Source organism: Psychroserpens sp. AS72 (assembly GCF_038900375.1).
GTDB lineage: Bacteria > Bacteroidota > Bacteroidia > Flavobacteriales > Flavobacteriaceae > Psychroserpens.
In genome coordinates this window covers 403,701-634,386 of record NZ_JBBMRC010000001.1, presented here as the reverse complement: position 1 = coordinate 634,386, position 230,686 = coordinate 403,701, and the positions used below count along the sequence as shown (strand labels likewise).

At 32.2% G+C, this 230,686-nt stretch carries 185 protein-coding genes and 2 tRNA genes (2 of these 187 only partly in view); 73 read left to right on the top strand and 114 right to left on the bottom strand.

The annotated features are described in order from the left end of the window. The 15 genes from WNY78_RS02695 to wecB form a co-directional block, all read right to left on the bottom strand. A protein-coding gene (locus WNY78_RS02695) for a glycosyltransferase (protein WP_342871634.1) crosses the window boundary here: on the bottom strand, nt 1-777 show its 5' portion. The gene continues 378 nt to the left of window position 1, outside the view; the window shows 777 of its 1,155 coding nt (coding positions 1-777); it begins with the start codon at nt 775-777; the stop codon falls past the left edge of the window. 37 nt (nt 778-814) lie between these two features. Further along, nucleotides 815-1,795 (bottom strand): sulfotransferase, encoded by a 981-nt coding sequence (locus WNY78_RS02690; RefSeq protein ID WP_342871633.1) that lies wholly within the window; start codon nt 1,793-1,795, stop codon nt 815-817. Between the two features lie 36 nt (nt 1,796-1,831). Beyond that, nucleotides 1,832-2,542 (bottom strand): sulfotransferase family 2 domain-containing protein, encoded by a 711-nt coding sequence (locus WNY78_RS02685; protein WP_342871632.1) that lies wholly within the window; start codon nt 2,540-2,542, stop codon nt 1,832-1,834. Next, nucleotides 2,526-3,059, bottom strand: coding sequence for a DapH/DapD/GlmU-related protein (locus WNY78_RS02680; protein WP_342871631.1), 534 nt, complete (start codon nt 3,057-3,059; stop codon nt 2,526-2,528). Before WNY78_RS02680 ends, WNY78_RS02685 begins: the two co-directional genes overlap by 17 nt. Before the next feature lie 2 nt (nt 3,060-3,061). After that, the gene (locus WNY78_RS02675) at nt 3,062-4,561 is read right to left on the bottom strand and encodes a flippase (RefSeq protein WP_342871630.1); all 1,500 of its coding nucleotides are present in this window, start codon (nt 4,559-4,561) and stop codon (nt 3,062-3,064) included. Next, nucleotides 4,561-5,634, bottom strand: a complete 1,074-nt coding sequence (locus WNY78_RS02670) for a glycosyltransferase (protein WP_342871629.1) — start codon at nt 5,632-5,634, stop codon at nt 4,561-4,563. The genes WNY78_RS02675 and WNY78_RS02670 overlap by 1 nt, the downstream gene beginning before the upstream one ends. After that, on the bottom strand, nt 5,621-6,760 hold the full coding sequence (locus WNY78_RS02665; protein ID WP_342871628.1) for a hypothetical protein: 1,140 nt from the start codon (nt 6,758-6,760) through the stop codon (nt 5,621-5,623). The genes WNY78_RS02670 and WNY78_RS02665 overlap by 14 nt, the downstream gene beginning before the upstream one ends. 17 nt (nt 6,761-6,777) lie before the next feature. Next, nucleotides 6,778-7,470 (bottom strand): acylneuraminate cytidylyltransferase family protein, encoded by a 693-nt coding sequence (locus tag WNY78_RS02660; RefSeq protein WP_342871627.1) that lies wholly within the window; start codon nt 7,468-7,470, stop codon nt 6,778-6,780. A 1-nt stretch (nt 7,471) separates the two neighbouring features. Continuing rightward, nucleotides 7,472-8,518: a nucleotidyltransferase family protein gene (locus tag WNY78_RS02655; RefSeq protein WP_342871626.1), complete on the bottom strand. Its 1,047-nt coding sequence runs from the start codon at nt 8,516-8,518 to the stop codon at nt 7,472-7,474. Between the two features lie 59 nt (nt 8,519-8,577). Beyond that, entirely contained in the window at nt 8,578-9,693 is a 1,116-nt protein-coding gene (gene neuC, locus WNY78_RS02650; protein ID WP_342871625.1) for a UDP-N-acetylglucosamine 2-epimerase, read from the bottom strand. Continuing rightward, nucleotides 9,690-10,700 (bottom strand): N-acetylneuraminate synthase family protein, encoded by a 1,011-nt coding sequence (locus tag WNY78_RS02645; protein WP_342871624.1) that lies wholly within the window; start codon nt 10,698-10,700, stop codon nt 9,690-9,692. The genes neuC and WNY78_RS02645 overlap by 4 nt, the downstream gene beginning before the upstream one ends. After that, nucleotides 10,700-11,353, bottom strand: coding sequence for a NeuD/PglB/VioB family sugar acetyltransferase (locus tag WNY78_RS02640; protein WP_342871623.1), 654 nt, complete (start codon nt 11,351-11,353; stop codon nt 10,700-10,702). The genes WNY78_RS02645 and WNY78_RS02640 overlap by 1 nt, the downstream gene beginning before the upstream one ends. A 15-nt stretch (nt 11,354-11,368) precedes the next feature. Continuing rightward, on the bottom strand, nt 11,369-12,511 hold the full coding sequence (locus tag WNY78_RS02635; protein WP_342871622.1) for a LegC family aminotransferase: 1,143 nt from the start codon (nt 12,509-12,511) through the stop codon (nt 11,369-11,371). Further along, complete coding sequence (locus WNY78_RS02630; RefSeq protein ID WP_342871621.1) at nt 12,511-13,701, bottom strand: UDP-N-acetylglucosamine 4,6-dehydratase; 1,191 nt, start codon at nt 13,699-13,701, stop codon at nt 12,511-12,513. The genes WNY78_RS02635 and WNY78_RS02630 overlap by 1 nt, the downstream gene beginning before the upstream one ends. A gap of 131 nt (nt 13,702-13,832) precedes the next feature. Continuing rightward, nucleotides 13,833-14,936 (bottom strand): UDP-N-acetylglucosamine 2-epimerase (non-hydrolyzing), encoded by a 1,104-nt coding sequence (wecB, locus tag WNY78_RS02625; RefSeq protein ID WP_342871620.1) that lies wholly within the window; start codon nt 14,934-14,936, stop codon nt 13,833-13,835. Nucleotides 14,937-15,248: 312 nt separating this feature from the next. Between wecB and WNY78_RS02620 the strand changes: the two genes are divergently transcribed. The 7 genes from WNY78_RS02620 to WNY78_RS02590 all read left to right on the top strand — a co-directional run bounded on the left by WNY78_RS02620 (nt 15,249) and on the right by WNY78_RS02590 (nt 30,378). Then, nucleotides 15,249-18,788, top strand: a complete 3,540-nt coding sequence (locus tag WNY78_RS02620) for a T9SS type A sorting domain-containing protein (protein WP_342871619.1) — start codon at nt 15,249-15,251, stop codon at nt 18,786-18,788. 231 nt (nt 18,789-19,019) lie between these two features. After that, on the top strand, nt 19,020-24,602 hold the full coding sequence (locus WNY78_RS02615; protein ID WP_342871618.1) for a lamin tail domain-containing protein: 5,583 nt from the start codon (nt 19,020-19,022) through the stop codon (nt 24,600-24,602). A 211-nt stretch (nt 24,603-24,813) separates the two neighbouring features. Next, the gene (locus WNY78_RS02610) at nt 24,814-27,021 is read left to right on the top strand and encodes a T9SS type A sorting domain-containing protein (RefSeq protein ID WP_342871617.1); all 2,208 of its coding nucleotides are present in this window, start codon (nt 24,814-24,816) and stop codon (nt 27,019-27,021) included. A 77-nt stretch (nt 27,022-27,098) separates the two neighbouring features. Beyond that, a complete protein-coding gene (locus tag WNY78_RS02605) occupies nt 27,099-27,260 on the top strand; it encodes a hypothetical protein (RefSeq protein WP_342871616.1) in 162 nt (53 codons plus the stop codon). A gap of 15 nt (nt 27,261-27,275) precedes the next feature. Next, a complete protein-coding gene (locus WNY78_RS02600; protein WP_342871615.1) occupies nt 27,276-28,409 on the top strand; it encodes a hypothetical protein in 1,134 nt (377 codons plus the stop codon). A 57-nt stretch (nt 28,410-28,466) separates the two neighbouring features. Beyond that, on the top strand, nt 28,467-29,516 hold the full coding sequence (locus WNY78_RS02595) for a nucleotidyltransferase family protein (protein WP_342871614.1): 1,050 nt from the start codon (nt 28,467-28,469) through the stop codon (nt 29,514-29,516). 274 nt (nt 29,517-29,790) lie between these two features. Beyond that, on the top strand, nt 29,791-30,378 hold the full coding sequence (locus WNY78_RS02590; protein WP_342871613.1) for a hypothetical protein: 588 nt from the start codon (nt 29,791-29,793) through the stop codon (nt 30,376-30,378). Nucleotides 30,379-30,455: 77 nt separating this feature from the next. On the opposite strand, the gene WNY78_RS02585 is transcribed toward WNY78_RS02590, so the two are convergent. Continuing rightward, the gene (locus tag WNY78_RS02585; protein ID WP_342871612.1) at nt 30,456-31,343 is read right to left on the bottom strand and encodes a zinc-dependent peptidase; all 888 of its coding nucleotides are present in this window, start codon (nt 31,341-31,343) and stop codon (nt 30,456-30,458) included. A 491-nt stretch (nt 31,344-31,834) separates the two neighbouring features. On the opposite strand from WNY78_RS02585, the gene WNY78_RS02580 reads away from it, so the two are divergent. The 3 genes from WNY78_RS02580 (at nt 31,835) to WNY78_RS02570 (ending at nt 35,290) form a co-directional block, all read left to right on the top strand. Beyond that, nucleotides 31,835-33,148 (top strand): tyrosine-type recombinase/integrase, encoded by a 1,314-nt coding sequence (locus tag WNY78_RS02580; protein ID WP_342871611.1) that lies wholly within the window; start codon nt 31,835-31,837, stop codon nt 33,146-33,148. A 376-nt stretch (nt 33,149-33,524) separates the two neighbouring features. Continuing rightward, nucleotides 33,525-33,803 (top strand): helix-turn-helix domain-containing protein, encoded by a 279-nt coding sequence (locus tag WNY78_RS02575; protein WP_342871610.1) that lies wholly within the window; start codon nt 33,525-33,527, stop codon nt 33,801-33,803. Nucleotides 33,804-34,111: 308 nt separating this feature from the next. Then, complete coding sequence (locus WNY78_RS02570) at nt 34,112-35,290, top strand: VapE domain-containing protein (protein ID WP_342871609.1); 1,179 nt, start codon at nt 34,112-34,114, stop codon at nt 35,288-35,290. Between the two features lie 190 nt (nt 35,291-35,480). On the opposite strand, the gene WNY78_RS02565 is transcribed toward WNY78_RS02570, so the two are convergent. From WNY78_RS02565 to WNY78_RS02500, 14 genes are all read right to left on the bottom strand, one after another. Then, entirely contained in the window at nt 35,481-37,763 is a 2,283-nt protein-coding gene (locus WNY78_RS02565) for a tetratricopeptide repeat protein (RefSeq protein WP_342871608.1), read from the bottom strand. Between the two features lie 210 nt (nt 37,764-37,973). Next, the gene (locus WNY78_RS02560) at nt 37,974-38,972 is read right to left on the bottom strand and encodes a hypothetical protein (RefSeq protein ID WP_342871607.1); all 999 of its coding nucleotides are present in this window, start codon (nt 38,970-38,972) and stop codon (nt 37,974-37,976) included. After that, nucleotides 38,956-39,384 carry a hypothetical protein gene (locus WNY78_RS02555; protein ID WP_342871606.1) on the bottom strand — a complete coding sequence of 143 codons (429 nt, stop codon included), beginning with the start codon at nt 39,382-39,384 and terminating at the stop codon, nt 38,956-38,958. Before WNY78_RS02555 ends, WNY78_RS02560 begins: the two co-directional genes overlap by 17 nt. 64 nt (nt 39,385-39,448) lie before the next feature. Then, a complete protein-coding gene (locus WNY78_RS02550; protein WP_342871605.1) occupies nt 39,449-40,153 on the bottom strand; it encodes a SprT family zinc-dependent metalloprotease in 705 nt (234 codons plus the stop codon). Nucleotides 40,154-40,156: 3 nt separating this feature from the next. Next, a complete protein-coding gene (locus WNY78_RS02545; RefSeq protein WP_342871604.1) occupies nt 40,157-43,417 on the bottom strand; it encodes an HsdR family type I site-specific deoxyribonuclease in 3,261 nt (1,086 codons plus the stop codon). Next, nucleotides 43,414-44,073 carry a hypothetical protein gene (locus tag WNY78_RS02540; protein ID WP_342871603.1) on the bottom strand — a complete coding sequence of 220 codons (660 nt, stop codon included), beginning with the start codon at nt 44,071-44,073 and terminating at the stop codon, nt 43,414-43,416. Before WNY78_RS02540 ends, WNY78_RS02545 begins: the two co-directional genes overlap by 4 nt. A gap of 2 nt (nt 44,074-44,075) precedes the next feature. Beyond that, the gene (locus tag WNY78_RS02535) at nt 44,076-44,948 is read right to left on the bottom strand and encodes a hypothetical protein (protein WP_342871602.1); all 873 of its coding nucleotides are present in this window, start codon (nt 44,946-44,948) and stop codon (nt 44,076-44,078) included. Nucleotides 44,949-44,952: 4 nt separating this feature from the next. After that, nucleotides 44,953-46,137: a restriction endonuclease subunit S gene (locus tag WNY78_RS02530; protein ID WP_342871601.1), complete on the bottom strand. Its 1,185-nt coding sequence runs from the start codon at nt 46,135-46,137 to the stop codon at nt 44,953-44,955. Nucleotide 46,138: 1 nt separating this feature from the next. Further along, on the bottom strand, nt 46,139-47,626 hold the full coding sequence (locus WNY78_RS02525; RefSeq protein ID WP_342871600.1) for a type I restriction-modification system subunit M: 1,488 nt from the start codon (nt 47,624-47,626) through the stop codon (nt 46,139-46,141). 74 nt (nt 47,627-47,700) lie between these two features. Further along, nucleotides 47,701-48,030 (bottom strand): HNH endonuclease domain-containing protein, encoded by a 330-nt coding sequence (locus WNY78_RS02520; RefSeq protein WP_342871599.1) that lies wholly within the window; start codon nt 48,028-48,030, stop codon nt 47,701-47,703. 200 nt (nt 48,031-48,230) lie between these two features. After that, nucleotides 48,231-48,803: a hypothetical protein gene (locus WNY78_RS02515; protein WP_342871598.1), complete on the bottom strand. Its 573-nt coding sequence runs from the start codon at nt 48,801-48,803 to the stop codon at nt 48,231-48,233. Nucleotides 48,804-48,975: 172 nt separating this feature from the next. Continuing rightward, nucleotides 48,976-49,389 (bottom strand): hypothetical protein, encoded by a 414-nt coding sequence (locus WNY78_RS02510; RefSeq protein WP_342871597.1) that lies wholly within the window; start codon nt 49,387-49,389, stop codon nt 48,976-48,978. Nucleotides 49,390-50,130: 741 nt separating this feature from the next. Further along, nucleotides 50,131-50,559 (bottom strand): hypothetical protein, encoded by a 429-nt coding sequence (locus tag WNY78_RS02505; protein ID WP_342871596.1) that lies wholly within the window; start codon nt 50,557-50,559, stop codon nt 50,131-50,133. A 12-nt stretch (nt 50,560-50,571) separates the two neighbouring features. Beyond that, a complete protein-coding gene (locus WNY78_RS02500; protein WP_342871595.1) occupies nt 50,572-51,015 on the bottom strand; it encodes an SHOCT domain-containing protein in 444 nt (147 codons plus the stop codon). 100 nt (nt 51,016-51,115) lie between these two features. On the opposite strand from WNY78_RS02500, the gene WNY78_RS02495 reads away from it, so the two are divergent. Further along, a complete protein-coding gene (locus WNY78_RS02495; protein ID WP_342871594.1) occupies nt 51,116-51,361 on the top strand; it encodes a helix-turn-helix transcriptional regulator in 246 nt (81 codons plus the stop codon). A 296-nt stretch (nt 51,362-51,657) separates the two neighbouring features. Here WNY78_RS02495 and WNY78_RS02490 read toward each other — a convergent pair. From WNY78_RS02490 to mraZ, 15 genes are all read right to left on the bottom strand, one after another. Further along, nucleotides 51,658-51,731: transfer RNA gene (locus WNY78_RS02490), tRNA-Arg, on the bottom strand. A gap of 41 nt (nt 51,732-51,772) precedes the next feature. Further along, nucleotides 51,773-52,219 carry a GatB/YqeY domain-containing protein gene (locus WNY78_RS02485; RefSeq protein WP_342871593.1) on the bottom strand — a complete coding sequence of 149 codons (447 nt, stop codon included), beginning with the start codon at nt 52,217-52,219 and terminating at the stop codon, nt 51,773-51,775. A gap of 149 nt (nt 52,220-52,368) precedes the next feature. Continuing rightward, on the bottom strand, nt 52,369-54,312 hold the full coding sequence (ftsZ, locus tag WNY78_RS02480) for a cell division protein FtsZ (protein WP_342871592.1): 1,944 nt from the start codon (nt 54,310-54,312) through the stop codon (nt 52,369-52,371). An 83-nt stretch (nt 54,313-54,395) separates the two neighbouring features. Then, nucleotides 54,396-55,730 (bottom strand): cell division protein FtsA, encoded by a 1,335-nt coding sequence (gene ftsA, locus WNY78_RS02475; protein WP_342871591.1) that lies wholly within the window; start codon nt 55,728-55,730, stop codon nt 54,396-54,398. A 4-nt stretch (nt 55,731-55,734) separates the two neighbouring features. Continuing rightward, nucleotides 55,735-56,454 carry a hypothetical protein gene (locus WNY78_RS02470; protein ID WP_342871590.1) on the bottom strand — a complete coding sequence of 240 codons (720 nt, stop codon included), beginning with the start codon at nt 56,452-56,454 and terminating at the stop codon, nt 55,735-55,737. Next, complete coding sequence (gene murC / locus WNY78_RS02465) at nt 56,444-57,796, bottom strand: UDP-N-acetylmuramate--L-alanine ligase (RefSeq protein WP_342871589.1); 1,353 nt, start codon at nt 57,794-57,796, stop codon at nt 56,444-56,446. Before murC ends, WNY78_RS02470 begins: the two co-directional genes overlap by 11 nt. Further along, a complete protein-coding gene (gene murG, locus WNY78_RS02460; protein ID WP_342871588.1) occupies nt 57,797-58,891 on the bottom strand; it encodes an undecaprenyldiphospho-muramoylpentapeptide beta-N-acetylglucosaminyltransferase in 1,095 nt (364 codons plus the stop codon). Further along, nucleotides 58,891-60,084 carry an FtsW/RodA/SpoVE family cell cycle protein gene (locus tag WNY78_RS02455; protein WP_342871587.1) on the bottom strand — a complete coding sequence of 398 codons (1,194 nt, stop codon included), beginning with the start codon at nt 60,082-60,084 and terminating at the stop codon, nt 58,891-58,893. Before WNY78_RS02455 ends, murG begins: the two co-directional genes overlap by 1 nt. Before the next feature lie 12 nt (nt 60,085-60,096). Continuing rightward, complete coding sequence (murD, locus tag WNY78_RS02450) at nt 60,097-61,434, bottom strand: UDP-N-acetylmuramoyl-L-alanine--D-glutamate ligase (RefSeq protein WP_342871586.1); 1,338 nt, start codon at nt 61,432-61,434, stop codon at nt 60,097-60,099. A gap of 75 nt (nt 61,435-61,509) precedes the next feature. Further along, entirely contained in the window at nt 61,510-62,751 is a 1,242-nt protein-coding gene (mraY, locus tag WNY78_RS02445) for a phospho-N-acetylmuramoyl-pentapeptide-transferase (protein ID WP_342871585.1), read from the bottom strand. Nucleotides 62,752-62,812: 61 nt separating this feature from the next. Continuing rightward, entirely contained in the window at nt 62,813-64,276 is a 1,464-nt protein-coding gene (locus tag WNY78_RS02440) for a UDP-N-acetylmuramoyl-L-alanyl-D-glutamate--2,6-diaminopimelate ligase (protein WP_342871584.1), read from the bottom strand. Beyond that, nucleotides 64,273-66,222, bottom strand: a complete 1,950-nt coding sequence (locus tag WNY78_RS02435; RefSeq protein WP_342871809.1) for a penicillin-binding protein — start codon at nt 66,220-66,222, stop codon at nt 64,273-64,275. Before WNY78_RS02435 ends, WNY78_RS02440 begins: the two co-directional genes overlap by 4 nt. Nucleotides 66,223-66,280: 58 nt before the next feature. Continuing rightward, on the bottom strand, nt 66,281-66,598 hold the full coding sequence (locus tag WNY78_RS02430) for an FtsL-like putative cell division protein (RefSeq protein WP_342871583.1): 318 nt from the start codon (nt 66,596-66,598) through the stop codon (nt 66,281-66,283). A gap of 72 nt (nt 66,599-66,670) precedes the next feature. Continuing rightward, nucleotides 66,671-67,567, bottom strand: a complete 897-nt coding sequence (rsmH, locus tag WNY78_RS02425) for a 16S rRNA (cytosine(1402)-N(4))-methyltransferase RsmH (protein ID WP_342871582.1) — start codon at nt 67,565-67,567, stop codon at nt 66,671-66,673. Continuing rightward, the gene (gene mraZ / locus WNY78_RS02420) at nt 67,554-68,021 is read right to left on the bottom strand and encodes a division/cell wall cluster transcriptional repressor MraZ (protein WP_342871581.1); all 468 of its coding nucleotides are present in this window, start codon (nt 68,019-68,021) and stop codon (nt 67,554-67,556) included. Before mraZ ends, rsmH begins: the two co-directional genes overlap by 14 nt. 297 nt (nt 68,022-68,318) lie before the next feature. Between mraZ and WNY78_RS02415 the strand changes: the two genes are divergently transcribed. Further along, complete coding sequence (locus tag WNY78_RS02415) at nt 68,319-69,083, top strand: alpha/beta hydrolase (RefSeq protein ID WP_342871580.1); 765 nt, start codon at nt 68,319-68,321, stop codon at nt 69,081-69,083. Nucleotides 69,084-69,170: 87 nt separating this feature from the next. After that, on the top strand, nt 69,171-69,779 hold the full coding sequence (gene yihA, locus WNY78_RS02410; protein WP_342871579.1) for a ribosome biogenesis GTP-binding protein YihA/YsxC: 609 nt from the start codon (nt 69,171-69,173) through the stop codon (nt 69,777-69,779). Nucleotide 69,780: 1 nt separating this feature from the next. Here yihA and WNY78_RS02405 read toward each other — a convergent pair whose 3' ends face one another. Both WNY78_RS02405 and WNY78_RS02400 read right to left on the bottom strand, forming a co-directional pair. Then, nucleotides 69,781-70,875, bottom strand: a complete 1,095-nt coding sequence (locus tag WNY78_RS02405) for an ABC transporter permease (protein ID WP_342871578.1) — start codon at nt 70,873-70,875, stop codon at nt 69,781-69,783. A gap of 1 nt (nt 70,876) precedes the next feature. After that, nucleotides 70,877-73,063 (bottom strand): carboxy terminal-processing peptidase, encoded by a 2,187-nt coding sequence (locus tag WNY78_RS02400; protein ID WP_342871808.1) that lies wholly within the window; start codon nt 73,061-73,063, stop codon nt 70,877-70,879. A gap of 227 nt (nt 73,064-73,290) precedes the next feature. Here WNY78_RS02400 and surE point away from each other — a divergent pair, with 227 nt between their 5' ends. The 3 genes from surE to lpxB all read left to right on the top strand — a co-directional run bounded on the left by surE (nt 73,291) and on the right by lpxB (nt 75,552). Continuing rightward, nucleotides 73,291-74,070, top strand: a complete 780-nt coding sequence (gene surE / locus WNY78_RS02395) for a 5'/3'-nucleotidase SurE (protein ID WP_342871577.1) — start codon at nt 73,291-73,293, stop codon at nt 74,068-74,070. Then, nucleotides 74,060-74,344 carry a hypothetical protein gene (locus WNY78_RS02390; RefSeq protein WP_342871576.1) on the top strand — a complete coding sequence of 95 codons (285 nt, stop codon included), beginning with the start codon at nt 74,060-74,062 and terminating at the stop codon, nt 74,342-74,344. The genes surE and WNY78_RS02390 overlap by 11 nt, the downstream gene beginning before the upstream one ends. A 95-nt stretch (nt 74,345-74,439) precedes the next feature. Further along, a complete protein-coding gene (gene lpxB, locus WNY78_RS02385; RefSeq protein WP_342871575.1) occupies nt 74,440-75,552 on the top strand; it encodes a lipid-A-disaccharide synthase in 1,113 nt (370 codons plus the stop codon). On the opposite strand, the gene WNY78_RS02380 is transcribed toward lpxB, so the two are convergent. Beyond that, on the bottom strand, nt 75,531-75,866 hold the full coding sequence (locus WNY78_RS02380; RefSeq protein ID WP_342871574.1) for a hypothetical protein: 336 nt from the start codon (nt 75,864-75,866) through the stop codon (nt 75,531-75,533). The two genes, lpxB and WNY78_RS02380, sit on opposite strands and share 22 nt — an antisense overlap. Nucleotides 75,867-76,010: 144 nt before the next feature. On the opposite strand from WNY78_RS02380, the gene WNY78_RS02375 reads away from it, so the two are divergent. Both WNY78_RS02375 and WNY78_RS02370 read left to right on the top strand, forming a co-directional pair. Then, on the top strand, nt 76,011-76,541 hold the full coding sequence (locus tag WNY78_RS02375; RefSeq protein WP_342871573.1) for a C40 family peptidase: 531 nt from the start codon (nt 76,011-76,013) through the stop codon (nt 76,539-76,541). Nucleotides 76,542-76,600: 59 nt separating this feature from the next. Next, nucleotides 76,601-78,637, top strand: coding sequence for a ComEC/Rec2 family competence protein (locus tag WNY78_RS02370; protein ID WP_342871572.1), 2,037 nt, complete (start codon nt 76,601-76,603; stop codon nt 78,635-78,637). A gap of 8 nt (nt 78,638-78,645) precedes the next feature. Here the strand turns inward: WNY78_RS02370 and WNY78_RS02365 are convergent, their stop codons facing one another. From WNY78_RS02365 to WNY78_RS02350, 4 genes are all read right to left on the bottom strand, one after another. Beyond that, a complete protein-coding gene (locus WNY78_RS02365) occupies nt 78,646-79,200 on the bottom strand; it encodes a thioredoxin fold domain-containing protein (protein ID WP_342871571.1) in 555 nt (184 codons plus the stop codon). A gap of 251 nt (nt 79,201-79,451) precedes the next feature. Then, nucleotides 79,452-81,236, bottom strand: coding sequence for a peptide MFS transporter (locus WNY78_RS02360; protein WP_342871570.1), 1,785 nt, complete (start codon nt 81,234-81,236; stop codon nt 79,452-79,454). Between the two features lie 68 nt (nt 81,237-81,304). Beyond that, entirely contained in the window at nt 81,305-82,864 is a 1,560-nt protein-coding gene (locus tag WNY78_RS02355; RefSeq protein WP_342871569.1) for a peptide MFS transporter, read from the bottom strand. Between the two features lie 24 nt (nt 82,865-82,888). Next, a complete protein-coding gene (locus WNY78_RS02350) occupies nt 82,889-85,114 on the bottom strand; it encodes a S9 family peptidase (protein WP_342871568.1) in 2,226 nt (741 codons plus the stop codon). A 178-nt stretch (nt 85,115-85,292) separates the two neighbouring features. Between WNY78_RS02350 and WNY78_RS02345 the strand changes: the two genes are divergently transcribed. Both WNY78_RS02345 and WNY78_RS02340 read left to right on the top strand, forming a co-directional pair. Next, the gene (locus tag WNY78_RS02345) at nt 85,293-86,609 is read left to right on the top strand and encodes a hydroxymethylglutaryl-CoA reductase, degradative (RefSeq protein WP_342871567.1); all 1,317 of its coding nucleotides are present in this window, start codon (nt 85,293-85,295) and stop codon (nt 86,607-86,609) included. Then, nucleotides 86,610-87,560, top strand: a complete 951-nt coding sequence (locus tag WNY78_RS02340; protein WP_342871566.1) for a GYDIA family GHMP kinase — start codon at nt 86,610-86,612, stop codon at nt 87,558-87,560. It abuts the gene before it with no gap. A 220-nt stretch (nt 87,561-87,780) separates the two neighbouring features. Here the strand turns inward: WNY78_RS02340 and WNY78_RS02335 are convergent, their stop codons facing one another. The 6 genes from WNY78_RS02335 to WNY78_RS02310 form a co-directional block, all read right to left on the bottom strand. Continuing rightward, complete coding sequence (locus WNY78_RS02335; RefSeq protein WP_342871565.1) at nt 87,781-89,940, bottom strand: peptidylprolyl isomerase; 2,160 nt, start codon at nt 89,938-89,940, stop codon at nt 87,781-87,783. Nucleotides 89,941-90,339: 399 nt separating this feature from the next. Then, nucleotides 90,340-91,629 carry a hemolysin family protein gene (locus WNY78_RS02330; protein ID WP_342871564.1) on the bottom strand — a complete coding sequence of 430 codons (1,290 nt, stop codon included), beginning with the start codon at nt 91,627-91,629 and terminating at the stop codon, nt 90,340-90,342. Nucleotides 91,630-91,872: 243 nt separating this feature from the next. Further along, nucleotides 91,873-92,442 (bottom strand): LPS export ABC transporter periplasmic protein LptC, encoded by a 570-nt coding sequence (lptC, locus tag WNY78_RS02325; protein WP_342871563.1) that lies wholly within the window; start codon nt 92,440-92,442, stop codon nt 91,873-91,875. Then, on the bottom strand, nt 92,443-93,825 hold the full coding sequence (locus WNY78_RS02320) for a hypothetical protein (RefSeq protein WP_342871562.1): 1,383 nt from the start codon (nt 93,823-93,825) through the stop codon (nt 92,443-92,445). Between the two features lie 16 nt (nt 93,826-93,841). Continuing rightward, complete coding sequence (locus WNY78_RS02315) at nt 93,842-95,146, bottom strand: hypothetical protein (RefSeq protein ID WP_342871561.1); 1,305 nt, start codon at nt 95,144-95,146, stop codon at nt 93,842-93,844. Then, complete coding sequence (locus tag WNY78_RS02310) at nt 95,146-95,874, bottom strand: type III pantothenate kinase (RefSeq protein ID WP_342871560.1); 729 nt, start codon at nt 95,872-95,874, stop codon at nt 95,146-95,148. The genes WNY78_RS02315 and WNY78_RS02310 overlap by 1 nt, the downstream gene beginning before the upstream one ends. A gap of 191 nt (nt 95,875-96,065) precedes the next feature. On the opposite strand from WNY78_RS02310, the gene WNY78_RS02305 reads away from it, so the two are divergent. Then, a tRNA-Phe gene (locus WNY78_RS02305) sits at nt 96,066-96,141 on the top strand. 179 nt (nt 96,142-96,320) lie between these two features. Here the strand turns inward: WNY78_RS02305 and WNY78_RS02300 are convergent. From WNY78_RS02300 to WNY78_RS02270, 7 genes are all read right to left on the bottom strand, one after another. Next, the gene (locus tag WNY78_RS02300) at nt 96,321-96,746 is read right to left on the bottom strand and encodes a heavy-metal-associated domain-containing protein (RefSeq protein ID WP_342871559.1); all 426 of its coding nucleotides are present in this window, start codon (nt 96,744-96,746) and stop codon (nt 96,321-96,323) included. Nucleotides 96,747-96,781: 35 nt separating this feature from the next. After that, entirely contained in the window at nt 96,782-98,560 is a 1,779-nt protein-coding gene (locus tag WNY78_RS02295; RefSeq protein WP_342871558.1) for an efflux RND transporter periplasmic adaptor subunit, read from the bottom strand. Further along, complete coding sequence (locus tag WNY78_RS02290; protein ID WP_342871557.1) at nt 98,550-99,026, bottom strand: DUF305 domain-containing protein; 477 nt, start codon at nt 99,024-99,026, stop codon at nt 98,550-98,552. Before WNY78_RS02290 ends, WNY78_RS02295 begins: the two co-directional genes overlap by 11 nt. A 12-nt stretch (nt 99,027-99,038) precedes the next feature. After that, a complete protein-coding gene (locus WNY78_RS02285) occupies nt 99,039-99,770 on the bottom strand; it encodes a MauE/DoxX family redox-associated membrane protein (protein ID WP_342871556.1) in 732 nt (243 codons plus the stop codon). Nucleotides 99,771-99,773: 3 nt separating this feature from the next. Then, on the bottom strand, nt 99,774-101,009 hold the full coding sequence (locus WNY78_RS02280) for a TolC family protein (protein WP_342871555.1): 1,236 nt from the start codon (nt 101,007-101,009) through the stop codon (nt 99,774-99,776). Beyond that, nucleotides 101,006-104,713 carry an efflux RND transporter permease subunit gene (locus tag WNY78_RS02275; protein WP_342871554.1) on the bottom strand — a complete coding sequence of 1,236 codons (3,708 nt, stop codon included), beginning with the start codon at nt 104,711-104,713 and terminating at the stop codon, nt 101,006-101,008. Before WNY78_RS02275 ends, WNY78_RS02280 begins: the two co-directional genes overlap by 4 nt. Nucleotides 104,714-104,821: 108 nt before the next feature. Further along, entirely contained in the window at nt 104,822-105,235 is a 414-nt protein-coding gene (locus WNY78_RS02270) for a hypothetical protein (protein ID WP_342871553.1), read from the bottom strand. A gap of 543 nt (nt 105,236-105,778) precedes the next feature. Here WNY78_RS02270 and ilvD point away from each other — a divergent pair. The 18 genes from ilvD (at nt 105,779) to WNY78_RS02180 (ending at nt 125,943) form a co-directional block, all read left to right on the top strand. Beyond that, on the top strand, nt 105,779-107,458 hold the full coding sequence (gene ilvD / locus WNY78_RS02265) for a dihydroxy-acid dehydratase (RefSeq protein ID WP_342871552.1): 1,680 nt from the start codon (nt 105,779-105,781) through the stop codon (nt 107,456-107,458). A gap of 92 nt (nt 107,459-107,550) precedes the next feature. Next, complete coding sequence (gene ilvB, locus WNY78_RS02260) at nt 107,551-109,287, top strand: biosynthetic-type acetolactate synthase large subunit (RefSeq protein ID WP_342871551.1); 1,737 nt, start codon at nt 107,551-107,553, stop codon at nt 109,285-109,287. A gap of 1 nt (nt 109,288) precedes the next feature. After that, nucleotides 109,289-109,816 (top strand): acetolactate synthase small subunit, encoded by a 528-nt coding sequence (ilvN, locus tag WNY78_RS02255; protein ID WP_342871550.1) that lies wholly within the window; start codon nt 109,289-109,291, stop codon nt 109,814-109,816. Between the two features lie 13 nt (nt 109,817-109,829). After that, nucleotides 109,830-111,332 (top strand): ketol-acid reductoisomerase, encoded by a 1,503-nt coding sequence (gene ilvC, locus WNY78_RS02250; protein WP_342871549.1) that lies wholly within the window; start codon nt 109,830-109,832, stop codon nt 111,330-111,332. An 80-nt stretch (nt 111,333-111,412) separates the two neighbouring features. Beyond that, nucleotides 111,413-112,681 (top strand): threonine ammonia-lyase IlvA, encoded by a 1,269-nt coding sequence (ilvA, locus tag WNY78_RS02245; protein WP_342871548.1) that lies wholly within the window; start codon nt 111,413-111,415, stop codon nt 112,679-112,681. Nucleotides 112,682-112,686: 5 nt separating this feature from the next. Further along, nucleotides 112,687-114,264, top strand: a complete 1,578-nt coding sequence (locus tag WNY78_RS02240; protein ID WP_342871547.1) for an NADP-dependent glyceraldehyde-3-phosphate dehydrogenase — start codon at nt 112,687-112,689, stop codon at nt 114,262-114,264. A gap of 427 nt (nt 114,265-114,691) precedes the next feature. After that, nucleotides 114,692-115,315: a GNAT family N-acetyltransferase gene (locus tag WNY78_RS02235; protein ID WP_342871546.1), complete on the top strand. Its 624-nt coding sequence runs from the start codon at nt 114,692-114,694 to the stop codon at nt 115,313-115,315. Next, nucleotides 115,312-116,496 (top strand): argininosuccinate synthase domain-containing protein, encoded by a 1,185-nt coding sequence (locus WNY78_RS02230; RefSeq protein WP_342871545.1) that lies wholly within the window; start codon nt 115,312-115,314, stop codon nt 116,494-116,496. Before WNY78_RS02235 ends, WNY78_RS02230 begins: the two co-directional genes overlap by 4 nt. Next, nucleotides 116,493-117,470 carry an N-acetyl-gamma-glutamyl-phosphate reductase gene (gene argC / locus WNY78_RS02225; protein ID WP_342871544.1) on the top strand — a complete coding sequence of 326 codons (978 nt, stop codon included), beginning with the start codon at nt 116,493-116,495 and terminating at the stop codon, nt 117,468-117,470. Before WNY78_RS02230 ends, argC begins: the two co-directional genes overlap by 4 nt. A 143-nt stretch (nt 117,471-117,613) precedes the next feature. Next, nucleotides 117,614-118,414, top strand: a complete 801-nt coding sequence (gene proC, locus WNY78_RS02220; protein ID WP_342871543.1) for a pyrroline-5-carboxylate reductase — start codon at nt 117,614-117,616, stop codon at nt 118,412-118,414. Nucleotides 118,415-118,509: 95 nt separating this feature from the next. After that, nucleotides 118,510-119,640, top strand: a complete 1,131-nt coding sequence (locus WNY78_RS02215) for an aminotransferase class III-fold pyridoxal phosphate-dependent enzyme (RefSeq protein WP_342871542.1) — start codon at nt 118,510-118,512, stop codon at nt 119,638-119,640. Nucleotides 119,641-119,798: 158 nt separating this feature from the next. Next, nucleotides 119,799-120,734, top strand: coding sequence for an N-acetylornithine carbamoyltransferase (locus tag WNY78_RS02210; RefSeq protein ID WP_342871541.1), 936 nt, complete (start codon nt 119,799-119,801; stop codon nt 120,732-120,734). Between the two features lie 89 nt (nt 120,735-120,823). After that, nucleotides 120,824-121,600: an acetylglutamate kinase gene (gene argB / locus WNY78_RS02205; RefSeq protein ID WP_342871540.1), complete on the top strand. Its 777-nt coding sequence runs from the start codon at nt 120,824-120,826 to the stop codon at nt 121,598-121,600. Then, a complete protein-coding gene (locus WNY78_RS02200) occupies nt 121,597-122,658 on the top strand; it encodes a M20 family metallo-hydrolase (protein WP_342871539.1) in 1,062 nt (353 codons plus the stop codon). Before argB ends, WNY78_RS02200 begins: the two co-directional genes overlap by 4 nt. A gap of 90 nt (nt 122,659-122,748) precedes the next feature. After that, nucleotides 122,749-124,029, top strand: a complete 1,281-nt coding sequence (gene argH / locus WNY78_RS02195; RefSeq protein ID WP_342871538.1) for an argininosuccinate lyase — start codon at nt 122,749-122,751, stop codon at nt 124,027-124,029. 151 nt (nt 124,030-124,180) lie between these two features. Continuing rightward, on the top strand, nt 124,181-124,834 hold the full coding sequence (locus tag WNY78_RS02190) for a hypothetical protein (RefSeq protein WP_342871537.1): 654 nt from the start codon (nt 124,181-124,183) through the stop codon (nt 124,832-124,834). Between the two features lie 2 nt (nt 124,835-124,836). Continuing rightward, the gene (locus WNY78_RS02185; protein WP_342871536.1) at nt 124,837-125,490 is read left to right on the top strand and encodes a hypothetical protein; all 654 of its coding nucleotides are present in this window, start codon (nt 124,837-124,839) and stop codon (nt 125,488-125,490) included. After that, complete coding sequence (locus WNY78_RS02180; protein WP_342871535.1) at nt 125,491-125,943, top strand: hypothetical protein; 453 nt, start codon at nt 125,491-125,493, stop codon at nt 125,941-125,943. 99 nt (nt 125,944-126,042) lie between these two features. Here WNY78_RS02180 and WNY78_RS02175 read toward each other — a convergent pair whose 3' ends face one another. Together WNY78_RS02175 and gltB are read right to left on the bottom strand one after the other, a co-directional pair. Then, complete coding sequence (locus WNY78_RS02175) at nt 126,043-127,506, bottom strand: glutamate synthase subunit beta (RefSeq protein WP_342871534.1); 1,464 nt, start codon at nt 127,504-127,506, stop codon at nt 126,043-126,045. An 89-nt stretch (nt 127,507-127,595) separates the two neighbouring features. After that, on the bottom strand, nt 127,596-132,104 hold the full coding sequence (gene gltB, locus WNY78_RS02170) for a glutamate synthase large subunit (RefSeq protein WP_342871533.1): 4,509 nt from the start codon (nt 132,102-132,104) through the stop codon (nt 127,596-127,598). A 440-nt stretch (nt 132,105-132,544) separates the two neighbouring features. Between gltB and WNY78_RS02165 the strand changes: the two genes are divergently transcribed. Genes WNY78_RS02165 through amt form a run of 3 tightly spaced genes read left to right on the top strand, consistent with a single transcriptional unit; the run spans nt 132,545 to nt 135,210 of the window. Then, complete coding sequence (locus WNY78_RS02165; RefSeq protein WP_342871532.1) at nt 132,545-133,582, top strand: outer membrane beta-barrel protein; 1,038 nt, start codon at nt 132,545-132,547, stop codon at nt 133,580-133,582. 42 nt (nt 133,583-133,624) lie between these two features. Then, nucleotides 133,625-133,963: a P-II family nitrogen regulator gene (locus WNY78_RS02160; protein WP_342871531.1), complete on the top strand. Its 339-nt coding sequence runs from the start codon at nt 133,625-133,627 to the stop codon at nt 133,961-133,963. Between the two features lie 5 nt (nt 133,964-133,968). Next, nucleotides 133,969-135,210, top strand: a complete 1,242-nt coding sequence (gene amt / locus WNY78_RS02155; protein WP_342871530.1) for an ammonium transporter — start codon at nt 133,969-133,971, stop codon at nt 135,208-135,210. A gap of 126 nt (nt 135,211-135,336) precedes the next feature. Here amt and WNY78_RS02150 read toward each other — a convergent pair whose 3' ends face one another. From WNY78_RS02150 to WNY78_RS02130, 5 genes are all read right to left on the bottom strand, one after another. Continuing rightward, on the bottom strand, nt 135,337-137,916 hold the full coding sequence (locus WNY78_RS02150; RefSeq protein ID WP_342871529.1) for a phosphoenolpyruvate carboxylase: 2,580 nt from the start codon (nt 137,914-137,916) through the stop codon (nt 135,337-135,339). Nucleotides 137,917-137,919: 3 nt separating this feature from the next. Beyond that, nucleotides 137,920-139,038, bottom strand: coding sequence for a 3-isopropylmalate dehydrogenase (leuB, locus tag WNY78_RS02145; protein WP_342871528.1), 1,119 nt, complete (start codon nt 139,036-139,038; stop codon nt 137,920-137,922). Nucleotides 139,039-139,083: 45 nt separating this feature from the next. Further along, the gene (gene leuD / locus WNY78_RS02140) at nt 139,084-139,674 is read right to left on the bottom strand and encodes a 3-isopropylmalate dehydratase small subunit (RefSeq protein WP_342871527.1); all 591 of its coding nucleotides are present in this window, start codon (nt 139,672-139,674) and stop codon (nt 139,084-139,086) included. Then, nucleotides 139,674-141,056, bottom strand: a complete 1,383-nt coding sequence (gene leuC, locus WNY78_RS02135; protein WP_342871526.1) for a 3-isopropylmalate dehydratase large subunit — start codon at nt 141,054-141,056, stop codon at nt 139,674-139,676. Before leuC ends, leuD begins: the two co-directional genes overlap by 1 nt. A 67-nt stretch (nt 141,057-141,123) precedes the next feature. Then, nucleotides 141,124-142,299 (bottom strand): 2-isopropylmalate synthase, encoded by a 1,176-nt coding sequence (locus WNY78_RS02130; protein WP_342871525.1) that lies wholly within the window; start codon nt 142,297-142,299, stop codon nt 141,124-141,126. 147 nt (nt 142,300-142,446) lie between these two features. Here WNY78_RS02130 and WNY78_RS02125 point away from each other — a divergent pair, with 147 nt between their 5' ends. The 4 genes from WNY78_RS02125 to WNY78_RS02110 all read left to right on the top strand — a co-directional run bounded on the left by WNY78_RS02125 (nt 142,447) and on the right by WNY78_RS02110 (nt 147,442). Continuing rightward, nucleotides 142,447-143,994 carry a hypothetical protein gene (locus WNY78_RS02125; RefSeq protein ID WP_342871524.1) on the top strand — a complete coding sequence of 516 codons (1,548 nt, stop codon included), beginning with the start codon at nt 142,447-142,449 and terminating at the stop codon, nt 143,992-143,994. Between the two features lie 4 nt (nt 143,995-143,998). Then, nucleotides 143,999-144,580 (top strand): nucleotidyltransferase family protein, encoded by a 582-nt coding sequence (locus WNY78_RS02120; protein WP_342871523.1) that lies wholly within the window; start codon nt 143,999-144,001, stop codon nt 144,578-144,580. A 64-nt stretch (nt 144,581-144,644) separates the two neighbouring features. Then, nucleotides 144,645-145,106, top strand: coding sequence for a (2Fe-2S)-binding protein (locus WNY78_RS02115; protein WP_342871522.1), 462 nt, complete (start codon nt 144,645-144,647; stop codon nt 145,104-145,106). 101 nt (nt 145,107-145,207) lie between these two features. After that, nucleotides 145,208-147,442, top strand: a complete 2,235-nt coding sequence (locus WNY78_RS02110) for a molybdopterin cofactor-binding domain-containing protein (RefSeq protein WP_342871521.1) — start codon at nt 145,208-145,210, stop codon at nt 147,440-147,442. A gap of 13 nt (nt 147,443-147,455) precedes the next feature. Here the strand turns inward: WNY78_RS02110 and WNY78_RS02105 are convergent, their stop codons facing one another. Further along, nucleotides 147,456-148,223, bottom strand: coding sequence for a M90 family metallopeptidase (locus WNY78_RS02105; RefSeq protein ID WP_342871520.1), 768 nt, complete (start codon nt 148,221-148,223; stop codon nt 147,456-147,458). A 239-nt stretch (nt 148,224-148,462) separates the two neighbouring features. On the opposite strand from WNY78_RS02105, the gene WNY78_RS02100 reads away from it, so the two are divergent. The 7 genes from WNY78_RS02100 to WNY78_RS02070 all read left to right on the top strand — a co-directional run bounded on the left by WNY78_RS02100 (nt 148,463) and on the right by WNY78_RS02070 (nt 156,312). Continuing rightward, on the top strand, nt 148,463-149,917 hold the full coding sequence (locus WNY78_RS02100) for a membrane dipeptidase (RefSeq protein WP_342871519.1): 1,455 nt from the start codon (nt 148,463-148,465) through the stop codon (nt 149,915-149,917). A gap of 26 nt (nt 149,918-149,943) precedes the next feature. Further along, a complete protein-coding gene (locus tag WNY78_RS02095; protein WP_342871518.1) occupies nt 149,944-150,417 on the top strand; it encodes a nucleoside deaminase in 474 nt (157 codons plus the stop codon). 242 nt (nt 150,418-150,659) lie between these two features. After that, nucleotides 150,660-152,069, top strand: coding sequence for an FAD binding domain-containing protein (locus tag WNY78_RS02090; RefSeq protein WP_342871517.1), 1,410 nt, complete (start codon nt 150,660-150,662; stop codon nt 152,067-152,069). Continuing rightward, the gene (locus tag WNY78_RS02085) at nt 152,062-154,383 is read left to right on the top strand and encodes a molybdopterin cofactor-binding domain-containing protein (protein WP_342871516.1); all 2,322 of its coding nucleotides are present in this window, start codon (nt 152,062-152,064) and stop codon (nt 154,381-154,383) included. Before WNY78_RS02090 ends, WNY78_RS02085 begins: the two co-directional genes overlap by 8 nt. A 17-nt stretch (nt 154,384-154,400) precedes the next feature. Next, nucleotides 154,401-154,970 carry a GNAT family protein gene (locus WNY78_RS02080; RefSeq protein WP_342871515.1) on the top strand — a complete coding sequence of 190 codons (570 nt, stop codon included), beginning with the start codon at nt 154,401-154,403 and terminating at the stop codon, nt 154,968-154,970. Nucleotides 154,971-155,090: 120 nt separating this feature from the next. After that, nucleotides 155,091-155,465: a hypothetical protein gene (locus WNY78_RS02075; protein ID WP_342871514.1), complete on the top strand. Its 375-nt coding sequence runs from the start codon at nt 155,091-155,093 to the stop codon at nt 155,463-155,465. A gap of 121 nt (nt 155,466-155,586) precedes the next feature. Next, a complete protein-coding gene (locus WNY78_RS02070) occupies nt 155,587-156,312 on the top strand; it encodes a DUF6090 family protein (protein ID WP_342871513.1) in 726 nt (241 codons plus the stop codon). Nucleotides 156,313-156,325: 13 nt separating this feature from the next. On the opposite strand, the gene WNY78_RS02065 is transcribed toward WNY78_RS02070, so the two are convergent. Genes WNY78_RS02065 through xdhC form a run of 3 tightly spaced genes read right to left on the bottom strand, consistent with a single transcriptional unit; the run spans nt 156,326 to nt 158,642 of the window. After that, nucleotides 156,326-156,823 carry a nucleoside-triphosphatase gene (locus WNY78_RS02065; protein ID WP_342871512.1) on the bottom strand — a complete coding sequence of 166 codons (498 nt, stop codon included), beginning with the start codon at nt 156,821-156,823 and terminating at the stop codon, nt 156,326-156,328. Beyond that, nucleotides 156,820-157,827: a hypothetical protein gene (locus WNY78_RS02060; protein WP_342871511.1), complete on the bottom strand. Its 1,008-nt coding sequence runs from the start codon at nt 157,825-157,827 to the stop codon at nt 156,820-156,822. Before WNY78_RS02060 ends, WNY78_RS02065 begins: the two co-directional genes overlap by 4 nt. Before the next feature lie 35 nt (nt 157,828-157,862). Then, nucleotides 157,863-158,642 carry a xanthine dehydrogenase accessory protein XdhC gene (gene xdhC, locus WNY78_RS02055; RefSeq protein WP_342871510.1) on the bottom strand — a complete coding sequence of 260 codons (780 nt, stop codon included), beginning with the start codon at nt 158,640-158,642 and terminating at the stop codon, nt 157,863-157,865. A 180-nt stretch (nt 158,643-158,822) separates the two neighbouring features. Between xdhC and WNY78_RS02050 the strand changes: the two genes are divergently transcribed. The 10 genes from WNY78_RS02050 to WNY78_RS02005 all read left to right on the top strand — a co-directional run bounded on the left by WNY78_RS02050 (nt 158,823) and on the right by WNY78_RS02005 (nt 167,222). Beyond that, a complete protein-coding gene (locus tag WNY78_RS02050; RefSeq protein WP_342871509.1) occupies nt 158,823-159,158 on the top strand; it encodes an arsenosugar biosynthesis-associated peroxidase-like protein in 336 nt (111 codons plus the stop codon). Nucleotides 159,159-159,276: 118 nt separating this feature from the next. After that, a complete protein-coding gene (gene arsS / locus WNY78_RS02045) occupies nt 159,277-160,341 on the top strand; it encodes an arsenosugar biosynthesis radical SAM (seleno)protein ArsS (protein WP_342871508.1) in 1,065 nt (354 codons plus the stop codon). After that, nucleotides 160,338-160,832, top strand: coding sequence for a rhodanese-like domain-containing protein (locus WNY78_RS02040; protein WP_342871507.1), 495 nt, complete (start codon nt 160,338-160,340; stop codon nt 160,830-160,832). Before arsS ends, WNY78_RS02040 begins: the two co-directional genes overlap by 4 nt. A 34-nt stretch (nt 160,833-160,866) precedes the next feature. Next, nucleotides 160,867-161,544: a TIGR04282 family arsenosugar biosynthesis glycosyltransferase gene (locus WNY78_RS02035; RefSeq protein ID WP_342871506.1), complete on the top strand. Its 678-nt coding sequence runs from the start codon at nt 160,867-160,869 to the stop codon at nt 161,542-161,544. Further along, nucleotides 161,537-162,349: a purine-nucleoside phosphorylase gene (locus WNY78_RS02030; protein ID WP_342871505.1), complete on the top strand. Its 813-nt coding sequence runs from the start codon at nt 161,537-161,539 to the stop codon at nt 162,347-162,349. Before WNY78_RS02035 ends, WNY78_RS02030 begins: the two co-directional genes overlap by 8 nt. A 53-nt stretch (nt 162,350-162,402) precedes the next feature. After that, complete coding sequence (gene arsM / locus WNY78_RS02025) at nt 162,403-163,371, top strand: arsenosugar biosynthesis arsenite methyltransferase ArsM (protein WP_342871504.1); 969 nt, start codon at nt 162,403-162,405, stop codon at nt 163,369-163,371. A gap of 156 nt (nt 163,372-163,527) precedes the next feature. Further along, nucleotides 163,528-164,640 carry an inorganic phosphate transporter gene (locus WNY78_RS02020; RefSeq protein WP_342871503.1) on the top strand — a complete coding sequence of 371 codons (1,113 nt, stop codon included), beginning with the start codon at nt 163,528-163,530 and terminating at the stop codon, nt 164,638-164,640. A 12-nt stretch (nt 164,641-164,652) separates the two neighbouring features. After that, entirely contained in the window at nt 164,653-165,540 is an 888-nt protein-coding gene (locus WNY78_RS02015) for a sterol desaturase family protein (RefSeq protein WP_342871807.1), read from the top strand. Nucleotides 165,541-165,581: 41 nt separating this feature from the next. Further along, nucleotides 165,582-166,505 (top strand): DUF547 domain-containing protein, encoded by a 924-nt coding sequence (locus tag WNY78_RS02010; protein WP_342871502.1) that lies wholly within the window; start codon nt 165,582-165,584, stop codon nt 166,503-166,505. Between the two features lie 27 nt (nt 166,506-166,532). After that, complete coding sequence (locus tag WNY78_RS02005) at nt 166,533-167,222, top strand: TIGR04283 family arsenosugar biosynthesis glycosyltransferase (protein ID WP_342871501.1); 690 nt, start codon at nt 166,533-166,535, stop codon at nt 167,220-167,222. Here WNY78_RS02005 and WNY78_RS02000 read toward each other — a convergent pair whose 3' ends face one another. Genes WNY78_RS02000 through WNY78_RS01990 form a run of 3 tightly spaced genes read right to left on the bottom strand, consistent with a single transcriptional unit; the run spans nt 167,223 to nt 170,309 of the window. Then, complete coding sequence (locus WNY78_RS02000; RefSeq protein ID WP_342871500.1) at nt 167,223-167,954, bottom strand: metallophosphoesterase family protein; 732 nt, start codon at nt 167,952-167,954, stop codon at nt 167,223-167,225. Between the two features lie 27 nt (nt 167,955-167,981). Then, nucleotides 167,982-169,241 carry an outer membrane protein assembly factor gene (locus tag WNY78_RS01995; protein ID WP_342871499.1) on the bottom strand — a complete coding sequence of 420 codons (1,260 nt, stop codon included), beginning with the start codon at nt 169,239-169,241 and terminating at the stop codon, nt 167,982-167,984. A 60-nt stretch (nt 169,242-169,301) separates the two neighbouring features. After that, nucleotides 169,302-170,309, bottom strand: a complete 1,008-nt coding sequence (locus WNY78_RS01990) for a glycoside hydrolase (RefSeq protein WP_342871498.1) — start codon at nt 170,307-170,309, stop codon at nt 169,302-169,304. Nucleotides 170,310-170,404: 95 nt separating this feature from the next. Here WNY78_RS01990 and WNY78_RS01985 point away from each other — a divergent pair, with 95 nt between their 5' ends. The 5 genes from WNY78_RS01985 (at nt 170,405) to WNY78_RS01965 (ending at nt 177,222) form a co-directional block, all read left to right on the top strand. Then, nucleotides 170,405-171,748 (top strand): FAD/NAD(P)-binding oxidoreductase, encoded by a 1,344-nt coding sequence (locus tag WNY78_RS01985; RefSeq protein WP_342871497.1) that lies wholly within the window; start codon nt 170,405-170,407, stop codon nt 171,746-171,748. Between the two features lie 37 nt (nt 171,749-171,785). Continuing rightward, nucleotides 171,786-173,366 carry a 4Fe-4S dicluster domain-containing protein gene (locus WNY78_RS01980; RefSeq protein ID WP_342871496.1) on the top strand — a complete coding sequence of 527 codons (1,581 nt, stop codon included), beginning with the start codon at nt 171,786-171,788 and terminating at the stop codon, nt 173,364-173,366. A 195-nt stretch (nt 173,367-173,561) separates the two neighbouring features. After that, nucleotides 173,562-174,266, top strand: a complete 705-nt coding sequence (locus WNY78_RS01975; RefSeq protein ID WP_342871495.1) for a glycosyltransferase family 2 protein — start codon at nt 173,562-173,564, stop codon at nt 174,264-174,266. After that, complete coding sequence (locus WNY78_RS01970; RefSeq protein WP_342871806.1) at nt 174,266-175,756, top strand: cellulose synthase family protein; 1,491 nt, start codon at nt 174,266-174,268, stop codon at nt 175,754-175,756. Before WNY78_RS01975 ends, WNY78_RS01970 begins: the two co-directional genes overlap by 1 nt. After that, nucleotides 175,756-177,222 (top strand): mannosyltransferase, encoded by a 1,467-nt coding sequence (locus tag WNY78_RS01965; protein WP_342871805.1) that lies wholly within the window; start codon nt 175,756-175,758, stop codon nt 177,220-177,222. The genes WNY78_RS01970 and WNY78_RS01965 overlap by 1 nt, the downstream gene beginning before the upstream one ends. A gap of 153 nt (nt 177,223-177,375) precedes the next feature. Here the strand turns inward: WNY78_RS01965 and WNY78_RS01960 are convergent, their stop codons facing one another. From WNY78_RS01960 to WNY78_RS01915, 10 genes are all read right to left on the bottom strand, one after another. Continuing rightward, complete coding sequence (locus WNY78_RS01960; RefSeq protein WP_342871494.1) at nt 177,376-177,879, bottom strand: hypothetical protein; 504 nt, start codon at nt 177,877-177,879, stop codon at nt 177,376-177,378. Nucleotides 177,880-177,885: 6 nt separating this feature from the next. Continuing rightward, nucleotides 177,886-179,157 carry a cation:proton antiporter gene (locus WNY78_RS01955; RefSeq protein WP_342871493.1) on the bottom strand — a complete coding sequence of 424 codons (1,272 nt, stop codon included), beginning with the start codon at nt 179,155-179,157 and terminating at the stop codon, nt 177,886-177,888. A gap of 9 nt (nt 179,158-179,166) precedes the next feature. Then, entirely contained in the window at nt 179,167-179,865 is a 699-nt protein-coding gene (locus tag WNY78_RS01950) for a hypothetical protein (RefSeq protein WP_342871492.1), read from the bottom strand. Between the two features lie 2 nt (nt 179,866-179,867). Further along, nucleotides 179,868-182,201 (bottom strand): hypothetical protein, encoded by a 2,334-nt coding sequence (locus WNY78_RS01945; RefSeq protein WP_342871491.1) that lies wholly within the window; start codon nt 182,199-182,201, stop codon nt 179,868-179,870. Between the two features lie 185 nt (nt 182,202-182,386). Further along, the gene (locus WNY78_RS01940; protein WP_342871490.1) at nt 182,387-182,731 is read right to left on the bottom strand and encodes a hypothetical protein; all 345 of its coding nucleotides are present in this window, start codon (nt 182,729-182,731) and stop codon (nt 182,387-182,389) included. Nucleotides 182,732-182,936: 205 nt separating this feature from the next. After that, nucleotides 182,937-183,269: a hypothetical protein gene (locus WNY78_RS01935; protein ID WP_342871489.1), complete on the bottom strand. Its 333-nt coding sequence runs from the start codon at nt 183,267-183,269 to the stop codon at nt 182,937-182,939. 46 nt (nt 183,270-183,315) lie between these two features. Then, a complete protein-coding gene (locus tag WNY78_RS01930; RefSeq protein ID WP_342871488.1) occupies nt 183,316-184,845 on the bottom strand; it encodes a bifunctional GNAT family N-acetyltransferase/carbon-nitrogen hydrolase family protein in 1,530 nt (509 codons plus the stop codon). Continuing rightward, nucleotides 184,845-185,822: a deoxyhypusine synthase family protein gene (locus tag WNY78_RS01925; RefSeq protein WP_342871487.1), complete on the bottom strand. Its 978-nt coding sequence runs from the start codon at nt 185,820-185,822 to the stop codon at nt 184,845-184,847. Before WNY78_RS01925 ends, WNY78_RS01930 begins: the two co-directional genes overlap by 1 nt. Then, on the bottom strand, nt 185,812-186,756 hold the full coding sequence (speB, locus tag WNY78_RS01920) for an agmatinase (protein ID WP_342871486.1): 945 nt from the start codon (nt 186,754-186,756) through the stop codon (nt 185,812-185,814). Before speB ends, WNY78_RS01925 begins: the two co-directional genes overlap by 11 nt. Nucleotides 186,757-186,824: 68 nt before the next feature. Continuing rightward, a complete protein-coding gene (locus WNY78_RS01915) occupies nt 186,825-188,237 on the bottom strand; it encodes an arginine decarboxylase (protein WP_342871485.1) in 1,413 nt (470 codons plus the stop codon). Between the two features lie 553 nt (nt 188,238-188,790). On the opposite strand from WNY78_RS01915, the gene WNY78_RS01910 reads away from it, so the two are divergent. Together WNY78_RS01910 and WNY78_RS01905 are read left to right on the top strand one after the other, a co-directional pair. Next, complete coding sequence (locus WNY78_RS01910; RefSeq protein WP_342871484.1) at nt 188,791-189,207, top strand: carboxypeptidase-like regulatory domain-containing protein; 417 nt, start codon at nt 188,791-188,793, stop codon at nt 189,205-189,207. A 28-nt stretch (nt 189,208-189,235) separates the two neighbouring features. Continuing rightward, the gene (locus tag WNY78_RS01905) at nt 189,236-190,240 is read left to right on the top strand and encodes a transglutaminase domain-containing protein (RefSeq protein WP_342871483.1); all 1,005 of its coding nucleotides are present in this window, start codon (nt 189,236-189,238) and stop codon (nt 190,238-190,240) included. A gap of 9 nt (nt 190,241-190,249) precedes the next feature. Here WNY78_RS01905 and WNY78_RS01900 read toward each other — a convergent pair whose 3' ends face one another. The 6 genes from WNY78_RS01900 to WNY78_RS01875 are packed head-to-tail and all read right to left on the bottom strand — an operon-like array spanning nt 190,250 to nt 195,633. Further along, nucleotides 190,250-191,125 (bottom strand): pseudouridine synthase, encoded by an 876-nt coding sequence (locus tag WNY78_RS01900; RefSeq protein ID WP_342871482.1) that lies wholly within the window; start codon nt 191,123-191,125, stop codon nt 190,250-190,252. 40 nt (nt 191,126-191,165) lie between these two features. Then, the gene (locus WNY78_RS01895; protein WP_342871481.1) at nt 191,166-192,116 is read right to left on the bottom strand and encodes a carbon-nitrogen hydrolase family protein; all 951 of its coding nucleotides are present in this window, start codon (nt 192,114-192,116) and stop codon (nt 191,166-191,168) included. Nucleotides 192,117-192,119: 3 nt separating this feature from the next. Continuing rightward, a complete protein-coding gene (locus WNY78_RS01890) occupies nt 192,120-193,022 on the bottom strand; it encodes a geranylgeranylglycerol-phosphate geranylgeranyltransferase (protein ID WP_342871480.1) in 903 nt (300 codons plus the stop codon). Between the two features lie 10 nt (nt 193,023-193,032). Continuing rightward, complete coding sequence (locus WNY78_RS01885; protein ID WP_342871479.1) at nt 193,033-193,962, bottom strand: mevalonate kinase; 930 nt, start codon at nt 193,960-193,962, stop codon at nt 193,033-193,035. A 34-nt stretch (nt 193,963-193,996) separates the two neighbouring features. Beyond that, nucleotides 193,997-195,097 carry a diphosphomevalonate decarboxylase gene (locus WNY78_RS01880; protein ID WP_342871478.1) on the bottom strand — a complete coding sequence of 367 codons (1,101 nt, stop codon included), beginning with the start codon at nt 195,095-195,097 and terminating at the stop codon, nt 193,997-193,999. 5 nt (nt 195,098-195,102) lie between these two features. Then, complete coding sequence (locus tag WNY78_RS01875; protein ID WP_342871477.1) at nt 195,103-195,633, bottom strand: DUF1697 domain-containing protein; 531 nt, start codon at nt 195,631-195,633, stop codon at nt 195,103-195,105. A gap of 152 nt (nt 195,634-195,785) precedes the next feature. Between WNY78_RS01875 and WNY78_RS01870 the strand changes: the two genes are divergently transcribed. Beyond that, nucleotides 195,786-198,038 (top strand): response regulator, encoded by a 2,253-nt coding sequence (locus WNY78_RS01870; RefSeq protein WP_342871476.1) that lies wholly within the window; start codon nt 195,786-195,788, stop codon nt 198,036-198,038. Here WNY78_RS01870 and WNY78_RS01865 read toward each other — a convergent pair. Both WNY78_RS01865 and WNY78_RS01860 read right to left on the bottom strand, forming a co-directional pair. Then, nucleotides 198,016-199,242 (bottom strand): NAD(P)/FAD-dependent oxidoreductase, encoded by a 1,227-nt coding sequence (locus WNY78_RS01865; RefSeq protein WP_342871475.1) that lies wholly within the window; start codon nt 199,240-199,242, stop codon nt 198,016-198,018. The genes WNY78_RS01870 and WNY78_RS01865 overlap by 23 nt on opposite strands. Beyond that, entirely contained in the window at nt 199,239-199,925 is a 687-nt protein-coding gene (locus WNY78_RS01860; RefSeq protein WP_342871474.1) for a glycerophosphodiester phosphodiesterase family protein, read from the bottom strand. Before WNY78_RS01860 ends, WNY78_RS01865 begins: the two co-directional genes overlap by 4 nt. A gap of 124 nt (nt 199,926-200,049) precedes the next feature. Here WNY78_RS01860 and WNY78_RS01855 point away from each other — a divergent pair, with 124 nt between their 5' ends. After that, a complete protein-coding gene (locus WNY78_RS01855; RefSeq protein WP_342871473.1) occupies nt 200,050-200,859 on the top strand; it encodes a hypothetical protein in 810 nt (269 codons plus the stop codon). 12 nt (nt 200,860-200,871) lie between these two features. Here WNY78_RS01855 and WNY78_RS01850 read toward each other — a convergent pair whose 3' ends face one another. From WNY78_RS01850 to WNY78_RS01810, 9 genes are all read right to left on the bottom strand, one after another. Next, nucleotides 200,872-201,471, bottom strand: a complete 600-nt coding sequence (locus tag WNY78_RS01850; protein ID WP_342871472.1) for a DUF2652 domain-containing protein — start codon at nt 201,469-201,471, stop codon at nt 200,872-200,874. A gap of 37 nt (nt 201,472-201,508) precedes the next feature. After that, a complete protein-coding gene (locus WNY78_RS01845) occupies nt 201,509-202,792 on the bottom strand; it encodes a DUF2254 domain-containing protein (protein WP_342871471.1) in 1,284 nt (427 codons plus the stop codon). Nucleotides 202,793-202,798: 6 nt separating this feature from the next. Further along, nucleotides 202,799-206,503 carry a metallophosphoesterase gene (locus tag WNY78_RS01840; RefSeq protein ID WP_342871470.1) on the bottom strand — a complete coding sequence of 1,235 codons (3,705 nt, stop codon included), beginning with the start codon at nt 206,501-206,503 and terminating at the stop codon, nt 202,799-202,801. A 74-nt stretch (nt 206,504-206,577) separates the two neighbouring features. Next, on the bottom strand, nt 206,578-207,522 hold the full coding sequence (locus tag WNY78_RS01835; RefSeq protein WP_342871469.1) for an L-histidine N(alpha)-methyltransferase: 945 nt from the start codon (nt 207,520-207,522) through the stop codon (nt 206,578-206,580). 3 nt (nt 207,523-207,525) lie between these two features. After that, nucleotides 207,526-208,671: an ergothioneine biosynthesis protein EgtB gene (gene egtB, locus WNY78_RS01830; protein ID WP_342871468.1), complete on the bottom strand. Its 1,146-nt coding sequence runs from the start codon at nt 208,669-208,671 to the stop codon at nt 207,526-207,528. A 9-nt stretch (nt 208,672-208,680) separates the two neighbouring features. After that, nucleotides 208,681-209,898: an alpha/beta fold hydrolase gene (locus WNY78_RS01825; protein ID WP_342871467.1), complete on the bottom strand. Its 1,218-nt coding sequence runs from the start codon at nt 209,896-209,898 to the stop codon at nt 208,681-208,683. A gap of 8 nt (nt 209,899-209,906) precedes the next feature. Further along, nucleotides 209,907-210,434 carry a peptide-methionine (S)-S-oxide reductase gene (locus WNY78_RS01820; RefSeq protein WP_342871466.1) on the bottom strand — a complete coding sequence of 176 codons (528 nt, stop codon included), beginning with the start codon at nt 210,432-210,434 and terminating at the stop codon, nt 209,907-209,909. Nucleotides 210,435-210,578: 144 nt separating this feature from the next. Then, entirely contained in the window at nt 210,579-211,304 is a 726-nt protein-coding gene (locus WNY78_RS01815; protein WP_342871465.1) for an NAD(P)H-dependent oxidoreductase, read from the bottom strand. Nucleotides 211,305-211,329: 25 nt separating this feature from the next. Then, on the bottom strand, nt 211,330-212,892 hold the full coding sequence (locus tag WNY78_RS01810) for a YdiU family protein (RefSeq protein ID WP_342871464.1): 1,563 nt from the start codon (nt 212,890-212,892) through the stop codon (nt 211,330-211,332). A 143-nt stretch (nt 212,893-213,035) separates the two neighbouring features. On the opposite strand from WNY78_RS01810, the gene WNY78_RS01805 reads away from it, so the two are divergent. Further along, on the top strand, nt 213,036-214,307 hold the full coding sequence (locus tag WNY78_RS01805) for a Pycsar system effector family protein (RefSeq protein ID WP_342871463.1): 1,272 nt from the start codon (nt 213,036-213,038) through the stop codon (nt 214,305-214,307). Here WNY78_RS01805 and WNY78_RS01800 read toward each other — a convergent pair. From WNY78_RS01800 to WNY78_RS01765, 8 genes are all read right to left on the bottom strand, one after another. Beyond that, the gene (locus WNY78_RS01800; protein ID WP_342871462.1) at nt 214,304-216,679 is read right to left on the bottom strand and encodes a GAF domain-containing protein; all 2,376 of its coding nucleotides are present in this window, start codon (nt 216,677-216,679) and stop codon (nt 214,304-214,306) included. The genes WNY78_RS01805 and WNY78_RS01800 overlap by 4 nt on opposite strands. Nucleotides 216,680-216,773: 94 nt before the next feature. Continuing rightward, nucleotides 216,774-217,250 carry a hypothetical protein gene (locus WNY78_RS01795; protein WP_342871461.1) on the bottom strand — a complete coding sequence of 159 codons (477 nt, stop codon included), beginning with the start codon at nt 217,248-217,250 and terminating at the stop codon, nt 216,774-216,776. Nucleotides 217,251-217,254: 4 nt separating this feature from the next. Then, nucleotides 217,255-219,312: a glycoside hydrolase family 97 protein gene (locus WNY78_RS01790; protein ID WP_342871460.1), complete on the bottom strand. Its 2,058-nt coding sequence runs from the start codon at nt 219,310-219,312 to the stop codon at nt 217,255-217,257. 2 nt (nt 219,313-219,314) lie between these two features. After that, the gene (locus WNY78_RS01785; protein WP_342871459.1) at nt 219,315-220,973 is read right to left on the bottom strand and encodes an alpha-amylase family glycosyl hydrolase; all 1,659 of its coding nucleotides are present in this window, start codon (nt 220,971-220,973) and stop codon (nt 219,315-219,317) included. A 1-nt stretch (nt 220,974) separates the two neighbouring features. Then, nucleotides 220,975-222,855, bottom strand: a complete 1,881-nt coding sequence (locus tag WNY78_RS01780) for an alpha-amylase family glycosyl hydrolase (protein ID WP_342871458.1) — start codon at nt 222,853-222,855, stop codon at nt 220,975-220,977. A 6-nt stretch (nt 222,856-222,861) separates the two neighbouring features. Beyond that, nucleotides 222,862-226,347 (bottom strand): TIM-barrel domain-containing protein, encoded by a 3,486-nt coding sequence (locus WNY78_RS01775; RefSeq protein WP_342871457.1) that lies wholly within the window; start codon nt 226,345-226,347, stop codon nt 222,862-222,864. A gap of 7 nt (nt 226,348-226,354) precedes the next feature. Next, on the bottom strand, nt 226,355-228,322 hold the full coding sequence (locus WNY78_RS01770; protein WP_342871456.1) for a glycoside hydrolase family 13 protein: 1,968 nt from the start codon (nt 228,320-228,322) through the stop codon (nt 226,355-226,357). Nucleotides 228,323-228,423: 101 nt separating this feature from the next. Next, on the bottom strand, nt 228,424-230,686 hold the 3' portion of the coding sequence (locus tag WNY78_RS01765; RefSeq protein WP_342871455.1) for a glycoside hydrolase family 65 protein. It continues 44 nt past the right edge of the window; the window shows 2,263 of its 2,307 coding nt (coding positions 45-2,307); the start codon falls outside the window, past its right edge; its stop codon occupies nt 228,424-228,426.

The following is a 230,686-nucleotide window of genomic DNA, read 5'->3' as shown; positions in this document are numbered from 1 at the left end:
CTTGCAATCGTCCAAGAGTGCTCCACTACCAATAAATGCAACTTGCAAATTCTCTACACCTTGTGTTATGAGTTGTTGTGTCGCTTTTATTAATGTCATTTGATCTTTTAAAGGCCAAAAATTAGCAATACAACCTATTTTAAAAACTGTATCATCTTTTAAACCTTTAATGGGATAAAATTTATTTACATCCACACCATTATACAAAACATAATGCGACTTGATTTTTATGTCTGAAAAAGCAGACACACAACTCAGCGTTTTTTCACTAACACCTACATGTAAATCTATTTGATTACAAATTGAAACACCATAGTTCTTTACCCAATTTTTGTGCCATGATTGTTGACTTAAAACACCATTTTCTAAACTTAAGACATCAAAACCATGATGTTGTAATACGGTTATAATTTTTGAATTCTTGGATTTTAAAGCGTTTGCATAAAAACCATTTTCAGTCACATGAGCATGAGCTACAGCAACACTATTTAAATCTAAACCTATGCTTTTAAATTTTTTAAAAAAGAAATACTTACTCAAACCTTTAAAAAGACCTGGTAAAATATTTGAAGGTAAAACCACTCTTTTAAAATAATGCACTTTTACACCTTCAAACTCGTAATCTTGTACATTAGAAAATAAAGACTTTGGTTTTAAAACTGTAACGTTGTAATCACCAACAGCCTCAATAGCCTTGACTTGATCCAACACGTAAGGTCCTCTAAAGTTTTCTTTAGATGGAAAAAATGGTGTTATGACTACATATAAAAGTTTCAAAGTTTCTATATTAAAATAAGTTCTTATTAATTAAAATCTACTTGAAAGGGTTTAAAGTATTGTAATACATCCTTAAAACTGACTTCATTCTATTTTTTTTAAAAACCTTATCAGCTTTAATATTTTCAAAATTCACTAAATACGGTTTTAATGATTCCAAATCAATTAACTCATTAAGCTTTGAGTCTGGTTTATAATTTAAATACTCCATCTCAGTTTCCAACAAATATTCAACTTTTTGCAATATCTTAGAAGGTATTTTATCTTTATACGAACCTACAGAGCTTGAATTAATTTTTTTATTTAGGTTTTCATGTGCTGTTTTGGATTCACTATTATTTATTATGAAATTTTTAGTATTTAAATAGGCTTTATCAAAATCTAACCCAAGTTTATTAAAAAATGTGGTTAGTTCTTTTGAAGGATCATTAACTAATTGCTCATATCTTATTTTAATTGTATTCTCATAAGGATTTTGCTCAATCAACTTATAGTAATAAAATTTCAACAATACTGTAACATCTAAAATATACTTCTCGTCTGTAAAATCATTTTTATTCCAACGTTTAATGTAGGACATCAAAACATCTCTAGGATCTCTAATAATCCAAACAATTGTTGCTTCTGGAAATAAATCATAAATTCGTTTGAGTCTCAATGCATGAGCAGGTGTTTTTTCTCCCCAAAACTCTTTGTTATTACTTTTAGCGTATGAATCACCTATTTCCATTAGAACTTGAGATAACTCTTTCCCACTCAAATCCTTATTTGTATTGAAATAATTATTTACTACAGTTTTAGCATTGTCATCATAATCTTTTAAACTATTATATAATTGTTTCCCTAAATATTTGTATTCGAAATTTTTGGGGTAATCCTTAAAATTTAAAAGTTCAACATATGAAAAAATCCATGTTTCTGGCATGATAGCTAAGCTTGGATGATTATTTAATATCCTAGATAACAATGTTGAACCCGACCTACTAGTTCCTACAATTAAAAGTGGTGATGTATTCATACTAGTATTTTTATAAATTTTAAACTTATTCTTGTTTTACAAGAATTTATAATTAAATAAATCTATGTCCTTTTCATACAAAACTTCAACTTTTTCTATCATTTCAGTAGTATACACCTCACGAAAATTAAATATCTTTTTGTCTTTCGTTTTATTTAAATGAATTAGTGTCTGATTCACACCAATATGTTTACTAATGACGTTAAAATCAGTTTCAAAATTCTCAAACCTACCTACAAAATCTACAATTATTTCTCCCTTAGCATTAGTAATATATTTGTACTGCGGAATAAAATGAACCCAAGCATTCACACGCTCAGGAGTTAACCATGTCATTACAAAATCTTCAAATGTATCAACTTGAGACATCACTTCTTCAGAAAATCGTTTGTCTTGATGATTCATACCTCCTTTTTTCAAAAAACCATAAGCAGAATGTAATCGATCCCAAGGGTTTCTCACAAACGTAAATTTGTAATAGGCATCAAATTGTTTTTTACCAAATAATTTTAAAAAACGCATATATGTTGGATGACCAAAACCACCAGCTTGTTCTCCATATAAACTTTTAATAATAGAAATACCTCCTGCTTTTGGGATGTGTACAAAAATACTTTTAGTAGCATCAAAACATTGATAAGTATGACCTTCTTGACGTCTTAACTTTTGATACCCTTGATATTCTTGAAATTCCTTTACTTTTTCTCTTAACTGTACCGGAACAATTGCTCTAAATATCCTTTTCATTCGTTTCTAATTCTATTTCCTTAATTTTTTTTGCAGGAACACCACCATAAACGCAATATGCATCTATATCTTTAGTTACTACAGCTCCTGCACAAATTACAGCACCTTCTCCAATAGTAACACCTTGTAAAATAATTACTCCTGCTCCAATCCAAGCTTTATTTTCAACTGTTATAGGCTTATTTATTGTACCTCTACCTTTAACTTTGTCATGTAACAAACCATGGTTTACCGTTTCAAACGACACATTTGGACCGATGGCCACATCATCACCAATTATAATTTTTGCACCAGGACATGCAAACCTACATGTCATATTAATAAAAGTGTTTTTACCAATAAAAATGTTATTACTTCTACCTGAAGGAGCAACAATAATAGGTGGCAAAATCATAGACTTCCCTTTAATATTTATACCTGCTAATCTTAGAAGCACATATCGTCTATGGTTAAAGAAATTAACTCTAGGTAAAAAATTTGCTATTCCAATAACTAGGATACTGAAAAAGGTTTTCATAATTATTTTTTTGCTGATTTATTAATCAATGATTTTATAAATTGCTTATCTTCTCTAGAGCTAAACACCAAAAATATACTCACAAAAATAAGATAAGTGATGCATAACGCAACAAATAACCATAAAGGTTGTCCTAAATCATCAAGTAATCCAAAACCTAAATAATAGTAAACAAGAGCACTTATAAAAAATATAATCGAAATTTTTAAATACGATGTATTAAAAGGTTGTATTTGTTGCTTAGAGTATAACATAAATACTGCATAAATTCCTTGGAGAGACAATGCTAACAATTTTACAATCCCAATACCTATCAAGCCATATTTTGGAATTAAGAGTAAATATCCAATCATACTTAGGATTGCTATAAATATCGTACTATTACGACTAACACGTTCTAAACCCGTCATGTTCAGCATCATCCCTACAGAACCTGTACTAATATTAATAACTTGTGCAATTAACAATAAAATCAATACTTGACCTCCTAACTTAAACTCTTCTCCAAACACATTAAGTACTGGTTGATTATACACTATTAAAAAAACAATAAGTGGAACAGTTAATACAAATATGTATTTACAACTGGCTTGATAGTACTTTTTAAGTTCCATCATTCTATTTTCAGTATGTAATTGTGAGATAATGGGTGTGAAAATCGCATTAACCGATAATAAAATCGTAGGCACAAAAGCAGTTAATGTTAAGGCTATTGAATACACACCTAAATCTGTAGTAGTTAAATAAATAGCTAGTAATATTTTATCACCTTCACTTCGTAATAAGCCTATAGTATTTATTAAGAGCATATTATTACCAAAAGTGCGCTCTTCTTTATTAATTTTTGAAGTTGATCTTAAAGATAATTTGGGCATTTGTTTTGGAAGCAGCTTTTTAATCAACCAAAAAAACAGAGCTAAGGCAACTATAGCTCCTATAATTTCTGCCCAGATATAACCTTCTAACTGATAACCCATGGTTATAAAACCTACTGCAACAGCAATCTTTAAAGGCAAACGTACAAAATGTCCAATAAGTGTACTTTTTCTAACTTCTTGTAAACCTCTAATGGTTTGATCACAAAGTGTTATGATCGCATTGATGATGAGTAAGATTCCAAAATAAGATAAGTAAGGCGTAAGTTCAGGAGATTTTAAAAGCGTATTAGCAATAAACTCTGGAAATAGAAAAAACAATGATGCACTAATCACAGACATTACAAGCGTAATACCTAATGTTTTACGCAAATAAGTGTGTAACTGTGTATAATTTTCTTGAGCCAAGTATTTAGAGACAAACCGAACTAAACCATTCCCCAAACCTAAACTTAAAAACACTGATAGCACTGAAACCACAGTCATCCCAAGTGCATAAACACCTAACATATCTGCACCTAGTTCTTTAGAAATATAAATTTTAAAGAAAAAACCAATGGCTACAGAAAAGAGTGTGCCTGCAAAATAAATACCTGCTTGTCCTGTTATTTTTTTTGCTATAGACATTAACTATTATATAATTTAAGAATTTCTTCCTCCCAATCTTTAATCAGAATACTCCAATCAAAACGTTTTGCCAAAGCTATTGCGTTTTTAGAATTAAGTTGTAACAACTCTGGATTTTCTTGAAGATGTGTGATTGTTTCAATCATCTGCTCTAATGTGTCAACAACAAAACCGTCATGATTATTAGTGATCCATTCATTAGCACCATAATCTGAATACAATAATGAAGGGACACCTGAAGCAGCTGTCTCTAAAGTTACTTTAGGAAAACCTTCTGATCTTGATGGCAATATATGCAAATCTATATTTTTTAATTTATTGGATAGTTCATCACGGTTTATCGTACCTAAGTAAGTTACATTTGAATAATTTTCGTCATCTATTATTTGTTGGACATCAATTTTTCCGTTTCCTGAACCAGCTATAAAAAAATTGAGAGATGGCATTTGTTTTGCAATCTCCAAGTAATCATAAACACCTTTTCTTATTAATTCGTTACCAATCATTAATATATTTTTTAAGTGCCTAACATGGTTTTCTTCATAAAGAAAAGCTTCGATGTTTGTACCTAAATAGAGTGTTTTCGTTTCGCTTACAATAGAATGTGCTTCTCTATTGTATGTGTTTAAGTAATTTGTGATCGAATATAATTTGTGATATTGCCTGTACGATTTTAACACTTTATCATAACTTCCTGAAGCTTCAATAGCATTTTTAATACCTATATCATCTAGAATACCCTCTATTGTAGCAAAACTTTTTTTATTTAGTAATTTAATCCAAAATGAATTCCAAGAATATATTTCACGTTTTGGAAAGTAGGCCACATCACATTTAAAAATCCCCCATAAATAACCTAAATATTTAGAAATTCTATGTGGATTGAAGCATTTAAAAGTTTCTACACCTTTAATTGGCTTATAGTCTATATTACCAGAAAAAAGTGTTAAGGTATATACTGTGAACCTCTCTTTATCTAAATGATTGGCTATTGCCAAACAATTTAAATTTTGTGCATTAGTAAGGTTAACATATCCACCTAAGAAAATTCTAATTTTCTTATCGCTCATCATATTTAGAATTAAGTAGTTGATTTAATTTTTCAGTATTGAATGGTTCAAAAAAGGAACTTGCCCATTCAACAACAACATCGCTATTATGTTTCCAAGCACTGGAGTCATTCTTATATTTTATATAAAACTCTAACAAAGACATCTTTTGTTGCACGGGATAATTGTAATCTTCAAAAAAGATGTGATACCCTTGCGGAATTTTTTTATTGTATAAAAAATATGTTGGAACTCCTTCTTGTGCCATCTCAAAAGCACCTGTAGAGAAATAGGTTATATGTATTAAAATTTCCGAAGCATTTATAACACTATCATCAGGTAGTATATGTACAAATTCATACTCTTTAAATATTTCTGACAAGTCTAAAATATGATTATGTCTAGGATGATTTTTCAAAATAATTTTTGGACGATCTTCACTTGGAAGCGATTTAAATTGGAGTATCACATCTTTAAGTAGATCCAACATAGCCATATTTTTATCATTTCCTAAACCTGAAATAAATTGTAACATAAAGAGTATACTATTTCTCCCATTAATTGTTACAGGAGTTCTCTGTGTATCTTGAAAATGGCCTAAGACATGTACTTTATTATTATAGTAAGTATCCTGCTCAAACATCTTCTTAAAGTTTCGACCCCAAACCGCTACTTCTTTGTTGTTTGCTGAAATATGCAATGGCGCTTCACCATTATTAAAAAAACCGGTTTGTTTTTTATTAATGAGCCCATGTTGATAATCAATAATTCTTGCTTTCGGGTTGTAACCTCTCCAAAAACCACCTAAAGAATTACTTAAAGTAAATACCACCTCAGCATTATATTTATTAGCCGTAAACCAACGATATAGTTTACCTATAAACTGTTCTCTGATTTCAAAATCTTTGAATAAAAACAATGGTAATATTTTCCGAAGAACCAAAACAATAAACAGATTAAACTTGACTGCTTTAGGATTTGAAGGTTTTATAGTTTTGGCATCTGGCTCTTCAACTAGTTTATAAGCAACATTATGGCTTTCAAAATGCTTTAAAAAAGGTTTCAAATAAGGATTCTCATTATTGGCATCACGATTAAAGTGCTGCGGATAATAAAAAATAACTTTATTTTTTGTTAGTGATGTAGACATTAATTTGCTTATGCTGATTAGAGAATATTTTTCTTTATCAGAAATTCTGCATATTCCCAATCTAAAGGTGTATCAATATCTATAGAAACTTCTTTATCCATAACGTACTTAACAACTTTATTGAAATCTCCAATTGGGCTATTTCGTAAAGACTTTGGATTAATAACATAAATTGCTCCATTTAACTCCCAAACTTTAGGGCAATCTTCTCGTTTTGAGAAGTTTCGCCTCTTAGAATTTTCTAAATAATTATCATCGTTATCTTCAAATAACAAATAATAAGGATTAGCATCTGTTTCTTTGACTGAAACCACCATGTCTAAACTACTATTATATTGTGCTAAGGCCTCTTTAATATGTGTAGCATTTCTAAATGGAGATGTAGGTTGAAGCAAAATAACAACATCAGCTTCTACACCATTATTAGCTGTTTTAAACTCATCCATTTCATGTAGAATCACATCTCTTGATGTTGCTGTATCAATAGCTAAATAATTAGGTCTCAGTTTAGGTATTACAATACCAGTTTGTTCTGCAATATTTTTGATATCATTTGAGTCTGTACTCACATGAATACATTCGTTTGAAAATACAGATTGTGCAGCCTTGATGGAATAATGAATCAAAGGTATTTGGTTTAATAACTTAATATTTTTACCTGGCACTCTTTTAGAACCTCCTCTTGCTGGTATGACGACTAATGACTTCAAATTAAAATTTTATAGTATTTATATCTCTTTGTGCCTTTTCGAAATCCTCATGTTTACCAACATCTAACCAATATCCCATTAATGGATAAGAAATGACTTTCTTATTTTCGGAAATGAGCTTCTCCATTAAATCAGTGGCATTAAAGTGTGAATTTTTTGGTATATACTTTAAAACATCACGTTTCATAAGATAAATACCTCCATTAGAATAATAGGTATATGTTGGCTTTTCTTTAAAATCTAGAACATGGTTGTTAGATGTTTCAAGTACTGCATAAGGTATACTTACATTATATGGAATGGTCGCAACTGCGAAGTCTGCATCTTTTTTTAAAAAATCTAAATAAAAATCTTCGTAGTCTAGATTTGTCAACACATCTGAATTAGAAACTAATATATGATCATGCTCAAAATTGTCAATTTTAGAAACCGAACCTATAGTGCCTAATGGCTCATCCTCCCAAATATAATGGATTGACCTGTTCTTTGATTTACCATCACCAAAATAATCTACAATTTGATCTCCCAAATACTTTACCGAAAACCAAAAATCATCAATCCCATACGAAGCCAACCGATCTACATTGTGTTCCATAATAGGTTTACCTCCAACTTTCAATAATGGTTTGGGAGTTGAATTAGTTAATGGTTTTAATCTAGTCCCTCTACCACCAGCCATAATTATGGCATCTATAGGTAAATAAGACCTCATATATTTGAAATTGACAACATTAATAACCTTATCATTTTTATCTAAGACAGGTAAAATATTAAAGTGTTTATTTCTAAATTCTATGATTTGATGTACATCTCGATTACCTTTTCTAATAAACTTAGGATTGGCTTGAATAACCTTAGTAACAGACTCATCAATAGTTACTTCTTTCAACAAACCTCTACGTACATCACCATCTGTTAAAGATCCTATTAATTTATGATCATTGTCTACTACAAAAAGGATAGCGTCACTAGCCAAAACATTTAACTGTTTTAGCGCTTCTCTAACTGTTGTATCTGATGACACTAAATGATCTCTATAGTTTCTCATATCTCTTTAGTACAATTTTAATTCAATGTATGCGTCTATTATTAACTTAAAAATAGCTTTTACGAATCACAATTTCGAAAACGTTTTTTTATAATTTGAGCTATAGCTTCGTTACTTTTTCCATTACCATATAGTCCTTCTATTTTTGGAGACACCCAATCTACGGACATTCCTTTATCTAAAATAGCATCTATTGATTCTGGATTTGAATTGACATTCCAAACGTTAGTATCTGTATCTCTTCCTTCTTGTCTATGACCAATATTAATCGAAATTTTATTGAAGTAAGGAACTTCTATCACTCCACTACTTGAATTACCAATAACGAATTTTGAATTATAAACTGCGGAATAGTAACCTCGAGCACCTAAGTTTTTTCTTATAATAACATTACTATTGTTTCTATAGGTCTCAATAACTTCCATAATCTCATCAACACCATCATCGTTATTAGGATAAGTAATTAACACTTTTAGTCCTAATTTTAATATTTTAGAGATTGCATAATCCATAACAGAAGCAATTTTGTCATCTGCATTTGTGACACCATGAAAAGTCATAAGCACAAAATTACCGTAATTCAATTCTGATATTAATGAATTAATATCTAATGGTTTTTCTAAAAACTCATAAATAGAATCAATTGCTGTAGAACCAGTAAAAAAAACGTTCTCTGGATTGATAACAGGCAATTTTTTAAGCCTTTCGAACGCTGTTTTTATCGTTGTAAAATGCAAGTAAGACAAATTAGAAATATTATACCTATAGATATTATCTACAGCGCCTTTGGTTATCTGACCTCCAGCATAATGCAATATAGGAATGTTTGAAAAGTGTAATGCCAATGCGACTCCATAGGCCTCTATTCTATCTCCTACTATATATCCTGCATCTAAATTTTCATTCTTAACGACATCATAAACCTTATTAAGAGTTTCAGAAAATTCATTTCTCTTATCTTTAGCTATTTCACTATAGGTGTGAATCTTCTTATAAATTGTAAGACCATCATCAAGAATTTCAGTATAGGTATTACCATAAGTATCTAAAAGATGCATCCCAGACACAAAAATCTTAACCTCAAAATCATTATCGTTGACCAACTTTTTGATCAATTTCTTCGTGACTCCATAATCTGATCTTGCACCAGTAAAAAAACCTATTTTAATTTTCATTCAATGTGGCTACTAGTAATTACTCTATCTTTTTCAATTCTTTGGATTACTTTTTTTCCAATAAGTTCTTCTTTTTGATTCGGTAAAAAACCTGTACCAGGTCTTTTATAGCAAAAATCTTCTGCTTTCAATATATTTCCTACTTCAAGATCTTTTGCACTCACAATACTTTTACGAGCAACGTTTTTAGTTTCTAGTTCTTTTTCAGAAATCACTCTTTCTCTTCCTCCAAGTGCAGATTCAATATTTCTAATTTGTTTTACCAAATAAGCAAATTCATCAATAGTACTCGAAGCTTTATGATCTGGACCAACTGCCTGTTTATCAAATGTCACATGCTTCTCAATCATGACACCACCTAAAGCGACAGATGCGATAGCACATTCGTTTCCGAGAGTGTGATCAGAAAAGCCAACAGGATAATTAAATCTTTCACTTAACTCTGTCATATTTCTCAAATTAACCACATTAAAGGGAGCAGGATAGTTTGATATACAGTGTAAAATAGTGATATCTTTCTTAAAATTTTGATTTATTAAATCAATAGATTGAGCAACTTCATCATAATTTGACATTCCTGTTGATAAAATCACTGGTTTATCTATTTTAGAGATATAATCAATAATGTCTATAGAAAAGATTTCACCTGAGGCTATTTTGAAGTATTTAAGATCGAAGTTTTCATTTAAAAATTTTATACTTTTCATGTCAAAACCTGTACATAAATAATCTACACCATAGGATTTACATCTCTCATAAAGTAGAAGATGATCATCTGCGTGCAATTGATTATTTTTTGACATTTGTATTGCAGATTCTTTAGCATCGCTACTTACTTGATAGCTTGCTTTAAAAGAATCCTTTGAATACATTTCATCTGGATTAACCAATTGAAATTTTATGGCATCAACTCCTATCTTTGCTAGCTTGTCAATCATATCCAAGGCAATATTCAAATTACCATTATGATTTGGGCCAATTTCGGCTATTATATAAACAGATTCCATTATTCTATGTTTTTAATTTTTTTAGCAGGAGTTCCAAAATATAGACCTGGTTCCAAACAATCTTTAATAACCATTGATCCTGCACCAATAAAGCAATTGTCGACAATTTTTTTATAATTCATAACAGTTGAGCCCATTCCAATTAATACTTCATTTCCAATACTAATTTCAATACCAATATTAGAGCCTAAAGAAATATTTGTGAAATCACCAATTAAGGTGTCATAGCTTACCGAAACAGATGTTCCAATAATAGTAAACTTTCCAATTTTAGTCGAAGCACTTATAACCGCATTATCCCTAACAATTGTACCTTCACCCAATTCTACTTCTTCATTTACTATAGCTGTAGGGGAAATTATAGCTGGAAATTGATATCCTATTGTTTTTAATTCAGAAATAACTCGTTTCTTAATGTTCGCATTTTGTAATTGACCTATACCAATAACTGCAGATTTAACTTTACTATCCTCAAATAAAGTTCTTAAAACTTCATCACCTCCCAAGTAACTAACACCTAACACCTTACCTTGATCCTTAACATCTGTATATCCTACAATTTCAAAAGATTCTATTTTTTTTAAAATGGAAATAACAATTTTAGCATAACTACCTCCACCTATAACCACGACCTTTTCAATAGTATTTGTCATACTTTAATCATTTTATTATCTAACACTACTTGGTATATTTACAATTCGTTCTTCTAGAAATATAGCATTTTTTTGACTATCCTTCTGGAAATGCTCATACATTGGTAATCTAAACATCAATTGCCAAATTGGTCTTGTCATGACGCTTTCACTATTTGTATGTTTCAAAAAAGCGTCTCGCTCTTGTTTATTTTCCAGTTCTACACACATGAGCCAATAGTTAGCTTTCGTATCTGGTAGCTCTGTTCTAAAATGAATGCCTTGGGTTTTGAAAAAATCAGCATACATATTAGCAATGCTCCTTTTTTCTTTTAAAAACGTATCTAACTGTTCCAATTGCGCACAAGCTAAAGCTGCATTTAAGTTGGGCATTCTATAGTTATAACCTAATTCATCATGAAAATATTCATAAGGATGTGGTTGTTTTGCTGTTGTAGTCAAGTATTTTCCTTTTTCAGCAAGCGGAATAGAATTACTAACAATAGCACCTCCTCCTCCAGAGGTTACAATTTTATTTCCGTTAAATGAAAACACACCTAATTCTCCAAAGCTTCCCGTAGGCTGTCCTTTGTATTTACTACCTAGAGATTCGGCAGCATCTTCAACTAAAGGTATATTCCATTTTTTACAAACCGAAATGAGCTCATCCAAATGTACAGGAAAGCCAAACGTATGCATTGGCAAACAAGCGCTTATTTTCCTTCCTGACTTTTTATTGTAGCAACCATCGGCTCTTAACTCGCCAAATTGCTCTAAAAATGCTGAAACCGCTTTAGGAGATAATCCCATCGTATCTAAATCAACATCTAAAAATACAGGATGCGCATTATTATATATGATAGCATTTGCTGTCGCAACAAATGTAAGTGCCTGAGTTAATACCTCATCACCAGCGTTTACACCTACTAATCGCAAAGCAACTTGTATTCCAGCAGTACCATTAACTACTGCAACTGCTTTTTTTGTTCCAGAAATTTGTGCCATCTGATCTTCAAATTGATCTACAAATTTCCCAACGCTCGATACAAAGGTCGTATCAATACAACGTTCTAAATATTCTTTTTCTTTTCCTCGGAATTTAGGCACATGTAACGGTATAAAATCACGTGTGCTATATAAATCTTTAATGTATTCTGTGACGCTTTTAAAATTCTCCATTACATTTTAGAGTCTAAATATTTACCGGTTTCTTTATGTCCAAAATCAGGTATCATATGATGAAATAAATCTACCAAGACGTCTTTATTCCATGACTTCTGAAATTTTAACCGTTCAATTGTGTCTGAAAAATGATTTAATTTATCGTTATCGTAGGTTGGCTCGTTTTTAATGATGCCTATTCCGCTAAAACGTTCCATATCTAAAATTTCAGAATCTGTAAAAAACTCTTCAAAGTCTTTTTCTCCAGTTGTATCACTTTTAGTGAATAAACATGGCCACCTTTTATTAGCAATATGTGTTTCTATATCTGTTCTCGCTTCTTCTTCTGTATCGCATAAATAAGGTTCGTAACCTAGATTTTGGAGATATTTAACAGCAATATCAGCAAAAGAAATTAAGTGTAATGATTCGTCCAATTTCGGAAAAAATATATCTCTGTTATCACCTAAAACACATGAAGACAAACACAACTCACCAGCTTCTTGAGGCACTACAAAATAGCGTTTAATATCATTTGGCGCAACGATTGGTTGTTTCTTTTGAATGCGTTGATTAAACCCATGAAGTAATGAACCATCAGAAAACGCAACATTTGCAAATCGAGCCGTAGAAATATTAATTTGTTGACTTCTTCGCATTAAAAACATTTCCATGATGCGCTTTGAAGCTCCCATCATGTTTACAGGATTAGCCGCTTTATCTGTTGATACACAAAAGTACTTTTTGGCTTTTTTATCTATTGATTGTTGAATCGTTTTATCGGTATTGAAGATATTCACATTAATCATTCGCATTAACGTAAATGGATCTTTTTCACTTCTTACATGTTTAAGTGCAGATAAGTTTAAAATATAATCATAATGACCATCTGCTTCAATAAATGCATCATATTCTACAGAACCAATATCTAAAGCGAAGGTTTTAAAATCACCTTTAATATATCCAAATGAACTACGAATATCTCTTACCAATTCTACAAGATTATTCTCACTAATATCAACAACATGTAATTTTAAAGGATCTCTTTTAAATATCTCTTTAACAACTGCTTGACCTATAGAACCAGCTCCTCCTAATACTAAGAATTTTGAAGTAGATACTTTAGCATACAACTCTTCTTGATTAGACTGAATATCTTTAGTAAACAGCATCTTATTTCTACCAATAAGCTCTAATGGTACACTCATAAATTATCACAATTTTTTTTGAAACATTTGTTCCAAATTACCAGATTGCAATAATACGACAATTTGATAAGGCTTAAAAAGATTAAACCTATACTTTCTAACACGCAATGAACCCACTCAAAAGCTAACACTTAGTTTAGATTAGCCTCCAAAATCACTTTCAAAACACGCTCAGTAGCTTTACCATCCCAAAGTTGAGGGATTTCTCCTTGTTTATAATGTCCAGAAATCACTTTTTCAACAACCTGTAAGATGTTGTCTTGATCAAAATTTAGTAAGGTATTTGATCCTATTTCTATAGTGCTTGGTCTTTCAGTATTTGGTCGTAAGGTCAAACACGGAATTTGCTTATAAGTTGTTTCTTCTTGAATCCCACCACTATCTGTTAAAACCATTGCACTATTATGAATAAGATTTTGAAAACTGAAATAATCCATTGGTGCTGCAATTATTAAATTATCGATGTTTCCAAACGCTTTCTCTAATCCATTCGTCTTAATATTTTTGAGCGTTCTTGGATGCATCGGAAAAATGACTTTTCTATTTGACGGCAAACTTTTAATTAGTGACAAAAGCGCTTCTAAACCTTCCTTATTATCTACCGTTGCAGGTCTATGAATGGTCATTAAAATGTACTGTCTTTTTTCTAAATTATATTTTGAAAGTAAATTTTGGTTAATAATATCTTTTTCAAAAGCAAACAACGTGTCAATCATAGTATTACCTACAAAGTGAATTTGATCTTTTGATTTCCCTTCTTTTATTAAATTATCTATCCCACTTTGTTCTGTCACAAAATAGTAATCTGTAATCTCATCGACTAGAATTCTATTTATTTCTTCTGGCATTGAGCGATCAAAACTTCTCAATCCGCTTTCTAAATGCCCAAGTTTAATTCCCATTTTATAGGTTGTTAAAGCTGCTGCTAAAGTAGAATTCACATCTCCAGGTACTACAACCAGATCTGGCTGAAAAGATTCTATGATTTTTTCTAAGGTCATCATAATTTCACCAACTTGAGAATTTGCTGATGCTGGCTTAATATTCAGAAAAAAATCTGGCCAAATATCTAACTGTTGGAAAAAGACATCTGCCATTGATTTATCAAAATGCTGACCAGTATGCACAATTTTAATATCAAATTGATTTGGAAATTGTTTATCTGCGACCTTTTTAAACTGAGTCACTTTAATGTAGTTTGGCCTTGTTCCAACAACAAGTAATAATCTTTTCATTATTAAAATTTAAGGTGTTACAAGCACAATATAAATATCATAGTTAACACTATCCACTTTACAAATATATTCTAATTTTTATGAGACAATCCACCCTCTTAAATTAAATACACATGTGAAACCTATAAATTTGTAAGAAAAATATTTCATTTGATTACGTTTCATACTAAATCAGGTTTATTTCATACTAATCAGGTTTAATTAATTGTTTTTAGGATATTTCTTTTAGTATCTTTGCCGTTCCCTCTATCTATAAAATCTTATTTATCAAACAATTAATCTAAGATTATAGAATTAAATTTATTATTCATTATGAGAAAAATTTACGTATTATTAATTACAATTCTTTTTTGTGCATTTGGATATGCTCAAACTATTGTGACAATTGACAGCGCTAATGGTCCTGGACCAACTGCAACTGGTAATGACCCATCAATTTCGTCTATTGGGTTATCCCGTGGAACAGGTATTGCCCAAAGAGGTGGTACTGCTTTCACATCAAGAAATTGGAACGGTTCTGATCAAGCAACCGCTGCCACAAACAATGATTATATCGAATGGTCTACATCTTCTAATGCCAGTTATGACATTGAAATCACTGAACTCGATCTTAGATTAAGACGTAATGATAATGGACCTGCAGATTGGCAATTATTTTATAGTTTAGATGGTTTTGCTACTGCCGGAACAGCAGTAAACACAGCATCTACTCTAGTTGCTAATACTAGTACAAACATCAATATTAATGGATTAAGCATCAACTCTGGTGCTTCTGGAACGATTACTTTTAGATTATACGCTTGGAATTCAATAACAAATGCTGGATGGTTGCGTATGCAAGGTCGTCCTATTTGGAGTGATTTTGGGATTGCAATTCCTGGAGTTAGATTGATTGGCAATATAACACCAACCTCTGCTAATAGTACTGATTCAAATATAATAGCAACATCATTTGATCCAACAGACAATATAGCATACACAAATTACTCTGCAACTTCTGGGTTAACTACAGGTAATGCTATTAAAATAGGAGAATTCACGATTCAAGATGGAGGTAATATATTATCAGATACTGATGCTCTTTCTACAATACTAACAGATTTAGAATTAGGTGTTACTAATAGTTCATCATTTGCTGCAATGGCAATTTTTGATGGATCAACTAATATTTCCGAAGTAACAACCATTACAGATAATACAATTTTTACAGGTATCACAGGACTTTCTGCTCCAGATAATGGATCAAAGACGTTTGATATTTATGCTACATTTAGTGCAACGGTTGTTGATAACACACAATTTCAAGTCTCAATAAATTCCGCATCTGCAGATGGAACAAGTGGATCTATATTTACTGCTTATGATGCAGGAGGCGCTCAAACACCTATCTTTGGTGACGATAACAAAATAGAAGTTACTGCTACACAATATGTATTTACACAAGAACCATCAGATACGTATCAGTTTGAAATAATGACACCTTTTCCAACTGTAATAGCTGCTGATGTAAATGGTATTCAAGATTTAGATTTTAATGGCACTATCAACGTTCTTGCAGCAGGATCATTAGATCCAGCTTTAATTATGTACCCAATGACCAATGGCTTTGCTACTTTAAACACTATTGTTTTTACTGAAAAAGAAACTGTAGCAACTTTATTAGTCTATGGTAGTGGTCTATCTCCTGCAGCAAGTAATGCTTTTACTGTAGAAGGTCCTTTACTTACTATAGCATCTCAAGATTTTGATGGCTCTACTCCAGAATGGACATACAATATTAACGTTGCAACATTTGATAACGGTTGGGGAACTGATGGTTATTATGGTATTATTGATATTGCAGATGCTGCTCCATTAGATTATAATTCATTCTCAAATAATATTTTTGGAGAGAATGATTTAAATGACGAAGGAGATAATGGTACAACAGGTTTTGCTACATTAAGTCTTGACCCTATAGATATTAGCGGTTTTGATAATGTCAAATTATCATTTGACTGGGATGTTCAAGGTTATGCAAATAATAATGACGATGCACAATATAGATTAGTTTTTGATGGTGTGCCTCAAGCTATAGTTTTTCTTTTAAATGGAAATGGTGCTATTGAATCAGACGAAGGGACTGTTTCTTTGGACATCCCAAATTCAGTATCAACAATTGGATTAGAAATTAGAGTTAGAAATAATGGAAACAATGGTTATTCTGGTTTTGACAACTTTAGTTTAATAAGCGTTTTTGATGGATTGCTTTATGCAGATAATGGTTGGTCTCCAAACCCACCATCTAATACTACAGGATCAGATAACGTTTATATCTATGACGGAACTTACATTATTGGTTCAAATATACAAGCCAATAACTATTATGTTAATACTATAGGTACGACATCAATTTCTGCTGGTCAATCACTAACAACAAACGCTAGTATTATTAATAAAGGAACTATAGAAATGAACTCATCATCTACTAGTTACTCGTCTTTAATCTCAGATGTTGTTGAAGGAGAAGTTATTTATAATCGTCATGTTAACCAATTTGCTACTTCTGGATCTACAACTGGAGCAAATGATTTAATTGCTGCTCCTGTTACTAACGCTAGTCAAACATTCTCACAAATTAGAACATCAAACCCAGATATTCCTTCAGGAAACATAGATGAAGTATTTTCATACCTATTTGGACCATTTGATAATAATGCTAATGAATACGTAAACTTTACTACTTTAGATGACGCAACTGTTATTGTTGCTGGAACAGGTTACAGAACTGCTTCTGACACTCCTACAGGTTCAACATTTGAATTTATTGGTAATGTTCAAACATCAACAATTTTAACTCCAATTACAGTTGGAAGTAGTAGCGACTTCAATTTGATAGGTAACCCATTCTCTTCGTATATAAAACTTTCAGATTTCTTATCAGATAACAATAGCGAATTTAGCATCTTTAACTCTGGAGTTTACGGTTACGATGGTGCAGCCTTTGACGGTTATACAATATGGAACCAAGCCTATTCAGATGCTAACCCAACAGCTGTCATTGCTCCTGGACAAGGATTCCTCATTGCTTCTAAACCTGGTGGAGGAACAATTACTTTTGATGCTACATCTCGATCTATAGGTACAACTGATGATTTTATCTTAGGAAGAGTTGATAACACAAACCTTGCACATTTAAAATTAGAAATGACCAATAATGTCTATGCATTCACTACAGATATTTATTTTAATGATAACGCTACACTAGACATGGATCCTGGATATGATTCTGGAATCTATCAAAGTGAAGCACCAGAATTTGCTATCTACTCACATTTAGTGGCTAACAATTCTGGATTAAACTTAGGAGCTCAAGCTGTTAATTATGACGCTATTTATGATGTAATTATTCCTTTAGGTGTTAATGCTAATCAAGGTGAACAATTAACAATTAGCATTTTAGAACACAACATCCCAGAAGGTATTGATGTGTTTTTAGAAGATACAGTAACTAATACGTTTACATTATTAAACACTTCAGATTACATACTGACACCTAATATTAATGTATCAGGTACAGGACGTTTCTTCTTAAGGTTTTCTGCGGAAGCATTATCAACTTCAGAAGATAACTTTGAAACCATTCAAATCTACACTACAACATCTCCAAAAACTTTATTTGTAAAGGGAGTACTTGAAAACAATACGACACTTGAAATTTATGATATTCAAGGTCGAATGATTTTAAATTCGAAATTAGATACTAGAAGTAATTCTAATCAAATTGACATATCAGGATTTACAACAGGAGTTTATGTTGTTAAATTAAACAACGGAAACTCTCAAAAATCACAAAAAGTGATTATTAATTAATCACTCAAATACAATTTCAGTTTCTTAAAAGCACACTTTCTCAAGTGTGCTTTTTCTATTTTAAGTATGTTTCAAATTCACTCAATTAAATAATAATAATCACTATAATTAAAAAAAAATAGTTGAAAAATCTTACAATTGAGAAGTTTTATTATATTTGCCATCCCTTATTCTCACAGACTTGACGCGACATTATTGATTTTATCGACTAACAACAAATTTATACGATATATGAAACATTTTTACGCTTTTTTAGTACTTCTTTTAATTGGAAATTTAGGGTTTGGTCAGACATTATCATCTGGTGACCTAGCAATTATTGGCTTGAGTGTTGATGACGAAGAAGCACTTATTGTTGCTTTAGAAAATATTTCTTCTGGAGAATCGGTTTTCTTTACAGATGAAGAATGGGGAGGCACTTCATTTAACTCAGGAGAAGGTTTCTACGAATGGGTAACACCAACAATAACAGCTGGCACTGTATTTAAAATTGATACAAATGGTACTAGTGTTGGAGGAACAGTTACCCAAAGAGCTGGTAGTTTCGCTCTTGGCAATAGTGGTGATGGCTTTTATTTATACCAAACATCTACTAACATATATAATTCTGGCACATACACTGTACTTGGTTTTGTTGGAGAAGATGGTGGCGATGCTGGCACTTTAACAGGCACTGGTTTAACGCTAGGTACAAACGCTATTTACTATGGTGGAGATAATGGAATATACACAGGAACTAGAACTGGTCAAGACAAAAACACTTATTTATCTCTAATATACGGAAGTTCATGGTCTACCTCTGGTTCTGCTCAAACATTTGACTTGACAAACTTTACATTTACAGCTTCAGGTCCAGCAAACCCAAACGCTTTTTCAGCAAATGCAAGTTCTTCTACACAAATAGATTTAACTTATGATGATAACGATCCAGGAAATAATGCTACTGGAGATAGTGTAGTAATCGTATTTAATACAGATAATAATTTTGATACACCAACAGGAACTCCAACAGTAGGAAATTTCTTTGGAGATGATGAAATTTTAGTTGTAGGACTTGGTACAGATCCTGACCCAGTTTTTAATCATACTGGATTAACAGAAAACACAACCTATTATTATAGAGCCTACACATATGATGGTACAGATTATTCTTCAGGAATAGATGCAGACGCAACAACTCCACTTGCTTGTCCAAGCATTTCTGGATTAAGTATAGATAGTTTTACTGATGTAGAAGCTATCGTTAGCTGGACAGCTGGAGGTTTAGAGGGAGAATGGGAAATTGCCGTACAGACAGCTGGTACAGGTACACCTGATAACACACCAGGTTCTGGAACAGTTACAACTAATAATCCTCATACAGAATCAAGCTTAACTCAAAATACGCCCTACGAAGTTTATGTAAGAGCTAATTGTACTTCGAACAGCAATGGATATAGTAATTGGGTAGGTCCAATTACTTTTACAACAGAAATTACACCACCACAAGGTAGTACTTGCGATGATCCTATAGATTTAGGAGTATTACCATACATTGCTTTAGCTGAAACTACAGATGGATTTGGTGATGATTATTCTGGATCACCAGGAGCTTCTGGTTGTGGTTCTACTAGCTCATATTTAGATGGAGATGATATCGTATATACATACACATCTGATGAAGATGGAACTATTAATATTAATTTAACTAGTATTACTGACACTTACACAGGTGTCTTTATATATGATTCCTGTGCAGATATAGGTAATAGTTGTCAAGCTGGAGATGTAAATTCTAGTAGCACTTTAGATTTAAACATTCCTTTGTTTCCTGTTACAAATGGTCAAACGTATTATATAGTTGTTTCTACTTGGGCTACTCCACAAACAACAACTTATGATCTTTCTATTACTAAAGGAACTTCAAACTTATCTAATATCATTGAATCTGGTTTTGATGAACCTAATAATATCGATTACACCTTGTATGATGATGTCACTAGTGGTTTAGATGAGACTAACGCTATAAAAATTGGAGAATTTACTATTCAAGATGCTGGAAATGCTCCTACAGACACAGATGCATTAACAACAACATTAACAGCGATCTCATTTGATATTATTGGCGCTGCTAATATTGCAGCAATAGCATTAATCGATGATACAGCACCAATACTTTCTACCTATGCTGAAACATCAACTGTAACAGCAACTACAACTTTTACAGGATTAAGTATATCAGCTGATGATGACGGCTCTAAAACATTTAGTGTTTATGTCACTTTTGACAATGGAAATATTACAGATAACGATCAAATTCAATTAACCATCAGTGCTGCATCTGCAGATCCTAGTGGCTCTGTTTTTGCTGCAGTAGATGCTGGAGGTGCTGAAACCACACTTAATGGTGATGACAATAAAATTGAAGTAACAGCAACTAGCTTAATTATTGACACTAATACATCAAATGTAGACGTCAATGCTATTATGTCTCCTTCTCCTACAGTTACAGCTGTTGATGATGAGATTAATACAGATTTAGATGCTGTAACAATTACATTAACACCATCTGTTGCAGATATTTATAGCATCTCAGCTTCTTATGCAGAAGCTACAGTGTCTGGTACTGCAACTTTTGATAATTTAAGTTTCGATACTGTAGGTACTGGTTATACATTAACTGCAAGTTCTGGTAGTTTAATGACAGAAGTAAGCACAACATTTGATGTAACTACTGCAGGTGATGCAGGTGGTGCTACAGATTTATTTATTTCAGAATACCTCGAAGGGTCAAGTAACAACAAATACATAGAAATTTATAATGGTACAGGAACAGATGTCTCGCTAACAGATTATTCTGTTGAACTATATGCCAACGGAGCTTCAAGTCCATCTAACACTGAAGATTTCACAGGATTTGGTTTCCCAGCAACTTTAGCAGATGGAGCTACAATTGTTTTAGAAAATTCTAGTGCAAACATATATGAAGGTACAGCATTCAGTTCTTCTATTTGCAACTTTAATGGAGATGATACTGTTGTTCTTAAAAACAATGGTACAATTATAGATATCGTTGGAAACATAGGTTGCGATCCTGGATCTTTTTGGAGTTCAGCATCAAATGATACTCAAAATAACACATTGGTAAGAAATGCTAGTATTTGTGAAGGAGTTACTTTAGATCCTTCAAACTCACCTTGTGATTTTCCAACTTTAGAATCAGAATGGATACAATTCCCTGAAGATGACGTTTCAAATTTAGGTTCTCACACAGCTAATTGTAGCGCTACTCCAACTTGCAACACATTTGTTGGAAACGGTTTAAACGGTTTTGGAGGTGTCTTAGGTAATGGTACCCTTGAGGTATGTGCTGTTTCAGGTACAACTATTGATTTTACGTATACCAGAGGAACTGATGATTTTAATGACTATATGGTTATTTATATAGACAGTCAGTCTGGTGGTATTACAGATACAGCTAACTTAACAGATACAGGTGACGATGGAAGAAAAGCAATTTCAGGTTTTGATGGAACTAACCGATCTACTTTAAGTTTTCCTCCTGGTTTCGAACCAGATTTCGCAATATCTATGAATAATAATTTTGCTGGTTTATTTGAAATCGTTGAATCTGGATCTCATACGTTTATCCAAGATGCAGTATTAAGTCCAACAGCAACTAACAATGCAGCGACATACACATTTAATATAGATTTTGCTAATATCAACTCATCTCCAAACGCTGAAAGTTTAAACGTATTAGCTACTTACCTTAATCCTTCTGGTGCATTTAGGTCTAATGAAGCAATAGGTAGAATGAATACGGTTGGTAATCCTGGCGCTAATCCTGTTGGGATGGATACCTATTACCAATCTAATAGTGGACTTCAAGGAGGAAAAGCACCTTCTGTTGCTGACGGATTATGGTCTGAAAGTACGTCATGGACAAATGGAAATTCACCTTTAAATAGTGATGAGATTACAATTAATAATGTGATTAATCAAGACACTAATTATTCTGCTAGTTCTATAGAAATAACTGGATCTAACGTATTAACTATTGATTCAGGTAGCACACTTGCAATGACTGGTGGAATTACTGGAACTGGTAATATTAATGTAGATGGTAAACTTATATTAACCGAAGGTGGTTTTACAGATATCACTCCAACATACGGTTCTGGTTCTACTTTAGAATACCGAAATATAATTGCTACTTACAACCGTTTTAACGAATGGAGTAATGGAACTGCTCTTGGTGTTGGTGTTCCTGATAATGTAATTATTGAAAATGCATCCTTAGACTTAACAAATGGTGCTCAATCAGGTTTTGTTGATTTCACTGTTGGTGCTAACCTAACTGTATTAACCAGTGGAAGTTTAACCATTGATGCAACTGAAAGCTTAACTCTTGGTGGAGATTTAAACATTTCCGCAGGAAACTTAGATTTAAATTCAGTTTCTAATGATTACTCAAGCTTAATTGTTTCAGGCACTTCAACTGGAGATGTTATTTATAGACGTCATATCAATACGTTTGCTACAAATCCTATAACTGGGAACAATGATCTTATTTCTGCACCTGTTACAAATGAAAATCAAACTTTTGCAGTGTTTAGAAACGTTAATACTAATATTCCAACTGGAACTATTAGTGGTGTTGATTCTTATTTATTTGGCCCATTAAATAATGATACAAACGTTTACGAAAACTATACAACAGCAAACGATAATGATATATTGACATCTGGTGTTGGTTATAGAACAGCAACAAATACTGCTACAACAACACATACTTTTATTGGAGATGTACAAACTGGTAGTGTTCCTGTAGCAATTAACATTGGTGCTGCTAGTGAATGGAATTTAGTAGGTAATCCTTATCCATCATATATTAGTAGTGCAGAATTTTTAAATGAAAACGCAGCTTTATTAGATGAAGATGCTGTTGGTATCTATGGATATGATGGTGATGCTGGAAGTGGATGGAGAATATTAAACTTTAATACAACTAGTAGTACAGATTACAATATGGCTCCTGGTCAAGGATTCTTAGTTGCAGCTGAAAGTACTGGAACCGTAAACTTTACTACTGCTATGCAAACCATAATTGGTGATGATGATTTTATTCCTTTAAGAACTGAAAATAACGAGCATTTAAAACTTCAAATAGAACGTGGAGATTCAAATTACGAAACAGATTTCTACTTCAATGATAATTCAACTTTAGGACTTGATCCTGGTTATGATGCCAAAGTTTTTGGCCCTAGCGCTCCTAGTTTTGCTATATACTCGCATCTGGTTGAAGATAATACTGGAGTTGATTTTGCAATTCAATCATTAAATATTACAGATTTAAGCAGTGTAACAATTCCGTTAGGTGTTAATGCAAATCAAGGTGAGCAAATTACATTTAGTATCGTTGAGTCTACTTTACCATCAACAATAGACGTGTATATAGAAGATACTGTTGCTAATACAACAACATTATTAAATGACACAAACTACGTATTAACTCCAAATGTTGATTTATCTGGCACAGGACGCTTCTTCTTAAGATACACTGAAGACGCATTGTCTACTCTAGAAAACAGTTTTAACAACTTAAACATCTACACTTCAAAAGCAACAAAAGAGATTGTTATCGCTGGACAACTACTAGAGAATACCATTTGCAACATTTATGATATTCAAGGAAGACTCGTATCTACAACCGAATTAAACCATACAACTCTTGAAAATAGAATTGATGTTTCTACGGTAAACACTGGTATTTACATTGTGAAGCTACAAAGTAATAACCTAGAAAAAACTCAAAAACTAGTTGTAGAATAACCACAACACTTATTAAAAGTTAAAAAAGACATATTCTATGAGTATGTCTTTTTTTATTTTTTACACCGAAATGTGACTTTTTAATCAAAGCATGGTCTAATTAATGAATACTTATTAACACGAAAACGTTTTCGGTTTTAAGAGTATTATAACTTAGTATATCTTTACATATTCCTAATTAAACTAGGTATTAACTATAAATGATTTCGGCATGATTAAAAAATACACCACTTGTTTATTTACATTATTAATTTCTTTAGTATTACTTCAAACTACATTTGCGCAACAAGACGTTTTTAGTCGAGGAGATGTATCGACTGGAAATTTTGGTGATGGAGAATTACCATGGTTTTATGCGACTTCAAACAACAGTCAAGGTGATCCAGATAATGGAAATACGACAAGAAATTATGTTAAAATTGGTCATAATAATAATACAACAATGACGACTAATGGTCGTTTTTATCAATTCACTTCTTTAGATTTTCAATCTAGCGCAACGTCTGCTAGAACTATAAATAATTCTGGAGGTGGTTTGTCTGCATCTGGAGGTATCTATAACGCTTCTGCTGCAACCCACACTTTTAACACACCAATAGGAATTGATGGTAGCACAGTTCAAATTCATGTAAACTCTAGTGGTAGTTTTGTTTTTAATCAAAACATCTTCATCAATAGTAATACTGTAGAATTTGGTAATTTGGGTACTGGAAATATTACTGTTAATGGTACAATGGAAGGTACTGGGAACATGAAAAAAATTGGAACTAACACGCTTATAATAACTGGGACACATACTTATACTGGTACAACATCTATTGAAGGTGGTCTTTTAATATTACAAACTAGTCTTGCAAATAGTGATATTACTGTTAAATCTGGTGCAACATTAGAAATTGAGGGTGATGTGATAGTAAAGTCTTTATTGGTAGAAACTGGTGGTAACGTCGTTGTTAATGCAGGAAAATCCCTAACAGTTTCAAATAATTTGACTGCAACAGGTGATGTTACATTTAACTCAAATTCTCAAAGCTATTCTAGCTTAATTGCGAACTCAGTAACTGGAACTGTAACCTATAAGCGATTTGTAAACAATGCTGCAGGTTCAGGAACATCTACTACTGCAAATGATTTGGTAAGTCCACCTGTAGCTGGCATGACTTTTGGAGATTTAAGAATGGCTGCTGACACTAATATACTTTCAGGAATGGTAAGTGGTAATGGACCTTTTTACCTTTTTGGACCATTTGACAATAGCAGTACAAACAATTATGTTTTATTTGAAGAAACAGTTGACGACGGTATTATACTTGACTCAGGAGTTGGTTACCGTACAGGTTCTGCAGATACAGATGGAGGAATATATACATTTACTGGCACTGTTGAAACTGATGATGTACCAAAAACAATTACAACGCCTTCAGGTGGTAATCAATGGAATTTAATTGGAAACCCTTACCCTTCATATATAACACTCTCTGGGTTTTTAAGCATGAACAATGGTAAATTTGATACAAATGCAGCTGGAGTTTACGGTTATGATGGTGCTGCTTCAGATGGTTGGATAGTATGGAATTCGTTATATTCTTTGTTAAATCCAAATGCTCTAATAGCACCAGGACAAGGATTTTTTGTGGCTTCTGGCTCAGCTAGTGAAGTTGTAAATTTTGATTCAGACATAAGATCTATAGGTGCTAGTGATGATTTTATACCTTTGCGATCTACTTCAGCTATTTCGACAGTAAAATTAAATTTGGCATCAGCAACTAATAGCTATGATACTGAAGTTTACTTTACAGAATTTTCCACTTTAGGATTAGATCCAGGATTTGATGCTAGTCTTTTTGGTGGAACCATACCAGATTTTTCTGTGTATTCTAATTTAGTAGAAGAAAATAATGGTATTCCGTTTGGGATACAAGCAGTTGGCGAGACAGATTATAATGATGTTATTATACCTTTAGGTGTAACTGCTAATATCAGTGAACAAATAACATTTAGCATTAGTAACAGCACTATACCTAGTACAGTTGAAGTATATTTAGATGATACAGTTGCAAGTACATCTACTCTTTTAACAAATTCTGATTATGTTTTGACTCCTAGTTCATATTTATCTGGTGTAGGTCGTTTCTATTTAAGATTTATTGATAATTCATTAAGTACAGCACAAAACAGTTTTGACAGTTTAGATATTTTTATGGCTTCTAAATCAAAAGAAATTATTGTAAACGGTCAACTTTCAGAAAATACAAATTGTGCGCTTTATGATATTCAAGGTAGATTAATTTCAACTATTGCTTTAGATGATACAATTTTACAAAACCGAATTGATGTTTCTAACGTAACTACAGGTATATATGTTATTAAATTATCAAACAATGATTCTAAATTATCTAAAAAGATTATTATTAAATAATTTGTGATCAAAATTAAACCTATAACGTTTTTAAATACTAAATTTTTACTTACTTTTGTCCACTATATAAGTTTACAATGAAAAGAAATAGTCCTCAAGATCAAATAACACGTAAGGAAGCCATCAAAAAGATGGGTAAGTACGCAGCACTTACTGCAATGGGTACATTTCTTATTCTAAATCCTAAAAAAGCTCATGCATCTTCACCTCCAGATCCAGGTGGAAATCCATTTGATTAATATCATATTTTTATTTTGAAAACGAATTTAGCTCCTAAGCACATTCGTAATATTGATGGCTCTATAATACTTTGGTTTAAAGAGTCAAACAGGTACGTTGTAGTACCTGAAAATACTTGGATATTAATTAGTTTATATCTAGAAACTAAAACTCAAGAATCTTATCTCAATCAGCTTGAGCATTCACTCAAACTTGGTAAGTTAAAGGAATGTAAAGCAATTTTCAACGAAATCTCTACCTTTTTAATTGATGTTAATTCAGTTTCAACACCTGAAAACGAAACGTTTAAAACTATTGCATCTCCAAAATTAGAAATTGAAAGACATTATCTAATTCATAACAAGCAAATCAAAATAAATTTTGAAACATCACTTATAGAAAGTATCATACACCCTCAAATTGAACATCATCAAACAAACAAGGTCGTAAATATTGATACTGAATTTGATATTTTCAAAACCAACGATTACTTACATCTTCATAAAAACAAAAGTCATATTGGAAGCTATAAAACAAATGCCTTCCATCTTCTACAAGGACGATTTGCTTTAGAATTAACAAATACAATTCATGATAAAAATGTAGATGATTGGATTGCTACATTTCATGCTTCTACTGTTGCTAACACAAAAGAATCTATTATGATTATTGGAGATTCTGGAAATGGAAAAAGCACCTTATCAGCTCTATTAATGGCTAATGGTTTGGATTTATTGGCAGACGATTTTACACCTCTATATCTAGACATGAACCTGTATAGATATCCAAGTGCTATTTCAATTAAAAAAGGCGCTTTCAGTATTTTAGATTCGGAAATATCTAACTTCAATACCCTAAAAACTCATACCAATGGTCCTAAAAAAGTAAACCTTAAGTATGTGCCTCAAAATCAAAAATTAGACACTAAAAACACTCACTTTCCTTGTAATAAAATTGTGTATGTAAAGTTTGATAATACCAAAACGTCTGAAATGCATCCAATTTCCGTAGAAAAAATATTAGAGACTTTAATTCCAGACTCATGGATTTCACCAAACGAAAAACATGCTCAAAAATTCATGAACTGGCTTAATGACGTAAAATGTTATGAACTAATTTACAGTGATAATGATTTTGCAATTAGTAATTTTAAAGCGTTATTTAATTAATTACGAATTTAAGATTGCATATAAAAAGTACTATTAACATGAGTTTGACCTAAAAATTTGTCATCAACAACACAGACATACCAAGACACATTACAACTTATTGCAGAAATTCTATGCATAGATAATTCTACGCAAAACCTCAAAATGAAATTATCGGAAACTGAGATTAACTGGGATCAATTTGTAAAACTATCGAGTCAACATTTAGTGTTAACCACATCGTATTGCAGATTAAAACAGAAAAAATTAGCAAACTACTTACCAAAGGAATTAGAGAATTATTTAGAAGAGATTACAAGTATTAACCGAAATAGAAATCTTACATTATTAGAAGAAATTAAGGCTATTTCAAATTGCTTGAATGAACATCATATTCCTTACGTCTTTTTAAAAGGTGCTGCACTATTAATTGGAGGCTACTGCAATGATTTAGGAGAACGTATGATATCTGATTTAGATATTTTGATTCCAAAAGAACATATCCATAAAGCGTTTAACCTATTAAAAAAACTAGGTTACAATCAAGAAAAAGGCTTTAATTATGAGGTTAAAAATTTTAGGCATTTAGCAAGACAATTCAGTGATGATAAAATGGCGGTTATAGAATTGCATCATTCAGTATTAAACATAAATTATTCTTCGCCAATCAATCTGCAAGAACTCTTTGATACTTCTGTAAAAATTAATAATATCTATATCCCAAACTCATATTATCTCAATTTAATTACTATTTATGGTATCCAAATCAACTCTAATGCATATCGCTACAAACAATGGTTCTTAAGAAGTTTAAGTGATAGTTTAGTACTTAAAATTTGTAATGAAAAAAAATTAATTGAAGATTTTAAACATGATAAAATCGTAAAAGACTATTTCTCAAAATTACATGCGATATTTGATTGCATTAAAATGGAACCAAATCCAGCCCTTACTAATCTAATAAGACGTTACCATTTTAGAATACAGCATATAAGATATCATCAATTATCACATAAAATAAAATTTGTTTTTTTCAATATCACAGAACGGCTAACCTTGATTTTTAATAATAAAAGCTATAGAAAACACCTTATAAAATCAATTCTATTAAAATTAAATCCTAATTAAACCGTTATTATAACTGTGTTTTCACTTTTAAATATCCCTTCAAATGAGAAACTGTAGTTATTTTACGGAACATATATTCTTGATTGTAATAACAGTAATTTTCAATTATTAACAACAAATATAGTCTTGATAATGATTTGATTTAAAGTTTCAAAAAAATAGTCAATTATAATTTACAAAAAACTAAGTAGTATTAGAAATTATTATACCTTTGTAGATTGTTACAAAACATGAAACCTTAATTTTTTTCAAGGTAATTTTATTATAATAAAAAATGAAAAAAACAATTTTAGCATTAATAATCTTAGCGCTTTTTAGCTATGATAGCCAAGCTCAATCTAATTTAACAAAGAGAGAACTTAGAGACACAGAAGCTTGGATTTTGGCAGCAGGTGTTAACGCAACTGGAAGTCTAGGAACTAGAAACCCTTTTAAAGATGTTGATGATTTTCAATTTCAAAATCCATTTGTTATTGGCATCCAGCATAAATGGTCAAGATTATTCTCAATTGAACAAGATTTTTCAATTAATGGATTCACTGAAAACACTATAATTGATGGTAATCCTGTACCTGAAGATTACACTTATTTCTCAACTAATACATATTTAAAATATTATTTTTCTGACCATTTATGGGAAGCAAGATGGCTTGACATGTATGCAGGTGGTGGATTAGGTATTTTTACTATAAACGAGTTTAACACATCAGCAAATGTTGTATTAGGTGGTATTATATGGATAAACCCTAAAATAGGAGTGAGATTGCAAGGTGTTGGTAAATTTGCTTTTAACCACAAAGACAATGTATTTGATAACAATCATTTTCAATATATGTTACAAGGCGTTTTCAAACTTGATTAAAGCATAAAGAAATCAAAATAAAAAAGACCCAAATAATTTTATTATTTGGGTCTTTTTTATTTCTATGATTATCACTCTTAATAACCAGCAAAATTAAACCCTAACATCGTTTTTACTTTACCGTAAATATTTGGGAATTCTGATTTAAACTGTTGTGGAGATTCTATAAAAGTCTCTATAATAACAGATAAAAACTCAAATTGATTTGTAAATGCATATTCTCTCAAGAAATTAGATTTAACGAGTTTAATTTTTAATTCCGGATTAGTATCAAGCATATTAGTAAGTTCTACAAAAGCATCTAAAAATATAGCAGCACTTGTACTCGTTCGTCTTACTTTCATATAATAAAAATGAATAGCATGTGTAAATTCATGGATGGCTAAATTAAGATTATCATCTTCTATTTCATAACCATGTAAAACATCTTTCCATGAAAACACCAATGCTTTTAACCCTAAGTTAAATTCACCTTTATGATACGCTTTATTTGTTTGTGAATAGAATTCTTCAGGATAGAATATTATGCGCTCTACAGACTCAATATTATAATCCCTCAAGCCAAAAGTTAACTTTATTAATGTTGCCGACAAGACGACCTTCATTTCCTCAGTAACCTCAATATCCTTGCCTATAAATTCAGTTTCATTTATAATTTTACAAACTCTATGCTCAAAATAAGATTGGTGTTTTAAAGGTAGTTTTTGATAGAACTTGATATTTTTTTTAAGTAACGACTTTTGAGAATGTGATAGTTTTCTTTGTCTCAAATATACATGATTGAAAAATAATTTTTTGTTAACATATTCTACATATGCCATTTCAAAGAAATAAAACAATTTTCCAATTAAAAAAACAATAATTAAAAGCGCTGCACATAGTAAGAAATAGTTCGCAATTACTTTTTCTCCTTCGGAAAGTTTACTGTATTGAAGAGATAGAATAATTTGAAAGTATAATGACATTGTATTATAATGATGTTTTCTTTTTGTATGCTTCGGAAATTTTATATAATGTCCGTTTCACCTAAATAATTACTGTGTTTTAGCGGCTTCTAATTCTTTAAACGGATTATCTTAAACGAGCTTGATTTAACGCAAATATAAATGAGTCCTTTCTCAAGGATTCGCTTCGCGTATCCTTGAATGCTTCGCTTTGAAAATCAAAAACCTAAGCTTATAAATTCAAGCGAGCTTGATTTAACGCCTAGGTTTTTGATTTATTCGTGACCTCGAGAGGGTTACAATTTAGTTAATAGGTATTAATTCAATTTAATATGATTTAATACTCAACACATCAAATATACTAATAAAATAGATAAACATCTATACAAACATCGTACAAACATTATCTTTAATTTTTCAATGCATTAACTCATAAGTGACACAAAAAATGGTATAAAAATCTAAAATGTGTCACTTTTATTTTGTAAATATGCATTACCAATAATGATGTTATGTCAAAACTCACTTTCAAACTTCGAGACGCAAAAGATAATACAGCATCTATTTTACTTGTTTTTAATTATGGTAAAGAAAAACGATTAAGATACGCTACAGGCTTTCGGGTTCAAAACAAAAAAAACTGGGATGCGACAAAAATGCGTATTAAGAATGTTATTGAAGAACTTGACAGAGTATATGTAAACAATAAGCTTAACGAACTAAGCACATCTCTTGAAAGACAATATGCAAAGCGAACCATTGAAGAAAACAAAGAAGCTAATAATGACTTTCTCAAGGATATTTGTGATGAAGTTCTGGGGAAAATAAAATCAGATAATAGAGTTGAAAAGTTGGAGTTACTATCCTTTTATAAATGGTACATAAATTATTATCAGAAGAATCCACTAATGTCTACTTCAAGGCATTTAAGCAAGACAACTGCAAAAACTTACAATAATGCTTATAATATATTGGAACGATTTAACAAGGAATTCAATTATAGAATTTCTTATGAAAAAATAGGTCAAAAGTTTTATAGAGATTTTTTGCAATCGTTACAAGACAAGCAATATTCAGCTAATTACATAGGAACTCAAATTAAAATCCTTAAGACTATTTTAAATGCAAGTTTAGAATTAGAAAATCACAACAACAGAGAACACCTTAAAAAGTACTTTAGCAAGCCTACAGAAGAAGTAAACCATATATATCTAAACCCCAAAGAACTTAAAGCAATATTCAATCTGGATTTAAGTGATATTAAACCTATTAAAATCAATAAATTTCTCCACCTCACTTCAAAACAATTGGATATTGCTAGAGATTTATTTCTCATATCTGCTAATACAGGTTTACGAGTAAGTGACTTTAACAGACTTGAACACAACAACATTATAGAAGTCGAGGGTAGAAAATACATTCAGATTATTACCAAAAAAACTAAAAAACCAGTTACAATTCCCATTAATTCCATGATTAAAGATATTCTGAATAAACGAGACGGTTGCCCTCCAAAACGAATGACAGAACAACACATCAATTATGCTATAAAGGAAGTAGCTAAATTAGCTGGAATTAATTCTATTGAAAATATTGAGAGAACTATTGGTGGTATTAAAACTATAACACCTTATAAAAAGTATAAATTAGTTTCAAACCATACAGCCAGAAGGTCGTATTCAACCAATGCATTTTTAGCTGGAGTTCCCGTACACGATATTATGATGACTACTGGGCATAAAACGGAAAAAGTCTTCAGACATTACGTAAAAGCCGATGACCTTCAACGAGCAATTAAGGCTGGATTACATCCATTTTATGATTAATAATCTTATCATTTCTATCCCAATCTACTTTTATAAGAAGAAAACACACCTGAATTAGCTAATTCACCCACTTTATTATTAATGTCGAGCTATTTTTTGACCCAAATGCTAATCCGATTTAGTTAAAGTTCAGTTAAAAAACGGCATGAATTAACTAGTTCAAAGCTGAATTAACTAATCCAAAACTTAAATTACTGAAACTCAAATACTTTACTTTTTTTTATAAAAAATTCAAATTAACTAATTCAATATCAGTATTTTATGATTTGTACACATTAATATAATGTTGTAATTCTGTAGTGTTGGAATTGATAGCTATCCCTTCACAAAACTAAAATGACCATAAGGTCTTTAGGAAGCATTTAAAAATAGAAAGATGAAAAAAATAGAGATTGAACAAGTCTCCATGAGGGAGCTTATTGAAAAATTTGAAGAGATTATTATTAAAAACTCTAATCTTCAGAAAAAGATAACAGAAGTTAATAATCTTGATGTATTAACACGAAATGAGGTTGCTGAATTACTTAAGGTAAGTACTGTAACATTACACCATTGGGCTAAGAAAAAAATATTAATCCCTTTCAGTATTGGAACTAGGGTATATTATAAAAAAGAAGATATACTATCATCAATGAAAGGAGGTCAAAATATCTAATCATTGTAAGTATTTATATACCCTCATTTGATGATAAATTATCTCAGATAAAATTCACAAAAGGGTTAGATTTAAAAAAATGCATCATTAATACTATCTATCATTTTAAAATAATAATAGCATGTAAATCTTTTAAATAAGCTTACATAGACAAAATACAAAGCATCAGGAACACTTTTGTTTACCAACCGATTATAAAGTTTTACCACGGTGGTTTAGAATGCGGGCAGTCGTCAAAACAAAGACCTCTTTACTTCTATACCTGATGTTTTAATAACTATTTGAATATTAATTAAAACCATAACATCATGAAAAAAGCAAAAACAAATAATACAACTGTCGAAGGATATTTAAAAAACAAATACAACTTTAGATATAATATTTTCACTAGTGCAGTAGAGTTTCATTCTAAAACAGAAAAAAAATTCAAAGTAATGAAGGACTTTGACCTACGTTCATTAGTTAGAGAATTAAATGCCAATAATTACAATATCAGCAAAAGCCGATTAGATGATTTATTTAAATCAGACTTCTCATATGTATATCACCCTTTAAAAGAATATTTAAAATCACTACCTGAGTGGGATAAAACTGATTACATCTCTGAATTAGCAGCAAGAGTTAAAACGGATGATGATGATTTTTTTACTGATGCATTTAAAAGATGGTTCGTAGCAATGGTTGGTTGCGGGATTGAGGATAACATTTTTAATCATACAATGATTATATTCTCTGGAGGACAAGGATTAGGGAAATCAACTTTCATAAGGAGTTTATTACCTAAGGAATTAGATAAATATTCATACTCAGGAATGATAAACCCCAACTCAAAAGACACTTTAGTTCATTTGTCCGAATGCCTTATTATTGATTTAGATGAGCTTTCAAGTCTTACAAGGAGAGAGAATAATGATGTTAAAGAATTAATTACAAAATCAAAAATAAAAATAAGAAGACCATATGGAAGGATTTCCGAAAATTTAGCTAGAAGAGCATCCTTTGTTGGCTCACTTAATGAAGACAAGTTTTTAACTGATTTATCAGGTAATAGAAGATTTTTAAGTTTTAAGGTTGAGTCAATTGATTACAAGAATCCCGTTAATTATAAAGGAGTTTATTCTCAAGCTCTGGCATTGTACAAATCTGGTTTCAAATTTTACTTTGACGGAGAGGAGATTAACAAAATAAATGAAAGAAACGAAATCTTTAGGTCTAAATCTACAATCGAAGAGCTAGTATTAAGTAAATATATACCTGCAATAAATAAATACGAAGCAGAGTTCTACTTAAACTCTTCTGAATTATTATTAAAATTAAACAATAGCGCTAATATTCAAATGAGCAATACGAACAGTATACAGTTAGGAAAAGTATTGAAAAAACTAGGATTTGAGAACATCAAAAAAAATGGAATACAGAAATATGCAATTGATATTATCAAACATTACGATTCTGAAAATCAACAAAACCTTAAAAAAATATCATAAAATTAAGATTGAAGGTAGGGAGGGTAGCTTTATTTAACTTTAACTAGTAATTTAAATAAAGTAAAGCAATTAAATTATTTAATAATATAGTTGCCTTACCTGCCTTTTATAATTATAGATTTTAGAAGTAAATTAATGGATGAATAGCTTAATTACCCTCATAAAACTAGAATAGTATTTTTTTTATATTTCATTCAAAATTATATACAAAAGAAGTTAAAACAAAACCTTCATTTTTAGATTCTATCTTTTCAACAAATTTTAACAACTCAATCTTTTTATAACTATCTGGCTCTTTATTCAAAATGGTTTTAGCAAAAGCCAATTTATCTGCGCTCCATTGATAATCATTCACCCCCAGAATTAATAGTTCGGCATAATAAATTGCGCTTTTATCTGGTGCTTTTTCAGCTAAATCAAAAATTATATTATAAGATTGCATAAAATTATCATAACCCAAAAAGTGTAAATTATTGTTCCTAAATACATTTGAAATGTTCTTTAATGCCTCAGATTTTCCTAACAAAAAATCTATATTATTTTTTTCCTTAATCTTTCCATAATATCTTAATGATTTATCAAAGTTTTGAAGTGCCAAAATAGTTTCACCTCTTGATGCATAATTTACACCTATGTTATTCAATATAATTGCGCTATCGTATAAAACTTCTTCAATATTTTCGTCAACTATTAGTGTTTCATATACTTTAAGTGCCTTGGTGTTAATCTCAAAAAACTTATCATTATTATTAAATTTAAAGTATAATAATGAAAAACTATTTAAGCTTTTTGCATAATGATATTTATAAAAGTTCACGTTTGGTTTATCTGAACTTAAACTTTCAAATAATTTAATTGCCTCACTTAAATAAATTTCAGCATTATCCTTATCATTCTTTTCAACATATATATTACCAAGTTGATTAAGTGTATATGCTTTACCAAATATTTGTTCTTCTTTTGATTTCAAAAGATTCTTTTCGTACAATTCTATGGATTCTTTAAAATATCTGATTGAATCATCTACTCTACCTAATTTATAAGAATAATATCCTAATTGAGAATGATTAATAGCAGATGGCTCAATTTTAACCAATTCCTCATACAAAGAAAAAGTTTCTTTAAATGCTAATAATGAACTAGTTGCGCTTATCGCTTCTCTTAAGATGAAGATATTTTCCTCATTGAGTTTTTTATATCGAGAATAGTATTCCCTTTGAATTTTATCTGCATCTGATTTTTTAAAATGTACTTGAATTCTTTCTAAAACATTACTCAATTCAAAATTACCAAGCGATTTAAGCCTATTTATTTTTTCATTTATTAATTCTAATTCATTTAACATTACTGAAATTATGGTACTGAGAAAACGTTTTTCGTCATAGGATATATTTTTATTAAAAAACCAATCGTCAATTTTATTCTGTATGTTTTCTACACCTTCAGATAATGGTAGCTGTTTTAAATAGATTTCAAGTTTTTCAATATTAACTTTAGAGTTTTCAAGGATTTCTTTGATTTCTAATACTGTCATATTAATATTAGTTGATATTTCATTCCCTGTTTTAAAACCTTCATCTATTGATTTCTTTATTTCAGATTCATTTTTTTGAATTCTAGTTCTAATTTTCGCTCCCTCTAATTGTATTTTATTGGTTAAATATTTTTTAATTTTCTTATTCTCATCTTTTATCACCTTTGATAGGTCAATTTTTAAATTTTCAAGGTTATGAGCTATTTCAATAAATTCATTTTTTATATTATCATTTTCAAATTTTAATCCTTCTAAATGTTCTTGAAAAGTTTTAAATGTAGATTCAATTTCATTGAAATCTGATTTAAAGTCAATTAGAAAGTTCATAAATACTGCATTAGAAACTCTTTTATTAACTTTAAGTTCTTCTACAAAAAATGAACGCATTAATTCAAACCAATCTACTCTTCTATCATCAGTTTTCCAGCCATACAAAATCACATCTCTTAACGACTCTTCTACCCAATTTAGTTTTGCTGATTTTAATTCATTAATCATGAAATTCTTTTGATTATTTTGCAAATCAATGAATCTATCATTTATATCTATTATTTCTGTTTCTAATACATAAATTAAATCTTCATTACTTAGGTCTCCTATATCTATAAAACCATTATTATCTACTTTTTTTAATTCTTGTTTCAAATAATACAATACCTCCTTAAGGTTCTGAGGAGCATTAGAAATAAAATTATCCCATATCTTATACTTAGTTAAATAGACTTGTTTACAAGCTAACATAGTACTTTTTAACTGAGCCCTTCTCAATGCTTTTAAAATATCATGATTGATGGGCTCATCAATTGAAAAAACAAACTTGTTATGGATGGTTTTTAAAGAGTCACAGAAAAATTTATCTCCTTTTCTTGATAAAATACTCTTTCCTATTTCTCCAAGAAGAAAAACAGCTGATGACACTATTGTAATAGGCTCTGGCATAATACATTATATTATTTTCAATAAATATAGCTACACTTGGTTACAATTCAAAAATGAAGACAAAGAAAAAATTGAAAAAGTAATAATAGATTGGAACTTTCTAGAAATGTAGAAATCGCTTACAAGAAAATAGTATCACTCACATTTAAGGCTGAAATTCAAATATTAAATAAAACTCAAAAAAGTAGTCTAGAAAAAATCATCGTTTATTTAAAGATTTACTATAGCTGAAAGTTTCAATTGACCAAACTCATTATCATCAAGACCCTTGAGGGGATTACCTCCATTATTATATTCATAGCCAAATGAAATTGCTGTCTTCCCATCTTTATCGAATTTATAATTTAAACCTATCGCAAAAGAGCTTAAAGCTCCGATATATAAATCTGTATCACCCGAAGAGATTTCCTCCCTATTAACAATATTATACCTGAATTGAAAAATACCATATTGTTTAAAAACATTATAAAGCATACCACTTAAAGGATAAATTTCAATACCAAAACTTGTATTAAGCATAGAAAGAGATTCATACCCTACATGCTCAATACCAACACTATGAAAATGCTTCAATTGAATCCAATCTGAGATATAATAACCGTATTTCTTCTTCGTACCATCGGAATTCCCTCTAACATCACCTGGATATATAATATTAGGTCTAAAAAAATTCAATAATGATGGCTCACCATCTTCATTTTCAAACGATAAAGGTAGAGACAGAGACAAATAACTCAAATATTGCAATCCTTTTTTATCTTTAATTTTATCATCCGAATGTTTGAATGAAAATTCAGGGCTTAAAATTAAACAGGGATAAAGCTTAGTGTCATCAGAATAAAATAGCGGTATCAAATAATTTACACTAACCCCAAACTGAGTCGTATTTTGCTCTTTAGAAATAAGAGTATTTCTGTGTAATTCAGCATTAGCAGAAAATTTCCATTTTGGACTGTCTTTATCTCCCAATTTGAAGTCAACACCAAAGTAACCATTTATTGCATAACTATTTGATATGGTATCATTCTCAGTATAAGTTGCAATAAAAGAAGCAGGTAAAGACTTTGTATATTTATTATCAGATGCTTGACCAGTGGAAAAACCAACAATTAAAGTATCCCCTTTAGCTTTCTTTACTTTTTGAGCATATGTATAATTAACAAATGCTGTAAATAGAACCATTAATATGATATTACTCTGCGCTTTCATATGTAGTTTTTATTAGGTCTAAAACATTTTGAACTGTTTTACATTTAGTAGCTTGTGCAGAAGTTATAGATTTAAACTTCTTATTTACTTTTTTAAGCTTTATCATTCTTTTAACTATAAGATTACACACCTTGTACAAGAATTGTGAAATCCAAGTTGGGTCTATACTTAGTTGACTTATCAAATTTGAGCTTTTCCTAATCTTGTATGGAGTTACTGGGTCAAGATAATTAACCAACATGTTGAAAGCAACATTGTCTTGCCAGAAATCAAATTTTATCTCTTCAGCAATTTTAAGCAAGGTTACTCTCTTTTTAGAGTTATTAGTATGATACGCAACTTGCTCTAAAGATGCTACTAACATTTTAGCATCAGTTTGCGAGATACTAAAATTAACTTTTACATTACTCATATATTTATTTTTTATAAAGTTATGAATTTAAGCCTCTTATAAAGATACCCAGTAAAAGGTATTTTTAAACCATCAACCTTTCTAATCTATCTTTAGTACTTCTCCAATCTGGATACACTTTTTCTAGTAACCCATAAAAAGCATTACTATGATTTAAATACTTCAGGTGACAAAGCTCATGTACAATTACGTACTCAATACACTTTTTAGGAGTTTTAATTAGCTCCAAATTTAAATGTACCTTTCCATTTTTATCACAGCTCCCCCAGCGTTTTTGCATCCATCTATAAGTTAACTGAGGTTCCTGCCCATAAAAGCCTTTTGAGATAGGTTTTAGTTCATCAAATAGCAGATTAAAGTGTAGTTCTGCTTTTTGTTTATACCATTGCTTTAATTGGTTCTGAATAGCTTTTTTATCACCAATATCTTTTACATAGATATTAATATAACCTCCAGTCAATTTTATGCTTGCTTTTTTTGATTTGTGAAGCTTTAATCTATATTGCCTTCCTAAATATAAATGCGTTTCTCCACTTACAAATTTACGCTCAGGTGTTAAAGGATAAAAAGACAAAAAGAAGTCCTGCTGTTTGATAATCCAAGACGCCTTATTCTTGACTTTTTCTCGAATTTTTTCAATAGAAGCTTCTCTAGGAGCTAATACTTTTACAGATTTATCTGGATAAACTTTTATTCCTAAAGTTTTACGCTCAACAAAATCTAAAGAATATTCAATTAATGAATTACCATATTGAATTTGGTCTAGCATAGTCTACTTATATTTAATAATAGCAACTTTAATACAGTCTTCAATTAATCTATCTATTTTTTCCCAATTCGTATCTAAATTGTATTTTTTCAATAAATCATACAATACATCTCCTAAAGCAATATTTATTTTACCTGTAATATCTACATTCTTATACCATTCAATGATTTTGTTATCCCCTATTCTAATGTGTTTTAAAATAGTATTATCAATATTAAGACTAGCTTCAATATGAAATTTAGTCTTTAACAATTCTGAATCATCATAAATTGATTTACTGAAATTATAAAATGCTAACGCTGCATCCTTATTTGCTAATTCTTCTGGAGCACCATCTGACCTGCCGTGTAAAAACTTCTCCTCAAGTTCTCTAGCTTTATTCAAAAATTCAGCTTCCTTAATTCTCTTTTGATAATATTCTTCAATTGTTTCTTTAATTAAGTCTGCTAACTTTTTATAGTAAACAGGGTCTTCAACCATTTTTACATTTATGGCTTTTAATGTACGACTCGCAATATGGTCTGCTTGAGCTGCTTTTCCAGTTATTTTTTCTAGTTCAGCATCCCTCTCTTCTTTGTTATGTATGTTTACCAAGGGAGTTATTTTGAGTATTTCTCCCTCTGTTGATAGGTGATTATTTATTAGCTTCTGAATCTGAGGCTCAAATTCATGATAAGATAAATCATCAAAATATCTTCGTTTTACAGCAATACGCAATTTCAAAAAGAATTTTGCGTCCTTTTTATATGAATTAATTTTACCTTCATCAGTATTGGAAACAAAGTCAACAGATGATAATGCCATCTTGAGAAGCCTAGTAAAATAACTTAATTTCTCATAAAACTTGTTTCTTATATCTTCGGGATGTAAAAACTCTTCATATGCCGAAGGCTCAAACTTTTTGTCTTTTATAGTTTTAAATATATCCCAAAGCTCTGTGTGTGCTTGAGGCAATTTCTCAGCCTCCTCACTAATCTTAATTAAGGCTCCCTCCAATTCAGAGTCATCAAAATCAGATAATCCAGAATATGTACTTAAAGCATCATCCAAATTTTCTAAATTCCCATAATAATCAATAACATAGCCATAATCTTTTCCAGGACACACCCTGTTTACCCTGGCTACAGCTTGAAGCAATGTATGTTCTTTTAATGATTTACATAAATATAAAATGGTATTATTAGGGGCGTCAAATCCCGTTAACAGCTTAGCAACAACAATTAAGATTTCAGGATGTTCTCGCTTTTTAAATTGGGTTATTACACTCTTTTCAAATCGTTTTAAATCACCATATTTATCAATCATGGCGTCAAAATATTTATCTTCTATATCTTTAGACTCATTTACATTAAAAAATCCATCAGTATAATCTTCTCTTGGGTCAGACCTCGTAACGATTACTTCAGATGTCACTTTTCCGATTTCATCTAAACATTTTTTATAATGTAAAGCAGTTTTAATAGTCGGAGCTACTAATTGGGCTTTTGGCTTGTATTTGTCTCCATTGGTTTGAAAGAAACTACAATAATGTTCACTAATATCCCATGCTCTTGCATAAACAACTTGTTCAGCTTTATTAAGTTCATTTACTGTATTGAATTTTTTCTTTAATGCTGCTTTACCATAATCACTTAATGGCTCCGATACTCTATCAAAGAATCTGTTTATTGGGTCTTCATTGATAGTCATTAAATTATGTCTTCCTTCATAAAGTAACGGCACTACAGCACCATCTTCAACAGCGTCCTTTACTGTGTAAGGAATACCTATATAACCTCCAAATTTATTAGAAGTGCTTTTTTCTCTCTTCATCAAGGGCGTACCTGTAAAAGCTATAAAACAAGCATTAGGAAACACTCTTTGCATACTAACATTAAAGCTACCATATTGTGTTCTATGCCCTTCATCTATCATCACAAATATATTAGGCGACAAAAAGAGCTTCTTATTTTGCTTTACAGCTGCTTCAAATTTGTTAATTATAGTAGTTATAATAGCATCACTTTTCTCATTTAAAAGTTCAGTAAGATGTGTGCCCGTTTTTGCCTGCTTAACTTCTTTGTGACATTTTTTAAATGTGTCAGAAATTTGGTCATCCAAATCTATCCTATCCGTTACTAAAAGTATTTTAGGGTTACTTATCTCTGGACTCGAAGCAATCATTTGAGCAAGCATAACCATTGTAAGGCTCTTCCCACTTCCTTGAGTATGCCAAATAACACCTCCTTGCCGCTTCCCTGTAATATCAAAAGGCGTGACTCTCTTTAGTGTATCGTTAACAGCAAAATATTGTTGATATCTTGCGATTTTTTTAACACCTTCATCATAGAGTGTGAAATTTCTAATTATGTCAATAATTCGGTCTTTTCTGCATAAACTATAAAGTATTTCATCCTGCTTCGTAACTAAACGCTCCTCACTCTCTAAACCATCAAAATAGGGTTTAGCATAACTGAATCCGTACTTTCTTTCAGCGAATAATTCTACCTTTTGTTCATGTGATAGCGTTTGATTTTTTAAAGCTTTTAGATTATTCCAATAACTGGTTTCTTTTTCCTTGTTAGAAAACTGTTCTTTCCAATTCGCCCAAAACTCTTTTGAAGTCCCTGTTGTAGCGTATCTGGCATCATTAGCGGCAAGACTTAGTAATAAATTTGAGTAAACATATAAAGACCTAATTCCTTTTTTACTAAAATTTCTAATATGTTGCTCAATTGCCAATTCTGTAGGTGACTTGGTACCGCTTAATGCTGGACTTTTACATTCAATAATTACGGTTGGTATTCCATTTATGAACAGAACAACATCTGGTCTATAGTGGTCAGTTCTGCCAGAGCGTAATACACTAAACTCTTCAGTAACATGAAACTCATTATTTTTAGGATGTTCCCAATCTACATAATGTAATGTGTGGCTTTTTTTATCACCATCAATACTTTGTTCCATCGCTTTACCCAAAGTAATTAAATCGTAAAAAGCAGCATTAGCATTAATGAATCCATCATGAATGGGCAAGTCTTTTATTGCGAGAATAGCTGTATTAATATTAGACTCAGTAAACTCATAAGTCTTACCTTTCCTCTTAATACTATTTATTTTTTTTAGCTGTGTTCTTAACACATCCTCAAATAAAACGTTAGATTCTTTATCCTTACGAAGTTCCAATGCCTTACTTGGTGAGACATATTTATACCCCAAATTTATCAGCAATTGAATCGCTGGTATTTGTGATATATGGTCTTCTAAAAATGATGGTGTATTCATAACTCAATTGTTTCTAAAAATCTTACTTTACCATTATTCCATTCAATTATCGTTTGATATTGGTAATTTTCATCATCCGAATAATTTATTTTTATTTTAAAATTAGAGTCTTTTGGATGTCCAGAAGTCCGTCCTGAAAGCTGAATATATTTATCTTTTTCAATTACGATGTCTTGATTCCATTTTTGAATCCAAAAGGCACCTTCTCCTTCTAAAACATCAAACCCTTTATAGAATGCTCGTTCTCCACGATTGTTAATTTTGATATGAATAGTATGGTCAGTTCCATTATAACCGCTACCATTTGTCCATAACTTTGGTTTTACAGTCATTCTTAATCGCCTCTCAGTTAATTCATTTAATTTAACTAACTCATCTATTTGCGATTGTAATTCATTATCGTTTTGTACTAATTTTTTCAATTGAAATAAAGTATATCCAATTGTTAACACTCCTAAAATTGCTGCAATCCAAAGTCCCCAATATTCAATACCCGACAAAGGCTCTTGAATAGTATGAACAACAAAATCACCATCAGGTCGCTGAAGCTTCACCAAATTCTCTAAATTCAACCTTATAGTATCCTGAACACTCAATATTGTATCTTTTACAATACCATTTTTAGTATTTTTTAATATGATAATTTTATCCTGCATTATTAATCAGCTTTATCTTGAATATTCACTTTAATACGTTTTGATTTCTGAATTTTTGGGTCAAATTTCAGTCTTAATGTCTCGGTTATAACATCAATTGCCGTTACTGCTAAAGCGTTATCTTGAAAAAAAAAGTCAGTTGCTATTCCTGCAAGTTTAATATGCTTTTTGCCCTCGATTATATTCTCTTTCATTGGCATGTACCATAATCCACAACCACTCATACCATTTGGGTCTGGAAGATTTGAAAATCTATCACTTGAATTAGTGCTATTATAATTACGATTATAATAATTCAGAATAATTTTACTATTTACATCGTATTCAGGCACTTGAGTAAATTTACCCGTCTTAGAATTTGTCTGTAATATTAATGGATTAGGTTTGAAGCCTATAATTTTATTGTTCTCGCTAATTTTATCAGTCCACGCATTTGGAAAACCAAAAAGAAAATAATCGTGATTATCTGAAATTTTATGGTCTAATTCAAGCTCATTCTCGCTAATAAAATCAAACATTTTTTTAACTTTCTCAATGGTGTTGATATGCAACTTAACTATAACAAAATCGAGTTTATCATCTTCTCTTGTTTTTCCACTATCAACCACAGTATTAACCACTTCACCTCTTATCTCAATCATCTCTGAACCATATGGAATGTACATATTAGAAGCCACCTTGGTATTAATTACATGAGAAGCAGAAAATAAAAAATAGTCGTTTTGATTCGTGAAAAAAACTCCCGAACCAATGTTTTTTAAAACAGTCTGTTCATTAAGTGATTGATAGCTATAATATAATTGACATGTATATTTTAAAGCAAACTCTCTGCAAATCAACATTTGATTTTCCAACAACTTCTTAACGATTTCCATAGCCTTACACTTTAACCCTAATATCACCTGTTAACAATTTTTGCATCAAGCCTTTTTTCTGGACTTGTAATTGTTTTAAATAAGCTTGATAATGTTCGATTTCTGCATCAGCTTCTTGCAATATATTAGCAATTGCTGTTTGTTCGTCTTTTGACGATGGGGCTTGAAACTTTATGATTGCTAAATCTTTAAACTTGCACATCCAAGTATCGCTAACCATACCTTGTGAATTTCTGTAGAACTTATGAATCATCTCCTCCAATTTAAATAAATAGCTAAAGAATACTGAATCTGTATGCTCCTTTGGCTTCAGAATAGTATATGCTGGACTCACAATCCCTTCTAATGATGACAGAGCACTTCTTCCTTGCCACATACGCATGGTATTATAACCTATGTCACCGATGCAAATTCTTTTGTATTTAGATTTGTTTGAATTAGAAGAATCCTTTTTTTCTGTGTTATCTTGAGGGTAAACACCATTTCTACCAACTGATAACAACTTAAGATTATCATGTCCTGTATCTTTTCTTTCAGTAAAGAAATTACCAAGTTTATCTTCTTGCCATTCATCATTAAAACTAGCTAAGCGAGTTTTACCAGTTAACAATTGTTGCATCAAGCCATTTTTACGTAGCTGTAACTTTTCAAAAAGAGATTTTGTTTTTTCAATAGCTTCATCCCACTCTGATAAAATTTTTCCTATTTTTTTTTGCTCTAAATAAGATGGATATACAACAGGTATATTTTTACAAACAGCCTTATTCAATTTTGGTTGGGTAATACTTGTGTTATATTTTCTATAATCCAAACTTTCTAAGTAATCATTAAGAAAATCTATATCTACATTTGGCTTAACTCTTAAAACGTGTGCATGGTTATTAACCCAGATTTTCCCTTTTACTTTAAAAGCTAAACGACTACTTCTATTTAATATATTAGCACCATCTTCACCTAGTAATATCAGTTCCTCATCAAATATGTAATTGCTTACATAATCTATTATTCCAGAGGCACCATAATATGGGTATTCACCTTGAGCTTTACTTCTATCACTTTCTTTAATTGGTCTTCTTTGACTGTCAAGAAAATCAACTACATCTTTCAGTTTTTTAATATTCCAATCATCAGGAATCCAACCAGCTTCGGTTTTCTTATAACCTTTTTTTTGTTCTTCTATTACTTCCATATTAAAACCCTAAAGAAATTAAATGTTCCTCTAAACTTTGCTCCACGATTTCAATCTGTTGTTTTATAGCTTTTATTTCCTCTTGAGTAGCTTTAATATTAACAGGCTCTTCTTCTTCAAATGTATCAACATAACGAGGGATATTTAAGTTATATTCATTTTCTGCAATTTCCTCAAATTTTGCTTTGTAGCTATATTTATCTATGGTTTCCCATCCTTTATAGGCTCTTATTATTTTATCAATATTTGCATCGCTTAACTTATTCTGATTTATAGCATCATTAAATTCATTGCTAGCATCTATAAATAATACATCTGTATTATCTCCTTTATTCTTATCAAACACCAAAATGGTTGCAGGAATCCCTGTTCCAAAAAATAAATTTGACGGCAGCCCTATTACAGCCTTTAATAGGTTTTCTTCAATAAGTTGTTGCCTAATCTTCCCTTCAGAACTTCCTCTATATAATACTCCATGAGGTAAAACCACACCTGCTTTTCCATGTTCATTTAATGTTTCAATCATATGAGTTATGAAAGCATAATCCCCTTTACTCTTTGGCGGTACACCTCTATGAAAACGATTATAACGGTCTGCACTTGCATTATCTGCTCCCCATTTATCTAATGAAAAAGGTGGATTTGCGACTACCACATCGAACTTCATTAGTTCGTCATTTTCTTTAAGTAGCGGATTATTGAGTGTATCTCCCCATTCTATATGTGCATTATCCATTTCATGCAAAAACATATTCATACGAGCCAATGCCCAAGTACTACCATTAAGCTCTTGTCCATTTAACGACACATTTTTACTACCTATTTCATCTGCAACTTTCAATAACAAGGAACCTGAACCACAAGTTGGGTCACATACTCGGTCACCATCTTTAGGCTCGACCAATTTTGCTAAAAGCACAGACACTTGTTTTGGTGTATAAAACTCACCTGCTTTTTTTCCAGCATCGGAAGCAAAGTTTCCTATTAAAAACTCATATGCATCGCCTATAACGTCATTTCCAGCAAGATTAGACGGTCTTAAATCTAAATCCACAAAATCACTCAAAAGATGCTTTAATCTGCGATTACGGTCTTTAGTTTGACCTAAATTAGATTCTGAATTATAATTAATATTACGAAACACTTTTTCTAGTTTGGCACGGTTTGCATCTTCAAGATTCTCTAATGCGATATTTATAATGTCTCCAAGATTGGCTTGATTACGATTCTCGTACAGATATTCAAAAGAACTTTCTTCTGGCACCTTAAAACGCTCATGACTCATAGCTCGTTCTACTCTAACTAAATCACCATCATACTTTTGCATGTAATTGGATTTCTTCTCTTTGTTTACATCAGATATATACTTAATAAAAAGCATTGTTAAGATGTAATCTTTATACTGGGTAGCATCTATAGTACCTCTAAAGGTATCGCATGCAGCCCATACTTTCTGATTTATAATTTCTTGTGTTAACTTATTACTCATAATTCTATTATTTAAAATATTTATAATAAGCTGAAGAGAGCCATCAACTGACTCTCATTCAGCTTTTTTTTAATTTATGCAGCTTTTACCTTGCATGACCAATGTGGATAATTGTCTCCTTTATGCCTATTATTCTCCCACTGTAATGGTTGAAGATTATTTAAAGCATCAGAGCCACCTCTGGAAACTGGAATAATATGGTCAATTTCCCAACCATATATAGAATTGACGTTACCATAGTCAGTTCTCTTAATCCAAGCTCCACAGCTATCTTTTCTCCATAGAACTGGATTATTACCACTTACAATTTTAGCCTTTTGCCAAACCGCACTTATTGTAGCTTCCGTAAAACTACCTTTGAATCTGTTTTTATTAAACATTTTCTCATCATTTAAATTTGCCACCCAACATTTTTACGGATTAGGGCAACTAGTAGCCGAGTTCTATCGTGGACATTCCTTTGAAATGTCATTAATAAGGCGTACTTTTGTTTTATCACAAACATTGTTAACTTCAGTTCGGTGACAAGCCACTGAAAGTAACGATACCTTATATTAAGTCTTAAAAAGGAACCAACTTTTTAGGACTTTTTTTATTTGTCTATTTATTTATTTAAATTATTAATCATTTTATTTATTGCCCCTCGCTTTAGGGTTTCCTTTTGCTTTAATAGCTTTTTTGTTAAGCTTATATTTTCATTTAGCAAATGTGATAACTCCATAAGTTTCAACTGTTTTGAAATACTTGGCACTACAATATCTAAGTCCACAAGCTCTTTTTTAGGAATAGAGGTTATAGTAGCTCCTGAGCCAATCAAATTTAACTTGTGCTGCATCTTTTCAGAGTTTAACAGGCTTGCTAAATACTCCCCAAATATTTTTTCTGGATTTGTTCTAATAATATAAAATAGTGAAGATGGTATCGCTTGCCCAAAATCTGGGTCATACGCCCAAGCAAATATTCTATGCCCTTTACCTGCCAGAATAACATCATTAGACCTCAATAAAAACTTATCACTACTGCTATTAAGCTCTACATAACTACCTTCAAATTTAGTAGGCATATATGTGTCATCAAAATGACCCGCATACAAATACTTCACACGCCCCTCATCCTTCGGCTTTTCATAAGAACCGAACAATATTTCATAAGCTATTTCTCCGAGTTTAATATTCATTACTTCATAATATTTTAGTATTACATTGGCAAATGTATGTAAAAAATATTAAAGTATGTATAAAATAATATTTATTTTTTTGTAGAACGTTTCAAATATTATTTTTAGGTATTGTGTTTTGATTTGTTTTTCAAATATACTTAATGTTTTTTAACTACTGTGTAATTTTTAATTAAAGCTTCTTTACACTCCATCTTAATTCTGGTTCCATAGTAAAGTCTTCATTATATTTCATAAAATGCAATTTAACCTCTTGTTTGCCTATATCACATATTCTTAAAAGGATTTGCCCGTTTACTAATTTATCATGGCATGGCTGACTAGAAACTTTTAATTTATTGAATGCAATATTGAAATCTGCTGTTCCTTTGATTTCGTAGTCCTCTTGACTATTATTATTAATTACAGATAAATCAACTCCATTTATATTTTCCTTAAAATTAGGCATTACATATTTATCTTGAAAATATAATTTAGCTATCTCCACTGCTAATTTACCAATGTGAGAGTTTTTACCTATGTTCGAAAATTGGCTATTTAAGAGGCTGAACTGTTTGTTGTTTAATTTGAATGTAACAGATTTCATAATTTCTTTTGTTAACTTCTTTTTTATATGGCAAAAATACAACCTACCACTTAAACCTCACTTTTGACCCCTTTTTCACTAAAATAATCTCCTATAGTATATGCGTATTACATAATCGATTTAATTGATTTTTTCAGTTCTATTCATTTTTTAATATAAATTATCAAAAATGTTAAAGTTAAAACTGGGTATAGAAAGCAAAAAAGGAATGCATTAATTTCATAATATGAAAGACCTGTTAGATTTGCTATATTAATTATGAAATCACAGCAATAGAGGAATATTTCGTTAACTATTTCCATCATAAGCTCTTTTTAATGGTTTTTATTTTATGATGCATGCGAATTGAACTAACCAGTAAATAAAAGATAATTAATGGCAATAGTATTACTAGGAATACAACATTCATCAATTGGTAGCTATTACCTGAATGCAACGATTTTATAATCCCAAAATAGAATGGGTCAATGTAATTGAAATATGGCTGTGCAAACTTTACATGATATTTTTTACAATGACTTGTTGTTTTCTTATAACAATACCAAGAACATTTATCTAATTGAGGCTTATATGGATTCATTGCTTTAACTCCGTTTAACTGAAACGGTTTACCTTTAAGAGAAGGTCTCACTAATTCATTCACTATGACCATTATTAAAAATGGTAGCATTAATAAGGATATATATAAAAACACTCGCTTCATTAAATATTATTTAATACATAAACTAAAATTTAATCAAATTATTTCCAAAAGTTATAGTTCTCCAATACTCTCAAATCAACAACTTGCATACCATCACTCAAATTACACATGAATATATCGACCACTTGATTATTTTGCTCATGGATTATATATGCAAATGCGGGATATACCCTATTTGTGTAAAACTGATAAACTCTATCTCCACAATGACAACCTTTACAAGTGCCTTTTATCATGGTTGTTCTAGAAAAACCCCTGCCTTTCAACAAATCGAATTCATTTTTTAACGATTCTAAAAACTTATACTTATTTAAATCCTGAAAGTATTGGTCTTCCTCAATTAATGGTTCAAATATTGAAGCATCTAATCTTTCACAAGCACTTGTAAAAGTATTCATGATTATCAGTGCTTTTCCTCCTATTGAAGATGTGGCTTTCACTTTGAGTTTAATTAATTCTGTTTTCATAATTATATCGCTTTATAATAACCTCTTAAGTAATTCCTCTTTTTTATTCTCAAATTCTTCCTGAGATATTAAGTTTTTATCTAACAAATGCTTCAGACTTTTATACTCTGTTGACTCTTCAATAATGGTATTTGCTATCTTAACTTCAATACTTTGCTTTTTAGATAGGTATTCATCATCTGAAACTAATCCAGATTTGTTTAATAAATCCAAATGCTCAAGAGATTCATTTTCCCGATTAAAATCATCTTGTTTATAATCCTTTATTTTAAAGCTATGAGGGTCTTTCTTTTGGCTTATACCACTATATAACATTAAACCACCTCCAATGAACAGTATTGAAAACCCATACCAATTGACCGAATAACCTTCTGTAGCAATTTTAGCCAAGAAAATAACTAGAACAAACACTATTAGCCCTCCAATTATAATTTTAAAATATTTTAATGTTTTCATTACTCTTTATATAAAGGTTATTTGCTACAGAGATATGAATTATTCACAAATACCACAAAAATGGGGTCGATAAATAATTGAGATAGAGTCAATTTTAGGCATGCAATTGTCTAAGCAAAAAGAATTAAAATTAATTAAAGAAATAGGCGTGCGAATTCGAGAGCTTCGCCAGGAAAGACAATTGAGTCAATTTCAACTTAATATAGATGCAAACTTATCAAAGAACCAAATTGGTCGTATTGAACGAGCTGAACACATACCAAATATCATTACATTATATAAGATTGCAGAATCATTAGACGTAAGCATCTCTGAAATTGTTGATTTAAAAAAAAATATAATATAATTTTTTTTTGAACCTCTATTCAAACAATATACGGACTACCCTAATTAAAAGCCACCCCCTAGTTGCTCATTTTCCGAATAGTCCCACCTAAAAAAACAGAAGTTTAAGAGCATTTAGTTTGTGTATTCTAGAGTTTGTAATGTTGACAGCTGTATTATCGATGATTGATATGAGATACAGATTAGTTTATCAACTTATTTTGAATCTACCCAACAAAGGTGACTCAAAAAGTGACACGTTTTTAATATAAAAAAAACCAACTATCTATATATTAGATAATTGGATTCTTGTTAAAGTGACCTCGAGAGGATTCGAACCTCCAACCCTCAGAGCCGAAATCTGATATTCTATCCAGTTGAACTACGAGGCCTTAAACTCCTGTTAAGATAGGAATCTATTTGTAATTTATGCTTAAGACAACTTTGCCTTAACAATATTAGAGATAGTTTTACCATCTGCCTGGCCAGCCAATTCTTTATTAACAATACCCATAACCTTGCCCATATCTTTCATTCCTACTGCTCCAACTTCTTCAATAGTCATTATAACTACTTTTTCAATTTCCTCTTCAGTAAGTGCTTCTGGTAAAAACTGACTAATCACTTCTGCTTGATCTATTTCTGGCAATGCCAAGTCCTTACGATCTTGTTCTAAATATATAGCAGCACTATCTTTACGCTGCTTAACTAACTTAGATAAAATCTTAATTTCCTGTTCTTCGGTTAATTCTCCGCCTTCTCCAGATGTTTGAGCTAGTAAAATCTCAGATTTCACAGCACGCAATGCAGCCAATGCAGTTTGATCTTTAGCTTTCATTGCTGCTTTCATAGCAGTCATTACTTCAGTTTGTAAACTCATGATGTATTCTATTTAATTGAATAGCGAAGATAACAAAATTGAACATATAATCTTGTGCTAATATTTCAGTATAAACCAAAAAAAACCCGAAAAATTTATCTCAATTTTTCGGGTTTAACAAAGTGTGAAACACTAAACTAAATTTGCTACTAATCTACGTTGTCGTGTAAAAATGAATTGTTACTTCTTAATTGAATATCGTCGTTTTCATCACTGGAAACAGATGTTCTAGAAGCGTTGGTTTCTGATGAATGCTGAGCATCATCTAAATTCACACCTTGCCTTTTATATGCAGGTTCTTTTTCAATCTCATCAATTTTAGCAGTATTAAACTTGTAATTGAAATCTTTCATCTTACGTCGTCTCTCATCTGCTCTTTCTTTTAATAAGTCGGAAATTGGACTATTCATAGGATCAACTTCTTCACCTAATTGCTCTTCAATAACATCAGATTCTATAGTCTTTTTTTCAAAAACGATTTCTTCTTCAACCTCTGGTTGAACTTTAGTTTTCGTCTCATTCATTGCAGATTCATAAGTCATGAAATCATCTAAAGCATAACGCTTCTCGCCTTCTTCATTAGCCTCTGTAACAGGAATCACCTCGACATGCTCTTTTACTTCCATGTCCTTAACTTCGTCTTCTAGAGTAAAAAATGTTGTATCATCCTCCTCAATTTTAGCTTCTTCAACTTCTTCTTCCGAAGCACCAAAAGATAATGGTAAATCAAACGTGAGTGTGATTTGTTCTTCTTCTACTTCTTCAATCACCACTTCTTTAATCTCTTGTACTGGTGTTATAACAAACTCTTCTTCTTGGACTTTATGATCTAATACTTCATCATAAACAACGTTCATGTTTTTGATAATGTCTGTAGTTGTAATTAAATCTGTTTCAAAATTATTTTCAACAACATCATTTACATCTTCATCATCATCCATTAAAGTATGTATAACAACCTCAGGAGTTTTTGGAGTTTCTTTTTCGAGAATGATATCTGGTGTTATAATTGCTGGATCACTTTCTTTAACATGAATATCATCGTTTCTTTCATCTTCTAATGCATGAACAACTTTCTTTTGTTCTGTATTAGAAATTTCATGTTGTTGATCTAAATCAAAACCCGTTGCTATAATTGTTACAGATATTGATTCTTGCAAAGATTCATCTTCACCAACACCCATAATAATGTTAGCTCCATGACCTGCTTCATTTTGAATATGATCATTAATTTCTCCAATCTCATCAATAGTAATTTCCTGAGAACCAGAAACGATAAGCAACAATACGTTTTTGGCTCCAGTAATTTTATTATCATTTAATAATGGCGAATCCAGTGCTTTCATAATCGCTTCTTGTGCTCTAGATTTCCCAGCAGACGTTGACGATCCCATGATAGCTGTTCCGCTATTACTTAATACAGTTTTAGCATCACGTAAATCAATGTTTTGTGTATAGTGATGTGTTATAACCTCTGCAATACCGCGAGACGCAGTAGCTAATACCTCATCTGCTTTAGAGAAACCTGCTTTAAAGCCTAAGTTTCCATAAACTTCACGAAGTTTATTATTATTAATCACTACTAAAGAATCAACATGAGAACGCAATGTATCAATACCTTTTGCAGCTTGTTCGTTTCTTGTTTTTCCTTCAAACTGAAATGGCATCGTCACAATACCTACAGTTAAAATATCTAATTCTTTAGCAAGTTTAGCAATCACTGGCGCAGCTCCTGTTCCGGTTCCTCCACCCATTCCTGCAGTAATAAATACCATTTTTGTATTGGTATCTAACATGCGACGCAAATCCTCTACACTCTCTAATGCAGCTTGCTCGCCTACTTCAGGATTTGCTCCTGCTCCTAAACCTTCGGTTAAATTAACTCCTAGTTGTATTTTGTTTGGGACACCACTGTTTTGTAGTGCTTGCGCATCTGTATTACATATCACAAAATCAACACCTTTAATCCCTTGTAAAAACATGTGATTAATAGCGTTGCTTCCTCCTCCACCTACTCCAATCACTTTTATGACGTTTGATTGGTTTTTTGGTAAATCAAATGCAATGTTGCCTAATTCATTGTTGTTGCTCATAAACCTACTTTTATTCTATTTATACTTTTATTCCCCCAAATAACTCCGACACTAATACCTAATCGGAGTTATAAGTAATATTTTTACTCTGCGTTATCTAAAAAATCTTTTACACGCTCTGTTAATTTGTCTAAAAAAGATTTGCGCTCTTTTTTTGGTGTTTCAATCACCTCTTCTTCTTGTACTATATTTTCTTCGGAAACATCAACTGCCACAGAAGACATCTCTTCAACTTCTTTCTCGATACGTTTGCGTTCTTGGCGTTTTAAACCATCCATTACTAAACCAACTGCTGTTGCAAACAACGGACTCGCAATATCATCATCACTGCCTCCAGCTAAATGTTCATTAGGATATCCAATTCTAGTATCCATTCCTGTAATATATTCAACCAATTGCTTTAAATGCTTTAATTGAGCACCTCCACCTGTTAAAACAATACCTGCAATTAATTTTTTCTTTTGTTCTTCGTGACCGTAATTTTTTATTTCTACATACACTTGTTCAATAATCTCTACAACACGAGCATGAATAATTTTAGAGAGGTTTTTTAATGTTATCTCTTTTGGTTCACGACCACGTAAACCAGGAATAGAGACAATCTCATTATCTTTATTTTCTCCAGGCCATGCCGAACCAAATTTTATTTTTAATAACTCAGCTTGCTTTTCAATAATTGAACAACCTTCTTTAATATCTTCAGTAACCACATTTCCTCCAAAAGGAATCACAGCTGTATGACGTATAATCCCATCTTTAAACACTGCTAAATCTGTTGTTCCGCCTCCTATATCTATCAAAGCAACTCCTGCTTCTTTTTCTTCTTGACTTAACACTGCGTTAGCAGATGCTAATGGTTCTAGTGTAATACCTTCTAATTCTAAACCAGAACTTTTTACACAACGACCAATATTTCTAATAGATGATACTTGACCAACTACCACATGAAAATTAGCTTCCAATCGTCCACCATACATCCCAATTGGTTCTTTAATTTCTGCCTGACCATCAATCTTATATTCCTGAGGTAACACATGAATGATCTCTTCACCAGGAAGCATGACTAATTTGTGAACTTGATTGATTAAACGATCAATATCTTCTTCATCAATTACCACTTCAGAATTTGATCTTGTGATATAATCACTATGCTGCAAACTTCTAATATGTTGTCCTGCAATACCAACTGTAACGTCTTCAATTTTAAGTCCTGCTTCTGCCTCAGCTTCCTGTACAGCTTGTTGGATAGATTGAATAGTTTGTGTAATATTATTAACCACACCTCTATGCACACCCAAACTCTTGGATTTACCTATTCCTAAAATTTCGGCTTTGCCATATTCATTCTTACGACCAATCATTGCCACAATTTTTGTGGTTCCGATATCTAGTCCTACTGAAATTTTATTATTCTCCATCCTCTTACTTTTTGGTGCAAATCACTTGTTTATCAAACTTTAAATTCACTAGTTTATAATTATCTAATGATTTATCTTTCATTGCCTTCTTATAGAACGCTTTTAGATTATTAATTTTCTTATCTAATAATTTTAAAGTTCCCAAATGGATATTAAAATCATGATTTCTAAATTTCAAATCAATTGTTTTGTCCTCATTTTGATGAATCACTACGATGTGTTTCAACAAAAAATCATCACTTTGTATTTTTTTAGCTATTGCATACACATTTGCTAAATCATTTTTCTCAACAAAACCAGTAATAAGTGGCACACGTGCAGTACGATTTGTTGATAAAGGCATAAACGAGCCTGTCTCATCAATGTAGTACGACGCATTTGTACTAACTCTTGCTATAGGTTTTTTTTGTTCAATTTCGGCAGTGATTATACCGTCAACAGTCATAAACACTTGCGCTTGCTTAATCATTGGATTAGAGTTTAGGGCAGATTCCAATCGATTCAAATCTATAATATCTTTAGGCTTATTTGCAACACTCTCCTGATTTTGTATTAACAATTTACTAACAGTTTCATGTGTTACGAAAAGATTGTCGTCATCTACAAATTTTATTTGTGGTGTTTCAACAATTCTAGTTGCATTTCTCATAGACGAAAACGCATACAAAAACACCACTAATACTAGTAGTAATCCAACTTTTATGTAACCATAATTAACTCGCATGACTCAATGCTTTTTTAATATGCTTAACCTCTTCTCCAATATCTCCTGCTCCAATAGTTAAAATAATAGGAGCATCACTGTTTTTAATAACATTTACTAATTCTGTTTTTTGAACTAGTTTCTTGTTTTTATTTTCAATTTTATCTAATAACCATTGAGATGTCACGCCTTCAATAGGCTGTTCTCTCGCTGGATAAATATCTAATAATAGGATCTCATCAAAATTTGATAAACTTTTAGCAAACTCATCAATAAAATCGCGTGTTCTGCTAAACAAATGTGGTTGAAAAACAGCCAACACTTTTTGATCAGGATACATTTCTCTTACAGCTTGATGTACTGCATTAATTTCTTCAGGATGATGTGCATAATCATCGATATACACTAAATCATCGGTTTTAATCTGATAGGTAAATCTGCGTTTTACACCTTTGTAAGATGCTAAAGCTTTGGCGAGCTGCGGTTGAGGGAGACCATATTCTACAGACATCGCCAAGGCTATTAATGCATTCGACAGATTATGTCTACCAGGCAGGTTAAATTTGAAATTTTCTAGTAATGTAGTTGGAGTTTTTACATCAAACTCATAGCTACCATTGACTATTTTTATGTTTTCTACGGAATAATCACTATCGTCTTCAATTCCATAGGTAATACCTTTTATTGGTAATCCATTTTTGACGAATAGTTTTCCGTTTGGTTTTATTTTTTTTGAAAAGTCTTCAAAAGATTTCACAAGTTCTGAAGCGTCTCCATAGATATCCAAATGATCTGCATCCATAGATGTAATACACGCAAAATCTGGCGACAAGGTCAAAAATGAGCGATCAAACTCATCGGCTTCAACTACAGAAACTTCTGTTCCGTTGAGGATTAAATTAGTATTATAATTCTCACTTATTCCACCAAGAAAAGCGGTCACCTTAACATCACATGCATTCAACAAATGACCTAAAATACTTGTAGTTGTTGTTTTTCCGTGGGTACCAGCAACAGCCAAGCAAAACGTTTGTCTCGTTATTTCTCCCAAAACCTGTGAACGCTTCATCACATGAAACCCATTAGCATTAAAGTAATTTAACTCACTATGTGATTTAGGAATTGCAGGTGTGTAAATTATTTGTGTTGTATTTACATCTAAAAAAGTGGCATCAATATGCTTTATATCATCTTCAAAATGAATTGAAACCCCTAAATCGACTAACGCATCTGTAATTTCTGTTTTCGTTTTATCATAACCTCCAACAGTTAATCCTTTAGCTACAAAAAAACGAGCTAATGCAGACATACCAATGCCTCCAATACCAATAAAATAAACGCTATGTGCTTGCTCTAAATTCATTTACCGTTGCAATAGTTTTTCAACCTCGTCTGCGATATCTTTTGTTGCATTGACTAATGCTAATTGTTTTATATTTTTACTTAGTTCATCTCTCTTTTCCGAAGACGTCATTAATACATCAAACTCTTTTTCAAACTGTGCATCTAAATCACTCTCTTTTATTAAAATAGCTGCATTTTTATCTGCAATTGCTTTTGCATTTTTGGTTTGGTGATCTTCAGCAACATTTGGTGACGGAATAAAAATCACTGGTTTCCCAACCACACAAAGCTCAGAAACCGAACTCGCTCCAGCTCTAGATATAATAACATCTGCAGCTGCATAAGCCATATCCATATTATTTAAAAAGGCATGAACTTGCACATGATCTAAATCATCGTAATGCTTATATTGCTGATAATACAGTTTACCACATTGCCAGATGACTTGTATGTTTTTTGAATTGAAATAGTCTAATTGCTTTTCAATTAATTGATTGACACGTCTTGCACCCAAACTACCACCTAAAACTAAAAGGGTATGCTTACTATGAATCAAAGTAAAGGCATCTTTACCTTCAATATGTTTACCTTCTATACCTAATAAATCTTTACGAATTGGATTACCTGTTAAAATGATTTTTCCCTTCGGAAAGAACTTTTCTAATCCTTCATAAGCCACACAAATTTTATCTACTTCTTTAGATAGTAATTTATTAGTAATTCCTGGATACGAATTTTGTTCTTGAATTAAACTCGGGATTCCTTTTGATGTTGCCGATTTCAACAATGGACCGCTTGCAAACCCTCCAGTTCCAATAACTACATCAGGTTGAAACGTATTTATGATTTTACGTGATTTTAGTAAACTTGACATGAGTTTAAAAGGAAATGCTAGATTTTTTAAAGTCAGTTTTCGTTGTATTCCAGAAATCCAAAGTCCTTCAATTTTATAACCAGCTTGAGGTACTTTTTCCATTTCCATACGATCTGATGCTCCTACAAATAAAAATTCTGCATCAGGAAAACGAGATTTTAATTCATCTGCAATAGCGATTGCAGGATAAATATGACCTCCTGTTCCTCCACCTGATAATATGATTTTATAGTTACTCATTAAATCGTTTCACTTAAAATTTCTAATGGATTATCCTCATTAATTTCTTGATCTTTAATTTGCTCACGTTTTGCACTTACACTCAAAACAATTCCAATGGCTAAACAAGTCATCCATATGGATGTTCCACCACTACTAATAAGGGGTAAGGTTTGACCAGTTACTGGAAATAATTCTACCGCAACTGCCATATTTATTAAAGCTTGAAAAATAATGGGCAGACCAACACCTAAAACAAGCAATTTTCCGAAGATAGTATCAGACTTTTGAGACACTATCACGATTCTAAATAACAACCAAGAATATAACATCAGTAAAAACAAACCTCCAATTAGACCGTATTCTTCTATAATTATGGCGAAAATAAAATCTGAAGACGATTGTGGCAATACATTTTTTTGAGTACTCTTCCCTGGACCTTTTCCTTGTATTCCTCCAGAAGCTATTGCTATTTTAGCATTTTCAATTTGGTAATCTGCTTCGGTATCTTCTCCATTAGCAAAATTTTCAATTCTACTCGTCCACGTATCCACTCTATTTGGCATTACATCTGGAAATGCTTTAGCTATCAATATAAAAATTGACAACGCTATAATTCCTGTACCTACTATAATTGCTAAATATTTAACAGGATATCCACCAACAAATGTCAACATCATAACCATAAGAAACATGATTGCTGTTGTTGAAAAATTAGCAGGCAAAATCAATATTAAAATAAAAAACACTGGAGCCCATAATGGCAATAACGTCTCTGCAAAAGTGACTTTTTTATTTTGTATTTTTGATAAGTAACGTGCCACATAAACCATCAAAACAACCGCAGCCAATGTAGATGTTTGAAATGACATCCCAACAAATGGTATTTGAATCCAACGACTTGCATTTGCACCATCTATCGTTGTTCCTTGTAGCATTGTCACAACCAATAAGACAATAACTATAGGGATCATCACCATAGACAATCCTCTAAAATAACGATACGGGATTTTGTGAACACCATACATAATGGCAAACCCTAAAAAGAGGTGCATTAAATGTTTTACAAAAAAACCAAAAGTATTGCCAACACCTCCAACATAGGCTAAATTACTCGCAGCACTATACACAGGAAGGAATGAGAAAATTGCCAACAAAGCAGCAATTGCCCAAATTAATCGATCTCCTTTTATGTTTTTAAATAGTGCCTGCACTCTTTTTCTTTTTTATAAATTTCTTACTGCATCTTTAAATTGACGACCTCTATCTTCATAGTTCTCAAATAAATCAAAACTTGCACATGCTGGTGATAACAATACATTTTCTCCAGCTTCAGCAACTTTATACGCTATTTTAACAGCCTCACTCATAAATTGAGTTTCGATAATGATATCTACCATACCACCAAAATTCTCCATCAATTTCTGATTGTCAACACCTAAACAAATTATAGCTTTCACCTTTTCATTTACAAACTGAAACAACTCTTTATAATCATTTCCTTTATCAACACCTCCAACAATCCAAACTGTTGGTGCATCCATACTTTCTAAAGCAAAATATGTTGCATTCACATTAGTAGCTTTAGAGTCATTGATGTATTGCACTTTATTAATTTTTAGTACGTTTTCCAAACGATGCTCAACACCTTGAAAGTTCTCTAAACTCTCACGAATGGTTTGTTTTCTAATTTTTAATAAATGTGCTACTGTTGATGCAGCCATTGCATTTTTAATATTGTGCTTCCCTTCTAAAGCTAAGTTTTTTGTGGACATAATTATTTGGTTGTTATCTATTGTTATTTTTATATTCTCTTTATCTAAATACGCTCCGTTTTCAATGGTTTTAGTCAATGAAAAAGGCAATAATGTGGATTGAACAGGATGCTTCTCTAACCAATCTAAAATTACTTCATCATCTCCATCGTAAATGAAGTAATCATCTTTGGTTTGATTCTCTGCAATTCTAAATTTTGAGGCGATATACTTATCAAACTGATACTCATATCTATCTAAATGATCTGGTGTAATATTGGTTAAAACCGCAATGTGTGGTTTAAAAGCAACTATATCATCCAATTGAAAACTACTAATCTCTAATACATAGTTTTCAAAATCATGTTCTAAAATTTGCTTCGCGAAACTATCACCTATATTACCTGCTAGTCCAACATTTAAATCTTGTTTTAACAAGTGATGTGTTAGCGTTGCAGTTGTTGTTTTACCATTACTACCTGTAATTCCTACAAGTGTTGCATTGGTGAATTTTGACGCAAATTCAATTTCAGAAACTACAGAGATTCCTTTAGCTTTAATCTGTTTAACTAACGCTACTTTATCAGGAATTCCTGGGCTTTTCATGACGATATTAGCATTCAGAATTTTTTCTTCGGAATGCTCGCCATCCTCAAATTCAATCTCATTATGTATAAGAACTTTTTTGTACTTCTCTTTTATAATTCCTTTATCTGTAACAAAAACGTCATAGCCTTTTGCTTTTCCTAAAAGCGCAGTTCCAACTCCACTTTCTCCTCCTCCTAATATGACTAACCTCTGTTTTTTCATTTTTTTCATTCTACACTACAATGCAGAATCTACTTTCATTTATATAGATTCCTGCCTTCGCAGGAATGACAAAACCTATCTAATTTTCAATGTCACAATTGAAATAATGGCTAATAGGATTCCTACAATCCAAAAACGTGTTACAATCTTACTTTCGTGATATCCAGATTTCTGATAATGATGATGTAAAGGCGACATTTTAAAAATGCGTTTACCTTCACCATATTTTTTTCTTGTGTATTTGAAATAGCTCACTTGCATCATAACTGATAAGTTTTCAGCTAAAAACACACCACACAATACTGGAATCAACCATTCTTTACGAACAGCAATTGCGATAACTGCGATAATACCTCCAATTGTTAAACTCCCTGTATCACCCATAAACACTTGAGCTGGATATGCATTATACCATAAAAACCCAATCAAAGCTCCTACAAAAGCAGCGATATAAATTGTGATTTCTTCCACTCTTGGGATGTACATAATATCTAAGTAATCTGAAAAAATGATATTACCAGAAACCCATGCGAATATTCCTAATGTGAGCACAATTATGGCCGAAGTTCCTGCCGCAAGACCATCGATACCATCAGTAAGATTTGCTCCATTAGACACTGCTGTAACAACAATAATGACTATTAATATAAAAACAATCCAAGCATATTTTCCTAAACTTGGATTAATCCATGTTATCAAATCTGCATAGTCAAACTCATTACTTTTCATAAAAGGTATTGTAGTCTTTGTTGACTTCGCTTCTTCCTCAAATAACTTAGAAGGCGATATATTTGGGTTCTCTGCCAATAACACATTTTGTTGCTCTTGAGGTAACTTTTCTTTCATAGTGACATCTTCATGAAAGTACATCGTTGCACCAACTATAATACCTAAACCAACTTGACCAAGGACTTTAAAACGACCTTTTAAACCTTCTTTATTGTTTTTAAATTTCTTGATGTAATCATCAATAAACCCAATAATTCCCATCCATACTGTTGTTACTAAAAGCAGGATGATGTAGATATTCTCAAGCTTTGCTAATAACAACACTGGGATTAACGTAGCCAAAATGATAATAATTCCACCCATTGTAGGTGTACCAGCTTTTTCTACCTGACCTTCTAAACCAAGATCACGAATGGTTTCTCCTACTTGTTGTTTTTGAAGAAATCGAATAATACGCTTACCAAAAATTGTAGAAATTAACAAGGATAGAATAATAGCAACAGCAGCTCTAAAGGTTAAAAACCCAAAAAGTGACGCTCCAGGAAACTGAAACTGCTGTTCTAAATATTCAAATAGATAGTATAACATTGGTTAATTTACTTTTTTCATAAATCACACTTCGACTGCGCTCAGTGTGACGATGGATTTATTATTTCTGTAATTGTCTTAAAAATTCTTGTACTGTTTTGAAATCATCAAAATCAAAGCGTTTGCCTTTAATTTCTTGATACGTTTCATGCCCTTTTCCTGCTATTAAAATGATGTCTTTAGGATTTGCTAACTGACAAGCTGTTTTTATAGCTTGCTTTCTATCAACGATTGACATTGTTTTTTTGAAATTTTGAGGTTCAACACCTTTTTCGATGTCCTCTATAATAGTTTCAGGAACTTCACTTCTAGGATTGTCACTTGTAAAAATCACTTTAGTACTTAAAGCAGAAGCTATATGTCCCATTTTTGGACGTTTTGATATATCTCTATCTCCACCACAACCCACAACTGTAATGAGTTGTTCATTGTTTGTACGTATACTATTAATGGTCTCTAACACATTTTTAAGCGCATCTGGTGTATGAGCATAATCAACAATTGCTGTAATATTTTCTTCGGAAATGAGATACTGAAAACGACCGCTTACACTTTCTAATTCGCTAATTAAACGTAGGATTTCAACTTTCTCTAGCCCTAATAATTCTGCGACTCCATAAATTGCAGTAATGTTATAGGCATTAAAATCTCCAATGAGTTTAGTCCATAATTCACTACCGTTCAATTTCAGTAGTAAACCGCTAAATTCATTTTCTAACACCTGTGCTTTATAATCTGCATAGGTTTTTAATGCATATGTATAGGTTTTTGCTTTCGTATTTTGAAGCATCACCAAACCATTTTTATCATCGATATTTACTAATGCAAAAGCACCTTTTGGTAAATTATCAAAGAATGATTTCTTCACATCTCTATATTCTGCAAAGGTGTCGTGGTAATCTAAATGATCGTGTGATAGGTTGGTGAAAATCCCACCTGCAAAATGCAAACCTTCAGTTCGTTTTTGATGAATACCATGTGAACTCACTTCCATGAAGCAAAACTCAACACCTGCATCATTCATCAATTTTAAATATCTATTAATGGTTAACGAATCTGGAGTTGTGTGCGTCGCTTTATATTCGGTATTATCTACCATAATTTTAACGGTAGACAATAAACCAACTTTGTAGCCAGCATTTTTAAACAACTGATATAAAAGTGTTGCAATGGTTGTCTTTCCGTTAGTACCAGTTACACCAACTAAGCGCAAGTTTTCCGAAGGATTTCCGAAGACATTTGAAGCCATATACGCTAATGCCACATTAGTATCTTCAACTTCAACATACGTGATTCCATCTATTAAATGATCTGGAAGTTGTTCACATACTATTGCAATTGCTCCTTGCTCAATTACTGCATTTATATATTGATGACCATCAACTTTTGTGCCTTTGATAGCAACAAAAACATCACCTTTTGACACTTGACGAGAATCAAAATACAAAGCATTGATAGCTACACTCGTACTGCCTACGACTGCATTTATGGTAACCTTATACAATATGTCTTTTAATTGTATCACGATGATCCTAAAACAATGATTTGATTTGGTTTTACTTTGATTCCTTTATTCACAGATTGCGATGTTATTGTACCAGCACCTTGCATTTTAACTTTGAGTCCCATGTTTTCTAACAAAGCCAATGCATCCATTGCCGGAAGTCCGACAACATTTGGCATAATCGTTTTATGGAGTTGCGCTGTTTTATAATAAGATTCGTAATTTTCATCTGTTTTTACATCTACAACCTCTAAAGATTCTACTTCATCAATTAATGGTGTTTCTGTATAAATTTTTTGAGCTATTCTTTTAAATACAGGACCTGAAACATCTGCACCATAAATACCAATTTTCGTACTCGGTTTGTGTATGACTACGATACATGAGTACTTTGGATTATCTGCTGGAAAATAGCCTGCAAAAGATGATATGTACTTTTTGTCTTTTAACCATTCTTCATAGTTAGAATAATCTGTTCTTGCTGTTCCTGTTTTACCAGCCATTGAAAAATTTTCAGAAAACATCCGACTTCCAGTTCCTCTAACCACAACATTTTTTAAAATCTCTCTGATTTCACCTAATGTTTTATCTGAACATATTTTTTGATTGATGACCTCTTTTTCAAAAGTTTCAATCTCTCTATCAAACTCTTTTACTGCATTTATAAATCTAGGTCTCACCATTTCACCATCATTCGCAATTGCATTATAAAATGTGAGTGTCTGCAAGGGTGTCATTTCTAAATTATATCCATAAGCCATTGATGGTAAAGCATTACGACTCCAATTGGATTTTCCTGGCTCAGGAATGTCTGGAATCCCCTCTCCAATAATTGATAATCCTAACGTATCATTTAGTTTCCAACTTTTGAGACGGTTGATAAATTTATTAGGTTGCTCTGAATAGTGATCATCAATTATTGTAGCCAAACCAATATTAGAAGACACCTCTAGTGCTCTTGCTGCGGAAATTTTACCATAACCACGAGAATCTCTAATAGTTCTACCATAAAAGCGTTTACTACCCATTTTTGTATCAACAACGGTAGATGTATCTATAACTTTATCTTCTAAAGCCGCCATTAATGCCATGACTTTAAATGTAGATCCAGGCTCATGACTCTCTCCTACAGCATAATTAAGACGCTCATAATATTTACCATTAGAATTTCTTCCAAGATTTGAAATCGCTTTAATTTCACCAGTTTTAACATCCATAACTACTGCACAACCATGATCTGCTTCATATTCTTCTAACTGACCTAAAAGCGAATAGTGTGCGATATCTTGAATATTAACATCAATCGTTGTGTAAATATCATAACCATCCTGTGGCTCTACTTGATCATAATCAACGATAGGTTTCCACTTACCGTTTCCTATTTTTTGCATGAGACGTTTCCCATTTACACCTCTCAGATATTTTTTCCCGAAGTAGCCATCAATTCCTGGTCTGGTAACATTTCCGTCTTCATCAATTTTCTCATAACCAATGGTACGCTCTGCAATACCACCCATTGGATGATCACGTTTTTCTTCTTGAGTAACTATAAGACCGCCTTTGATTGCACCAAGATTCAACATCGGAAAATTTCTAATCCTGATATATTCTGAATAACTGATATCTCGAGCTAAAAGGAAATAGCGATTTTTATCTAATCTTGCTTTTTTAATTCTTTTTGAATAATAACTGGATGGTTTTCCAGAAAATTTAGACAATGAATCTGACAGAGGCTTTACAAGCTCATTAAACAACTCTTGTTTAGGCTGAATAGCATCAATTCTAATATCATATTTTGGGATTGAAGTGGCTAATAAACTACCATCTGAAGAATACACATTACCTCTATTTGCAGGAATGTCCATATCTTGAATGGTACGATCTTCTGCCATTGCAATGTATGCGTCACCTTGTACAAATTGGATTGTGCACAACTTAAACACCACAGCAAGCGCGAAGACAAACATACTGCCAGCAACGAAATATAATCTGTTTAATATGTTTGTTTCGGTTGTTGCCACGTTATCAATTCTGTGTTTTTACTTTTATTTTTATTGGTGGATTTTCTGAAATCAGTAATCCTTTTTTCTTCATTTCAATTTCAATTTGAGATGCTTTTTTAAGTCGCATCAAAGTCCCTCGTCCATCTACAAATTGTGACCTCAAATCTTTTGCTTCATTTTTTAATCTTGCAATTTCATAGACTTTTTGATCTGCACTATGCGAACTCGCTATCATGATTATAGCTAAGAATGAAATGAAAATGATAATCCTCCAATTCTTAAAGGAATCATCACTCACTAAAAATTTACCTCTTAATATGCTGTAAATATTTTTTTTCATATTTCATCTCCCTTAAAAAGCAAGACTATATTTTGCTTTATACCTACAAGGATTTTAAAACCTTGCAGAAGGCTATAATTTTTCAGCAACACGAAGCTTTGCACTTCTTGCTCTGTTATTTAATTTTATTTCTTCTTTCGTTGGAATAATTAAACCACCAACTTTTTTAAGTGGTACTTCAAAATTCCCAAACACATCTCGTTCTGGTTCTCCTTCAAATAAGCCATTTCTAATAAATCGTTTTACCAATCTATCTTCTAAAGAATGATATGAAATCATACTTAAACGTCCACCTTTCACCAAAATATCTGGTGTTTGTTGCAAAAACTCTTTTAATGCTTCAATCTCTTGATTCACCTCAATACGGATAGCCTGATAAATTTGAGCTAATACCTTATTCTCTTTTTGATGATTCAAAAACTTTTTAAGCGCTAACTTTAATTGCTCACTCGTTTTTATTTCATTTTCCTTTCGTGACGCTACAATTGCACTTGCCATTGCAGGAGCTTGTCGCAATTCTCCATATTGAAACAATACCTGCTTGATTTGCTCCTCGTCATAATCATTAATCACATGAAAAGCAGACAACTTATCATCTTGATTCATTCTCATATCCAATTCTGCTTCAAAGCGTGTAGAAAAACCACGTTCTGCAACATCAAATTGGTGTGATGAGACGCCAAAATCTGCTAAAATGCCATCGACCTGCTTTGCTCCATGAAATCTGAGAAAGCGTTTTGCATATCTAAAATTTTCATTAATTAATGTAAAACGATCATCATCAATTGTATTTAAAAGAGCGTCTTTATCTTGATCAAAAGCGAACAGCTTTCCGTTAGGACCTAGATGTTTTAATATTTCTTTGCTGTGACCACCACCTCCAAAGGTGACGTCTACATATATTCCGTCAGGCTTAATATTTAAACCTTCAACAGTTTCTTTGAGTAATACTGGGTTATGATAGTCCATCTTCATCGTCTTGTCCCATCACTTCTTCAGCTAAATCTGCAAAATCTCCAGTTGCGTCATCTATAGCTTTCTCGTATTTATCCTTATCCCAAATTTCAATAATGTTGATTGCAGATGACACTACAATTTCTTTTGTAATGCCTGAAAAAGCCACAAGGTCTTTTGGAATCAACAAACGTCCAGCAGAATCCACCTCAACTTGTTTTAAACCAGCAGTAAAACGACGAATGAAATCATTATTTTTCTTTTTGAAACGATTGAGTTTATTCACTTTTTGCATCAAAATTTCCCATTCAGTCATTGGATATAATTCCAAGCATGGCTGAAAAACCGCACGCTTAAGCACAAAACCATTTTGCAACACAGGAAGCAACTGCTTTTTTATGGCAGCAGGCAACATGAGCCGTCCTTTGGCATCAACTTTACACTCGTATGTTCCTATTAAAGGGTTCAAAATGATTGATTTACTTACTATAACGATTAAGAATCAAAGATATTGAAAAATTTACCACTATTTACCACTATATTCCACATTTGTTGATAAATTTATGATTTGCAAACTATTGAAGGGTTCAGGTTTCCGAATAAAAAACTATAAAACACTAATTATCAATGCTCTAATTTTCGAATATAAAAACCCATTTCAATTGTTAACATCTTAGTTCTCTGCAAACTTTAACGAGTGAAATAATGTGTTAGAGTTTTAATTGAAATACCTATATTTGTTTTTAAGTAAAATGACTAACCATTAATGGCACACCGTTTAAAGAAAGAGAAAGACTATAGGTATATTGAAGTTGGAGAAGGCAAACCTTTAATCGTTTTACACGGTTTAATGGGTGGCTTGAGTAACTTTGATGCAGTTACATCCTATTTTAGTGAGAAAGGCTACAAAGTGATCATTCCTGAGTTACCAATTTACACCATGTCATTAATCAAAACTAACGTTAAAAGTTTTGCTAAATACTTGCATGATTTTATAGAATTCCTTGGGTTTGAAGAGGTTATTCTACTCGGAAATTCGCTCGGTGGACATATTGGTCTTTATCACACAAAACTATATCCTAAAAAAGTTAAAGCGCTTATCATTACAGGAAGCTCTGGTTTATATGAAAGTGCAATGGGTGGAGGCTACACTAAACGTGGCGACTATGAAGTGATTAAGAAAAAAGCACAAGATGTGTTTTATGATCCTGAAGTTGCTACAAAAGAGATTGTGGATGAAGTTTACGAAACTGTAAATGACCGAAGCAAACTTATAAAAACTCTTGCCATTGCTAAAAGTGCTATTCGTCATAATATGGCTAAGGACTTACCAAAAATGACATTACCTGTTTGTATTATTTGGGGTAAAAATGACAATGTTACACCTCCAGAAGTCGCTACAGAATTTAACGAATTGTTACCAAATTCTGAATTGTTTTGGATTGACAAATGTGGTCATGCTGCAATGATGGAGCATCCTGAAGAATTCAATCGCATTTTAAATGATTGGTTGGTTGATAAAAAATTATAATTCTAAGAATTACGAACTAAAATATAATAGTATTAAAAACTAATACTCTAATTAAAAATAAGATTCCCGTTTTCATAGGAACTAAAGATGGTAATAAAAACAGCTGAATTTATAGTAAGTAATTCTGAAGTGGACAAATGTCCAAAAGATCAGATACCAGAATATGCCTTTATTGGTCGAAGTAATGTTGGAAAGTCTTCTTTAATCAACATGATTACCAATCATAAAAACTTAGCTAAAACCTCAGGACGTCCAGGAAAAACGCAACTTATCAATCATTTCTTAATTAATAAAGAGTGGTTTTTAGTGGATTTACCTGGTTATGGATATGCTAAGGTTTCTAAAACTGCGAAACGAAAATTCCAAAAATTTATCACTAATTATTTTGAAAAGCGACGTCAATTAGTCTCTGCTTTTATTCTTGTAGATATTAGACATGAACCTCAAAAAATAGATTTAGAGTTTATGGAATATTTGGGTGTTAGCGAAATTCCGTTTTCTATTATATTCACTAAAGCAGATAAACTCAAGCCAAAAGCTATTGAACGTAATGTTGAAGACTACTGTAAAAAAATGCTTGAGACTTGGGAAGAAGTCCCTAATTACTTAGTAACCTCATCATCAAAAGCTATTGGACGAGACGAAGTTTTACAGTTTATAAGTGACACGAATACTGAGATTGAGGGCTTACGTTAAATTAAGACTTCACATCTAAAGCATCTCTCAACGCATTACCAATTAACATAAATGCCATCACTAAAACCATGATACATACTCCTGGAATTAAGGCTAAATAAGGCTTACCTAGAATAATATAATTGTAGTGATCTTTGATCATTGCTCCCCAACTTGCCATTGGTGGTTGTGCTCCTATACCTAAGAAACTTAATCCACTTTCTATTAATATAGCAGCTGCAAAATTAGCTGCAGATATCACAATAATTGGCGCCATGATATTTGGCAAAATGTGCTTGGTGATAATTCTATAATCATTGAACCCTAATGCTCTGGCTGCAGTGACATATTGCATTTCTTTTGCGCTAATTATTTGTCCGCGAACAACTCTTGCCACTTCAACCCACATGGTTAAACCTACGGCAATGAAAACTTGCCAAAAGCCTTTTCCTAAAGCTAAAGTAATTGCGATCACTAACAAAAGTGTTGGGATAGACCAAGTGACATTGATGATCCACATGATGAAGGCATCAATTTTTCCTCCGTAGTATCCTGCAATACTTCCGAAGAAAATACCAATAACTAACGAAATGAATACTGCGATAAATCCAATAGAAAATGAAATCCTTGAGCCCACTAACACTCTGCTGAGAAGATCTCTACCGTATTTATCGGTTCCGAAGAGAAAGGTTTTATTTTGAATATAGGATTTATAATCATTGTTTGGAAACACATTTATATTGATTGATTTATCGGCTCCTATTAATCCATCTGAAGCGTATTCAGTGTAATATATTGTATTCTTTTCTATAGTATATTCTGAAATTGGAATCTCTATATCACTACTTTGCGTACCGAATAATAATTTAGAAGCGAAGTTTTGATTGTTTTCAATTTCCGAAGGAATACTAAGCATTTGCACCTCAAATCCTGGACGTTCTGAATGGATTGACAAGTGCATTTGATTGGCATTTTGAGAATTGTCTGGAGCAATTACGTAAGCCAATAAAGACATGAAACCTATAATCACAATTAAGCAAAAACTTAAAACGCCCCAAAAATTCTTCTTGAATTTTCGGAGCGCTAATTGTGATAATGAGTCGCTTGTTTTTGACATTCTAATTTTTTACAGACGTCGCTACTTTTTTAATTTCGTAGGTCATTTTAAGGTCATTTAATACATTAAGCGCCTCTTCGATATAAACATCCTTACTTAAGCTAGCATGCCAACGTACACGTTTTTCTTTTAAAATAGAATCTTTACTCATCATTGTCATTTCATAAGGCAATGATTCAAAAGTTAAGTTTGTTGTGTAATCAGACAATTTTTCAAAACGCTTAGACTCTTCTTGATTGATGTCTAATGTCTTTTTATAATCTGCATAATTGAGTGAGTACATTTCTCTATCTCTAATTCTCTTAACCCATTGCGCATTGTCATCAATAAGTTTTAACTGCTCATTGTTTGCCATACGTTCTTTACTTTTTGCGATGGTTGTGTCATAATCATAATAACTACCCCAAACTTTATACTCTGCTGCTTGAATTTTATCCCAAGCTAATGGGTTTTCTTGATCTTTTTCTCCAATATCGATATAGCTATAACGGTCTGGAACAACGACATCACTTTTCACACCTTCTAATTGAGTTGAACCTCCATTAATTCTATAGAATTTTTGAGTTGTAAATTTCAAAGCTCCCATATCGCCTTCACTATTTTGTCTTACCATACGGTTTAAATCTAGCACGTTTTGCACTGTTCCTTTACCGTAAGTTTGCTTACTACCAATGACGATTGCTCTTTTATAATCTTGCATTGCAGCAGCTAAAATTTCTGAAGCTGATGCTGATAATTCATTTACCAAGATCACTAATGGACCATCCCAAACGATAGATTTATCTCTATCATTTAAAATTTCTTTAGGTTCTCCAGCTGTTTTTACTTGTACAATTGGACCTTCTTCAATAAATAGTCCACCCATATCAACTACTGTTTGTAAAGATCCTCCTCCATTATTTCTCAAATCAAGTACGATTCCTTCAACACCTTCTGCTTTTAAACGTTCTAATTCTAGTTTGATATCTGAAGCTGCATTCCGTTTGTTATAATCTTCAAAGTCTACATAAAATTTCGGAAGATTTATAACACCATATTTCTTATCATCTTTAATTACTGTTGATGATTTTGCATATGTCTCTTCTAATTCTACAATATCTCTTTTAATTGTAATGTCTTCAATTGTACCATCTACTTTTTTAAGTGTCAAGGTTACATTAGTTCCTTTTGGGCCTTTAATAAATTTAATAGCATCATCTAAACGCATCCCAACAATATTGATACCTTCCTCTTCATCTTCTTGACGCACTTTCATTATTTGATCACCAACTTCTAACTCATTTTGTCTCCAAGCTGGTCCACCACTAATAATTTCGTTTACAATTGTAGCATCCATTTTTTTCTGAAGTCTTGCTCCAATACCTTCAAAATTCCCAGACATGGCAACATCAAAACGGTCTTTATCTTCTGGCGCAAAATAGAATGTATGTGGATCAAACTCCTCTACAATTGCATTAATATAAACTGCAAACCAATCTTTACGTTGTCTATCATCTATAAAATCATAAAGCTCATCTAAAGATCTTTTAGTTGCATCTCTAGCTTCTACTTCTAAATCTTTTGGAGATTTTTTTAATATTTCAGTATTTGCTTTTTGAAGTTTTTCAAAAGCAGCAGCACTCATATCCTCAAGAGTAATATCATTGCTTTTAGCAAATTCTTGATCACTCAACAAATCATCATAATTAGCAATAGTAGAAAATTTGAGTTGTTGTCTCCAACGTTCTTTCATTTGCTTTTTAGAATTCACGTATTCTAATTTTTCGTAGTCTGTTGAAAAATCTTCAGCTACCGTAAAATCAAAAGGCTCAGATAACACTTCTTTATACAGGTTTTTAGATTCTGAAATTCGCTTTAATAAACGCTCGTGCGTTAAATTAAAAAACGAGAGATCATATGCTTTGATTTGATCATCAATCTGATCTTTATACGCTTCAAACTCTTTAATGTCTGACGCATAAAAATAGCGTTTAAATGGATCTAGTTGTTCTAAGTAATCTGTGAACACTTCTTCAGAAAACCCATCGTTTATTTCTTGTGGACTAAAATGCCCTTCTTCTAAAACGTAAGTTATCAATTGAATTAACAATTTATCTTTGTTTGGGTCTTGAAATTTCTTCGTCGTAAAACTGCAAGAGGCAAAAGCTAATAGTAAAACTAGTAGCGACAGTTTATAATTCCTTTTCATCATATTAATCATATTTTATTAAATGTAAATTAAATTAACCGTTATATAAATCAAGGTTAATAAAACATGTAGGTTATTTACATAATTTCTACTAAAGTAAAAGAAAAAATCATGCCAATAAAATGAGAAGCTAATAATTTTTTGTTAAACCTTTATTTATAGGAATTTTAAACCCCTTTGTGTATTTTAGCAATACCTAATACATTAGAAAAAACAATACATTTTTTATGTCTCAAAAGCCACTTATTTTAGTAACCAACGATGATGGAATTACAGCTCCAGGAATTAGAACTTTAATAGAAGTCATGAACACTATTGGAGACGTTGTTGTCGTTGCTCCAGATAGTCCACAAAGTGGTATGGGACACGCTATAACCATTAACTCCACACTTCATATTGAAAAAGTAACCATTGACAAAGGCAAACAAGAAGAATACAGTTGCTCTGGCACTCCTGCAGACTGCGTAAAACTTGGTGTTAAGCAAATTTTAGAGAGACGTCCAGATTTATGTGTCTCAGGTATAAATCACGGTTCTAATTCATCAATAAATGTGATATATTCTGGCACAATGAGTGCAGCAATAGAAGCTGGTGTTGAGGGAATTCCTGCTATAGGATTTTCATTGTGTGATTATAATTGGAGTGCTAATTTTGAGCAGTGCAAAACTTATATTAAAACTATTGCAGAAAACGTTTTAAAACATGGTCTGGATAGCGGAACTGTGTTAAACGTAAACTTTCCGAAGTTAGAAAAAAAAGAACTCAAAGGCATTAAAATCTGCCGACAAGCTAAAGCTAATTGGGAAGAAGAATTTGATAAACGTCAAAATCCTAATGGTAAAGATTATTACTGGCTTACTGGTAAATTTGTAAATTTGGATAATGGTGAAGATACAGATGAATGGGCTTTGGCTAATGGCTATGTATCTGTTGTACCAGTTCAATTTGACTTAACTGCGCACCATAGTATTCAAGAATTAAACACATGGACATTTGATGAAAAATAAAAATATAATTATTGGTATTATCGTAGGATTAGTTTGCAGTATTGTTGGACTTATTTTGGTTCTTTTATTCTTCGGAAAAGGGAATTCTTTAAACGATTCGCTTGACATTGCAATTAATCAAGGTGTTTTTACTAAATTGATGAGTATGGGAGCAATTTTAAACCTTGCAGCTTTTTTCCTATTTATAAAACAAAATCAAGATTCAAAAGCACAAGGTGTTCTTATTGCAACAGTAATTGTAGCCATAGCAACCTTAATTATTAGATTTATTTAAACACATGAACCGAGCATTTCTATAATTATTTTTTTTTTTAAATAATTATTAATTGTGAGAACCATATGACCGTTAAAAAACAATAAAAATACCTCATGAAATACTACATCATAGCTGGCGAAGCCTCTGGAGATCTTCATGCGTCCAATTTAATGAAAGCATTATATCAACAAGATGTTGATGCAGATATTAGATTTTGGGGTGGCGATTTGATGCAAGCTGTTGGTGGTACTTTAGTAAAACACTATAAAGAACGACAGTTTATGGGTTTTGCTGAAGTTGTTATGAATCTTCGGAAGATTCTCGGACTCATAAAATTTTGCAAAGCTGATATTGAAAAGTTTCAACCAGACGTCATTATTTTTGTTGATAATTCTGGATTCAACTTACGCATTGCTAAATGGGCTAAAGAGCGCAAATTCAAAACGCACTATTACATTTCTCCACAAGTTTGGGCTTCTAGAGCAGGTCGTGTAGAAAAAATTAAGAATGATGTCGATGCTATGTATGTGATTCTTCCGTTTGAAAAAGAATTTTACGCCAAATATAATTATGACGTCCATTTTGTTGGTCATCCTTTAATTGATGCTATTGCAGATCGTACTCAGGTGAATCCATTTGAATTTAGAGAAGCACACAAATTATCTGAAAAACCAATAATTGCACTACTTCCAGGAAGCAGAAAACAAGAAATCACGAAAATGCTTGGTGTTATGCTTAGTCTTGTTAATGATTTCTCAGACTATCAATTTGTAATTGCAGGTGCTCCTAGTCAGGATTTTGAGTTTTATAAACCGTTTATCAAACAAGATAATGTCGCTTTTATATCTAATAAAACATATGATTTATTAAGTGTATCAACTGCAGCTTTAGTTACATCTGGAACTGCAACTCTAGAAACTGCACTTTTTAAAGTCCCTCAAGTAGTTTGCTATAAAGCCAATGCTATTTCTTATCAAATAGCAAAACGTATTATTACTCTAAAATATATCTCGTTAGTGAATCTTATTATGGATCGCGAAGTGGTTACAGAATTAATTCAAGGTGATTTAAATACTAAAAGACTTAAAGCAGAACTGACTAAAATTCTAGATGAGGATAATCGAATTAAATTCTTTATTGAGTATTATGATTTAGAGAAAAAATTAGGTGGAAAAGGTGCTAGTGAAAAAACGGCTAAGTTGATTTATGAGAATATCCAAAAATAATCGTAATTATAACCAAGCTGTCCTAAAAGCTCACTCAAAGGTGTTATAATTAATAATGCAGTTAATAAATATACCGTTACTTTTGTTGATAACGATCTTTTTTTCACATTAACGTATGTATCTTCAAACCCTAAAGTATATTGCTCGAGTTCTAAATTATCATTTTCTGGGAGTTTCAAAGGTTGTTTATTAAATATTTTATTGATTAGCAAAAAGAATGCAATTACACCTAAAAATATGAATACACTATATATTGATATTCCTGAATAGGCTCTAGGACCATGACCAAAAATATTTAAAGAATAATAAATCATAACAATTTCCAATTTACACTTGAATATACAAAAATCAGAAGTAATAATAACTAGTTGTAAATAACATTGTTGAAAACCCAAACGTTATTTATTCTATAAGGCAACTTAATTCTATATTTTTAGCCTCTATTACTAAACTTTTACATGAAAAAAATTATCCTCATTCTTATTTTAAGTATCTTTTTTGCGAGTTGTAACTCATCCAAACGTGTTGTCACCAAAAAATCAAAAACGACTAAAACGACTAAAACGACTAAAAAACGTAACTCATCTCCTTCTGCTTCAACACCTAAAACAGTTGCAAACATTATTGATTACGCAAAAACATTTGAAGGTACACGTTATAAGTATGGTGGTACTACAAAAAAAGGCATGGATTGTTCTGGTCTTATAGTCACTGCATTTAAAAAAGAAAATATTGTATTACCAAGAACCACTGCAGATCTATCAAAACGTGGTGATTGGATTGATGTTAAAAAACTAAAAGAAGGTGATTTAGTATTTTTTGCAACAAGCAAAAATAGCCGTCGCGTCAATCATGTAGGCATTGTCACCTCAAGTAGACCTGGTCATGTAGAGTTTATTCACGCATCATCAAGTAGAGGCGTTATGATATCAAACCTTGCAGAAAGATATTGGTACCAAGCTTACGTACAAGCTAGACGTGTACTTTAGTACATAGTAAACGTATAGATTATTTTCTCTAAATATAGATTATTTACTATATTTAGAATGTGAAACCTCTTAATTCTATTCTAATTAAACTAACCCTAGGCCTCATTATTGGTATAGCGATTAGTCACTACATCACTTTAACTCTTCATGCTTTAATTTATAATATATTATTTCTTCTATTTGCACTTGGCATTAGTTTTTATCTCTCTAATAAAACATTTAAAAAGACCATCTGGTTTGGCTGTATCACATATACACTAATGATTCTCTTAGGATCACTGACTTACCAAACTCACAATCAAATAAATTTTGACAAGCATTACACAAAACATATAGATACAGAAAACAGCCAACCTAAATTAATCAGTTTTAAAATTCAAGAACGTCTTAAGCCATCAGCATATTATGATAAATATGTTATTAAACTTATCGACATTGATAATAAATCTGTGTATGGAAAATGTCTGCTAAATATTTCAAAAGATAGTCTAGACGTTTCATATCATATAGACGATGTTCTAATTGCTTATACAGATTTTAAGTCTTTACCATTTCCTCTAAACCCTAATCAATTTAATTATAAAGCTTATTTAGAAAAGCAATATATCTATCATCAAATAAGTATTAAGAATCATTCAATGTTGCAAGTTGAAACACCAGAAACAACTATATATGGTATTGCAGATCAACTCAGGCAAACTATAAATAGTAAACTACTATATTATAATTTTAAACCTGAAGAATTATCAATTATCAACGCCTTATTACTTGGCCAACGTCAAGATTTGAGTCAGGACATACAAGAAAATTATGTCAACGCTGGAGCTATTCACATTCTAGCCGTTTCTGGATTACATGTAGGGATTATACTACTAATTCTTTCACATGTATTAAAACCAATTGAACGTTTTAGAAAAGGGAAATTTATAAAGGTCATAATTCTTATCTCACTCTTATGGTCTTTTGCGCTTATTGCTGGATTATCGGCATCGGTCACAAGAGCAGTAACCATGTTTAGTATTGTATCTATTGCGCTTCATTGGAAACGTGCCACAAATATTTACAACACCTTAGCATTTTCTATATTTATTCTTCTACTTTGTAAACCATTATTTTTATTTGATGTCGGATTTCAAATGAGTTATTTGGCCGTTTTAGCTATTGTAAGCATCCAACCATTACTCTATAAACTTTGGCAACCAAAATGGAAAGTCATCGATTACTTTTGGCAAATACTAACCGTAACTATTGCTGCACAGTTTGGAGTGGTTCCCATTAGTTTATACTATTTTCATCAATTTCCAGGCTTATTTTTGATCTCTAATTTGGCAATAATTCCATTTTTAGGACTCATTTTAGGCATTGGCATTTTAGTAATTGTGCTCGCATTACTAAATAATTTACCTCAATTTCTTGCAAATCTTTACGGACTTATAATAAGAGTAATGAATGCTATTGTAGGTTGGGTTTCAAATCAAGAACTGTATGTGTTAAAAAACATCTCATTTGACATTCCGCATGTATTAGCTTTTTATAGCTTAATTATCACATCTGTATTTATATTTAAAAAACGAGATTTTAAACGTATAGCGCTTTTCTTAATTTCAATAGTATTGGTTCAAGGTGTTTATATACATTCAACATTTAAAAACAATAACGAATCGTTTAGCATACTTCACAAAAGTCGTTATAGTGTGATCATGCACAAAGTAAATTCAGAATTAAAAGTAGCACACAACTTTGATAGTATAACGTTATCTAAAGATAAAATGATTGCTAATTATAGCGTCGGAAATTTTATAACTTCAAGCACGTTAGATACACTAAAATCTGTGTATCAATTCAAGAATAAGACAATACTAATTATTGACAGTTTGGGTGTTTATAATGTGAAAAGTTTTGAACCAGATTATCTATTACTTCGCAATTCTCCAAAGTTAAATATGGAACGTGTTATTGATTCTATCAACCCTAAATATATTATTGCAGATGGCAGTAATTATACATCGTATGTGAATCGTTGGGAACAAACTTGCTTAAAAAGAAAACTCCCTTTTCACCATACTAGGAAAAAGGGAGCTTTTATTATAAAGTAATGTATTATCTATTCTTGGAATTCAGATTTAAACGCTTTGTAATACGTATTAAATTCATCTTGAGTTGTAATAGCTTTATAGTCGTTAGATTGAAATAACTTTAAATATAACTCTATTTGTTTTGGCTTCATATATCCACTAATTGGTTGTATCACATTTCCGTCTTCATCAAAATAAACTATAGTTGGATAAGCTCTAACTCCTAAATGACGTGACAATTCATGAACGCTATTTCTGCGATTTTTAAGTTCTTCTTTATATCCTGAATTTGTAAATTCTGCACCTTTATAGTTTACAACAGAATTACCTTCAGCATTAAACTTTACAGCATAAAAATTCTTGTTTACATACGCTACAACATCTTTATTATGAAACGTATTTTTATCAAGCATTTTACAAGGACCACACCAATTGGTATAGACATCCATCATAATTTTTTTAGGCTTTTTCTTTTGAGCTGCCAGAGCTTCTTCAAAAGTCATCCAATTAATTTCTTGTGATTGTGCTATTGCTGCACTTGAAAACATCAAGGCGATTGCAAATAAAATAAGTACTTTTTTCATAATTTGATTTGTTGCAAAAGTTGTTCCGAACTTACAAAAAATGCTCCAAATGTGGAGCATTTTAAGTTATTTTAACGATATGATGCCAATTTTCTCTTTAAAATCACTTATCAAAATGAGGCTTTTCCATTAATGCTTCAAAATAAAAAGAAGCCTCAACTATGGCAATGCCTTATTTTTCTTTATTGCCTAAATGAAAAATACTAAATTTTCATTTGAATAATTAAAAAGAGAAAATTGGCAATAATCAATTAACGAACACCATGCATTAATTTTTTGAGAACAGGATTTAATATCATAGATATGATGCCTATAGCTGCAGGAACTAATGTAAATATTAAAAAGAACGTACTTAATGAATATTCTGCTGTGATTTTATCAATCATTCCTCCCATGGAACCAGCTGCTTTATTCCCTATTGCAATAGCTAGATACCAAATCCCAAACATAAAACCAATCATACGACCAGGAACTAGTTTACTCAAGTAAGATAAGCCTACAGGAGAAATACAAAGTTCACCCATAGTATGGAACAGATAAGCCAAAATTAAAAATATCATACTCACAGATGCTGTTTTTGCACCTTGTTCTATTCCTAAAGTTCCAAATACCAAAATACCAAAACCTAGACCAAGTAATACAAGACCAATACCATACTTCATCGCTACGCTAGGATTATATTTACTTTCCCACCACTTAGAAAACAATGGAGCAAGTGTAATTATAAAAAATGAATTTAAAATCCCAAACCATGTAGGATCGACCTCAGTAGTGTCTTTGCTAAACTCATTAAACACCTTATAGAAAACTACAATCCATAAAAAAACAAAAGTCAATCCTAATACAATATTTGAAGCTGCAATTTTACTATATGTCTTTTTAAATAACATATATAAAACCCAACTAATAATTCCTAATGGTACTATTGTTAATATCGTATCAATAATTTTAAATATCATACCAGATGATCCGGTTAATACTCTATCTGTATAATCTCTAGCAAATAAAGTCATTGATCCTAAAGACTGTTCAAATGCTGCAAAAAAGAAAACTGTAAAAATTCCGAAAATAGATACTGCAATAATTCGATCTCTTACAATCCTTGAGTAACGTGAAATTCTACTTATAATCAAGAACAAAAACATGAATAATGCAGCAAGAATGGTAACATTAGAACCTTCCATATCTCCAATGGAAAACGGCAACAGATTTATGCCTTCAATTTTCGATAATGGATCATTAAATAAATATAACAAACCACCTAAGGCAGATAATACTATCAGCACTTTATCAAACATTGTAAATGGATTCAACTTTTCTCCATCATCATCTCTTATGTGTTCTTTAGGACTTTCCTCATTAATATTTTGAGGTAATTCTACTTCATGAATCTTTGATGGTCTTTCTCCTATTTGACCGAATAAATCCTTTGCTAACCAAAACTGAACTAAACCTCCAAGCATGAATATTCCTGCAAGACCAAATCCATAACTCCAACCTAAATTTGAAGCTAAATAACCACAAAGCATCATTCCGAAGAAAGCTCCAGCATTAACACCCATATAATAAATGGTATATGCTCCATCTTTTTTAGATTCTTTGCCTTTATACATTTCAGAAATCATCGATGTCATGTTAGGTTTAAAAAAACCAGTACCAATAACCAACAGCGCTAAACCTACATATAAAGACCATGTTGTTTCAAAAACCATAAATGCATGACCAAGCATCATTATGAAACAACCAATAATAACAGCCCATTTATAACCTGTTATTTTATCTGCTAACCAACCACCAATTATTGGTGTGAGATAAAGCAAAGACGAGTAGGTTCCTATTAATGCCAGAGCATTTTCACGAGACCACTCCCAACCTGGATTATCACTCAAATATGGTGCTGTTAAAAATAGTACTAATAAAATTTTCATTCCGTAGAAAGAAAAACGTTCCCACATTTCAGTAAAAAAGATCACAAATAATCCTGCTGGATGACCAATGACCTTGTCTTTAAATAGATTTTCGATATCTGTATTCATATGTAGTAAATTAATTTAGAAAAGAAAAACCCTTGCACTATTTAAATGCAAGGGCTTTATAATATATATTATTCGTCTGCTAATTCAAAACCTTCAGTCTCATCATTATGAATTATGCGCTCGTTATCTTCTGCACCATGAGTAAGGCGTTTTAATGGTTTTAATAATAAAATCACAAGTAATCCAAAAATAACTGTAAATATTGTAATCCCAGAGAAAATAGCATACTCTCCAAATTTTGAAGCAGACTCACCTATTACTCCAGCTACTTTGTTTCCTAGACCTGTAGCAGCAAAATAAACACCCATCATTAGTGAGGCATATTTTACAGGTGCTAATTTTGTAATAAAAGAGAGTGCCACTGGAGAAGAACATAATTCTCCAATAGTATGAAATAAATATGCTAATACTAACCATTGCATTCCTGAGCTTCCATCTGCATTATATTCTGCAGCTGCAAAAATCATAAATACAAATCCAAGTCCCATAATCATGGTACCAACTGCCATCTTAAATAATGATGACGCCTCTTTACCTTTTAATTTACGTTTTGCCCAATATCCTGCAACTAAGGTTGCAAAAATGATTATAAATCCTGCATTTAAGCCTTGAAACCACGTTGCTGGTATTTCCCAACCAAATAGCATTCTATCTGTATTTGTCTTCGTATAAATACTCATTAAACCTCCTGCTTGCTCAAAAGCTCCCCAGAATACGATAACTATTAAAAATGAAAGTAATAATACCAAATAACGATCTTTAGATATTTGGTTTTCTAAATTTTTATAAATCATCATCATAACTCCTGCAACCACAGCAATAAAGATGTATAAAGCTGTATAACCCCAACTATCTACTCCATCATAAGTATATCCTGCGTAAACAGCATAAGCCATTATAATTAATACAATACCTAAGTTAACAGGTGATTTCATTAAATCGCCAAGTAACTTACTAATTGAGACATCGTTCTTCTTATCCTCTAGAGTTGGTTTATTTCCAACATTAATTAAGAATTTCTGTCCGTATAAATAAACTATCAAACCTAATAACATTGCAATTCCTGCAAGTCCGAAACCATAATGCCATCCAATTTTTTCACCAACATAACCAACTATAAATGTTGCTAATAGTGATCCTAAATTAATACCAATATAAAAAATACTAAATCCTTTATCTCTTCTAATATCGCCTTGTTTGTATAAACCACCAACCATTGTAGAAATATTTGGTTTTAAAAGTCCAACACCTAATATAATAAGTGCTAAACCTGTGTAAAAAGCCCACATTTCATCAAAGGCTAAAATTCCATGACCTGCTACTAAGGTTAAAGCTCCATAGAGCACAGCTTTCTTTTGCCCTAAAATTTTATCTGCTATCATACCACCTGGTATTGACATGACGTATACTAACATCGTATACCATCCATAAAGCATTATTGATTCTGAGCTTAACCATCCTAATCCAGGATTATCAGCTGTTGTTTTCTCAACTAAATAGAGTGTTAATAGTGCGCGCATTCCGTAGTAAGAAAAACGTTCCCACATTTCTGTAAAGAATAAAACATAGAGACCTACTGGATGTCCCCAAAGTTCTTTTTGATGTGGTTGTTTAATTGTTGCTGACATAAATTTATGTATTAGTTAGTTATTTTATCCTTTGATTTTGACTTCTTCTTCCTTTGACTCTTTTTCTAAATCTCTATGTTCACCTAAGTTTTCATGAATGAAGTTTGTCATTTTTTTATAGAGATGCAATCTTGTGTTTCCGCCATAAATACCATGATTTTTGTCTGGATAGATCATCCATTCAAATTGCTTATCGGCTTGAATTAAGGCTTCAACCATACGCATTGTATTTTGAACATGCACATTATCATCACCTGTACCATGAATTAACAAGAACTCTCCTTTTAATTTATCTACGTGGTTAATTGGTGAGTTTTCATCATATCCTGAAGGATTCTCTTGAGGCGTTGTCATATAACGTTCTGTATAGATAGAATCATAGAATCTCCAACTTGTTACTGGTGCCACAGCGATTGCCATAGAAAACGTATCATTACCTTTAAACAAAGCATTACTACTCATAAAGCCACCATAACTCCAGCCCCAAATACCAATATTATTTTCATCAATGTATGATAATTTTCCTAATTGTTTTGCTGCTTGGATTTGATCTTCAACTTCGTATTTACCTAATTCGTTTTGTGTGACTTTTTTAAAATCTGCTCCTTTAAAACCTGTACCTCTACCATCAATACAAACAACAATATAACCTTGTTGCGCTAAATGCTGATACCAGTAATCATTAGCATTATTCCAACGGTTAGTGACTTGTTGTGATCCTGGACCAGAATATTGATACATAAACAACGGATAGGTTTTATTCTCATCAAAATCTGCAGGCTTAATCGTCCACATATTTAAATCATTACCATTAACATTAATCGTACTAAACTCTTTTTGAGATGTTTTGTAACGCGATAACTTTTGTGCTAGTTTATCATTGTCTTTGATACTTTTAACCAAGTTTCCTGTTTTAGAATTGTTCAACGTATATTCTGGAGGATTAGTAGCACTAGAAAACGAATTGATAAAGTAAGTAAAGTCTGCACTAAAAGACGCAGAGTTTGTTCCTGTATTTTTTGTTAGGCGTTGTTTCTTTTTTCCGTTGAGACCTATAGAATAGACACTTCGGTTAACTGAGCCATCTTCGGTTGATTGATAAAAAATTCGTTTTGAATTTTGATCATAACCATAATAATCGGTGACTTCCCAATCTCCTGATGTGACTTGATTAATTAATTTTCCGTCTTTATCGTAGTGATAGATGTGGTTCCATCCGTCTTTTTCACTTGTCCAAATAAAGCTATTATCTTTTAGAAACGTCAAATTAAAGGTTACGTCTATGTACGCTTTATCTGTTTCAGCTAAAACTAGATTAGCAGTTGATGTTTCCGCATTAATCATCCATAAATCAAGCTCATTTTGATGTCTATTTGTGTATTGTGCACTCAATACATTAGCATCATTGCTCCATTTAATTCTAGGAATATAGAAATCATTATACGCTTTATTAAGCTTTACTTCCTGAGTGTTGTTTTTAGCTAAATCGTAGATATGTAGTGACACATCAGAGTTTTTTTCTCCAGCTTTAGGGTATTTGAAAACAGTTTGAGTTTGATATAATTGCTGACCATAAACATCCATTGAAAATTCTGGAACGTTAGTTTCATCAAACCTAATAAATGCTATTTTGTTACCAGCAGCATTCCATTCAAAGGCTCTGACGAAGCTAAACTCTTCTTCATAAACCCAGTCTGTAATTCCATTGATAATCTTATTTTTTTCGCCATCAAAAGTGATTTGCTCGGTTTTGCCAGTAATTAGATCTTTTACAAAAAGGTTATTTTTTAAACCAAAAGCAATTTTATTACCATCTGGTGAAAATGTAGGTTCTTGTATTTTTTCTTCGGAAACTAAAGTAGTTTGATTCGTTTCAGTATTATAAACATAGAATATACCTAGTGTAGAGCGTCTAAAAACCGACTCCACATTGGTTGCTAATAAAACCTTAGTTTCATCATCACTAAAGGTATAGTTTGAAAACGATTCAATATCTCTAAGATTACTAGATTTAACAAGCGTATTAACCTTGCTTAGTGTTTTGTAGTTGTAAACATCTATTTGTGTGCCTCCTTTTTCATAATTTAAAACTGAATATTGCTTTCCATTATTCATTGAGTGCAAAGCATCCATTCGCTCTGTTCTAAATGTTCCGTCCCATATTTCTTCTAGTGTAATTTCTTTATTTTGAGCTGATGTTAAAGCTGTTATAAAAAGAATAAGAATTGTAAAGGATTTGAATATATTCATAGAGGTGTTTTTATGACAAAATAATGTCAAGTTTACTAAAAATAATGCAAAAAACAGTAACTATCGACTGTTAAATATGCAATATTATGACAAGGCATCAATAATAATACCAAGAATAGTATCTTTGTGCTTTCCATTTAACATCAATTTCTTGTCTCCAATTACTAAAATTTAGCAGATGAATAAAACCATTACTGGCTTTTCCAAACTAACAAAATCAGAAAAAATTGATTGGCTTGTTGACACTTATTTCAAAGATCCTGCATCAGCAAAAGCACTTTTAAAACAATATTGGAATGACGATAAAAAACTACAACAACTCCACGATGAGTTTATAGAAAACACAGTTTCTAACTACTATTTACCTCTAGGTGTCGCTCCAAATTTTTTAATTAATGACAAAGTTTATGCTATTCCAATGGCTATTGAAGAAAGCTCTGTAGTTGCCGCAGCCAGTAAAGCTGCAAAATTTTGGTTTGATCGTGGTGGATTTAAAACCAAAGTAATTTCTACGGAAAAAATTGGTCAAGTGCATTTCATGTTTAATGGTGAAAGCACCAAATTAGAACAATTTTTCAAAGTCATAAAACCAAAACTTATTGAAAACGCTAAACCACTTACCAAAAACATGGAAAAACGTGGTGGTGGTATTTTAAATATAGAGTTAAAAGATAAAACTCAAGATATAGTTAACTATTACCAACTACACGCAACGTTTGAAACATTGGATGCGATGGGAGCAAATTTCATTAATTCTTGTTTAGAGCAATTTGCAGAAACACTAAAAGAAGAGGCACAAAAATTTGAGTTATTTTCTTCGGAAGAGAAGAATATTCAAATCATCATGTCCATTCTGTCCAACTATGTACCAAATTGTTTGGTTAGAGCTGAAGTAAGTTGCAACGTAGAAGAACTGACTGAAAACTCTAATATTTCGGCTCAAGAATTTGCCGAAAAATTTGTGCAAGCAGTCAACATTGCAGAAATTGAACCCTACAGAGCAGTAACGCACAACAAAGGTATCATGAATGGTATTGATGCTGTGGTTCTTGCTACAGGAAATGACTTTAGAGCTGTAGAAGCTGGTGTTCATGCTTATGCTTCTAGAAACGGACAATACTCAAGCTTAACTCACGCTAAAATTGAAGAAGGTATTTTTACTTTTTGGATGGAAATCCCTTTAGCTTTAGGAACCGTTGGCGGATTAACAAAACTACATCCTTTAGTAAAGTTAGCTCTTGAATTATTAGGAGAACCAACTGCAAAAGAACTCATGCAAATTGTTGCTGTTGCAGGATTGGCTCAAAATTTTGCCGCACTTCGATCATTGACGACAACTGGAATTCAAGAAGGTCATATGAAAATGCACTTGATGAATATTTTAAATCAGTTTGAAGCTACTTCCGAAGAAAAAACAACTCTTGTCAATCATTTCAAAACACATACTGTGACGCATAGTACTGTAGTTGCTCAAATAGAAAAACTAAGACGATAAATGAAAAGTTTTTACAGCCATGGAAAATTATTATTAACAGGAGAATATGTCGTTCTTGATGGAGCTATCGCATTGGCTGTTCCTAGTATTTATGGTCAAACTTTAGATATTAAAAGTGATGACGACGGCATACTCAAATGGACAAGTTTAGATGAAAATGGTGAAATTTGGCTTGATGTAGAATTTAAGATTGAAAATTGTGTTATTACTTCGATACTTACTACTGAAAATGACATTTCAAATCGATTATTACAGATATTAAAAGTAGCTAAACAACTTAATCCTGAGTTTTTAACCGATGCTAAAGGCTATCATGTTACTACGGTTTTAGGGTTTCCAAAAAATTGGGGACTTGGGACTTCATCTACCTTAATTTCTAATGTTGCTAGTTGGGCAAAAGTAGATGCTTACGCTTTATTGAAGCAAACTTTTGGTGGAAGTGGTTATGATATTGCATGCGCTAAAGCAACTAGTAGTTTGACGTTTCAGTTGAATAAACCAAAACATGATAAGACGGTTAAACAAGTTCAGGGTGACGAGCAAATTGTTAAGACAGTAAATTTTAATCCGAGTTTTAAAAATCACATCTACTTTGTTCACCTTAATCAAAAGCAAAATAGTCGTGATGGAATTAAACAGTACAGAGAAAACAAACTAGACTTATCGGCTTCAATTGAAAAGATCAATATTATAACAGAGCATATGATTACTTGCGAGACTCTTAGTGAGTTTCAAAAGTTGATGGATGACCATGAACAGCTCATTTCAGAAATAATAAAAGAAACACCTGTAAAAACACGTTTGTTTAGTGATTTTAAAGGTAGTATTAAAAGTCTTGGAGCTTGGGGAGGAGATTTTGTCATGGTTGCTACCAAAGTTAATCCTACTGCTTATTTTGAGTCTAAGGGATATACTACAATCCTTCCGTATTCTGAAATGGTTAGAAACTAAATTAGTTTCTATCAAAGGAGACTATTATTTTACGTCATTGCGAACTCTAGTCTGAGCGAAGTCGAGGTATGTTTCGGAATCTCATCAATAAATAATCTTGCAAAATAATGAGAACTTGAAACAAGTTCAGGTTGACATATGGTTTATATAAAAATTCAGATTAAAAACTAAAAAGCTCCACAAAATTGTGGAGCTTTTTAATATATAATAAGAGTTTCTACTAGTAGAACATTGCTCTATTATCTTCAATATCTGCAGTTTCTTTTAAAGCATTATACACTTTAGTTTGAGCTGCACTTGATCTTGCAGTACTTAAACGAGCTGCAATAGATTGATAGTTATCTAATTTTGTTGCGTCTTGGATATTAGAAACGGTTACCATGTATACACCTCTGTCTCCATTAATTAATCCAGAAGTTTCACCATCTTTTAATCCAAATGCTACACCTACAACTTTAGGTTCTAGACCTGCTCCTGTAAGCGTTGGGTTTTTCATATTCACTGCAGATGCACTTGTTGCTGGTCTGCCTTGATTTTTAGCAACATCATCAACAGTAGTTCCTGTTACTTTAGCGCGTATCATTTCAGCTTTCTTTTCTTTTCTAATATCAGTTAATACAGAAGCAGACGCTGTTTCTGGATCCATTAAGCCTTTCTTGGTTATTTTAGTTACTTGAGCAACAACATAACCACCACCAGGAATTGTAAAACGTTTGAAATCGCCAACTTTAGTTTCTTTTTCAAATGCCCAACGCACCATAGGTCTTTGACTTGCTAATCCTGGGATTTGCTCATCTAACACTTTAATTCCATTTACTGGTTTTACAGCTAATTTACGTTCTTCAGCTATTTTTTGGAAATCTCCATCTTGAACTGCAAGCTCAAATTTTGAAGCTTCAGTAAACACATTATCTATAGTTTCTGTAGAAGGCTCTATTTTTCTTGCAATTGTAGCAACCTTAACAACATTAGAAGATCCTTTTTGATCTAATATTTCAATGATATGAAAACCAAATTGTGTTTTCACAACACCAATATCTCCAACTTTGTTTTCAAATTCAAAATCGCTAAATGGTTTTACCATTTGTGTACTAGTATGAAAATCATAAACACCACCTTTTTCTACACTTCCTTGATCTGAAGACAATGCTGTCACTAATGCTGGGAATTTAGAACGGTTAGCTTTTACAATTGCTAATACGCTATCTGCAGTTGCTTTTGCTTGCTCTACTGTTTTAGTTACATCTGGAGCTGCACTTGATGCTCCAACATGAGGAATTAAAATATGACGAACTTTTGCAGAATCTGGTACTTGCTTTTTAGCGACCATTTTAGACAATTTCATCATAGCACCATCTTTATAAGGACCATAGACATCACCAACATTTAAATTGTACAATGTATCTGCAACAGCAGCAGGTAATGCCGATTTTTTTACAAACGCATTATTGTAATTCAAATCTGAAGCTGCAGTATAGTTAATGTAGCTTTCTAAATCGTCAGCTTTTACAGTTCTAAATGCTTTAATTGTATCGTTTTTACCATCTTCAAAAATAGCTTTACCGTTTATAAAATCGGTAAGTGATGCTTTTAGATTATTTTCATCATCTAAACTTGGCGCTTCTTTAAACTCTACATAAACTATATCACGAGATGCTTCTACTTCAAATTTCTTTTTATTTTTATTGATGTAAGCTGTGATGTCACTTTTAGTAACTTCAACTAAACTATCATTGATTGTAGAATAAGGTATTTGAACATATCTTAGGTCTCTAGTTGAATTCTCTAACATATAATCTACCTCAGCTTCGTTTAATGTTGCATTAACTCCAGCTTTAACCATATTATAGTAGGCTCTTTCTTGAGCACCAATAGCAATTGAGTTTTCACTATTAACCCAATCATCATAATTTAATTGAAAGTTTCCAACAACAGAGCGTTCAGGATATATAGCTTTAAGATTAGCAACAAACTCTGTTAATTTATTTTCATCAAAAAGTCCAGCTTCGTTTTGAAACTCAGGATAAGATGCAAAATTTTGCTTTAACAAATCTTTCATTTGATCTTGCTCAACAGTTAGACCTAATTCATCAAATTGTGTGCTCATTACTGCACGACGTACTTCTTGATCATAAACTCTATTCATTGCTTGAGTAGATGTAGCACCAGGACCTAATTGTCTTTGTGTGTTTTCTACTTTAGACATAAAGTCTGTTCTATCAATAGTTTTACCATTTACAGTCGCTACAACATCTTGAGCTGTACCTAATAATGCATCACTATTTTTAAATAGATCTGCAAGTACAAATGAAAATAACGCTAGTGCTATGATTAGTATCAAAAAGAGTGAACGTTGTCTAATTTTATTTAAAACTGCCATTATATTGTATATTTTTAGATAGAAATCATATTGCCTTTTTCTTGCACCTGCAAAACTTCCATTTTACACTCTAATTTTGCTGTTTTATTTAAACGTAGCGATGCTATGTTGAAAAAAACACCTTCATTATAGCGCAAAAACTAAACTTTTCGGTTTAAAACAAAAAGTCAAGATGATTTCTGAATAATAAGTGGGCGAAAATACCATTTTCTATCAAATAATAAAAGGAGATGTATGTTTTTATTACTGAATTTAATTAGCTTACTTCAATTGTAGGTTAAAGGATTGTATTTATAGGATAAATGACACATTGAACCTCTCGCAAAGTCATGTACTTTAATTTGGAAACAAATTATGTATCTCTAGCACATTTCCGAAGGAAATATTAAAAAAGAAAATCTATTCTTCTTGGATAATTTGAAGTGTCACTAAATCAATTTTATTTGAAGACACTTCTAAAATGGTGAATTTAAAATTGTTAATGATAATTTGAGCATCAACTTGAGGAATCTCTTCGGTCTCATCAACGATAAGTCCGCCAAGAGTTTCATAATTCTCTCCTACTGGCAGATTGAGTTTGTATGTTTCATTAATATAGTCAACTTCTAAACGTGCAGAAAACTTATAATTATCAGCATCAATTTTCTCATCTATTAAAGCGACACTATCATGTTCATCTTCAATTTCTCCTACAAGCTCTTCTACAATATCCTCGATGGTCATTATACCAGCAGTACCTCCATACTCATCAATAACAACTGCCATACTTTTTCTCTTTTTAGTTAAAATATTAAGCACATCTTTAACTAACATAGTTGCAGGAACATAAACTACAGACATAGTAATCGCTTTTATGGATGTAGGTTTTTTAAACAATTCAAACGAATGAACGTAACCCAAAATATCATCTATACTGTCTTTGTATACTAAAATTTTAGACAGTCCAGAGTCAATAAATAGCGTACTTATTTCTGGAATCGTTTTTTTAACTTCAACAGCTATAATCTCTGTACGAGGCACCATGACTTCGCGAGCTTTTACTTCGGAAAACTCCAATGCATTCTGAAAAATCTGAATTTCACTATCTACTTCGTCATGTTCTTCTACAGATTCCATTTGTTCACTAATATAGTTTCCAAGTTCTACTTTTGTCATCGCTAATTGAATATCATCACCTTCTGTCTTAAAAAAACGTTTTAGTATGATATCTGATATTGAAATAATAAAAGAGGACAAAAACCAAAACATCACATAGAAAACATACGCTGGAAAAGCAAAGATCTTTAGAAAGGAATTAGCATAAATTTGAAAGAATACTTTTGGGAGGAATTCCGCAGTAAATAAAATAATAATAGTTGAAATTATAGTTTGTGACAAGAGGTTTAAATCAGTCAACAAGTACGTGACAATTTGATATTGTGATGGCAACATAGATTGAAACCAATTTATCAAAACATCTCCCATTACAAATCCATAAATAACTAATGCTATATTGTTACCAATAAGCATTGTTGCTATAAATTTTGAAGGTTTTGCTGTAAGTCGTGTTAAAATATTTGCTAGAAAATCACCTTGCTTTTTTTCAATTTCGATATGAATCTTATTGGATGAGACGTATGCAATTTCCATTCCGGAGAAAAAAGCCGAAAGCAATAACATTACAATAATGATCACAATGCTAAAGTCCATAACTAAGAACCGTTGCGGTTACCAAATTTATTTCTGAATTTTTTTCTGAAGAAAAACATAAATATCGCTAATGCAGCAAAAACAAAGGATATAATTGATCTGTGACCTTCTTCTCCCCAACTAACGAAGCCATCATAAATAAATAATACTGCAAAAAATAGATATAAGTATTGAAAAAACTGAAGAATCTTCATGTGATAGTATAAATATTAAAGTACAAAGATAAGATGTTTTATAATAGAACTAATCTTTTAAGATCATATCTCCTCGACCTTCTAGTATTGTATAGTTTTTAAATTTAGTATCTGAGTCAAAAATATCTCCATGACCATTATTTGCTGTAGCCGATTTTAAACGCACTGGAAGGTTAGAGAACAACCATTCGTTCTTTTGATCGTAATACAACTGCTCTGCAAACAAACTGTCATTTTGAGGTGTAATTAATATCACGTTGCCTTGTAGATCGATTAAGTCTGTTGCATTGTAAACGATACCATAATCTGCAATTACCACATTTTTTTGATTGTTTTCATCATACAATGATAAACGCACACCATCTGGAAACTCTGAAAACGAAAAATCTCGATTAGAATAATCTAGCATTTTAGGGCTTTCAAGATTTGCAATGACTTTACCTATGGAGTCTTTGGCTTCGGTATATTTTAAATTAATGTTTTTTGCTTCACCTACAGGTTGATTTTGAAGCACACCAATTTGTTGAACGTCTTTCATATTACTTTCACATGAAAAAAGCATAGTCACAACAATTGTTGTGACTATGCTTTTAGATATATGTGAAAATGGTATTTTCATTTATAGATTAGGTACTTTTACACTACCTCCAATCCAACATCCAATGTTGATTGTTTTACCTGCCATGTTTTCAGAAAATATTTCAGCTTTAGTAGGTGCGTTTCCTTCGTAAGAAGCTGCTGTTTTTGCTGCAGTACTTTTTAATCTAGAATCTACTTGACCTGCTTTTCTAGCCTCTTGAGCTGCATACCAAAACACTGCTCTTTTATTAAATGCATTGTCTCCACAGTTATTAGCACTTTTTGCATACATAGATGCAATGTATAAGTGTGGTGTACCATCAGATGGGTTTAACTTCAACGCTTCTCTGTAATATGTTCTAGCAGAACCGAAGCTTCCTCTCTTCTTGAAATCGTTAGCAGTTTTCTTTGCCATTCTAGCTTTCTTGATAGGATCTGTCTGCATGTCATAAGATTCTTTCAAATATCTATCAGCCTCAGCAGTCTTACCTTCTTTTCTTAATACAGTTGACACAAAGTACTTCGTATCTGCAGAAGGGTCTGCTTGATCGTAAGCTTTAACCAATTCTATATATAGTGGATCATCTGTACAATCTTTATTATACATTTTACTAACAGCTCTCTTTAACCAAGCTCCATTAGATCTGTTCATTTCAAAATCCTTTTTGTATAATGGGATTAAGTTTTCACAGTTAGCTAATTCACCAATGTAAGAATCTAAACTTCCTGAGATCTTATCATTAGCTTCTAATGATTTCTCATAGAAATTTTTATATTGACCTTCTTTTTTAGTTAATGCAGTACCAGCAGTTTCTTTTTCAATTAATTTATTTAATGAAATAGAGTATTTGTCATTTAACCCTTCTAATTGGTCATTAACATCATCATACTTATCAAATACTTTTTGAAGTTCAAATTTCCCAGCTTTAAATAAATCTACTGTTTTTGTAAAGTAAACATATAAACCTTTAGTGCTTTTAAAGTCTTCTTTGTAGTTTTCAAAAACATTATCAAAAGCTTCAAATATTTGTAAATCTGTAAGACCTAGTGCTTTTTGACTTTCGTATTTAAGCAGTGCTTTTTGCTCTTCAATTTCTCCTTTACTGTATTTACTCTCAAAATTAACATTAGCTTCATCTAAAAGTTTCATATAATCTTCAATAAATGCTATTTTTTCTGCACCAGTAGATGATTCAATTTTATGATCTAAAATTTTCTCTCCGTACTTATATATAGTAAGATTAAACTTTGGACATTTGCTTCTAACTTTCATCCATGGTTCATAAGCCTCGTCATATTTTTTACTCTTAACATAGTCGTTAAACATTGTTAAGTTAAGCATACAATCTTGATCTTGCTGAGCAAAACCGAAGTTTGTCACCATTAAGAGTGCTGCTATGATTAGTGTAATTCTCGTTTTCATCTTCTTGTAATTTACGTTAGTTATATTTTCTTTTTTCAAACCATCTATCGTTTAATGATAAACTAATTTGTAGTCTAAAAAAGTTTTCTTGTATAAGATTTTGGGTAGTTGTTCCTCTTTTTCCGAACTCAACACCAATATTTGCATTTGAAAACACATTCCCGACTGGTAACCCTACTCCAAAAGACATGCCAAACTCATTTATGGTTTTATCATTAATTTCTAAACCCGTATTCTCAAAACGAATACCAGCTCTATAGGTTACTCGTTTCCAGTAACTTCCAAAAGAATTATAATCTGGAATATAAAAACCACCAAACGACACATTTGAAGCATTTACAAAATTAGCATTTTCTATTGAGACTATAGGATTAGAAAACTCACTTGTATTTTGACTTGTATATTCTCCACCTATAAACCAAGCTCTAGGTTTACCAATACCAGCTCCAAATGAGAACCTAGATGGCAACGTCAGGTCTGTTTCTTCTAAACCTTGAGACGCTAAATCACCTTCGACTTCGTTAATTACAAACTCTTGACCAGTTTGAGAACTTATAACAATTGTAGAAAAAGATCTTTCATTTATTGAAGATAAGTCACTTTTTGGAGAGTATGTTAATCCTGCCTGTAGTTCTAACTTTTCATTAATCATGGTTCTATATGTTAAACCAATATTAAAGTTAAGACCACTTAAATCTGAACGATTATTCTCTCTAGATTGATATTGCACCAAATTACCTTCATCATCATAAACAAACTCAATTGCGCTGTTTTGGATGTTTCCGAAGTTATAATTCATATCAATACCAGCACTTAATTTATCTGTGATTTTGTAACCTAAGCCTAAAAACGCTTTATTGACTCCTCCTTCTCCACTGTATCTATTGGTAATTACATCTTCATTTGTATCTTCTAATTTGTAACCTACCGAAGAATAGGGCACTAATCCAAATCCAAATCCAAATTTACCTAATGGCATTGACAATGCGAGGTAATCAAATGTTGTAGAGCTTACCTTTGCTTCACCAGAATTGGCTTTCAAAGTTGTACTGTTATGACTGGCTCCAATAGAAAATTTTACTGGTCTGTTTTCATTATTCCAAATTGTTAAGTCTGGACCAACATACGCAGCAGGATTTCTTAAATTTACATGAATACTATCTGTATAGATGCTCAATCCACCCATACTTCTATTTTCAACTGTTCCTTTAAATTTCAAGCTTCCAATTCCGTAGAAAGAATATGGAGATGCGGTACCTTCTTGACCATACGATTGTATTGCAAAAAAAGTGACTAAAACTATTACAAGTTTCTTTATCATTATTGTGAGTTATATTCTAAAATAAAATTCAAACCTTCTAAAAGAAAATTTGAGTTGGCAAATATGCTATTTTTTAATTGGTTTGACAAGAAATTGGTATCTCCTCCTGTTAAAATAACTGTTAAATCTGAATATTTTTTAGCATATTCATCAATCACACCATCAATTTCTTTTAAAACTCCAAACACAACACCTGAGTGTATTGAATTTTGGGTAGAGTTCCCTAAAATATCTTCAGGTAAATGTGTATCCAATAACGGCAAATTAGCAGTTAAATTATTTAAAGTTCTATATCGTAATCTAATTCCTGGAGAAATAGCGCCTCCTAAATATTCATTTTTAGCATTTACAAAATCATACGTTATGCAAGTTCCTGCATCAATAATTAGCACGTTATTATTGGGAAACTGCTCAACAGAGCCACAAACTAGAGCTATTCTATCTACTCCAAGCGTTTTAGGTGTTGCATATAAATTTATGAACGGTAATTTGAGTTCATGAGAGAGTACTATAACATTAACTTTACTCTTAAGTGTTTTTATATGTGCTGTTTTTAATTTTCCTACGGAAGAAATTATGGCTTTATCAATCCTAGGATACGCTTTCAACACATCAATTGCCAATTCACTAAAGTCATTGACTTCACCAACTATTCTCTCTTTTAGCTTACCATTACTAAAAACAGCAAACTTGACAAATGTGTTTCCTACATCAACAATTAAATTCATAGAATGTCTTAAAAGTGATAAAACTACGAAACGAAGTCTCAAGTTATTATAGTAATTAACCAAATTATAACATTATTTAGGTTCAAATCAATGATTTAAAGCACATAATAAATAATAAATAATTTTTTTGAATTTTATTTTTGTGAATAATAAAAATGAGTCTATATTTGCACTCGCATTTTTATGCTACTGGTGCCTTAGCTCAGTTGGTAGAGCAATGGACTGAAAATCCATGTGTCCCTGGTTCGATTCCTGGAGGCACCACCATCAAAAAGTCCTAAACATTTGATTTCAAATGATTTAGGGCTTTTTTGGTTTTATATAGGGACAACAATAGGGACATAAGAAATTATTTGAACAGTTTCGATATGTGTTGACTTATTTTTTGAAGAAAGAACAGAACTCTTAAATGGAGCTCCGTTCTTACTTTTATTGATATTATGAATTTAATGAGTATCCGATTTCATTTCGCCAGATTGATTCATCATCATTTCGTGGTCATATTGACAACAACCGGGTAAATCTTTATAAGCTTCTTCACTTCCTATAACTTTTTCTGTATCATACCCTGATGCTGCTATTGCTTTATGAATTGCCATTGCATCTGTTTTGGTATCATCAAAAGAAACATCAATCTTCTTTTTATCGACATCCCAATTGGCACTTACAACACCTTCAACACTATTGGCTGCTTTTTCAATGGTACTTTTACACATACCACAATTTCCTCTTACTCCAAAAGATAAATCTGTCATTGCGATTTCTTTTGACACTTCTGTTTTTGTAGTATCTTCAACTTTTTTAGTTTCGTTTTTACAACTTGTTAAACCTAATGCTGCTATTGCAACTACACTTAAAATTACTTTCTTCATTGTTTAAAATTTAATTGTTATTACTTGATTTATTATTATTCTATTACTTGTTTTACTTCTCCACAGGTTAGCATTGCTTCACCAAAATATGGATTGATTACTTTTTCTTCTTTACTCAACCAATAAGCACCATTGTTGTTATCTGCCATTGGACAAAATTCTACATACACTTTTTCATTGACACCAAATAATTGAACCGCATTGATTAGATGTGATGATAAATGCTTGAAATGGTCTCTTTGAGCCTTTATATCAGAGGTTTTAGAAATAGATGTCGCAGAAGATTGTATTTCTTTTACTAATGACATCCAATGTGTATGAGCATTATTGTCTGATAATAATTTCATATCAACTTTACTTAAATTGTTTAATAAACTTGTTGCATTAACAGAAGTATTTTTTGAAATTTCTTTAACTAAAGCATCTTTTAAATTGATATAATCATTGTAAACAACTTTTAGTTGTTCTTGAAATTTCTCTGATACTGTCAATCTTTCGTTCATATTAGTATGGCCACTTTCTTTTTTTGATGCATTATTATCCATTCCTAAATGTCCTTCGTGACCAGTCATTACTTTGCCACCATCTTTATTCATCATTGATTTTTTACCTTGTAATTGAGCTGCTGCATCAACCGTAAAAGTTCCGTTAGTTACGATTTCATTTCCAACAAATAATCCTTCTAAAACTTCATATTCATTACCAATTTGATTACCTAAAACAACTTCACGCATTTCAAAAACGGTTTGGTCTGGATTGGTTTTTAAATAGACAACAGAACGTTCACCTGTCCAAAGTACAGCAGAGGCTGGAATTGTTAATACCTCATCATTACTACTTGAAACTCGTTCAATATTGGCGGTTACAAACATTCCTGGTTTAAATACATCGTTCTTATTATTAAGCACCACACGTAAGGTTACTGTTCTTGTTTTAGTATTTAAAATTGGGTCAATGAAATCTACTTTCCCTTTAAATTCCTTATTAGCATAAGCGTTTGTAGTCACTAAAACTTCTTGTTCCTTTTTAAATAAATCGATTTGATTTTCATATACATCAAAGTTTGCCCAAACCGTATTGAGATTTGCAATTTTAAGCAATGGTTGACCTTGTTTAATGTAATCGCCTTGTTCTACTAATTTTTCGGTAACTGTTCCTGAAACCGTAGCATAGACTGGAAAGTTTTCTTTCACTTTTCCTGTTTCTTCAATCTGATTGATTTGATTTTCAGATAGCTTCCACAACTTCAATTTATTGCGAACCGCCTTGTACAATGCAGGTTGTGATTCCTTTAAAGATGATGCTGTAATTAACTCTTGTTGTGCTGCATACAATTCTGGCGAATAAATGGTTGCTAATAATTGACCTTTACGGACTTTTTCGCCTGTAAAACTAACATTCAAACGTTCTATTCTACCCGAAAAATAACTGACTTGTACTGCGTTTGCTTCTTCATTTTCAGCAATTTTACCAGATAATTTAAGGGTGTTGCCATCAACATTTCCTTTGCCTACAACAGTTGTTTGAATATTGGCTAAAGCCATCGCATTTTCGGTTAACTTGAATTGGTCTGCTAACAGACCATCACTTCCACTTTCGGCAGGAATTAAGTCCATACCGCAAATAGGACAATCACCTGGTTCTGGTTGCATAATTTGTGGATGCATTGAACACGTCCACATTTGATTGATTTCCGTTGTTTCCGTATGATTGTGTTCCGCACTTTCAACTGATGAACCTCCAAATAGCAACCAACCCAAGAGCAAACCTAATGCGAGTAAACCTATATATATGACTATGTTATTATTTTTCATTTTCTAATCGTTTTATTATGGCTTTCATTTCTGCAATTTCTCTTTTTTGTGCTTCAATAATATCATTTGCTAACTTTTGAACTTCAGCATCTTGAAAATTTGCATTAGAACTTGTCAAAATAGCTGATGAATGGTGAGGTATCATCGCTTTCATCCATTGAACATCACCAATGGGTGTTTGCGTTCTCAACCCGTAAAGACATCCAAAAAATACGATAGTGGAAATACCAATAATCGTATAATTAACTTTAGTATTCTTATACATCTTCCACATAAACAATAGCATTGAAACTGCCATTGGCGCGACCATTAACAAGGTCATGTAAGTTCTTGTTGTGCTCACTAAAACATGATCTAATTCAAAGACATTTAAAAACATAATAGCGTACATCATAATAAATGACACTAACATCATTAGACCAAATTTCTTGTAATTTGATTTTTTCATAGTGTTGTGATTTTCCATAATAATTTTGAATTAAAAGATTAACATTAAACTTGCCATAACTATCATAATTGCGTTTTCTATAAAAGTGGCTTCTGTCATTGGTAGTTTAAGGGCTGTACCTAAACAAGCACATCGAATAGACTTTTTATCCAACAACGTTTTTGTAACACCAATTGTGGTTATCCCTAAAACGACAAGGGTAATGATGAGCGCGATATTGACTTCGAATCGCAATAAAAACATAAGACCTAATGCTGTTTCAATAAATGGGTAAATTTTTCCGTAAGCAGGTATTCGTTTTGCTAATGGATCGTACATACTAAATGACTCTGGAAAACCCTTTAAATCTAGCATTTTAAAAAAACTAAATACAATGTAGAATAAACCCATAAAGTCAAGCATAAAATCTTGCCAATTCCAATTTTTATAATGTAACAATACACTTGCCGAAGCGATATAAAAAATAATAAGCAAAAGAGGTTTTAATTGTTGCAACTTGCTTTTTTCTTCTTCCATTGGCATTGCCGACATAGTTGAAGAAGCAAACACATTTCTTTCTTGTTTTTCAGATAATGTATATTTTTCTGGTAATGCACTTTTTAATGTTTCTGTATCTATATGCTTATCCATAATTATTTCAGCTTCACCTTTTTCAAGATTAACCGAAACTTTGGTAACATGGTTTAAAGCATTTAACTTTTTTTCTACGGAAGCCTTGCAGTTATTGCAAGTCATTCCTTCTATTTTATATGTGTGTTTCATAGTTTACTGAATTAAATAATTAATAATTGTGCTTTGCACATAGTAGCCCTTAATAGACTCTATTTGGTTCATTTGAAATTTTAGTTGTAATTCTTGAATATCCAAAACATCATTAAAATCTATCGTTCCTGTTTCGTAGCTTTTGATTAAAATGTCTTCAGCATCTTTGGCTTGTTTTAAGTTCTTGGTTTGCGTTGCATAACTTATTCTTGCAGAAATACGTTCATTAATCGCCTTGCTTAAAAGCGTTTCCAAAATGTTTAATCGTTCTTGTTTTTGAACTGTTATTTCTTGCTGTTCTAACTCATTTTGCTTGGTTTGAGATTTATATTTTTTATTAAAAATTGGGATTGACACGGAAACCATAGGCATCACAATATCTTTACCGTTATCCGAGAAATTCATATCTGGTCTTTCGGAAACATTGATATAGTCTAAGCCAAAACCAATCATTGGGCTGCTTTCTTTTTGGTTTAATAATTCGGATTGCTCTACCGACTGATAAAGTTTATCGAATTTTAGTAATTCAGGGTGTAAGGCTAAATTTTCAGTAATGATTTCAAAGTTTTCTGAAGGCATAATTAAACTATCTACCACAGTAACAGCAACATCATTTTCCCGATTCAAAAGGTTATTCAGATTCGTTTGTCCTGCTAAAAACTGTTGACTTAAAACATCTTTTAGTTGTTGAATTTCATTTTGACGCATTTGTAATCGCAATACATCTACCGCTGAAGCTTTGCCAACTTCAACCGAGGTTAGTGCTAATGTCTCATAGGTTTCCAATAGTTTAATGTTTTCTGTTAGCACTTTTTGTTTCGCTTTGTTGGCGTATAAATTATAATAGGATTGTGATAAAGAAGCCATCAATTTTCGCTTTGCAATAACAATGTCTTCATATTTTGCATCAGCTAATGAACTGACATAATTTTCTCTTGAAGTAATTGTACCAAACCACGGTAACATTTGTTTAGCAGATACTTTAAATCGTTGCGCTCCTGTTCTGGTTTCTGGTTCGCTCACAAAGTAACCTACACCAAATTCGGTATTAGGAATGGTATTGACCTCGTTTACTTTTTCGGAAGCTCTTTTGTATTGCAACTCAAATTTTTGAATTTCTGGATTGTTATTTAATGCAACATCAATAAGCGTTTCCAACTCTTGACTTTGCGCAGAAAGCACGAAGCATAAAGAGCAAAGAACAAAGACTGTTTTTATATTGATTTTTATGTATTTCATTTTGTTGCTCTTTTTAGTTGAACTTCGGATTTCCAGCTATATAATACTGGCACTACAAATAAGGTTATTAAGGCTATGAGCATTCCTCCAAAACTTGGTATTGCCATTGGAATCATTATATCGCTTCCTCGTCCTGTAGATGTGAGTATTGGTAATAATGCTAATATGGTTGTTGCTGTTGTCATTAAACAGGGTCTGATTCGTTTTTCTCCTGCTTCTACTATGGACGCTCTAATTTCCTTTTTATTCTCTGGTGTATTTCTATCAAAAGTCTGCGTTAAATAGGTTGCCATTACTACACCATCATCTGTTGCAATACCGAATAGTGCAATAAACCCAACCCAAACCGCTACACTTAAATTAATGGGATGCATCTGAAATAAGTCTCGCATATTTTCGCCAAAGAAGTTGAAGTTTAAAAACCAATCTTGACCATAAAGCCATATCATTATAAAGCCACCTGCAAAAGCTACTGCAATACCAGTAAACACCATTAATGAGGTTGCTACAGAACGGAATTGGAAATACAGTATTAAAAAGATTATTGCCAAGGCTAATGGTACAACAACAGATAGCGTTTTTTCTGCTCGTAATTGATTTTCATAAGTTCCTGTGAATGCATAGTTGATTCCTTTTGGAACTATTAATTCACCAGAATCTATCTTTTCTTGAATCAATGCTTGTGCATTTTCAACAACGCTTACTTCTGCAAAACCATCTAATTTATCGAACAGTACATAACCTACTAAAAAGGTGTCTTCACTTTTAATGACTTGTGGCCCTTGTTCGTAGCGAATGGTTGCCAATTCACTTAATGGAACAGGACTGCCTTTTTCAACTGGCACATAAATTTGTTGCAAGTCTGTTGGATTTGCTCTTAATTCTCTTGGGTATCGCACACGAACACCATATCGCTCACGACCTTCAACCGTTTGTGTTAATACCATACCACCAACTGCGACTTTTAATACATCCTGAACATCTTGTATAGAAATTCCATAACGTGCAATTTTCTCTCTATCAATATCAATTAACAAATAGGGTTTACCAACGATACGGTCTGCAAAAACAGCTTCCTTTTTAACGCCTTCGGCTTGCTTGATAATGTTTTCTAATTGCACTCCAAACGCTTCAATTTGCTTTAAATCTTGACCTTTTACTTTAATTCCCATAGGTGCTCGCATTCCTGTTTGAAGCATTACCAATCTGGTTTCAATAGGTTGTAGCTTTGGTGCTGACGTAACACCTGGCAATTTGGTAACTTTTACGATTTCATCCCAAATATCGTCTGGTGATTCAATTTCTGGTCGCCAATTACGATAGTATTCGCCATCCTTGTCTTCAATTAATTGAGACCTTTTAACTGTACTATAAGTAACATTTTCGGAATTATTTGGATTTGCAATTAAACGACCATCTTTTAATTCAAACCAGCCGTCCTCATTTACTTTGTAACGCTGGCGTACTCTGCTTTCATTCAGCATATACTCTGGTTTATACTGAATGATATTCTCATACATTGATAGAGGTGCTGGGTCTAACGCTGATTCTGTTCTACCTGCTTTACCAACTACCGTTTCAATCTCTGGAATACTGGCAACTGCCATATCTAATTGCTGTAAAACTCGTTTGTTTTCTTCTACGCCAGAATGAGGCATTGAGGTTGGCATTAGTAGAAATGAACCTTCATTTAAGGATGGCATAAACTCTTTGCCTGTGTTCTTCATAATGAAAAACCCTGCAATTACAATAGCTGTTGGTACAGATAAAAACAACAATTTATTATCTAAACACCACCTTAAAATACGTGTGTAATATTTAATGAATAATGAGAAAACACCTAATAAACCAAAACATATAACACTTACAAAAATGAGATTCCAAAAGATACTTTTATCAACACCTAATGGTCTCCAATATTCGGCTAACAGAAATATGATTGCTGATGATGAAATAATGATATTGACAAGATTAGCTTGTTTGCCTGTTATTTTATTTTGAAGATTGAGAAATGCTGTAATTCCAAAAGCTATCAAAATCAATCCTAACCAATACCCATAGACTATTGCTACGATACCTAAAGCTATTAAAACACCATTTAAAACATATTTAAAAGTGTTTTTAATGCTTTTCTTTCTGAATAAAAATGCTGCAAATGGTGGTATTAAAAACAAGGCAATAATAATAGATGCTGTTAAAGCAAAGGTTTTTGTAAAGGCTAATGGTCTAAATAATTTACCTTCTGCACCAATCATAGTAAATACAGGAATGAAACTGATTATTGTTGTCATTACTGCGGTAACAATAGCGCCTGAAACTTCTGCTGTGGCATTATAAACTACCATATTAATGGGTTTTGTTCCATCATCTTCATCCAAGTGCCTAATAATGTTTTCTGAAAGTATGACACCGACATCAACCATTGTACCAATAGCAATTGCAATACCAGATAAAGCGACAATATTTGCATCTACACCAAAGAACTTCATAGCTATAAAAACCATTAAAACCGCAACAGGCAATAAGCCAGAAATTAATATTGAAGCTCGAAGATTAAATACCATAATGATAATAACCAAAATGGTAATTAGGATTTCTAAAGTCAATGCCTCGTTAAGTGTGTCTAATGTTTCTTGAATTAGTACTGTTCTATCATAAAATGGTACAATGGTGACTTGTGAGGTTCTACCATCTGCTAATACTTTTGAAGGTAATCCTGCACTTAATTCGTTAATTTTCTTTTTTACATTATTGATTACTTCCATTGGGTTTGCACCATATCGCGCTACTACAACAGCACCAACAACTTCCGCTCCTTCTTTATCTAATATTCCTCTACGTGTTGCTGGACCTAAAGAGACTTTTCCAATATCTTTGATTCGTATTGCTGTATAATCTTCGGAAGTGACTACTGCATTTTCTATGTCTTCAATAGATTTCACATAACCTAAACCACGTACTAAATATTCTGCATTATTAATTTCAATAGTTTGTGCACCAATGTCTTTATTACTTTCCTTAACCGCTTTTACAACGTGTTGCAATCCAATATTATATTGACGCATCAATTCTGGATTTACATCTACTTGGTATTCTTGAACATAACCACCAATTGAAGCTACTTCAGAAACTCCACTTGCAGAGGATAGCGTATATTTTACATAGTAATCTTGAATACTTCGTAACTCTTGTAAATCCCAACCGCCAGTAACATTTCCGTTTTCATCACGACCTTCAAGAGTGTACCAAAATATTTGTCCTAATCCTGTGGCATCTGGACCCAAAGCAGGATTAACACCTTCAGGCAATAAACTATTTGGTAATGAGTTTAATTTTTCGAGAATACGACTTCTACTCCAGTAAAATTCTTTGTCTTCTTCAAAAATGATATAGATACTTGAAAAGCCAAACATAGACGAACTACGGATGGTTTTTACTCCAGGAATACCTAACAAGGATGTGGTTAATGGATAGGTAATTTGGTCTTCAATATCTTGTGGTGAACGACCATCCCACTTTGTAAATACAATTTGTTGGTTTTCACCAATATCTGGAATTGCATCTACAGCTACAGGATTGCTTGGTAAAAATCCTGTATCCCAATTGAAAGGTGCATTTACTGTTCCCCATCCTACGAAAAGGACGAGTAGTAGTACTGCAACGAGTTTATTCTCTATAAGAAATTTGATTGCTTTATTAAGCATATAGTTTGATTATTAAACAGTTAGACATTGATGTTGAGAAAACACCGAATACAACAAATTATCCACACAGCAAAAAGCCATAGGATAACACAGTCTATTGTTTAAAAATCAAATTAAATACGTCTCGTCAATCTTGAAGATTTGCCTGACGACGAGTGGTGGTTTGTATTCTTCATAAGAAGATACATTATTATCTAAACCTTCGAAAAGGTTAATATAGGTATGAACAAATGAAGCTATGAATACTTGTTGCTCAAACGTAATTTTGTCTAATTGTAGTTGTAATTCATCTTGACCGTCAACTACTGATTGTTCGTTATTACAGCAATTCTTTTTAGTAATAGAGCAGCCTTCAGATGATGGTTTTTCCATTTCCATTCCGCAACCTTTTGCTTTTTTAAAAACTGCAGTTTCGACCAAATTATCACCACAATAATGCATATTTACTGTGAACGACATTGTAGAGAATAACACTACAAAAGCCATTGCAAAAGACATTATTTTATGTAATACTTGCTTCATATTAGCTGTAAAGGTAGAAAATTTTAACAACTCTTAATTTTGTTTAACAGAAGTTTAAACAGTTTAAGAATTGTATTTCTGATTAAAAAATGGATTAAATTAATTTATATTTCGCGAAACCCTAATTAAAACAGCTACACTTTTGTCTCGTTATCAGAACCATTAAAAAGCTAATCTTTCTATTTATTTCTCAGTTTTCACAATTAAACATTAGGAATCCAAAAAATAATTTCTAATATTTGAATTTACAATGAACAAACAAGTCAACACTATCGTTTCTATTAATAGCATCGTGATTATTTCACGAAGCCTAGGAATGTTATGATAAATTAAAACATAAATTTATTTAAAGCCTTCCTTAACATCGGAAGGCTTTTTTTATGTAAAAAATTTAGCACACTTGAACATCATACAATATCATATTTAAAAAACTGATTATCAACTTTTTAAATAAATGTTCTCTCCATTGACTTTAGCGTAAAACAAATAATAGCAATCATCAAAAACTAGTAAACAATTACTTTAGATTTAGTAAACAAAAATATGAGTCAGTTAAACAAGTACAGTAAAACCGTAACACAAGATCCAACACAGCCTGCAGCGCAAGCTATGCTTCATGCCATTGGATTAACTAAAGAAGATTTTTTCAAACCTATTGTTGGGATTGCAAGTACAGGATACGAAGGTAATCCTTGCAACATGCATCTTAATGATTTAGCAAAACTAGTTAAACAAGGAACTAAGAACGAGGACGTCATCGGCTTAATTTTTAATACGATTGGAGTAAGTGACGGTATTTCTATGGGAACTCCTGGAATGCGTTATTCTTTACCTTCACGAGATATTATTGCAGATTCTATGGAAACCGTTGTGCAAGCAATGAGTTACGATGGTTTAATCACTGTTGTAGGTTGTGATAAAAATATGCCAGGCGCTTTAATGGCAATGATACGTTTAGATCGTCCAAGTATTTTAGTGTATGGTGGAACAATAGATTCCGGTTGTCATAACGGACAAAAATTAGACGTTGTTTCGGCTTTTGAAGCTTGGGGAAGCAAAGTCGCAGGCACTATGAACGAAACCGAATACCAAAACATCGTTGAAAAAGCATGTCCTGGAGCTGGAGCTTGTGGTGGCATGTACACAGCAAATACAATGGCATCTGCAATTGAAGCTTTAGGTATGACCTTGCCTTTCAACTCTTCAAATCCTGCGTTGAGTGATGCTAAAAAAGAAGAATCAGTAAAAGCTGGTGAAGCTTTGCGTTTACTATTAGAAAAAGATATTAAACCTAGTGATATTATTACAAGAAAATCTCTTGAGAATGCTGTACGATTAGTCACCATACTTGGAGGTTCTACAAATGCAGTGCTACACTTTTTAGCTATTGCAAGAGCAGCTCAAATAGATTTTACATTGAAAGATTTTCAAGATATAAGTGACAATACTCCATTTTTAGCAGATTTAAAACCTAGCGGAAAATACCTCATGGAAGACGTTCATGCTGTTGGAGGAATTCCTGCAGTTATGAAATATCTACTTAAAAAAGGAATGCTTCATGGTGATTGTTTAACCGTTACCGGAAAAACATTAGCAGAAAATTTACTAGATGTCGAGGATTTAAAAGTTGGTCAAGATGTCATCAAACCAATTGAAGAACCAATCAAAGTTTCCGGTCACTTACGTATGCTCTACGGAAATTTAGCAACCGAAGGAAGTGTTGCAAAAATAACAGGAAAAGAAGGTTTAAGTTTTGTTGGAAAAGCTAAAGTATTCGAAGGTGAATACGCAGCAAACGATGGTATAAGAGATGGATTAGTAGAAAAAGGTGATGTGATTGTCATAAGATATGAAGGTCCAAAAGGAGGTCCAGGAATGCCAGAAATGCTAAAACCAACTGCAGCAATTATGGGAGCAGGTTTAGGTAAAGATGTCGCTCTAATTACAGATGGAAGATTTTCAGGCGGAACACATGGATTTGTCGTTGGACATATTACACCTGAAGCTCAAGAAGGCGGTACAATTGCATTAGTAAAAGATGGAGACCTTATTACTATTGATGCTGAAACCAATTCTATTTCAGTTGAAGTTTCCGAAGAAGAATTACAAAAAAGAAGACAAACATGGAAAGCACCAGAATTAAAATTTGAACGTGGCGTCCTTTATAAATATGCAAGAACAGTATCATCAGCTTCAAAAGGCTGTGTAACTGATGAATTTTAACAAAGTTCTTTGAAAAAAGGAATCTCACAATAGAGAAACAATAATTAAGTCGCGATATAAAACGTAAGAGTAAGAAGGAAAAAAACGAGTATATGAAAGAAACTCAAACTATAAACAAAAAAGAAGAAAACACCCAAACCTCAGAGCGAATCTCAGGTAGTGAGGCTATTATAAAATGTTTGTTAGCCGAAGGTGTAGATATTCTTTATGGATATCCTGGAGGCGCAATTATGCCAGTTTATGATGAACTATATAAGTATCAAGATAAAATTCATCATGTGTTAACACGTCATGAACAAGGCGCAACTCATTCTGCACAAGGTTATGCTCGTATTTCGGGAAAAGTTGGTGTTTGCATTGCAACCTCTGGACCAGGTGCAACTAACTTGATTACTGGTATTGCAGATGCACAAATAGATTCTACTCCAATGGTTTGTATCACTGGTCAAGTAGGTTCTCATTTATTGGGAAGCGATGCGTTTCAAGAAACTGATATTGTTGGCATCTCTACACCTGTAACCAAATGGAATTGTCAAATTACTAAAGCATCACAAATTCCTGAAGCCATTGCTAAAGCATTTTATATTGCTAAAAGCGGAAGGCCAGGACCAGTTTTAATTGACATTACTAAAGATGCTCAGTTTGAAGAATTTGATTTTAAATACGAAAAATGCACTGGAATACGCAGTTATAAACCTGTTCCTGATACAGATATAAATTCACTCAAAGCTGCTGCAGATCTAATTAACAATGCTAAGAAACCAATGATAGTTTGGGGACAAGGTATTATTTTAGGTAAAGCTGAAGCTGAATTTAAAGCCGTGATTGAAAAAGCAGGAATCCCATCGGCTTGGACCATTTTAGGCGCTTCTGCTATTCCAACATCTCATGATTTAAACGTGGGAATGGTTGGAATGCACGGTAATTATGCGCCAAATGTATTAACAAATGAATGTGATGTTTTAATTGCTATTGGTATGCGTTTTGACGATCGTGTAACTGGCAATTTAGACACTTATGCAAAACAAGCTCAAGTAATTCACTTTGATATTGATCCTGCAGAAATTGATAAAAATGTAAAAACCGATGTTGCAGTTTTAGGAGACGCAAAAACGAGTTTAGCTTCATTATTGCCTTTGCTAAATAAAAATTCACATGACGCTTGGCATCAAAAATTTAAAGATTTATATAAAATTGAATACGAGAAAGTTATAAAAAACGACCTGCATCCTACTAAAGAAGGCTTAACAATGGGTGAAGTATTAAAAGAAATTAATACACAAACCAAAGGCGAAGCAGCAATTGTGAGTGATGTTGGACAGCACCAAATGATTGCTTGTCGCTATGCCGATTTCAACAAAACAAAAAGTAATATCACCTCTGGTGGATTAGGAACCATGGGATTTGCACTTCCTGCTGCAATTGGAGCAAAAATGGCTGCACCAGATCGCGATGTGGTAGCAATTATTGGTGATGGTGGTTACCAAATGACAATACAAGAGTTGGGTACTATTTTTCAACAAAAAGTCCCAGTAAAAATTGTGGTTTTAAATAACGAGTTTCTTGGGATGGTTCGTCAATGGCAACAGCTATTTTTTGATAAACGTTATGCTTCTACGGAAATGGTAAACCCAGATTTTGTAGCGATTGCCAAGGGATATTTTATTGACGCTAAAAAAGTAACGACTAGAACAGACTTAAAAGCTGCTGTTAAAGAAATGATTGCAAGTGAAGGTCCTTATTTTTTAGAAGTTAGAGTAGAAAAAGAAGGCAATGTATTCCCAATGATTCCAACAGGAGCAAGTGTTTCAGATATAAGATTAGAGTAATATGAGTGAACAAACAACATATACAGTAACAATATATACCGAAAATAATATTGGATTATTAAATCGGATTTCAGCAATTTTTCAAAGGAGACATATCAACGTGGAGAGTATTAATTCTTCAGTTTCTGAAATTGAAAATGTAACGAAATGGATCATGGTTGTTAAACTTTCCGAAGAACAAATGAAAAAAATCATTGGTCAGATTGAAAAGCAAGTCGAAGTGATTAAAGCGTTTTATCATACCGAAGAAGACACCATTTATCAAGAGTCTTGTATCTTTAAAATGAAATCTGATTTACTTTTTGAAGAACGTCAGATTCAGAACATTATTAAAGATAGTAATGCTAGAATTGTCACTGTTAACAAGGCCTTTTTTGTAATTGAAAAATCTGGCAGAAAAGAAGAAATAGATTTACTATATAGAGAATTAAACACTTTTGGAATCATGCAATATACACGCTCAGGACGTATTGCAGTGACTAAAGACGAAATGAAAATATCAACAATGCTTACAGCGTTGCAACATTAAAAACAACTGAAAAATGTCAAATTATTTCAACACATTACCATTAAGAAAACAATTAGAACAATTAGGAAAATGTCGTTTCATGGATGCTTCAGAATTTGAAGATGGTGTGACTGTATTAAAAGGAAAGAAAATCGTAATCATAGGTTGTGGTGCTCAAGGCTTAAATCAAGGTTTAAATATGAGAGATTCTGGCTTAGATATTTCTTATGCTTTGCGTCAAGTAGCCATCGATCAAAAACGTGATTCGTTTATAAATGCTACATCAAACAATTTTAATGTTGGTACGTATCAAGACCTAATTCCAACAGCAGATTTGGTATTAAATCTAACACCAGACAAGCAACACACAAATGTTGTAAAAGCGGTAATGCCATTAATGAAAAAAGGAGCAACTTTAAGTTATTCTCATGGTTTCAATATTGTTGAAGAAGGTACAAAAATTCGTGAGGATATAACAGTTATCATGGTAGCACCAAAATGTCCAGGAACTGAAGTTCGTGAAGAGTACAAACGTGGATTTGGAGTACCAACCCTTACTGCTGTACATCCAGAAAATGATCCTGAAGGAAAAGGCTGGGCTCAAGCAAAAGCGTATGCTGTTGCAACTGGTGGACATAGAGCTGGTGTGCTAGAATCATCTTTTATTGCAGAGGTAAAAAGTGATTTAATGGGAGAACAAACTATTTTATGTGGTTTATTACAAACAGGTGCCATTTTAAGTTTCGACAAAATGGTTGACCAAGGAATTGAACCTGGTTATGCCGCAAAATTAATTCAGTTTGGTTGGGAAACTATTACTGAAGCGTTGAAGCATGGTGGAATTACTAACATGATGGACAGGTTATCTAATCCAGCAAAAATTAAAGCGTTTAACCTTTCCGAAGAATTAAAAGATATCATGCGTCCATTATTTGAAAAGCATATGGATGATATTATTTCTGGTCATTTCTCAAAAACCATGATGGAAGATTGGGCTAATGATGATGCAAACTTATTAAAATGGAGAGCTGAAACTGGTGAAACTGCTTTTGAAAAAACAGCATTAACGTCAGATCACATTTCAGAACAAGAGTACTTTGATCATGGAGTTTTATTAGTTGCTTTTGTAAAATCTGGTGTTGAATTAGCATTCGAAACTATGGTAAGCGCTGGAATTATTGAAGATTCTGCTTACTACGAGTCGTTACACGAATTACCATTAATTGCTAACACAATCGCTAGAAAGAAATTATTTGAAATGAACAGAGTTATTTCAGATACTGCAGAATATGGTTGTTATTTATTTGATCATGCTTGCAAACCTTTATTAACAGATTTCATGAAAACTGTAAATACAGATATCATTGGAAAATCGTTTTCTAAATCTAACGCTGCAGATAATCTTGAATTAATTGCAGTAAACGACGCTATTAGAAATCATCCTATTGAAGCTGTTGGTCAACGTTTAAGAACTGCAATGACAGCTATGAAAATCATAAAATCTGATGAAAAAATAGAAGATTCAGTTTTCGCGTAAAAAAGAGATTTATATCCTGCAAGGTTTCAAAACCTTGTAGGTATTAAAAAATAAGATTCCCACTTTCGTGGGAAGCAAACATGGAAGAAACCACAACAATATACAGACCTACACTAAAAGCTATTGAAGCTGCAGCAGAAAAACTAAGAGGTATCGCATCTGTGACACCATTAATTAAAAATGCACGCTACTCTAAGCATTATGCTGCTAATATTTATTTTAAAAGAGAGGATTTACAAGACGTACGTTCTTATAAAATTCGAGGTGCTTATAACAAAATCGCATCTTTAAACACGTCTCAAATTGAAAATGAGATTGTGTGTGCTAGTGCAGGAAATCATGCGCAAGGTGTCGCTATATCTTGTAAACTTTTAAAAATAAAAGGTACTATTTTCATGCCTTCTCCAACGCCTAATCAAAAAATTGAGCAGGTAAAAATGTTTGGAGAGGATTATGTTGAGGTTGTTTTGATTGGTGATACGTTTGATGATGCATACCATGAAGCAATAAAACAATCTGAGGCATTAAACAAGACTTTTATTCATCCATTTAACGACGAAAAAGTAATCGAAGGTCAAGCAACCGTTGGATTAGAAATTATAGATCAGGCTAAAGAACTACCAATCCATTATGTATTTGTACCTGTTGGAGGTGGCGGTCTTGCAGCAGGATTATCTTCTGTTTTTAAAATATTATCACCTCAAACAAAAATTATTAGTGTAGAGCCAAAAGGAGCTCCAGCGATGTTAAACTCGATAAGAAATAATAGAAACATTACATTAAACTCTATAGATAGCTTTGTAGATGGAGCAGCTGTAAAGCGTGTTGGTGATTTGAATTTTGCAATTTGCAAAGAAACACTACATCGTGTAGTTACCGTAGATGAAGGTAAAATTTGTCAGACAATTTTAGACCTATACAATAAAGATGCTATTGTCGTCGAACCTGCAGGAGCTTTGAGTTTGTCTGCGCTAGATCAATTTTCCGAAGAAATAAAAGGTAAAAACGTGGTTTGTGTCATTAGCGGTAGCAATAATGATATCACACGTACTGCCGAAATTAAAGAACGTGCGCTACTCTACGCCAATCTAAAACACTATTTCATTGTTAAGTTCCCACAACGCACAGGAGCTTTAAGAGATTTTGTTGTGGATATTTTAGGTCCTACAGATGATATTACTCATTTTGAATATACAAAAAAAGCAAACCGCGAAAATGATGTTGCAGTTGTTGGTTTGGAGTTAAAATCACCAAATGATTTAGAACCATTAATTACAAAAATGAAGCTTCATAATTTTTATGGAGATTACTTAAATGATAAACCTGATTTATTTCAATTCTTAGTTTAAATAACATGAACACCCCTGAACAGTATCAAATCAAAAACATATTAAAACAAGAAACTTACTTAGTAGGTGGAGAATTGAAAACTTGGACAGGAGAAACTTCTGAAGTTTTTTCTACAATTTCTTCTACGGAAATTTATAAACCTACATTATTAGGGACTATTCCAACTTTAGGAGAAAAAGAAGCTTTGCAAGCTCTTGATGCTGCAGTTTTGTCTTATAATAAAGGACAAGGTTTATGGCCAACAATGAAAGTTGTAGACCGTATTGCATGCATGGAAAAATTTGTTACTCAAATGAAAACCAAACGAGCAGAAATCGTAAAACTTTTAATGTGGGAAATTGGAAAAAACCTTCCAGATTCTGAAAAGGAATTTGATAGAACCGTTGAATACATTTACGATACCATTGAAGATTATAAACAAATGGATCGTGATAGTGCTAAGTTTGAGAAAAACTCTGGAGTTAATGCACATATTCGACGTGGACCTTTAGGTGTTGTTTTATGTTTAGGACCTTATAATTATCCTTTAAACGAAACATTTGCACTTTTGATTCCTGCTTTAATTATGGGAAACACTGCTGTTTTTAAACCAGCAAAACATGGAGTTTTATTAATTTCACCATTGTTAGAAGCTTTTAGAACTAGCTTCCCAAAAGGTGTTGTTAATATTATCTACGGAAGAGGAAGAACAGTTGCAGCACCAATTATGCAATCTGGTAAAGTAGATGTCTTGGCATTAATTGGAAACAGTAAATCTGCAAATGCATTACAAAGTCAGCATCCAAAAAGTAATCGGTTACGTTTAGTTTTAGGTTTGGAAGCTAAAAATCCTGCCATTGTATTAAAAGATGCCGATTTGGACTTAGCAATAGACGAATGTATTGCAGGCTCAACGTCATTTAATGGTCAACGTTGTACAGCTTTAAAAGTACTATATGTACATAATGATATCGTTGAAGAATTTAACAAGCGTTTTTCAGCAAAAGTAGATGCGCTTAAATTTGGTAACCCTTGGGAAGATGGTGCAAAATTAACACCATTACCAGAACCAGATAAATCAGCTTATATTCAAGAATTAATTGATGATGCTACAGCAAAAGGAGCAAAAGTCATTAATAAAAAAGGAGGTGAAACTACAGAAAATTATATTTTCCCAGCAGTTTTATATCCTGTTACAAAAGAGATGAGAGTGTTTCAAGAGGAGCAATTTGGACCAGTAATTCCTGTGGTACCATTTAGTGATATCGAAGAACCTTTAGATGATATGGCAGCATCTAATTACGGACAACAAGTGAGCTTATTTGGTAAAGATGTAAAAACTTTAGCGCCTTTAATCGACACTTTAGTAAACTTAGTTTGTCGTGTAAATTTAAATAGTTCCTGTCAACGTGGACCAGATGTTTACCCATTTACTGGTCGTAAAGATTCTGCTGTTGCAACATTAAGTGTGCATGATGCATTACGATCATTTTCAATTAGAACTTTTGTAGCCTCTAAAGACAATGAATATAACAATGCTATTTTAAAAGAACTATTAGATTCTAGAGCTTCAAACTTTGTAAGTACAGATTATATTCTTTAAACAAAAGCACTTATAAATGAGATATTTACAATTTAAAAGTCTTTTATTTCGAAATTCATAAATCTCACCAAAAACAAGATTCCATCTATTGCAGTTAACAATTTAATACGTAGTTTAGCCATATGTTTACACTAAGACACAAATATAGAGCACCCAGACCAACAGGTTTAAACCTGGAAAAGCGTCAACGCTAATTCTTCTTATTAGCAACAAACTCTATATTCATTATTTTATTTTTTTATTGTGTACAACTCAACTATCATAAACTATTCTCAATCTTTAATTATCGCATCAGATAATCATAATGTTGTGCGTCGTTTTTTCCCTCGTCGCCCTTAGGGTGTACTTCAATTTACAGAACTTAGGTGAGTCCGGTTCTACTTTCAAATAAAAAAATACTCAATTTTTAATTCAAAACTCAATTACAATGAAAATTGTTATTGCTAATAAATCCCATAGTATCTACGCAGATATCATTTGCGAAACTATTGCAGAAGCTGCAAAAGTGAGAGGCACAGGAATTGCTAAACGACAACCAGAATACATCATTACCAAAATGGAAAATGGAAATGCTGTAATTGCATTAGATGGAGATCAATTTGCAGGCTTTTGCTATATCGAAGCATGGAGCCATGGAAAATTTGTCGCTAATTCTGGATTAATTGTACATCCAGATTTTAGAAATCAAGGTCTTGCAAAACGAATTAAAAAAGTCGTTTTTGAACATTCTAGAACAAAATTCCCAGACTCTAAAGTATTCAGTATCACAACAGGATTAGCAGTTATGAAAATGAATAGTGATTTAGGCTATAAACCTGTCACATTTTCAGAATTAACAGATGACCAATCCTTCTGGAAAGGCTGTCAAACCTGCAAAAATTTTGATGTCCTAACCAGAACTGAACAAAAAATGTGCTTGTGTACTGGTATGCTTTATGACCCTTCAAAAAAAGAGGAGTCCAAAACTGAAGCGCACGATTATAACAAAAAAGTGTGGACAAGATTAAAAAATATCAAACAATCCATGTTCTTAAAAAAGGAAAAAAAATGAGCAAATTAGTAATAGCATATAGTGGAGGATTAGACACCTCTTATTGCGCTGTAAGTTTGAGTAAAGCAGGATATGATGTTCATGCAGTAAGTGTAAATACAGGTGGTTTTACTTCCGATGAAATCAAAACTATTGAAAGTAACGCTTATAAAATGGGTGTATCGACCTATAACAATATTGATGCCATTGCATCGTATTATGATAAAGTGATTAAGTATTTAATCTTCGGAAATGTGCTTAAAAACAACACCTATCCTCTTTCTGTAAGTGCTGAACGAATCATACAAGCCATTGAAATTGTTCAATACGCAAAAAGCATTGATGCAAAATATATCGCTCATGGAAGTACAGGAGCAGGTAATGATCAAGTGCGTTTTGATATGATTTTTCAAACTCTAGCACCAGAAATTGAAATTATCACACCAATTAGAGATGGTAAACTCACAAGACAACAAGAAATTGATTACCTCGTAGAAAACGGAATCGATATGTCATGGAATAAAGCCAAATACTCAGTCAATAAAGGACTTTGGGGAACTAGTGTTGGTGGAGAGGAAACCTTAACTTCTGAAAAACCATTACCAGATTCAGCATATCCTTCACAATTAAAACATGTAGAAGATGAAAAAGTAACACTAACTTTTTTAAAAGGTGAATTAGTTGCTGTTAACGGAATTGAAAACAATCCTGAAATTAATATTGAAGTCTTAAATAATCTAGCTTCTTCTTATGCCATTGGTAGAGATATTCATGTTGGAGATACGATAGTTGGTATCAAAGGACGTGTTGGTTTTGAAGCAGCTGCTGCTTTAATTATTATAAAAGCTCATCATTTATTAGAAAAGCACACGTTGACGAAATGGCAATTACAACACAAAGATTATTTGTCTAGTTTCTACGGAATGCATTTACACGAAGGTCAATATTTAGATCCAGTTATGCGAGATATGGAAGCTTTTTTACAAAGCAGCCAAGACAAAGTTTCAGGTGATGTTTTTGTAACTTTAAAACCACACCACTTCTCTTTAGATGGAATTAATTCTAAGCACGATTTAATGAATGCAAAATTTGGAAGTTATGGTGAAGAAAATAAAGGCTGGACTGCTGATGAAGCCAAAGGATTTATTAAAATACTAGGGAATCAGAATAAAATTTATCAGCAAGTAAATTCAGAATTATGATTAAAGCAGGAATCATTGGAGGAGCTGGTTACACAGCAGGAGAACTGATTAGACTATTACTAAATCATGAGCAAACAACTATTGATTTTGTATACAGCACATCAAATGCAGGGAATAAAATTCACAAAGTGCATCAAGATCTAATTGGTGCTACGGAAATGGAATTTACTAATAAAATCAATGTTGATATTGATGTATTGTTTCTGTGTTTAGGTCATAGAAATTCTAAGATTTTTTTAGAACAACATACGTTTTCCGAAGACACAAAAATCATCGATTTAAGTAACGATTTTAGATTAGAATTTGATAAACATTTCGAAGGAAAACAATTTGTTTATGGTTTACCAGAGTTACAAAAGGAAGCTATTAAAAAGACTAACTACATTGCAAATCCAGGATGTTTTGCAACTGCAATTCAATTAGCATTATTACCATTAGCAGATTCAAATTTAATTAAAGAAGACGTTCATATCAATGCAGTAACTGGAGCTACAGGAGCAGGAACTTCATTATCATCAACCACTCATTTTACTTGGAGAGATAATAACTTTTCACATTACAAACCTTTTACTCATCAGCATTTAGGTGAAATCAATCAAACGGTTAACCAATTACAAACTGGTTTTAATTCTGAAATTCACTTTATGCCAAATCGCGGTAATTTTTCTAGAGGAATTTTTGCCACAGCATACACAACATTTAAAGGCACTTTGGAAGATGCCAAAACACTTTATAAATCGTATTATAAAGATGCAGCTTTCACATTTGTATCAGATGAGGAGATTCATTTAAAGCAAGTTGTAAATACGAACAAGTGTATCATTCATTTACATAAACATGATAACAAATTATTAATCACAAGTATCATAGATAATTTATTAAAAGGTGCATCTGGACAAGCTGTTCAAAACATGAATTTAATGTTTGGCTTTGAAGAGACTGAAGGGTTACAATTAAAGGCTAATTATTTTTAGGAACTACTAAGTTGCGTTAGCGATTGTAATGACATCCTTTTTTGAGGAACGAAAAAAAGATATAATGGAAAGCGCGACCTTTAGGTAACGCCCAAAAAAAGAAATAGTAATTAAAAATATAACCGCTTTCGCGGTCAATAAATATGAAAATAGCAATCATAGGAACAGGAAATCTAGGAAAGTCAATAGCAAAAGGTTTGATTACCAAAAACGCTATAACAACGTTATATCTAACCAAAAGAAACTTGGATGATATACAAGAGTTTGAAGGCTACAAAAACGTAGTATTAACAACAGATAATATTGAAGCTGTTAAACAATCTGATATTTTGATTTTTGCAGTACAACCAGCTCATTTTGAAAACATCTTAAATGACATTAAACCTCATTTAACAGAAAATCATGTTTTAATTTCAACCATCACTGGATTCTTAATTCCAAAGATTGAATCTCAAATTGGTAGCGATAATTTTATTATTAGAGCCATGCCTAATACTGCGATTGCTGTTGGCAAATCCATGACCTGCATTTGTAGTAATAAAAAAGGTGAAAAGCGTATTAAAATCGCAGAAGCTATTTTTGACAGATTAGGACACACATTAGCTATTCCAGAATCTCAAATGCAAGCAGCAACAGTAGTTTGCGCTAGTGGAATTGCGTTTTGGATGCGACTCATACGAGCAACAACTCAAGCTGCTATTCAATTAGGTTTTGATGCTAAAGAAGCTCAAGAATTAGCGATGTACACCTCTGAAGGTGCTGCTAGTTTATTAATCACAAATGGTAATCACCCAGAAGAAGAAATTGACAAAGTAACCACTCCTCAAGGTTGCACCATTACAGGTTTAAATGAAATGGAACATAAAGGACTGAGTTCATCTTTAATACAAGGGATGGTGGCATCATTTAACAAAATTAATGCTATTAAAAAGGAGCAAATTTAATAATGTTGTGTCATTCAGAGTATAGCGAAAAATCTTTTGGAATGTAGATTCTTCGGTCATGCTTCCCTCTGAATGACAAACATAAAAACAAAAATATGAGTCTATTTAATGTATATCCACTCTACGATGTCACACCTGTAAGCGCAAAAGACGTTTATGTTTATGATGATAAAGATGTTAAATATCTTGATCTTTATGGAGGCCATGCTGTGATTTCTATTGGTCATTCTCATCCAAAATATGTATCTGCTATTTCTAATCAAGTTTCACAATTGGGCTTTTATAGTAATGCGATTCAAAATCCTTTGCAAGTTGAATTAGCTGATAAGCTTGAAACCTTATCTGGCTGTAAAGATTACCAATTATTTTTATGTAACTCTGGAGCAGAAGCAAATGAAAATGCGCTTAAATTGGCGTCTTTTCATAACGGTAAACATAAAATATTAGCTTTTAAAAATGCTTTCCACGGAAGAACTTCGGCTGCTGTTGCTGCAACTGATAATCCTAAAATTGTAGCTCCTTTAAATGCACAACAAGACGTTGATTTTATAGAGTTAGGCGATTTAAAATCTGTTGAAACCATTTTAAAAACAAGCAAAACTTGTGCAGTCATTATCGAATGCATTCAAGGTGTTGGTGGATTAAACGAAAGTACAACTGAATTTTACCAAGGCTTAGAAAAATTGTGCAAACAGTATAATACAGTATTAATTGCAGATGAAGTACAATCTGGATTTGGACGAACTGGTGATTTTTTCGCTTTTCAAAAACACAATATAACACCAGGTATTATTTCTATTGCCAAAGGTATGGGTAACGGATTTCCTGTTGGTGGTATTTTAATTCATCCATCAATTAAAGCATCTTTTGGATTATTGGGAACTACGTTTGGTGGTAACCACTTAGCTTGTGCAGCTACGCTTTCAGTTCTAGAAGTCATTGATGAGGAAAATCTGATGCAAAACGCTTCAAATATTTCTGATTATTTTCAGGAAAAAGCAAAGGGATTACCGAATCTAAAATCGATTAAAGGACGAGGTTTAATGCTCGGACTAGAATTTGATTTTCCAATTTCCGAATTGAGAAAACAACTCATTTTTAAACATCACATATTTACTGGTGGAGCAAAAAATCCAAATTTAATTAGAATCCTTCCACCTTTGACGATTCAGAAAAAACATATTGACAGCTTTTTTGAGGCATTAAAATTAGAATTAGAAAAGTAACGTCATTCTGAACTTGATTCAGAATCGCATAAATGTGAGAAGCTGAAATTGAAAATTCATGAATACTATAACAAAATATAATATCAATGAATAAATAAATTCAGCTTGACGAAAAAATAAAGTTTAATTAGAGATTCCCACTTTCGTGGGAAATGAATATGAAAAATTATACAACATTAAAAGACATATCAAACCTTTCAGAACTCATAAAAGAAGCCATTTTATTAAAAATGAATCCTTTTGAGTATTCTGAAATAGGAAAACACAAAACGTTGGTCATGCTGTTTTTTAATTCAAGCTTAAGAACACGTTTAAGTACAGAAAAAGCAGCAAAAAACTTAGGCATGGATGTGATGATTCTTAATGTCAATGATGCGTGGAATATAGAATTTGAAGATGGCACAGTGATGAATGCTAATTCTTCTGAACATATTAAAGAAGCTGCGCAAGTGATTTCTCAATATGCAGATGTAATTGCAGTTAGAGCTTTCCCAACGTTAACGGACAAATCAAAAGACGAATCGGAAATCATACTGAACAGTTTTAAAAAATACGCTACAGTACCCATAATAAATATGGAATCTGCAACTGCTCATCCATTGCAAGCTTTGGCAGATGCGATTACAATTTCAGAATTAACAGAGAAAAAAACACCAAAAGTGGTATTGTCTTGGGCACCTCATCCAAAAGCTTTACCACAAGCGGTTGCAAATTCTTTTGTAGAAATGATGCAAGATTTGGATGTAGATTTCACAATTACACATCCTGAAGGTTACGAATTGAATTCTGAAATCACTAAAAAAACACCAATACATCACAACCAAGAAGATGCTTTAAAAGATGCAGATTTCGTTTATGTAAAAAACTGGAGCAGTTATAATGACTACGGAAAAGTACTGAGTCAAGACAATAATTGGATGATGACTAAAGCCAAACTAGGCAACGCTAAATTTATGCATTGTTTACCTGTGAGACGAAATGTTGTTGTTGAAGATGCTGTTTTAGATAGCGACCAATCTATAGTTATTAAACAAGCTAATAATAGAACTTATGCTGCGCAAGTGGTATTAAAGCAAATTTTGGAAGATTTATAGTATAACGTCATGCTGAATTTATTTCAGCATCACATCAAAAAAATAAATAATGAGAAGCTGAAACAAGTTCAGCTTGACGAACAAGAGGAATGAAAACATTAAAAATCATAAAAATTGGCGGAAATATCATTGATGATGATACAGCGTTAGCATCATTTTTAAGTGAGTTTGCAAAAATTGAAGGTCCAAAGTTATTGGTTCATGGTGGCGGAAAATTGGCAACAAAATTAGCAAATCAAATGAATATTCCTGTGCAATTAAATAATGGAAGACGCATCACAGACGAAGCCAATTTAGACATCATCACTATGGTTTATGCAGGGAAAATCAATAAAAATATCATTGCGAAATTACAAGCTAACAATTGTAATGCTATTGGTTTTTCTGGAGCTGATGGAAATACTATTGTTTCAGAAAAAAGACCGAGTCAACCCATAGATTATGGTTTTGCAGGTGATATAAAACAAGTGAACACACATACATTAGAGATTTTACTAGACAATAATATTACTCCTGTTTTTTGTGCTATTACTCATGACAAAAATGGACAATTATTAAACACCAATGCAGATACCATTGCTTCAGAATTAGCGATTGGTTTTGCAAAAAACTGTAAAACAGAACTCTATTACTGTTTTGAAAAAAATGGTGTTTTAGAAGATATTTCCGACGAAAATTCCGTAGTAAAAAACATAAATACCAAAACGTATCAAACCTTAATTGACAATGGAATTATTGCAGATGGTATGTTACCTAAACTGAATAATTGTTTTCATGCCATACATAATAATGTTGCCAAGGTATGCATAGGAAAACCAAGTATGCTTTTTTCAACAAACACGATTTATACAACCATTCAAAAATGATAGAAAAACTCACAACAAAAGCTATTGCTTTATTGAAACAGCTTATAGAAACACAATCTTTTTCTTCGGAAGAAGAGCACACAGCTTTACTCATTGAGAATTGGTTTAGTACGCACCAAATTCCGTTTAAACGACACAAAAATAACGTTTGGGCTACTAATAAACATTTTGATGAGAAGAAGCCTACACTACTTTTAAATTCTCATCACGATACGGTAAAACCAAATAATGGTTACACTAAAGATCCATTAAAAGCGATAGTAGAAAACGGAAAATTATTTGGCCTAGGAAGTAATGATGCAGGAGGTTGCTTGGTGTCTTTAATTGCAACATTTACTCATTTCTATGACAAAAAAAACCTAAACTATAATTTAGTTATCGTTGCATCTGCTGAAGAAGAAAGCAGTGGACCAAATGGTTTAAACAGTATGTTATCTGTGATTCCAAAAGTAGATGTTGCTATTGTTGGAGAACCAACATTAATGCAATTAGCCATTGCCGAAAAAGGCTTAGTGGTTTTTGACGCAAAAGTAAAAGGTACAGCGAGCCATGCTGCACATCCAAATACTGACAATGCGATTTACAACACTATTGATGTTTTAAAATGGTTTCAAGATTATAAATTTGAAAGAAAATCGCCAGTATTGGGAGATGTAAAAATGACTGTGACACAAATCAATGCAGGAAAGCAACATAATGCTATTCCTTCGGAAGTTGATTTAGTGATTGATGTTCGTGTAAATGATAAATATTCTAATCAGGAAATTTCAGACATACTAACTAAAAAATCACCTTGCACAAGTATTAAAGCACGTAGCTTACGATTAAATTCGTCATCAATTCCTATACATCACGATTTAGTAAAAGCAGGTATTGAATTAGGAAGAGAAACTTATGGCTCACCAACATTATCAGATCAATCGGTTTTAACTTGTCCATCTTTAAAATTGGGACCAGGTGACAGCACACGTTCTCATACAGCAGATGAATTTATTAATCTTGCTGAAATTGAAGAAGGGATTATTATTTATATTGAATTATTGAATAAAGTATTATAAAACACTGTTGTTCCTGCAAAAGCAGGAAGCCAAAAAATAAGATTTAAAATAGATTCTTGCTTTCGCAAGAATGACAAAAAAAAGGTGATTATGAAGTTGTGGGACAAAGGATTTTCAATAGATAAAAAAATAGAACAATTTACAGTTGGTAACGATAGAGAAATTGATTTGCATATTGCTAAATATGACGTGCAAGCATCATTAACTCATGCTATAATGTTGGAATCCATCGGAATTATAACTTCGGAAGAATTAGACCAACTCAAAAAAGGGTTAAACTCGCTTTCAGAAGTTATTGAAAATGGCAACTTCGTTATCGAAGACACTTTTGAAGATGTGCATTCTAAAATCGAATATGAACTCACAAAAACCTTAGGCGACGTCGGAAAAAAAATTCACACAGCACGTTCTAGAAACGATCAAGTTTTAGTGGCACTTCAGCTCTATTATAAAGAGAATCTTGAAATCATTAACGACAAAACAAAAACATTTTTTGACACGCTTATAGATTTAGCTGAAACTCATAAAACCCAATTATTACCTGGTTACACACATTTGCAAGTAGCGATGCCTTCCTCTTTTGGATTGTGGTTTTCAGCCTATGCAGAATTATTAATTGATGATGTTTACGTTTTGAATGCAGTGTCTAAAATTGTAGATCAAAATCCGTTAGGATCTGCTGCTGGTTATGGCAGCTCATTTCCTATTGATAGAGATATTACGACAAAAGCATTAGGGTTTTCAACTTTAAAATACAATGTTGTTGCTGCACAATTAAGTAGAGGGAAAAGCGAACGTGCAATTGCCAATGCTTTAGGCGGATTATGTAATACAATGTCACGTTTTGCTATGGATATATGCTTGTATATGAGTCAGAATTTTGGGTTTATCACCTTTCCAGATGAATTAACCACAGGAAGTAGTATTATGCCACACAAAAAGAATCCTGATGTGTTTGAATTGATTAGAGGTAAGTGTAATAAAATTCAAGCATTACATACCGAAATGCTATTAATCACAAACAATTTACCAAGTGGTTACCATAGAGATTTTCAGCTATTAAAAGAAAATATCATTAATGCTTTTGAAGATGTCAAAGACATTTTGGACATATTTAATTATGCAATTCAACAAATTATTGTAAAAGATGTTGATCTCAGCGATGATAAATACAAATACTTATTCACTGTAGATAGTATTAATAATTTAGTGGTTGGCGGTATGTCTTTTAGAGAAGCTTATCAGCAAATTGGAAGTCAAGTACAAAATGACACGTATCAACCAGATTTAGGGAAGAAACACTCTCATATTGGAAGTATTCATAATTTGTGTTTGGAAGATATTCGTGCTAAGTTTCCTAATGGAGAGTAGAAAAAAATGGAATTTTTGTATTAAAATGCATAAAAATTATTCATTTGAAAGAAATTTCTTTCAATATTAAGTTTAAAATAACTTTTAAATCAGTTTTTTTCATTACTTTGTTCATATATTTATATGTCAAAATAAAACAATCAAATAATTAATGGCAAGAATACATATACCAAATAGGGTTTTTCCTGGCTTTGAAATAATATCAAAACTTAAAAACAAAAAATTAGATGATGTTGTAAATTCTTTAAACAAAATGCCTATTGGGATTGATTTTGAAGATGCAATTGAAGAGTTAGATAAAATCTTAGGGCAAGATAGAGGTTATGAGGTATTAGACACTATAAGAAGTTTTAGCTCTTTAGTAGAAAGCAATGATACTGATATTAATGATGTTGCTATTAATTTGACTGATTCTTTTATTGAATTATCAAAAACGAATATGTCGCTAAATCAAAAGACGATACTATCAGATAATTTATTTAAGATACTCTCGAATTATTCAGTAATAAGCAATATTTTAAAGTCAAGAGAATTATTATTAAGTAATGAAAATAATTTTATTGATTTAGAAGCCATGACAGACATTCGTGTAATTTTTGATGATGAGCTATCAAAGAAAGAAAGAATGGGAATGGTTCTACACAAACTATTTTTTGAATACACACGAAATAGTGAAACAAAAGAATTGCATCTCACTTTAGACCTTGACGATTTAAAGAAAGTCAAGTCTGAAATAGATAAAGCAATAAGAAAAGAAGAACTAATCACGAAAGATTATAAAGATAATATTAAATTTATTTCTTAAAAATGTCAACAGTTCAAACAAAACCACATCATAGACAATTCAAAGGTTATTCTAAAAATAAACCTCAATCTACTGAATGGAATATTTCAGAATCTAGTGGTTTATTTCAATCTTACACTTTGCCAAAAAAAGCAATAAGAAAAGTTTCATCAAATGTTGCTTCCGCGGGCAAAGTTTACAAATTAACTCTTGATGATATTGCAGAAAAAGCTTTGTGGATTAATCCAAATTATGATATAACTTTAGGAAACGAAACGCTTGAATTAAAAAGAAACTTATCCAATATTTATGAAGCTATTGTAAACTCTCAAGATATATTGGAGTTATATGATGATTGGGACGATGAGGGAGCAATTGGCCATAATCAATCTGTATATAATAGAGCAATTAAAATTTTAATTAATTACTCTAATACTCTTTTAAATGATTACAAAACTGTAATTACAGAACCTGAAATCAGTCTTGGAAAGGATGGGTCAATAGATTTAGAATGGAGAGACAGCCAACACATTTTATTACTCAATATTACAAATTCTCAGGAGTTAACAACTCATTACTATGGCGAAGACATAAAAGGTAAAACTATCATTAAAGGTTTTTTAGATAGTATCGATATAAATGAAGACTTAGCTTTTTGGATGCGAAAACTTTCTTAAATGTGGCAGACTGAAGAAATTGAAGACGAATCGAACTTATTTGTTAGAGTTCATAAAAACTTTGTCAGAAGTAAAGATAATAAACCAAGTGCTTCAGCATTTACAAACACTCCAAAATCCGGGAATAACCTTTCTTCAGATTGGAATAAACATAGTACTCCTGAATCTTCAAGGGACTTAATTGGAAAACAAAAAAAACCTAAAGATGGAACATATAAAGACCCTTCAGTGTTCTTTATTTGGGCTTTTAATTCTGGGAAACTAAGAAACGAAGCTATTCCAAAGCAAAAACTTGAACATGACCCTGTTTACAATCAACCTGAAGATGATTTCATACCTAACAATCGCGCTCATTCTATAATTATTGGGGATAAGCCAGAAAACAATGCTGAATTTAGGGTTAGTTTATTAAAAATAGGAGATTGGGCTATTGCACCAGTTCCAAAAAAATAAATAGAAAAAGCACCTGTTCCCAGATGCTTTTAAATTCTACCTTAAAATTAGACTAACCCTAAATAATAGTATATTAGTAGTAGAATGATTTTAATAGTATTATAGCGCTATCAAATCTCCATCTTCATTTTTAGTTGCTAAATCTGATTTTCCCATTAAGTAAATATCCACTTGTCTTGCAGCTTCTCTACCTTCGGAAATTGCCCAAACAATCAGTGATTGTCCGCGTCGCATATCTCCAGCAGTAAAAATATTAGGGATGTTAGTTTGGTATTTTCCATATGCTGCTTTATAGTTAGAACGTACATCTTTTTCTAATCCTAATTTGTCTGCAATTGTAGGTTCAGGACCTGTAAAACCAAGTGCTAATAATGCTAAATCGCATTTCCATGTTTTTTCAGTACCTGTGATTTCAATTAATTTTGGACGTTCACCAGGAACCATTTCCCATTCTACATTTACAGTTTTTAAGGCTGTAAGTTTTCCTTTAGCATTTGTTACAAATTCTTTGGTGTTAATCAGCCAGTTTCTTTCGACACCTTCTTTATGAGAAGAGGATGTTTTTAATTGCAGTGGCCAATACGGCCAAGGCGTTGCAGGTGACCTGTGTCCTGGAGGTTTTGGCATAATTTCGAAATTAACTACCGATTTTGCTCCTTGACGATTTGATGTACCAATACAATCTGACCCTGTATCTCCTCCTCCAATTACAATCACATTTTTACCGGTTGCTAAAACTTGATCTTTAATTTCCTGACCAAAAACAACTTTAGTTTGTTGGGTTAAAAAGTCCATCGCTTGTACTACTCCATCAGCATCAATTCCTGGTGTTGGCAGACTTCTGCGTTCTGTTGCGCCTCCACAAAGTACAACAGCATCAAAAGCTTTTAGCTCTTCAACATCATAATTCACACCAACATTAACATTAGTTTTAAATATAATTCCTTCTGCTTCTAAAATGGCTAAACGACGATCTATGATGCCTTTTTCCATTTTAAAATTTGGAATTCCGTAGCGTAATAATCCACCAATAGCATCATCACGCTCAAAAACAGTTACTGTATGACCTGCTCTATTTAATTGTTGAGCAGCTGCTAATCCTGCAGGTCCAGAACCTACAACAGCAATCGTTTTTCCTGTTCTATTTTTTGGTGGTTGTGGTTTAATCCAACCTTCTTTAAAGGCACGTTCAACAATATTTTTCTCAATGTTTTCTATAGACACTGGATCTTCAATAATACCTAAAACACAAGCTTGCTCACAAGGTGCTGGACATAAACGACCTGTAAATTCAGGGAAGTTATTAGTTGAATGTAAAATCCAAGAGGCTTTTTGCCATTCACCTTGGTGTACCATGTGGTTAAAATCTGGAATTAAATTACCAAGCGGACAACCACTATGACAAAATGGAATTCCACAATCCATACAACGCGAACCTTGTTCTATCATATCCTTATCCTTTAAAGGCACAGTAAACTCATTATAATGTTTTACACGATCCTTTACGGGTTTGTATGACTCATCTTTTCTTTCGAACTCTTTAAAACCTGTTACTTTTCCCATTTTATTCCTGTGAAGGCAGTCCCGAACCCTTTCGGGATCATCCTGCATTCTATATTTAATTGTGTTATAACTTTTTCTTCTGCATTAGCTTACACTAATTCTTCAACCATTTGTTCCTCTGTCGCTAAACGTTTTAAAGCATGTTTGTATTCTGTAGGCATCACTCTTACAAAATTGCTCAAACTCGTTTCCCAGTTTTCTAATAGAGATTTACCTAATTGACTATCTGTATATTTTACATGCTTCTCAATAACTGCTTTTAAATCTTTTGCATCCTTTTGGATTATCTTTTCAAACTCAATAGTTTCGGTATTACATAATCCGTTTACAAATTTGTTTTCTGGATCGTACACATAAGCTACTCCTCCACTCATTCCTGCTGCAAAGTTTCGTCCTGTTTTACCAAGTACTACAACTTTTCCTCCTGTCATATACTCACAACAATGATCTCCAACGCCTTCTACAACTGCTATTGCACCAGAGTTTCTAACTGCAAAACGTTCGCCTGCAATTCCGTTGATATATGCCTGACCTTCAACAGCTCCAAATAAGCAGACATTACCAACAATGATATTATCCTCTGCTTTAAAACTTGCATTTGTTGGCTTCTTAACAATCAACTTTGCTCCAGATAATCCTTTACCTAGGTAATCATTTGTATTTCCTTCTAACCTAAAAGTCAATCCGTGAGCACCAAAAGCACCAAAACTTTGCCCTGCAGAACCATTGAAATTAATATTTAAGGTATCTTCAGGTAAACCTAAATGTCCATAGATTTTAGAAATCTCATTACTAACAATCGCTCCTACGGTACGATTTGTGTTTTTAATTGGATAGGATAATGACATTTGCTCTTTTCGGTATAAAGCGCGATGCGAATCTTTCAGAATTGTGAAATCTAAAACATCATCTAAATTATGATCTTGCTTTTCAGAATTTTTAACTGGCATCTGAGAGTATTCAGCAGGTCTGTGCAAAATTGAAGATAAATCTAAACCTTTCGCTTTATAGTGTTTAATGGCTTTGTTTGCGTTTATTTTATGAGTTTGACCGATCATTTCAGACATAGATCTAAATCCTAATTCTGCCATAATTTGTCGCAATTCTTCAGCTATATAGTAGAAGAAATTAATAACATGTTCTGGAGTCCCTTTAAAGTTTTTACGCAATGTTTTATCCTGAGTTGCGATACCAACAGGACAGGTATTTAAATGACATTTTCGCATCATAATACATCCTGAAGCTACAAGAGGTGCAGTTGCAAATCCGAATTCTTCTGCTCCTAATAATGCTGCAATTGCCACATCACGACCTGTTTTTAACTGACCATCACATTCAACTACAATTCTACTTCTTAAATTATTAAGCACTAAAGTTTGTTGCGCTTCTGCTAAACCAAGTTCCCATGGTAAGCCAGCGTGTTTTAGAGATGTTAAAGGTGAAGCTCCTGTGCCTCCATCGTAACCAGCAATAAGTACAACATCTGCTTTTGCTTTTGCGACTCCAGCTGCGATGGTACCTACACCAACTTCTGACACTAGTTTTACATTAATTCTAGCCTCACGATTCGCATTTTTTAAATCGTAAATTAATTGTGCTAAATCTTCAATAGAATAAATATCATGATGTGGTGGTGGCGAAATTAAACCTACAAATGGTGTTGAGTTTCTAGCTGCAGCAATCCATGGTAATACTTTTTCACCAGGCAATTGACCACCTTCTCCAGGTTTTGCACCTTGAGCCATTTTAATTTGAATCTCTTTCGCATTTGTTAAATAGTGAGATGTTACTCCAAAACGACCAGAAGCCACTTGCTTTATCGCTGAGTTTCTACTATCTCCATTCACATCTGGCTGAAAACGTCTTCGATCTTCACCTCCTTCTCCAGAATTAGATTTTCCTCCAATTCTATTCATAGCAATCGCTAAATTCTCATGTGCTTCTCGTGAAATAGAACCATAAGACATCGCTCCTGTTTTGAATCGTTTTACAATATCTGTCCAAGGTTCTACTTCTTCAATCGGAATTGGGTCAATATTATTAAATTCAAATAAACCACGAATGGTCATTAAATTTTCAGACTGCTCATTGATAGCTTTTGCGTAAACATCATAACTCGCTTGGTCACTTAATCTAACTGCTTGCTGTAGTTTAGCAACTGTAGTTGGATTAAATAAATGCTTTTCGCCATTACGTCTCCATCTATATTCTCCACCAATATTTAAACCTAAACGTTTATCAACTTCGGTATTTGGGTAGGCATATTTATATCGTTTATCAATCTCTTTTTCGATTTCATACAAACCAATACCTTCAATTCTTGAGGCTGTATATGGGAAATATTTTTCAACAAATTGTGAATTAAAACCTACGATTTCAAATATTTGAGAACCTCTATAAGAATGTAATGTAGAGATCCCTATTTTGTTCATCACTTTCAAGATGCCTTTTCCAATTGCTTTGTTAAAATTGTCAACTGCTTTTTGCTCGTCCATATCTGTGATGAAACCTTCTTTCACTTGTGCTCTAATGATTTCATTAACCATATAAGGATTTACGGCACTTGCTCCATAACCAAATAACGTTGCGAATTGATGTGGTTCACGTGGTTCTGCAGATTCAATAATGATATCGAAATAGGAACGTTTACGTAAACGGTTCATTTGATGATTTACATATGAACAAGCTAATAAAGATGGGATTGGAGCCATGTCTTTACTCACACCTCTATCTGATAAAATTATAATGTTTGTATTTCGTTCTAATGCTTTTTCAATGTGTTTAATAATGTCATCCAAAGCATCTTCTAGTCCGTTTAAACCTCTATCTTTTGGATATAACATTTCAATAGTTTCTGCTTTGAAACCTTCAACAGAAATATGTCGTATTTTTTCTAAATCGTCATTTGAAATTACCGGGTTTTGAATTTTCAATTTTCGGCATTGTCGTTCTGTAATGCTGAAAATGTTTCTATCCTTACCTAAAGACAAACTAATATCTGTAACGATTTCTTCTCTAATTCCATCCAAAGGAGGATTGGTAACCTGAGCAAATAATTGTTTGAAATAGTTTGAAATTAACTGAGGCTTGTTAGACAAAACTGCTAATGGTGTATCAGTTCCCATAGAACCTAAAGCCTCTTTTGCTTTTTGAGCCATTGGTGTGATGACTTCTTGAATATCTTCAAACGTATAATTAAATAAACGCTGTCTTGTTTTTATATCTAAAAGTTCAATAGGACACGTTTCTCCTGTATATGGAATATCTTTTAAGTGCAATCTTGTTTTATCTAACCATTCTTGATACGGTCTCTCTCTAACAATTTTACTTTTTATCTCTTCATCATTTATAATTCGACCTTGGTTCATGTCTACTAAAAACATTTTTCCAGGTTCTAAACGACCATGACTTTCAACATCTTCAGGAGCAATATCAACAACTCCAATTTCCGAAGACATAATTAATTTACCACTTTTAGTAACTGTATATCTTGAAGGTCTTAATCCGTTTCTATCCAGTAAAGCTCCAATATAATTTCCATCAGTAAAAGGTACAGAAGCTGGTCCATCCCAAGGTTCCATAATGCAAGAATTATACTCGTAAAATGCTTTACGTTCTGGAGACATGGTTGCATGTTTTTCCCATGCTTCTGGAATCATCATCATCATAACTTCTGGTAATGAGCGACCAGTGTGTGTTAATAATTCTACGACCATATCCATGGAAGCTGAATCTGATTTTCCTGGTAAAATAATTGGAAATAATTTATCAATTTGAGGTCCAAAAACTTCACTTTTCATGATTTCTTCACGAACACGCATTCTGCTCACATTTCCACGAAGTGTATTTATTTCTCCATTTTGACACATAAATCTAAATGGTTGCGCTAATTCCCAAGTAGGCATTGTATTTGTTGAAAACCGTTGATGAACTAATGCTAATCGTGTCACTAAATCTGTCTCTTGTAAATCTTTATAATAAGGCCCAATATCTTCAGGCATTATAATCCCTTTATATATCAATGTATTTGTTGACAAACTTGAAACATAGAAATAAGAACTCTGTGACATTTTAGATTTCCTAACCGTGTGTTCTGTTATTTTACGTGCTGCATAGAGTTTTGCTTTAAAATCAGCTTCTGATACTTCATTTGATTTTCCAACAAAAAGTTGCTCAATGTTTGGTTCTGATGCTAAAGCAATTTCCCCAAGTTGAGTAGAATCTACAGGCACTTCTCTCCATCCAATGATAGACAAACCTTGTGCAATGATTTCTTTTTCGAAGGTGTCTTTACAGAATTTGTATTGGTTTCTGTTTTTAGGCAGGAACACCATTCCTACAGCATACTTCCCTTTTACAGGAACTTTAAAACCACAAACTCTTTTAAAATAAGCATGTGGTATATCAATTAATAAACCTGCACCATCTCCAGTTTTTCCATCAGAACTCACACCACCTCTATGTTCTAATTTTTCAAGAATCTCTAATGCATCATGTATAATTTGATTTGTCTTTTCCCCTTTTAGGTTACATATGAATCCAGCACCACAATTTTCGTGTTCAAATTCTGGTAAATAAAGTCCTTGTTTTTTAAACATAATTCAGCAATTTTCTAAGGTTTTTCAAACCTCATTATCTCTGTAAGATAGACGCTATAATTTGATTAAAAAAAAGATGGAAACACTTTTTCGATATCGATAATTAAGAGTGTTTTAAATGTAAAATCTGCAATAAATAGAAGAAAAAACGCAAAATAACCAACATATATGTTTTCATAAAATCAAGTTAATTATTGCGAAAACGTTTGCGTACAAATCAAATTATTGACAATAAATCAATAATTAACCCCAAAATGTAAAAATTATTGAAATTACCGATTATCAATTTATCATAATTTTAATAAAAAATAATAATACCCTAAAAAATATAGGGCACAAAAACATAAATCAATAAAAATAACATAATCAACCCTATTTTATTTAGGGTTTAAATCTAATTAATATAGATTTGAGTCACGAAACTTAATAAACCATTATTTATGAGAAACAAAATTACTTTAACACTACTAATGCTAACTGCACTAGTTGTAACCGCACAAGAAACCGAAGACGCATCAACTAAAAAGTTCACAATCTCTGGAAGTGTTGATGCCTATTATAGAGCCAACCTAACAGGACCAAACGAAGCATTTGAAGATGGCGACGACACTTTCTTTCTAAATCCTGGCACCTCATTTGCAAACCGAAGTGGCTTTAGTCTTGGTATGGCAAATGCAATTATTTCTTACGAAGGAAGTAAAGTTGGTTTTGTAGCCGACTTAGTTTTTGGACCAAGAGGAGAAGACGCAGTTTTCTTATCTACTGGATCAAGCAATATTGTCAATCAACTTTATATGTATTACAATGTAAGTGACAAAGTGAAGCTTACATTAGGAAACTTTAATACTTTTTTAGGGTATGAAGTCATTTCTCCTGCTGATAATTTTAACTACAGTACATCGTACATGTTCTCAAATGGACCTTTTTCTCATACTGGGTTGAAGGCAGACATTACTTTATCTGATGACTTTTCGTTATTACTAGCAATAATGAACAGTACAGATTTTACTGAAACTAATTTTGACGGAAGTTACACTGCAGGTGCTCAACTTGGCTACAAAGATCAATACTTAAATCTTATCTACGGAGACCAAACAGGTAGCAATGGCACTACTTTTCAAGTAGATTATACAGGTGGTACAAATTTAAATGACACATTCTTTTTAGGAATTAATGCAACTTATAATGATACAGAAGGAAGCGGATTTTATGGAGCAGCATTATATCCACAATACACGGTTTCTGAAACATTCGGTTTAGGATTAAGAGCAGAATACTTTGGTTTTCATGAGGAAGATTTTGATGATGAGACCGTTTTTGCAGCAACACTATCTGCAAATTACAAAGTAGATGACTTAACAATTATACCTGAAATAAGATTAGACAGTTGGTCTGAGGAATTCTATTTTGATAACGATTTAGAACCTTCTAAAAGCTTAGCATCATTTCTTATTGCTGCAGTTTACAAATTTAACTAAAACACAAGTATTAAAATTTCCGAAGAACATAAAATTTAACACATGAAAAAAGTAGAAGCAATCATCAGGAAATCTAAATTTTCCGCAGTAAAAAAAGCACTTCACGATGTAGGAATTAATTTTTTCTCCTATTGGGATGTTACTGGATTAGGAAACGAAAAAGAAGGACATGTTTACAGAGGCGTGTCTTATAGCACTAGTGATATTCAACGTCGTTATTTATCAATAGTTGTCAATGACGACTTTGAGGCTGTAACTATAAAAGCCATTCTAGAAGCTGGTTCTACTGGTGATGTAGGTGATGGTAAAATCTTTGTCTCACAAATAGATGAAGTTTACAGAATACGAACAGGAGAAAAAGGAGGAAACACTTTAAAATAAAACACATGGAAATACTAACTATAAATAATGTATGGATGATGATCTGTACAGCGCTTGTTTTCTTTATGCACTTAGGTTTTGCATTTTTAGAAATTGGACTAACACGTCAAAAAAATACACTTAACATTTTATTTAAAAACATATTCATAATTACAGTAGGTCTACTATTATATTGCTTAGTTGGCTTCAACTTAATGTATCCTGGATTTGAAGATGGAGCAACAGGAATCTTTGGTTTTGCAGGATTTGGATTAGACTCTCCACTTACAGCAGATGGAGCGCTCGATTTAACTTATAACGAAGGCTACACCTACTGGACAGATTTCTTATTTCAAGGTATGTTTGCAGCAACAGCAGCTACTATTGTATCTGGAGCAGTTGCAGAACGCATGAAGATTGGACCATTTATGATTTTCACAATTATCTACGTTGGATTAGTTTACCCAATTGCAGGTTCTTGGGATTGGGGAGGCGGTTTCTTAGAAACTAGAGACACACCATTTTATGACTTTGCAGGGTCTACATTAGTACACTCTGTTGGAGGATGGGCTGCTTTAGTTGCTGTTTTTCTATTAGGTTCTCGAATTGGAAAATTCAAAGACGGAAAACCACAAGCAATTCCTGGACACAATATTCCATTAGCCACAGCTGGTGTTTTAATATTATGGCTAGGTTGGTTTGGATTTAATGGTGGTTCTGTTTTATCTGCAGATCCAGGATTGACATCATTAGTATTAGTTACAACATGTTTAGCTGCTGCTTCAGGTGGTGTTGTTGCTGCCCTAGTGTCTACTATTCGATATAAAAATTTAGATTTAACAATGTTTCTAAATGGTATTCTAGGAGGTCTTGTTGGTATCACAGCTGGTGCAGACCAGATGAGTCCTACAGATGCAATTTTAATTGGAGCAATTGCTGGTGCGATTATCGTTTTTGCAGTTTCACTAATTGATAAACTTAGATTAGATGATCCTGTTGGAGCCATTGCTGTTCACTTAGCATGTGGTATTTGGGGAACATTAGCCGTTGGAATATTTGGCGGATTAGCTAGTGTAGACCAGTTTATCACTCAGCTTGTTGGAGTTGGATCTGTAGCTGTATTCTGTATTGTTTCAGCATTTATTATTCTATTTGCTTTAAAGAAAATAGTCGGTATAAGAGTTTCTGAAAAAGAAGAACTAGAAGGTCTTGATGCACATGAACATGGTATGGATGCTTATCCAGACTTTAGATTGAATGAGCATTAGTTTTTAATTGATTAGTTATCTTAAAAATCCCGAAGACTCATAGCTTCGGGATTTTGTTTGTCATCATATATTAAAAAACCCTCAATAAAAATTTATTGAGGGTTTCTTATGATTGTTCTATTTTTTTTAAGCAGAATTTCGACTAGCATTAATATTTCCGAAGAGAGAACGTGTCACCATTTTTTGATAAACCTCTATTTCCTCTCCTTTAGTTATTCCGTTTTTTTCTAACTCTTGAATCTTCTTCAATGCATATTGCTGAATTGTCAACAATGGCAAAACAATAGACTCTCTAACTGCAACAGATGCTTTACCTGCAGGTTCTTCTTCCATAAGTTCCTTATAACCTGTAAGTTTTAAAAGTAATCGCTTTGAGGTTTGATATTCTTCAAAAATAACATTCCAAAAGGCACCATATTCAGGATCATCACTCATGTATTTTGTCAAATCAAAAAATGATTTAGACAAGGACATCATACTATTTTCAATAAGTGTTTTAAAGAAATCTGATGTTTGAAATAACAATTGTGCTTTATCAAATTGATTGGTATCTTCATAATGTTTAAGTGCAGTACCAACTCCAAAAAATCCTGGAACATTTTGTTTTAATTGACTCCAAGATCCTACAAATGGGATAGCTCTTAAGTCTTCAAAAACTAAACCTTCTGCTTTCCCTCTTTTAGAAGGACGACTTCCAATATTAGTTTTTGCATAATATTTCAAAGTACTCATGTGTTCTAAATACGGAATAAATTTAGGGTGTGCTTTAAAATTTTTATAGGCTTCATAACTCAGCTTAGATAAGTCATCCATGACTTTTCTATTATCTGGTTGCATGCTTAAATCTTTATCACTTAAACTATTATAAATACCAGAACTAATCAACTGTTCTAAATTATATTGAGATGAATCTAATGTTCCAAAATTTGATGATATGGTTTGACCTTGAATAGTTAATTGCACTTCTTTATCTTCAATTGTTGGACCTAAAGAGGCATAAAAATTATGTGTTTTTCCACCACCTCGAGCTGGAGGTCCACCACGACCATCAAAGAAAATAACAGTAACTCCATATTTTCTAGACACTGTTGTTAACCTTTCTTTCGCGTTATAAATTGCCCAATTTGCCATTAAATAACCACCATCTTTAGTTCCATCACTAAACCCAAGCATTATAGTTTGCTTGTTTCCTCTGGATTTTAAATGTGCAGCATATTCTGGATTTGTATATAAATCTTCCATCACTTGAGGTGCATTTTCCAAATCTGTAATGGTTTCAAATAATGGTCCAATATCAACAGTTAATTGATCCTGAAATGCAACTAATTTTAGCATTGCAAATAACTGCATGACATTTAAAGTCGACTGATTATTACTAATAATGTAACGATTAGCAGCAACTTCACCATTAGTCGTTTGAATCGTTTTTATGGCTTTCATCGTCTTTAAAGCCTTCAAGGTTTCTGCATCTTTAATTAAAGATAAATCGACTTCACCTTCAACTTTAGATAAGATTTGTATTTGCTCTTTTTCGGATAATTCATGGTAATTCTTCGGAAAGATCTTACTACCACTTTTAATCGATTCATTAACCATATCGTTAAAGAATTGAGCATGCTTTCTACTATCTTGACGAATATCAAGGTTCGCAAAATGAAAACCAAATAAATGAATTTTATTTAATAGACTATTTACCTCAGCAACATAAAGTGATTGATGCTTATCTATTATAATCTGTTTTATATCTTTTAATTCTGAAGTTAAAAAATCTAAAGTCAATGTTGATTTTTCTCGAGTAATGATTTTATAAAGTTCGGTTTCTAAAACAACAATTCGTTCTTCTACACCTTCAAAGGTTAATTTTCGTCTTAAACGTCGAGCGTCTCTATAATAGTTTTTTATAACAGTTTCTCGTAATCGTTTAGCAACTTTTAGAGTAATTTCTGGAGTTACAAAAGGGTTTCCATCTCGATCTCCTCCTGGCCAAAAACCAATATTAATAATGTCATTTTCAATTTGTTTTCCGTCGAAAATATTTTGCTGGATGTAATCGTAAATTGTTCCGAAGGATTTATAAAACACATTTTCCAAATACCAAATTAAGCTCACTGCTTCATCATAAGGTGTCGGTTTTTTATGCTTAAAAAAGGGAGTTTTACCAAGTTGTGCTAATAAATCATTGATTCTTAATAAATCATTTTCTTTAACTGCTTCGGTTAAATCTGTAATAATACCCAAAACAGATCCTGGATAAAACTGAGTAGGATGCGCAGTAAGCACAATTCTAACCTTAAACTCTTCTAAATATTTTTGTAGCGTTTCTAATTTGTTTTCTGCAGTAACAGCTTCCTTTAAACTACGCAACGTACCAATCCCATCCATATTATTAACGACAGGAAAAGCAGCATCTTCAATAGCATCAAACAACACAACTTGACGTTCTATATATTGAATAAAACGGAACAATAATGCAATTTGACTTTTATCAGATCGTCTCGCTTGGTACTTTTTAAAAAACGAATTAACTATTGTTGTGGGATTATCTCCAGCTGCAAAGCCTTTACTACAAGTTTCGTGAAACAATGGCAAAAGCGCTCCTGTTTTAGTGATTGTATCAAAAGGCAATGTCATAAAAATACTGTTGTAAATTTGATATTTAGACAGTACGTTTTGATTAAACCTGGTAAGCTTAGGTTGTGTAGGCATGTATTATATTATTGTTGATTGTCCTAAATGAATATTTGTAAAATTCATATTAGTATCTCCTGGATTATTAATAAAATCTTCAATGAAATCTCCCACTTTAGTTGTGGTTATATTATCATATTTTGTATTAATGTCTGGTGTTGAAATTTGTAATTTTAAAGATTTATCTACTGCTATTCTTACCATTTTAGCTTCATTAAATAATTCAAAATGATCTAATAGCATTGCTGCAGATAAAATAGAAGCCACAGGATTTGCAATTCCTTTATTGGTTGCCTGCGGAAATGAGCCATGAATAGGTTCAAACATCGCATATTCTTTTCCTACGGAAGCAGAAGCCAACAAACCAATAGAACCTCCAATAACACTAGCTTCATCACTAATAATATCTCCAAACATGTTTTCAGTTAAAATAACGTCAAACTGTTTAGGATTAAGAATCATTTGCATTGCTGCATTATCAACAAACAAGAAATCTAGCTCTACATCGCTATATTGTTTAGCAACTTCTGTCACGACTTTTCGCCAAAGTCTTGAGGTCTCTAAAACATTAGCTTTATCTACTAACGTTACTTTGTGTCGCCTGTTTTGAGCTGCATCAAATGCTAAATGGGCAATTCGCTCTATTTCATCTCGCGAATATTCACATAAATCTGATGCAACGTTACCATCGTCACTCAATTCCTTTTTTCCGAAGTAAATACCTCCTGTCAGTTCTCTATAAATACTAATATCTACACCTTTAATAATATGACGTTTTAAAGGCGACTTATCTAAAAGTGATTCATAGGCTTTTACTGGTCGTATATTAGCAAATAATCCAAGTTCTTTTCTCAATTTGAGTAAACCTTGTTCTGGACGCACCTTTGCAGATGGATCGTTATCATATTTTGGATGACCAATAGCACCAAATAAAATAGCATCACTAGATTTACATAATTTCAATGTAGCATCTGGCAATGGATCGTTATGATTATCTATGGCAACAGCACCAACATCTGCTGTTATAAATTTAAAGGAGTGGTCAAATTCTGAAGCAATAGCTTTCAGCACTTTTATAGCTTGATCTGTAACTTCAGGACCAATTCCATCTCCTGGCAATACTGCAATTTGTAATTTCATCGAAAAAAAATTAGTTTCCGTAACAACGGAAATCAATATTAGTTATTAATATGTTTTTTGAGCTTCAAAAGCCTCAATTAATTTAATATTATTTACAAGATAATCAATATCATCGTAACCATTAATCATACACGTTTTTTTGTATGGATCAATATCGAAATGTGCCAATACATCCAAATCTTTAGCTGAAATTGTTTGATTCTCGAGATTCACTTCAATCAACGTTTCAGGATGTTTATCAATTTGAGTTAAAAGGGTTTTTAAAAACACTTCTGAAACCTGAATTGGCAACAACCCATTATTCAACGCGTTACCTTTAAAAATATCTGCAAAAAAGCTAGACACAACGACTTTAAAACCAAAATCAGTAATAGCCCAAGCTGCATGCTCTCTACTTGATCCGCATCCAAAATTATCTCCAGCAACTAATATGCTTCCTGTATATTTTGGATTATTAAGCACAAAATCTTGATTTACTGATCCATCTTTATGGTATCTCCAATCCCTAAACACGTTATCGCCAAAACCTTTACGGTCTGTAGCTTTTAAAAAACGTGCTGGTATAATTTGATCTGTATCGACATTCTCAATATGTAACGGAATGGCTCTAGATTGTAATGTTGTAAACTTTTCCATTAATTTAATTGTTTAGTGATGTCAATTATTTTTCCCTCAACTGCTGTCGCTGCTGCAACTAGAGGACTTGCCAAAATAGTTCTAGAACCTTGACCTTGGCGACCTTCAAAATTTCTATTTGATGTAGATACACAATATTCGCCTTGTGGTATTTTATCATCATTCATAGCTAAACACGCAGAACATCCTGGCTGACGTAATTCAAAACCAGCATCTTCAAACACAGTTTTTAAACCTTCTTCTATAATTTGTGCTTCTACAAGTTTACTTCCTGGAACTAACCAAGCTGTCACATTATCTGCTTTTTTCTTGCCTTTTATATAATTTGCAGCTACTCTAAAATCTTCAATTCTAGAATTAGTGCAACTTCCTATAAACACAAAATTGATAGGTTTATTAATAAGAGATTCTCCTTTTTTGAAGTTCATATATTTCAGTGATTTCTCAAAAGAGGCATCACTAACTTCAGGAATATATTCTGAAATTTTAATTCCCATTCCTGGATTTGTTCCGTAGGTAACCATCGGCTCAATATCCTGAGCATCAAAATGATATTCTTTATCAAATTGAGCGTCTTTATCGGTAGGTAAAGTTTTCCAATAGGCAATTTTTTTCTTAAACGCTTCTCCTTTTGGTGCAAATTCTCGCCCTTCTACATAATCAAAAGTGGTTTGATCTGGTGCGATCATTCCTCCTCTTGCTCCCATTTCAATACTCATATTACAAACCGTCATACGACCTTCCATGCTCATCTCTTCAAACACATTTCCTGCATATTCACAGAAATAACCTGTCCCAGAATTTGTACCAAGCTTTGAAATAATATAAAGAATGACATCTTTTGGTAAGACGCCATTCTTTAATTTGCCATTAACAGTAACTCTTAAACTTTTTGGTTTAGTAAGCAACAAGCATTGACTCGCAAAAACTTGCGCTACTTGACTTGTTCCAATACCAAATGCAATGGCTCCGAACGCTCCATGTGTTGAGGTGTGACTATCTCCACAAACCATGGTCATACCTGGTTGTGTAACACCTAACTCTGGAGCCATTACATGGACTATTCCATTATATTTGTGACCTAACTCGTATAATGTAATATTATTTTTTTTACAATTTTCAGACAATTGTTCCAACTGCTTTCTCGATAAATCATCCTTAATTGGCTGATCTTGATTTAGCGTTGGTGTATTATGATCTGCTGTCGCTACAATTTGATCTGGTCTAAACACCGGAATTCCGCGTTCTTCTAATTCATTAAAAGCTTGAGGGCTTGTCACCTCATGTATTAAATGTTTGTCTATATATAAAATCTGTGGACCATTTTCTATTGTATTGACCACATGCGAATCCCAGACTTTGTCAAATAATGTTTTACTCATGTTCACTTTCCGCGAAAGCGGAAATCTATTTTACTTTTCCGAAGAAAATTAGTTATTATTATTTTTATTATGCTGAAATTATCTGCCTATAAACTTTACTCGTTTCAATAATTTGGTGAATATCACCATCATTAATTTCTTTCTTTCTATCTGCAAAACTTAAAAAATTAGCATACACATCATCCAATTGAAGTTTCGTTAATTCGTAACCTACATTTTTTGCTCTGTAAGCCAATGCAGCTCTTCCACTTCTTGCTGTTAACACTATAGCACTTTCAGTGACACCAACATCTTTTGGATTGATTATTTCATAGGTTTCACGGTTTTTAATCACACCATCTTGATGAATTCCAGAGCTATGTGCAAATGCATTTGCTCCAACTATAGCTTTATTTGGTTGTGTATAAATACCCATACTATCACTTACTAATTGGCTCATTCCGTAAAGCATTGAGGTATTAATATTTGTATCCAAATTAAGATATGGATGTTGCTTTAAAACCATCACTACTTCTTCTAAGGCTGTGTTTCCTGCACGCTCTCCTATTCCATTGATAGTACATTCTATTTGTCTTGCTCCATTAATTACGCCTTCAATAGAATTTGCTGTAGCTAACCCTAAATCATTATGACAATGACAGGATAGGATAGCTTTTTCAATACCTTTTACATTTTCTTTTAGATACTTAATTTTTGCACCATATTCGCTAGGCAAGCAATAACCTGTTGTATCAGGAATATTTAAAACTGTTGCTCCTGCTCTAATTGCAGCTTCACAAACTCTTGCTAGATATTCGTTTTCTGTTCTACCAGCATCTTCAGCATAAAATTCAACATCATCAACAAAAGACTTTGCATATTTCACAGCAGCAAAAGCACGTTCAATGATTGTTTCTCTATTTGATTTAAATTTATGAAGGATATGAGAGTCAGAAGTTCCGATTCCTGTATGAATTCTTGGTTTAGCTGCATATTTTAAAGCTTCAGCAGCTACTTTTATATCGTTCTCTACTGCTCTTGTTAAACCGCAAACTGTTGCATGCTTCACAATTTTTGAAATCGCTTGAACCGATTTAAAATCTCCTGGACTAGATACCGGAAAACCAGCTTCTATCACATCCACACCAAGGAAATCTAGCTGCTCTGCAATGACAACTTTTTGTTCTGTATTCAATTTACATCCTGGGACTTGTTCACCATCACGTAAGGTTGTATCGAAGATTTGTATGTTATTATCTGACATTTATCAAAATATATTTTCGTATTGTCTAACGAATGTATATTTTCAATTTGTAAATTGACACACCTATTAATTGTGTTTTACGATGTTCAAAACACAAAACATTAGATTAAATACTGAATAACAATTAGTTACACAAAAAACCTATTGATGACAAAGGGTCAAAAAGATAATTTATTTCTATTAGTTAAGTCATTAACTAAATCTGAAAAACGACAATTTAAGCTGTACGTTGGACGTCTTGATGTCAATTCTGACTCTAAGTTCTTAAATCTTTTTAATTTATTGGACAAGGCTAATGTGTATGACGAAACAGTAATTTTAAAAAGCGGTATTGTTAAAAAACAACAATTAGCTAATGTAAAAGCGCACTTATACAAGCAAATTTTAATTAGTTTAAAATTAAATCCTTCTCACCAAAATATACGTTCACAAATTAGAGAGCAGCTCGATTTTGCTTCCATCTTATATCACAAAGGTTTATACAAACAAAGTTTAAAAATTTTGGATAAAGCTAAAGATGTGGCTATTCAAAATGAAGAAAAAAATCTTGCTTTTGAAATCGTTGAACTCGAAAAAATCATTGAAGCTCAATACATCACAAGAAGTATCAGCACAAGAGCAGACGAACTTACAATACAAGCAAAGGAGCTAAGTAGTCTTAATGTTACAGCCAGCAAATTATCCAATTTATCGCTTCAATTATATAGTTTTATTTTAAAAACAGGTTATGTTAAAAGCGAAGACGAAAGCCAACAAGTAACCGCATATTTTAAAGCAAGATTACCTAAATATAAAATCCAAAATCTAGGTTTTAGAGAAAAACTTTGGTTGTATAATGCGTATTTATGGTATAGTTTTTTGCTTCAAGATTTTAAAAATTGTTATAAATATGCTTCAAAATGGGTTGATTTATTTGAAGAATACCCAAATATGATTCAGTTGAATCCTGTATTTTACTTAAAAGGAAATAATTATTTATTAGAGTCTGTCTTCTTTATTAGAAACAAGCCAAAATTCGTTGAGATCCTTTCTAATCTGAAATTGAAAGTTGAAGACAAATCTTTTCCTAAGGATGAAAACGTCCAAACCTTAACATTTCTGTATTTTAACTTTCATGATATTAACAAACATTTTATCGATGGCAGTTTTAAGGATGGTTTAGAGTTAATTCCGAAGATAGAAAAAAGCCTAACTCGCTTCGAAAACAAAATTGACGACCATCATAAAATGGTATTTTATTACAAATTTGCAAGTTTGCATTTTGGAACAGGAAACAACAAAGAATGTATAAAATATTTAGATAAAATTATATCAAACAAATCTCTATCCATGCGTGAAGATTTGTTGTGTTTTTCTAGAGTTCTAAACCTTGTCGCACATTATGAAGCAGGACTAGACTACCATCTAGACACCTTGCTTAGAAGCACTTATAAGTTTTTAATTAAAATGAATGATCTTCACGAAGTCCAAAAAGAAATGATTAAATTCATTAAAGGCTTACAAGACATTTATCCACATGAACTCAAAAACGCATTTATAGAATTACATGCAACACTTAAAACTTTTGAAGACCATCCTTTTGAGAGACGTGCATTTCTTTATCTCGATATCATTTCTTGGTTGGAGAGCAAAATTAGCAACACTCCAGTTGACAAAATCATACAAACTAAATATTTAAAAAACTATACTTCGTAATTAAATGAATGTTGCCATACTAATTCTCAGCGCAGGAAGCTCAAATAGAATGGGAACATCAAAACAGTTATTACCAATTGGCAACACAACACTTTTAGGTTTAAGTATTGAAAACGCGTTACAATCAAATGCAAAAAAAGTGTTTTGTGTGTTAGGTTCAAATGCAGAAAACATTAAAAATTCTATTTCACAATATGATATTGAAATCATAACCAATGTCAATTATAAAAAAGGCTTAAGTTCCAGTATTATTAAAGGTTTACATTACTTAAAAGACAAAAATTTTGACTCAATTTTATTCATGCTTAGCGATCAACCTAAAGTAGACTCAAAATATATCAATTTATTAATTCTTTCTTCGGAAAATAATCCAACTCAAATTATAGCATCTCAATATGAAAAGACTATTGGTGTGCCAGCTATTTTTCCGAAGAGATATTTTAAACAGTTATTACAACTTAAAGGAGATAAAGGCGCAAAAGATTTCCTAAACGCTCACAAATCTCAAACCATAACAATAAAGAGCGATAAATTAATTGATATTGATACTCAAGAAGAGTATCTCAATTTTTTGAAATCACTATAAAAAGTTAACACACAACATATTTAAGACAAATATTAGTTAACTTTAGCTAAATATATTTTTGGCTATGGCAAGTTATAATTTGAAAATTAACGGTAAATCAGTTTCTGTAACTGTAGATGAAGACACACCTTTACTTTGGGTGCTTCGTGATGAACTCAATTTGGTAGGCACCAAATTTGGATGTGGAATTGCTCAATGTGGTGCATGCACAGTGCATTTAGATGGTACAGCTGTGAGAAGTTGTTCTATTCCAATTGCAAGTCTAGAAGGTGCAAATATCACAACTATTGAAGGACTTGCAGATGAAAAACTACATCCTGTACAAGAAGCTTGGAAAGAGCTCGATGTACCTCAATGTGGTTATTGCCAAGCTGGTCAAATCATGACAGCTACATCATTTTTGAGTCAAAACCCAAACCCAAATAATAAGGACATTAGAAATGCTATGAATGGCAATCTTTGTAGATGCGCAAGTTATAATCGTATAGAAAAAGCAGTTGCTTTAGCTGCAAAAAAAATGTCTTAAGCTAAAGAATTATGAAACGAGCATGTTCAAAAATTGATAATCCATAGGAATAATTAATAGCGAACAGCATGTGACCATTGAAAAACAATATATACGAACACATGAAAAATCAAAACAAACTTACTTTTAGCAGACGAAACTTTCTTCGCACTTCTGCCCTTGCCTCTGGAGGACTTTTAATTGGGTTCAATTTTCTAACATCTTGTGAAGACGCTGTTGCTCCACCAGTTGATATTTCAAAATTAAACTTTAAAGACTTTAATGCTTTTATAAAAATTGCTGAAAATGGCTACGTCACTATATTTTCGCCTAACCCAGAAATCGGTCAAGGTGTAAAAACAGCAATGCCAATGATAATTGCTGAAGAACTTGACGTGCCTTGGGATCATGTTTCTGTTGCACAAGGCGCTTTAGATACCACTAATTTCACAAGGCAAGTAGCTGGCGGAAGTCAGTCAATTCGTTTTGGTTGGGACGCTCTTCGTCAAACTGGTGCAACGGCAAAACAAATGCTCATAAATGCAGCAGCTATAAAATGGAATGTTGATGCATCTACATGCTCAGCTTCTCAAGGCATTATAAAAAACACAAATGGAGACACACTTGGTTATGGTGATGTAGTTAATGAAGCAGCACATCTCGAAGTTCCAGAAGATGTGACTTTAAAAGATACTAAAGACTATAAAATTATTGGTAAGAACGCTATAAATGTTGATGCCGAAAAGATTATAACTGGCAAACCTTTATTTGGTTTAGATTATAAAGTTGAAGGCATGCTGTATGCTTCTGTACTAAGACCTCCTGCTTTTGGGCAAGTATTAGAATCCTATGATGCTACTGATGCTAAATCTTTACCTGGCGTTATTGATGTCATTACCATTGGAGAAAAGGCAAGAAACTATTTAAACAAAGGTGATTTTAATCCTTCTGCACATTGGAGTGTACGTTTAAGTAAAACCGACAAAGTCGTAGTGATTGGAAAAACCACTTGGGATGTTATAAAAGGCAAAAAAGCTTTAAAAGCCACATGGAAAAATGATTCATCAACGGAGAGTACAAAAACACATGATGACGAACTCGTTAAAATTTTAGATGGCAAAAATTTAGATATCAGACGCGAAGATGGAAACATAAAGAAAGCCTTTGCAGAAGCTGACAAAGTAATCGAACGCACTTACGAATCTCCTTTTTTACCTCATAACTGCATGGAGCCTATGAATTTTTTCGCTGATGTCACAGATGAAAAAGTGCACTTAGTTGGTCCTGTACAAACTCCAGAAGCTGCAGCAAATGTGGTGGCTTCTTTATTAAATCGTAATCTTGAAGATGTCCATGTTGATATGACACGAATGGGTGGAGGTTTTGGAAGACGTCTCTATGGTGATTTTGTTTATGAAGTCGCAGAAATAGCAGCTATAATAAAACAACCAATTAAATTGATTTCTACCAGAGAAGATGACATGTCCTTAGGTGTGTATCGACCAGCTATTAAATACAGAATCGCTGCTTCAATAAAAGACAAGAAAGTAACAGGCTACCATTTAAAGGAAGCTGCTGTAAATTCTAATATGTATGGTTTAATTCCACATTTTTTTCCTGCTGGAGCCATCAAGAATTACAAAGTAGAATCTGGAAATTACCAAAGTAACATTACCACTGGAGCTTGGAGAGCACCTTACACTAACTTTTTAGCCTTTGCAGAACAAAGCTTTTTTGATGAACTAGCAGAAGCTTGCGAAAAAGACCCAGTACAATTACGTTTAGATTTACTTAAAAATGTTACCGATGGTGAAGATCCTAATATTGAATATTCTGCAAAGCGAATGACAGACGCTATAAAATTAGCTGTTGAGAAAAGTAATTGGGGAAATACTAAGGAAGGCGTACATCAAGGATTTTCTGCTTATTATAGTCATAATACACATGTTGCCGAAGTTGTTGACATTACATTAAAAAACGGATTACCAATGGTTGAAAAAGTGACTGTTGCAGTAGATTGCGGAATCGTAGTCAACCCAACAGGAGCCAAAAATCAAATTGAAGGTGGTGTTATAGATGGTATTGGTCATGCAATGTATGGTGATTTTTCTTTTGAAAACGGCAAACCAAAAGATGTCAACTTCAACACTTATCGTTTAATAAGAATGAAAGAAACACCAATTGTTCACACCTATTTTGTGGAGAATAATTTATCTCCAACAGGATTAGGAGAACCTGGCTTACCACCAGCAGGAGGTGCTTTGGCAAATGCAATAAAGGCTGCAACTGGCCAGATATTGACCAAACAACCTTTTGTGAACTCTTTAATTAAACATGATAATGGTTTGAAGGTTTAGAATTTCCGAAGCACTAAAATTTAACCCTAAAACATTCAGCCATCATCTTAAATAATTCAGGATGCTTGCGCTTCATAAGTTTAGGACGCTCAAAAAAGTACTCTGAAGCGACTGCGAAAAACTCAGCTTGCTTCGTGCCACCATAAGCTCGAATATCTGATTTATCATTATTGATCGCTTCCATTTTATCGTGCACCAATTTCAACCACGGAATCGCATTCATATTCTGCATCAATATTTCTGGGATTCCATCAATATTGTCGTCCATTTTATCAATGAGATGCACAAATTCATGAATAGCAGTATTGCCCTTATCAGTTTTATTACTAAACCCATGACGTAGTGCTTTTCTAGATAAAATCATTTTACCTTCTAAACGACCAGTACCAACAACACCTGCAATTCGTCTGGATTCACTCTTGTTTGAAAATTCAAAATCTTCATTAAAATGATCAGGATAGACTATAATTCCGGTGACTGTAGGATAATGCCATTCTTTAAAAGAAAACACAGGAATTACTGCACTCGACGCGATTAAAATTGTATCTAATTCTTCAATTTCAAAATCAACACTATCAATATATACTTCGGCTAAAAACTGCATCATTCTGTCTTGAAAACGCTTTTGTTCACTAGGCTCTAAATTTTTATAAAAAGCGACTTCTTTAAGTAGAATAGAATGCCAATGTGGTGGAATGGTTTTAGCTTTTTTTGAATACTTTTTGTAAAACACATAGATGACAAAAATAAAAAGAGCAATAAATATAATATTGTAAAGCATAAATAAGATGAGTAGGTTTTAGAGTTCTAATCTAATGATTTTCAATCATATTAACCTAAAATATGACAAAAAATGAATATCTTTAAATGAACTTATTTTCACTTTTTTGATTGAAGCGAAAAATAGGCATTTTATTTTAATTGGAATTCTTTTTTGCACTTCATAGTTATACTACGATGTAATAAAAAGAAGAACAATTAAGGTAAAAACAAGTTCAAAACCACTCTACCAACAAAAAAATGAAAAAATCACACATTGATATTCACTGTCATCCATCCTTAAAACCTTACGGTAAGAGTTTTAAGTACGAACCAACAAAACAAAACAATCTCAATAGTGGTCGAAAAAATTCTATTTGGCATTATAGTCCACCAAACTTTATAGAACGACAATTCAACAAAATACTCACGCTTACAAAATTCACTCAAACCGATTTAACAGCATTAGCAAAAGCCAATTGTAATATTGTCGTGATTTCCTTGTATCCTTTTGAGAAACATTTTCTCAAAGACAAAATGTTGGGTGTCAAATTTTTACCAGATTTATTGGTCAATTTAGCTGCAGGCGTAAGTCATAAACGCATTGATAATCTTAGAAGTCATAACAGCTATTTTCAAGATTTAATTGCAGAATATGACTATTACAAACAACTCAATAACTTCGCTCAAGTTATTGATGGTGTTACATTTACATATCGCTTAGTTTCTAATTACACGGAAATATCCACCAATATAACCACCTCAACTGCTACCAGAAAAATAATCAGTCTTGTACCTTCAATAGAAGGTGGTCATGCATTTGAAACTGGTTTAGACAAGAATATAAACACAGCTGATGAAACTACTGTTTTAAATAATTTAGAATCCGTTAAAAACTGGGATCATAAACCCTTTTTCTTGACATTAGCGCATCATTTTTACAATGAAATTTGCGGTCATGCGAGAAGCATAAGTATAGGATTAATAAAAGAAAATCAAAATCGAGGGCTTGATACAGACATCACAGTTTTAGGCTTTAAAGTCATTGACAAATTATTAGATAATACCGAGAACAAACGCATACTTATAGATGTTAAACATATGAGTAGAGCATCAAGAACGTCTTATTATAAACTTTTGGAAACAACGTATGCTAATGAAAACATCCCAATTATAGTAAGTCATGGAGCTTCAAATGGAAAACGTTCAATTACTGAACCTAATGTATCAGATTCTGAGCAAAGTCAATATTTTAGAGAAGACGATATTAACTTTTATGATTCAGAAATCTTGCGTATTGCAAAATCAAAAGGTATTTTTGGATTGCAATTAGACGAACGTCGTATCGCCAACCAAAAAGCCATTAGAGCCTCAAGGATTTATTGGCCAAGTAAAAAGAGACGTTATGTAAATAAATCTGATTTAATCTGGAGACAAATTCGCCATATTGGTGAACTATTAGATAAAAACGGACTTTTCGCATGGGAAACAGTAGCAATAGGTTCAGATTTTGACGGAATTGTAAATCCAATTAAAGGACTTTGGACAGCAGAAAACGTTGAAGACATTAAACCCTATTTAGTTGAAAAAGCTGACGACTATCTAAAAACACATAAGTCTAACTTGCAGATACAAAATCAAATTTCAGCACATGAAATTATAGATCGTGTGCTATTTATAAATGCAAATGAATTTTTGAAGACGAACTTCAAATAAAAATAAAATATTCAGAAGAAAAATATATGACAGATAAAGAAAAATTCATGAAAGAAGCAGTAAATGCTGCACTTAAAGGAATGAACAACAACGAAGGTGGACCATTTGGTTGCGTCATTGTAAAAGATGGAAAAATAGTAGGACGAGGAAACAACAAAGTAACCTCAACAAACGATCCCACTGCTCATGCTGAAGTTACAGCAATTAGAGACGCATGTAAAAACTTGGATTCTTTTCAACTAGATGGCTGCGAAATTTACACGTCTTGTGAACCTTGCCCAATGTGCTTAGGCGCCATTTATTGGGCTAGACCAGATAAAGTATATTATGGAAGTAACCAAGTAGATGCAGCAAACATAGGTTTTGATGATGAATTTATTTACAAAGAAATTCCATTACCATACTCAGAAAGAAGTATTCCCTTTGAGCAATTAGCACGTGAAATTGCTTTAGAGCCTTTTCAAGAATGGGCTAAAAAGGTAGATAAGACTGAGTATTAGTTGAAAACAAAAGACTGGAACAAGCATAGAGACAGCAAATGTGCGACACCCAATTTCCGACAAAGTAGGAATCATCAATCTGCAGAAATAATAAGCGAAAAACGTAAGTGCAAAGCGTAGCTTTAAGCATGAAGTTTGAAAGCGAATGTTCCGCAGGAATTTCCTCAGATTGATTTGAATTTTTGGTTCGTTTTGTTTCAAGACAAAATGAACAGAAAGAAAAATAAAAAATTTAGAAATTAATGATCACCTTCATCCTAAATAACAAAACCATTAAAACGTCGGAGCATTCCGGAACCACTTTATTGGATTTTGTGCGTTACCAACAACGTCTCACAGGAACCAAAATTGGTTGTCGAGAAGGCGATTGTGGTGCATGTACAGTTCTCGTTGGAACTCTATTAAACAACACCATTAACTACCAAAGTATCACCTCTTGTATTTCTCCCCTCGGAAATGCGCATGGCAAGCACATTGTAACGGTTGAAGGTACTAATCTAAAAGACAAACTAACCACAGCTCAAGAAGCCATGAAAGCAAATTACGCTACTCAATGCGGATTTTGCACACCTGGTTTTGTGGTTGCCTTAACTGGTTTTGCTCTTTCAAATTCTGAAAATAATTACAACAATGCACTTGATGCAATTAGTGGAAATATTTGCAGATGCACAGGCTACAAAGCCATTGAAAAAGCAGCGCATCAAGTTGTTGAAAAACTAGAAAACAAAACGGAAACTAGTTTTGATTGGCTTATTGAAAATGAATTTATTCCTGAGTATTTTAAAAGTATTCCTCAACGTTTAAAAGATATTGAAATTGCCGATTTAAATCAACCTAAAGGAAAATATGTTTCTGGTGGAACCGATTTATATGTGCAACAAGCCGATCATTTAGCAGATAATGATGTCCATCTAATTGCTGAGAAAGATTATTTAAAAGGTATTACAATTGAAAACGGTGTTTGCACCATTGGAACCAATGCAACTGTTTCCGATTTATGGAACCATAGTGACGTTAATAGTTTTTTTCCGAAGCTAAAAAAACATTTAAAATTAGTCTCTTCAGAGCAAATTAGAAATATGGCTTCCTTTGGTGGGAATTTGGTTAATGCGTCTCCAATTGGAGATATGACGATTTTCTTTTTAGCACTAAATAGTGATATTACTATTCTAGACCAAGATCAAAACGAAAGAAAAAAAGCACTCAAAGACTTTTATTTAGATTATAAAAAATATGATTTAAAAGATGGTGAATTATTAAAGGCTATCAGCTTTAATTTACCTTCAAATTATTCATTTTTTAATTTCGAAAAAGTCTGTAAACGAACTCATTTGGATATTGCTAGTGTTAACTCAGCGATTCACATTTCCGTAGAAAACGATATAATTATAGAAGCACATGTCTCTATTGGTGGAGTTGCTGCTATTCCTAAATATTTACATGAGACTTCAACATTTTTAGCTGGTAAAACACTCTTTTCAGAAACGATATTAGAAGCCAATGAGATGCTACAAAAAGAAATTTCATCAATAAGTGATGTGCGTGGCACGAGTGATTATAAAAGGCTTTTGGCTAGACAATTATTTTTTGCACATTTCACTGAGTTATTTCCGAAGAAATTCACACTAAACGACTTTGTACAACATGCATAAAAACAAATCAAATAGTGACTTAGACTCTAAATTAGATGCCGTTTCAGTAGCATTAAAACAGAGCATTAAAAACTTAGATTCTCACACACATGTTCGTGGAGAATCGTTGTATGTAGACGATGTAAACATTAGACAAGGGACATTTCACGCTGTCGTTTTTGATTCGCCAAAAGCCCACGGAAAAATCAAAAGTATTGATTATTCTAAAGCTAGATCTTTGGAAGGTGTTGAGCGTATTTTCACCTATAAAGATATTCCTGGCGAAAATGAAATTGGAGGAATCATTGCAGACGAACCTTTATTTGCTGAAGATGAAGTTCATTTTTGGGGAATGCCTATTGCCTTAATTGTTGCAGAATCTAAATTTATTGCCAGAAAAGCACGAAGTTTAATTGACATAGAAATCGAAGATTTACCAGTAATTACAACTGCAAAAGAAGCCAAAGCAAAAGGGAGTTTCATCAACGCACCACGATCTTTTAGTTTAGGTAACACAGAAAAAGCATTTGCAGATTGCGACTATGTTTTTGAAGGCGAAACGTTTTCAAATGGTCAAGAACATTTATACATTGAAGCACAAGGTGCTTATGCAGAACCAATGGAAAATGGTAACATAAAAATCACGTCATCTACACAAGGTCCAACTGCTGTTCAAGCAACAACAGCTCGAGTACTGGATATTGCAATGCACAAAATAGAAGTGGATGTCACACGACTTGGAGGAGGATTTGGTGGTAAAGAAGATCAAGCAACGCCTTGGGCTGTCATGGCTGCTTTGGCGACGTATCATTTAAATCAATCGGTAAAATTGATATTAAATCGTCATGACGATTTACGCATGACAGGAAAACGTCACCCTTATGAAAGCACTTATAAAATCGGACTTTCAAAAGACTTAAAAATACTAGCGTATCAAACAGAGTTTTTACAAAATTCTGGTGCTGCAGCCGATTTATCTCCAGCCATTGCTGAACGCACTTTATTTCATGCAACCAATAGTTATTACATACCAAACGTTACTACGAAAGTATTAAGTTGCAAAACCAATTTACCTCCAAATACAGCCTTTAGAGGTTTTGGCGGTCCGCAAGGTATGTTTGTTATTGAGTCTGCAATTGCAAAAGCAGCTCATGAGATTGGAGTGAGTGCAAAACAAATTCAAGAAGCCAATTTGCTTGATGAAAATGATACGTTTTCTTACGGACAAATTGCTACAAAAGTAGAAGCCAAAAACACTTGGGAGTCGGCTAAAAAATTATTTAACTGTGAAGCTTTAGAACAAGAGGTTATATACTTCAATAAAAATAATAAAGCTATCAAAAAAGGATTGGCTTTTATGCCAATTACTTTTGGGATTTCGTTCACCAATACACCAATGAATCATGCACGAGCATTGGTTCACATTTATTTAGACGGAAGCGTTGGCATTAGTACTGCAGCTGTAGAAATGGGACAAGGCGTCAACACAAAAATGATGCAAATTGCTGCAGATGTGTTTTCGATTCCTATTGATAAAATCAAGATAGAAACTACTAATACGACGAGAGTTGCAAACACCTCACCTTCTGCTGCGAGTTCTACTGCAGATTTAAACGGAAAAGCAACGATAATGGCTTGTAATAGTTTAGTTGAGCGTTTAAAAATTGTGGCTTCGGAAATTTTAAATGCTTCGGAAAACAATCTAGAACTCAAAAATGAGTTTGTCTACGTAAAAGGCAAAAAATCAGAATTAACTTGGACAGAACTCATAAGTAATGCTATGTTAAGACGTGTTGCTCTAACCGAAAACGCACATTACGCAACTCCAGAAATTCACTTTGATAAAACCAAAGAAAAAGGTCATCCTTTTGCTTATCATGTTTATGGTACTGCAATTATTACAACAACTGTAGATTGCACACGTGGCACTTACGAATTTGACAGTGTGAAGATTATACACGATTACGGAAAAAGTATGAGTGAAGGTATAGATTTAGGTCAGGTTGAAGGTGCTTTAATTCAAGGAATTGGTTGGATGACCATGGAAGAAATTGCATATAATAAAGATGGAAGATTATTGTCTAACGCATTATCCACTTATAAAGTTCCAGATCTATTTTCTGTACCAAAAATAGTAGAAGTAATTCCAGTAGAAACCAAAGGAAATGACATGGCCATTTTAAAATCTAAAGCCGTTGGCGAACCTCCTTTAATGTATGGGATTGGTGCTTATTTTGCACTTCAAAACGCCATCAAAGCTTTTAATCCTAACTACGATTTAAAATTTCATGCACCAATGACACCTGAGAAAGTTTTAATGAGTTTGTATGAATAAAATCTAATTTAATCAAAATGCAAACACAAATAAATGAACACGTTTTTGATAGCTTTCCAGAGTTAGAAAGTGAACGACTGTTTTTTAGAGCCTACAAAAAGGATGATGCTCAATCGCTTTTAAAACTTAGAAGTCACAGAGATGTTTCAAAATATATGGATACCACAATCCCTAAACAGATTGAAGATACTGAAAAGAAAATCTTAGACTACCAGAACGCGTTTGATGAGAAGAAAGGTATTACTTGGACTATTATTGAAAAGAAAAGTAATAATCCAATTGGTGATTTCGGGATTTGGCGAATTGACAGACAAAATTCTAGAGGTGAAATTGGCTATATTTTACATCCAGACTTTTGGGGAAAAGGTTTTATGACCGAAGCTTTTAATACATTAATTCGTTTTGGATTTAACAACTTAAATCTTCATAGCTATGAAGCGAATGTCAATACCGAAAACGAAAACTCAAAAGCACTTTTACTTAAATTTGGCTTTAAGCTAGAAGCCTATTTTAGAGAAAACTTCTATTACGATGGTCAATTTTTGGATAGCGAAATTTATTGTCTAATACAATCAGATTTAAACTAAACTCATATCGCACTGCATTATAACAAACAAAACATAATTAAAGGCGCACTTATTTATAGTGCTGGAGACACTATTGCTGCACTTTTACTAGATGAGTTTTCTTGGTATCGTTTATTAGGAATGATGCTAGTTGGTGCAACATTTTATGCTTTCGAAATCCCAAATTATTTTGATTGGATTGTAAAAAAAACACAGTTTTTAAAAGGGATTAAAGCGACTTTAATCAAAACTTTTTTAGCAATCGCATATTTTAATCCGTTGTGGATTGCTAGACATTTATTGTTTATAAAATTGTTTTCTGGTCAGTTTGAAGCGATTGGATGTAATCTTTTACAGATTGCTTTTTGGTCGTTTGTTGTCAATATTCCTATTTCTTTTATTGCTAATTATATTATTCAAAATCGATTTAAAATTAAATGGCGTTTTCTGGGAAGTGCTGTTTTTTCTGCTTTGATGGCGATTTATTATGCACTAAGTGAGACGTTTTTTAGTTAACCAATTACTACCTTTCCACTTCGCTCTAGATAAACTTAGGCAAGAATCTCATTGACTATACAATACACTTCCACATCACATCTCCATTCATAAAATATTTTTACTGTACTTTTAGTGAATCATGATAAAATTCTTTAGAAAAATACGTTACGACCTTGTGGACAAAAATAAGACTGGGAAATATCTCAAATATGCAATTGGTGAAATTGTACTTGTGGTAATAGGTATTTTAATTGCGCTCTCAATTAGTAATTGGAATGAAAAACGCAAACATAATAACACTATCAAAGGCGTTTATTCAATTATAAAAAGTGATTTATTAACTGATATTAAAACAATCGACAAAGTACTTGTTTCAACAAAATTCAGGGATAGTATATTCAAACGCGTTATTAACAAGGAAATGACATATGATGATTATTTAAATTGCAATCTTTGTATGAATATTCTTGGTGGCTTTCCAGACATAAAACTAAAAACAAGAGAGTTAGAATTGTTAGAGCAAAATAGCACAATTCTTAATTCATATCAAGATAGTCTCTCCATTGAGATCAATAATTTTTACTCTTCTTTTAACATCGAAATTGATGTCGCTATCCAAGAAGTAATTACAGATTATAAAGAAAATCGAACCTATTTTAAAAACAATATGACTTGGTTTGAAGATTATCAAAAGATGGTATTTAATGAAGACTTTGTTAAATATGCACTGACATCAATCGATTATAGAAATCGAGTTATTTCATTTAACTCACTGTATTATGATATTTACCTAGGTTTTTTGAGGCAATATAAAGAAGGTGCTTACAAGCTTATTGAGAATATCGATAAAGAATTAGAAAAATAATTATAAGCTAACTTCACACAATTGTTTCTAGATCTTCTTTTGTAAGTAATGTATATGCTTTTATATGGTAATGATTTACAACCTCTTCAAGTAAAGTTGTTCTAACCACAAGAATTAGATGCTGCTTCTCATCATTCAAAAATTGAGGAATTAATGTTTCTGCGGAAAAATGCAAACCTTCATTGTTCAATTCTAATTTTCCTAGTTCATCAATAATTAAATATTGATTATCATTTTCCGAAGTAAACGAAATCAAGAAATCATTTGCTTTTTTGAAAGCCGATTTAAGAAAATGAAAAGGTCCAATATTGATTATTTTATCAGATTCAATATTGTTTTCAAATGCTACTTCAAGTTCAAATTCTTCTTTTGATTTCACTTTCAGAAAATAACGTTTTCTATCCTTTCCATCAGGACAAATTAAACCATCAACATCTTCCCTATTGATAATCCAATTTAATAAAGCAGATGTTTTACCTGTTCGAATATCTCCTGTTAGAATATAGATCATTTCGAAGGCATTTTAAAATGAATACAATTGGAGATGCTATTTGCCATGAAATATTTAAATCGTGTATAGCCTTTTAAATGTTTTGTTTCCTTCCAAGTAAATGAAATAATCTGCCTGAAATATGGAAACAAGTCCATAGCATTGGTAATATCTTCTTTGTATTGTGATTCTTTTTTATGGAGATATTTTCGAACTAATTTTAAAAGTAAAGGTCCAATAACCAAATACCAAAGCATTAAAATTAAGAAGCTACGCAACATGATATAAACGCCTTTTTTCCATCCAAATAAATCGCCTCCAAAAAATGAAAATGCTAAAACAATTATAGCAACAGTAATTAACCAAACCCAAATCACTTTAGTTTTAAAAGTTACTTTTGATGCCGACTTACTTGAATTTAAATCATCAGGTTCTATATAAAAATCTGTTTCGGTTTTACTAGATATAATATTAATTATGCTTTTGATGAAAAATCCTGCTAAGATGCCGCAAATCCCATACAACAATAAATAGATGGTTACCAAAAAAGAAGCAGTTGAAGTTTCTGAAACAAACTCCATTTTCTTTTGAACCCAAGCACCATAGATATTGATGGCTTCCCATAATTCGGTACCATAAACAATAGTTAGTATTAATAATTTTTGAAGTGCAGATTCTAAAAAAGTGATCATTCCTAAAACCATTAACGTGGCACCTTTCCATGAGAAATTAGAAAACAGAAAAGCTCCAAATAAGGCTTGAAAACTCACCGCAACATAAGCTCCAAAAGGAGAATACGGACTCACAGCCATTTTAATAATCAACACTATAAGAAGTGCTTTTAAAATAGCTTGCCATTTATTTTCGGCATAATAAGCAATTAAACTAATAAGTAAAATGGAAATTCCTCCAACAATTAGTCCAGTAAAAGGTGTATTAAAAACATGTAAAAAACCACCAAGACCAGACTCGTTTAATGCCCAAAGAGCAGTTAATTTATCAATGATAGATTTGTTGTTTTTCATGTAAAGATTCTTCGCTTTGCTCTGTATGACACTATCTATTTTGCTATAGGTTGATAATATACTTGAAGTAATTGTGCCACAACACTAATCGCAATTTCTTTTGGTGTATCTCCTCCAATAGGCAAACCAATTGGGCACACAACATTACTCATACCTTCTTTTATATTCATCTCGTTAATAAGCATGTTATTGAAACGTGCTTTTTTTGTTTTACTACCTATCAAACCTAGAAATTTGGTCTCTTCTTGTAGTGCCATTGCTATGATATCAAAATCTATAGCATGATTGTGAGTCAATACTAAAACATAACAACTGTTTCCCCAGCGCACAGCATCTCTAAAGGTTTTAAAATCTATCTCACTTACCTCACATGGATTAATGCTTGGATCAAATTCCTTTTCTTTAAACCAATCTTTTCTAGAATCTATAAGGTTCACTTTAAAAGGTGTACCTACTAGTAATTGCACTATTTCTTGTCCGATGTGTCCTGCTCCAAATAAAAATAATTCTGGTGTTTGATTCATAGGTTCTATAATAAATTCAACTTTTCCGCCACAGCATTGCTCAAATTCTGGTCCTAAAGTATATCCAGATTCAATGATTTTATTGTCATCTAATGCAATCATTGCTTTTTCAATAGCTAAAAACTCTAGTTTTCCACCACCAATAGTACCATGCACGATTTTGTCTTTGGTTATTATCATACGAGAACCCAAGACACAAGGTGTTGACCCTAAGCATCTTGTAACCGTAACTAGAGCCACAGGTTGTTGCTTTTCTTTAAAATCTGATAATAATTCAATCCAATTCTTCATTTGTACCTAAAAGAGAGTTTAAAAGTAACACTTTTTTCATGTAAGGCACATTTCAAACTCATCCAAAAAAAAAATTAGCATTCTGCTAAATTTTCTGTTAAGTTTGGTAATTAATACCGACTTAAAACCTGACATCTACTTTTTACGTAGATAAATTAACACCTAAAAACTTTAATATACATGTCAAAAACATATTACGATCCTGCAGACCTTAGAAAGTTTGGAAATATCACAGAATGGAACGAAGAACTAGGAAACAAATTTTTTGAGTATTACGGGAAAGTTTTTGAAGAAGGCGCACTCACAGCTCGCGAAAAATCACTCATTGCCTTAGCTGTTGCGCATACTGAGCAATGTCCGTATTGCATTGATGCTTATACAAAAGATGGATTACAAAGAGGTGTTACTAAACAAGAAATGATGGAAGCCATTCATGTTGGTGCTGCCATAAAAAGTGGTGCAACATTAGTGCATGGTGTTCAAATGATGAATAAAGTAAATAAATTAGACGGTTAGTATTTTAGCGTTACCACAATGGTCAGGCTCTCGGCAGTCGCTCTCTTCAAGGAGCTCCAACAAAGCCTCCATCCTTAACGCAAATGGTTATACTTACAAAACATAGTCTTAAATTAATATGACAAAAGTAAAGACCCAATCCCTACATAAAAAAGGAAGCGATTTAGCACAAAGTAACAGGCAACTCGAAATCTTATCTAACGGCATTTTCAAAAAAGGAGAATTGCCAACATTTAAAGAGAAAATTTCGGAGACTAGTCAATTTCCGCTGAAAGCTAAAAAGCTAGAAATACTACAAATTAATGTTGGTTATATGTGTAACCAAGTTTGTGATCACTGTCATGTAGATGCAGGTCCAGACCGAAAGGAAATCATGACTCGTGATACCATGAGACAATGTTTGGAGGTCATAAAAATCTCAGGCGCTCATACCTTAGACTTAACTGGAGGAGCTCCAGAAATGAATCCAGATTTTAGATGGTTTGTGGAAGAAGCAGCAAAAGTTGGGATTAAAGATTTTATTGTTCGTTCTAACTTGACAATTATTCGTGCCAATAAAAAGTATTACGATTTACCAGATTTTTTCAAAAAACACAATGTTCATGTTGTGAGTTCAATGCCACACTGGACACAAGGCAAAACAGATAAGCAACGAGGCGATGGTGTTTTTGCTAAGTCTATAAAAGCCTTGCAAGAACTTAATGCGATTGGCTACGGAATGCCAGATAGCGATTTAAAGTTAGATTTGGTTTACAACCCATCTGGAGCTTTTTTACCAGGAGACCAAGCGTCAATGGAAAAAGATTTCAAAAAAGCATTGTTAGAAGATTTTGGGATTCAATTTCATAATTTATTCGCGATTACAAATTTACCGATTGCTCGTTTTTTAGATTTCTTAATTGCCTCAGAAAACTATGAAGATTATATGTACCAATTAGTTGAAGCATATAATCCAGCTGCTGTTGCAAATGTGATGTGTACAAATACACTTTCAATTAGTTGGGATGGTTATTTATTTGATTGTGATTTTAACCAAATGCTAGAATTACCTGTTAATAGTAAATCTAAACATATTTCAGAATTTAGCGAAGAACTTTTAGAAGGACGAAATATTGTAATTTCACAACATTGTTACGGTTGTACTGCTGGTGCAGGAAGTAGCTGTCAAGGCGTTGTCACATGATAAGAACTGTAATATTTTACATATTTGCCTTGTCTACTTTTATTGGGTTTTCTCAAGACTCTATTGACGATTTATTGAAACAACATAACTCAAATGCTGTACCTTATATTTCGGTTCAAGAGTTGGCAATGCCAAAAACTGAAGCTATTATTTTAGATGCTAGAGAACAATCTGAATACCAAATTAGTCATCTTAAAAATGCAATCTTAGTTGGATACAATGATTTCAACTTAAAGCAAACCACACAAAACATTCAAGATAAAGATCAAGCTATAGTTGTGTATTGCTCTCTAGGAATTAGATCTGAAACCATTGCCAATCAGCTAAAAAAAGCTGGATATACTAATGTAAGAAACTTATATGGTGGTATTTTTGAATGGAAAAACAATGATTTTGAAGTTTATAATCTGAATGATAGAAAAACTGATAGTATTCATGCATTCTCTGAGCACTGGAGTAAATACTTATTAAAAGGAACAAAAGTGTATTGAACTTTGTGATCATGATACTAATTGAGTAAACAATATGGGAATTTTATCCAAAAACAATGTAAATAGTGATCAAGATTTGATTGCTAATTTTCACTTTCCGACGTCACAAAAAGCCATCATTATTTTTACTAGAAACCCAGAATTAGGAAAGTGTAAAACCCGTTTGGCAAAAACAATTGGTGATGAAGCTGCTTTAGAGGTTTACAAACACTTGCTAAAGCATACGGCAAATGTTGCACAAAAAGTCAAAGCTGACCGCTATGTATTTTATTCCGAAGACATAAACACTAAAGATATATGGAGTGAAGATCGATTTAACAAAAAACTCCAATATGGTAATGATTTAGGTGAAAGAATGTATAACGCGTTTATAGATCTATTACAATCTGGTTATAAAAAAGTGATTATTATTGGTAGCGACCTATTAGATTTAAATGAAAACCTTATCGAAGATGGTTTTAATCAATTAGAAACTAATGATGTGGTTATTGGGCCTGCTTTAGATGGTGGCTATTATTTATTAGGACTAAAAGAAATGCACGAGGCGATTTTCAAAAACAAAAAATGGGGAACAGAAACTGTAAGGCAAGACACTTTAAATGATTTACAAAATAGTAATGTACATTTACTAGAATCTTTAAACGATATTGATACTTTTGAGGATATGAAACATTATAACCAACTCAAACAATTTTATACAACGAATGATTAAATTTATAACAGAAACAGCAGAATATTTAAAATCTAAAGGATTTGAAAACCCTGAAGTTGGCATTATTCTCGGTACAGGTTTAGGAAAACTTATTGAAGAAATTGAGATTCTTGCAGAGGTTAGCTATAACCACATTCCAAATTTTCCAACTGCAACCGTAGAGTTTCACAAAGGAAAATTAATTTACGGACAACTATCTGGAAAAAAAGTAATTGTAATGCAAGGTCGCTTTCATGTGTATGAAGGTTATTCTTTACAAGATGTGACGTATCCTGTTCGTGTTATGAAACAATTAGGTATCAAAACTTTATTAGTATCAAATGCCTCTGGAGCTATAAATTTAGATTTCAAAAAAGGTGAATTAATGTTGATTGATGATCACATTAATCTCCAAGGTAGTTCTCCTTTAGCTTTTAGAGGTGTTGAAGAATTGGGTGAACGTTTTGCAGATATGAGCGCACCATATAACCTTGAGATCAACGCTAAATTTAAAGCCATTGCAAAAGCGCATCACATAAAATTACATGAAGGTGTTTACGCTAGTGTTGTTGGACCACAATTAGAAACCAGAGCAGAATACAGAATGCTTAAAATTATTGGTGCAGATGCTGTAGGAATGAGTACTGTTCCAGAAATTATAGTTGCCAATCATTTAAATTTAAAAGTAGCTGCAGTGTCAGTTTTAACAGATGAATGCGACCCAAGTAATCTCAAGCCAGTAAATATTAGTGAAATTATTGAAATGGCTGGAAAAGCAGAACCTGATATGATTACACTTTTTAAAGAATTAATAAAAACGTTATAAAAATAGTTAGCAGTCTTTAGTCCTATTGATATTGCCAACTGAACACTAAAAACATGAGTTACTTAAACGCAACCAACGATTTATATAAAGAAGCAGCACTAACACCAGATGTTGGTTTATGTTGTACAACCAACCCTATTTGGGAATTCCCTGGATTAAAAATCCCAAAAATCATGCAAGAAATGAATTACGGTTGTGGTAGTACGGTTCATGCTCGCGATTTAACTAATAATCCAAAAATGCTATATGTTGGTGTTGGAGGCGGAATGGAGTTATTACAATTTTCATATTTCAATCGTGAAAAAGGAGGTGTTATTGGTGTCGATGTTGTTGATGAAATGTTAGAAGCATCACGCAAAAATTTTATCGAAGCTGAAAAACAAAACGATTGGTTTAAAAGTGAATTTGTAGAGCTTAAAAAAGGAGACGCTTTACATCTTCCTGTTGAAGATAACAGTATTGATGTTGCTGCTCAAAATTGTTTATTTAACATCTTTAAAGCTGAAGATTTAAAAAAAGCAATCGATGAAATGTACCGTATTTTAAAACCTCATGGTCGTTTAGTAATGAGTGATCCTACTTGTGAACAACCTATGAACGACACCTTACGTAATGACGATCGACTAAGAGCACTTTGCCTTAGTGGAAGTTTACCTATTGCAGAATATGTAAAAGCATTAACAGATGCTGGTTTTGGCACTATTGAAATTAGAGCAAGAAAACCATATAGAATCTTAGACCCAAAAAATTACCCAACCGACGAATTGATATACATTGAGTCTATTGAAGTTGCTGCCATTAAAGATCCAATGCCAGAAGATGGTCCTTGTATTTTTACAGGAAAAGCAGCCATTTATTATGGAGATGAAGATTATTTTGATGACAAAGCTGGACATATATTATTAAAAAACCAACCACTAGCAATATGTGATAAAACTGCTGGAGCTTTACAAGCTTTAGGACGGGATGACATTTATTTTAGTGAATCTACTTTTCATTATGATGGTGGAGGCTGTTGTTAATCTATAATCTACATTTTATTATATCCATGTGATATAAAAAATCATAAAACTGAAAGGCATCTAAATCAATTAGATGCCTTTTTTTTAAACCTAAATTTTAAATTCATCGTAAGTAATTAAGTCTGCTCTCGTCGAACTTAATTATAATCCAACTACATGATATTAGTACTTCTTTTTATTTCAGCCTGTTTTTTAGCCTACAGTAATGGTGCAAACGATAATTTTAAAGGTGTTGCAACACTTTTTGGTAGCGGAACAACGAATTATAAAAAAGCCATAAATTGGGCAACCATAACAACCCTTTCAGGATCTGTTGCTGCCATTTTTCTAGCTAATGAATTAGTGAAAAACTTTTCTGGAAAAGGATTAGTACCTGATGAGCTTATTACCATGCCTGTTTTTGCAATATCAATTGCATTTGGAGCAGCTATAACCGTGTTTTTAGCAACAAAACTAGGAATGCCAATTTCTACAACGCATAGTTTGGTTGGTGCATTATTTGGAGCTGGAGTAATGGCTGTAGGTTCTCAATTTAATTTTGAAAAACTTGGAAGCACATTTTTAATGCCACTAATTGTAAGTCCGCTTATGGCTGCAGTTATTAGCTATTTTGCATATGTTATCTTTCGGTTTTTTAGAAAGCGATTAGGAATTACAAAAAAATCACAACTCAAAATTCACAAAAAACAAGAAATACAATTAGAAACTTTAAATTTAGATAACACAGCTGCTTTTAAAACAACTACAAAACTGCAATCAACTATAAATAAAGATATAGAGTCTTATGAAGGTGAAATTTTAGGATTGAGTTCTCAAAAAGTATTAGACACCTTACATTACTTAAGTGCTGGAATTGTGAGCTTTGCTCGAGGTTTAAATGATACACCAAAAATTGTTGGCTTATTATTAATTATTAATGCGATTGATATTAAATGGAGCATGCTAACTATAGCAATTGTTATGGCTGTTGGCGGACTACTTAATGCTAAAAAAGTAGGACTAACAATGAGTAAAAAAATCACACCTATGAATTCTGGACAAGGGTTTACAGCAAATATGGTGACAGGCTTATTGGTAACCACAGCAAGTATTCATGGCTTACCAGTTTCTACTACACATGTATCTGTTGGTTCTATATTTGGAATTGGAACTGTTACAAAAAAGGCCGATTATAAAATGATAGGTAAAATATTACTATCTTGGCTATTAACACTTCCAGTTGCAGCTATTGTTAGTGGTTTAATATTTAAATTATTAGAAACATTGTAATACAATAAAGGTATCGAAAAATATATTGACATCATAAAAAACTCGTATTCAGGATATTGGAATTACCTGAAAAACGAAATCTTTCTACCTCATAATTGGGATAACTATTTCTATGGATTAATTGCTATTTCTTTAATTGTTTGGTTGTTGGAAGCCCTATTTCCGTGGCGAAAAAATCAGGGTTTATTTAGAAAAGATTTTTGGTTGGACACCTTTTATATGTTCTTCAATTTTTTTCTTCTGAACTTAATTGTCCTCATCGCTTTATCAAATACAGTTGCCGAATTTTTTAATGACATCCTTAGCACCATTGGACTTTCGCTTTCTAGCTTTCAACTCTTTGATTCTACAGACTTACCAAAGTGGTTAGGTCTATTTATTTTCTTTCTAGTTAATGATTTTGTACAATGGAATACGCATCGACTATTACATCGTTTTCCATTTTTATGGAATTTCCACAAAGTACATCACAGCGTAAAAGAAATGGGATTTGCTGCACATTTGCGTTACCATTGGATGGAACCTGTTGTGTATAATTCTATTAGATATATCCCACTTGCAATTATCGCTAATTATAGTTCGCATGATGTTGCAATTGTCTATTTCTTTGCTATTGCTATTGGTCACCTCAACCATGCTAATTTGGGTTGGGACTACGGAAAGTTGAAATACATTTTAAATAATCCGAAGATGCACATATGGCATCATGCAAAAAAACTTCCTGAACATGTTAGGTTTGGTGTAAACTACGGACTAACATTAAGCATTTGGGATTACATTTTTAAAACCAACTATATACCACACGATGGTCGAGATATAGAATTAGGTTTCGAAGGTGATGAACATTTCCCAAAAGATTTTTTACACCAAGAGTTGTATCCGCTTAAAACTAAAAGCTAAGGCTTATCGTAAGTGTTTATAACGACAATAAAATTTTAAACATGAACTATTTAAAACATTTTACAGTCTTATTTTTGACTATCATTACATCTAGTTGTTGCTCTGCAAAGACTGTTATTACTGAAAACACTCAAGCACAAACAACTGGTATTGAAACCTCAACCCAAACTGCTACTGAAGTTCTCGATATAGAAGAAACTCAAACGGAAGTAGAAGAAATAGTCCAATTAGATACTGAAATTAAAGACAACGTTCAAACAGATTATGTTACTATTATAGGAGACAGTACATTATATATAACACAAGGTAAATTTGTTATAGACCATTCTCAATGGAACGAATTGTTACAAAAGCACGTTTCAAACCAAGGAAATGTCAATTACAAAGGTTTTAAAGCTGACAAAACAAAGTTTAATGCGTATTTGGATATGCTTTCTAAAAACCCACCACAAGATTCTTGGAGTAAAGAAGAAACTTTAGCTTATTGGATGAATGTGTATAATGCATTTACGGTGAAGCTCATAATAGATAATTATCCAACAAAAAGCATCAAAGATATTGATGGACCATGGAATCAACGTTTTATTCAAATTGGTGAGAAATGGTATACATTAAATGATGTTGAGCATAGAATTATTCGTAAAATGGATGAACCTAGAATTCATTTTGCTTTAGTATGTGCTGCTGTGTCTTGCCCAAGATTATATAATAAAGCGTTTATCTCAAAAAATTTGGAAACTGACTTAGACTTATTAACTCGAGGATTTTTAAATGATCCAACAAAAAATGAATTTAGTGAGGATTCTATTGTAATATCAAAAATATTTAAATGGTATGGTGGCGATTTTAAAAATGATGGTCAAGACTTAATTGATTTTTTTAATAAGTATACTGACGTTCAGATTTCTTCAAAAGCAAAAAAGAGCTACAAGGATTACAATTGGAGTTTAAATGAACAAAACTAAGGATCATATTTTTGCGTAGATAGAACTATGATAAGCATTATTATTCCCATTTTAAACGAAGCAGAAACGATTGAAGATCTTCTTTTTCATTTAATAGACCATTCGTCTTTGGAGAATATTTCAGAAATTATAGTTGTTGATGGTGGAAGTACTGATGGCTCACAAGAAATTATTAAAAATTTAGATTTAAAAATTAAGCTCCTCTCGTCTCCAAAAGGGAGAGCCAAGCAAATGAATCTTGGTGCAAAAATGGCAACAGGCGACATTCTTTATTTTTTACATGCTGATTCTTTTCCACCTCTACATTTTGACGAACTTATCATTTCCGAAGTAAAAAAAGGGAATAACGCAGGATGCTTTAGATTACAATTTGATAGTAAACATTGGTGGTTACGATTAGCGAGTTGGCTCACTCAATTTTCATGGAGAGCTAGTCGTGGAGGTGATCAAAGTCAGTTTATTACAAGAGCACTTTTTGATGAGATTGGTGGTTATGATGAGAATTATGTTATCTATGAAGACAATATTTTAATCAACGAACTTTATGATAGAAAAGAATTTGTGGTCATCAATAAAAAAATAAAAACTTCAGCACGACTCTATCGTAAACATGGTGTTTGGAAATTGCAATATCACTTTTGGACGATTTATGTCAAGAAATGGTTTGGAGCTAGTGCAGAGGATTTACTAACTTATTATAAAAAGTATATTTGTTGATTATTGCTTATTACGTCCTAATTCATTAGGATACAAATCTTTTACAATATCACTTTGATACACCTTTTTTGTATGAACGTCAATAGCAGATAATTTTCCTGTAAAAGCTGCTCCAGTATCAACATCCCATAAATTAATGGCTTGTATTGGTTGATCTTGATTAAAATTGGTTGTTGGTGTATGACCTATATAAATTTCATGATACAATTTGAGACGATTTGGGTATAAGTCAGACTGTTTTTCAATTCGACTATCCATTGTTAAAGCCATTTCTAAAAGTGTGCGATCAAAGTAGAAATTCTCTTTATGCAGTTCTCTTTCTACACCATGCATTGACGTAAATCCAGCGTGAAGAAATAATCTATTATCATCATCAATATGATAGAGTTGCATGTCTTCAAAAAAATACAAATGCTGTTTCTTATCATCTTCGGAAAACGTCTCATAACTTTCTATTGTCTCTTTTCCGCCATGATTAAACCAAACTCCATTTACATCTTCAGTTCTTAACCATTGCTCACACCAAACATCATGATTCCCTTTGATAAATATGCAATCGTTAGTTTTAGACAACGTAATCAAATATTGAATTACTTGAGCAGAATCACTCCATCCATCTACATAATCTCCTAAAAAAATAAGTTGATCGTTCGTATTGATTTGAAGTTTTTCTATAAGCTGTTTTAAGGCTTTGAGTCCACCGTGAATATCTCCTATAGCTAATGTTCGCATTTAATTTTTAATACAAAGCTAAAAGATTTAGAAATACTGACCTATTCCAAATACCAATCCTTGAGTAGAATTATTTGAAACTCCAATCCCATAATCGATTCTGAAAATCGCATTAAAGATTTTTTTATGAATAAATCGTAAACCAACTCCAGGATATACTCGAAGACTTTTAAATCTAACTATTTCACCTAAATCACCTCCTGGCTTCCTCCAACTTCCTGCATCTACAAACGCATTTCCTTGAAGCGCAAACCAGCCTTTTTCATAGAGTGTGTGACGGTATTCGGTATTTACAACAACAGCTGCTGTTCCTCTATCAATAGAATTACCTACACCTCTAACATTTAAATTATTATCTACGGAAAAAGGCGCAAAAGGTGTATCGTTATTTGTTGAAAGTCCTAATCGTAATCTACTAGCCCAATTGCCTTTATTTCCGTAGCGTTTAAAATATTGAAAATCATTCCAACCAATTGTAAATATTGGTAACAAATCTTCATTTTTAGAGGTCACATGTTGAAAATTTAAAATACTTCTAAATCCTTCTACATATTGGAAATCATAATCTAAATTATTGTATTCATAAATTAATTTATAAAGGAGTTTATTAACTCGTAAATCTTGAGGCACATTGGGATTTGTTGCTCCAGACTTGTATTCATAATCTTCGGTAAAGAAATTAAGTCCTAATTCAAAACGGTTGTTATAGTCTAATTGAAATAAGCCTAAAACTTCAGTTGATTCATTATTATACTTATAATTGGCTGTGGTATTATCAAAAAATACAGGCTCTTGAGTGGTTAAATCTTGATAATTAACTGCCAACCCAAATTGTTTAGAGAACAAATAAGGTGCTCTAAATTTTAAAGCGTAAGAACTATAAATATCCTTTTGATAAAAACCTCCAAAAGTCATATTTCTTCCGAAGAGATTAAACTCAAATAATCCCAAACGGTAGGCAAACTCATCATCATTTGTCGTATACACATTAGCTGACGGAATAATAGTAAAATTCTCTTCAATCGTGTAAATAACATCATAGGCATTGGCACCAACAGACAACACTTCATAATTAGCATTTGCTATAGATGGTAAGCGTTTTAAGAGTTTAATATCTGCAGCAATAACTGTAGAATCTAATACGACTCCAGCTTTTATATTAGATATTTTTTTAACAAATGAAGTTCTTAACTTTTTGTTCCCTTGAACTTTAAATTCTGCAACAGTAGCGTCTTGTGCAAAAGCAAAGCTTGTGATTAAAAACAAACAGGCGATTAGGGTTTTCATGAGATGATTATTTGACTATTGGTCGGATACATCACACATCCTTACGTTTCCTTAAAAAAATTAATGGGTTTTATAAAAAGATTCAATTACCGTTTCTACAGGTTTATTTTGTGGTGTAAATTGATTGCATTCATCACCTCCTACTTTATCATGTGCATGAAACCATTTCCAAACAAAGCCTCCAGCAAACCAATCTTCACTCCAAAACTCTTCAAATAAGGCTTGCATTGCATTTGATTGTCCTTCAAAATTTAACGATGTCAATTTGTAATCACTTTCCCATGGTTCTCTACCTGCATAATCCATACTACGGTAACCATATTCTGTAAATAAAATTGGTCTATCATAGGTCTCATATAACGATTTAATAACTGGTTTATGCTTTTGCCAACCCTTTGTGCAATCTTCAATGGTTGGTGTTTGCTCATCACTTACAGGAAAATACGCATCAACACCAATAAAATCTAATTCTCCCCAAAAAGGTGTGCGCTTAAACTCATCCCAATTAGCTGCATAGGTCAATTTCCCCTTGTAAATAGTTTTAATTTTAATAATTAAATCATGCCAATAATCTGGACGTTCTTTTACGAAATTTTCTAATTCTGTACCAATACATAAAATTTCGGCATTGGTTTCTTGCGCTAACTCAGCATATTCTAAAATAAAACTAGAGTATGAATTTTCTAGAGCTTTCCAATTCTCTTCATTACTCATTTTAATCTTACCAGTAAAAGTACCATTGTGAACCCAAATTTGAGGTTTAATCATAATTTTGATGTTCTTTTTCCTTAATTCCTCAATGTATTGCTGACCTCCTGCTCTAGTTTCTCCAAACCATTGACGTTGTGTATTATGAATAATTTCTGGATGTTCTATACTTTTGAGAAACCCAAAAGGCATAATCGCAGCATAATTAGCACCAACATTAACCACTGGATTTGTATGTGTTTCATTAACGATATCTCGAGAAGCAACAAAACTCACACCATTAATTTTTTCTGACGGAATTTTAGACATCGCACAATTATAAAGCAATAAGGACACACACAAAACAAAAAATAGTCTCATACCAAAGATTTAATTTCTAAATTTAAACAAAAAGTCAATAGTTGGTTAAGGTTTTAACAAAACCTTCGACTGAATAAAAATACCAAACCAAATTTATGGAACATATCGTCATTATTGGAAACGGAATTTCTGGTGTTACTCTCGCGAGACACATTAGAAAACTTTCAGACAAAAAAATCACTATTATTTCTGCGGAAACTGATTATTTCTTCTCAAGAACAGCACTCATGTATGTGTATATGGGTCACATGAAATTTAAACACACTCAACCTTACGAAAACTGGTTTTGGAAAAAGAATAGAATTGAGCTTCTTAAAGCCTACGTTAAAGACATTGATACAGATCATAAGATATTACAATTTGCAGATGGCGGAAACCTTAATTACGACAAACTCATCATCGCAACAGGAAGTAAACCTAATAAATTTGGATGGCCAGGACAAGATTTAGATGGTGTTATGGGAATGTACCACAAACAAGATCTAGATAATCTTGAAACTTATGCTCCAAATAATAAAGTTTGTAATCGTGCTGTCATTGTTGGTGGTGGATTAATTGGTATAGAATTAGCCGAAATGTTAAACTCTAGAAATATTCCTGTGACTTTTTTAGTTAGAGAAGCTAGTTTTTGGAATGGCGTTTTACCTGAAGGTGAAAGCCAAATGATTAACAATCATATTAAAAACCACCACATAGATTTACGTTTATCTACAAATTTAAAGGAGATAAAAAGCGATGAGAATGGTCGCGTAAAATCGGTTATTATAGAAGAAACTGGAGAAGAACTCGCATGTAATGTTGTTGGATTAACGGCAGGTGTCACTCCAAATATTGATTTTTTAAAATCTTCAAAAATAGAACTAGGTCGTGGTGTAAAAGTTAATCGTTACTTAGAAACTAACATTCCAGATGTGTATGCCATTGGAGATTGTGCAGAGCAACATGAAGCTATTGGAAATCGCAGACCTATTGAAGCTGTTTGGTATACAGGACGTATGATGGGAGAAACGCTTGCTCAAACAATCTGCGGAAATCGTCTCGCTTACAAACCAGGCCATTGGTTCAACTCTGCTAAGTTTTTAGATATTGAATATCAAACTTATGGTTGGGTATTTGCAAAACCAAGAGAACATGAATCTCATTTTCACTGGAAACATCATAAAGAAGATATTTGTATTACAGTCGCTTTTAATAAAGACACTAAAGAATTTATAGGAATCAATACCTTCGGAATTAGAATGCGTCATGAGATTTTTGATAAATGGCTCACCGAAAAACGCGATATAGATTATGTGATGAGCTATTTAAAAGACGCCAATTTTGACCCAGAATTTTATAAAGCCTATGAAAATGACATTCTAAAACAATACAACGATACATTTAACACCAATCTTACAGCACACAAAAAGAGTTGGAAACGCATATTTAGTAAGGCTTAATTAAAACGTTTAAAACTTCTTTAAATTACAGAAATACATGAAAGCAATTAAAAACATAGGATTGGTTATTTTCTTAATAGGATTAGCCATTTTCACCGCTTTACCTCTTTTAGGAACCTTTAACTTAGACGAAGCTTCTTTTGACACAATCGTCAAGGATCAAAACATTAAAAGTGAGGTTTTTATAAACGATATAAAAACAAATGTTGTTGGTCAAGATTTTAAAGGTATGCAATCCTTATCTCCAATAATTTCAAAAGCATTAGACAATACCAATGAAGCACATACAAAAAACAAAGAATGGGATAAAAAAATCTATACCAAATCTAGCGACATGGCTGCTTTAATTGGTAAAAAATCTGCGAATGGATTTATTGCTAATAACAAAGGATTAATGTGGCTACTCACATTTGGTTTAGGTATCATTGGAGCACTTATGTTCATTCTACCAAACGTTATTTTACTAGGTAAAAAAGGCATAAAAAATGATGGCATTTATCATGAAAGCGCTACAAATCGTGGCTGGATTGGATGGATGGTTTTTATATTTTTAGTCTCATTTTATTTGGTGCTTTATTTTGCTTCAGAGTATGCTGTAAACTGGACACTTCTAGTAGATCCAATTAGTGAGTTTTTAAGCGGCAATCCTGCAGGACATTGGTTTGTTTATGGATTTATGTACTGTACGGTTATGACCGTTATGGCTGTGAGAATGTACATTAAATACCGTCATAATATTTATCAGGTATTTAGAACAACATCGGTTTTATTCTTTCAAATTGTATTTGCTTTTCTAATTCCTGAAATTATGGTAAGACTTCAAATGCCTTATTATGATTTTAAAAATGCGTTTCCGTTAGATTACGATTTCTTTTTTCAATGGAATCTAAAGTCATTAATTGAAACTGGTGGTATAGGAATTTTTATTCTTGTTTGGGGAATTGTATTAACTGTAATCATTGTACCAATAATGGTATATTTCTTTGGTAAAAGATGGTACTGTTCTTGGGTTTGTGGTTGTGGTGGTTTAGCAGAAACACTTGGTGACCCTTACAGACAACACTCAGACAAATCGCTATTTGCATGGAAGGTTGAACGTTATTTAATTCATACGGTTTTATTATTTGTTTTAATAATGACTGCCATGACTCTCTATAGCTTTTTTACTGATACAGGTACTGTTTTAGGTATTAAAACATCAACCGTACAGAGTATTTATAGTTTAGTGATAGGTTCTATTTTTGCAGGTGTAATTGGAACAGGCTTCTACCCTATTTTTGGAAATCGTGTGTGGTGTCGTTTTGGTTGTCCGCTTGCTGCTTACCTAGGATTTGTACAACGTTTTAAATCACGTTTTAGAATCACGACTAATGGTGGTCAATGTATTTCTTGTGGTAACTGCTCTACATATTGTGAACAAGGTATTGATGTAAGAGCTTATGCTCAAAAAGGAGAAAACATCGTTCGATCTAGTTGCGTTGGCTGTGGTGTTTGTAGTGCTGTTTGTCCAAGAGGTGTTTTAAAATTAGAAAATGGTCCTGAAGATGGAAGAATCAACCCAACTGAAATTCTATTAGGTAACGATGTTGACTTGATGGATTTTGTGAATCAGAAATAAGTTTTTAGTCCTATAAAATATTTTTATTTCTGAAATGTGCTTGGTTCAAAATAGTCTGAAAAAGTCAAAATATGGAAGTTTTATAATTTCCGAAGAAAAAAACACAGATATCATTCTTAAAAAATAATATAAAAATGCATATTGCCAGCTTTGACATATTTCAGCATAAAAAACAGATTAAATTAAATTATTTAAATGACCAACATAAAAGTCATCATTCCTGCCTATAACGAAGCAAATTCTATTGCTCATGTAATTAATGACATTCCTGAAATTGTTGACGAAATTATTGTGGTAAGTAATAATTCTAATGATGATACTGAAATTAATGCGAAAAACGCTGGAGCAACTGTACTTATTGAAAACAACAAAGGTTATGGTTATGCGTGTTTAAAGGGTATGAATTATATTGCTTCTACATCTCTCTATGACCCAACAAAACGACCTGATATTATTGTATTTCTAGATGGTGATTATAGTGATTACCCTGAAGAATTGACAAAACTCGTAGCTCCAATAATTAACCAAGATATTGACTTTGTGATTGGATCACGAGTTAAGGAATTGAGAGAAAAAGGGTCAATGACTGTACCTCAAATTTTTGGTAATTGGCTATCAACAACATTAATGTCTATTTTATTTAGAGCAAAATTTACAGATTTAGGCCCTTTTAGAGCTATCAAATATGATAAACTATTGGACTTAAAAATGGAAGACAAGACTTATGGCTGGACAGTTGAGATGCAACTCAAAGCTTTACGGAAAAAATTAAGCTACACTGAAGTACCAGTAAATTACCGGAATAGAATAGGTGTCTCAAAAGTTTCAGGTACGGTAAAAGGTGCTATATTTGCAGGCGTAAAAATCTTAGGTTGGATTTTTAAATACAGTTTTAAGTGATCTATCTCCAATATACCATAATCATAATTTACACTATTGCTATAGTGCTTATCTTTATGTATTCTTTAGCGCAATTAAATTTACTTTTCAATTACTTATCCTCAAAAAAAGCGACTAAAGATTGTGAGACATTTGACTTTTCTAATGCTGATGAAATCCCTTTAGTCACCATACAACTTCCTGTATTTAATGAAATGTATGTGATGGAACGCTTGTTAGACAATATTGCGCTTCTTGATTACCCTAAAGACAAATTAGAAATTCAGGTGCTAGATGATTCTACAGATGAAACTGTAGATACAACTCGCATACAAATAGAAAAACTAAAAAGCACTGGTCTTGACATTAAACACATTACAAGAACAGATCGTAGTGGTTTTAAAGCTGGAGCACTTAAAGAAGGACTTAAAACAGCTAAAGGTGAATATATTGCTATTTTTGATGCCGATTTTCTTCCGCAGAAAAACTGGTTAAAACGTACCATTCTTTATTTTAAAGATCCTCAAATTGGTGTTGTACAAACACGTTGGGGACACATTAATAGAAATTACTCCATACTAACAAGAATACAAGCTTTTGCACTAGATGCTCACTTTACTTTAGAGCAAGTTGGACGTAACAGCAAAGGGCATTTTATTAATTTTAATGGGACTGCTGGAGTGTGGAGGAAAGCATGCATTTTTGATGCAGGAAACTGGGAAGGTGATACGCTTACTGAAGATTTAGATCTTAGTTACAGAGCACAGCTTAAAAACTGGAAATTTAAATATCTAGTAGATGTAGAAACGCCTGCAGAATTACCAGTAGTCATTAGTGCTGCACGTTCACAACAGTTTAGATGGAATAAAGGTGGCGCAGAAAACTTTAGAAAAATGTGTTCTCGTGTTATTAAATCTAAAAACATTTCTTTTAAAACTAAAGTACATGGATTACTTCATTTACTCAACAGCACTATGTTTTTAAACGTATTTATTGTTGCCGTTTTAAGTATCCCAATGTTATACATCAAAAATGAATATGAACACTTAAGGTTCTACTTTTACTTTATGTCGTTCTTTGTTTTGAGTACTTTAATTTTCTTTGTGTGCTATTGGTTTATGTATAAAGAAATTTATGGAAGCGGTTTCAAAAAGTTCTTTGGTTACATAGGCATGTTTTTTACATTTTTTTCAATTGCTATGGGCTTTTCACTCCATAACTCTATTGCAGTTTTAGAAGGTCATGCTGGTAAACGAAGTGATTTTATTCGGACACCTAAATTTAATATTAGCACACTCAAAGATACTTGGAAAGGTAATAAATATCTAAAGAAAAAATTATCACCTCATGTCATTCTAGAAGGGATCTTAATGCTCTATTTTGCATTTGGTTTATATAGTGCTTTTATTGTTGGTGATCAAGGAGGCGATTTTGGATTATTCCCATTTCACTTGATGCTTTTCATTGGTTTTGGATACGTCTTTTTTAAATCATTAAGCTCTAAGATTTGATTCCCTTTTGGAAACTAAATAAGATTCCGTTACTGCTTACTTTTGTTAGCTTTTTTCTCTATTGGTTATTTGCTTATGATTTAATACGAACAGAGTATTCTAAACTCATCACTTTGTATTGCGCATTGTGGTTGGTATTTATTTTGTTGCTGAAATATGCCAAAAATAACCTCAAGTTTTTAACAGCCATTGCATTTTTATCTAGAGCTATTTTTATTTTAGCAATCCCGAATTTATCTCAAGATTTTTATCGTTTTATTTGGGATGGTCGTATGATTCTAGAAGGATTAAACCCATATCTATATACACCTGAATCATTTATACAAACTGGAACAAATTTCCCTGTTGCAGAAGCTAATGCACTTTATGATGGTATGGGAGAACTCAACGGAAGTCATTACACCAATTATCCACCAATAAACCAACTTTGCTTTTTTATAGCTGCATTGTTTTCTAGCTCAAGTATTTTAGGTTCTGCTATTGTATTTCGTGTATTGATTATCACAGCAGATTTCGGAACTTTTTTCTTCGGAAAGAAGCTGCTTAAAAAACTAAACTTGCCAGAAAAGAACATCTTTTGGTATCTACTCAATCCGTTTATTATTATAGAATTGACTGGAAATTTACACTTTGAAGGTGTTATGATTTTCTTTTTAATGTGGAGTTTATATCTTTTACATAGTGTTAAATGGAAATGGGCTGCAGTTGTTTTTGCTCTATCTGTTTCAGTAAAATTGATACCACTTTTGTTTTTGCCACTACTCTTTTTTTACTTTAAAAAGACAAACGTCACTTCGAGCGAAGTCAAGAAATCTAAAAATAATGAGATTTTGAAACACCTTCAGAATGACGACCATAATCAAATACCATTAACTACCAAAACAAGTATTGACTTCAAAAAATTAATTTCTTTTTATACCATTATTGGTATCACAACACTCCTACTATTTGCACCTTTTTTCTCTTCGGAATTTGTAAACAACTACTCTCAAACTGTTGCACTTTGGTTTAACAATTTTGAATTCAATGCAAGTATCTATTATGTAGCTCGTGAAGTTGGTTACTGGTTTACAGGTTATAATGAAATAGCTGTGATTGGTAAAATATTACCAATTTTAGTGTTTTTGTTTGTCATGGGATTGGCACTTTTCCGAAGAAAAATTGACACTAAAATATTGATTGCTCACATGCTTTTTGCATTTACAATATATCTATTTTTAAGCACAACTATTCATCCTTGGTACGTTGCAACACTTGTAATTTTGAGCGTATTTACAAATTACAAGTTCTCAATAGTTTGGAGCTTTGTCATCATTTTAAGCTACTTAGCTTACATCAATCTGAATAAAGCAGACAAGTCTGAAAACCTTTGGATAATCGCTTTAGAATACACGATTGTATATGGTGTGTTTATTTGGGAAGTGTTTATTTCTAGACGATTTCCGAAGCATAAAAAAACGATTTAAATAATAATAAAAATAGATTAAGTGTTCGTTTATGATTAGTTGCATTGGCAAGAACTAAGTTAGCAAAAGAAAACGAATTACAGGAAAATCCGCAGGATTTTCTGAGCCCACACAAACTAAGAAATTGGTTATAAATATTGCTGCAAACTATCATTACTTGTTCATAGTTTTATCTAAATGATTTATCATACTTCTAAAACGGTCAACTTCTTCTTCAAAACTTGATAGAAAACCTATGCATAGACTTATCACATAATTTAAAGCAGTATTTTGATCAGATAAATCTAGTTTTTCATCGTCTAAAGATTCGACTTCTATTTTGAGTAGTTTAATTAAATCATCGATTTTATGTTGTCTTGTTTCAGAGGTTAGTCTATGAGCAAAATCATTTCTCAGAGTATTTAGTTTATTTATTACATTCCATATAGAGTGGTTCTGTTCAGTTAATGACATGGATTTAGCAATAAGAATCTTTTGTGAGAAAGAAAGTCTTGCTTTTTGAATAATTCCAGAATGATGAACAAAATTCTCAATTATGTTATTCAGACTTTCTTCTACCAATAAATGTCCTTTTATTACAATGATTGAGGATTCATCTAATTCTTCAAATAGGCCTAGTAATTTTTCTTTATTTATTTCAAACTTTGACTTTTTCATAATTGATTACAATTCAGCAATATCATCAATAGAAGGTGCTTTCCACTTTGTTGTACCTACTTTTTTGGAATTAGCAATATCTGTAGATTTCGCATTTCGCTTTTTATCATAAATCATGGCTCCTGTCATAATTAGACTAGTACCTATAATCACAAAAAGCAAAATTCCAGGTTCAAAACTCGCTATTTCTGCCTCTTTGGGAATGGCGTAAAATAATAGCACTGTAATTAATCCTCTAGGTGCAATAAACAATTGTGGTAAAATATCTGTACCAATAAAAAGACGTAAAATCACAAAACGAATAGCGTAAATAGACAGTATAATTAATGTGCTAATTAATGCTACATCTACGTTAAACAATGACCCTACAGCAATGGTTAAACCAAATATTACAAAGAAAAATGTACGTACTACAAATGCAGTTTCTAAAGTGATAATGTGTAACTCATGATAGATTTGATGAGCCTTTTTAAATTCTAAAAACTTGCTAAGTTTTCCTGCAAAAAACACTTTCATGTTTGCAATGACCAAACCAAAAATTAGAATTATGATTAAAGACGATAAGTGCATTTTCTTCCCTAAAGCATACAGTAAAAGTAATACTGCAATTAACAAAAAGAGTTTAGCCTGACTTTTTATTTTCTGAAAAATTAAAATTATAGCATAACTCGCAACTAATGAAATAACGATAGTTAATAATATATTTCCTGTAAAACCAATAACTCCAGAATCTTCTGAAGGGTTTAATTTTCCTATTAAAAAATAGAACATCATAATTCCCATAATATCGGAGAACGTACTTTCGTAAATATGAAACTCTTTCTTTTTATCATTTAAAGCACTCACACTTGGTATAATAATAGCACTCGATAAAATTGATAAAGGTGTGGCATATAACCATGCAGATTGCATAGTCATTTCTGGGATTAATTCATACAATATAATTGCAGCGACCCAAGCAGAAGCGATTAAACCAATCAAAGCTATTGCCATAGATTTTAAAATTGGCACTAATTTCTCTCGCTTTAACTCTAATTCTAATGCAGCTTCTAGCACGATCATTATCAATCCTACAATTCCTAAAACCTCTAAAATTGGGAAAAAATTGATTTTACCTTCAGAAAAATAATTAAGTGCATATTGCAATCCCACACCCAAAACAATGAGCATTAATACAGATGGAATATTGGTTTTTTTTGAAATACCGTTAAACACAAAAGACAGTATGATAATTACTGACACTTCTATTATGAGATTATATGATGATAAAATTTCCATGTTTATTATTTATTTTATTTGGCTAGCATTAAAATTATAGTGCTCTAAATAAGAAATTAGAGCTTCAATTTTGGCACCTTTTTCTAAAGTTAAATTGAGTTGTAATTGATTACTAACTGGTAATTTTTTTAAGGTAGGTTTTTGTGAAAAATCTACTAAAGGGTTATCAAAAAGTAAATCTAAAATAGTTGTGATTTCTTCGGAATCTTGTATATATAGTGTTTTCCTCATTGCGTTTTCATCATGCTGGCTAACGCTAAATCCGTTTTTATCAATATAGGTGTAGTTTACAAAACGGTCGCCTTCTATTTCGTTTAAGATAAATCCGAAATGTAAAAACTTGCTTATTTGTCCATTAAATTCACCTGTAGAAATATTAGACCCTAAAGATACTAATGGGTTAATTTTAAATAGAACACCATTGACATAACTTTTAATATAGTTAAAAGCCACAACAATAAGTAGTAAAAATAAAATACCATGTACTTTATAATTTATGGTTACAAAACTTAATAAGATTATTAAAATAGCAATTGGTTTATAAATTTCTAGAACACGATTGACAATATTCGTGATTTTATCCACTACAGATTTTCTATTAAAAATCTGCGGTATTACTTTTTTAAAAAAACTAATAATTAAGTATAGAATGATGAGTATACCAATGATTTTAAAAAACTCTAACCAAGAAATAGATGTTTCTAACATAATTAATTTGAATGCTCTTTGTTGATTATACGACTTACACTATTTACTACAACTGGATTTATAAACAAAGTACCATCTAAATCTCGTAGCAATATTTTTACATTTACCAAACGTCTAATTGCAGATTTATAATCCACATCAAACGCATTTGAAGTCACACGCTTTAAGCCAAATTCAGTAATATTTCTAAAGATTAAAGCTTGTTTTAAAATGATGAGTTCTGGGTTTGTAAAAAAATCGGCAAATTCTAAATAAGACTCTTTAAACACTACTTTTTCATTTTCTTGAACAAAAGTGTTATACGTCCAAGATTGTAAACTGTCACCAAAATTAAAATGCTTTTGTTTAGCCATTTTAGCAGCTAAAAGCATTACTTTTTGAGGTGTAATAGGCTCTAATTTCTCATCTACTAATTCTCGATGAGCTGCACCATGTCGTAATAAAATAGCCTGTGAGATTTCATTTTTATCTGCTTGATTTAAATCTAATATATGACTAAACGCATTAGAGAAATTTAAACGCTGATCCAAATGCTCACGCATCATAATAGATGTAGAAATCATGACAAAAACATCGTCTGACTCTGTTTCAATAAAATGTATCAGCGAACGTATGTTACTCAATAAACTGTGCTCTTTATCTCTCCACAGCTCAATATCATCAATGATTAAAGCTGGCTTTGTACTTTCTATATTATTGTTTTTTACGTATTGTAATGCTTCCTTTAGGTCATAAGTCATCGTAAACTTTCTTCCGTCAATTGTTGCTGTACTATTTGGTTTTAAAATCACAGTATGTTTTCCAAAACGTTTTTTAGAACTATAATTTAAAAACGTACTGCGTCCTGAAAGGCGATCACCAACTACTAAAACAGATTTATTGAAACCACTTTGCCATTGATTTACAATAGTCTCTAACTTTTCTTCTTGACTTTGTCTTGAAACTAAAAACAGATCACCAATAAAATTTTTATTTAAGAATAATGTATCATAATGCTGGCTATCATCTTTATACATACGATGTGCAATACATTGCGTAGACACTTCTAAATTGGATAGCGATTCATAACTTTTTGATTTCTCATATCGAGAATTAAAAAATGACAAACCTTTATTCCATTTCTCTTTTACCGTTTTAAGTATTGTATTCCCTTCAATCGTTAATGACGAATTGAGAGGCACTTCTATAAATGGTATATTCTTAAAAACATTAGACACTAAAAGCTGCGTGTTGACTTCATCTTGCATTTTTTTAGCTATAGCTTTTGCTTTTAACTTCACGTCTTCAACATTGTCTTGCAAATGTAACAACGACGTTACAACATTATCAAAGTGATCATTAGACTCATTACTTTTTGTAAGTTGAATCGTATTTTTAAGATTAAGAAGGTTAATATTATAAAGACTTAATAAATTAGTCTCCAGCCCTTCTAAGTCCATAAAACCTGGAAGTATTTGATAATCAAACCATTTATTGGTGCGTTTATTAAAATCAATTTCCCTCATCATTATCAAGCCTTCTTGTGTCTTTATAGGTACTTCAATTTTTTTGAGATTTATAATTTGATTGTTAATCGCTTCAGAAAACGTTTCATGATTATTCTCTAAACTAAACTTTTGATTATCTAAACGATCTTCAACATGAACTAAAAACTCTTTAAAAGTCTCACTTTCTTTTGCCTTAATTGCTAAAAAATTTATGCTCTCAAATATTTTCTCCTGAAAAACATCATGTTTTTTATTGACATCTTCAACAACACTTTTTAATTTATTAAATGAGGTTACAGTATCAAGTAATGCTTTATTACGACTCTCAAGCATTTTTAATTGATCTTGAATCGTTTGAAATTGTGTTTTATAAATATCCCAAGGATCTTTTTGAAGTGACGTTATTTTGGATATTTTCTTTTGAAAGTTTTCGTCTTCACCATTTTGAGATTGTGCTTTCTGTAATGCAGTAATAAAACTCTCCAACGCATTTGTTATAAGTGTCTTTGAACTTAAAAAATGACTTTCCAAGTTTTCATTAGAAACCTGTTTATCAGCTTCATAAACATCTCCTTTAACTAATTCTAGAAACACATCACGATGTAAAATTGTGAGATCTTTAAATTGTGGAGATAATTCATAATGTATTATATATGCATCAACAGGTGCTAAATGATTTTCACCAATGTGATCTCCTAAAATCACAAATTCACTTACAAGTGCATTAAATTCTTTCGAAATTAATACTTTTAAAGCATGTCTGTTTTCAAGATTAGAAACAGATTCTGTATAGGACTTGCAGTACTTTTCAAAACTAATTAACGTATCTATTTTTGGTTCTTCTAACACATTATTATTTATTAATAAATATCCTTAAAAGGTAATAATTATTATCTGTATTTAGCCACTAATTTGTAAAAACTAAGCAAACCATTACTGTAAGTTTTATTTTTACAATACGTTAACTTAAAGTAGATGAACACATAAAAAAGCCAGCTCAAATGAGCTGGCTTCAACATAATTTGATAATATAATTATAGTTTTTTGAGGGCTACAATTGTATAAACTTCTACTTCATCTTCGTAGCCATCTTCATCTTTTTCTGTCTCAATTTCAGTAGTGTAAGTGACAGAAAATTTTGAACCTATTAATTTGTCTGTATTCAAATCAAAAGATTTCAATAATGATTCATCAATACGTTGAAGTGTCATTGTAAATTCATCTCCATCTTCACTTGTTTCAATAAAATTGTAACCATAGTCTTCATGGCCATCATAAACACCTTCAAAAGTTATTGTGTCTTGTAGTGTATTTGCAGCCGTTAGCACAAATAAAAATACACTCAATAAACCTGTAATTAAAACTGATTTTGTTTTCATTATAATAAAATTTAAGCGTTGAAAATTAATTTATTTTCTTCGGAAATTAGCCACTACAAGTCCGAGAGCGCTTTTAGTAATTTCATCTTATGAATTACACGTGGAATATTATATATACGTATTATACAGGTATTTAGATCAAATAAGTTTTGAAAAAATAAATTTTAAATTGAATTATTTACAGAAGAATTAAATGTAGTTTTGATTACTCCTCATCAAAATCCGGATCCTCTTCTCCAGGTTCTAAATTAGGATCTGTAACCGCATCTGGATCATCATCATCAAAATCTTCATAATCATCTTCGTCATAATTTTCCATTGTCATTTCGAGTTTAGTACTCACCTTGACTAAATACTTAGTGTCTTCTGTTATGACTTCTACTGCTTCTACAGTTTCATTCTTAGCGTTTCTAAATGAGATGACATTATCGTCATCATATCCATCAGGATACTTCTGCACTAATAGGGCTAAGATTTCTGGTGTTAACTTTTTAAAGTCAACAATTACACGTTTTAAATTTTGATCGTTACGTTTCATTATTTTAAATATAATAATTGGAGCTAATTGAGCCTAAATATACTATTTATTTTTCTACACGAATAACATCGTAAACATCTTTTCTTCGATCTTTCAAATTTTTGACAGCTCCAAACGAGTGTAATTCTCGTAACAAACTTATATCCACATCTGCAACCAATATCATTTCTGTATTTGTAGTTGCTTCTGCTTTTATACCATTACTAGGAAAAGAAAAATCACAAGGTGTGAATACAGCAGACTGTGCATATTGAATATCCATATTATTGACATTTGGCAAATTTCCGACGCTACCTGCAATAGCAACATAACATTCATTTTCTATAGCTCTTGCTTGTGCACATAAACGCACTCTAGAATATCCATTTTGAGTATCTGTTAAAAAAGGAATAAATAAAATATCCATACCTTCATCTGCTAAGAGTCTAGACAACTCAGGAAATTCTGAATCATAACAAATTAAGATTCCTATTTTCCCAGCATCAGTCTCAAACGTTTGTAGCTTATGTCCTCTCTGCATTCCCCAAATTTTTGCTTCATCTGGAGTGACGTGGATTTTCTCATAACGCTCTAAACTACCATCTCTACGACATAAATAACCTACATTAAATAACTTGTCATCAATAATTTCTGGCATACTTCCAGTAATAATATTGATATTATATGAGATTGATAATTGTTGCATTTTTTCAACAATAATCTTAGTGTATTTAGCTAATTCTCTAATTGCATCTGGCTCATGCATATGATTATACTTTGCCATTAATGGTGCATTAAAAAACTCTGGAAACAATGCAAAATCTGATCTATAAGCAGCAACACTATCTACAAAATATTCAACTTGCTGCATGAGTTCTTCTAAGCTATTGTATGTACGCATTTGCCATTGGATCAATCCTAATCTCACAATGGTTTTTACAGTACTCGCTTTTCTGCTCTTTTTGGTATAATAAATATTATCCCATTCCATTAAAACAGCATATTCATTAGATGCAGTATCACCTTCTAGGTATCCTTTTAAAACTCTCACAGGATGAAAGTCATTGGATATTTGAAAATTTAAAACGGGATCATGAATCTCTTTACGTTTCACTTTTTCAATATACTCTTTAGGTGTAAGACCTTTATGTTTATGGTAATTTGGCATTCTTCCTCCAAAAACGATACCTTTTAAGTTTAGGTTTTCACAAACTTCTTTTCTGTAATCGTACAAACGTCTTCCTAAACGAAGTCCTCTATATTCAGGTTTAATAAAAACATCAATTCCGTAGAGAACATCACCATCAGGATCATGATTTTTAAATGAATCTCCTGTAATAATATCTGCGTAAGTGTGATGATCATCAATTTTATCATAATCCACAATGAGAGATAAGGCACAACCTGCAATATTACCATCAATTTTAATGACGACTTGTCCCTCTGGAAACATCGTAGTTAAACGTTCTATGTGATGTTTTTTCCAATACGAATCTAAAACACCTCCATAAGACTCTAAGGTTGCTGATTTTAATTCCTCAAAATCATCAACCGTTAGATATTTTAATTCTATATTTTCAATTTTATGATCTTCCATTACATATCAAGTAGATAAGCAAAAATTAAAGGCGCAACTATTGTTGCATCACTTTCAATTATAAATTTTGGTGTATTAATATCTAGTTTTCCCCATGTAATTTTTTCATTAGGCACAGCTCCAGAATACGAACCATAACTTGTTGTAGAATCACTTATTTGGCAAAAATAGCTCCAAAATGGTGTGTCTGTACGTTCCATATCTTGATATAACATTGGTACAACACAGATTGGAAAATCACCAGCAATTCCTCCTCCAATTTGGAAGAAACCAATTCCTTTTTCAGAATTTGCTGTATACCAATCTGCCAAAAACGTCATGTATTCAATACCAGATTTCATGGTGCTCGCTTTCAATTCTCCTTTAAGCACGTAGCTTGCAAAAATGTTACCCATCGTACTGTCTTCCCAACCTGGACAAACAATAGGTAGGTTTTTTTCGGCAGCAGCATACATCCATGAGTCTTTTAAATCGATTTCATAGTGCTCTTCTAAAACTCCTGAAAGCAAAAGTTTATACATATATTCATGCGGAAGGTAACGTTCGCCTTTAGCTTCAGCATCCATCCATATTTTTACGATATGTTCTTGAATTCTTCTAAAAGCTTCTTCCTCAGGAATACAAGTATCTGTCACACGATTTAGTCCTTTTTCTAACAAATCCCATTCATCTTGAGGTGTCAAATCACGATAATTTGGCACACGCTTATAATGTGAATGTGCCACTAAATTCATGATATCTTCTTCTAAATTTGCTCCTGTACAAGAGATGATTTGAACTTTATCCTGACGAATCATTTCTGCAAAAATCTTGCCTAATTCCGCAGTACTCATAGCACCTGCAAGAGACACTAACATTTTAGCACCAGAATTTAATTGCTCCTCATACCCTTTTGCTGCATCAACCAAAGCTGCTGCATTAAAATGTAGATAATACTTTTCTATAAATTTTGAAATCTCTCCTTTATTAGTTGTCATCTTCGTTATCGTTAAATTTTGAAACCTTATTCGTGTTTCCTTTAGATTTATTAATAGTATTATCGAAATCGTCGTCTGCGTCTTCGTTTAAAAACTTATAAGTTAACATTTTATAATATAACTTTGCAGCAAGAAAATCAGACGATTTTTCTTTTGAGTTTGGACATAATTCAACAATATCAAAACCTACTACATTTTTCTCTTCAAATACTTGACGTAAAAACTCGATAGTCTCATACCAAAGTAATCCTCCAGGTTCTGGAGTTCCTGTTGATGGCATAATTGAAGGATCAAAAGCATCTAAATCAAAGGTGATGTATACATTATCTGTCATTTGATCTATAGCAGAATCCATCCAAGCGTCATCTTCTGCCATTTCATGAGCAAAATATGTTTTTTCTTTGTCCATTACAGTCGTTTCCATGACATCCATACTACGAATTCCAACTTGAATTAAATTAGTAGTTTGACTTGCTTCATAAACTGCACAAGCGTGATTACAAGTACTTCCATGATATTCTTTACGCAAATCTGCATGTGCATCAATTTGCAAAACAGTGAGATCATCAAAACATTCGTTAAATGCTCTGATTGTTCCAATTGAAATAGAATGTTCACCACCAAAAGTCGTTACAAACTTATTGCGTTTGATAAACTTTTTTGTAGTTTGATGAACTTCATCTACCATTTTTTCTGGTGATGAATTTTCAGTAATTGCATCAGCAAGATATACACCTTGTTTGTACACTTCTGTTTCAGTTTCGATGTCATATAACTCCATGTTTTCTGAAGCATTTAAAAATGCCTCAGGACCTTTATCTGATCCTTTTTGCCATGTACTTGTGCCATCGTAAGGCACTGGAATTAGTACAATTTTAGAACTGTCTAATTTAGAAAATTGCTCTTCTATTCCTGCGTAAGTTTTATTGTTCATTTTGGATTTTATTTGATTTTAAATGTAAAATGCAGTTCGTGATAATATAAATTGATCGTTTGATTAAATTACTTGAGATCACTCGTGTCATTGTAACCTAAAATTTTGAGTAAGTCTTCACTTTTTTGTTGTTCACTAAATAGTTTTGTTGTGATGTTTCCATCGTCATCCTTTTGTATTAAAATATGCTTTGGTGAAGGAATTAAGCAATGCTGCAAACCTCCAAATCCACCAATAGTTTCTTGATAAGCTCCAGTATTAAAAAAGCCTATATATAAAGGTTTCTCTTTATTATACTTCGGAAGATAAATAGCATTCATGTGTTGTTCACTATTATAATAATCATCGCTATCACATGTCAATCCTCCTAAAAGTACACGCTCGTAACTATCATACCAACGGTTAATTGGTAACATGATAAAACGCTTATTAATAGCCCAAGTATCTGGTAATGTTGTAATGAAAGATGAGTTAATCATGTTCCATTTTTCACGATCGTTTTGTTGCTTTTGATATAATATTTCATAAATCGCTCCTCCACTTTCACCAACTGTAAAACTTCCAAACTCTGTAAAAATATTTGGAACATCTACTTCTTCATCTTCACATACAGTCTTAATTTGATTCACAATTTCATCAACCATATACTCATAATCATAGTCATAAACCAATGAGTTTTTGATTGGAAATCCACCACCAATATTTAAACTATTTAATGTTGGACAAATCTTTTTTAAACTCGTGTAAACCTTCAGACATTTGTTAAGTTCATTCCAGTAATATGCATTATCACGAATACCAGTATTGATAAAAAAGTGTAGCATTTTAAGTTCTACTTTTTTATTATTCTGAATTTGGTTCTTGTAAAAAGGAACAATATTCTTGTAACCAATTCCTAATCTAGATGTATAAAATTCAAATTTTGGCTCTTCTTCAGAAGCTATTCTAATCCCAACATTAAATTTTCCTTTTATTTCTTCGGAAAGCAATTCAATCTCCTCATAATTATCAATAATAGGTATCGCATTCTTGTGACCATTATTAATAAGTCTCGCTATATTTGTTACGTATTGCGCACGTTTAAATCCGTTGCTAATTACAAACGTGTTATCTGTAATCTTACCTTCAGCTTTTAAACGCTCAACGATATCTATATCAAAAGCTGAAGACGTTTCAATATGAATCTCATTAGTCAAAGCTTCATCTAAAACATGTTTAAAATGCGAGCTTTTTGTACAGTAACAATAGTTGTATTCACCTTTATAATTATTCTTTTTAATAGCATCTGCAAACCATTTTTTTGCACGATTGATGTTGTTAGAAATTTGAGGTAAATAGGTAAATTTTAGAGGTGTTCCATATTCTTCAACCAACTTCATAAGGTTGATATCATGAAACTCTAATGTTTTGTTTTCGAGTTTAAATTCATCTTGAGGAAAATCAAAAGTTTGATTTACCAAGTCTATATATTTAGTATTCATTGTAATATTTAAAAAAGTTAAATGTAAATGATGAAGAATAACATAGTGTTAAGCCATCAAAAAATTAATATCAAGATAATGACATAAAATCACTTTGACATCAAAAAAACTAAAATAAAGGAATAATCAAACCTGCAATTGAGGATGAGTCGTAGGAATGAATCCAAACAAATGTTGGCTCATAAAAATGTAGTAAGCGGAAGTTAGCTCTAAAATTTGGTTACTTAATCTATAAGCTGCTTTTGAATATGACTTCCTGATGTTCAAAAACCCAAACGTATAAACATTGTTCAATTTGTTCAGCTATGTGCTTTGCTCTTGAGAATACTTATTCTCAAAAAGCGATGCAAATGTAATTTATTTTTTGACACACAAAACTTTTTTGAGTTTTTTTTTAACTATAATTTTGAGTCTATTTATTTTTTAATCTTTAATTTTATAATTCCCTCATTTAAAAGGGGTTTTCACTAAGTCAGTAGCGTTGTTAACTCATTCTAGCTAGTGAAATCATTAGTGAATACCTAAATTTGATGTAAACAAAACACATATAATTATGAAAACACAAACCATTAAAAAAATCACAATGCTATTTGGTATTATGATGTTCACTGCATTATTTTCTAGTACAATTTATGCGCAAAATAAAGATGTTACTACAGCGGCTGTTGCAGATCAGGAATTAACCGTTAAAGGAAAAGTGACTGATGAAAAAGGACCATTGCTAGGTGTTAACGTTGTACTTAAAGGCAGTAAGATTGGAGTTATTACAGATAAAAATGGAGAATTCACATTTCCGAAGTCATTAAGTTCTGGTGATGTATTAGTATTTAGTTACTTAGGTTATGAAAAACAAGACATAAAAATTGATGCAAAAACAACCTACATTAATTTGTTAATGTCATCTGATCTTATTGAAATGATGGGAGCGCCAAGTAGTGAAAAACCATTTAAATCTAAGCGCTCAAATTAAGAGTTCAATTTACTTATCATTACAAAAAATGAGATATCTATTGCTCTTCATGGTTGCATTTCAATCTCATGCTCAAATATCTGATTTTGATCATATTAATTTTTCAAAAGCAGATTTAAATGCATCGATGTGCAAAAATGAAGGGCTAGATAACATGCCTAAACTTGTTTATAATCTCACATCAAACTTAGATACTGATGTTGAACGTTTTAGAGCAATCTACTTATGGGTTTGCCATAATATTGCAAATGATTACACTCTTTATCTAAAAAATAAGCGTAAAAGAAGTAAGTTTCAAAATGATAGTATCAAGCTCAAAGCTTGGAATGATCGATTTAAAAAGGATGTATTTAGAAAACTTTTAAAACAGGAAAAAACCATTTGTACTGGCTACGCTTATATTGTACAAGAACTTGCCAAATTAGCTAATTTAGATTGTGAGATTGTTCATGGATATGGAAGGACGAGTATGACTAATATTGACAAACTTGATCCACCAAACCACTCTTGGAATGCCATAAAACTGAATGAAAAATGGTATCTCTGTGATCCAACTTGGGCAAGTGGAATTCCAGAACCTGACACCAATATTTTTAGATTTGATTATAACGATGGGTACTTTTTATCTCATCCTGAATTGTTTATTATTAATCACTTTCCGCAGGACCAAAAATGGACACTTTTAGAAAACGAAACCCATACTTTTGATGAGTTTCTCGCTGCACCAATCCTTTATGGTAAAGCATATACTAACTTGAAAGCACATGATACACCAAAACTTATGCATCATTCATTACATAAAAATGAAATAATAAAATTTAAATATCAACTCCAAAATAATATTGATGTAGAAAGTGTTCGTTTTTTAATAGACAATGGTTATACGAATAAAAAAACAGCTCCAAATTCTGTAAACATTGAAGAACATTCTCTTATTTTAGAACATCAATTTGAGTCTAATGGGTTTTATGATGTGCATCTCTATATTGGAGATGATTTGATTTCTACCTATACCTTTAAAGTAAAAGGATAGCCACAATTGTTACATCATTTGTAAAGTGTTCACTTCTTGTGTTGTCAAATGTTTCCAGTGACCACGAGGTAAATCTTTTTTGGTTAACTGACCTATTTGAACACAATCTACACGTACAATTTCATATTTTAGATGATCAAAAATAGTATGTAAAATAGAATTCCCTGTGTTTTTAATTTTGAGTCCTATTAGAGTTTTAGGAGCTCCATCAATGTAACTAATTTCTTCAACAGCTATTAGTTTACCCATTGGCTTAATTCCTTCTTGAATTTTTTTGAAATCCTCATATTTCAAATCTTTATCTAATTCAATTTCAAACAATCTAGAGACACCTGTTTTAGAATTTGTGAATTTTTTAGCTACCACATCATCATTAGTGAATAGCAATAATCCAGTAGAACCTCTACCTAATCTTCCTATCGGTTTTATACGAGCTGTTGTAGAATTAGCAACAAGATCCATAACTGTTTTACCTTTACTCTCACTTGTTGTAGTAGCAAAACCTTTAGGCTTGTTTAATAATACATATGTTTTTTTCTCTGGATTTATACGAGCACCATCAAAACGAACATCATCCTCAAATTTCACTTTGTAACCCATTTCGTTAATGACTTTTCCATTAACTGTGACACTACCAACTGCAATATGCATATCTGCATCTCTACGAGAACACACACCAGAATTTGCTATGTATTTATTTAATCTAATTTCGTCTGTATTAGAAATTCTCTTTGGCATAGCTGGTTTAGCTGGCGTAGATACTTTTTTCTTAGCAGGAGCTTTTTCACGAGCAACACTTTCCTTTTTTGCTTCATCGCGTCTTTTACCTGACTTTTTGTTTTTAGGCTTGCTACTTGATTTTCCGTTACGTCCTTGTCTGCTCATGATGTGATAATTTTGCGCAAAGGTACTATTTTAGTTCATACTAATCACTTATTTTAATTGTAGATTGACGTTGACGATTAACACTTAATTGCGTGACGTCTGGTCTAGAATAGTGACCAACAGGATCAAAATTTTGGCGTTCTTCTAATACACGATTAAAATCTAAGGTATGATATATTAGTCCTTCTTTATGCAATACAGGTTCTACAACCCATTCTCCATCTGGTCCAGCAATACAACTTCCGCCATTTGCTAAAACTTTAGGCGCTTTTTCTAATATTTTATCGATGTGTGGTGTGTTCTTCGGAAAATCTTCCGCAGACATTAAACTCGACACCGAAATCACATAAGAGCGTGATTCTCTAGCAATAAACCGTGTAATATCCTTTGTATTATGATCACTTCCTGGCCATACAGCTATATGTAGATTTTCACCTAGACCATAAAGTGCTGCTCTTGGTAAAGGCATCCAATTTTCCCAACAATTGAGTCCGCCAACTGTAAAATCTTTAAGCGGATGAACCTGTAAACCATTACCATCTCCAGGAGACCATGTTAAACGTTCATCATAGGTTGGTTGCAATTTTCTGTGTACAGATTGAATAATTCCTTCTCGATTAATATAAACTAATGACGCATATACACTGTGACCTCCTCGATCTATTGGACGCTCAATAACACCTAAATAAATGGCCATTTTATATTGTTTTGACAATTTACAAATAGCATCTAAATCTCCCTTTTCTATCGTGATTGAGTTTTTCACATAATGCGCATGCAACTCTTTATTGACTTTTGTATCCCACTCTGCTCCTCCTGTTAAAGCTAACCAAAATGGATAACCAGGCACTAAACCTTCACCAAAAACAATAAGTTCTACGTTTTCTTCGGAAGCTTCTTTTATAGAGTGTTCTACTTTTTTAAGTGTTTCTGTTTTATGTAACCAAACTGGTGATATTTGAGCTAGTGCAACTTTGAGTTTATGATTCATTTTTTAGATTCGGTTTAAAACGACATTAACATTAATGAGAACAATAGAAAACACACCTGCTACAATGATAAATTTTAAGATATTATGCAGAATTAAATAGTGGGTTTTGGTTTTCGATTTCCAAAGTAATAGTAGAAAAATAAGCAATAAAATTACAGAGAGATAGAAAAACAAATACATGTGTCCTACATCATAATGATTTAGTAACAAATACAAAGGAATACCAGTTAAGAAGATGAGAACCGTAAGCATAATTTTTGAAGCTTTTTCTCCATAAATGATTGGTATCGTCTTATAATTAAGTAGCAAATCGCCTTTTATATTCTCTAAATCTTTTGTCAATTCTCGCATGGATACGATTAAAAACAAGAAAATTGCATGTATAAAAATGACGTGTTCAAAGTTTTTGTAATATAAAAATATGGCAAAGAATGGTAATATTGTTAGTATAGCTGAAGTGAGATTTCCTATAAATGGAAGCTTTTTAAGTTTGTGTGAATAAAACCAAATTAAAAAGATATAAAGCGAGAAAAACAGCACTGCATTAAACGACACATAACTCGCCATCACAACTGCAGTAAAATTAAGTACAAAATAAAATGACAACTTTGTGTTTTGACTTATCAATCTATCCAATTTAGACTTGTTAGGACGATTGATTAAATCTTTTTCAGAATCATAAAAATTATTAATGATATATCCAGCAGCTATTGTTGAAGCAGATGATAGAACGAGCATCAACAAATTTAGATCGAAAAGCACGGACTTTAAAGGCTTATCATGAGCTAAAATGTATATTGAAGTCAAATATTGAGCAATTACAATTACAAGAATATTGTAACCGCGAACGACAGAAAACATGCTAAAAAACTTTAGCAATATATGTTTTTGTCTACGTGAAAACATAAATGAAAATTTAGAAGTTGTAAACCACTTCTAATTTGTAATCTTTAAGAGATAGCTTGGCTGTTTCTATATCTTCAGTAAATCCTAAGATATAACCTCCACCTCCAGAACCACAAAGTTTAAGATAGTATTCATTGGTATCGATTCCTTTTTTCCAAAGTTCATGAAATTGATGAGGAATCATTGGTTTAAAGTGATTTAGTACCACTTTAGATAATTGTTTTGTGTTTTTGAAAAGTGATTTCACATCACCTTTTAAGAAATCGTCCACACAAGCATCAGTATGCTTTATAAATTGATCTTTAAGCATACTTCTAAATCCTTCTTGCTTCATGTTTTCCATGAAAATACGAACCATTGGAGCAGTCTCTCCTATAATACCAGAATCTAATAAAAACACAGCACCTTTACCATCTGTTTGTTGGGCAGGAATTCCAGTAGCTTCAATATTATCTTGCGAATTGATTAAAATTGGAATACTTAAATAACTGTTTAAAGGGTCTAATCCAGACGATTTTCCGTGGAAAAATGATTCCATTTCAGAAAAAACCACTTTCAGCTTTAATAATTTCTCTCTCGTTAAATTCTCTAAAACAGTAATCTTATCATGAGCATATTTATCGTAAATAGCTGCTACCAAAGCACCACTACTACCAACACCATAACCTTGAGGAATTGAAGAATCAAAATACATACCTGCTTTTACATCACTCGCTAAAGTCTCTATATCAAAAGTCACCAATTCTGCATCAATATCTCTTAGATAAGATACATAGCGACTTAAACTTTCATTAGATGTTATAGCCTCTTGAGACGGATTTTCATCAGTTTTCAAAGCACCATTGTAAAAGTTATAAGGGATAGACAAACCTTTAGAATCTTTTATGATTCCGTATTCACCAAAGAGTAAGATTTTAGAGTAAAATAGTGGTCCTTTCATATGTTTTGGGCAATTCCTTTAACAAATATACGTATTATAATTGTATTTGGTTCGCGCCAAAGCCAATTTGGTCGCTAATATAATGTTCGTTTTGACAATAGGCAACTAATTCATTTTTAATGAACTCCATGACACTTTCTCTTTCATTTTCAGGATATAAAACATGAACATTAGCTCCTGCATCTAAGGTAAAACAGATTTTAGAATTGGTTTTAGTTCTATAAGTCCAAATTTTATTGATAATTTCTAATGTATTTGGTTTCATCAAAATAAAGTAAGGCATGCTTGTCATCATCATTGCATGGAGGGTCAGTGCTTCACTTTCAACAATTTTAATAAAAGCGTCTAAATCTCCTGTTTTAAAAATAGAAATGAGTTTAGACATATTCTCATGAGCTTGCTCAAAACGTCTCGCAGCAAAAGGATGATTATGCATTAAATCATGACCAACAGTACTACTTACTTGCTTTTCGCCTTTATCAACTAGAAGAATTGTGTCTTGATAATTCTTAAAATTTTCATGAACGTCATGTGGATATTTAATTCCGAAGAGATCAGAACTACCATCAATGTCTTTGTGAGTTCCCCAAACAACGAGATCCCCTTCAATACTTCTACAAGCACTACCTGAACCTAAGCGTGCTAAAAATGATGCTTTTTGGTTGAAATGTTCTTGAGATTCTTCGCTATCGCTCTGAATGACACTCAACTCTTTTTCAACACTCATCAAACACAAAGCTAAAGCACTCATACCAGAAGCAGACGATGCAATACCAGAACTATGCGGAAATGTATTTGAAGTCTCAATCTTAAAATGATAGTTTTTTAAAAACGGTAGATACGCTTCAATACGCTTAAAAAAAGTTTCAATTTTTGGTTTAAAATCGTCTTTTTTATCACCATCTAGATATACATCAAAAGAAAAATCATTTAAATTTTCTTTTTTAGAATAACTTAAAGTTGTTGTTGTTTTGCAATTATCTAGTGTAAAACTAATAGATGGGTTTTCAGGGATTTGATCTTTCTTTTTTCCCCAATATTTAACAAGGGCTATATTACTAGGTGATGACCATGTAAAACTTCCGTTTTCTATACTATTTTTATATGGTTTGGGAATAAAATTGCGTTCTGTCATATCATCTAATCAAACGACAAAGATAATAACTTTACCATTGTTTTATAATTTCTAGATGTCGCTTTTACATTTAGCTTTTTTTCAAATACATTCATATTAAATTTAGAATTTCCGTAACCAATAGAAGAGTAAAAATAAATGCAGTCGTTGAGTATTTGATATTCTTCATTAACATAAGTTATTGTCTTAACCTCATCAATAAGTTCTGCCTCAGGAATGTCACTCAGCATTACAAAATAGCTGTTTTCTTTTTTCTCTTCGGAAAACGGACAAGCATCAAAAATTCGCTTTAATTCAGCTCTAGTTTTTGCAATAACCGGAACATCAAATCCAAAGTGTGATTGGATTGTTTGTTTTACTTTAGATTCTACTTTTGAATTTTCTTCCGAAGCATTTAAAATAATATTACCACTTTGTATGTAAGTTTTCACATCTTGAAAACCAACTTTAGCAAGTAATTCACGAAGCTCAGACATTTGAACTTTTTTATGTCCTCCAACATTGATTCCTCTAATGAGTATTATAAATTTAATCATCTTTTATAAATCTTTATATATTTCAAAGTAAGAATATTCTTGTAATTAAATTTCAAATTGCACTATTTATCACGTTATGAGGATTAAAACGCTAAGATTTTAAAAAAAGTTGTAAATTCGCCAATTCCCAAATCCCTGAACACCTACGATTTATGCAAGTTTCTAAAAGAAAACACACCTTTGTCTTTTTTTTATTTTTTCTATCTATACATCTTCAAACTTTTTCTCAAGCGGAAAACAAAGAAGAGCAATCAATTTGCACATTTAGTAGCGAGTACTTAGACCGACTTATTAAAAATGATAGTCTTTATGAAGCTACACTTCTTTTGAACGAATCATTATCATTTGCTAAAAACAATAATCTGAAAGATTCTGAAGCTAAAACCTATTACAACCTAGGTAATGTTTTAGCTGAAATGGGAAATTACAAAAATGCTGAGGATTATTATTATAAAGCTTTTTCAATTTTTGACTCTCTACAATTACATAAAGATAAAGATCTTGTCTTATCAAGTCTCACTACAGCATATGCTAATGGTAAATACTATAAAAAATTTGATAGTATTTATCCAATTGCACAAAAACAATCTACCAAGCTTAATAGTGAGCTTCAATTTGTAAATCTTGAAAACAAAATTAAAAAACATTATTATCATTTTGAAAATGATAGTCTTTTAAAAGCGACTCAATTTGCGCTTTCAAAATTAGATACTACGAACTTTAACGAACTAAATTACTCGAAAAATTATAGCTCTTCAATTAATAAAGAACGTTTAAAAACTTATTATAGATATCACAATGCGATAGCAATAATGAAATTAAATAATTTTGAAAAAAAAGGTTATGACCTTTTTTTTACAATAGATGAAAGTGATCTCGATAAGGCATTATCTAAAGAGAAAGATAAATTTCGAAAACTAGCATCATTTAATTATTATAAGTTTCTTTACTTTCAAAATATTGAAAAAAACTTAGATTCTGCTGTCTATTATTTATTAAAATCTGACACCTATAAATACGAAGCTCTCAAAACTCACGAAAACAGAAACAAAAAAAACGGTGAACTTATTTATAAAATAATCAATACAGAGCAACAATTACAACTCACAGAAAAAACACAAAAAAATCAAGCGCAAAGGTCTAAAATATTACTAATATCGACTATTATAGTAAGTTTCATTTTATTATTATCACTTCTTATTTTCTATTTTTATTACAAGGCTAGAAAAAATATTACTAAAATTAATAGTGAATTAAAAAACACTAACAATAAGCTTATTGAAATTGACAAAGAACGTTTAGAATTCTTTTCAGTCTTAAGTCACGAACTTAGAACTCCAATCTATGGTATAAGCGGTTTAGCAACACTTATAAAACAAGAGCAAGATACTGAGAAAAAACAATCCTATTTAAACTCATTAATTTCTTCAAGTAATTACATATCTATACTTATTGATAATGTTTTACAGGCAACCAAACTACGGTTTGAAGACAAAAACCTTCGCTTAAAGCCTGATAAAATGAATAATCTAATAAAAAATGTAACTAGTAGCGTAGCAATAGCAGCAAGAAATAAAGGACTGAAATTCTATACAGACATACAAGATTCTGAAGAGGATGAGTACATTTTGATTGACAAAGTAGCATTTAGTCAAATACTTATCAATCTGGCATATAACGGTATAAGATACACTAAAGAAGGCCACGTCTCAATTATTGTAAAAGAAAAAAACAGAACAAAAGACAATGTCACTCTTTTATTTGAAATTAAAGATACAGGTATTGGTATTGAAGAGTCACATCGTTCAATAGTTTTTAATGCATTTGAAAATAAAACATTTTTAGACCAAAATAGTCGTGGTTCTGGATTAGGTCTTTATATTGTTAAAACATTATTGAAAAGTCATAATACAGATATAGATTTCACCTCTACTAAAGGCATAGGATCAACTTTCTTTTTTGATGCTACCTTTAAAATCGTGAAAAATCATACTGAGGATTCTAAAACTCCCATTTCTCAAGAAAACACAGAAGCACATATTCTTATAGTTGATGACAATAAAATCAACTTGCTTGTAACCAAAAAGAACATTGAAAGAATTGAAGGTCATAGTTGCGAAACCACATCTAATGGTCGTCAAAGTATTTCTATTGTAAAAGAAAATAATTTTGATCTCGTCTTAATGGATATAAATATGCCAGACATGGATGGTTTTGAAGTTACTAAACACATAAGAATGTTTAATCCTAACATTCCTATTTTAGCATTGACCGCTTTAAATTCTTCTGAAATTGAAGAAAAAGCGCATCAAGCAGGCATTAATCAGGTGATTACGAAACCTTATAATTTTGACGAATTCAAAGATATTATTTTGTCCTATACTAATGTTGCGCATTCTCTTTAGACATTTCTAATGCAGCAATATAAGCACCAGACCAAGCATTCTGAAAATTAAATCCGCCAGTTATAGCATCAATATTTAGGATTTCACCTGCAAAATATAAGTTTTCATGAAGTCTACTTTCAAAGGTTTTAAAGTTTACTTCTTTTAAGTTAACACCTCCTGCTGTAACAAATTCTTCTTTAAAAGTACTTTTTCCAATGACATGAAATACAGCTTGAGTAAGTTGAGAAGCTAATTCTTCTAATTGCGATTTATTAAGATCAGCCCAACGTGTTTCGTTTGTAATTTGCGATGCTAAAACCAGTTTTTGCCATAAGCGTTTTGGTAATTCAAACTGCGCAGATTTAAGCACTGTTTTCTTAGCTAAATCTTGTTTGAGGTTTTTTAATTGCTCAATACAATCATCATAAGATTGCTTTATAAAATTGACTTCAATTTCGAAATCATAATTGCGTTTAGCCAATTCTATGGCTCCAAAAGCAGAGAGCTTTAAAATTGCTGGAGCACTCATACCAACATGAGTAATAAGTAATGGACCTTCGCTCCATAAATCTGTATCAACCACTTTAACCTCTACATTTAAAGCCACAACACCTGGAATATCTTTGATGCGTTCATCTTTAATATCAAACGTAAATAAGGATGGTACAGGTTGAGAAATGGTATGACCTAAATCTTCTAAGAGCTTCCATATTTTAGGATTACTTCCGGTTGCCATCATTAGTTTATTTGTAGAAAAATCACCTTGAGAAGTTTCTAAGTTCCATTTCGTTTCTAAATGTTTTATCGATTTTAAAGCGTGATTATATAAAATGTCAACGTCAAACTTTTGAGCTTCATTTAAAAAGCAATCTATGATAGTTTGTGAGCTATCTGTAATAGGAAACATTCTGCCATCCTCTTCAATCTTTAGTTCTACTCCTCTATCTTCAAACCATTGTATGGTATCACCTGTCATAAACTGATGAAAAGGTCCTAATAATTCTTTTTCACCTCTTGGATAGTTGAGCACTAATTCTGAAGGAATAAATTCTGCATGCGTAACATTACAACGTCCACCTCCAGATATTTTCACTTTCTGCAAGCCTTCTTTTCCACGCTCTAGAATAGCAACTTTTAATTTTGGGTTGAATTCTGCAATATTGATTGCAGCAAAAAAGCCAGCAGCTCCTCCTCCAACTATAATGACGTCATATATTTTCATAATCGTTCTGGATTATCACTAATTATTGCATCTACGTTATAATCTGCCATACGTTTAATTGCTTCTATCCCATTGACTGTCCAAGTGAACACTTTATATCCAGAGTCTTGAATCAATTTCACACTGTCAGCATTTAGTAAATTATAATCTGGATGTATACTATAAGCATTAATTGTTTGAGCAAAAGTTAATGCTTCTTCAATATTTGACTCAGTCAATACTCCTAAACGCACATTTTTATTTATTGTATAGAAAGACTCTAATTCTTGAAAGTCAAAACTAGAAATTAAAAACTGATTGATGTACCAATTGGGTGAATTTAAATATTGAGTAATAATTTTTGAAGTTTCTAATGCAGTGTCTTTACCTTTAAGCTCAATGTTAAGTAAACATTTACCATTTATATAATCTAAAACTTCTACAAGTGTTGGGATTTCAAATTGCTTTGCAACCTTTAAATTTTTCAATTCTAGTAATGTATAATTTGAGATTTCACCGTGACTATTAGTTAGACGATCAAGATTAAAATCATGAAATACTACTATTTCTCCCGATGCACACTTATGCACATCTATTTCAATACCATCAACACCTAATTGGAGTGCTTTTTCGATGGAAGCAATGGTATTTTCGGGAACATGAGCTTTTGCACCTCGATGTCCTATTTTAAGTGGTTTTGACATAGCACTGTAAAAGTATCAAATTCAAACTTACATGTCTAAAAAAAGCTAGAATTATAGAATATTTAAGAATTTCTATTTCTTTTTCCGAAGAAAAAAACAGTACTTTATTGTATAATTTTTAATCATGACATTTACATTCAAATTATTACTGCTTTTTAGTTTTTTAACATTAGCGTCCTGTAATCCTGGAAAGCTTGATGCCTTAGCAGATATACCTTCAAGTCTTCATGAAACTTCAGCTATTGAGGTGGTTAAGAATAAAAAAATCGTATGGATTATAGAAGATGCTGGAAATAAAAACCATTTATATGGCTTTAATACAAAAATGAAACTGACAAAAAATATAGAGATTGAAAATGCAGAAAATATAGATTGGGAAGATTTAACGTCTGATAACCTCGGAAATATCTACATTGGAGATTTTGGCAATAATAGTAAAGAGCGAGAAAACTTCACCATTTATAAAATATCTAATCCTGAAAAAGCAAGAAAAAAGACGTCTGCCGAAGTTATTAACTTTTCACTACCAGAAGATATGAAATCTGCAGATTTTGAATCATTTTTTCTGTTTAAAAACAACTTTTACATATTTACAAAAGATGACAAAAAGTGCGAACTTCTTAAAGTACCAAATCAAATTGGAGATCATGTAGCAAGTTACATTTCCGAAGTAAAACTGAAAGGTAAAAACACTAAAGTTACATCTGCAGACATAAGTGATGATGGTAAAATAGTGGTTCTTTTAAACCATGATAGATTATGGAAATTAACCAAATTTAAGTCTGATGATTTTTTCAACGGAACTATTGAAGAGCTAAATTTTGATCATGACACTCAAAAAGAAGGCATCAACCTTATTGGTATGAAAAAAGTGCTACTTACCGATGAAAAGACTAAAAATGAAGGTGGTAAACTCTACTTATACAAACTGTAATTAAAGAACATATTAGTCCATTAATTTATGCATTTTGACATAACTGTAATTGATATCTCCTATGTGTTTGTAGCGTTCTTCTTCGTTTAACAATTCTCCCCAACCAAAATTATGCTCAATATCTTTGACATCATATTGATTTAATAAATGCTCTGAAATCAACAAATACTCATCTTCTTTTATATCATTTTTCAAAAGACGATGGGCAACAATGACATCTTCTCCCATAAGTTTGATATGATTACCAATTTGAACAGATTCTACATAGTCTCCAAAATGAAGAACAATCTTTAAACCTAACTTTGGTACATTGCTAATGCCTTTTTCTTGACTATATTTATTAGACAATATGTCTAGTTGTTTATAGAATTGAGTGAAAAACAATTTGCATTGATTAATCAAGTCTTTAAAAGGAGGTAACTCTCCTTTTTTGAAAAACAAGACAGCATCTCCTTCAATTTCTGAAACTCTTAAACCAATTTCATTGGCATAAATAATCTCATTTAATAGTGCAGGAATGACTTTTGCACTTAATTCGATATTGGTATCACTCATAAAACGAGTGAAACCGCTAATATCTGGTATGCATATTAATGTTGGACTTGATGCCATTTCTGTTTTTTTTTTTAAAATTAAATTCTTTTAGATCCTAAGTATTAGAATACGCTTTTTTTAAAATCATTAAATCTGCTTTATTTTTCAAGCTATTTGTAGCATCTTCAAAAAGATTCTCAAGTTCTAAAGCTATAGCTTTTTTATACATTTCTAATTTCACATCGTTACTATCTTTTAAATAACTTAGCATAAAAAATAGTTTTTGTACTATGATAATATCATGACTACAATATGTTCTCAAAGCTGCCATAACCTGAAACAATAAGTCTTTAAAATCGACCGTATTTATCTTTATAACTGGCAATTCTTGTTGGTTAAAAATAACACTAATTTCTTTCTTTTTAAGTCTTAGAGAAAACAACTCTGTTAAATAATCTATAGCATTAATTGCTGTGCCTGGATCATTAATTCCTGGCGACATTGCTTTTACAGCAATTTCTGTAATTTGTTTAAAAGCAAGTAAATAATTATCTTCAATTAACTCACTTTTAGAAAACCTGAAAGTTTCACATATCTCTTCAACAACTTTATCTTCTAGCTTAACATTTGATTTAAATAATAATTGTTCAGGTAGCAAATATGTTCCTTTAATTGGTATAATATCCAATTTGATATCATGAGTTTCTGTTATTTCTTTTAAAGCATTAAGATTTAAATCCTGAAAATATCCTGAGGTATTAGAAGTCACGGTAGACCAATTTGTTGTCTCTGGAAAATCTAAATTATTGTTTTTTTCTGAATCTATTAGTTTTTCCAACCTTGCTTTGGCTGTATAAAAAATACGGTCCATAATATTATTGACTTGGATTTCTTGAGAGATAGAATGTATGAAGTATATAAATGCTCCCAAACAAAAAGTCATTGCAAAAATAGCAAGCAAAACTGAAAATCCAGGCAGTTGATATTTATTGCCATCAGGTTCAATTGATACTAATGTGAAAATGCAATAAAGAAGTGTGAAATTGTATATTCCTAGAATTATTTGATGTCTTCTATTAGAAATTAAACCTGGTAAAATTCTTGGTGAAAAATTACTTGATGCTTGATTAAGGAGTATCATTACCATAGAAAAACTAAACACCATTATAGAAATCAAACCTGCAATAAAAGTGGTTAATAAATTTCTAGCTGTATCAACATCATTAACAACTAATACTGGAGCATTTTTGAGCAAATATTTGGAAATCCCTATACTTTCAAAATAATACATTGTAAAAGCGAATACAAGACCCAAAACACTCAAAAGAGTAGGATAGAAAGCAATTTTACTTTCTAACTTAAATATGCTTTTTATTGTATTGCTTAAATATGTTTTCATTTAATTTTAAAAATTCAAACCAAAACCAAAAGAGAATCGCAAACCTTCTTCACTATTAAATAGATTAAAAGTTCCTGATAAACTATCTGCTGCAGTGACCCAAAACCCACCACCATAATCGTTATGCCATTTATCTGAAAAATCACCTTTTAGCCAAACGCGACCAACATCAAACCCTCCAAAAACGCCCATTTGAAGTGGTAATGTTTTTGTTTTAAATGAATTAAAACTATATCTCACATCTGCACTACCAACAAAGGCATTTTTCCCTGTAAAACGTTCTGTTCTATAACCTCTCAATCCATTTTGCCCTCCAATATTTGCAGCTTGATAAAACACTAAATCATCACCTACTCTTACTTGCAATCGTGCATCAGTTTTTAAAACTAGTTTTCGATTATGACTCAATGCATTATAGAACCCTAAATCTGTATTGAGATAACCATAAGTATTCTTGGTATCTTCAAATTCAGTTTTACCTCCAGCTGTGATTAAAAACGTCATTCCTCGAGTTGGATTCAATTTATCATCAAAACTCGCATATTTAAATTCTGCTTCTAAAGCTCCAAAAATACGTCTATCATAAAACCCTTCATAAGGTGTTGCAAATTCTGAGATAAAACGATCTGACGTATCATCTATTTCAATAGCTTCAAAAATTGTTCTAAATCCATAATCACTACCAAAGTTTCCTTTTTTAAGGATTCCTGCTTTTGCCATATAAATACTGGTCTTGACCCGATTATAATCTAAATCAAGTTCATCATCATTGTTTACAGTTTCATTTCCGTAGCCAAAAAAGTTATTGGTAAAATTTTCTGAAGTAAATTGACCTCCAACATGAAGATTCCAATCGTTCATAATGTTAGCAAATTCACCGTCATAGATAAGAGAAAAACCGCTCGTAGCAAAGAAGTATCCACCTTTAAAACGATGCTGTTGCGAATAAGGGTTTCTTTGAAAACCATTTTTCGTTTTAACAAATTGTAAACCTAAAGACACACCATCATCTGGATTAAAACCAATTGCTGGAGTAATAGTACTATTGTTAACAATATGCTTATTAAAATCAAAAAGGTTAAGTTTATATACATCTGTTAACCTTATTGTTCCTCCATTGTTTTCTTGAATTGTATTTGGTTTACTTTCATGATCATACACCTTAACACGACGTCCTTTTTTTATAATGTAAGTATCATTGTCTTGACCTCCAATAAGCCTTGTAAAAATCAAATTACTGGCTTTGCCAGTGACTTCAAACACATCTTTATCATCTAGACCGTAAATCCATAGCTCCTTTGTGACATCCTTATTGAAAATTTTATCTACAAGAACTTCTCCTTTTTCACCATCTTTAATTCGTGAAATAATCACCTGAGTTTCATTATCTCCAATTCTAATAACTTCTATGTAATCATCCTTATCTGTTCCTGTTAAAATCACCAATTCATTAAGAAATTCGTAATATCGAGTTGCTATATCTAATAGGTTTCCACGTCTCCCTTTAAGCTTTTTCTTAATATCATCTAAAGTAACATCCTGAACTTCTTTTGGGACTTTGCTGAACGCTTTTTCAATCACCTCATCAGTAATATTATCTTGCAAAAATTGAGCATGTTTAAGCCATGTTTCTTTTGAGGCTTGTTGCACCATTACTCGATCTAACTTCACACCTGCAGCATTCATCCACTCAATATCTTTGAGGTCTTCATCATAAACTTGTAATTGCTTGGTAGAACCCGAAATGATACGCATTACATCTAATAAAGCACCATCAAAATTAGAGAATACTTGATCACGATCTCTTGGGATTGGTCGATACCATTTATCACCATTTTCCTGATCAAATTGCGCCCAACGCCATTGGTCTTGATGACGATCCCAATCTCCAATAAGCATATCAAATAATCGTGCTCTTACATAAGCATTTTCATCAATTTTATATTTTTCATCTTCTCGTACTTTCTCAATAATATCATGCGTACTTTCTATATCATCTGCATAACCAAAATTACGCTCGTTTGTATAATTATCTTCTGGTCGCTCTTCAATCATGTACAGTTCTCCACCATAATCGTTATTATATTTCCCTAAATGCTTATGCTTCGGAATAAAATAAATCTTTGGATTGGTATGATAAATTTGGGCAGCATCAGAAAGATCAGGAACCACAGCAAATGCATAAGGATGTGCAGCAGTATAAAAATCCTGAATCAAACCTTCTACTGAAGTTTTCTCAAACTCATCTTGGATATAGGTATCCTTAAACAAAACTGCTTGCAAATATTGTGTTGCACTCTTACGCAAGGCTCTCATATTTAACTGCCTTCCGTCTTTAGTTTGTAAACGTAATGATCTAGTTTGGTGTCCACCTCCTGCTCTAACAACTTCTAAACCACCATAAAGTGTGTCTAATGTTGCTACAGGAACAGTAATTTTTGTACTGTAAACATCACGATAATGACTTCCCCAAACGGACTCAAAAAAACCAGTGACATCAGTTTCTTCTTTAGTATAGACAGAAGCCTGTACTTCTTCTGGAAAACTATCAGGCAATCCTGATACGTCATAATCTTTTGTTGGCTCATAAACCTCCTTTGAAAATAAACGTTTTGGCTGTCCGTTCTCTTCTCCATAAATAGTCACCCAACTACTACCATCTTTATATACTGTTAACTCTGCAAAACCTTGTTTTCCGTAGGAAAACAAACCATTGTTACTTAGAGTAGTAGCCGATTCCTTTGCTCCAGAACCTGATACGATTTGTTTAATTCGATCATTCTCTATGTATTGTAATGTATGCTCATGACCTGAAACAAAAACTAAGTTTTCAGATTCAAACGTCAATGTTTCTAAACGACTCATCAACTTATTGTAACGCTCATTGTATCTATCTTGGATAGACACACCACCTTGAGTTCTAATTTGAGTAATTAAAGATGCAACAATTGGCACAGGAATATTACTTTGCGTTGGATATAAATGCTTTTTAGCTGAATAGTAACCACCATGAGTTCCGTTAGTATACATTGGGTGATGCATAGCAAAAACAATGGTTTTATTTTGAGCTTTTTTAAGTTCACCTTCCAACTCCTCAAAGAAACGCTCTCGTGTTTTTATCTCACATTCATCATTAATTGTTGGATTTTCATTCCAATTTTCTAAGTACCATTGTGTATCAATAGCTATCAATTGTATGGTTTCGCTAACGTCTATACTTTCTAACGGACAACCATTTTCTGGTTGAAACGTGTTTTTACCGAGTGCTTCTTCGATATACTTTTCTTGACGTTTTAAGCCTTTTAATCCATTGGCATACCAATCATGATTTCCAGGAATAAATAACACATCTCCTTTAAAATTTTTAACTGACATAATTTGACCATCAAGAGCATTTTCAGCATTTTCTCGACCCTCTTCACCTGTCTTTGGTAAACCGTCAGGATATATATTATCACCTAAGAAAATAGTATAATCGCCTTCAGTATTCTTATCTGCGATATGATTACTAAATGCAGTTAATGCTTTAGACATGCCTCCTTGTGGAGATTTACCTGCATCGCCAATTAAGTAAAAAGTTTTATCGATTTCTTTATTTGGAAGTTCTACAGATGCTTGCTCTTTATTTTTATAGGTTGCTTCATACGTTGCACAAGCATTTAAAAGCAAGCCTAAAATTAAAGTGGCAACTAATTTATTATATCTAGTCATTTAGTGTCATTTGAGTTGTAAAAAAAGTGTATTAAATTTAATTCTTTTGCCTGTATCCCTAAAGATATTGATTCTTAAGCTAATTTTTCCCAGAGACTATCTGTAAAGTAGTGTTTACAGTCTAAAAACTGTTTTTTTATTCTGAAATTCGCCTGACCAGACAACGCTTCAATATCATCAAGTGAATACTTTTTTGACAGTTCTGTCCATATGAGTTCGTTTTGCTGAAATTCAACTGAAAAATCTAGTTTTTTGAATTGAACAGTTTGCGATTTTAAACTCACAATATAACTTTTGACGTCTCCATTTAACGGATTGTAATGACAATAAAAATCGAAATCATCAATTTTAAAATCAGCATCAAACTCACGATTAATTCTAATTAAGAGATTCAAATTAAAACGTTTAGTCACACCTGCTTTGTCATAATACGCATTATGAATTGTAATAGGGTTTTTCTTTAAATCTATACCTATGAGCAGTTTGTCATTTATATTCATGTTTTTATTAAAAAGCTGCAATAAATTAACTGCTTTTTCTTCAGAATAATTTCCAATATTACTACCTAAAAACAAGAGTAAACTAGGAATGTCATTTTTTGATTCTGCATTAAGAATTTCAAAATAGTCACCAACCTTAGCTTGAATAGATAATTTAGGTAAACGCTCTTTGAGTTTTTCTGAGAGTATAGTAATTGCCTCTTGCGAAATATCTATTGGCACATAATTAAATTCAATGTTCGCATTCACCAAGTATTCAAGAAGTTTAAACGTTTTGAACCCATCTCCTGCTCCAAGTTCTATGATATTAAAAGGTTCATTAAAATCTAGAGCATCAACAATTTGTTGTGATTGTAATGAGAGAATCTCAAATTCAGAATCTGTGAGATAATATTCTGGCATTTGCATAATCTCTTGAAATATGCGACTGCCATTATCATCATAGAAATATTTTGAGGATAAATGTTTGTTTTTAGCGGTTAAGCCTTGTTTGATATCTTCTGCAAAAGTAGTGTTCATATATTATTTTACGAGTCTAATTCCTGAAAATTGCCATCTCATTTCTGGATGAAAAAAATTGCGATATGTTGATCTGCTATGATTATCTGCTGTAACTACAGAGGCACCACGAAGTACCATTTGATTAATCATAAATTTACCATTGTATTCACCTAAAGCGCCTGGTGCTTTTGAAAAGTTCGGATATGGTAAGTAGGCACTATTGGTCCATTCCCAAAGTTGCCCATAATCAATTTGCTTTGAAGCAACTTCCCATTCAAATTCTGTTGGTAAGCGCATTTGTTTCCACTCTGCAAAAGCGTATGCTTCATACAGACTAACGTGACTTACGGGTTGTTTTAAGTTCACAGGCAGAAAACCTTGCAATGTATATTGATGCCATTTTCCATCTACTTTATGCCAATATTCTGGAGCTACAATATCATTCTGTTGGACAAAATCCCAACCTTCGGCATGCCATAAATTAAAATTTTTGTATGCTCCACTTTCTATAAAATCGATATAATCTTTATTGGTTACAAGTTGATCTGATATTTCAAATTCATGTAAAAACACCTTATGTCTTCCTAACTCATTATCATAACAGAATGTATCGTATTTGTGTCCAATGTCATATACACCTTCACCAATCTTTAACCATTTTGAAGGTTGTTCAATTTCAGCTAAATGAATATTATTTTCAATAGTTGGAAACGTAGGTTGATGTCCTAAAATATACTTGATATCGTAATAAAATAATTCTTGATGTTGTTGCTCATGTTGAATTCCAAGTTCAAAAATTTTCTTCACCTTTTCTGAAGGATCTTGATTCAAAAATTCAACCATCTGTTCATCGACATAGTTTCGATATTGATACACTTCGTCAACTGTTGGACGCGTCATCAAACCTCTGTTAGGTCTTAAAACTCGCTTTCCAGCATTGTTATAATAACTATTAAATAAATAGGCAAAATCCTCATCATAAATCTTATAATGCTCTTTAAATTCTGAAAGTACAAATTGCTCAAAAAACCACGTGCTATGCGCTAGATGCCATTTAGGAGGCGATACAAAAACCTTAGGTTGCACAGAGTAATCCTCAGTTTTGAGGGATTTACATATAGTTACAAATTTTTGTCGTGTGTTTAGATATGAATCTTTTAAAATCATAGATTGATGCTAAATTATTTCTGTTTCAATAAGAATTTTGCTTTGTAATGTTTTATGGACAGGACATTTTGAAGCGATTTCTTTTAATCTCTGTTTTTGATTCTCATCCAAGTCTCCTACAAAGGTTAACTTTTTTGATAAATGATCGATACGCGTTGGTTTGTCTAAATCTAACATTAAATCATCACTATGTTTTTTTGAATATGTAATGTGAGCGTACACTTCTTGTAAGTCCCATTTTTTGCGTTCGGCATATAATTTAAGTGTCATTACAGTACAAGCTGCTAATCCTGCACTTAAAAAATCGTAAGGTGATGGTCCAAAATCATCGCCTCCAACTGACTCTGGTTCATCTGCAATCAAACTATGTTTTGCTGTTTGAATCGTTGTTGTAAAATTATCTTCTTTTAAATTTAAATGTGCTACCAATTGCTCACCAGCTGTATCTAACATTGTATTTTCTTGCTGCGGAAAATAGCGTTTCACCCAACTACCAATCATGTCACCAACATATAAACTATCTTGAGAGTTACTCAACAAATGATCAGCATTATCTAAGCTCACAAAACTTTTAGGATGATGTGCATTATGATATAATTCTTCGGCATTTTTAACACCTACAATGGTATCAATTGGTGAGTGTAAAATGAGTAATGGTTTTCTTAATGATTTAACAACTTCTGGTAAATTAGTTTTATCAAAATCTGACACAAAATCTTCATCAATTTTGAAAGGTCTCCCTCCAATATTAACCTCTACTCGACCTTTATTTTTTATATCATCTATATCATGAGAAAATAAATGTTTTACGTGAGTCACTGTTGAAGGAGCTCCAACTGTGGCAACAGCTTTTATATTATCTAATTTTGAAGCTGCTACTAAAACAGCAGCTCCTCCAAGAGAGTGACCTACCAATAATGATGGTGCTTTATAATTTGTTTTAAGAAAATCGTTAACTGCAATCAAATCATCAACGTTTGCTGAAAAATGACTATCTGCAAACTCGCCTTCACTACGTCCTAAACCAGTGAAATCAAATCGCACAACACCAAAACCATGATTAGTTAGGGCTCTACTAATATTCCGCACTGCACTTAGAGAACTACTGCACGTAAAACAATGTGCAAAAATTGCAAAGTAGTTTGGTTTTTGATTTGCAGGCAACTCCAGATGTGCTTGAAGTTTAAGTCCTTTTTTATTTTCTATTTGTAATTTTTTATTATTCATAATTGTTATTACAATGAAGACTTAATCTTTAAGTGATTAAGTTTCTCATGATTTATAAAAGCACTATAATTCTCTAAAAGCATTCGCAATTTTGGATTTATAAAAGTTTCACAAAATGGCTTTTCAGGATTATTATAGTAATAATTTGTAAACTGTTCTTTTGAGACTTTAAATTCTCTAAAATTTAAAACCAGCGTTATTAATTGATTTTGATATTGCTCATTTAATACAGCTAAAATATTCTCGACATTCAATTTTTGTTCATCTGAAAACGTGTAAATAGCTGACCGATATTTATTACGCATAGAATGACTTACTGTGCTCTTATGTGTTAACAAATGTACCTCAATTAGTAATTGAAGATTAACTGTTTCGGGAATATAATTAACACAAACACCTTCAGAAAAACTTGAGTTCTCATTATAAGATGCGATATAACCTTGCTCAACAGAAAACACGCCTTTTAACGTTTGAAACACTGCTTCTGTGCACCAATGACAGCCACCTCCAAATCCTATTTTTTTCAGGTTTTTCATTATTTTGATACTTTAACACCTTATCAAATAACAATATAAATCTTCATAGGTTTTGTAAATAGAGACATTGTTAGCGAATACCATCCAACCTCTTTGTGTTATTACGATAACAAGTAAAATGCAATATGTGTTTAAACATTAATCTTATCTGTATTCTGGATTTTCAAAAGACCAATGTGTACCACTGTCCCATGCTTCTCTAGAATTACCATAATTGCTGTAACCTTTATTTTCTTTCAATAATTTTGCTAAATGCAAAAGATTATAGGTCATAAAGGTTGTATTTCTATTTGTAAATTCTGAATCGAATCCAACTGGTGGATCAACAGATTCACCTTTCCATTTTGTATCACCATAACTTGGACCTGGACCAACTTCTCCAATCCAACCACAATCTGCCTGAGGAGGAATTGAATATCCAACGTGCTGTAACGCATATAGAATTCCCATAGCACAATGTTTAACGCCATCTTCATTTCCTGTTACCATACAACCGCCAACTTTACCATAATAAACATATTGTCCTTTATCATTAGTTTCGCCACTCATTGCATAAAGTCGTTCGATTAATTTTTGAGCTTCAGAAGATTTTTCACCTAACCAAATTGGTGTTCCAATAATTAAAACATCTGCTTCTTTAACTTTATTATAAATATTTGGCCATTCATCTTTATCCCAACCATGCTCTGTCATGTCTGGATAAACACCTACAGCCACGTCAGTATCTATAAGTCTAATAGTTTCAAACGAAACATTTTCCTTTTTTAAAATATTTTGCGACACTTTCATAAGCGTTTCTGTATGGCTTATTGCAGGTGATTTTTTTAATGTACAATTAATGTATAATACTTTTAGTTTTGAAAAATCCATTATTTTACTTTTTTTGATTATATAATTAAGAGCTACAAGACAACATAGAACATCCTACTTTATGTCTCGCCCAATCTGGTCGTTTTGCAAACCATTTTTCATTTTCTAATTGTTCGTCATATGGTTTCTTTAAAAGCTGAAACAACTCATCAATTAATTTGTAATCGCCTTTATTAGCATCGTCAATTGCTAATTGAGACATATAATTCCTGAGGACATATTTAGGGTTCACAGCATTCATTTTTGTTTTCCTTTCTGCATCTGAGAGTAACTCCTTTTTCAGCCTCACATCATAACTTTCAAACCAATTATTCCATTGTTGCGTAACAGCATCAGACACTTCTTTTGGCATATAAAATGCAGCTTGTACAATCTCCAATCCTTTTGCAGCATCGCCTTTTTTGAAGTTGCTCAAATTTCTGAAAAACAAAGTCATATCTGTTTCAGTTAATAAAAATGCATCTTCCAAATTTTCAACTAACGTATTGTCTTTGTCGTCGTTTATAGTCAAACCTAATTTTGAACGCATCATTTCTAAAGATTTTCTCTCAAAATCGCTTTTATAAGTCTCTAAGATTGTTTCTAGAGGCTCTGTTTCTTCAATTAACGGATACAAGGCATTAGCGAGTTGGTACAAATTCCAGAGTCCGATATTGGGTTGATTTCCATAACGATAGCGTTTGTGTTGACTATCTGTAGTATTTGGTGTCCAACCAAAATCAAATCCTTCTAACCAACCATAAGGACCATAATCAATGGTTAATCCTAGAATGGACATATTATCTGTGTTCATCACACCATGTACAAAACCAACACGTTGCCAATGAATAATCATGTCTAAAGTGCGCTGAGCCACTTCAGCAAAAAAATGTATATAATTCTCTTTTGACGGTTTTCCTAAATGAGAAAAATGATGGGTAATTGTATAGTCAACTAAAGTTTTGAGGGTTTTATGATCTTGCCTAGCTGCGAAGATTTCAAAATTTCCGAAGCGTAAAAAAGAAGGTGCAACACGAGTTACAATTGCTCCTTTTTCATAAGCTTGATTACCGTCATATAACATATCTCTCATCACCTCATCTCCAGACAGAGCCAATGATAAAGCTCTAGTAGTTGGCACTCCTAAATGATACATCGCCTCACTACATAAATATTCTCTAATTGAAGAACGTAAAACAGCTAAACCATCTGCAGTTCTAGAATAAGGTGTTTCTCCAGCACCTTTAAGTTGCACTTGCCACTGTTTATTATTATGCTCTACTTCAAATAAATTTATTGCTCTACCATCTCCTAATTGTCCTGCCCAATTGCCAAATTGATGACCACCATAACACATAGCATAAGGTGTTGTATTTTCTAAAACTAGATTTCCTGTAAATACATTTTTAAACATTTGAGAATTCATATCCTTAGTTGACAAACCTAATGTGTGTATCATTTCTTCGGAAATGTGTAGTATTTCAGGTTTTTTAGTCTGTTTAGGAACTACATAAGAATAACACGCCTCTTTGACTTGTCGTCTATAGTTCTCTGTTATAGGATCTGATGGAAGTTCTTCTGTAAATGTATGTTTAATGTTTAGTTGCATTTCACTTGTTTAATCGAATAGATTACTAATTTTAGTAATAAAGATATAATTTACGATAATTTTAGTCGAATATGCAGTTTGAAAATTACATAATGTCTTAATTATGATTTTCGTAAATTTACTTTTATATATAATTGATGTTTATGGCTACTGACCTTATTAAAAAAACCGAAGAATTTGTATTTGATTTACTAAAAAAGGAATTAGATGCTAATTTTTTATATCACAATTTTAAACATACTGAGCGTGTATTAAAAAGCACTCGTGAGATTATTGAAAACAGTGATGTTAGCGAAGATGAAGCCGAAATTCTTGAAATAGCAGCATTACTTCATGATACTGGTTATACCAAAAATGCAGACAACCATGAAGAAATTGGTGTAGAAATCGCAACAGAGTTCTTAACAAAACAAAATGCTGATAAATCGCTTATTGATGCAGTCAACCAATGCATCATGGAGACAAAGTTTAAAGAAGTACCTACAACAAAACTTGGCAAAATAATTAGAGATGCAGATGCTTCACATTTTGGAAAAAAATATTTTGAGGAAGCAAGTGAATTTCTAAGAAAAGAACTTGAATTACGTGGTATTGAAACTTACACTCCAATTGAATGGAGGAACGAAAACATTAAGGTACTCGCTAAAAAACATCAATATTATACAGATTACGCACTAAAGAACTGGCAATCTAGAAAGGACAAAAATCTTTCAAAACTTATCAAGGCTAAGAAAAAGCAAAAAAGTAAGTTCAAAAAAGAAGAGGTGAAAGCCAAATATAAGGCGCAATACAAGAATGAAAGCCCAGAACGTGGTGTTCAAACATTTTTTAGAACAGCACTTAGAAATCATATTAAGCTTAGTGATATTGCAGATACTAAAGCCAATATTTTATTGTCTGTAAATGCGATAATTATTTCAGTGGTTTTGGCTAATTTAATTTCTAAATTAGATACCAATCCTTACCTCACTTGGCCAACAGTCATTTTCACTTTATTTAGCGTTATCTCAATGGTGATGTCCATTATAGCAACTAGACCTAATGTTACAAGTGGACAATTCACTAAAGAAGACGTTAAAAATCAGAATGTGAATTTGAGTTTCTTCGGAAATTTTCATAAAATGAAATTAGAAGAGTTTGAATGGGCAATTCAAGAATTGGTGAACGACAAAGATTACATTTATAAAGCCCTAACCAAAGATTTGTATTTTTTAGGAAAGGTGTTAGAACGAAAATATAGAATCCTTCGTGTTACTTATACTATTTTTATGATTGGTATCATAACATCACTAATTGCCTTTGGTATTGCAGTAAAAAATAATCCAGGAATTGATATTCAAGAAGTTTTAGATCCAGATTCTGATGTTAATATCATCAAACCTAACACTTTGGATAGTGAAAGATATTATGTTTAAGCATTAATCTCTTTCATTAAATCATCATAGGTGTAAAATGATTTATCATCTTGATTTTTATGATACAATATGCTTACACGAATTGCTTTTAAACCTGTGACAGCTTGCAAATCTTGAAGTTCAACAATTTCAAGATCATCATCTAAATACTTCTTAGATTGTAGAAAATTAATATACCTTAAATATTCGAGTTCATCTTGTTTTTGAGAATAGACAATACTTATTTTTCCTTTTTGAGTTACTCGTACTTTAGTTCCTTTAATGAACGCTTTATCTACTCGTTTTTTTACAATTTCATATCTAGCATTGTAAGTTCCATCAACATCAAATTGTTTTTCATCCATTCTAAAACTAATCGATAATGGTTGATTAAACACTAAAATCATTGAAGCTACATCTAATTTAACAGGAAAGTTGGGTTGCATTATATAAAATGAATTTTCCATTTCACACATGACCTGCAATTGCCATAAGCGTAAGTTATACAGATAGATAGAATTAAATGAATCTTCTTTAGTGATAGACTCTCCAATGTACATATTATGTTCAACACCATCTGTTTTAAATCGCTCAAAATAATGAGGATACATCGCTTGAGCCTCAACTTGTTTTTTATCTAAAATTGAAGCCATCTCTTTATTGATCAAGGCTATAGTTTTGTCGTAATCTTTTCGGTGATGGTATAATGCATCCACCTTTTTATCTATACTTTCATAATAAGCAATCACCTCTTCTTGTATAGAATCAATGGCAGTTAGATGATCCAATAAAGGATCTATATCTTGTTTTATAAATGCTGAAATTTGCTGCTCACTATCCACCTGAAAATGAACATCTAAGTCTTCTAAAAAATTATTTACTTGGAATAAGAACTGTTCGTAAATTGGTAATTTCTCCAATTTCATAGCACTCATTATTATAGACTTAATAGATTCTAACTGAATAGTTAAATCTTTTTGAGTTGCAGAGTTTCTAGCTTCAGAAGACCCTTTAATATCTATTTGACCAAATAAAGGATAAATATTTTTGAAAGCTATTTTATTAAAACTAGGTTCATTACCGTTTAATTGATCTTTGATAAATTTTCTCGCTTCTTTTACAAAACGCCAATTAACACTTGGATGAATAGATGTACATTCTTGTTGAATCACAGCTTCTATTAAATTCTCTTCTTCACTTTTAGAACGCTCAACTGCAGAAACGATAAAAGGCATTACATCTACCAACTTATTGGCATTGATGCTGTTTAATATTTTAGGTTCTTCAGAAACAATTTCTAAAATACCCATTAGACCTTCTTCATTAGCTATTGGTGCTAAAATTGCGCTCTTAATATGTTGTTCTTTTAATGTTTTATACTGAGGTGATTTCCCTTTAGAAAGCTTATAAAATTTATCCACATCAGAAATAGTGTAGAATTTTTTTTCTTTCAACAAGATATTATAAGACGCATCACACAGTGCTTCTGAACAGGCATTAGAATCTAATTTATTTAGTAAATAACTATTCATCCCAACACCGTAAACGTGTTCAAAAGCATCATCTTCCTTATTATAAATAGAAAAACCAACTTTAATATTTTTAAGACCTAAAAGGGATTGAAATATTTGATGAAAATTTTTCATAAAACCTTCATTTTTTCGCTTATCCTCTCCTATTAAACTAGATTTAATATTTGAAATCGATTGATCATCTGTTACATTAAATATATTAGAAATAACAAACCCTTTAAAGGTGTAACTATTTGGCGGAAACTTTGCTTTCCATAATGCTATATTATCAAAATTATCTAATAATTCATCAACATCTTCTTGAGTTATTTTTGGAGCATCTTTAGACGGAACGATATCAATAAAATCAGCATTATATAAAATCTTGTAATACTGCATTATTCCTTTCGCATCTGGTATTTCATAATAAAGTGGACGTTTAAAATTGATATTATGGCCATAACAAAATGCTAAAATGATTGTACATGAAGTTATATACGTATCATTTTTTGGCATGTTTTTGATTTCTAACTCAAAGTCATCTCCAGCCGTTTTGATTATGGATTTAAACCTTTCCGAAGAATTAAAAATCAAATTATGAAGTGGTACCGAAGCTGTTTTAATTTCATTTTTAGTCAAAATAGGACTAAAAGAATCTTGTAAAATAATACTTATTTCTTTCTCTCTTTTGACTAAATCGATAGGTTTTGTAATTCCTTCACGTAGTTCTGGGAATCTTTCAGCAGTCTTTAAAACTCGACGTGCTTTTGCTGCTATAAACTCATCTTCACTTTGAGACAAGTCTTCATAATGCTTAAGAATTTTATTAAAACTTACTTTTAATGTAAAAGGAGACTCTATATTATCGTTAATATCGTTCATAGCAACTGTTTCTTACATGTAAATTTAAGAATTAATAGTTTAGTCGCTACTAATAAGACATTCTTACATGTCAAACGTCACATAAATTATGTTATTAAAACCCTATTTTACCATAAGTCCAATTGGAACCATCACTAATAAACATAAGGGTTTTCGTTGGATCTCCACCATCATTTCCAATATCTGCTGACATGATAACTGATTTCCCGCTTACTCGACTATCTCCTGGAAAAAACTCTACACCATTACCTTGTCCTGCGACAAATCCAAACGAATACATCACAGCATCTATAGTATCAGAAATATTCCTTACAATATAAACTCTACCAGGAACCGTAGTTGCATCAGGTAAGATAAATTCTATATTTCCAGCGGTTGGTGTCAGGTTAAGATAAATCCCATCATCAATTATTGTAGCAGATCCTCCTGGTCCTCCATTGTAAGGAACCACTTTTACTGATAAATTACCATTAATATCTAATGTGCTTTGAGGTGTTATTGTCCCAATCCCAACTTGAGCAAAGCTCATTATTGATGATAAAAAAGTAACTATTAAAACTATTCTTTTCATAATTTTACTTTTTAATAATACTAATTGCACAACCACCACCTTCTGCAAGGTTTAGAGTCATTTTAGTATTGCTGTTAATCGTTATTTTCTCTATGTCTAATGCCAACGGATTTTTATCCCAATGTGCATCTGTTCCATCTTTATAAATGGTTGCTATATAGTCTTGATTTTTATCTAGAAAATCAAAATTAATCTCTAAATTTCGAAGATTCTCATCAGTAATACTACCTAAAAACCAATTTCCAGTTTGACGTTCTTTTCTTACGATTGTCACATAATCTCCAACTTCACCATTCAACACTTTAGTTGTTTCCCAATCTACACCAACATCTTTTATAAATTGTAAAGGTTTAGGATTAGCCTCGTAATGTTCTACCAAATCTGCAGCCATTTGTATTGGACTATAAATCACAACATACAAAGCCAGCTGTTGTGCTATGGTTGTATTAACTTGATTGTCTTTTTTATACTCATCAAACTTAATATTGAATATTCCAGGTGTATAATCTATTGGTCCTGCAAGCATTCTAGTAAAAGCTACGATTGGTAAATGTTCAGGCGGATTTCCACCATCTTTAGCCCAAGCATTAAATTCTTGACCTCTTAATCCTTCACGAGAAATTGCATTAGGATAGGTTCGTCGTAATCCTGTTGCTTTGATAGGTTCATGTGGATTAACAGCAATCTTATATTTAGCAGCTTTAATAAGAGAATTATTATGATGATTAACCATAAACTGCCCATGATGATATTCCCCTTTAGGAGATAATTTAAAAACATAACCCGATTTAACAGAATGAATGCCTAGGCTTTGCATTAAAGCATAAGCTGAATCTTGTTGTTTAATATATCTATCCACACCTCCATAAGTTTCATGGTGCATCATAATGTCAACACCTTTATCTTTAGCATAATTGACTACATGCTCTAAATCATAATCTGGATAAGGGGTCACAAAATCAAAGCCACCTTCTTCAGCTGCCCAACCAGTATTCCAACCTTCAACCAAAACACCTTTAATATTGTTTTTTGCAGAAAAATCGATATAACGTTTTACATTTTCTGTGGTCGCGCCATGCCTTCCTGAAGCCATATCCCAAGTGGTCTTTCCTAAATGCATTTCCCACCAAACACCTGTATATTTCATAGGTTTGAACCACGATACATCTCCAAGTGTATTGGGTTCATTCAGATTAACAATTAAGTTAGATTCAATTAAATCTGGTGCATTACCAGTAACCTGAATCGTTCTCCAAGGCGTATTGAAAGGTAAGTTTCTTCTAACTTTATAATCTGTGTTTTCAGAACCTACAAGGTTACTTTCAAAGTTTAATTTCTCAGTATCGACTTTCAAAGTCATCCCAGAATAATCGACTAAAGCTGCTTCATGAAAGCTCAAATGAGTACCATCATCACCTACCATTGTCACAGGTGTATTAACCGCATTTTCTGGAATATAGGTTTGTGCTAAATTTGGATGATTTCTATATTTAAAGGCATCAATTTCTGAAAGCTTTGTCGTTTTGTAAGTATGCTCATAAATTTCCCAATCTCCAGGAATCCAAAAGGTTTTATAATCTTGAGTTAAGTTAAATTGTGTATGCTCTTCTATGATTTCAACGTCACTTAATCTTGCTTGTTCTGGGAATTCGTATCTAAATCCTACTCCATCATCATACACTCTAAATACAATATTCAAAAAACGTTCTGGTGATACTTTTTCTTGAAGAAAAACCTTTAATTCTTTATAGTTATTTTGAACTGTGTCTTGTTCTCCCCAAGGCATTTGCCAAGTTTCTATATGGGTTTCAGTCAGTGATTTTTTAATGATGAAATTCTTTTCAAAATCAGGAGCATCTTTAAATTCAAAACCTAAATATGAAGTATCAATAATTACTTTTTTATTGTTTAAAACGAGGTAATAAGGTTTCCCATCTTCGGAAACATTAAAACTCACCTCAATTGTACCATTTAGAGAAACTGCTTTAAATTCTCTTTTGTCATCAGAAGAATTGCAAGACAGCAAACATAATATTGATAAAATTGATAGATATATTTTCATTCTTATTTCTCTTCTAAGAGTATGATATTAAATTCAGATTCTAACTCTACTTTTCCATTTTTAACGGTTACTTCTTGATTAGAATATGCATCATAAAGTGATGTACCATCTTCAAAAACCTTGCTTACGTTTAGAGTTTTTTTACCTACTTCTAAATCCATAGCTACGACAACCAAATCTTTAAAATTTCCGAGGTTATAACGTCTAGAAAACGTATATGGTTTTTGAGATATCATTTGATGTTTACCAGCGCCAATTGCAGGATGATTTGCTCTAAACTTGCCTAAATTTTGCCAATGGGACAACACTTCTTTTGTTCGCTTTCGTTTAGCGATAGAATCCCAATTCATCATTGATCGCAGCGTTGCATCACCATCTGTACCTGGAATTGCGAGTGATCGAGAAGATTCATCACCATAATACACTTGAGAGGTTCCTGGTGACAATAACAGTTTATTAGCTGTTTCAAAAGGCTTTTTTCTAACTGCATCAAACGGATTACCATCATCATGAGAACTCAAATAATTTAAGGTTCCAAAACCTTTTAATTCATCATTTAATATGTTGTCATAATGCGTAAATAAATCTTCGTAATTTTTATCTTTTGCGTTGTATTTGAATTCAAAATTGATAAGACTTTGAAAACTTGGAGGATTAAAATAATTCACCTGACGATCTCCAAAATTAAATTCTTGCCCTGAGCTTACTCCATAATTATAGACTTCACCAACAAGGTAAAAATCATTATCGTCTAATACTTTATCTGCATTGTTCTTTTTATATTCTGAAAAGGCATAATCACATTCTACTTTAAACTCTTTCCAAACATATTCTTCAACATGTTTTACCGTATCTGCTCTGTAGCCATCTACACCAAATTCTGTAATATAATCGGTTAACCATTTCATGATATAAAAACGTGGTGCTCTTGGGTGACCTGTGCGTTCAAAAAAGGCATCAAGTTCTTTAATTTCTTGTTCGTATCGACCTTCTGCTTTCCACTTTTCTACTAAATGAGGTGGTAGATCTACGTTTTCATTGCTTTCGGTTTTAATATCTGGTAAGTTGGCAACCAACGTACAACTTATGGTGTTGTCATAATTTTCGTAATTACATTGCGGATCTGTTCTCACCCAATCCTCTGGCCAAACAGGATCTTTATCTGTTACAGGACCTGTATGATTTATAACTGCATCTAAAACAATACGAATGCCTCTCGCGTGAGCTTCTTTAACCAACTCGTGCAAATCTTCTTTTGTACCAAAATTAGGATCAATTTTTGTCCAATCTTTTGCCCAATAGCCATGAAAACCATAAGTCACTCCTGTGCCTTCATCTGTTCCTCCATGAATTTGCTCAACCACTGGAGTCATCCAAATAGCATTGATACCTAAATCTGTAAAATAGCCTTCTTTTACTTTTTGAGTAATCCCTTTTATATCTCCTCCTTTAAATCCACGAAGTTTTCCTGTTTCTTTTGTTCTATCAAAGTTGACATCATTTGTTGTATCTCCATTATTAAAACGATCTGTTAGCAAAAAATAGAGGTTTGCACCTTCCCAAACAAAAGGTGCTTTTGGTTTTTCTACTTCTACTGTTGTTTGTGTTTTACAACTCAAAATGGTCATAATTATTAAAGTAAAAAGGGTTAATTTTCTCATATTAATTATTCAGTTTTAAAATAAATGACTCTAATGGTTTTACATCAATTCTAATAGTGCCATGTTCTCCATTTACTTTTAAAGTTGAATTGTAGGTATTGTATAATTGGTCTTCAAATTGGTATTCTCCATCACTAAGGTTCCAAGTTTTTAGAATTTCCGAAGGGATTTGTAATTCAAAACCATAGGTGTTATCTGCATTAAAATTAGAAACGATAATTAATTTCTCATCATCACTCCAACGCACAAAAGACAATACTTTATCGTTGTACCACTCAGTGTTTTGATGATTAAACGCATGGATATCTTGATAGTTTGAAGCTAAAGCCGAACTATTAATTGTGAAGTTAAGTAAGCGTTTGTAGAAATCTCTGAGTTCTTTTTCTTCGGAAGTAGATTGGCCTCCATCAAATTTTTTGTCGTTGACCCATCTTACCATAGAAGGCACACTTCCGTAGTCAAAAATAGAGGTACGCGTAGGATCACCAAAACCTAAATCTTCTGCACCTGGCTCACCGAATTCTTGTCCGAAATATACCATTGTTGGTGCTGTTGTTGCTGTTGTAGAAACCACCATTGCTGGTTTACCTTTTTGGGCACTTCCTGCAAATTCTGGACTTGCAATTCTTTGCTCATCATGATTTTCTAAGAAGTGAAGCATATGATGTTCTATATCACTTAAATCTTCCAGAATTGGTGGAATATTATCTGTCTTACCATGACCTTGCATCACATGTTTAATGGTATCATATAGTTGAACTTTATCATACAAATAATCCATTTTACCTTTTTTGATATAATCTCTATATAAACTTGGATTGTATACCTCAGCCAATAAAAAAGCATCTGGGTTTTTCATTTTAATTGCAGAATTCATATAACTCCAAAATTCAACAGGAACCATTTCTGCCATGTCATAACGGAAACCATCAACACCTTTTGCTGTCCAATACAAAGCAATATCTTTAAATTTTTTCCATGAACTTGGTACTTTTTTGTCTTTCCAAAACTCATAATGTTCTATAAAATGTTGTTCGTCATAACCTTCTGGAAGTTCATCAAAATCTTTTTTACCAACTGGCGAAACTCCATAATTTACTTTTACAGTTTCATACCAATCATTGATATCTGGTTGCGATGCTCTTGATCCATTACCTGTCCATTTAGCAGGTATTTCTTCAAACTTACTATCTGCTAATGGATGTTTCTCACCACCTAGAGGTTGATAACCATGTTTCCATTCTGGGACTTTAAACGCTTCACCTGGATTGTAGTAAAAATTGTTATTCACATCGTAAACAACTGTTTTATTATCTTCTGCTCCAAAATCTGAAGCACCTTCAGGATTTGACAAACTTTGATAATTTCTAGCCACGTGATTTGGCACGATATCAATAATTACTTTTAATCCAGCGTTGTGAGAACGCTGAATTAATACTTCAAATTCTTCTAAACGATTCTCAACATTATCTGCTAGATCTGGATTTACATTATAATAATCTTTTACTGCATAAGGTGAACCAGCACGACCTTTAACAATATCTGGATCATCATTTGAAATCCCATATTTAGTATAATCTGTAATCACATCATGATGAGGCACACCTGTGTACCAAATATGTGTGACACCTAAATCTTTAATCTCCTTTAAGGCTTTTTCGTTAAAGTCACTAAACTTTCCAACACCATTTTCCTCAAGTGTTCCCCAAGGTTTGTTATTTGTGTTTGTGTTCCCAAAAAGTCTCGTAAAGACTTGGTATACCACTTCTTTTTTCTTCAATTCTATTTTAGATGTTGTAGATACTTGCACTATTTTTTCTTCGTTTTTACATCCAAAGACACTTATTAAAACAATTAATATGCTTAAGTTTATATGTTTCATTTTGGATTATTTATTTAGTTTTATTTTGATTTCTTTGTCTTTAGATGTATTCCAAGTCAAAGGAATTGTGACAGTCTGTTTTTTACTATTCCAGTTTCCTTCAACTTTCTCACCATCAACTTTAATACGCTTTGGGTTACTTGGCATATTATGAATGACTAGTTGAATGTTTTTGTTATTGACGTTATAGTTTTTACCTATTTCGGCTTCGATTTCTATTTCTAATCGTCTTCCTTTGAGTTCAGCTTCAAATTCTAAAATCTCATAGGCTTCTTTTTCAAAAGCATTAACTGTTGCTCCATCATCGTTATAAATTTTACGTTTACTTTGCGAAATAGAATCATCATAATAATAGTGAACAACCAAATTATTGCTATCATATAATTTTAGTGAATTTATTGTACTAATCATCGGAATAAATGCGCCTCCTCGAACAAAGGTTGGAATTGTATTTTCTTCAAGTTTATATGCTGTTACACTACCACCTTGATATTTATTAGTAGAATAAAAATCAAACCAATTTGAGTGCTTCGGAAAATAGACCTCATTAGTAGTTTGCCCAGCTTTTAAAATTGGAGCCACTAATATGTCATTACCCCAAAGGTATGCTTCAGAATACTCGAATAACTCTAAATTATCTGCATCTTCAAAAAATAATGGTCGCATTAACGGTACTCCTGTTTGATTGTTTTCAAACATGAGGTTATAATTATATGGAGTTAGTCTATAACGTAACTCAATGGCTTCTTTAGCTAAAGCTTTAGCTTTATCACTTCTATAAACAGGTTCACTTGCAACTTCTTCTTGTGCATGCGGACGATAAATAGGCTGAAACACACCATATTGCAACCATCTAGCATACAACTCATCATCTAGATTTGCTCCTGCAAATCCACCTAAATCGCTATGCATATATGCTAATCCTTGCATTCCCATTTGGAGTGCAATTTCTGGCTGACTTTGTAATCCTCCCCAAGTTCTGTTTACATCTCCAGACCATGGCACTAAACCGTAACGTTGCGACCCTGAATAACCTGCTCGCATTAAAATAAATGGACGTTTTTCTGGATTGGCTTCTAAACTTGCTTCTTGAACTAATTTTGCCCAATCGTGACCGTAAATATTATGGACTTCGTCTGCTGTTCCTGTTGCGTGAATTAATTCTGAAGGATGAACTTCTGGTTCTCCTAGGTCTCCCCAAAATCCGTTGACACCTAGTTTTGATAAGTCATTATAAACGTTTTTAAACCATAGCTTTCCATCTTGGCTAAAAATGTCAATCAAACCCGTATTTCCGAAGTAAAAATCATATATAAACGGATCTCCCTTTGCGTCTTTTGCTAAAATGTTTTCGCGTACTGCTTCATCCCATCGATGTGATGTGGTCAACATAAAAGGCTCTGTAATTAAAATCGTTTCTACATTTTTAGATTTTAAATCCTTGATCATCTGCTTAGGATTTGGGAATGAATCACGATCAAACTCAAGATTTCCCATTGTGCCTTTGATGTCTTTTCCAAACCAATATAAATCTAAAATTATAGCATCTACAGGAATCTCTTCTTCTCTAAATTTATCTATAGTTTCAACCACTTCTTTTTGAGAATGATACCCAAAACGACTGGAAAAATTACCCAAAGCCCAACGTGGCAACATAGGTTGTTTCCCAGTTAAATCTGTATAATTATCTACGATATCATACCATGAATCACCAACAATAACTTGATAGGTTTTACGACCAGAAATGGTTTCATAAGTGAGCGTATTATCATCTCTACTATCTAAATCTAAAAAGCCAATTGGAGCATTATCAAAATGAACCATATATTGATTTGATGACATTACAATTGGTAATGTAAAGTTCATCAAAGGTGCCTTAGTTTCATAACCATAATGTGCTTTATTGTAGAGTTCTAATCGATTACCTCGACGATTCATTCCCAATGCTCTTGCTCCTCCTCCATATAAAACCTCGTCTTTATCGAGATTAAATTGAATGGTTTCTAAGCTGTCGTTTTTGACGTAACCTGCTTTTTCTGAAATGATATTTTTCCCTTTGTATGTATAGGAAATTTGAAACGGACTTTTATTGATGTTTACATTTACACCTTCAGATTTAAGCGATATTTCTTCGTCTTTTTCTAAAAACTGAATACTAGAAATTGATGGCTCAGCAATTACAGCATGAGAACTATTTAAAGCTGTTTCTCCAGTTGGTAAGAAAGTTGTTTCGACGATTTCCGAAGTATAAAATTGAATCTGATATGTACCATCAGAAACATTGACCTGCAATAGATCATTGTTCCATGTGGCATCAACGAAGGTTCTTTCTTTGATATGATCTGAAAATAGCCACAACATTGTTTCTTCAAAATTAGTTCTCCACAATTCTTCGTTATGTTTTCCTTCAGGTACAATTTTAGATTGTATGTTTTTTGGATTAAAACCTTGATTTTTTAAAATAGTAATTACACTATTCATATCTTTTACAGTCTGGCTTATTTCTTCAAAAGCAACATTACCACCTTCTCTTCCGCCAGCCAAAAAGTACATTTTTGTGTCTTTAATGTTTCCGTGGGTTTTAGAAAAATCATTCACTTTTGGAGAGAACCAAAATGAAGGAGAAAACACACCTACTTTTCCAAAAATATTTGGATGTTTTAATGCTACATAGTAAGAAATTAATCCACCCATCGAACTGCCAAAAATTGCTGTATTGCTTTTATCTTTTAAGGTTTTGTAATTGCTATCGATATAAGGTTTTAAAGTTTGAACAATAAAATTAGTGTACTCCTTGCCTTCGCCTCCACCATATTTTTCGTTTTCCCATGGATTATATTCATCTGTTCGTTTTTCACCTCCATTATCTATACCAACTACAATTACTTTTATGTTCTTTTCGCTATATAATCTATTTAGTGTTTCATCTACACTCCATTCTCCTGAGAAAGACGTGCTATTGTCAAAAAGATTTTGAGCATCGTGCATGTAAACTACAGGATATGATTCGTTTGAGGTTTCATAATTTGGTGGTAAATACAACCAAATACGACGTTTTCTATTGAGTTGAGGGATTTCAAAATCTTCAGATATTACAGAAACATTTTTAGCTGCTGTAGATACATTTTCAACATCATAAAGGTTGGTCCAACCAGCAATTTTAACTTTTAACGTATCGTTTGGTTGATTGAAGGCATAGTTACGATTATCAACAGCCAGACCTTTTTTGCTACACTCAACCGATTTCCAAGACCCTTGTGTGAATTTGAATTGAAGGGTTTCTGAAGCTTCTGGCAATGTAATGGCATAAATACCATCTTTTTGTACGAGCTGGTATTCTTTTTGTCCGCCAGTCCAACCTTCAAAACTTCCAGAAATAAAAATGGATGCATTCTCTGGAGTTTCTTTAGGAAGATCTTCAACAATAATAGTCACTTGTGCAGAAACACTAAACCCGATAAGTAATCCTAATATGTATGCGATTTTTTTCATTTCGAAATTATTTCTTTGTCGTTAATAGCATAACTCCTCTTTTTTCTAATTTAATTTCATCTTGCCATGTGAAATTCTCACCAGTTAAAATGTTTTTGAGATTTTTTCCTGTCAGGCCAATTTCAGCATAACGCTTTAAATCAATTGTAATTGGTTTATCGTTTTTATTCAGAATTAAAACAATCGTTTCATCACCTTGGGTTCTAAACAAAAAGTAAGTTCCCATAAAAGGTGCGAAGTGAACGGTTTTACCATCGTGAATGGCTTTACTGGTTTTTCTATAATTCAATACTTTACTAACGAAGGTTTGCATGTCCTTTTCTTCCGCAGATAATCCTTTTCCTGTAAATGCATTTTTAGAATCGTCTTGCCATCCTCCTGGATAATCTGTACGAATCAATCCATGATCTCCAGGTTTATCAAAGTCGTTCATGAGAATTTCTGTACCGTAATACATTTGTAAAATTCTAGGCATCATTGCATAGGTTGCGACTGCCATTTTAGTATTGACAATATCACCATTGAGTTGTGTAAAAATGCGACTCATATCATGATTGCCTTCAAAAATCATAATGCTTTTTGGATTAGCATAATGAAAATCGTTAGCCAAACCTTCGTATATTTTCACCAACCCTTTATCCCAAGATTCTTGCTCGTTTAATGCGTTGACAACATTGGCTTGCATAGCAAAATCCATGGTTGATTTTAAATTAGAATCGTAACCATCTTTATTATTTGCACCATCTTGCCAATAACCAATTAATAACGGATTGTAACTCCATTCCTCTCCTACAATATTAAAATTAGGATACTCTGTCATTATTGCTCCAGCCCAATCACTCATAAAATCTTTGTCTGGATAAGGATAGGTATCCTGACGAATCCCATCTAATTGTAAGGTTTCAATCCACCAAATACTGTTTTGAATAATGTAGTTCGCCATGAATGGATTACGCTGATTTAAATCTGGCATTGCAGATACAAACCATCCTTGAGAATGACCATCTTTATCAAACTGTGATACATAAATATCTTGATTTGAAGTACGTCTATGATTAGAATTTATGTTGACATCGTTATTCCAGTTATCTATATTTTTTTCGTAGTTATCTTGTAGGTTTACCCAATCTTTAAATGGTAAATCTTTCATCCACCAATGATTTAATCCGCAGTGATTAGCCACTTGATCCATGATGAGTTTCATGCCTTTTTCTTTGGCTTTTTGGGATAACTCTTGATAGTCTTCTAAGGTTCCAAAACGTGGATCTATTTGATACAAATCTGTAATTGCATAACCATGATATGAGCCTCTTTTCATATCATTTGTCAAAAGTGGTTGTGGCCAAATAGCTGTAAAACCTAAATCATGTATATAATCTAAATGATTTGTCATGCCTTCTATATCGCCTCCATGACGAGCATAATCATTTTTTCTATCTACAGTTTTTTCTAATAATGCAGATTGACCTTCCATAGATAAAGGTGTATCATTATTGGTGTTTGCATTTGCAAAACGATCTGGTGTGATTAAATAAATTGCATCACTACTATTAAAACCTATGTAATCTTCAGCAGGCTTGACTCGACTTTTGAGTTCGTAAACATCTATTAGCTCCTTGCCATCACTATTTTTAAATTTGATATTGAATTGTCCTGCCTGAGCGCTTTCAGAAATAATAAGATCAATAAACAGGTAATTGTTGCTTTTTTCAGCTTTACTTACGTTATCAATTTTGACACCTTGATAATTAATAGTTGGCTGATAGTCTCCTATATTATTGTGATGAACTAATAATTGTAGGTTCTCGTTTTTAAAATCTGTCCACCAATTTGGTGGTTCTATGCGCTCTATATCGTTTTGATCTATAAATTTTACTGGTGTTTCTTCTGAAATAATCTCTTTTGAAGATTCATTTTTACAAGACACACTTAAAACTAAAATAGATGACAGAAATATGTAATACAATCTTTTCATTATGATAGTTTTTTTTAAATTAAGACTTGAATAATCTTTCGTTAATACAAGTTCTTAAAAAACCTACAAGGTTTTGAAAACCTTGTAGGTTGAATAATTTATTATACAGTCACTAAATTATTAGGACTAATCGTTACTTTTTCACCTTTAACAATAATATCAATTTGATTATCACCATCTAACTGAAATTTAGTTCCGTTTTTAGTGACATTTACTTTCAAAATTTGATTTCTAAAATTGATTTTAAACGAATATGAATCCCATTGATTTGGGATTTTAGGTTCAAAAGACAACATATCATTTTTAATACGCATACCTCCAAAACCTTCAACAATACTCATCCAAGTTCCTGCCATAGACGTAATATGTAAGCCTTCTTCTACTTCATGATTATAATCATCTAAATCTAAACGAGACGTACGCAAATAAAATTCATACGCTTGTTCCATACGACCTAGTTTTGCAGCTTGAATACTGTGTACACAAGGAGATAATGAACTTTCGTGAACAGTAAACGGTTCGTAAAAATCGAAATGACGTTCTAATTCTTCCGAAGAAAAATCATCCTCAAAAAAGTACATTCCTTGTAAAATATCTGCCTGTTTGATATATGGCGAACGCAAAATGCGATCCCAAGACCATTTTTGATTAATTGGTCTATTGGTTTTAGACAAATCTGCAACCGTAATGAGTTCTTTATCTAAGAAACCATCTTGCTGTAAGTAAATATTCTTTTCCTCGGAAAATGGAAAATACATATCATCTGCAACATTTTTCCAGAGATCTAATTCATTGTCTGTAATTTTCGTTTTGCCTTTTACTCTCTCGTAATCGTCATGAAAACCTTCTTTGACTTTTTCGATATTCTCTAACGCATAGTTAATACACCATTTCGCAATGTAATTAGTATACCAATTGTTATTGACATTGTTTTCATACTCATTTGGACCTGTAACTCCTAAAATGACATATTTATTTTTGGCTGTAGAAAACGTAGCACGTTGCTGCCAGAATCTAGCAATACCTATTAATACTTCTAATCCTTTTTCTGGAATGTAACTGTAATCTCCAGTATATCTAAAGTAGTTATAAATTGCAAATGCTATGGCTCCATTTCTATGGATTTCTTCAAAGGTAATTTCCCATTCGTTATGACATTCTTCGCCATTCATGGTTACCATTGGATACAAAGCCGCTCCATTAGAAAAGCCTAATTTTTGAGCGTTCTCAATCGCTTTTTCTAAGTGATTGTATCGGTATTCTAATAAACTTTTCGCAACGTTTTGATCTTTGGTTGCCATGTAAAACGGAATGCAATATGCTTCGGTATCCCAATACGTACTTCCTCCATATTTTTCTCCTGTAAATCCTTTTGGACCAATATTTAAGCGTGTATCTTTTCCGAGGTACGTTTGATTTAAATGAAAAATATTAAATCGAATGCCTTGTTGAGCTGCAACATCACCTTCAATAGAAATATCTGCCATATCCCAAATTTTAGCCCAAGCTTCTTTTTGAGTGTCTAGCAAGCCATCAAATCCCATTTGAGAGACCGTATTCAAAGTCTTTTTGGCAACAGTAATTAATTCATTTTTATCGTGATTTCTATCTGCTGTATAACCACCAAATTTTGTCATTGTGATGGTATCACCTTTAGACACTTGGTTTGTGTATGTAAATTCAATTTTATCTATAGCATCACTAACGATCTTATCCTGTTTTATAGCTTTACCATTTAATGACACTTGTGTTTGCATTGATGTACATACATAAAAGTCTGTTTTCATTGTTCGAGATACAATAAAAGCTTGCTCACCTTCATGATTCACATTTAATACATCCCAAAACTTATCATCCCAATTGGTATCTTCATTAGTAATACCATTGTCTAAATAAGGTGTAAAATCTATTTGAGCATCATTATTGATTGGAGTCACATTATATTCTATAGCACCAATTTCATCAATTTCTAGGCTTAAAAAACGTTTAGTTTCTACTTTGACTTCAATAGAATTTTGAAGTGTTGCCGTAAAACTTCTAGATAGCCAACCTTCTTTCATGTTAAGCTCTCTGCGGAAATGTTCTACTTTAGTACACTTTGCTATATCTAGTTGTTTTCCGTTAATCGTCACATTAATTCCAATCCAATTTGGAGCATTTAGCACTTTTGCAAAATATTCTGGATACCCATTTTTCCACCAACCTACTCTAGTTTTATCTGGATAATAAACACCAGCAACATAACTTCCTTGAAAGGTTTCACCAGAGTAGTGCTCTTCAAAATTAGCACGTTGTCCCATGGCTCCATTTCCAATACTCATTAAGCTTTCTGAAGATTTAACACGTTCTGCATCAAATCCTTCT

Coding starts and splice junctions, on each gene's coding strand:
- WNY78_RS02100 (WP_342871519.1), top strand. CDS start 148,463: ATGAAAAAATCACACATTGATATTCACTGTCATCCATCCTTAAAACCT.
- leuB (WP_342871528.1), bottom strand. CDS start 139,038: ATGAAATTACAAATTGCAGTATTGCCAGGAGATGGAATTGGTCCTGAA.
- WNY78_RS02180 (WP_342871535.1), top strand. CDS start 125,491: ATGTGGCAGACTGAAGAAATTGAAGACGAATCGAACTTATTTGTTAGA.
- WNY78_RS02610 (WP_342871617.1), top strand. CDS start 24,814: ATGATTAAAAAATACACCACTTGTTTATTTACATTATTAATTTCTTTA.
- WNY78_RS01780 (WP_342871458.1), bottom strand. CDS start 222,855: ATGAAACATATAAACTTAAGCATATTAATTGTTTTAATAAGTGTCTTT.
- WNY78_RS01915 (WP_342871485.1), bottom strand. CDS start 188,237: ATGAATACTAAATATATAGACTTGGTAAATCAAACTTTTGATTTTCCT.
- WNY78_RS02230 (WP_342871545.1), top strand. CDS start 115,312: ATGAGCAAATTAGTAATAGCATATAGTGGAGGATTAGACACCTCTTAT.
- mraY (WP_342871585.1), bottom strand. CDS start 62,751: ATGTTATACTATCTATTTGAATATTTAGAACAGCAGTTTCAGTTTCCT.
- amt (WP_342871530.1), top strand. CDS start 133,969: ATGGAAATACTAACTATAAATAATGTATGGATGATGATCTGTACAGCG.
- WNY78_RS02630 (WP_342871621.1), bottom strand. CDS start 13,701: ATGAGTGTACCATTAGAGCTTATTGGTAGAAATAAGATGCTGTTTACT.
- WNY78_RS01860 (WP_342871474.1), bottom strand. CDS start 199,925: ATGTCAAAACCACTTAAAATAGGACATCGAGGTGCAAAAGCTCATGTT.
- WNY78_RS02580 (WP_342871611.1), top strand. CDS start 31,835: ATGTCAAAACTCACTTTCAAACTTCGAGACGCAAAAGATAATACAGCA.
- ftsA (WP_342871591.1), bottom strand. CDS start 55,730: ATGGAGAATAATAAAATTTCAGTAGGACTAGATATCGGAACCACAAAA.
- WNY78_RS01890 (WP_342871480.1), bottom strand. CDS start 193,022: ATGTTTTCACGTAGACAAAAACATATATTGCTAAAGTTTTTTAGCATG.
- rsmH (WP_342871582.1), bottom strand. CDS start 67,567: ATGGACTATCATAACCCAGTATTACTCAAAGAAACTGTTGAAGGTTTA.
- WNY78_RS02080 (WP_342871515.1), top strand. CDS start 154,401: ATGCAAACACAAATAAATGAACACGTTTTTGATAGCTTTCCAGAGTTA.
- WNY78_RS02380 (WP_342871574.1), bottom strand. CDS start 75,866: ATGATTTATTATTCTTTAAATATTTTTGGTCATGGTCCTAGAGCCTAT.
- WNY78_RS01990 (WP_342871498.1), bottom strand. CDS start 170,309: ATGAGACTATTTTTTGTTTTGTGTGTGTCCTTATTGCTTTATAATTGT.
- WNY78_RS01960 (WP_342871494.1), bottom strand. CDS start 177,879: ATGAAAAAGTCAAAGTTTGAAATAAATAAAGAAAAATTACTAGGCCTA.
- WNY78_RS02240 (WP_342871547.1), top strand. CDS start 112,687: ATGAACACCCCTGAACAGTATCAAATCAAAAACATATTAAAACAAGAA.
- WNY78_RS02470 (WP_342871590.1), bottom strand. CDS start 56,454: ATGCGAGTTAATTATGGTTACATAAAAGTTGGATTACTACTAGTATTA.
- WNY78_RS02090 (WP_342871517.1), top strand. CDS start 150,660: ATGATCACCTTCATCCTAAATAACAAAACCATTAAAACGTCGGAGCAT.
- WNY78_RS02270 (WP_342871553.1), bottom strand. CDS start 105,235: ATGAAGCAAGTATTACATAAAATAATGTCTTTTGCAATGGCTTTTGTA.
- WNY78_RS02555 (WP_342871606.1), bottom strand. CDS start 39,384: ATGAGTAATGTAAAAGTTAATTTTAGTATCTCGCAAACTGATGCTAAA.
- WNY78_RS02345 (WP_342871567.1), top strand. CDS start 85,293: ATGAATAAAACCATTACTGGCTTTTCCAAACTAACAAAATCAGAAAAA.
- WNY78_RS02035 (WP_342871506.1), top strand. CDS start 160,867: ATGGGAATTTTATCCAAAAACAATGTAAATAGTGATCAAGATTTGATT.
- WNY78_RS02545 (WP_342871604.1), bottom strand. CDS start 43,417: ATGAATACACCATCATTTTTAGAAGACCATATATCACAAATACCAGCG.
- WNY78_RS02150 (WP_342871529.1), bottom strand. CDS start 137,916: ATGCCTACACAACCTAAGCTTACCAGGTTTAATCAAAACGTACTGTCT.
- WNY78_RS02175 (WP_342871534.1), bottom strand. CDS start 127,506: ATGGGAAAAGTAACAGGTTTTAAAGAGTTCGAAAGAAAAGATGAGTCA.
- ftsZ (WP_342871592.1), bottom strand. CDS start 54,312: ATGAGCAACAACAATGAATTAGGCAACATTGCATTTGATTTACCAAAA.
- WNY78_RS02390 (WP_342871576.1), top strand. CDS start 74,060: ATGAAAAATAAAAATATAATTATTGGTATTATCGTAGGATTAGTTTGC.
- xdhC (WP_342871510.1), bottom strand. CDS start 158,642: ATGAAGAATTGGATTGAATTATTATCAGATTTTAAAGAAAAGCAACAA.
- WNY78_RS02300 (WP_342871559.1), bottom strand. CDS start 96,746: ATGAAGAAAGTAATTTTAAGTGTAGTTGCAATAGCAGCATTAGGTTTA.
- WNY78_RS02405 (WP_342871578.1), bottom strand. CDS start 70,875: ATGTCAAAAACAAGCGACTCATTATCACAATTAGCGCTCCGAAAATTC.
- WNY78_RS02200 (WP_342871539.1), top strand. CDS start 121,597: ATGATAGAAAAACTCACAACAAAAGCTATTGCTTTATTGAAACAGCTT.
- WNY78_RS01885 (WP_342871479.1), bottom strand. CDS start 193,962: ATGAAAGGACCACTATTTTACTCTAAAATCTTACTCTTTGGTGAATAC.
- WNY78_RS02495 (WP_342871594.1), top strand. CDS start 51,116: ATGCAATTGTCTAAGCAAAAAGAATTAAAATTAATTAAAGAAATAGGC.
- WNY78_RS01980 (WP_342871496.1), top strand. CDS start 171,786: ATGAAAGCAATTAAAAACATAGGATTGGTTATTTTCTTAATAGGATTA.
- WNY78_RS02280 (WP_342871555.1), bottom strand. CDS start 101,009: ATGAAATACATAAAAATCAATATAAAAACAGTCTTTGTTCTTTGCTCT.
- WNY78_RS02095 (WP_342871518.1), top strand. CDS start 149,944: ATGACAGATAAAGAAAAATTCATGAAAGAAGCAGTAAATGCTGCACTT.
- WNY78_RS02105 (WP_342871520.1), bottom strand. CDS start 148,223: ATGCTTTACAATATTATATTTATTGCTCTTTTTATTTTTGTCATCTAT.
- yihA (WP_342871579.1), top strand. CDS start 69,171: ATGGTAATAAAAACAGCTGAATTTATAGTAAGTAATTCTGAAGTGGAC.
- WNY78_RS01840 (WP_342871470.1), bottom strand. CDS start 206,503: ATGACTAGATATAATAAATTAGTTGCCACTTTAATTTTAGGCTTGCTT.
- WNY78_RS01985 (WP_342871497.1), top strand. CDS start 170,405: ATGGAACATATCGTCATTATTGGAAACGGAATTTCTGGTGTTACTCTC.
- WNY78_RS01995 (WP_342871499.1), bottom strand. CDS start 169,241: ATGAAAACCCTAATCGCCTGTTTGTTTTTAATCACAAGCTTTGCTTTT.
- WNY78_RS02505 (WP_342871596.1), bottom strand. CDS start 50,559: ATGAAAACAGAATTAATTAAACTCAAAGTGAAAGCCACATCTTCAATA.
- arsM (WP_342871504.1), top strand. CDS start 162,403: ATGAGTTACTTAAACGCAACCAACGATTTATATAAAGAAGCAGCACTA.
- WNY78_RS02485 (WP_342871593.1), bottom strand. CDS start 52,219: ATGAGTTTACAAACTGAAGTAATGACTGCTATGAAAGCAGCAATGAAA.
- WNY78_RS02165 (WP_342871532.1), top strand. CDS start 132,545: ATGAGAAACAAAATTACTTTAACACTACTAATGCTAACTGCACTAGTT.
- WNY78_RS02550 (WP_342871605.1), bottom strand. CDS start 40,153: ATGCTAGACCAAATTCAATATGGTAATTCATTAATTGAATATTCTTTA.
- lptC (WP_342871563.1), bottom strand. CDS start 92,442: ATGAAAATACCATTTTCACATATATCTAAAAGCATAGTCACAACAATT.
- WNY78_RS02210 (WP_342871541.1), top strand. CDS start 119,799: ATGAAAAATTATACAACATTAAAAGACATATCAAACCTTTCAGAACTC.
- WNY78_RS02400 (WP_342871808.1), bottom strand. CDS start 73,063: ATGAAAAGGAATTATAAACTGTCGCTACTAGTTTTACTATTAGCTTTT.
- ilvN (WP_342871550.1), top strand. CDS start 109,289: ATGAGTGAACAAACAACATATACAGTAACAATATATACCGAAAATAAT.
- WNY78_RS02685 (WP_342871632.1), bottom strand. CDS start 2,542: ATGAAAAGGATATTTAGAGCAATTGTTCCGGTACAGTTAAGAGAAAAA.
- WNY78_RS02530 (WP_342871601.1), bottom strand. CDS start 46,137: ATGGAAGTAATAGAAGAACAAAAAAAAGGTTATAAGAAAACCGAAGCT.
- WNY78_RS02615 (WP_342871618.1), top strand. CDS start 19,020: ATGAAACATTTTTACGCTTTTTTAGTACTTCTTTTAATTGGAAATTTA.
- WNY78_RS01835 (WP_342871469.1), bottom strand. CDS start 207,522: ATGAACACTACTTTTGCAGAAGATATCAAACAAGGCTTAACCGCTAAA.
- WNY78_RS01900 (WP_342871482.1), bottom strand. CDS start 191,125: ATGAGCAGACAAGGACGTAACGGAAAATCAAGTAGCAAGCCTAAAAAC.
- WNY78_RS02565 (WP_342871608.1), bottom strand. CDS start 37,763: ATGCCAGAGCCTATTACAATAGTGTCATCAGCTGTTTTTCTTCTTGGA.
- WNY78_RS02010 (WP_342871502.1), top strand. CDS start 165,582: ATGAACTATTTAAAACATTTTACAGTCTTATTTTTGACTATCATTACA.
- wecB (WP_342871620.1), bottom strand. CDS start 14,936: ATGAAAAGATTATTACTTGTTGTTGGAACAAGGCCAAACTACATTAAA.
- WNY78_RS02355 (WP_342871569.1), bottom strand. CDS start 82,864: ATGTCAGCAACAATTAAACAACCACATCAAAAAGAACTTTGGGGACAT.
- WNY78_RS01850 (WP_342871472.1), bottom strand. CDS start 201,471: ATGGCATCAAGTCCAACATTAATATGCATACCAGATATTAGCGGTTTC.
- WNY78_RS02645 (WP_342871624.1), bottom strand. CDS start 10,700: ATGGAATCTGTTTATATAATAGCCGAAATTGGCCCAAATCATAATGGT.
- leuC (WP_342871526.1), bottom strand. CDS start 141,056: ATGAGTAAAACATTATTTGACAAAGTCTGGGATTCGCATGTGGTCAAT.
- WNY78_RS02285 (WP_342871556.1), bottom strand. CDS start 99,770: ATGAAACACACATATAAAATAGAAGGAATGACTTGCAATAACTGCAAG.
- WNY78_RS02635 (WP_342871622.1), bottom strand. CDS start 12,511: ATGGAGAATTTTAAAAGCGTCACAGAATACATTAAAGATTTATATAGC.
- WNY78_RS02640 (WP_342871623.1), bottom strand. CDS start 11,353: ATGACAAATACTATTGAAAAGGTCGTGGTTATAGGTGGAGGTAGTTAT.
- WNY78_RS02575 (WP_342871610.1), top strand. CDS start 33,525: ATGAAAAAAATAGAGATTGAACAAGTCTCCATGAGGGAGCTTATTGAA.
- WNY78_RS02000 (WP_342871500.1), bottom strand. CDS start 167,954: ATGCGAACATTAGCTATAGGAGATATTCACGGTGGACTCAAAGCCTTA.
- WNY78_RS02670 (WP_342871629.1), bottom strand. CDS start 5,634: ATGATGAGCGATAAGAAAATTAGAATTTTCTTAGGTGGATATGTTAAC.
- WNY78_RS02540 (WP_342871603.1), bottom strand. CDS start 44,073: ATGCAGGATAAAATTATCATATTAAAAAATACTAAAAATGGTATTGTA.
- WNY78_RS01905 (WP_342871483.1), top strand. CDS start 189,236: ATGAGATATCTATTGCTCTTCATGGTTGCATTTCAATCTCATGCTCAA.
- WNY78_RS02030 (WP_342871505.1), top strand. CDS start 161,537: ATGATTAAATTTATAACAGAAACAGCAGAATATTTAAAATCTAAAGGA.
- WNY78_RS02295 (WP_342871558.1), bottom strand. CDS start 98,560: ATGAAAAATAATAACATAGTCATATATATAGGTTTACTCGCATTAGGT.
- WNY78_RS02040 (WP_342871507.1), top strand. CDS start 160,338: ATGATAAGAACTGTAATATTTTACATATTTGCCTTGTCTACTTTTATT.
- WNY78_RS01975 (WP_342871495.1), top strand. CDS start 173,562: ATGACCAACATAAAAGTCATCATTCCTGCCTATAACGAAGCAAATTCT.
- WNY78_RS01825 (WP_342871467.1), bottom strand. CDS start 209,898: ATGAATAATAAAAAATTACAAATAGAAAATAAAAAAGGACTTAAACTT.
- WNY78_RS02335 (WP_342871565.1), bottom strand. CDS start 89,940: ATGGCAGTTTTAAATAAAATTAGACAACGTTCACTCTTTTTGATACTA.
- WNY78_RS01940 (WP_342871490.1), bottom strand. CDS start 182,731: ATGAAAACAAAATCAGTTTTAATTACAGGTTTATTGAGTGTATTTTTA.
- WNY78_RS01930 (WP_342871488.1), bottom strand. CDS start 184,845: ATGGAAGATCATAAAATTGAAAATATAGAATTAAAATATCTAACGGTT.
- gltB (WP_342871533.1), bottom strand. CDS start 132,104: ATGTTTAAAAAACAAGGACTTTATTTACCAGAATTTGAACACGAAAAT.
- leuD (WP_342871527.1), bottom strand. CDS start 139,674: ATGGAAAAGTTTACAACATTACAATCTAGAGCCATTCCGTTACATATT.
- WNY78_RS01800 (WP_342871462.1), bottom strand. CDS start 216,679: ATGAACGATATTAACGATAATATAGAGTCTCCTTTTACATTAAAAGTA.
- argH (WP_342871538.1), top strand. CDS start 122,749: ATGAAGTTGTGGGACAAAGGATTTTCAATAGATAAAAAAATAGAACAA.
- WNY78_RS02515 (WP_342871598.1), bottom strand. CDS start 48,803: ATGAATATTAAACTCGGAGAAATAGCTTATGAAATATTGTTCGGTTCT.
- WNY78_RS01785 (WP_342871459.1), bottom strand. CDS start 220,973: ATGAGAAAATTAACCCTTTTTACTTTAATAATTATGACCATTTTGAGT.
- WNY78_RS02065 (WP_342871512.1), bottom strand. CDS start 156,823: ATGATCTATATTCTAACAGGAGATATTCGAACAGGTAAAACATCTGCT.
- WNY78_RS02665 (WP_342871628.1), bottom strand. CDS start 6,760: ATGTCTACATCACTAACAAAAAATAAAGTTATTTTTTATTATCCGCAG.
- lpxB (WP_342871575.1), top strand. CDS start 74,440: ATGAAATACTACATCATAGCTGGCGAAGCCTCTGGAGATCTTCATGCG.
- egtB (WP_342871468.1), bottom strand. CDS start 208,671: ATGATTTTAAAAGATTCATATCTAAACACACGACAAAAATTTGTAACT.
- WNY78_RS02510 (WP_342871597.1), bottom strand. CDS start 49,389: ATGAAATCTGTTACATTCAAATTAAACAACAAACAGTTCAGCCTCTTA.
- WNY78_RS02215 (WP_342871542.1), top strand. CDS start 118,510: ATGAGTCTATTTAATGTATATCCACTCTACGATGTCACACCTGTAAGC.
- WNY78_RS02435 (WP_342871809.1), bottom strand. CDS start 66,222: ATGTTTGTCTTCGCGCTTGCTGTGGTGTTTAAGTTGTGCACAATCCAA.
- arsS (WP_342871508.1), top strand. CDS start 159,277: ATGACAAAAGTAAAGACCCAATCCCTACATAAAAAAGGAAGCGATTTA.
- argC (WP_342871544.1), top strand. CDS start 116,493: ATGATTAAAGCAGGAATCATTGGAGGAGCTGGTTACACAGCAGGAGAA.
- WNY78_RS02160 (WP_342871531.1), top strand. CDS start 133,625: ATGAAAAAAGTAGAAGCAATCATCAGGAAATCTAAATTTTCCGCAGTA.
- WNY78_RS01865 (WP_342871475.1), bottom strand. CDS start 199,242: ATGAAAATATATGACGTCATTATAGTTGGAGGAGGAGCTGCTGGCTTT.
- WNY78_RS02365 (WP_342871571.1), bottom strand. CDS start 79,200: ATGAAAAAAGTACTTATTTTATTTGCAATCGCCTTGATGTTTTCAAGT.
- WNY78_RS01810 (WP_342871464.1), bottom strand. CDS start 212,892: ATGCAACTAAACATTAAACATACATTTACAGAAGAACTTCCATCAGAT.
- WNY78_RS02075 (WP_342871514.1), top strand. CDS start 155,091: ATGATGCTAGTTGGTGCAACATTTTATGCTTTCGAAATCCCAAATTAT.
- WNY78_RS02275 (WP_342871554.1), bottom strand. CDS start 104,713: ATGCTTAATAAAGCAATCAAATTTCTTATAGAGAATAAACTCGTTGCA.
- WNY78_RS01820 (WP_342871466.1), bottom strand. CDS start 210,434: ATGAAAAACCTGAAAAAAATAGGATTTGGAGGTGGCTGTCATTGGTGC.
- WNY78_RS02525 (WP_342871600.1), bottom strand. CDS start 47,626: ATGAGTAATAAGTTAACACAAGAAATTATAAATCAGAAAGTATGGGCT.
- ilvB (WP_342871551.1), top strand. CDS start 107,551: ATGAAAGAAACTCAAACTATAAACAAAAAAGAAGAAAACACCCAAACC.
- WNY78_RS01880 (WP_342871478.1), bottom strand. CDS start 195,097: ATGACAGAACGCAATTTTATTCCCAAACCATATAAAAATAGTATAGAA.
- WNY78_RS02535 (WP_342871602.1), bottom strand. CDS start 44,948: ATGGAAATCGTTAAGAAGTTGTTGGAAAATCAAATGTTGATTTGCAGA.
- WNY78_RS01870 (WP_342871476.1), top strand. CDS start 195,786: ATGCAAGTTTCTAAAAGAAAACACACCTTTGTCTTTTTTTTATTTTTT.
- WNY78_RS02570 (WP_342871609.1), top strand. CDS start 34,112: ATGAAAAAAGCAAAAACAAATAATACAACTGTCGAAGGATATTTAAAA.
- ilvC (WP_342871549.1), top strand. CDS start 109,830: ATGTCAAATTATTTCAACACATTACCATTAAGAAAACAATTAGAACAA.
- WNY78_RS02655 (WP_342871626.1), bottom strand. CDS start 8,518: ATGAGAAACTATAGAGATCATTTAGTGTCATCAGATACAACAGTTAGA.
- WNY78_RS02430 (WP_342871583.1), bottom strand. CDS start 66,598: ATGAAAAAAAATATTTACAGCATATTAAGAGGTAAATTTTTAGTGAGT.
- argB (WP_342871540.1), top strand. CDS start 120,824: ATGAAAACATTAAAAATCATAAAAATTGGCGGAAATATCATTGATGAT.
- WNY78_RS02115 (WP_342871522.1), top strand. CDS start 144,645: ATGGCAAGTTATAATTTGAAAATTAACGGTAAATCAGTTTCTGTAACT.
- WNY78_RS02320 (WP_342871562.1), bottom strand. CDS start 93,825: ATGAAAACGAGAATTACACTAATCATAGCAGCACTCTTAATGGTGACA.
- WNY78_RS02130 (WP_342871525.1), bottom strand. CDS start 142,299: ATGTCAGATAATAACATACAAATCTTCGATACAACCTTACGTGATGGT.
- WNY78_RS02120 (WP_342871523.1), top strand. CDS start 143,999: ATGAATGTTGCCATACTAATTCTCAGCGCAGGAAGCTCAAATAGAATG.
- WNY78_RS02590 (WP_342871613.1), top strand. CDS start 29,791: ATGAAAAAAACAATTTTAGCATTAATAATCTTAGCGCTTTTTAGCTAT.
- WNY78_RS01855 (WP_342871473.1), top strand. CDS start 200,050: ATGACATTTACATTCAAATTATTACTGCTTTTTAGTTTTTTAACATTA.
- WNY78_RS02310 (WP_342871560.1), bottom strand. CDS start 95,874: ATGAATTTAATTGTTGATGTAGGAAACACATTTGTCAAGTTTGCTGTT.
- WNY78_RS02675 (WP_342871630.1), bottom strand. CDS start 4,561: ATGTCTATAGCAAAAAAAATAACAGGACAAGCAGGTATTTATTTTGCA.
- WNY78_RS02330 (WP_342871564.1), bottom strand. CDS start 91,629: ATGGACTTTAGCATTGTGATCATTATTGTAATGTTATTGCTTTCGGCT.
- WNY78_RS02360 (WP_342871570.1), bottom strand. CDS start 81,236: ATGAATACAGATATCGAAAATCTATTTAAAGACAAGGTCATTGGTCAT.
- WNY78_RS02350 (WP_342871568.1), bottom strand. CDS start 85,114: ATGAATATATTCAAATCCTTTACAATTCTTATTCTTTTTATAACAGCT.
- ilvA (WP_342871548.1), top strand. CDS start 111,413: ATGGAAGAAACCACAACAATATACAGACCTACACTAAAAGCTATTGAA.
- WNY78_RS01790 (WP_342871460.1), bottom strand. CDS start 219,312: ATGAAAATATATCTATCAATTTTATCAATATTATGTTTGCTGTCTTGC.
- neuC (WP_342871625.1), bottom strand. CDS start 9,693: ATGAAAATTAAAATAGGTTTTTTTACTGGTGCAAGATCAGATTATGGA.
- WNY78_RS01935 (WP_342871489.1), bottom strand. CDS start 183,269: ATGAAACGTAACGATCAAAATTTAAAACGTGTAATTGTTGACTTTAAA.
- WNY78_RS02235 (WP_342871546.1), top strand. CDS start 114,692: ATGAAAATTGTTATTGCTAATAAATCCCATAGTATCTACGCAGATATC.
- WNY78_RS02415 (WP_342871580.1), top strand. CDS start 68,319: ATGGCACACCGTTTAAAGAAAGAGAAAGACTATAGGTATATTGAAGTT.
- WNY78_RS01875 (WP_342871477.1), bottom strand. CDS start 195,633: ATGATTAAATTTATAATACTCATTAGAGGAATCAATGTTGGAGGACAT.
- WNY78_RS02620 (WP_342871619.1), top strand. CDS start 15,249: ATGAGAAAAATTTACGTATTATTAATTACAATTCTTTTTTGTGCATTT.
- WNY78_RS02070 (WP_342871513.1), top strand. CDS start 155,587: ATGATAAAATTCTTTAGAAAAATACGTTACGACCTTGTGGACAAAAAT.
- WNY78_RS02690 (WP_342871633.1), bottom strand. CDS start 1,795: ATGAATACATCACCACTTTTAATTGTAGGAACTAGTAGGTCGGGTTCA.
- speB (WP_342871486.1), bottom strand. CDS start 186,756: ATGAACAATAAAACTTACGCAGGAATAGAAGAGCAATTTTCTAAATTA.
- WNY78_RS02185 (WP_342871536.1), top strand. CDS start 124,837: ATGTCAACAGTTCAAACAAAACCACATCATAGACAATTCAAAGGTTAT.
- WNY78_RS01805 (WP_342871463.1), top strand. CDS start 213,036: ATGGCTACTGACCTTATTAAAAAAACCGAAGAATTTGTATTTGATTTA.
- WNY78_RS02585 (WP_342871612.1), bottom strand. CDS start 31,343: ATGTCATTATACTTTCAAATTATTCTATCTCTTCAATACAGTAAACTT.
- WNY78_RS02680 (WP_342871631.1), bottom strand. CDS start 3,059: ATGAAAACCTTTTTCAGTATCCTAGTTATTGGAATAGCAAATTTTTTA.
- WNY78_RS01895 (WP_342871481.1), bottom strand. CDS start 192,116: ATGAATCATAAACTCAAAGTTGCACTAGCTCAAATATCACCAGTTTGG.
- WNY78_RS02605 (WP_342871616.1), top strand. CDS start 27,099: ATGAAAAGAAATAGTCCTCAAGATCAAATAACACGTAAGGAAGCCATC.
- WNY78_RS01955 (WP_342871493.1), bottom strand. CDS start 179,157: ATGGAAATTTTATCATCATATAATCTCATAATAGAAGTGTCAGTAATT.
- WNY78_RS01795 (WP_342871461.1), bottom strand. CDS start 217,250: ATGAAAAGAATAGTTTTAATAGTTACTTTTTTATCATCAATAATGAGC.
- WNY78_RS02050 (WP_342871509.1), top strand. CDS start 158,823: ATGTCAAAAACATATTACGATCCTGCAGACCTTAGAAAGTTTGGAAAT.
- WNY78_RS01950 (WP_342871492.1), bottom strand. CDS start 179,865: ATGTTAGAAACATCTATTTCTTGGTTAGAGTTTTTTAAAATCATTGGT.
- WNY78_RS01910 (WP_342871484.1), top strand. CDS start 188,791: ATGAAAACACAAACCATTAAAAAAATCACAATGCTATTTGGTATTATG.
- murD (WP_342871586.1), bottom strand. CDS start 61,434: ATGAAAAAACAGAGGTTAGTCATATTAGGAGGAGGAGAAAGTGGAGTT.
- WNY78_RS02110 (WP_342871521.1), top strand. CDS start 145,208: ATGAAAAATCAAAACAAACTTACTTTTAGCAGACGAAACTTTCTTCGC.
- WNY78_RS01775 (WP_342871457.1), bottom strand. CDS start 226,347: ATGAAAAAAATCGCATACATATTAGGATTACTTATCGGGTTTAGTGTT.
- WNY78_RS02005 (WP_342871501.1), top strand. CDS start 166,533: ATGATAAGCATTATTATTCCCATTTTAAACGAAGCAGAAACGATTGAA.
- murG (WP_342871588.1), bottom strand. CDS start 58,891: ATGAGTAACTATAAAATCATATTATCAGGTGGAGGAACAGGAGGTCAT.
- WNY78_RS02020 (WP_342871503.1), top strand. CDS start 163,528: ATGATATTAGTACTTCTTTTTATTTCAGCCTGTTTTTTAGCCTACAGT.
- ilvD (WP_342871552.1), top strand. CDS start 105,779: ATGAGTCAGTTAAACAAGTACAGTAAAACCGTAACACAAGATCCAACA.
- WNY78_RS01815 (WP_342871465.1), bottom strand. CDS start 211,304: ATGGATTTTTCAAAACTAAAAGTATTATACATTAATTGTACATTAAAA.
- WNY78_RS01925 (WP_342871487.1), bottom strand. CDS start 185,822: ATGACAACTAATAAAGGAGAGATTTCAAAATTTATAGAAAAGTATTAT.
- WNY78_RS02500 (WP_342871595.1), bottom strand. CDS start 51,015: ATGAAAACATTAAAATATTTTAAAATTATAATTGGAGGGCTAATAGTG.
- WNY78_RS02290 (WP_342871557.1), bottom strand. CDS start 99,026: ATGGAAAATCACAACACTATGAAAAAATCAAATTACAAGAAATTTGGT.
- WNY78_RS02375 (WP_342871573.1), top strand. CDS start 76,011: ATGAAAAAAATTATCCTCATTCTTATTTTAAGTATCTTTTTTGCGAGT.
- WNY78_RS02125 (WP_342871524.1), top strand. CDS start 142,447: ATGACAAAGGGTCAAAAAGATAATTTATTTCTATTAGTTAAGTCATTA.
- proC (WP_342871543.1), top strand. CDS start 117,614: ATGAAAATAGCAATCATAGGAACAGGAAATCTAGGAAAGTCAATAGCA.
- murC (WP_342871589.1), bottom strand. CDS start 57,796: ATGAATTTAGAGCAAGCACATAGCGTTTATTTTATTGGTATTGGAGGC.
- WNY78_RS02190 (WP_342871537.1), top strand. CDS start 124,181: ATGGCAAGAATACATATACCAAATAGGGTTTTTCCTGGCTTTGAAATA.
- WNY78_RS02560 (WP_342871607.1), bottom strand. CDS start 38,972: ATGAAAGCGCAGAGTAATATCATATTAATGGTTCTATTTACAGCATTT.
- WNY78_RS02315 (WP_342871561.1), bottom strand. CDS start 95,146: ATGATAAAGAAACTTGTAATAGTTTTAGTCACTTTTTTTGCAATACAA.
- WNY78_RS02085 (WP_342871516.1), top strand. CDS start 152,062: ATGCATAAAAACAAATCAAATAGTGACTTAGACTCTAAATTAGATGCC.
- WNY78_RS01845 (WP_342871471.1), bottom strand. CDS start 202,792: ATGAAAACATATTTAAGCAATACAATAAAAAGCATATTTAAGTTAGAA.
- WNY78_RS01770 (WP_342871456.1), bottom strand. CDS start 228,322: ATGAAAAGATTGTATTACATATTTCTGTCATCTATTTTAGTTTTAAGT.
- WNY78_RS02340 (WP_342871566.1), top strand. CDS start 86,610: ATGAAAAGTTTTTACAGCCATGGAAAATTATTATTAACAGGAGAATAT.
- WNY78_RS02060 (WP_342871511.1), bottom strand. CDS start 157,827: ATGAAAAACAACAAATCTATCATTGATAAATTAACTGCTCTTTGGGCA.
- surE (WP_342871577.1), top strand. CDS start 73,291: ATGTCTCAAAAGCCACTTATTTTAGTAACCAACGATGATGGAATTACA.